Source organism: Mycolicibacterium psychrotolerans, assembly GCF_010729305.1.
Classification (GTDB): Bacteria; Actinomycetota; Actinomycetes; order Mycobacteriales; family Mycobacteriaceae; genus Mycobacterium; species Mycobacterium psychrotolerans.
Window position 1 is genome coordinate 2,148,193 of sequence record NZ_AP022574.1, and the last position, 224,633, is coordinate 2,372,825.

Annotated in this window: 234 protein-coding genes and 2 pseudogenes (2 of these 236 only partly in view); 138 read left to right on the forward strand and 98 right to left on the reverse strand. The window is 68.7% G+C overall.

Features of this window, described 5'->3' with window-relative positions; translation table 11 throughout:
• Positions 1-477: the 5' portion of a LysR family transcriptional regulator gene (locus G6N45_RS10635; protein WP_163722131.1), read on the reverse strand. Its footprint begins 459 nt before the window's first position; the window shows 477 of its 936 coding nt (coding positions 1-477); its start codon is at positions 475-477; its stop codon lies beyond the left edge, outside the window.
• Between the two features lie 146 nt (positions 478-623).
• Between G6N45_RS10635 and G6N45_RS10640 the strand changes: the two genes are divergently transcribed.
• The 8 genes from G6N45_RS10640 to G6N45_RS10675 all read left to right on the forward strand — a co-directional run bounded on the left by G6N45_RS10640 (position 624) and on the right by G6N45_RS10675 (position 7,737).
• Positions 624-1,502 carry an alpha/beta fold hydrolase gene (locus tag G6N45_RS10640; protein ID WP_163722133.1) on the forward strand — a complete coding sequence of 293 codons (879 nt, stop codon included), beginning with the start codon at positions 624-626 and terminating at the stop codon, positions 1,500-1,502.
• Positions 1,499-2,161, forward strand: a complete 663-nt coding sequence (locus G6N45_RS10645; protein ID WP_163722135.1) for a cysteine hydrolase family protein — start codon at positions 1,499-1,501, stop codon at positions 2,159-2,161. The genes G6N45_RS10640 and G6N45_RS10645 overlap by 4 nt, the downstream gene beginning before the upstream one ends.
• A complete protein-coding gene (locus tag G6N45_RS10650; RefSeq protein ID WP_163722137.1) occupies positions 2,158-2,619 on the forward strand; it encodes a nuclear transport factor 2 family protein in 462 nt (153 codons plus the stop codon). Before G6N45_RS10645 ends, G6N45_RS10650 begins: the two co-directional genes overlap by 4 nt.
• Before the next feature lie 25 nt (positions 2,620-2,644).
• Positions 2,645-3,283, forward strand: a complete 639-nt coding sequence (locus G6N45_RS10655) for a pyridoxamine 5'-phosphate oxidase family protein (protein WP_163722139.1) — start codon at positions 2,645-2,647, stop codon at positions 3,281-3,283.
• Positions 3,284-3,363: 80 nt separating this feature from the next.
• Positions 3,364-4,851 (forward strand): amino acid ABC transporter substrate-binding protein/permease, encoded by a 1,488-nt coding sequence (locus G6N45_RS10660; RefSeq protein ID WP_163722140.1) that lies wholly within the window; start codon positions 3,364-3,366, stop codon positions 4,849-4,851.
• The gene (locus G6N45_RS10665) at positions 4,848-5,618 is read left to right on the forward strand and encodes an amino acid ABC transporter ATP-binding protein (RefSeq protein ID WP_163722142.1); all 771 of its coding nucleotides are present in this window, start codon (positions 4,848-4,850) and stop codon (positions 5,616-5,618) included. Before G6N45_RS10660 ends, G6N45_RS10665 begins: the two co-directional genes overlap by 4 nt.
• A gap of 49 nt (positions 5,619-5,667) precedes the next feature.
• Entirely contained in the window at positions 5,668-6,090 is a 423-nt protein-coding gene (locus tag G6N45_RS10670) for a nitroreductase family deazaflavin-dependent oxidoreductase (protein WP_163722145.1), read from the forward strand.
• Positions 6,091-6,210: 120 nt separating this feature from the next.
• The gene (locus G6N45_RS10675; RefSeq protein ID WP_246228946.1) at positions 6,211-7,737 is read left to right on the forward strand and encodes a PE-PPE domain-containing protein; all 1,527 of its coding nucleotides are present in this window, start codon (positions 6,211-6,213) and stop codon (positions 7,735-7,737) included.
• A 107-nt stretch (positions 7,738-7,844) separates the two neighbouring features.
• Here G6N45_RS10675 and G6N45_RS10680 read toward each other — a convergent pair whose 3' ends face one another.
• A complete protein-coding gene (locus G6N45_RS10680) occupies positions 7,845-8,636 on the reverse strand; it encodes a M15 family metallopeptidase (protein WP_163722148.1) in 792 nt (263 codons plus the stop codon).
• Positions 8,636-9,409, reverse strand: a complete 774-nt coding sequence (locus G6N45_RS10685) for a DUF427 domain-containing protein (RefSeq protein ID WP_246229063.1) — start codon at positions 9,407-9,409, stop codon at positions 8,636-8,638. Before G6N45_RS10685 ends, G6N45_RS10680 begins: the two co-directional genes overlap by 1 nt.
• A gap of 73 nt (positions 9,410-9,482) precedes the next feature.
• Between G6N45_RS10685 and G6N45_RS10690 the strand changes: the two genes are divergently transcribed.
• Positions 9,483-10,805 (forward strand): H(+)/Cl(-) exchange transporter ClcA, encoded by a 1,323-nt coding sequence (locus G6N45_RS10690; RefSeq protein WP_163722152.1) that lies wholly within the window; start codon positions 9,483-9,485, stop codon positions 10,803-10,805.
• On the opposite strand, the gene G6N45_RS10695 is transcribed toward G6N45_RS10690, so the two are convergent.
• Positions 10,790-11,089: a DUF732 domain-containing protein gene (locus tag G6N45_RS10695; protein WP_163722154.1), complete on the reverse strand. Its 300-nt coding sequence runs from the start codon at positions 11,087-11,089 to the stop codon at positions 10,790-10,792. The genes G6N45_RS10690 and G6N45_RS10695 overlap by 16 nt on opposite strands.
• 413 nt (positions 11,090-11,502) lie before the next feature.
• Between G6N45_RS10695 and G6N45_RS10700 the strand changes: the two genes are divergently transcribed.
• Positions 11,503-12,861, forward strand: coding sequence for a wax ester/triacylglycerol synthase domain-containing protein (locus G6N45_RS10700; protein WP_163722155.1), 1,359 nt, complete (start codon positions 11,503-11,505; stop codon positions 12,859-12,861).
• A 6-nt stretch (positions 12,862-12,867) separates the two neighbouring features.
• Here G6N45_RS10700 and G6N45_RS10705 read toward each other — a convergent pair whose 3' ends face one another.
• Positions 12,868-13,023, reverse strand: coding sequence for a hypothetical protein (locus G6N45_RS10705; protein WP_162260412.1), 156 nt, complete (start codon positions 13,021-13,023; stop codon positions 12,868-12,870).
• An 86-nt stretch (positions 13,024-13,109) separates the two neighbouring features.
• A complete protein-coding gene (locus tag G6N45_RS10710) occupies positions 13,110-14,468 on the reverse strand; it encodes a flavin monoamine oxidase family protein (protein WP_163722157.1) in 1,359 nt (452 codons plus the stop codon).
• Positions 14,469-14,852: 384 nt separating this feature from the next.
• On the opposite strand from G6N45_RS10710, the gene G6N45_RS10715 reads away from it, so the two are divergent.
• Positions 14,853-15,596, forward strand: a complete 744-nt coding sequence (locus tag G6N45_RS10715) for a TMEM165/GDT1 family protein (protein ID WP_163728200.1) — start codon at positions 14,853-14,855, stop codon at positions 15,594-15,596.
• A gap of 3 nt (positions 15,597-15,599) precedes the next feature.
• Here G6N45_RS10715 and G6N45_RS10720 read toward each other — a convergent pair whose 3' ends face one another.
• The 4 genes from G6N45_RS10720 to G6N45_RS10735 form a co-directional block, all read right to left on the reverse strand.
• On the reverse strand, positions 15,600-15,839 hold the full coding sequence (locus G6N45_RS10720) for a hypothetical protein (RefSeq protein ID WP_057147911.1): 240 nt from the start codon (positions 15,837-15,839) through the stop codon (positions 15,600-15,602).
• Positions 15,840-15,967: 128 nt separating this feature from the next.
• Positions 15,968-16,267: a hypothetical protein gene (locus tag G6N45_RS10725; protein WP_163722158.1), complete on the reverse strand. Its 300-nt coding sequence runs from the start codon at positions 16,265-16,267 to the stop codon at positions 15,968-15,970.
• A 150-nt stretch (positions 16,268-16,417) separates the two neighbouring features.
• Positions 16,418-17,752 (reverse strand): MFS transporter, encoded by a 1,335-nt coding sequence (locus G6N45_RS10730; protein WP_163722160.1) that lies wholly within the window; start codon positions 17,750-17,752, stop codon positions 16,418-16,420.
• A gap of 82 nt (positions 17,753-17,834) precedes the next feature.
• Positions 17,835-18,143, reverse strand: a complete 309-nt coding sequence (locus tag G6N45_RS10735; RefSeq protein ID WP_163722162.1) for a hypothetical protein — start codon at positions 18,141-18,143, stop codon at positions 17,835-17,837.
• A 283-nt stretch (positions 18,144-18,426) separates the two neighbouring features.
• On the opposite strand from G6N45_RS10735, the gene G6N45_RS10740 reads away from it, so the two are divergent.
• The 4 genes from G6N45_RS10740 (at position 18,427) to G6N45_RS10755 (ending at position 21,044) form a co-directional block, all read left to right on the forward strand.
• Positions 18,427-18,765: an STAS domain-containing protein gene (locus tag G6N45_RS10740; RefSeq protein WP_163722164.1), complete on the forward strand. Its 339-nt coding sequence runs from the start codon at positions 18,427-18,429 to the stop codon at positions 18,763-18,765.
• 110 nt (positions 18,766-18,875) lie between these two features.
• Positions 18,876-19,115: a microaggregate-binding protein 1 gene (mbp1, locus tag G6N45_RS10745; protein WP_057147916.1), complete on the forward strand. Its 240-nt coding sequence runs from the start codon at positions 18,876-18,878 to the stop codon at positions 19,113-19,115.
• Between the two features lie 24 nt (positions 19,116-19,139).
• On the forward strand, positions 19,140-19,547 hold the full coding sequence (locus tag G6N45_RS10750) for an STAS domain-containing protein (protein WP_163722166.1): 408 nt from the start codon (positions 19,140-19,142) through the stop codon (positions 19,545-19,547).
• Between the two features lie 408 nt (positions 19,548-19,955).
• Positions 19,956-21,044 (forward strand): MmpL3/TtfA transport complex stabilizer, encoded by a 1,089-nt coding sequence (locus tag G6N45_RS10755; protein WP_163722167.1) that lies wholly within the window; start codon positions 19,956-19,958, stop codon positions 21,042-21,044.
• Positions 21,045-21,050: 6 nt separating this feature from the next.
• Here G6N45_RS10755 and G6N45_RS10760 read toward each other — a convergent pair whose 3' ends face one another.
• Both G6N45_RS10760 and G6N45_RS10765 read right to left on the reverse strand, forming a co-directional pair.
• A complete protein-coding gene (locus G6N45_RS10760; RefSeq protein WP_163722169.1) occupies positions 21,051-21,743 on the reverse strand; it encodes a response regulator in 693 nt (230 codons plus the stop codon).
• On the reverse strand, positions 21,740-23,302 hold the full coding sequence (locus G6N45_RS10765; protein ID WP_163722170.1) for a sensor histidine kinase: 1,563 nt from the start codon (positions 23,300-23,302) through the stop codon (positions 21,740-21,742). The genes G6N45_RS10760 and G6N45_RS10765 overlap by 4 nt, the downstream gene beginning before the upstream one ends.
• Positions 23,303-23,408: 106 nt before the next feature.
• Between G6N45_RS10765 and G6N45_RS10770 the strand changes: the two genes are divergently transcribed.
• On the forward strand, positions 23,409-24,803 hold the full coding sequence (locus G6N45_RS10770) for a cation:dicarboxylate symporter family transporter (RefSeq protein WP_163722173.1): 1,395 nt from the start codon (positions 23,409-23,411) through the stop codon (positions 24,801-24,803).
• 69 nt (positions 24,804-24,872) lie between these two features.
• Here the strand turns inward: G6N45_RS10770 and G6N45_RS10775 are convergent, their stop codons facing one another.
• A complete protein-coding gene (locus G6N45_RS10775; RefSeq protein WP_163722175.1) occupies positions 24,873-25,181 on the reverse strand; it encodes a hypothetical protein in 309 nt (102 codons plus the stop codon).
• Between the two features lie 157 nt (positions 25,182-25,338).
• Positions 25,339-26,526, reverse strand: a complete 1,188-nt coding sequence (locus G6N45_RS10780) for a lipid-transfer protein (protein ID WP_163722177.1) — start codon at positions 26,524-26,526, stop codon at positions 25,339-25,341.
• A 101-nt stretch (positions 26,527-26,627) separates the two neighbouring features.
• Between G6N45_RS10780 and G6N45_RS10785 the strand changes: the two genes are divergently transcribed.
• The 3 genes from G6N45_RS10785 to G6N45_RS10795 are packed head-to-tail and all read left to right on the forward strand — an operon-like array spanning position 26,628 to position 29,489.
• Positions 26,628-27,674: an NAD(P)H-dependent amine dehydrogenase family protein gene (locus tag G6N45_RS10785; protein ID WP_163722179.1), complete on the forward strand. Its 1,047-nt coding sequence runs from the start codon at positions 26,628-26,630 to the stop codon at positions 27,672-27,674.
• A 37-nt stretch (positions 27,675-27,711) separates the two neighbouring features.
• Positions 27,712-28,572: a class II glutamine amidotransferase gene (locus tag G6N45_RS10790; RefSeq protein WP_163722181.1), complete on the forward strand. Its 861-nt coding sequence runs from the start codon at positions 27,712-27,714 to the stop codon at positions 28,570-28,572.
• Between the two features lie 14 nt (positions 28,573-28,586).
• Positions 28,587-29,489, forward strand: a complete 903-nt coding sequence (locus tag G6N45_RS10795; RefSeq protein WP_170312437.1) for a patatin-like phospholipase family protein — start codon at positions 28,587-28,589, stop codon at positions 29,487-29,489.
• Here the strand turns inward: G6N45_RS10795 and G6N45_RS10800 are convergent.
• Entirely contained in the window at positions 29,478-30,455 is a 978-nt protein-coding gene (locus tag G6N45_RS10800) for a patatin-like phospholipase family protein (RefSeq protein ID WP_163722183.1), read from the reverse strand. The two genes, G6N45_RS10795 and G6N45_RS10800, sit on opposite strands and share 12 nt — an antisense overlap.
• Positions 30,456-30,506: 51 nt before the next feature.
• Between G6N45_RS10800 and G6N45_RS10805 the strand changes: the two genes are divergently transcribed.
• Positions 30,507-30,878 (forward strand): VOC family protein, encoded by a 372-nt coding sequence (locus G6N45_RS10805; RefSeq protein WP_163722185.1) that lies wholly within the window; start codon positions 30,507-30,509, stop codon positions 30,876-30,878.
• Positions 30,879-30,882: 4 nt separating this feature from the next.
• Here the strand turns inward: G6N45_RS10805 and lpqV are convergent, their stop codons facing one another.
• Positions 30,883-31,323 (reverse strand): lipoprotein LpqV, encoded by a 441-nt coding sequence (gene lpqV / locus G6N45_RS10810; protein ID WP_163722187.1) that lies wholly within the window; start codon positions 31,321-31,323, stop codon positions 30,883-30,885.
• Between the two features lie 194 nt (positions 31,324-31,517).
• Here lpqV and G6N45_RS10815 point away from each other — a divergent pair, with 194 nt between their 5' ends.
• Both G6N45_RS10815 and G6N45_RS10820 read left to right on the forward strand, forming a co-directional pair.
• A complete protein-coding gene (locus G6N45_RS10815; protein WP_163722189.1) occupies positions 31,518-32,030 on the forward strand; it encodes a cysteine dioxygenase in 513 nt (170 codons plus the stop codon).
• Positions 32,031-32,402: a rhodanese-like domain-containing protein gene (locus G6N45_RS10820; RefSeq protein WP_163722192.1), complete on the forward strand. Its 372-nt coding sequence runs from the start codon at positions 32,031-32,033 to the stop codon at positions 32,400-32,402.
• On the opposite strand, the gene G6N45_RS10825 is transcribed toward G6N45_RS10820, so the two are convergent.
• Genes G6N45_RS10825 through G6N45_RS10835 form a run of 3 tightly spaced genes read right to left on the reverse strand, consistent with a single transcriptional unit; the run spans position 32,399 to position 35,937 of the window.
• Complete coding sequence (locus G6N45_RS10825; protein ID WP_407664317.1) at positions 32,399-34,099, reverse strand: alpha/beta hydrolase; 1,701 nt, start codon at positions 34,097-34,099, stop codon at positions 32,399-32,401. The two genes, G6N45_RS10820 and G6N45_RS10825, sit on opposite strands and share 4 nt — an antisense overlap.
• Before the next feature lie 9 nt (positions 34,100-34,108).
• Positions 34,109-34,891 carry an enoyl-CoA hydratase gene (locus G6N45_RS10830; protein WP_163722193.1) on the reverse strand — a complete coding sequence of 261 codons (783 nt, stop codon included), beginning with the start codon at positions 34,889-34,891 and terminating at the stop codon, positions 34,109-34,111.
• Positions 34,888-35,937 carry an enoyl-CoA hydratase/isomerase family protein gene (locus G6N45_RS10835; protein WP_163722195.1) on the reverse strand — a complete coding sequence of 350 codons (1,050 nt, stop codon included), beginning with the start codon at positions 35,935-35,937 and terminating at the stop codon, positions 34,888-34,890. The genes G6N45_RS10830 and G6N45_RS10835 overlap by 4 nt, the downstream gene beginning before the upstream one ends.
• Positions 35,938-36,099: 162 nt before the next feature.
• Between G6N45_RS10835 and G6N45_RS10840 the strand changes: the two genes are divergently transcribed.
• Both G6N45_RS10840 and G6N45_RS10845 read left to right on the forward strand, forming a co-directional pair.
• The gene (locus G6N45_RS10840; protein WP_163722197.1) at positions 36,100-36,954 is read left to right on the forward strand and encodes a Bax inhibitor-1/YccA family protein; all 855 of its coding nucleotides are present in this window, start codon (positions 36,100-36,102) and stop codon (positions 36,952-36,954) included.
• Positions 36,955-37,130: 176 nt separating this feature from the next.
• Positions 37,131-37,997 (forward strand): hypothetical protein, encoded by an 867-nt coding sequence (locus tag G6N45_RS10845; RefSeq protein WP_163722198.1) that lies wholly within the window; start codon positions 37,131-37,133, stop codon positions 37,995-37,997.
• A gap of 34 nt (positions 37,998-38,031) precedes the next feature.
• Here G6N45_RS10845 and G6N45_RS10850 read toward each other — a convergent pair whose 3' ends face one another.
• Both G6N45_RS10850 and G6N45_RS10855 read right to left on the reverse strand, forming a co-directional pair.
• Entirely contained in the window at positions 38,032-39,249 is a 1,218-nt protein-coding gene (locus G6N45_RS10850; RefSeq protein WP_163722199.1) for an acetyl-CoA C-acetyltransferase, read from the reverse strand.
• Positions 39,250-39,288: 39 nt separating this feature from the next.
• Positions 39,289-40,266, reverse strand: coding sequence for an SGNH/GDSL hydrolase family protein (locus G6N45_RS10855; protein WP_163722200.1), 978 nt, complete (start codon positions 40,264-40,266; stop codon positions 39,289-39,291).
• Positions 40,267-40,458: 192 nt separating this feature from the next.
• Here G6N45_RS10855 and G6N45_RS10860 point away from each other — a divergent pair, with 192 nt between their 5' ends.
• The 4 genes from G6N45_RS10860 (at position 40,459) to G6N45_RS10875 (ending at position 44,469) form a co-directional block, all read left to right on the forward strand.
• Entirely contained in the window at positions 40,459-41,529 is a 1,071-nt protein-coding gene (locus G6N45_RS10860) for an alpha/beta hydrolase (RefSeq protein WP_163722201.1), read from the forward strand.
• A 29-nt stretch (positions 41,530-41,558) separates the two neighbouring features.
• Positions 41,559-42,953, forward strand: coding sequence for a cystathionine beta-synthase (locus tag G6N45_RS10865; protein ID WP_163722202.1), 1,395 nt, complete (start codon positions 41,559-41,561; stop codon positions 42,951-42,953).
• Positions 42,954-43,096: 143 nt separating this feature from the next.
• Complete coding sequence (locus G6N45_RS10870) at positions 43,097-43,750, forward strand: Rv1078 family RDD domain-containing protein (RefSeq protein WP_163722203.1); 654 nt, start codon at positions 43,097-43,099, stop codon at positions 43,748-43,750.
• Positions 43,747-44,469 (forward strand): Rv1078 family RDD domain-containing protein, encoded by a 723-nt coding sequence (locus G6N45_RS10875; RefSeq protein WP_163722204.1) that lies wholly within the window; start codon positions 43,747-43,749, stop codon positions 44,467-44,469. The genes G6N45_RS10870 and G6N45_RS10875 overlap by 4 nt, the downstream gene beginning before the upstream one ends.
• 18 nt (positions 44,470-44,487) lie before the next feature.
• Here the strand turns inward: G6N45_RS10875 and G6N45_RS10880 are convergent, their stop codons facing one another.
• Positions 44,488-45,666, reverse strand: coding sequence for an acyl-CoA dehydrogenase family protein (locus tag G6N45_RS10880; RefSeq protein ID WP_170312438.1), 1,179 nt, complete (start codon positions 45,664-45,666; stop codon positions 44,488-44,490).
• Positions 45,667-45,698: 32 nt separating this feature from the next.
• On the opposite strand from G6N45_RS10880, the gene G6N45_RS10885 reads away from it, so the two are divergent.
• A complete protein-coding gene (locus G6N45_RS10885) occupies positions 45,699-46,871 on the forward strand; it encodes a cystathionine gamma-synthase (protein ID WP_163722205.1) in 1,173 nt (390 codons plus the stop codon).
• Here G6N45_RS10885 and G6N45_RS10890 read toward each other — a convergent pair.
• From G6N45_RS10890 to G6N45_RS10900, 3 genes are all read right to left on the reverse strand, one after another.
• Positions 46,868-47,539 carry a GOLPH3/VPS74 family protein gene (locus G6N45_RS10890; RefSeq protein WP_163722206.1) on the reverse strand — a complete coding sequence of 224 codons (672 nt, stop codon included), beginning with the start codon at positions 47,537-47,539 and terminating at the stop codon, positions 46,868-46,870. The genes G6N45_RS10885 and G6N45_RS10890 overlap by 4 nt on opposite strands.
• Before the next feature lie 5 nt (positions 47,540-47,544).
• A complete protein-coding gene (greA, locus tag G6N45_RS10895) occupies positions 47,545-48,039 on the reverse strand; it encodes a transcription elongation factor GreA (protein ID WP_057148196.1) in 495 nt (164 codons plus the stop codon).
• Positions 48,040-48,264: 225 nt separating this feature from the next.
• A complete protein-coding gene (locus G6N45_RS10900; RefSeq protein WP_179965310.1) occupies positions 48,265-48,690 on the reverse strand; it encodes a DUF4307 domain-containing protein in 426 nt (141 codons plus the stop codon).
• Positions 48,691-48,808: 118 nt separating this feature from the next.
• Between G6N45_RS10900 and mca the strand changes: the two genes are divergently transcribed.
• The 4 genes from mca to G6N45_RS10920 are packed head-to-tail and all read left to right on the forward strand — an operon-like array spanning position 48,809 to position 52,312.
• On the forward strand, positions 48,809-49,681 hold the full coding sequence (gene mca / locus G6N45_RS10905; protein ID WP_163722210.1) for a mycothiol conjugate amidase Mca: 873 nt from the start codon (positions 48,809-48,811) through the stop codon (positions 49,679-49,681).
• Between the two features lie 4 nt (positions 49,682-49,685).
• The gene (locus G6N45_RS10910; RefSeq protein ID WP_163722213.1) at positions 49,686-49,943 is read left to right on the forward strand and encodes a hypothetical protein; all 258 of its coding nucleotides are present in this window, start codon (positions 49,686-49,688) and stop codon (positions 49,941-49,943) included.
• Positions 49,921-51,930, forward strand: a complete 2,010-nt coding sequence (locus tag G6N45_RS10915) for a thioredoxin domain-containing protein (RefSeq protein ID WP_163722214.1) — start codon at positions 49,921-49,923, stop codon at positions 51,928-51,930. The genes G6N45_RS10910 and G6N45_RS10915 overlap by 23 nt, the downstream gene beginning before the upstream one ends.
• 10 nt (positions 51,931-51,940) lie before the next feature.
• Positions 51,941-52,312, forward strand: coding sequence for a nuclear transport factor 2 family protein (locus G6N45_RS10920; protein WP_057148388.1), 372 nt, complete (start codon positions 51,941-51,943; stop codon positions 52,310-52,312).
• A gap of 33 nt (positions 52,313-52,345) precedes the next feature.
• Here G6N45_RS10920 and trhA read toward each other — a convergent pair whose 3' ends face one another.
• Positions 52,346-53,077, reverse strand: coding sequence for a PAQR family membrane homeostasis protein TrhA (trhA, locus tag G6N45_RS10925; RefSeq protein ID WP_057148201.1), 732 nt, complete (start codon positions 53,075-53,077; stop codon positions 52,346-52,348).
• Between the two features lie 55 nt (positions 53,078-53,132).
• Here trhA and G6N45_RS10930 point away from each other — a divergent pair, with 55 nt between their 5' ends.
• The 4 genes from G6N45_RS10930 to G6N45_RS10945 all read left to right on the forward strand — a co-directional run bounded on the left by G6N45_RS10930 (position 53,133) and on the right by G6N45_RS10945 (position 56,290).
• Positions 53,133-53,924: a (2Z,6E)-farnesyl diphosphate synthase gene (locus G6N45_RS10930; protein WP_163722216.1), complete on the forward strand. Its 792-nt coding sequence runs from the start codon at positions 53,133-53,135 to the stop codon at positions 53,922-53,924.
• Between the two features lie 13 nt (positions 53,925-53,937).
• Positions 53,938-55,287, forward strand: coding sequence for a hypothetical protein (locus G6N45_RS10935; protein WP_163722218.1), 1,350 nt, complete (start codon positions 53,938-53,940; stop codon positions 55,285-55,287).
• A gap of 88 nt (positions 55,288-55,375) precedes the next feature.
• Entirely contained in the window at positions 55,376-55,789 is a 414-nt protein-coding gene (locus G6N45_RS10940) for a hypothetical protein (protein ID WP_163722220.1), read from the forward strand.
• 96 nt (positions 55,790-55,885) lie between these two features.
• A complete protein-coding gene (locus tag G6N45_RS10945) occupies positions 55,886-56,290 on the forward strand; it encodes a hypothetical protein (RefSeq protein ID WP_163722221.1) in 405 nt (134 codons plus the stop codon).
• Here the strand turns inward: G6N45_RS10945 and coaA are convergent.
• Positions 56,287-57,225 (reverse strand): type I pantothenate kinase, encoded by a 939-nt coding sequence (coaA, locus tag G6N45_RS10950; protein ID WP_163722223.1) that lies wholly within the window; start codon positions 57,223-57,225, stop codon positions 56,287-56,289. The two genes, G6N45_RS10945 and coaA, sit on opposite strands and share 4 nt — an antisense overlap.
• Positions 57,226-57,255: 30 nt before the next feature.
• Here coaA and G6N45_RS10955 point away from each other — a divergent pair, with 30 nt between their 5' ends.
• The 5 genes from G6N45_RS10955 to G6N45_RS10975 all read left to right on the forward strand — a co-directional run bounded on the left by G6N45_RS10955 (position 57,256) and on the right by G6N45_RS10975 (position 63,352).
• Positions 57,256-58,464 carry a DUF885 domain-containing protein gene (locus G6N45_RS10955; RefSeq protein WP_163722224.1) on the forward strand — a complete coding sequence of 403 codons (1,209 nt, stop codon included), beginning with the start codon at positions 57,256-57,258 and terminating at the stop codon, positions 58,462-58,464.
• A gap of 51 nt (positions 58,465-58,515) precedes the next feature.
• On the forward strand, positions 58,516-59,985 hold the full coding sequence (locus tag G6N45_RS10960; RefSeq protein WP_163722226.1) for a glycine hydroxymethyltransferase: 1,470 nt from the start codon (positions 58,516-58,518) through the stop codon (positions 59,983-59,985).
• Positions 59,986-60,038: 53 nt separating this feature from the next.
• A complete protein-coding gene (locus G6N45_RS10965) occupies positions 60,039-60,866 on the forward strand; it encodes an acyl-ACP desaturase (RefSeq protein ID WP_163722228.1) in 828 nt (275 codons plus the stop codon).
• 164 nt (positions 60,867-61,030) lie between these two features.
• Positions 61,031-62,392, forward strand: coding sequence for an RNA 5'-3' helicase PhoH2 (locus G6N45_RS10970; protein ID WP_275997754.1), 1,362 nt, complete (start codon positions 61,031-61,033; stop codon positions 62,390-62,392).
• Positions 62,393-62,470: 78 nt separating this feature from the next.
• Positions 62,471-63,352 (forward strand): polysaccharide deacetylase family protein, encoded by an 882-nt coding sequence (locus tag G6N45_RS10975; RefSeq protein WP_163722232.1) that lies wholly within the window; start codon positions 62,471-62,473, stop codon positions 63,350-63,352.
• A 3-nt stretch (positions 63,353-63,355) separates the two neighbouring features.
• Here G6N45_RS10975 and G6N45_RS10980 read toward each other — a convergent pair whose 3' ends face one another.
• The 3 genes from G6N45_RS10980 to glpX form a co-directional block, all read right to left on the reverse strand.
• Complete coding sequence (locus G6N45_RS10980; RefSeq protein WP_308207114.1) at positions 63,356-63,529, reverse strand: hypothetical protein; 174 nt, start codon at positions 63,527-63,529, stop codon at positions 63,356-63,358.
• Between the two features lie 112 nt (positions 63,530-63,641).
• Positions 63,642-65,066, reverse strand: a complete 1,425-nt coding sequence (locus G6N45_RS10985; protein ID WP_163722235.1) for a class II fumarate hydratase — start codon at positions 65,064-65,066, stop codon at positions 63,642-63,644.
• A 34-nt stretch (positions 65,067-65,100) separates the two neighbouring features.
• Positions 65,101-66,129 carry a class II fructose-bisphosphatase gene (glpX, locus tag G6N45_RS10990; RefSeq protein WP_057148211.1) on the reverse strand — a complete coding sequence of 343 codons (1,029 nt, stop codon included), beginning with the start codon at positions 66,127-66,129 and terminating at the stop codon, positions 65,101-65,103.
• A 55-nt stretch (positions 66,130-66,184) separates the two neighbouring features.
• Between glpX and G6N45_RS10995 the strand changes: the two genes are divergently transcribed.
• The gene (locus tag G6N45_RS10995; protein ID WP_163722237.1) at positions 66,185-66,889 is read left to right on the forward strand and encodes a DUF4245 domain-containing protein; all 705 of its coding nucleotides are present in this window, start codon (positions 66,185-66,187) and stop codon (positions 66,887-66,889) included.
• A 14-nt stretch (positions 66,890-66,903) separates the two neighbouring features.
• Positions 66,904-67,701, forward strand: coding sequence for a dienelactone hydrolase family protein (locus tag G6N45_RS11000; RefSeq protein WP_163722239.1), 798 nt, complete (start codon positions 66,904-66,906; stop codon positions 67,699-67,701).
• Here G6N45_RS11000 and G6N45_RS11005 read toward each other — a convergent pair.
• Positions 67,682-68,869, reverse strand: coding sequence for an AI-2E family transporter (locus G6N45_RS11005; RefSeq protein ID WP_163722241.1), 1,188 nt, complete (start codon positions 68,867-68,869; stop codon positions 67,682-67,684). The two genes, G6N45_RS11000 and G6N45_RS11005, sit on opposite strands and share 20 nt — an antisense overlap.
• 159 nt (positions 68,870-69,028) lie before the next feature.
• On the opposite strand from G6N45_RS11005, the gene G6N45_RS11010 reads away from it, so the two are divergent.
• Positions 69,029-69,493 carry an SRPBCC family protein gene (locus tag G6N45_RS11010; RefSeq protein WP_163722243.1) on the forward strand — a complete coding sequence of 155 codons (465 nt, stop codon included), beginning with the start codon at positions 69,029-69,031 and terminating at the stop codon, positions 69,491-69,493.
• 139 nt (positions 69,494-69,632) lie between these two features.
• On the opposite strand, the gene G6N45_RS11015 is transcribed toward G6N45_RS11010, so the two are convergent.
• Genes G6N45_RS11015 through G6N45_RS11025 form a run of 3 tightly spaced genes read right to left on the reverse strand, consistent with a single transcriptional unit; the run spans position 69,633 to position 72,971 of the window.
• A complete protein-coding gene (locus tag G6N45_RS11015; protein ID WP_163722245.1) occupies positions 69,633-70,511 on the reverse strand; it encodes a formylglycine-generating enzyme family protein in 879 nt (292 codons plus the stop codon).
• Entirely contained in the window at positions 70,504-71,421 is a 918-nt protein-coding gene (locus G6N45_RS11020) for an HAD family hydrolase (protein WP_163728215.1), read from the reverse strand. Before G6N45_RS11020 ends, G6N45_RS11015 begins: the two co-directional genes overlap by 8 nt.
• Positions 71,422-71,423: 2 nt before the next feature.
• Complete coding sequence (locus G6N45_RS11025; RefSeq protein WP_163722247.1) at positions 71,424-72,971, reverse strand: arylsulfatase; 1,548 nt, start codon at positions 72,969-72,971, stop codon at positions 71,424-71,426.
• Positions 72,972-73,119: 148 nt separating this feature from the next.
• Between G6N45_RS11025 and G6N45_RS11030 the strand changes: the two genes are divergently transcribed.
• Positions 73,120-73,584, forward strand: coding sequence for a hypothetical protein (locus tag G6N45_RS11030; RefSeq protein ID WP_163722249.1), 465 nt, complete (start codon positions 73,120-73,122; stop codon positions 73,582-73,584).
• Positions 73,581-73,880 (forward strand): annotated as a pseudogene (locus G6N45_RS11035) (transcriptional regulator); the annotation flags it as partial. The gene G6N45_RS11030 and the pseudogene G6N45_RS11035, both read left to right, overlap by 4 nt.
• Here G6N45_RS11035 and G6N45_RS11040 read toward each other — a convergent pair.
• From G6N45_RS11040 to G6N45_RS11055, 4 genes are all read right to left on the reverse strand, one after another.
• On the reverse strand, positions 73,832-74,983 hold the full coding sequence (locus G6N45_RS11040) for a 3-beta-hydroxysteroid dehydrogenase (protein ID WP_163722251.1): 1,152 nt from the start codon (positions 74,981-74,983) through the stop codon (positions 73,832-73,834). The pseudogene G6N45_RS11035 and the gene G6N45_RS11040 sit on opposite strands and share 49 nt — an antisense overlap.
• Before the next feature lie 62 nt (positions 74,984-75,045).
• Complete coding sequence (locus tag G6N45_RS11045) at positions 75,046-75,258, reverse strand: exodeoxyribonuclease VII small subunit (protein WP_057148219.1); 213 nt, start codon at positions 75,256-75,258, stop codon at positions 75,046-75,048.
• On the reverse strand, positions 75,255-76,496 hold the full coding sequence (gene xseA / locus G6N45_RS11050) for an exodeoxyribonuclease VII large subunit (protein ID WP_163722252.1): 1,242 nt from the start codon (positions 76,494-76,496) through the stop codon (positions 75,255-75,257). The genes G6N45_RS11045 and xseA overlap by 4 nt, the downstream gene beginning before the upstream one ends.
• Positions 76,493-77,071 carry a lipid droplet-associated protein gene (locus G6N45_RS11055; protein WP_163722254.1) on the reverse strand — a complete coding sequence of 193 codons (579 nt, stop codon included), beginning with the start codon at positions 77,069-77,071 and terminating at the stop codon, positions 76,493-76,495. The genes xseA and G6N45_RS11055 overlap by 4 nt, the downstream gene beginning before the upstream one ends.
• 53 nt (positions 77,072-77,124) lie before the next feature.
• Here G6N45_RS11055 and G6N45_RS11060 point away from each other — a divergent pair, with 53 nt between their 5' ends.
• From G6N45_RS11060 to G6N45_RS11075, 4 genes are read left to right on the forward strand one after another with little or no spacing between them, the layout of a single operon-like run.
• On the forward strand, positions 77,125-78,138 hold the full coding sequence (locus tag G6N45_RS11060; protein WP_057148221.1) for a 4-hydroxy-3-methylbut-2-enyl diphosphate reductase: 1,014 nt from the start codon (positions 77,125-77,127) through the stop codon (positions 78,136-78,138).
• 18 nt (positions 78,139-78,156) lie between these two features.
• A complete protein-coding gene (locus G6N45_RS11065; protein ID WP_163722256.1) occupies positions 78,157-79,914 on the forward strand; it encodes a penicillin-binding transpeptidase domain-containing protein in 1,758 nt (585 codons plus the stop codon).
• A gap of 41 nt (positions 79,915-79,955) precedes the next feature.
• Positions 79,956-80,333, forward strand: coding sequence for a YidH family protein (locus tag G6N45_RS11070; protein WP_163722258.1), 378 nt, complete (start codon positions 79,956-79,958; stop codon positions 80,331-80,333).
• Between the two features lie 4 nt (positions 80,334-80,337).
• The gene (locus G6N45_RS11075) at positions 80,338-80,985 is read left to right on the forward strand and encodes a hypothetical protein (RefSeq protein WP_163722260.1); all 648 of its coding nucleotides are present in this window, start codon (positions 80,338-80,340) and stop codon (positions 80,983-80,985) included.
• Here G6N45_RS11075 and G6N45_RS11080 read toward each other — a convergent pair.
• Positions 80,982-82,103, reverse strand: coding sequence for a DUF6542 domain-containing protein (locus G6N45_RS11080; protein ID WP_163722261.1), 1,122 nt, complete (start codon positions 82,101-82,103; stop codon positions 80,982-80,984). The two genes, G6N45_RS11075 and G6N45_RS11080, sit on opposite strands and share 4 nt — an antisense overlap.
• Positions 82,104-82,185: 82 nt before the next feature.
• Between G6N45_RS11080 and ychF the strand changes: the two genes are divergently transcribed.
• Positions 82,186-83,283, forward strand: coding sequence for a redox-regulated ATPase YchF (gene ychF / locus G6N45_RS11085; RefSeq protein ID WP_163722263.1), 1,098 nt, complete (start codon positions 82,186-82,188; stop codon positions 83,281-83,283).
• 39 nt (positions 83,284-83,322) lie between these two features.
• Complete coding sequence (locus tag G6N45_RS11090) at positions 83,323-84,096, forward strand: alpha/beta fold hydrolase (protein WP_163722265.1); 774 nt, start codon at positions 83,323-83,325, stop codon at positions 84,094-84,096.
• Between the two features lie 296 nt (positions 84,097-84,392).
• On the opposite strand, the gene G6N45_RS28010 is transcribed toward G6N45_RS11090, so the two are convergent.
• Complete coding sequence (locus G6N45_RS28010) at positions 84,393-84,632, reverse strand: hypothetical protein (protein ID WP_246229238.1); 240 nt, start codon at positions 84,630-84,632, stop codon at positions 84,393-84,395.
• Between G6N45_RS28010 and G6N45_RS11095 the strand changes: the two genes are divergently transcribed.
• From G6N45_RS11095 to G6N45_RS11115, 5 genes are all read left to right on the forward strand, one after another.
• Positions 84,603-85,124 (forward strand): class I SAM-dependent methyltransferase, encoded by a 522-nt coding sequence (locus G6N45_RS11095; RefSeq protein ID WP_246229064.1) that lies wholly within the window; start codon positions 84,603-84,605, stop codon positions 85,122-85,124. The two genes, G6N45_RS28010 and G6N45_RS11095, sit on opposite strands and share 30 nt — an antisense overlap.
• Before the next feature lie 14 nt (positions 85,125-85,138).
• Complete coding sequence (locus G6N45_RS11100) at positions 85,139-85,534, forward strand: ester cyclase (RefSeq protein WP_163722267.1); 396 nt, start codon at positions 85,139-85,141, stop codon at positions 85,532-85,534.
• A gap of 123 nt (positions 85,535-85,657) precedes the next feature.
• The gene (locus tag G6N45_RS11105) at positions 85,658-86,797 is read left to right on the forward strand and encodes an MFS transporter (RefSeq protein WP_163722269.1); all 1,140 of its coding nucleotides are present in this window, start codon (positions 85,658-85,660) and stop codon (positions 86,795-86,797) included.
• Between the two features lie 108 nt (positions 86,798-86,905).
• Positions 86,906-87,667: a bestrophin-like domain gene (locus tag G6N45_RS11110; protein WP_163722271.1), complete on the forward strand. Its 762-nt coding sequence runs from the start codon at positions 86,906-86,908 to the stop codon at positions 87,665-87,667.
• A 54-nt stretch (positions 87,668-87,721) separates the two neighbouring features.
• Complete coding sequence (locus G6N45_RS11115; RefSeq protein WP_163722274.1) at positions 87,722-88,468, forward strand: class I SAM-dependent methyltransferase; 747 nt, start codon at positions 87,722-87,724, stop codon at positions 88,466-88,468.
• Positions 88,469-88,496: 28 nt separating this feature from the next.
• On the opposite strand, the gene G6N45_RS11120 is transcribed toward G6N45_RS11115, so the two are convergent.
• The 6 genes from G6N45_RS11120 to G6N45_RS11145 all read right to left on the reverse strand — a co-directional run bounded on the left by G6N45_RS11120 (position 88,497) and on the right by G6N45_RS11145 (position 92,141).
• Positions 88,497-88,991 (reverse strand): nitroreductase/quinone reductase family protein, encoded by a 495-nt coding sequence (locus G6N45_RS11120; RefSeq protein ID WP_163722276.1) that lies wholly within the window; start codon positions 88,989-88,991, stop codon positions 88,497-88,499.
• Between the two features lie 23 nt (positions 88,992-89,014).
• On the reverse strand, positions 89,015-89,236 hold the full coding sequence (locus tag G6N45_RS11125) for a hypothetical protein (protein WP_163722278.1): 222 nt from the start codon (positions 89,234-89,236) through the stop codon (positions 89,015-89,017).
• A 110-nt stretch (positions 89,237-89,346) separates the two neighbouring features.
• The gene (locus G6N45_RS11130; RefSeq protein ID WP_163722280.1) at positions 89,347-89,727 is read right to left on the reverse strand and encodes a hypothetical protein; all 381 of its coding nucleotides are present in this window, start codon (positions 89,725-89,727) and stop codon (positions 89,347-89,349) included.
• A 120-nt stretch (positions 89,728-89,847) separates the two neighbouring features.
• A complete protein-coding gene (locus G6N45_RS11135) occupies positions 89,848-90,765 on the reverse strand; it encodes a Vgb family protein (protein WP_163722282.1) in 918 nt (305 codons plus the stop codon).
• A 23-nt stretch (positions 90,766-90,788) separates the two neighbouring features.
• Positions 90,789-91,352 carry a hypothetical protein gene (locus G6N45_RS11140; protein WP_163722285.1) on the reverse strand — a complete coding sequence of 188 codons (564 nt, stop codon included), beginning with the start codon at positions 91,350-91,352 and terminating at the stop codon, positions 90,789-90,791.
• 96 nt (positions 91,353-91,448) lie between these two features.
• The gene (locus G6N45_RS11145; protein ID WP_163722287.1) at positions 91,449-92,141 is read right to left on the reverse strand and encodes a guanylate cyclase; all 693 of its coding nucleotides are present in this window, start codon (positions 92,139-92,141) and stop codon (positions 91,449-91,451) included.
• Between the two features lie 26 nt (positions 92,142-92,167).
• Here G6N45_RS11145 and G6N45_RS27690 point away from each other — a divergent pair, with 26 nt between their 5' ends.
• Positions 92,168-92,332: a hypothetical protein gene (locus tag G6N45_RS27690; RefSeq protein WP_170312439.1), complete on the forward strand. Its 165-nt coding sequence runs from the start codon at positions 92,168-92,170 to the stop codon at positions 92,330-92,332.
• Here G6N45_RS27690 and G6N45_RS11150 read toward each other — a convergent pair.
• Entirely contained in the window at positions 92,329-93,117 is a 789-nt protein-coding gene (locus G6N45_RS11150) for an adenylate/guanylate cyclase domain-containing protein (RefSeq protein WP_163728218.1), read from the reverse strand. The genes G6N45_RS27690 and G6N45_RS11150 overlap by 4 nt on opposite strands.
• 34 nt (positions 93,118-93,151) lie before the next feature.
• Between G6N45_RS11150 and G6N45_RS11155 the strand changes: the two genes are divergently transcribed.
• The gene (locus G6N45_RS11155) at positions 93,152-94,090 is read left to right on the forward strand and encodes a hypothetical protein (RefSeq protein WP_163722289.1); all 939 of its coding nucleotides are present in this window, start codon (positions 93,152-93,154) and stop codon (positions 94,088-94,090) included.
• Positions 94,091-94,102: 12 nt separating this feature from the next.
• Here the strand turns inward: G6N45_RS11155 and G6N45_RS11160 are convergent, their stop codons facing one another.
• Positions 94,103-97,045, reverse strand: a complete 2,943-nt coding sequence (locus G6N45_RS11160) for an aminotransferase (protein ID WP_163722291.1) — start codon at positions 97,043-97,045, stop codon at positions 94,103-94,105.
• Entirely contained in the window at positions 97,042-97,917 is an 876-nt protein-coding gene (locus G6N45_RS11165; RefSeq protein WP_246228950.1) for an alpha/beta fold hydrolase, read from the reverse strand. Before G6N45_RS11165 ends, G6N45_RS11160 begins: the two co-directional genes overlap by 4 nt.
• A gap of 100 nt (positions 97,918-98,017) precedes the next feature.
• Between G6N45_RS11165 and G6N45_RS11170 the strand changes: the two genes are divergently transcribed.
• From G6N45_RS11170 to G6N45_RS11225, 12 genes are all read left to right on the forward strand, one after another.
• Positions 98,018-98,623: a TetR/AcrR family transcriptional regulator gene (locus tag G6N45_RS11170; RefSeq protein WP_246228951.1), complete on the forward strand. Its 606-nt coding sequence runs from the start codon at positions 98,018-98,020 to the stop codon at positions 98,621-98,623.
• A 72-nt stretch (positions 98,624-98,695) separates the two neighbouring features.
• Positions 98,696-99,169, forward strand: a complete 474-nt coding sequence (locus G6N45_RS11175; RefSeq protein ID WP_163722294.1) for a VOC family protein — start codon at positions 98,696-98,698, stop codon at positions 99,167-99,169.
• A gap of 164 nt (positions 99,170-99,333) precedes the next feature.
• A complete protein-coding gene (locus G6N45_RS11180; protein WP_163722296.1) occupies positions 99,334-100,101 on the forward strand; it encodes an MlaE family ABC transporter permease in 768 nt (255 codons plus the stop codon).
• A complete protein-coding gene (locus G6N45_RS11185; RefSeq protein WP_163722298.1) occupies positions 100,098-100,952 on the forward strand; it encodes an ABC transporter permease in 855 nt (284 codons plus the stop codon). The genes G6N45_RS11180 and G6N45_RS11185 overlap by 4 nt, the downstream gene beginning before the upstream one ends.
• A 1-nt stretch (position 100,953) precedes the next feature.
• Complete coding sequence (locus G6N45_RS11190) at positions 100,954-102,402, forward strand: MCE family protein (protein ID WP_163722300.1); 1,449 nt, start codon at positions 100,954-100,956, stop codon at positions 102,400-102,402.
• A gap of 34 nt (positions 102,403-102,436) precedes the next feature.
• The gene (locus tag G6N45_RS11195) at positions 102,437-103,477 is read left to right on the forward strand and encodes a virulence factor Mce family protein (RefSeq protein ID WP_163722302.1); all 1,041 of its coding nucleotides are present in this window, start codon (positions 102,437-102,439) and stop codon (positions 103,475-103,477) included.
• A complete protein-coding gene (locus G6N45_RS11200; RefSeq protein WP_163722304.1) occupies positions 103,474-104,829 on the forward strand; it encodes an MCE family protein in 1,356 nt (451 codons plus the stop codon). The genes G6N45_RS11195 and G6N45_RS11200 overlap by 4 nt, the downstream gene beginning before the upstream one ends.
• Positions 104,826-106,181 carry a virulence factor Mce family protein gene (locus tag G6N45_RS11205; protein WP_163722306.1) on the forward strand — a complete coding sequence of 452 codons (1,356 nt, stop codon included), beginning with the start codon at positions 104,826-104,828 and terminating at the stop codon, positions 106,179-106,181. Before G6N45_RS11200 ends, G6N45_RS11205 begins: the two co-directional genes overlap by 4 nt.
• Positions 106,178-107,326, forward strand: coding sequence for a virulence factor Mce family protein (locus tag G6N45_RS11210; RefSeq protein WP_163722308.1), 1,149 nt, complete (start codon positions 106,178-106,180; stop codon positions 107,324-107,326). Before G6N45_RS11205 ends, G6N45_RS11210 begins: the two co-directional genes overlap by 4 nt.
• Position 107,327: 1 nt before the next feature.
• Complete coding sequence (locus G6N45_RS11215; protein WP_163722310.1) at positions 107,328-108,830, forward strand: MCE family protein; 1,503 nt, start codon at positions 107,328-107,330, stop codon at positions 108,828-108,830.
• Positions 108,794-109,444 carry an Rv1363c family protein gene (locus G6N45_RS11220; RefSeq protein ID WP_163722312.1) on the forward strand — a complete coding sequence of 217 codons (651 nt, stop codon included), beginning with the start codon at positions 108,794-108,796 and terminating at the stop codon, positions 109,442-109,444. The genes G6N45_RS11215 and G6N45_RS11220 overlap by 37 nt, the downstream gene beginning before the upstream one ends.
• A complete protein-coding gene (locus tag G6N45_RS11225; RefSeq protein ID WP_170312440.1) occupies positions 109,441-110,097 on the forward strand; it encodes an Rv1363c family protein in 657 nt (218 codons plus the stop codon). Before G6N45_RS11220 ends, G6N45_RS11225 begins: the two co-directional genes overlap by 4 nt.
• Before the next feature lie 2 nt (positions 110,098-110,099).
• On the opposite strand, the gene G6N45_RS11230 is transcribed toward G6N45_RS11225, so the two are convergent.
• Positions 110,100-110,906 (reverse strand): SDR family NAD(P)-dependent oxidoreductase, encoded by an 807-nt coding sequence (locus tag G6N45_RS11230; protein WP_170312441.1) that lies wholly within the window; start codon positions 110,904-110,906, stop codon positions 110,100-110,102.
• A 24-nt stretch (positions 110,907-110,930) separates the two neighbouring features.
• On the opposite strand from G6N45_RS11230, the gene G6N45_RS11235 reads away from it, so the two are divergent.
• The 3 genes from G6N45_RS11235 (at position 110,931) to G6N45_RS11245 (ending at position 114,604) form a co-directional block, all read left to right on the forward strand.
• Positions 110,931-112,178, forward strand: coding sequence for a WS/DGAT domain-containing protein (locus G6N45_RS11235; protein ID WP_163722314.1), 1,248 nt, complete (start codon positions 110,931-110,933; stop codon positions 112,176-112,178).
• Between the two features lie 49 nt (positions 112,179-112,227).
• Positions 112,228-112,749 (forward strand): DoxX family protein, encoded by a 522-nt coding sequence (locus G6N45_RS11240; RefSeq protein WP_163722316.1) that lies wholly within the window; start codon positions 112,228-112,230, stop codon positions 112,747-112,749.
• Positions 112,750-112,852: 103 nt separating this feature from the next.
• The gene (locus tag G6N45_RS11245) at positions 112,853-114,604 is read left to right on the forward strand and encodes a DUF3556 domain-containing protein (protein WP_163722318.1); all 1,752 of its coding nucleotides are present in this window, start codon (positions 112,853-112,855) and stop codon (positions 114,602-114,604) included.
• Here G6N45_RS11245 and G6N45_RS11250 read toward each other — a convergent pair whose 3' ends face one another.
• The gene (locus tag G6N45_RS11250) at positions 114,605-115,396 is read right to left on the reverse strand and encodes a FadR/GntR family transcriptional regulator (protein ID WP_163722321.1); all 792 of its coding nucleotides are present in this window, start codon (positions 115,394-115,396) and stop codon (positions 114,605-114,607) included.
• 117 nt (positions 115,397-115,513) lie between these two features.
• On the opposite strand from G6N45_RS11250, the gene G6N45_RS11255 reads away from it, so the two are divergent.
• The 4 genes from G6N45_RS11255 to G6N45_RS11270 all read left to right on the forward strand — a co-directional run bounded on the left by G6N45_RS11255 (position 115,514) and on the right by G6N45_RS11270 (position 120,025).
• A complete protein-coding gene (locus tag G6N45_RS11255) occupies positions 115,514-116,818 on the forward strand; it encodes an acetyl-CoA hydrolase/transferase family protein (protein WP_163722323.1) in 1,305 nt (434 codons plus the stop codon).
• Positions 116,819-116,920: 102 nt separating this feature from the next.
• Positions 116,921-118,078, forward strand: a complete 1,158-nt coding sequence (locus tag G6N45_RS11260; RefSeq protein WP_163722324.1) for a thiolase family protein — start codon at positions 116,921-116,923, stop codon at positions 118,076-118,078.
• A gap of 47 nt (positions 118,079-118,125) precedes the next feature.
• Positions 118,126-118,872, forward strand: a complete 747-nt coding sequence (locus G6N45_RS11265) for a crotonase/enoyl-CoA hydratase family protein (protein ID WP_246229066.1) — start codon at positions 118,126-118,128, stop codon at positions 118,870-118,872.
• 10 nt (positions 118,873-118,882) lie between these two features.
• Complete coding sequence (locus G6N45_RS11270; protein ID WP_163722328.1) at positions 118,883-120,025, forward strand: acyl-CoA dehydrogenase family protein; 1,143 nt, start codon at positions 118,883-118,885, stop codon at positions 120,023-120,025.
• 52 nt (positions 120,026-120,077) lie between these two features.
• Here the strand turns inward: G6N45_RS11270 and G6N45_RS11275 are convergent, their stop codons facing one another.
• The 3 genes from G6N45_RS11275 to G6N45_RS11285 form a co-directional block, all read right to left on the reverse strand.
• Positions 120,078-120,812, reverse strand: coding sequence for a fasciclin domain-containing protein (locus G6N45_RS11275; protein WP_163722330.1), 735 nt, complete (start codon positions 120,810-120,812; stop codon positions 120,078-120,080).
• 130 nt (positions 120,813-120,942) lie between these two features.
• Positions 120,943-121,536: a TetR/AcrR family transcriptional regulator gene (locus G6N45_RS11280; protein ID WP_163722332.1), complete on the reverse strand. Its 594-nt coding sequence runs from the start codon at positions 121,534-121,536 to the stop codon at positions 120,943-120,945.
• The gene (locus G6N45_RS11285) at positions 121,533-122,459 is read right to left on the reverse strand and encodes an SDR family NAD(P)-dependent oxidoreductase (protein ID WP_163722334.1); all 927 of its coding nucleotides are present in this window, start codon (positions 122,457-122,459) and stop codon (positions 121,533-121,535) included. Before G6N45_RS11285 ends, G6N45_RS11280 begins: the two co-directional genes overlap by 4 nt.
• Positions 122,460-122,515: 56 nt before the next feature.
• On the opposite strand from G6N45_RS11285, the gene G6N45_RS11290 reads away from it, so the two are divergent.
• Genes G6N45_RS11290 through G6N45_RS11300 form a run of 3 tightly spaced genes read left to right on the forward strand, consistent with a single transcriptional unit; the run spans position 122,516 to position 124,973 of the window.
• Positions 122,516-123,055: a gamma carbonic anhydrase family protein gene (locus tag G6N45_RS11290; RefSeq protein ID WP_163722336.1), complete on the forward strand. Its 540-nt coding sequence runs from the start codon at positions 122,516-122,518 to the stop codon at positions 123,053-123,055.
• A gap of 50 nt (positions 123,056-123,105) precedes the next feature.
• Positions 123,106-124,260 carry an NAD(P)H-binding protein gene (locus tag G6N45_RS11295; protein WP_163722338.1) on the forward strand — a complete coding sequence of 385 codons (1,155 nt, stop codon included), beginning with the start codon at positions 123,106-123,108 and terminating at the stop codon, positions 124,258-124,260.
• A 20-nt stretch (positions 124,261-124,280) separates the two neighbouring features.
• Entirely contained in the window at positions 124,281-124,973 is a 693-nt protein-coding gene (locus G6N45_RS11300) for a CPBP family intramembrane glutamic endopeptidase (RefSeq protein WP_246229068.1), read from the forward strand.
• On the opposite strand, the gene tet(V) is transcribed toward G6N45_RS11300, so the two are convergent.
• Entirely contained in the window at positions 124,970-126,229 is a 1,260-nt protein-coding gene (gene tet(V), locus G6N45_RS11305; RefSeq protein ID WP_179965362.1) for a tetracycline efflux MFS transporter Tet(V), read from the reverse strand. The two genes, G6N45_RS11300 and tet(V), sit on opposite strands and share 4 nt — an antisense overlap.
• Before the next feature lie 150 nt (positions 126,230-126,379).
• The gene (locus G6N45_RS11310) at positions 126,380-127,189 is read right to left on the reverse strand and encodes an enoyl-CoA hydratase (protein WP_163722344.1); all 810 of its coding nucleotides are present in this window, start codon (positions 127,187-127,189) and stop codon (positions 126,380-126,382) included.
• Positions 127,190-127,275: 86 nt separating this feature from the next.
• Here G6N45_RS11310 and G6N45_RS11315 point away from each other — a divergent pair, with 86 nt between their 5' ends.
• Genes G6N45_RS11315 through G6N45_RS11325 form a run of 3 tightly spaced genes read left to right on the forward strand, consistent with a single transcriptional unit; the run spans position 127,276 to position 130,154 of the window.
• The gene (locus tag G6N45_RS11315) at positions 127,276-128,361 is read left to right on the forward strand and encodes a CaiB/BaiF CoA transferase family protein (protein ID WP_163722345.1); all 1,086 of its coding nucleotides are present in this window, start codon (positions 127,276-127,278) and stop codon (positions 128,359-128,361) included.
• Between the two features lie 22 nt (positions 128,362-128,383).
• Entirely contained in the window at positions 128,384-129,136 is a 753-nt protein-coding gene (locus tag G6N45_RS11320) for a 3-hydroxyacyl-CoA dehydrogenase (protein WP_057148262.1), read from the forward strand.
• Positions 129,137-129,164: 28 nt separating this feature from the next.
• Positions 129,165-130,154, forward strand: coding sequence for an NAD(P)H-dependent flavin oxidoreductase (locus G6N45_RS11325; RefSeq protein WP_163722348.1), 990 nt, complete (start codon positions 129,165-129,167; stop codon positions 130,152-130,154).
• A 49-nt stretch (positions 130,155-130,203) separates the two neighbouring features.
• On the opposite strand, the gene G6N45_RS28245 is transcribed toward G6N45_RS11325, so the two are convergent.
• Complete coding sequence (locus tag G6N45_RS28245) at positions 130,204-130,332, reverse strand: hypothetical protein (RefSeq protein WP_156394858.1); 129 nt, start codon at positions 130,330-130,332, stop codon at positions 130,204-130,206.
• A 66-nt stretch (positions 130,333-130,398) separates the two neighbouring features.
• Entirely contained in the window at positions 130,399-130,977 is a 579-nt protein-coding gene (locus tag G6N45_RS11330) for a DoxX family protein (protein ID WP_163722350.1), read from the reverse strand.
• A gap of 107 nt (positions 130,978-131,084) precedes the next feature.
• Here G6N45_RS11330 and G6N45_RS11335 point away from each other — a divergent pair, with 107 nt between their 5' ends.
• From G6N45_RS11335 to G6N45_RS11345, 3 genes are read left to right on the forward strand one after another with little or no spacing between them, the layout of a single operon-like run.
• Positions 131,085-133,355: an MMPL family transporter gene (locus G6N45_RS11335; protein WP_163722352.1), complete on the forward strand. Its 2,271-nt coding sequence runs from the start codon at positions 131,085-131,087 to the stop codon at positions 133,353-133,355.
• Positions 133,352-134,050, forward strand: a complete 699-nt coding sequence (locus G6N45_RS11340) for a TetR/AcrR family transcriptional regulator (RefSeq protein ID WP_163722354.1) — start codon at positions 133,352-133,354, stop codon at positions 134,048-134,050. Before G6N45_RS11335 ends, G6N45_RS11340 begins: the two co-directional genes overlap by 4 nt.
• Positions 134,031-134,684: a class I SAM-dependent methyltransferase gene (locus tag G6N45_RS11345; RefSeq protein WP_163722356.1), complete on the forward strand. Its 654-nt coding sequence runs from the start codon at positions 134,031-134,033 to the stop codon at positions 134,682-134,684. Before G6N45_RS11340 ends, G6N45_RS11345 begins: the two co-directional genes overlap by 20 nt.
• Here G6N45_RS11345 and G6N45_RS11350 read toward each other — a convergent pair.
• Complete coding sequence (locus G6N45_RS11350) at positions 134,681-135,394, reverse strand: NAD-dependent deacylase (protein WP_170312442.1); 714 nt, start codon at positions 135,392-135,394, stop codon at positions 134,681-134,683. The two genes, G6N45_RS11345 and G6N45_RS11350, sit on opposite strands and share 4 nt — an antisense overlap.
• A 36-nt stretch (positions 135,395-135,430) precedes the next feature.
• On the opposite strand from G6N45_RS11350, the gene G6N45_RS11355 reads away from it, so the two are divergent.
• Positions 135,431-135,796, forward strand: a complete 366-nt coding sequence (locus G6N45_RS11355; protein WP_163722358.1) for an Rv1152 family transcriptional regulator — start codon at positions 135,431-135,433, stop codon at positions 135,794-135,796.
• Positions 135,797-135,806: 10 nt separating this feature from the next.
• Here G6N45_RS11355 and G6N45_RS11360 read toward each other — a convergent pair whose 3' ends face one another.
• Entirely contained in the window at positions 135,807-136,637 is an 831-nt protein-coding gene (locus G6N45_RS11360; RefSeq protein ID WP_163722360.1) for a class I SAM-dependent methyltransferase, read from the reverse strand.
• A 15-nt stretch (positions 136,638-136,652) separates the two neighbouring features.
• On the reverse strand, positions 136,653-137,177 hold the full coding sequence (locus G6N45_RS11365; RefSeq protein ID WP_163722363.1) for a DUF1697 domain-containing protein: 525 nt from the start codon (positions 137,175-137,177) through the stop codon (positions 136,653-136,655).
• Between the two features lie 76 nt (positions 137,178-137,253).
• Between G6N45_RS11365 and G6N45_RS11370 the strand changes: the two genes are divergently transcribed.
• Positions 137,254-137,697, forward strand: coding sequence for a PPOX class F420-dependent oxidoreductase (locus G6N45_RS11370; protein WP_163722365.1), 444 nt, complete (start codon positions 137,254-137,256; stop codon positions 137,695-137,697).
• A gap of 18 nt (positions 137,698-137,715) precedes the next feature.
• Positions 137,716-137,907 (forward strand): DUF5302 domain-containing protein, encoded by a 192-nt coding sequence (locus G6N45_RS11375; protein WP_057148269.1) that lies wholly within the window; start codon positions 137,716-137,718, stop codon positions 137,905-137,907.
• Positions 137,908-137,911: 4 nt separating this feature from the next.
• Here G6N45_RS11375 and G6N45_RS11380 read toward each other — a convergent pair whose 3' ends face one another.
• The 8 genes from G6N45_RS11380 to G6N45_RS11415 form a co-directional block, all read right to left on the reverse strand.
• Positions 137,912-139,105: an MFS transporter gene (locus G6N45_RS11380; protein ID WP_163722367.1), complete on the reverse strand. Its 1,194-nt coding sequence runs from the start codon at positions 139,103-139,105 to the stop codon at positions 137,912-137,914.
• 86 nt (positions 139,106-139,191) lie between these two features.
• On the reverse strand, positions 139,192-140,823 hold the full coding sequence (locus G6N45_RS11385; protein WP_163722369.1) for a monocarboxylic acid transporter: 1,632 nt from the start codon (positions 140,821-140,823) through the stop codon (positions 139,192-139,194).
• Positions 140,820-141,182 (reverse strand): DUF485 domain-containing protein, encoded by a 363-nt coding sequence (locus G6N45_RS11390; RefSeq protein WP_163722371.1) that lies wholly within the window; start codon positions 141,180-141,182, stop codon positions 140,820-140,822. The genes G6N45_RS11385 and G6N45_RS11390 overlap by 4 nt, the downstream gene beginning before the upstream one ends.
• 141 nt (positions 141,183-141,323) lie before the next feature.
• Positions 141,324-143,066 carry a sodium/solute symporter gene (locus G6N45_RS11395; protein WP_163722373.1) on the reverse strand — a complete coding sequence of 581 codons (1,743 nt, stop codon included), beginning with the start codon at positions 143,064-143,066 and terminating at the stop codon, positions 141,324-141,326.
• Positions 143,063-143,431: a DUF485 domain-containing protein gene (locus G6N45_RS11400; protein ID WP_057148273.1), complete on the reverse strand. Its 369-nt coding sequence runs from the start codon at positions 143,429-143,431 to the stop codon at positions 143,063-143,065. The genes G6N45_RS11395 and G6N45_RS11400 overlap by 4 nt, the downstream gene beginning before the upstream one ends.
• Positions 143,424-144,209 (reverse strand): LytR/AlgR family response regulator transcription factor, encoded by a 786-nt coding sequence (locus tag G6N45_RS11405; RefSeq protein WP_163722375.1) that lies wholly within the window; start codon positions 144,207-144,209, stop codon positions 143,424-143,426. The genes G6N45_RS11400 and G6N45_RS11405 overlap by 8 nt, the downstream gene beginning before the upstream one ends.
• Positions 144,206-145,423: a sensor histidine kinase gene (locus G6N45_RS11410; RefSeq protein ID WP_163722376.1), complete on the reverse strand. Its 1,218-nt coding sequence runs from the start codon at positions 145,421-145,423 to the stop codon at positions 144,206-144,208. Before G6N45_RS11410 ends, G6N45_RS11405 begins: the two co-directional genes overlap by 4 nt.
• 164 nt (positions 145,424-145,587) lie before the next feature.
• Positions 145,588-146,874: an MFS transporter gene (locus G6N45_RS11415; protein ID WP_163722379.1), complete on the reverse strand. Its 1,287-nt coding sequence runs from the start codon at positions 146,872-146,874 to the stop codon at positions 145,588-145,590.
• Positions 146,875-147,029: 155 nt separating this feature from the next.
• On the opposite strand from G6N45_RS11415, the gene G6N45_RS11420 reads away from it, so the two are divergent.
• The 4 genes from G6N45_RS11420 to G6N45_RS11435 all read left to right on the forward strand — a co-directional run bounded on the left by G6N45_RS11420 (position 147,030) and on the right by G6N45_RS11435 (position 150,466).
• Positions 147,030-147,344, forward strand: coding sequence for a rhodanese-like domain-containing protein (locus tag G6N45_RS11420; RefSeq protein ID WP_163722381.1), 315 nt, complete (start codon positions 147,030-147,032; stop codon positions 147,342-147,344).
• 135 nt (positions 147,345-147,479) lie between these two features.
• Positions 147,480-147,851, forward strand: a complete 372-nt coding sequence (gene trxA, locus G6N45_RS11425) for a thioredoxin (RefSeq protein ID WP_163722382.1) — start codon at positions 147,480-147,482, stop codon at positions 147,849-147,851.
• 352 nt (positions 147,852-148,203) lie between these two features.
• A complete protein-coding gene (locus tag G6N45_RS11430) occupies positions 148,204-149,256 on the forward strand; it encodes a class I SAM-dependent methyltransferase (protein WP_163722384.1) in 1,053 nt (350 codons plus the stop codon).
• A gap of 118 nt (positions 149,257-149,374) precedes the next feature.
• Positions 149,375-150,466 carry a hypothetical protein gene (locus G6N45_RS11435; protein WP_163722386.1) on the forward strand — a complete coding sequence of 364 codons (1,092 nt, stop codon included), beginning with the start codon at positions 149,375-149,377 and terminating at the stop codon, positions 150,464-150,466.
• Positions 150,467-150,554: 88 nt separating this feature from the next.
• Here G6N45_RS11435 and G6N45_RS11440 read toward each other — a convergent pair whose 3' ends face one another.
• Both G6N45_RS11440 and G6N45_RS11445 read right to left on the reverse strand, forming a co-directional pair.
• Positions 150,555-151,070: a lipocalin family protein gene (locus G6N45_RS11440; RefSeq protein ID WP_163722389.1), complete on the reverse strand. Its 516-nt coding sequence runs from the start codon at positions 151,068-151,070 to the stop codon at positions 150,555-150,557.
• 132 nt (positions 151,071-151,202) lie between these two features.
• A complete protein-coding gene (locus tag G6N45_RS11445) occupies positions 151,203-151,541 on the reverse strand; it encodes a hypothetical protein (RefSeq protein ID WP_163722391.1) in 339 nt (112 codons plus the stop codon).
• A 154-nt stretch (positions 151,542-151,695) separates the two neighbouring features.
• Between G6N45_RS11445 and G6N45_RS27880 the strand changes: the two are divergent.
• From G6N45_RS27880 to G6N45_RS11460, 3 genes and pseudogenes are all read left to right on the forward strand, one after another.
• Positions 151,696-151,797, forward strand: a pseudogene (locus tag G6N45_RS27880) (HhH-GPD-type base excision DNA repair protein); the annotation flags it as partial.
• 503 nt (positions 151,798-152,300) lie between these two features.
• The gene (locus tag G6N45_RS11455; RefSeq protein ID WP_163722393.1) at positions 152,301-153,410 is read left to right on the forward strand and encodes a radical SAM protein; all 1,110 of its coding nucleotides are present in this window, start codon (positions 152,301-152,303) and stop codon (positions 153,408-153,410) included.
• Positions 153,411-153,445: 35 nt separating this feature from the next.
• Complete coding sequence (locus G6N45_RS11460; protein WP_281353882.1) at positions 153,446-155,383, forward strand: RiPP maturation radical SAM C-methyltransferase; 1,938 nt, start codon at positions 153,446-153,448, stop codon at positions 155,381-155,383.
• A 537-nt stretch (positions 155,384-155,920) separates the two neighbouring features.
• Here the strand turns inward: G6N45_RS11460 and istB are convergent.
• The 3 genes from istB to G6N45_RS11475 form a co-directional block, all read right to left on the reverse strand.
• A complete protein-coding gene (gene istB / locus G6N45_RS11465) occupies positions 155,921-156,733 on the reverse strand; it encodes an IS21-like element helper ATPase IstB (RefSeq protein ID WP_163722397.1) in 813 nt (270 codons plus the stop codon).
• Positions 156,730-158,250 (reverse strand): IS21 family transposase, encoded by a 1,521-nt coding sequence (gene istA, locus G6N45_RS11470; protein WP_163722400.1) that lies wholly within the window; start codon positions 158,248-158,250, stop codon positions 156,730-156,732. Before istA ends, istB begins: the two co-directional genes overlap by 4 nt.
• Positions 158,251-158,502: 252 nt before the next feature.
• The gene (locus G6N45_RS11475; protein WP_163722402.1) at positions 158,503-159,900 is read right to left on the reverse strand and encodes an IS1380 family transposase; all 1,398 of its coding nucleotides are present in this window, start codon (positions 159,898-159,900) and stop codon (positions 158,503-158,505) included.
• A 169-nt stretch (positions 159,901-160,069) separates the two neighbouring features.
• Here G6N45_RS11475 and G6N45_RS11480 point away from each other — a divergent pair, with 169 nt between their 5' ends.
• From G6N45_RS11480 to G6N45_RS11490, 3 genes are all read left to right on the forward strand, one after another.
• A complete protein-coding gene (locus G6N45_RS11480; RefSeq protein ID WP_407664318.1) occupies positions 160,070-161,350 on the forward strand; it encodes an IS256 family transposase in 1,281 nt (426 codons plus the stop codon).
• Between the two features lie 476 nt (positions 161,351-161,826).
• Entirely contained in the window at positions 161,827-165,462 is a 3,636-nt protein-coding gene (locus G6N45_RS11485) for a cadherin-like domain-containing protein (RefSeq protein ID WP_163722406.1), read from the forward strand.
• A 51-nt stretch (positions 165,463-165,513) separates the two neighbouring features.
• Positions 165,514-165,681, forward strand: a complete 168-nt coding sequence (locus G6N45_RS11490; RefSeq protein WP_163719580.1) for a hypothetical protein — start codon at positions 165,514-165,516, stop codon at positions 165,679-165,681.
• Between the two features lie 288 nt (positions 165,682-165,969).
• Here G6N45_RS11490 and G6N45_RS28015 read toward each other — a convergent pair whose 3' ends face one another.
• On the reverse strand, positions 165,970-166,092 hold the full coding sequence (locus G6N45_RS28015; RefSeq protein WP_246228954.1) for a type I restriction-modification system subunit M N-terminal domain-containing protein: 123 nt from the start codon (positions 166,090-166,092) through the stop codon (positions 165,970-165,972).
• A 189-nt stretch (positions 166,093-166,281) separates the two neighbouring features.
• Between G6N45_RS28015 and G6N45_RS11500 the strand changes: the two genes are divergently transcribed.
• Positions 166,282-166,869 (forward strand): HhH-GPD-type base excision DNA repair protein, encoded by a 588-nt coding sequence (locus G6N45_RS11500; protein ID WP_163722408.1) that lies wholly within the window; start codon positions 166,282-166,284, stop codon positions 166,867-166,869.
• Here G6N45_RS11500 and G6N45_RS11505 read toward each other — a convergent pair.
• Positions 166,859-167,248, reverse strand: a complete 390-nt coding sequence (locus tag G6N45_RS11505; protein WP_163722410.1) for a recombinase family protein — start codon at positions 167,246-167,248, stop codon at positions 166,859-166,861. The genes G6N45_RS11500 and G6N45_RS11505 overlap by 11 nt on opposite strands.
• A 12-nt stretch (positions 167,249-167,260) precedes the next feature.
• The gene (locus tag G6N45_RS11510; protein WP_163722412.1) at positions 167,261-167,941 is read right to left on the reverse strand and encodes a nitroreductase family protein; all 681 of its coding nucleotides are present in this window, start codon (positions 167,939-167,941) and stop codon (positions 167,261-167,263) included.
• 18 nt (positions 167,942-167,959) lie between these two features.
• On the opposite strand from G6N45_RS11510, the gene G6N45_RS11515 reads away from it, so the two are divergent.
• Positions 167,960-168,106, forward strand: a complete 147-nt coding sequence (locus tag G6N45_RS11515; protein WP_063840660.1) for a DUF1059 domain-containing protein — start codon at positions 167,960-167,962, stop codon at positions 168,104-168,106.
• 74 nt (positions 168,107-168,180) lie between these two features.
• On the opposite strand, the gene G6N45_RS11520 is transcribed toward G6N45_RS11515, so the two are convergent.
• Entirely contained in the window at positions 168,181-169,164 is a 984-nt protein-coding gene (locus G6N45_RS11520) for an Rv1157c family protein (RefSeq protein ID WP_163722415.1), read from the reverse strand.
• Positions 169,165-169,205: 41 nt separating this feature from the next.
• The gene (locus G6N45_RS11525) at positions 169,206-169,841 is read right to left on the reverse strand and encodes a hypothetical protein (protein WP_163722417.1); all 636 of its coding nucleotides are present in this window, start codon (positions 169,839-169,841) and stop codon (positions 169,206-169,208) included.
• Between the two features lie 121 nt (positions 169,842-169,962).
• Between G6N45_RS11525 and G6N45_RS11530 the strand changes: the two genes are divergently transcribed.
• Complete coding sequence (locus G6N45_RS11530; protein ID WP_163728237.1) at positions 169,963-171,213, forward strand: mannosyltransferase; 1,251 nt, start codon at positions 169,963-169,965, stop codon at positions 171,211-171,213.
• Here G6N45_RS11530 and G6N45_RS11535 read toward each other — a convergent pair.
• Positions 171,161-171,442, reverse strand: coding sequence for a 4a-hydroxytetrahydrobiopterin dehydratase (locus tag G6N45_RS11535; RefSeq protein ID WP_163722418.1), 282 nt, complete (start codon positions 171,440-171,442; stop codon positions 171,161-171,163). The genes G6N45_RS11530 and G6N45_RS11535 overlap by 53 nt on opposite strands.
• Before the next feature lie 27 nt (positions 171,443-171,469).
• On the opposite strand from G6N45_RS11535, the gene G6N45_RS11540 reads away from it, so the two are divergent.
• On the forward strand, positions 171,470-171,865 hold the full coding sequence (locus tag G6N45_RS11540; protein ID WP_163722420.1) for a (deoxy)nucleoside triphosphate pyrophosphohydrolase: 396 nt from the start codon (positions 171,470-171,472) through the stop codon (positions 171,863-171,865).
• A 123-nt stretch (positions 171,866-171,988) separates the two neighbouring features.
• Here the strand turns inward: G6N45_RS11540 and G6N45_RS11545 are convergent, their stop codons facing one another.
• Together G6N45_RS11545 and G6N45_RS27695 are read right to left on the reverse strand one after the other, a co-directional pair.
• Positions 171,989-172,255, reverse strand: coding sequence for an FmdB family zinc ribbon protein (locus G6N45_RS11545; protein WP_163722423.1), 267 nt, complete (start codon positions 172,253-172,255; stop codon positions 171,989-171,991).
• 68 nt (positions 172,256-172,323) lie between these two features.
• The gene (locus G6N45_RS27695; RefSeq protein ID WP_170312443.1) at positions 172,324-172,488 is read right to left on the reverse strand and encodes a hypothetical protein; all 165 of its coding nucleotides are present in this window, start codon (positions 172,486-172,488) and stop codon (positions 172,324-172,326) included.
• Positions 172,489-172,544: 56 nt separating this feature from the next.
• Between G6N45_RS27695 and typA the strand changes: the two genes are divergently transcribed.
• On the forward strand, positions 172,545-174,449 hold the full coding sequence (gene typA / locus G6N45_RS11550; RefSeq protein ID WP_179965311.1) for a translational GTPase TypA: 1,905 nt from the start codon (positions 172,545-172,547) through the stop codon (positions 174,447-174,449).
• 94 nt (positions 174,450-174,543) lie between these two features.
• Positions 174,544-176,370, forward strand: coding sequence for an ABC transporter family substrate-binding protein (locus G6N45_RS11555; RefSeq protein ID WP_163728240.1), 1,827 nt, complete (start codon positions 174,544-174,546; stop codon positions 176,368-176,370).
• Here G6N45_RS11555 and G6N45_RS11560 read toward each other — a convergent pair.
• Positions 176,354-177,592, reverse strand: coding sequence for a chloride channel protein (locus G6N45_RS11560; protein WP_163722428.1), 1,239 nt, complete (start codon positions 177,590-177,592; stop codon positions 176,354-176,356). The genes G6N45_RS11555 and G6N45_RS11560 overlap by 17 nt on opposite strands.
• A gap of 27 nt (positions 177,593-177,619) precedes the next feature.
• Between G6N45_RS11560 and mshB the strand changes: the two genes are divergently transcribed.
• The 5 genes from mshB to G6N45_RS11585 all read left to right on the forward strand — a co-directional run bounded on the left by mshB (position 177,620) and on the right by G6N45_RS11585 (position 183,168).
• Positions 177,620-178,474 (forward strand): N-acetyl-1-D-myo-inositol-2-amino-2-deoxy-alpha-D-glucopyranoside deacetylase, encoded by an 855-nt coding sequence (mshB, locus tag G6N45_RS11565; RefSeq protein WP_163722431.1) that lies wholly within the window; start codon positions 177,620-177,622, stop codon positions 178,472-178,474.
• A gap of 118 nt (positions 178,475-178,592) precedes the next feature.
• Complete coding sequence (locus G6N45_RS11570) at positions 178,593-179,063, forward strand: hypothetical protein (RefSeq protein ID WP_163722432.1); 471 nt, start codon at positions 178,593-178,595, stop codon at positions 179,061-179,063.
• 85 nt (positions 179,064-179,148) lie between these two features.
• A complete protein-coding gene (locus G6N45_RS11575) occupies positions 179,149-181,728 on the forward strand; it encodes a bifunctional FO biosynthesis protein CofGH (protein ID WP_163722434.1) in 2,580 nt (859 codons plus the stop codon).
• Between the two features lie 58 nt (positions 181,729-181,786).
• Positions 181,787-182,713 (forward strand): fumarylacetoacetate hydrolase family protein, encoded by a 927-nt coding sequence (locus G6N45_RS11580; RefSeq protein WP_163722436.1) that lies wholly within the window; start codon positions 181,787-181,789, stop codon positions 182,711-182,713.
• On the forward strand, positions 182,710-183,168 hold the full coding sequence (locus G6N45_RS11585; RefSeq protein ID WP_163722438.1) for a DUF2231 domain-containing protein: 459 nt from the start codon (positions 182,710-182,712) through the stop codon (positions 183,166-183,168). Before G6N45_RS11580 ends, G6N45_RS11585 begins: the two co-directional genes overlap by 4 nt.
• Before the next feature lie 65 nt (positions 183,169-183,233).
• Here G6N45_RS11585 and G6N45_RS11590 read toward each other — a convergent pair whose 3' ends face one another.
• Together G6N45_RS11590 and G6N45_RS11595 are read right to left on the reverse strand one after the other, a co-directional pair.
• On the reverse strand, positions 183,234-183,788 hold the full coding sequence (locus G6N45_RS11590; RefSeq protein ID WP_163722439.1) for a YceI family protein: 555 nt from the start codon (positions 183,786-183,788) through the stop codon (positions 183,234-183,236).
• A 92-nt stretch (positions 183,789-183,880) separates the two neighbouring features.
• On the reverse strand, positions 183,881-185,065 hold the full coding sequence (locus tag G6N45_RS11595) for an MFS transporter (protein WP_197746873.1): 1,185 nt from the start codon (positions 185,063-185,065) through the stop codon (positions 183,881-183,883).
• A gap of 234 nt (positions 185,066-185,299) precedes the next feature.
• On the opposite strand from G6N45_RS11595, the gene G6N45_RS11600 reads away from it, so the two are divergent.
• The 5 genes from G6N45_RS11600 to dapC all read left to right on the forward strand — a co-directional run bounded on the left by G6N45_RS11600 (position 185,300) and on the right by dapC (position 190,006).
• Entirely contained in the window at positions 185,300-185,926 is a 627-nt protein-coding gene (locus G6N45_RS11600; RefSeq protein WP_163722441.1) for a TetR/AcrR family transcriptional regulator, read from the forward strand.
• Positions 185,927-186,000: 74 nt separating this feature from the next.
• Complete coding sequence (locus tag G6N45_RS11605; RefSeq protein WP_163722444.1) at positions 186,001-187,554, forward strand: MFS transporter; 1,554 nt, start codon at positions 186,001-186,003, stop codon at positions 187,552-187,554.
• Entirely contained in the window at positions 187,551-188,339 is a 789-nt protein-coding gene (locus G6N45_RS11610; protein ID WP_163722446.1) for an SDR family NAD(P)-dependent oxidoreductase, read from the forward strand. Before G6N45_RS11605 ends, G6N45_RS11610 begins: the two co-directional genes overlap by 4 nt.
• Positions 188,340-188,555: 216 nt before the next feature.
• On the forward strand, positions 188,556-188,879 hold the full coding sequence (gene fdxA, locus G6N45_RS11615; protein ID WP_057148298.1) for a ferredoxin: 324 nt from the start codon (positions 188,556-188,558) through the stop codon (positions 188,877-188,879).
• Between the two features lie 56 nt (positions 188,880-188,935).
• Entirely contained in the window at positions 188,936-190,006 is a 1,071-nt protein-coding gene (gene dapC, locus G6N45_RS11620; protein ID WP_170312444.1) for a succinyldiaminopimelate transaminase, read from the forward strand.
• 214 nt (positions 190,007-190,220) lie between these two features.
• On the opposite strand, the gene G6N45_RS11625 is transcribed toward dapC, so the two are convergent.
• Complete coding sequence (locus G6N45_RS11625) at positions 190,221-191,798, reverse strand: PucR family transcriptional regulator (RefSeq protein ID WP_163722448.1); 1,578 nt, start codon at positions 191,796-191,798, stop codon at positions 190,221-190,223.
• Positions 191,799-191,896: 98 nt separating this feature from the next.
• Here G6N45_RS11625 and pruA point away from each other — a divergent pair, with 98 nt between their 5' ends.
• Together pruA and G6N45_RS11635 are read left to right on the forward strand one after the other, a co-directional pair.
• Positions 191,897-193,525: an L-glutamate gamma-semialdehyde dehydrogenase gene (gene pruA / locus G6N45_RS11630; RefSeq protein WP_163722450.1), complete on the forward strand. Its 1,629-nt coding sequence runs from the start codon at positions 191,897-191,899 to the stop codon at positions 193,523-193,525.
• 3 nt (positions 193,526-193,528) lie between these two features.
• Positions 193,529-194,503 (forward strand): proline dehydrogenase family protein, encoded by a 975-nt coding sequence (locus G6N45_RS11635; RefSeq protein ID WP_163722452.1) that lies wholly within the window; start codon positions 193,529-193,531, stop codon positions 194,501-194,503.
• Here the strand turns inward: G6N45_RS11635 and G6N45_RS11640 are convergent.
• Together G6N45_RS11640 and G6N45_RS11645 are read right to left on the reverse strand one after the other, a co-directional pair.
• Entirely contained in the window at positions 194,491-194,985 is a 495-nt protein-coding gene (locus G6N45_RS11640) for an Rv2253 family sensor-like surface protein (protein WP_057148305.1), read from the reverse strand. The genes G6N45_RS11635 and G6N45_RS11640 overlap by 13 nt on opposite strands.
• A 120-nt stretch (positions 194,986-195,105) precedes the next feature.
• Positions 195,106-195,642: an NUDIX domain-containing protein gene (locus tag G6N45_RS11645; protein WP_163722454.1), complete on the reverse strand. Its 537-nt coding sequence runs from the start codon at positions 195,640-195,642 to the stop codon at positions 195,106-195,108.
• Positions 195,643-195,677: 35 nt separating this feature from the next.
• Here G6N45_RS11645 and G6N45_RS11650 point away from each other — a divergent pair, with 35 nt between their 5' ends.
• The 3 genes from G6N45_RS11650 to G6N45_RS11660 all read left to right on the forward strand — a co-directional run bounded on the left by G6N45_RS11650 (position 195,678) and on the right by G6N45_RS11660 (position 198,099).
• Positions 195,678-197,093, forward strand: coding sequence for an acyl-CoA synthetase (locus G6N45_RS11650; RefSeq protein WP_163722456.1), 1,416 nt, complete (start codon positions 195,678-195,680; stop codon positions 197,091-197,093).
• On the forward strand, positions 197,084-197,431 hold the full coding sequence (locus tag G6N45_RS11655; RefSeq protein WP_163722459.1) for a VOC family protein: 348 nt from the start codon (positions 197,084-197,086) through the stop codon (positions 197,429-197,431). Before G6N45_RS11650 ends, G6N45_RS11655 begins: the two co-directional genes overlap by 10 nt.
• Positions 197,432-197,565: 134 nt before the next feature.
• On the forward strand, positions 197,566-198,099 hold the full coding sequence (locus G6N45_RS11660; protein ID WP_163728248.1) for a M15 family metallopeptidase: 534 nt from the start codon (positions 197,566-197,568) through the stop codon (positions 198,097-198,099).
• Position 198,100: 1 nt separating this feature from the next.
• On the opposite strand, the gene G6N45_RS11665 is transcribed toward G6N45_RS11660, so the two are convergent.
• Complete coding sequence (locus G6N45_RS11665; protein ID WP_179965312.1) at positions 198,101-199,279, reverse strand: MFS transporter; 1,179 nt, start codon at positions 199,277-199,279, stop codon at positions 198,101-198,103.
• Between the two features lie 51 nt (positions 199,280-199,330).
• Between G6N45_RS11665 and G6N45_RS11670 the strand changes: the two genes are divergently transcribed.
• Positions 199,331-200,509: an ROK family transcriptional regulator gene (locus G6N45_RS11670; protein ID WP_163722461.1), complete on the forward strand. Its 1,179-nt coding sequence runs from the start codon at positions 199,331-199,333 to the stop codon at positions 200,507-200,509.
• A 6-nt stretch (positions 200,510-200,515) separates the two neighbouring features.
• Here G6N45_RS11670 and dapD read toward each other — a convergent pair whose 3' ends face one another.
• Positions 200,516-201,475 (reverse strand): 2,3,4,5-tetrahydropyridine-2,6-dicarboxylate N-succinyltransferase, encoded by a 960-nt coding sequence (dapD, locus tag G6N45_RS11675; protein ID WP_163722463.1) that lies wholly within the window; start codon positions 201,473-201,475, stop codon positions 200,516-200,518.
• Positions 201,476-201,554: 79 nt separating this feature from the next.
• Here dapD and G6N45_RS11680 point away from each other — a divergent pair, with 79 nt between their 5' ends.
• From G6N45_RS11680 to G6N45_RS11690, 3 genes are all read left to right on the forward strand, one after another.
• The gene (locus G6N45_RS11680; protein WP_163722464.1) at positions 201,555-202,445 is read left to right on the forward strand and encodes a LysR family transcriptional regulator; all 891 of its coding nucleotides are present in this window, start codon (positions 201,555-201,557) and stop codon (positions 202,443-202,445) included.
• Between the two features lie 120 nt (positions 202,446-202,565).
• The gene (locus G6N45_RS11685) at positions 202,566-204,074 is read left to right on the forward strand and encodes an APC family permease (protein ID WP_163722466.1); all 1,509 of its coding nucleotides are present in this window, start codon (positions 202,566-202,568) and stop codon (positions 204,072-204,074) included.
• Positions 204,075-204,092: 18 nt separating this feature from the next.
• Positions 204,093-205,112 carry an aminotransferase class IV gene (locus G6N45_RS11690; RefSeq protein ID WP_163722468.1) on the forward strand — a complete coding sequence of 340 codons (1,020 nt, stop codon included), beginning with the start codon at positions 204,093-204,095 and terminating at the stop codon, positions 205,110-205,112.
• Positions 205,113-205,116: 4 nt separating this feature from the next.
• Here G6N45_RS11690 and G6N45_RS11695 read toward each other — a convergent pair whose 3' ends face one another.
• Both G6N45_RS11695 and G6N45_RS11700 read right to left on the reverse strand, forming a co-directional pair.
• On the reverse strand, positions 205,117-205,440 hold the full coding sequence (locus tag G6N45_RS11695) for a DUF202 domain-containing protein (protein WP_163722470.1): 324 nt from the start codon (positions 205,438-205,440) through the stop codon (positions 205,117-205,119).
• Between the two features lies 1 nt (position 205,441).
• Complete coding sequence (locus tag G6N45_RS11700; RefSeq protein WP_163722472.1) at positions 205,442-205,795, reverse strand: YidH family protein; 354 nt, start codon at positions 205,793-205,795, stop codon at positions 205,442-205,444.
• Positions 205,796-205,868: 73 nt separating this feature from the next.
• Here G6N45_RS11700 and dapE point away from each other — a divergent pair, with 73 nt between their 5' ends.
• Positions 205,869-206,933: a succinyl-diaminopimelate desuccinylase gene (gene dapE, locus G6N45_RS11705; RefSeq protein WP_163722474.1), complete on the forward strand. Its 1,065-nt coding sequence runs from the start codon at positions 205,869-205,871 to the stop codon at positions 206,931-206,933.
• Between the two features lie 88 nt (positions 206,934-207,021).
• Positions 207,022-208,623: an ABC-F family ATP-binding cassette domain-containing protein gene (locus G6N45_RS11710; RefSeq protein WP_163722476.1), complete on the forward strand. Its 1,602-nt coding sequence runs from the start codon at positions 207,022-207,024 to the stop codon at positions 208,621-208,623.
• Between the two features lie 3 nt (positions 208,624-208,626).
• On the opposite strand, the gene G6N45_RS11715 is transcribed toward G6N45_RS11710, so the two are convergent.
• Positions 208,627-210,621 (reverse strand): AAA family ATPase, encoded by a 1,995-nt coding sequence (locus G6N45_RS11715; protein WP_246228958.1) that lies wholly within the window; start codon positions 210,619-210,621, stop codon positions 208,627-208,629.
• 29 nt (positions 210,622-210,650) lie between these two features.
• On the opposite strand from G6N45_RS11715, the gene G6N45_RS11720 reads away from it, so the two are divergent.
• The 8 genes from G6N45_RS11720 (at position 210,651) to G6N45_RS11755 (ending at position 217,020) form a co-directional block, all read left to right on the forward strand.
• Complete coding sequence (locus G6N45_RS11720; protein ID WP_163722479.1) at positions 210,651-211,208, forward strand: cytokinin riboside 5'-monophosphate phosphoribohydrolase; 558 nt, start codon at positions 210,651-210,653, stop codon at positions 211,206-211,208.
• A 33-nt stretch (positions 211,209-211,241) separates the two neighbouring features.
• Positions 211,242-213,050 (forward strand): long-chain-acyl-CoA synthetase FadD6, encoded by a 1,809-nt coding sequence (fadD6, locus tag G6N45_RS11725; RefSeq protein WP_163722481.1) that lies wholly within the window; start codon positions 211,242-211,244, stop codon positions 213,048-213,050.
• Positions 213,051-213,127: 77 nt separating this feature from the next.
• Positions 213,128-214,003, forward strand: a complete 876-nt coding sequence (gene folP, locus G6N45_RS11730; RefSeq protein ID WP_163722483.1) for a dihydropteroate synthase — start codon at positions 213,128-213,130, stop codon at positions 214,001-214,003.
• Complete coding sequence (locus G6N45_RS11735) at positions 214,000-214,959, forward strand: glucosyl-3-phosphoglycerate synthase (protein WP_163722485.1); 960 nt, start codon at positions 214,000-214,002, stop codon at positions 214,957-214,959. The genes folP and G6N45_RS11735 overlap by 4 nt, the downstream gene beginning before the upstream one ends.
• Before the next feature lie 33 nt (positions 214,960-214,992).
• Positions 214,993-215,301, forward strand: coding sequence for a DivIVA domain-containing protein (locus G6N45_RS11740; RefSeq protein ID WP_163722487.1), 309 nt, complete (start codon positions 214,993-214,995; stop codon positions 215,299-215,301).
• Complete coding sequence (locus G6N45_RS11745) at positions 215,298-215,900, forward strand: DNA-3-methyladenine glycosylase I (protein WP_163722489.1); 603 nt, start codon at positions 215,298-215,300, stop codon at positions 215,898-215,900. The genes G6N45_RS11740 and G6N45_RS11745 overlap by 4 nt, the downstream gene beginning before the upstream one ends.
• Positions 215,897-216,709: an SAM-dependent methyltransferase gene (locus G6N45_RS11750; protein WP_163722491.1), complete on the forward strand. Its 813-nt coding sequence runs from the start codon at positions 215,897-215,899 to the stop codon at positions 216,707-216,709. Before G6N45_RS11745 ends, G6N45_RS11750 begins: the two co-directional genes overlap by 4 nt.
• Positions 216,710-216,852: 143 nt before the next feature.
• Entirely contained in the window at positions 216,853-217,020 is a 168-nt protein-coding gene (locus G6N45_RS11755; RefSeq protein ID WP_003406247.1) for a DUF3117 domain-containing protein, read from the forward strand.
• Positions 217,021-217,032: 12 nt separating this feature from the next.
• Here the strand turns inward: G6N45_RS11755 and glgA are convergent, their stop codons facing one another.
• On the reverse strand, positions 217,033-218,196 hold the full coding sequence (gene glgA / locus G6N45_RS11760; protein ID WP_179965364.1) for a glycogen synthase: 1,164 nt from the start codon (positions 218,194-218,196) through the stop codon (positions 217,033-217,035).
• Positions 218,197-218,335: 139 nt separating this feature from the next.
• Here glgA and glgC point away from each other — a divergent pair, with 139 nt between their 5' ends.
• A complete protein-coding gene (gene glgC / locus G6N45_RS11765) occupies positions 218,336-219,550 on the forward strand; it encodes a glucose-1-phosphate adenylyltransferase (protein WP_163722493.1) in 1,215 nt (404 codons plus the stop codon).
• A gap of 98 nt (positions 219,551-219,648) precedes the next feature.
• On the opposite strand, the gene G6N45_RS11770 is transcribed toward glgC, so the two are convergent.
• On the reverse strand, positions 219,649-220,128 hold the full coding sequence (locus G6N45_RS11770; RefSeq protein WP_163722494.1) for an MSMEG_6728 family protein: 480 nt from the start codon (positions 220,126-220,128) through the stop codon (positions 219,649-219,651).
• Positions 220,129-220,150: 22 nt separating this feature from the next.
• A complete protein-coding gene (locus G6N45_RS11775; protein WP_163722496.1) occupies positions 220,151-220,747 on the reverse strand; it encodes a DUF4126 domain-containing protein in 597 nt (198 codons plus the stop codon).
• 263 nt (positions 220,748-221,010) lie between these two features.
• Between G6N45_RS11775 and G6N45_RS11780 the strand changes: the two genes are divergently transcribed.
• Complete coding sequence (locus tag G6N45_RS11780) at positions 221,011-222,282, forward strand: hemolysin family protein (protein WP_407664320.1); 1,272 nt, start codon at positions 221,011-221,013, stop codon at positions 222,280-222,282.
• 53 nt (positions 222,283-222,335) lie between these two features.
• Here G6N45_RS11780 and G6N45_RS11785 read toward each other — a convergent pair whose 3' ends face one another.
• Positions 222,336-223,010, reverse strand: a complete 675-nt coding sequence (locus G6N45_RS11785; RefSeq protein WP_163722500.1) for a methyltransferase family protein — start codon at positions 223,008-223,010, stop codon at positions 222,336-222,338.
• A gap of 10 nt (positions 223,011-223,020) precedes the next feature.
• Positions 223,021-224,633, reverse strand: the 3' portion of a protein-coding gene (locus G6N45_RS11790) for an ABC transporter permease (RefSeq protein WP_163722502.1). It continues 34 nt past the right edge of the window; only the last 1,613 of its 1,647 coding nucleotides appear in the window; its start codon lies beyond the right edge, outside the window; the stop codon is at positions 223,021-223,023.

The following is a 224,633-nucleotide window of genomic DNA, read 5'->3' on the forward strand; positions in this document are numbered from 1 at the left end:
CTCGCTGAGAATTCCCGGTGGGTCGGTCACCGGCCCACACGTGATGGCGATGTCGAGCGCACCTTCGCCGATCGCGCGCTGGAGATCCGGCAGCCACATCCGGCGCACCGCGAGGTCGACCTCGGGGGCCGCCCGCCGCAGCGCATCGGCCAGATGCGGCGCAAGCACCGGCGCGGCCGGCGGCGTGATGCCCAATCGAACGGTGCCTGCGTCGCCGTCGGCAAGACGCCGGATCGCCGCGGCCGCGCCCTCCACGTCCTCGAGAATGGCCCTCGCGCGGCCGAACAACTCGACACCGGCCTGCGTCAGCGCCACCCGGCGCGTGGTGCGCGTCAGCAGGGGAGTGCCGACCTCGCGCTCCAACCGACGGATCAGGTCGCTCAGCGTCGGCTGACCGATGTGCAACTTCTCCGCGGCGCGCCCGAAGTGCAGTTCCCCGGCCACCGCAACGAACGCCTCCAGCTGGCGCAATTCCACCCGCTGATCGTAGGCAGGCGATGCCGATTGATCGACCGACACGATGACACCCATCCCAGATCTGTCCTTTTTCGGTGGCGGCGACCCACCCAGGCTGAACTCAGAGCGCCGGCGCGGCCCGGTACACCGACATCTCGAGGAGCGCCATGTCCGACACCGTCACCCGCTACCGCACCGCGACCATCGACGGGCTCGACGTGTTCTACCGCGAAGCCGGAGACCCTGCCCGGCCGACACTGCTGCTGCTCCACGGCTTTCCGTCCAGCTCGCACATGTTCCGTGAGCTGATCACCGCTCTGGCCGACGAGTACCACCTCGTCGCTCCCGACCACATCGGCTTCGGACAGTCCGCGATGCCATCGGTCAACCAGTTCACCTACAGCTTCGACCGGCTGGCCGAGATCACCGAGAAGTTGATCGAGCACCTGGGCCTCGAGCGCTTCGCGATCTACATCCACGACTACGGCGCCCCCATCGGTCTGCGCATCGCCAGCGCGCGGCCCGAGCGGATCACCGCGATCATCAGCCAGAGCGGCAACGCCTACACCGAGGGGTTCACCCCGTTCTGGGATCGCCTGTTCGCCCACGCGCAGGACCGCGGCGCCAACGAGGATGAGGTGCGCGAGTACTTCACCCTCGAGACCACCCGGTGGCAGTACACCCACGGCGCTCCCGCCGACCGGCTCGACCGGATCGCTCCCGAGACGTGGTTGCTCGACCAGGCCGGGCTCGACCGGAAGGGTAACGACGCCGTGCAGTTGCAGCTGTTCTGGGACTACCAGTTCAACCTCGACGGCTACCCTGCGTTCCAGGAGTACTTTCGCACCCACCAGCCGCCGCTTCTGGTCACCTGGGGCCGTAACGACGAGATCTTCGGCGCCGCAGGGGCCGAAGCCTTCAAGCGCGACCTGCCAGACGGCGAGTACCACCTCCTCGACGCCGGGCACTTCGCGCTGGAAACCCACGGCGACGAGATCGCCGGCCACATCCGGGACTTCCTCGGAAGGCAGGAGTCACTGCGGTGAACTACGACGCCGCGGACACCGCCGTCGTGGTCATCGACCCCCAGGTCGACGTGCTCAGCCCGGCGGGGAAGAACTGGGAGGCGCTGGGCGCCAGCGTGACCGAGAACCGGACCGTCGAGCATCTTGTCGAGCTGCTCACCGCCGCGAAGACCGGTGGCTACGGCGTGTTCGTCTCTCCGCACTACTTCTATCCGACCGACCACCGATGGCTGTTCAACGGACCCCTCGAATCCGACGAACTGCGCACCGACACCTTCGCCCGGCGCGGCGCACTCACTCTCGACGGCTTCGCGGGTTCGGGTGCCGACTGGCTCGAGGAGCTCGAGCCGCTGATCGACGACGGGGCAACGGTCGTGGCCAGCCCGCACAAGGTGTGGGGTCCGCAGACCAACGACCTGGTCCTGCAGTTGCGCAAGCGGCGCATCGCGAACGTGGTGCTGTGCGGCATGCTGGCCAACATCTGCGTGGAGTCGCATCTGCGGGATCTGCTCGAGCAGGGCTTCGAGGTCGCCGTCGTCAAGGACGCCACCGCCGGGCCGCGGCATCCGGTCTTCGGGGACGGGTACCAGGCGGCGCTGGTGAACTACGGGTTCCTCGCGCATGCTGTTCCGACCACGAGCGAGGTAGTCGCCGCCATCAGGGAAAGGACCGACCAGTGAGTGAGTCCCGTCCGCCGTTTCCGCCCTTCGACCTGACCTCTGCGCTACAGAAGGTGCAGGCCGCCGAAGACGCCTGGAACACCTGCGATCCGCATCGCGTCAGCCTGGCGTACACGCCCGACAGCGCCTGGCGCAACCGCGACCAGTTCCTCACCGGACGCGACGCGATCGTCGAATTCCTCACCGCGAAATGGCAGCGCGAACTCGACTACGCCCTGCGGAAAAGCTTGTGGGGCTTCCGGAACAACCGCATCGGGGTGCGGTTCCAGTACGAGTGCCGGGATGCGTCGGGGCAGTGGTGGCGCAGCTACGGCAACGAGCTGTGGGAGTTCGACGACCACGGATTGATGCGCCGGCGGGAGGCCAGCATCAACGACGTCCCGATCGACGAATCGCAGCGGCGCTACTTCGGGCCGCGTCCCGAAGACGAACACGGCCACGAAATCCCGCTCCAGTGATCGGGATCCGTGTATCGGAGGCGGTATGAGCAAGCGCTACGGGACCATCGCCTTCACCGAAGACGTCCGCGCGGTGCAGGCCGAGCACGGCAGCGAGACCTTCTACGGACGCAAGGCGGATGCGGGTGTGAGGTCCCCGGGGCCGGATCCGCTGACCGGCGACGAGAGGGAGTTCCTGCGGGAACGGGACGGCTTCTACCTCGCCTCGATCAGCGAGACCGGCTGGCCGTACGTGCAATTCCGGGGCGGAACACCGGGATTCGTGCATGTGCTCGACGATCACACGATCGGATGGGCCGACTTCCGCGGCAACCTCCAGTACATCAGCACCGGGAACATGGCCGGTGACGACCGCGTCGCGCTCATCTGCCTCGATTACGCTCACCGGCGCCGGCTGAAGATCTTCGGCCACGCACGCATCGTCACCGCGGACGAGGATGCGGAGCTGCTGCGGTCCCTGTCCGACGACAGCTACGACGCGGCGGTCGAGCGTGCCGTCGTCGTCGCCGTGGAGGCCTACGACTGGAACTGCCCGCAGCACATCACCCCCCGCTTCACCCTCGCCGAACTCGACAGCGCGCTGGCGCCGACGCGCAGCAGGCTGGCCGCGCTGGAAGCCGAGAACGTCGACCTGCGCAAGCGTCTCTCACAACAGGACAGTTGACGGTACCGACCCCATAACCGGATCAGTCGCACGCTCGTGGGTCTAGCCTCTACCTGATCATCGTCGACAGGGAGGTCAGCATGCGAGCCGGTTGGACGGGGCCCAGCGTCTCGGAAGCGGCGGGGTGGTGGACGCAGGCCGGCCGCCGACTGGTCTATCTGGTCGGGGTCTTACTCGTGGTGGGAGTGGGTTCGGTGCTGTCCGCCGCACCGGACGCCCACGCACAGGGGCAGACCTACACCGTCGCGACCGACACCACCTTTGCGCCGTTCGAATTCCAGGACGACCAGGGCAATTTCGTCGGAATCGACATGGACCTGATCCGGGCGATCGCCAAGGACCAGGGCTTCACCGTCGACATCAAGCCGCTCGGATTCGACGCCGCGCTGCAGGCCGTGCAGGCCAATCAGGTCGACGGCGTCATCGCGGGCATGTCGATCACCGACGAACGCAAGAAGGTCTTCGACTTCTCCGATCCCTACTTCGAGTCCGGCATCCAGATGGCGGTGCTGAAGTCGAACAACGACATCACGTCCTACGAGGACCTCAAAGGCAAGAGGGTCGCGGTCAAGAACGGCACGCAGGGCTCCGATTTCGCGAACTCGATCAAGGACAGGTACGGGTTCGAGGTGGTCTCGTTCGCCGACTCGTCGTCGATGTTCGACGAGGTGCGGACAGGCAACTCCGACGCGGTGTTCGAGGACTACCCGGTGCTGCTCTACGGCATCGCGCAGGGCAACGGGTTCAAGACCGTGACGCCGAAGGAAGATCCCACCGGCTACGGCTTCGCGGTGAACAAGGGTCAGAACGCGGAACTGCTCAGCAAGTTCAACGAGGGCCTGAAGAACCTCAAGGCCTCCGGCGAGTACGACAAGATCGTCAGCGCCTACCTCGGGGAAGAGGCCACCACCGACGACAACTCGTTCCTCGGGCTGATCAAGAGCACCTTCCCGCTGCTGCTGGAAGGCCTGAAGATGACCGTCATCCTGACGGTCGTCTCGATCTTCTTCGCTCTCATCCTGGGCGTCGTCTTCGGGCTGTTCCGGGTGTCGCGGGCCATCTGGCTGCGCGCCATCGGCACCACCTTCGTCGACATCTTCCGCGGCACGCCGCTTCTGGTGCAGGCGTTCTTCATCTACTTCGGCATCCCGTCGGCGCTCGGCTTCCAGATGTCCGCGCTCACCGCAGGCATCATCACGCTGTCGCTGAATGCGGGCGCCTACATGACCGAGATCGTCCGCGGCGGCATCCTGTCGGTCGACAAGGGGCAGATGGAGGCGGCTCGCAGCCTGGGCATCGGCTATCTGCCGACGATGCGCAAGGTGATTCTGCCGCAAGCCATCCGCACGATGATCCCGTCCTACATCAACCAGTTCGTCATCACGCTCAAGGACACCTCGATCCTGTCCGTGATCGGCATCGCCGAACTGACGCAGACGGGCCGGATCATCATCGCCGGCAACTACCAGTCGTTCAACATGTGGCTGATCATCGGCATCATCTACTTCATCGTCATCATGGCGCTCACCAAACTCTCGGACCGACTCGAGAAGAGGCTCGTGAAATGAACCAGCTCGTCCCCGAAGCCGCGACGGAATCGAAGGGCGCGGTGAAGATTCGCATCGAGGGGCTGAAGAAGTCATTCGGTGACCTGGTGGTGCTCGACGGCATCACCACGACGGTCAAGGAGGGCGAAGTCGTCTGCGTGATCGGGCCGTCCGGCTCGGGCAAGTCGACCTTCCTGCGGTGCCTCAACAAGCTCGAGGACATCACCGGCGGCACGGTGGTCATCGACGAGTTCGATCTCACCGACAAGAAGATCGACCTCGACAAGGTGCGTCAGCGCATCGGCATGGTGTTCCAGCACTTCAACCTGTTCCCGCACATGACGGTGATCGACAACGTCACGCTGGCACCGCTGATGACCAAGAAGATGGACAAAGCCGCCGCCGAGAAGCGGGCCATGGAACTGCTGACCCAGGTGGGTCTGGCCGAGAAGGCGCACGTCAAACCCGCGACGCTGTCCGGTGGGCAGAAGCAGCGGGTGGCCATCGCCCGGGCGCTGGCGATGAACCCGTCGATCATGTTGTTCGACGAGGCGACCAGCGCCTTGGATCCGGAGATGGTCGGCGACGTGCTGGAGGTGCTGCGCACGCTGGCCGCCGAAGGCATGACGATGGTGGTGGTCACCCACGAGATGGGCTTCGCGCGCGAGGTGGCCTCGCGGGTGGTCTTCATGGCCGACGGGAACATCGTCGAGGACGACACGCCCGCCGAGGTGTTCGACCATCCCAAACACCCACGGCTGCAGGACTTCCTGTCGAAGGTGCTGTAGCGCCGCGCTCCGCGGGAATTTCTCCCGCACGTTGGTGTTGACTGAGGGCGTGACCGAGCAACCGCAGCTGAGCCCCACCGATTGGGTCCGCGAGCAGACCGAACGCATCCTGGCGCAGGGCACCACCGATGGCGTGCAGGTGTACGACCGTCCCGTGGTCCTGTTCACCACCACCGGGGCCAAGTCCGGCCAGAAGCGCTACGTGCCGCTGATGCGCGTGGAGGAGAACGGCAAATACGCCATGATCGCCTCCAAGGGCGGCGATCCGAAGCACCCGTCGTGGTACCACAACGTCAAGATCAACCCCACCGTCACCGTGCAGGACGGTGAGCAGGTGAAGACCATGACCGCCCGCGAGCTCTCCGGTGAAGAGCGGGAGCACTGGTGGGGACTCGCGGTCGAGAACTACCCGCCGTATGCGGAGTACCAGACGAAGACCGATCGGCAGATCCCGGTCTTCATCGTGGAATAGCCACCACGGAGTAGCCACCGGCGCGGTGAACCGTCCCGGTGGCAGCGCTGAGGACCAAAGTCTCTAAGCATCGAGCGACTCGTCCGCCACACTCGCACGATGCGACGAGGTACGCGTTCAATGGCAACGACGCTGTTCGCTGTCGCCGTCGCCGTGCTATGTGGGCTGGCCTCGATCGTCACGTCAGCGTCGGCGACCGCGGGCACCGCGCTCATCATGGGTGGCAACTCGCACCCGCTGAGCGTCCCGGAGGACACTCCCACGTTCATCAAAGGCTACGTCGGCGCGGCGGCAGCCGACTACCTCCTGCCCAGCGGGCTGTGTGGCCCATCGTGCTCGCTTGTCGCCGTCTACACTCCGGAACAGTTCAGGTTTGTGACCGGCATCTTCGACATGACGTTCGACGAGTCCGTAGCGGTCGGTCAAGCCAACCTCGACGACTGTATTCGCGGAGCCGTTTGTACCGTGACATTCTTCCCGTACACCGAGACCGTGTCGCAGACGGTAACGGGCCCCTCGTCGGTGATTTTCGACTACTCGGAGAGCTCTACGATCGCCAGCAAGCAAAAGCTGCTGCTCATCGCTCATCCCCTCGCAGCAACAGTCACCTTCATGATGCTGGCCAATCCCAGTCGGCCCAACGGGGGGATCCTTGAGCGCTTCGTCGGTGCGTACATCCCGATTCTCGGCGTGACGTTCAGCGGAGCCACGCCGACTTTCTCGCCGCAGACGGCACCGTTGACGACGGTGGACATCGCCCGTCAGTACGACGGCTGGGCCGATTTCCCCACCAATCCGCTGAACCTGCTGTCCGACGCCAATGCGCTCATGGGCACCGTTCTGGTGCACGGGAACTACTTCGACGTTGGAGCGCCTCAACTGCAGGGTCAGTACCAGGACACCACTTACTATTTGGTCCCCACGGCGGTCGCCCCGCTACTGACGCCGTTGACATGGATCCCACTGGTCGGCAAGCCGCTGGCGATCGCGCTTGATCCAGCGATCCGGGTTCTCGTCGAAACCGGCTATGACCGCACCATCAACCCGGGGCGACCGACCCCGGCGCAGTACCGCTACGTTCCAAATCTGTTTCGCGCGGCGAAGAGCTTCATCATGGCGATGCCGACGGGGTGGGACGACGCGATCAGCTACATCACTGGTGATCCCGGCTGCAGGCCGTTCCACACCGTGAAGCCGGCCACCCCCTATGGAGTCGGGGGGCCGCCGGTATACACCGGCGCGGTCGACCCTTACGGCGACCCCACTCCATACCTTGAGCCGGCTACCTCAGGGACGTCCAAGGCGCCGCCTGTGAGCGAACGCGCGCAGTCCGCGGACGCCGAACGGGTCCCAGTTGACCTGGAACAGACCGACGGGGACCTCAACGACACCCCCGCTGTGGACGCCGGCGAGTCGCCGCTCGTGGCAGAGCACGCGACATCGACGCATCGGTCGATCGATGAACCAGCCGCTGACGATACGGACGAGAAGAAACCGGCGACTACCGACGAGCACAAAACAACGTGGAGCGAGCACGAGGCAACGTCGAGCGACCACGACGCGGCCACCGACGTGGAGCGCGACATTCGGACGTCCGAGTCGACCTCGTCGCCGGCCGACACGGACGCGGCAGACGCCGCCGCATGAGCTACTGGAAGGAGGCAGTATTCCCCTGTCCTACCGACCGCTCCGGTGCGGTCATCTGACCAGTGTCGCGCTCCGGCGGCCTTGGCGGGCGAGTTTGCCGGTTCGGTTCAGCGCTGCGCCGACGATGGCGCGACGGGGACATCGAACGAGGTGTCGGGGTAGGCCTCCGGAGTGAGCGTGAAGTGCCACCACTCCTTGTCGTAATTTTCGAACCCGTGCTGTTCGAGCCCGGTCTTGAGCAGCAGGCGATTGTCCAGCTGGCTGCCCTGCACGCGCGGATCCAGGGTGTGAGCCAGCGTGTCGAAGCAGTCGTATCCGGTGCCCATGTCGATGCTGGTGTCGGCGAAACGCTGTCCAGCAGGGGCAGCACAATCGACCAGCGGTTCCCCGGCGACATAATCCGGTTCGGGGCGGGTGGGAAGCGCGACCAGTGTGAGATCGACCGTGCTAGCCCTGCTGTGGCCCGACTTCTCGGCGATGTAACCGTCGGCGAACAAGCGGGCTTTGTCCACCCGCGGGTAGAACTCCGGCTTCATCTGTTGATCGGCCAGATCACGCGCCCATGCGACGAAGTCGTCGACCGCACGTTGCGGGCGGTAGCAGTCGTACACCTTCAGCGAGTATCCGCGGCCGAGGAAGTCTCGCTGTGCGTCGCGCAGCGCCTCGGCCGCCGGGCGGGCCAGAAGGCACATCGGTGCCTCGTAGCCGTCGACCCGGTGGCCGGTGAAGTTGTGCTCGGTGGCATACCGGATGTCGAGGGAGATCGACGGATCGACGTCGGTGAGCGAGACGAGGTCAGGGTGCGCCGCGGGATCGGGTTCAGCCGATGCCGGTGGCACAGCCGCGCCAGCTGTGAGGAGCGCGCAGACGGCGAGTGCGCCCGCCATTCGGTTGAGCATCAGCTGAAGTGTGTTCGCGCGCGCGGCAACGGTGCTCCGTCCACGGTGAGATCCACCTTCTCGTTGTAGAACGCCACCAGGTTCGCGATCGGGGCCACCGCGGGCAGCGGCGTGTGATAGGTCCAGGCGATGTCCTTGTGCGCCGTGCCGTTCACCTCGGCCGACCAGTAGCCGGAGGTGACGCCTTTGTACGGGCACAGCGTCTGCGTCACCGACGGGTGCAGCAACTCGAAGGAGATGTCGGTCCGGTCGATGTAATACCTTGTGGGCAAGCCTGTTTCGAACAACAGCACGGGGCTGTGGGTGTCGGCCACCGTGACACCGCCGATCGCGACCGCGACGTGGCGATGGGACCGCAGCGCGTCGACCCTTGCGTACGGGTTGCGGGGATGGCCGTAGATCGGTTCGTCCTCCTCGAACCAGTCCAGGGCCTCCCAGGCGAACCGCACCAGGCCGGCGACCGGGCCGTCACCGTCGTCGAACACCCGCGCAGCCGAGGGGATGGTGTGCCCGGCGCCGGTGAGTGCGAAGGTGCGCGACGGGCCGAGTTGCACCCGCTGCGGATGGTTCTCGTCGACCAGGAAGCCGGCCGCGACATCGGAGAGCGGGACGTAGTACTGCGGGTAGTACGGCAGCTCCCAGACGTACCGCGCCGCGGTGGTGTCGAACACCGTTTGGCCGCCGAGGAATCCGCGTACCCGCCGCGGTACCGGTTCCACCCGGCCGCGCGTGGCGGCGGGCTGCGGATAGTCCGGTGGTGGTGCGGCGTCCAAGCTCACCGTCGGTCTCCTCTTCGTGTGCCGATCTGCGAAACTGTATGCCCGGCTGTCCCAGCGGCGAAGGAGAATGCATCCCGTGACCGCGCGCGGCTCGCTCGTCATCGCGGTGACCGCGATCGTCGCCGGAGTCGTCATCGGTTTCATCGGCGGCGCGTTCCGGTGGTGCCTGCAGACCGCCGAACGGCTCCGCCTGGACCTGGTCGACTGGGCCCATCAACTACCTGGCCCCGCCTGGTTGATTCCGGCGGCCGCCGCGGCCGCCGGAGCGGGCCTGGCCGCCCTGATCGTGCGCTGGCAGCCGCTGGCGGCGGGCAGCGGTATCCAGCACGTCGAGGCGGTGTACCGCGGCCGCGCGCGCCCACCGCTGATCGGACTGGTGCTCGCGAAGTTCGTCGGCGGCGTGCTCGCGATCGGGTCCGGACTCGTGCTCGGCCGCGAAGGTCCGACCGTGCACATGGGTGCCGCCATCGGCGCGCAGGCCGCCCGGCGCGCGCGTCTCAGTGACACCGACATCCGGATGATGCAGACCGCGGTGGGCGGCGCCGGCCTGGCCGTCGCCTTCAACGCGCCGATCGCGGGGGTTCTGTTCGCCGTCGAAGAGGTGACCAGAGAGTTCCGCATGCAGATGGTGCTGGCCACCACGCTGGCGTCGGCCACCGCCGTCGGCTGCACCCGGCTGATCCTGGGCAATCACCCCGACTTCGCGGTCGCGACGATGGCCGCTCCCGCGCTGGCTTGGCTGCCGCTGTTCCTGGTCTTCGGGGTGCTGACAGGCCTGCTCGGTGCGGTCTACAACCAGACGGTGCTGTGGTTCCTCGACCACGTCACCGCTGCCGCGCGTATCCCGGCCATCGTCAAGGCGACGGCGATCGGAGCTCTCGTCGGGCTGGCGAGCTTCGTGGTACCGCTGTCGGTCGGCGATGGCCAGACCCTCACCCAGCTGCTGCTGGGCGGTCACACCCTGGTGCTCGCACTCGTCGGGGGCTACCTTGCGATCCGCTTCGTCGCCGGTCCGCTGTGCTACTCGGCCGCGCTGCCCGGGGGCCTGTTCGCGCCGCTGCTCGCTGTCGGGGCGCTGTGGGGCGTGCTGTTCGTCGGCGTCTTCGACCTCGTGTGGCCCCACGACGCGACATCACTCGCGATCCCGATGGCCATCGTCGGGATGGCCGCGTTCTTCTCGGCGACGGTCCGCGCGCCGGTGACGGGCATGGTCATCGTCATCGAGATGACCGCCACGACATCCGTGACCGTGCCGATGCTGGGCGCCACCGCCGCCGCGGTGCTGGCCGCGCAACTGGTCGGGTCCCCGCCGATCTACGACAGCCTGCGCGAGCGCATGATGCCGGAAAGCTCAGCCGGCGGCGCGCCGAAAGATCAGGACGGGCAGTAGGTCTGGGTGGCCGCGCCGACGAAGAACCCGCTCTGCTCGACCGTCCAGCCGGCGGGCTCGCTGATCTCGACCGCCACTTGCTCGGGCGCCTGCCCGGCGCCGACGTAGTCGCAGACCGCCGACGCGAGATTGATCGCGTTCTCCTCGCTGGAGAACGGGATGCCTTCGTTCTCGAGCACGGTGATGAAGACGTCGTCGCTCGGGTCCGCGATGGCCGGGGCCGCCAGTGCGGTGGCCAGACCGGCGGCGGCGACGGCCGCTGACATGATTACTGTGCCGCGCATGGCGCACCTCCTGTGAATTTGCTGACGGCGCGACATTACGCCGCCCGTCGTGACGCAGTCGTTATTTTCCGAAAATCCGCCGGGACTTCGTTCAGCGCGAAAAGGCAAGGCAGCGAATGACAATGGTGTCATTCGCGGAAACGGCCGGTTCGTGCTGACCACAGCTCCAGGGAGGCCGGCGGGGGAATGGTCACTGCCGATTCGTTGAATGGCCATGAATGGATGTCCGTTTCCGTTGTCGATGCTCCTGAGGAGGAATGGGCATTCCGTGCGACGAAATTCGCCAGCGCCTCCGGGACCCACGGCGGCGAAGAGGACCTCGGTCGCCAGCTGGAGGGAACAAGGTCCTCACTGTGTCGCGGCCCATGTGATCGGGCACCGGACGGCCCTAGGTTGGTGAGCGGGAGCACACAATGAATGAATTCATGCGCAGCAGCGACGCGTTCACCTGGTCGATGGAAAGCGATCCACGACTGAGGTCGACAGTGGTCACGGTCCTCCGCCTGGACCGGACGCCGGACTGGGACGACGTCCGTGAACGGTTTCTCCGGCTCAGCGGCGAATTGCCGATGTTCCGGCAGAAGGTGGTGGAGTCACCCCCGCCGGCGCCGCCGCGCTGGCAGGACTGCGACGAATTCGATCTCGACTTCCACATGCGCCGCATCGGCGCCCCCGGGACGGGATCGTTCGACAGTGTTCTGGAACTGGCCCGGCTGGCGCAGATGGAGGACTTCGACCGGGCCCGGCCGCTGTGGAAGATCACGTTGATCGAGGGTCTCTCCGACGGTGGGGCCGCCGTGGTCTGCACGTTCCACCACGCGCTGACCGACGGGGTGGGCGGAGTGCAGATCGCGATGGCGCTGTTCGGGCTCACCGACCTTCCGCCGCAGTCCGACGCCGCCGGCGAGGTGGCGCGCCAGCCGCTGTTCGGCGAGTACAGGGACGCGGCGCGCTACAGCGCCGGGCTGGTCGGGGGAGCCCTTGCGGGGGTGGCGACCCAGGTGCCGCGGCTGGTCTACGACGGAATCCGGCACCCGGTGCAGACCCTGGGCTCTGCCGCCGAGATGGCCTCGTCGGTCTACCGCGTAGTGCGGCCCGTGAACCAGACGGGCTCGCCGCTGATGAAGCGGCGGACACTCACGCGCCGCCTCGACGTGCTCGAGATCCCGATGCCGCCGTTGCGGGAGGCGGCCCACCGCAGCGGAGGCGCCCTCAACGACGCGTTCGTCGCGGGGGTGGCCGGAGGCCTGCGCATCTACCACGAGAAACACGATGTCGCCGTCGGTGATCTGCACCTGACGATGCCGATCAGCCTGCGGGCCGATGACGACGCACCCGGCGGGAACCGGATCACGCTGATGCGGTTCGACGTTCCGGTCGGCGTCAGCGACCCCGGACAGCGCATCCGGCAGATCCACGAGAGAACCGACCAGGTGCGTCACGAGAAGTCGCTGCCCCACACCCAGCTGATCGCCGGATTCCTCAACCGGATGCCGCGCTGGTACATCGGCTCGATCCTGCGGCACGTGGACTTCCTGGCCAGCGACGTGCCGGGGATCCCGGTACCCGTCACGCTGGGCGGGGCGAACGTGCAGATGCAGTATGCGTTCGGGCCGACGATCGGCTCGGCCGTCAACGTCACGCTGCTGACCTACGTCGACACCTGCGCGCTGGGCATCGACGTCGACACCGGGGCGATCCCCGATGTCGACCTGTTCACCGAGTGCCTGCGGGCCGGCTTCGACGAGGTACTCGCGCTGGCCGCGGACTGACGCCGGTCAGTTCTCGTCGGGAATCTCGTTGCGGGTCTGCCAGCCGGCGGGCGCGTCGGGGTCGTCGTTCTGATGGTCGAGCTTGTCCTGAAGCTCCCGCTGTTCGTCGCTGGCCTTCGTCGCGTCCTCGGGCGTGGGCGGCGGCGTGTTGTTCTGTTCCACGGTGTCCAGTTTTCTCCGTTGGCTGCAGATCCAAACCCCGACACCATGGCTTCTCGTGGCGGAGACACCACGCACGCTTATCGAGGTCACGCCACGGCGTCGGCGGCGAGCACTTCGCGTGCCGCGCGCTCGCCTGAGCGGACAGCTCCGTCGACGAAGCCGTACATCACCGCCGACGTCTCGGTGCCTGCCCAGTGGATACGCCCGCAGGGTGGTCGAAGCGCATGCCCGAACTCGGTCAGTACACCCGGTGGCGCATGGCTGATCATCCCTCCGCCGGAGTACCGCTCCACCGTCCAGTCCTGCTGCGTGAAACGCTCGGGGACAAGGGCATTCGGTCCGAAGCGGTGCGCCAGCGCTTCGGTGATGGCGGCTTCCCGGTCGGCCGGAGCCATCCTGGTCAGCCTGCGGGCTGTCGGGCCCTCGTTCACGATGGCCAGCACTCCGGGCCCGCCCTGGTGCATACCCGCGTCGATGGTGACCGCGGCGGCGGTCTCGGGTGCTGCCGACTGCCCGGTGAGGCCGTCGGCGCGCCAGAACGGTTCGTCGTAGAGGGCGTGGCATTTGAGGACCGCGCCCGAGGGCATCCGCTGGTGCAGCAGGGACCGGTCCGCCGGAAGCGCCGGCTCGTAGATGATCTGCCCGGCGATGGCTATCGGTACCGAGACGATGACCCGGGACCCCCGAACCTCCCGGCCGTCGCACCGCACGGTGACGCCCGCGCGATCCTGACTGATCGATCGGGCGGGGGCGCGCAGGCAAAGTCCGTCGGCCACGCGGGCGGCCATCTGGTGGTACAGCGCGCCCATACCCCCGACCGGGCGCGCGTCCTCGGCTGCGCCCTCCACCCCCAGCACGAAATCCGGTCCGCCCGCGCTGGCCAGCTGGTACACCACGAACAACAGGGAGAGCTCCGTGGCCGCCGACGTGTAGGAACCCGCGAGCGCCATCTCGAGCAGACTCCGCGCCCGCCGAACCGGTACATGGCGCTCCAGCCACTGCGCGAGCGTCGTCGCGTCCCATCGCCTCGCCCTGGCCGCTTCCCACGGCGCTTCCACGGGGATCGACGCGCACATCCTGCGCAGTTCCAGAAACGCGGTGGCGAGGTTACCCGACACCCACGGGCGCATGGACCAGGGAATCGTGCCGCCGTAACGGTAGATCTTGCCGTCGACGAGCATCATCGACTCCCCGTCGACGTACTGCTTGTACGACGGGACGCCGAATTCGGCCATCAGCCCATGAATCCGGTCCTGGCCCGGACCGATCCAGGTGCCGCCGTGGTCGATGTAGCTGTTGTCGACCCCTACTTCGGTGAAGGTGCGGCCTCCCGGCCGGTCCCGCGCCTCCATGACGAGCACCGAATGTCCGGCCTGGGTGAGTCGCAACGCGGCGGTGAGGCCGGCGAACCCCGCGCCGATGACGATGTAATCCGCGTCCCCCATGAGCGTCTCCCACCTCGACGGGATGAGACATTCTGCCTACGCCTGACCAGGCGGGGCGTCAACAGTTCCCGTTGGGTCACTGACGGATCAGGGTTCCCGAAACCTTTCGATAGAGCTGTCAAACTTATTGCCGGACAGGCGCTTTCGATTCGCACAAGTTGCACACCGGGGAAGACGCGGGGTAGGCTGACCGAAGCGAAGGGGAGTAGCCCCCAATCGAATGGTCGACATACTGGCCGGCGCGGTACCCGCGTCGGCCCGGCCATCCGAACCGGATTCTTCTCCGGTGGGCGAGACCTTCGGCCGCACAGACCGTTTCGGTTGTCGGCCGGAGGCGGCATGTACCCACCTCCGAACGGCAGCCACCTGACCGAGGAGTCGTTGGTGATCGCCGCCTTGCTGTTGAGCTTCGCCGTGATCTTCGTGGCCGAGCTGGGCGACAAGAGCCAGTTGATGGCGATGATGTTCGCACTGCGGTATCGCTGGTGGGTGGTGCTGACCGCAATCCTCGCAGCGACCACCGCGGTACACGTGCTGTCCGTCGCGATCGGGCACTACCTCGGCGCGGCGCTGCCCACCCATCTCCTGGGCCTGCTGGCCGGCGCGATGTTCGTGTTCTTCGGGCTGTGGACCCTGCGCGGTGACTCGCTCAGCGACGATGAGGCCTCGCGTGTCCAGCGTGCCACCGCCCCCGCGTTCTTCGTCGTGACCTCGGCGTTCATGCTCGCCGAGCTCGGCGACAAGACCATGCTCGCCACCATCACGCTGGCCGCGGACAACGACTGGTTGGGGGTTTGGATCGGTTCGACCATCGGCATGGTCGCCGCCGACGCACTCGCCATCCTGGTGGGCGCCGTGGCGGGCAAGCACCTCCCCGAGCGGTTCATCCAGATCGGGGCCGCCGGACTGTTCGTGCTCTTCGGCGCGTTCATGGTGATCGAGAACGTCTTCCCTGCCGCTCCGGTGCTGTTGGTCGCCGGCTGCGCCGTGGCGATCGTGGCCGTGCTGGGCGCGACGCTGCGTGCGCTGCCCGAGCGGCTGCGCCCGTCCGTGCTGCGGTCCGTCCGCCACGTGCCGGCCCACGCGTCGGAGCCGGTGCCGCAGGGCTCGACGGGCGTGCGGGACTGACCGTCAGATCGGTGCGACCGAGCGGATCGCGATCTGCCCGGTCTCGCACTGCCGGCACGTCAACGGGCGAACCTTCAGACGTACGTTGGCGATTCGCAGCGCTCGTTGACACATCGGGTACGGGCAGCCGCAGGACAGCGTGACCCACCACTGCGCAGGATGCGCCAGGGGCCCGCAGAAGCGTCGGCAGGTGCACAGGATGTCGGGCTCGAAATCCAGTTCCGCCAGCGACGGTTCCAGCATTGTGGTCACGGCCCCCAAGGCTAAAGTGAAGGTCGAGACTTGTGCGGTAGGCGCGCGCGGCCAGTTCGCGCGGCGATACGGACGGCGCTGCGGGCGAGGCCCCGGAAGGCCCCGCCCGTGCGCCGTTCCTATAGGCGAATCCAGCGGCCCAGGAACCAGAAGCCCCAGCCGTCGCCGTTACCGGCCGGCAGCGGCCGTACCTGCTGGCCGTTGTACTGGAACGGCTGATGGTCCTGACGGCCCTGGTCGATACCGCGGTGCTGCCAGTCGCCGTTCGGCTGCGGAGCCGGCTGGCAGGCCGGGGTGCCCGGCCGGCCACACGGCCCACCGGGTTCGGCGCCGGCGATCCCTGACCCGGCGGAGAGAAGACCCGCGAGTGCGATTCCACCGGCGATCGCCGAGGCGCCCAGCGTACGGGTGAATGTCATGTGTCGCTCCGTTCGTCATCTGTGTCGTGTGGGGCATTCCGCCACACGAGCGACGACGCTAGGGGCGCGGCTTGGGTGAGCGATGTGCACAGCCTGGGTGCGCGCTTTGCATCCGGTCACGAATCGAATTCGGAACGGCAACAGCATGATTCATGTGCCACCGGTCACATGCGCCCCGGCGTCGCCGGGCAGCCGCGCAGTCTCGACCAGCGAGAGGGCCAGCACCGCGCCGAGCACCACGAATGTCCAGGCGAAGGACGTCAGAACCGTCAGCATCAGGGCGGCCACGGCGATGCCCAGGCCCGCGGCGAGCTCCTGCACCGCGGCGTTGAGTGTGTTCGCGTGCGTGAGCTCCTCACCGTCGACGTCGGCGAACGCGAGGCTGGCGTAGGCGGTGAAGCCGATCGAGCGCAGGGCTCCGCTGACGTACAGGATCAGCACCATCACCGCGACCGGCATCCCCGGCCGGAGGACGGCCAGCATTCCGAACCAGGCCACGGAGACGATCCCGGTGACGAGCAGGACGCGCTTGATGCCCCATCGGCGCATCAGCGGCGTGGTGACCGGCTTGATGGTCAGGTTGCCCAGGAACAACGCGGTGACCATCAGACCCGCCGCGAACGGCGACCAGCCGAATTCGAGTTGGAACAGCAGCGGCAACAGGAACGGAACGGCGGTGACGACCAGCCGGTACACCGAGCCGCCGGTCACCGAGACGCGCAGTGTCCGTACCCGCAGCACTGCCGGCCGGATGAGAGGTGACGGACTGCGACGCAGGTGCCGACCGGAGATCGCCAGGCACACCGATCCCACGAGCACACCGGCGGCCACCGCGGGCCACGACGTTCCGCTGGCCCGCACCTGTTCCACGGCGATGAGCGTCGCGCCGATACCCCCGCCGAGGAGGAGCAACCCACGCCAGTCGAAAGGCCGCACCGGCGGGGCGGCGGGTTCACCGCGGATCAGTCTGAGCGCCAACACAAATCCCACCAGCCCGATCGGGAGGTTGACGAAGAAGATCCACCGCCAGGATCCAAGCGTGGCGATGGCGCCACCGAGGGCGGGAGCCAGCACGGGCGCGGTGAGCGCCGGCCACGTCAGCAGCGCGATCGCCCGTACGAGGTCGGTCTTGGCGCTGAAACGCAGCACCGCCAGCCTGCCGACGGGGACCATCAGCGCGCCACCGATGCCCTGCGCCACCCGCATGCCGACCAACATCGGAAGCGACGTGCTGAGCGCACACCCAAGTGAGGCGACGGTGAACACCGCGATCGCGGTGACGAACACCGGACGGATGCCGAACCGGTCGGCCAGCCATCCGCTGCACGGGATCAGCACCGCGACCGTCACCAGGTAGGCCGAGATCGCGACGTTCACGTCGACGGCGGCCACCCCGAAAGACGTTGCGATGGCCGGGATCGCGGGTGCGATGATGCTGGCATCCAGGATCTCCATGAAGAACGCGCCCGCAACCAGCAGTGCCATCCCCCTCGGGAACGAGGGGGATGGCACCGACTGCGTCATGGGCTCCCAACCTAGCCACCGCCCGGCCGTGCCGGCGGCTGGGTCAACGGGAGCAGTTCAGCGTGACGGTCACCTTCCGTTGCGGGAAGGTGGTGAAGACGTTGATGTCGTCGTCGTCGATCGGGATGATCTGCGCCGGGCTGGAGAAGCTGTTGACGTTCGTGACCTCACACTCGTCCAGCGGGCCGCTCCCGATGCGGTTGACGCGCACGTCGGCGCCGGAGGCCTTGAGCTGGTTGATGGTCGCCACGGCGTTGCCGCCGGCGTCGGCGTTCGGTGCGGCGTGCGCCGGCACGGCGAACGCCACCAGCGCACCGAAGGGCAGCAGGCCGGCGGCCACGAAAGTCTTCATCCGGAAACTCCTTGTGTTGAGGGCTCGTTGAGCGGTCACAACCGATGACACGGTGGTGCGGGCCGATCGGTTCAACGCGCGCCCGAAAGAGAAGAATTCCGCCGCCGCGGTGTCAGCGAGCGCCGAATCCGCGGGCCCACGAGGTTGGCACGCGCGCCCACGCCGGCACTCCGATAACCTGTACCCGGTCGTCGCTCCCGACGCCGCATCTTCTCAGGTTCAGACTGCAGCCTTCCGACATACCCGACCCCCGGCGGGACGGGACGAGACGAGGCTCTCCGACGTGCAGCAATTCACCGAACACCAGCTCGACGGCGTGCTCGTCGTCGCCGCATCCGGTGCCGTCGACATGCTGACCGCTCCCGCTCTACAGGACGCGATGACAGCGGCGGCGGACCGGCGGCCCGCCGGCTTGATCCTGGACATGACCCAGGTGGAGTTCCTCGGATCGGCGGGCATGCAGGTGCTGATGACCACGCGCAAACAGCTCGCGCCCGAGACGCGGTTCGCGGTTGTGGCCGACGGGCCGGCGACCAGCCGGCCGCTGACGATCACGGGCATCTCCGACTACATCGAGATGTTCTCCTCGCTCGAGGTCGCGCTGACGAACTTCGCGGATTGAATGTTTGAGATCCCGCGGCTTCGGGAACAGACGCATCGCTGAGCGGCCGGGCCGCTCCCCGGATCGGCCGGCGTCGTCCCCGGGCAGAAGACTGCAGAGGGAGCGCTCCCGTGGGTGACAACAATTCCGGGCCCGAAGAAGCCATCAAGGGTGTCGTCGAGGGCGCCAAAGGCAAGGCCAAAGAGGTCGTCGGCGTGGTGACGGGCCGCGACGACCTGCAGCGTGAGGGCGAGGCTCAGCAGGACAAGGCCGACGCGCAGCGCGAGGCCGCCCAGAAGGAGGCCGAGGCCGAGAGTGCCCGCGCCGCGGCGAAGGCCAACGAGGAGCGGCAGAAGGCCGAGCAGTCGTAGGCTGGGCGCCGTGATTTCCGTGCCATGACCGTCACGTCCATTCACAGCAGGTCAGCGAGGGGTCGAAGCTTCTGCGTCGCTTCGACGTCGCTGACTGTCGCGTGCCGGACGCGGGGTCGCGGGCGGGAGAAGGAGGCGACGGTCGCGGTCGCCGGCGAGGTGGACGCGGCCAACGCCAAGCACTTCGCGCACGCGGTCCGCGAGGCCGCGGGCGCCTCCCGGGCGGTGATCGTCGATCTGACCGGCGTGCCCTTCATGGCCTTCGACGGCGCATCGGCGCTGTACGCCATCAGTGCCCATTTCTCGCGCGAGGACGTCGCCTGGTGTGTGGTCGGCAGTCCTGCCGTCGCCCGCGTCCTGCAGCTGTGCGACCCCGAAGGCCTGATTCCGCAGGCGGTCGTCCCGATTCTCAGGGGCGTGGAGCCGGCGTGACGCGGACGCCGCGGGACGGTTTCAGCGAATTCCGCATGTCGCGTCGGGGGTCCAGGGGCCCACTTTGCTGGCCTGTCACGCTGTGATTTGGCGCTCACTTTCACCGCCAAACATAAGAACCGGTGTTTCGGCCGAATCCGTCACATTCTCGCGCGGCGGTTGCGGGCCGGTCGTCACGCGCTGTTCACCGCTGGTTTTCGAATTGCCATCTCGAGATAACAACTGAGTAACGAAGAGAATCTTAAGGGTGCACTGAGAGTCCTGGCCCGCCCGGGGCAGCTGGGGACCTTTGGCACCTCTGACCTTGATTTCCCGTCGTTAGACTCGGCTCAGACCGCGCCCGCGAGGGTTGCTGACGGACGAAATCGATCCCGGGGACATTCTTCCCGGCGGAGGTGAGATCTACAGATGGCTAACTTCGTGATGCCTACGGGGCGGATGCGTAAGGACACCGCGGGTGTGTCCCGTGAGGTTGCTGTGACCGACGATGCCCTCGTGGACGCTGTGGCGGCCGACGTGGTGCTCGAGCGCGAGATCGTGATGGGTCGAGGCCCGGTGGGCGACCTCGCCGCCGGATCCGGCGCCGTCGCGGTGGCCGCCCCGGCCGACGACACGGTCACACTTCTCGATCCGGCCACCCTCGCCGAGCGCGCCGTGGTGGCGCTCGGGGGCGAGCCGACGGCCATCGTGGTCTCCGACGACCGCGCCTACGTGAGCACCGCGTCGGCCAACCAGGACGCGATCGCCGTGGTGGACCTCGAAGCCGGACAGGTGACCGCGACGTTCCCCGTGGCCTCCGGAGTCACCGCGCTGACGGTCAGCCCCGACGGCAAGCGGGTCTACGCGGGCCGCACGAGCGGTGACCACGTCGAGGTCACCGTCATCGACGTCACCGCGGAGCGCGCCGGAACCATCGATATCGGCCGGGGGCCGGCGGCCAACATCGACGCCCTGGCGATGGACCCTCGCGGCCGGCGGCTCTTCGTGGCCGTGACCGACGACCGCGGCAGCCAGCTGGTCATCGTCGACGCCGAGACCACCCGTGTGCAGCACGTCGTTCCGGTCGGGTCCCCCCTGCGTGACCTCGCGTCCGCCGGCGACACCCTGTACGCGCTGACCTCCGATCGTGCCGTCGGCGGCGCGGTGCACATCATCGACCTGTCCGTCGCCACGGTGACCGACACGGTGGTCGTCGGCGGTGCGCCGACGCAGCTGGCGCTGAGCCCCGACGAGGCGCGCGCGTACGTCGTCGACTACGACCGCGTCATCGTGGTGTGCACGGTGAGCCTCGAGGTCGTCGACGCGCTGACCGTCGCCGCTCGGCCGTCGTGTGTGGCGCCGTCCGCCGACGGCAGCCGGCTCTTCATCGCGGACTACTCCGGGCGTGTCAGCGTGTTCTCGGTCGAGTCGACCATCGGGATCCTGTACTCCCAGTTGCTCGCGACCGACCCGATCGCGCTGGCCGTCCCGCGGTCGCGCCAGCCCGTCACGGTCTGAGGGCGCTCAACGCCACTGGTAGCGGATCTTCGGCCGGCCGGCCTTGCCGTAGTCGGTGTGCCGGCGCACCGTGCCCTCGTCGGCGAGCCGCTCGAGATAGCGCCAGGCCGTCACGCGGGACACTCCGATCTGCTTGGCGACGTCGTCTGCGTTGACGCCGTTGTCACCGGAATCCCGCACCGCCCGGGCGATTTCGTCGTTGGTGCCGGGCGCGACGCCCTTCGGCGCGGTGGTGCGGTACGGGCCGATCCGCAGTTCGGACAGTGCCCGGTCGACCTCGGCCTGGCTGGCCGCGTCGGTCCCCGCCGGTAGCGCCTCGCGGTAGCGGGCGTAGCGCTCGAGGCGATCCCGGAACGCGGCGAACGTGAACGGCTTCAACAGATAGGCCAGCGCGCCGTGACCGACTGCCGCGCGGACCATCTCCAGGTCGCGCTCCGAGGTGATCGTGATGATGTCGGGAGCCGGCCGCAGGCCCGACAGCGCCGAGGCCAGCGCGATACCGTTGGCGTCCGGCAGGCCGATGTCGAGCAACACCAGGTCGATCGGGGCGTCCGACGCCGCCGCCTCCGAGGCCGCCCGCATGGCGTCACGCGCCGTGTGCGCCACCGCCGCGACCGAAAATCCTTGCAGGCGGCCAAGATACGTCTGATGCGCGTCGGCGATCAGCGGCTCGTCCTCGACGATGAGCACCCGGATCACGGGGACGCCACCGTCACGGTCACCACAGAGCCGTACGACACGTCGGCGGTGAGCAGGCCGCCGTGCCGCTTGACCACCTGAGCCACCAGCGCCAGCCCAAGGCCGTGCTGCTCGGCGTCGCTGCCCGACTTCGTCGAATACCCGCGCCGCATGGCTTTCTCGAACGTTGTGGGGTCCATACCTTCTCCGCTGTCGGCCACCCGGATGAGCAGACGGGTGTCGCTCTGGCTCACGGTCACCTCCACCCACGGATCGGTCTTGTCGCAGGCGTCCATCGCGTTGTCGATCAGATTGCCGAGCACGGTGACCATCTCCGAACCGGAGAGCACGTGCCCGTCGCCGGCCGGCAGATGGGTTTCCTCGGTGACGGTCAGCTCGATACCCCGTTCGTCGGCCTGCGCGGTCTTGCCCAGAAGCAGTGCGACGAGCGCCGGTTCGCCGACCGCGGTGGAGAGCCGGTCGACGAGTTGTTGGGACAGTTCGAGTTCCGCGGTGGCGAACCGGACCGCTTCGTCGGCGCGACCCATCTCGACCATGGTCACGATGGTGTGCAACTTGTTGGCCGCCTCGTGGGCCTGGGATCGCAGCGAGTCGGTGAGCACCTTCAGGGAGTTCAATTCACCCAGCGCGCCCTGCAATTCGGTTCGGTCGCGGATCGTGACCACCTCCGACGACCTTCCGGCCGATGACACCGGCGAGCGGTTGACCACCAGCACCCGGTCGTCGGTGACATGGACCTCGTCGCGCGCGCCGGGGTTGAAGGACTGCAGGAACTCCGGCAGATCCGCGCGGTCCACGTCGCCGGCCGGCAGCGAGAGCAGCCGGCGCGCCTCGTCGTTGACCACGGCCACACCGTCGCGGTCGAGCACGATCAGGCCCTCGGACACCGAATGCAGGATCGCGTCGTGATGGTCGTACATCACCCGCAACTCGTCGGGCCGCAACCCGCGGGTCTGCCGCAGCAGGCGGCGGCGGATGCCCCACACCCCGACCAGCGACACCGCGAGGGCGCCGGCGCCGACGGCCGCGATCACCGGCCATTGTGAGCGCCACCGTTCGGCCAGGCTCTTCTGCAGGATGCCCGCCGCCACCAGGCCGACGATCCGGCCCGACGAATCGCGCACCGGTGCCACCGCACGGATCGACGGGCCCAACGTGCCGGTGTAGGTCTCGGTGAACGTCTCGCCGCGCAGCGCCGGCTCGATGGTGCCCAGGTAGGCGCCGCCGATCTGGGCCGGGTCGGTGTGGGTGAACCGGGTCCGGTCCGGCGCCATGATCGTGATGAACGCGATGTCGGTGTGCGTGCGCACGGTCTCGGTGACGGGCTGCAGGATTTCGGTGGCCCGGCCCGATTCGATCGCGGCCGCCGTCGACGGCGCGTCGGCCAGCGAGGTGGCGATGCCGACCACTTGTTCCCGGGCGGCGGCGTCGCCGTCGCGGCGGGCGTCGATCAGGGCGAGCGCGCTGCCTGCCGCGACGATCAGCGCGATCACGAGCACCTGCAGCGCGATCGCCTGGCCGGCCAGGGACCGCGGCCACGCCGCCCGGATCCTCCCCATTGCGCCGCGCCTCCTCTGAACGAAATGCACTAAAACGTGACCTGGCTCACGCGCTCACCGACCATCCTTTCAGACCACTTCGTCACGTCGACTCTGGAGGAAGCACATGAACACCACGATGGACAGGTCGGCTCGCGAGCCGGGGCCGACGTCAGCGCCCAAGCGGCGCGACCGCACCCACTGGCTCTACATCGCCGTCATCGTCGCGGTGCTCGCCGGTGTCGGGGTCGGCATCCTGGCGCCAGAGGTGGGCAAGAGCGTCGGCGTGCTCGGCACGATGTTCGTGGCGCTGATCAAGATGATGATCGCGCCGGTCATCTTCTGCACGATCGTGCTCGGCATCGGATCGGTCCGCAAGGCGGCCACCGTAGGCAAGGTCGGCGGGCTGGCGTTCGTGTACTTCCTCGTGATGTCGACGTTCGCGCTGGCGATCGGCCTCGTCGTCGGCAACCTGCTGCACCCCGGAACGGGGCTCCACCTGTCCGAGAGCGCCGCGGGCAAGGGCGTCGAACTCGCCGACAAGGCGCACGAGGCCGGCGGCCTGATGGACTTCGTGCAGGGCGTCATCCCGACGTCGCTGTTCTCGGCATTGACCGAAGGCAGTGTGCTGCAGGCGCTGTTCATCGCCCTGCTCGTCGGCTTCGCGATCCAGGGCCTCGGGTCGGCGGGTCAGCCGATCCTGCGCGGTATCGAGCATCTGCAGAAGCTGGTGTTCAAGGTCCTGGTGATGATTCTGTGGCTGGCGCCGATAGGTGCGTTCGGCGCGATCGCCAACGTCGTCGGCCAGACCGGCTGGGCCGCGGTGGGTCAGCTGTTGACGTTGATGGTCGGCTTCTACATCACCTGCGCGATCTTCGTCTTCGGTGTGCTCGGTGCGCTGCTGCGCATGGCGTCGGGGGTGTCGATCTTCAAGCTGGTGCGCTACCTGGCCCGCGAGTACCTGCTGATCGTGTCGACGTCCTCGTCGGAGTCGGCGCTGCCCCGGCTGATCGCCAAGATGGAGCACCTCGGTGTCGACCGCTCGACCGTCGGCGTGGTCGTGCCCACCGGCTACTCGTTCAACCTGGACGGCACCGCGATCTACCTGACGATGGCGTCGCTGTTCATCGCCGGCGCGCTGGGCGACCCGTTGTCGCTGACCGAACAGATCGGGCTGCTGGTCTTCATGATCGTCGCCTCCAAGGGCGCGGCCGGGGTGACCGGTGCCGGGCTGGCGACCCTGGCCGGCGGTCTGCAGGCCCACCGGCCCGACCTGCTCGACGGCGTGGGACTGATCGTCGGCATCGACCGGTTCATGTCCGAGGCCCGCGCGCTGACCAACTTCTCGGGCAATGCGGTGGCCACGCTGCTGGTCGGGTCGTGGACGCGCACCGTGGACAAGGTCAAGGTCGACGCGGTGCTGGCCGGACGGGACCCGTTCGACGAGCTGACCATGCTCGACGATGATCACGGCTCGCGCGTTCAGGAGCCGCAGCAGGAGAAGTTCCCTGCCGCGGTGTAGAGCGTGCAGGAAAGTCCCGGCCGGGTCCCCTTCGGCCGGGACTTTTCTCGTGTGCGAGCAGACCCGAACTCAGTGCGAGCAGTCGAGGGAGACCGAGATCGACTGGTGTACAACCACATCGACGATGTCGACGTCGCGGTGCCGACCGTCCCGGTCGACCACGCGCACCGGCTGCGTCACCTGCTGCGGGTTGCGCACGCTCAGCACCGTGCAGTCCTCGAGCGGAGCACTGCCCACGCGGTCGATGTTGACCGTGTAGCCCGCGCTGCGCAGTTGTTCGATCACGATCAGCGGGTTCTGGTCCTCGGCGGCCGCCTGGCCCGCCGGGCTCAGCACGACCCCGAGTGCCGCCGCCACCGCCATCCATGCCCATCGCATGGTCTACCTCCGTCACCCCGGCCGCTGGGTATATCGCTTGCCGACAGTGACACGTTTCGCGGGCGGCCACGGTTCACATTCCTCCGGCGAGCAGACACGAAATCAGGCAATTCCCGCCGATTCCGTAGGAGTTCGCGTCTGCTCGGCGGAAGAAGCCTCACCGCTGCGCGCGCTGGTAGGCCGTCACCACCGCCGCCCCGCCCAGCCCGATGTTGTGCTGCAGCGCGGCGGTGACACCGTCGACCTGACGCTTGTCCGCGTCACCGCGCAACTGCCACGTCAACTCGCTGCACTGGGCCAGACCCGTCGCGCCCAGCGGATGCCCCTTGGAGATCAGCCCGCCCGACGGGTTGACCACCCAGCGTCCGCCGTAGGTGGTGTCCTCGTCGTCGATCAGCTTGGGTGCTTCGCCGGGCCCACACAGCCCGAGGGCCTCGTAGAGCAGCAACTCGTTGGCCGAGAAGCAGTCGTGCAGCTCGATCACCTGGAAGTCCTGCGGACCCAGCCCCGACTGGTCGTACACCTTCTGTGCCGCTTGCACATTCATGTCGTAGCCGATGATGTTGGCCGCGCTGCCGTCGAACGTGGACGCGAAGTCGGTGGTCATCGCCTGCCCGACGATCTCGACCGCCCGCTCGGCCAGGTCGTGCCGCGCCACGAAGTCCTCGCTCGCGAGCACCACGGCCGCCGATCCGTCCGACGTCGGCGAGCACTGCAGCTTGGTCAGCGGGTCGGAAATCATCTTCGCCGCCAGGATGTCGTCGAGGCTGTACTCGTCCTGGAACTGGGCATACGGATTGTTCACCGAATGCTTGTGGTTCTTGTAGCCGATCTTTGCGAAATGTTCAGCAGTGCTTCCATATCTGCGCATGTGCTCGCGGCCGGCGGCGCCGAACATCCACGGCGCCACCGGGAACTGCATGGCGTCGATCTCGTTGAGCGCCAAGATGTGTCGCTTCAAAGGCGATTCCCGGTCCTCGGCGCCGCCGCCGAGCGAGCCGGGCTGCATCTTCTCGAAGCCCAGCGCCAGCACGCAGTCGGCCAGCCCGCCGCGAATCGACTGCGCGCCCAGATACAGGGCGGTGGATCCGGTCGAGCAGTTGTTGTTGACGTTGACGATCGGGATCCCCGTCATGCCCAGCTCGTAGAGGGCGCGCTGGCCCGAGGTGGAGTCCCCCGAGCAGTAGCCGACATAGCCTTGCTCGATCAAGGAGTAGGCGACACCGGCGTCCTCGAGCGCCTTGGTGCCGGATTCCCGCGCCATTTCGGGATAGTCCCAGCCTTCCCGGCGGCCCGGCTTCTCGAACTTGGTCATCCCGACGCCGACGACGAACACTCGCTTCATCTGCCATCCCTTCCCTAATCGCGCCCGACCCAGCGTGCGCTGGTGTACACCTGAAGGTAGAACACGTTCTAGTTTCGATCCAGCGTTTGCGAGGAGGCGACATGGCGCTGCGCGTCGTGCAGTGGGCGACCGGCGGCGTCGGGGTCGCCGCGATCAAGGGCGTGCTCGAGCATCCCGAGCTCGAACTCGCCGGGTGCTGGGTGCATTCGGCGGCCAAGGCCGGCCGCGACGTCGGCCACCTGATCGGCACCGCACCTCTCGGTGTCACCGCCACCGACAGCATCGACGAGATCCTGGCCACCGACGCCGACGCGGTGATCTACTCCCCGCTGATCGCGAATCCCGAAGAGGTCATCGCGCTGCTGCGGTCCGGCAAGAACGTCGTCACCCCGGTCGGGTGGCTGTATCCCAGTGAGCGCAGCGGCGCCCCGCTGCGGGAGGCGGCACTGGCGGGCAATGCGACCCTGCACGGCACCGGCATCGCGCCGGGCGGCATCAGCGAGAAGTTCCCGCTGATGCTCTCGGCCATGTCGACGGGCGTGACGTTCGTCCGCGCAGAGGAGTTCTCCGATCTGCGCACCTACGAGGCGCCGGACGTGCTCCGCCACGTGATGGGATTCGGTGAGACCCCGGACAAGGCGCTGACCGGCCCGATGCAGAAGATGCTCGACGCCGGGTTCATTCAGGCCGTCCGGATGTGCGTGGACCAACTCGGCTTTCATTCCGATCCCAAGGTGCGGGCCACCCAGGAGATCGCGGTGGCCACCGCGACCATCGACTCCCCGATGGGGCCGATCGAGCCGGGGCAGGTCGCCGGACGCAAATTCCACTGGGAGGCGCTGGTCGAGGGGGAGCCGGTGGCGCGGGTGACGGTGAACTGGCTGATGGGGGAGGAGCACCTCGACCCGGCGTGGTCGTTCGGCCCGGCCGGGCAGCGCTACGAGATGGAGGTGCGCGGTAACCCCGACTTCACCGTCTCGGTGAAGGGCTTCCAGTCCGAGGTCGGTGGCGAAGGCCCGGAGTACGGCGTGGTCGGCACGGCCGCACACTGTGTGAACTCGGTGCCCGCGGTGTGCGCCGCGCCGCCGGGCATCGCGACCTACCTGGACCTCCCGCTGATCAGCGGCAGGGCGGCACCCGGGCTGTAGGTGACTAGCATCGCGATATGCCCGGAGCCGTGTGCTGATGTGCCGACTGTTCGGGCTGCACGCCGGCACCGCAGTGCCGGCGACGTTCTGGTTGCTCGACGCACCCGACAGCCTGGCCGAACAGAGCCGGCGCAACCCCGACGGCACCGGCCTCGGATACTTCGACGCGGCGGGCCGCCCGGTGGTCGACAAGCAGCCCCTGGCGGCCTGGGAGGACGCAGAATTCGCCCGGGAGGCCCGCGAGGTGACCGCGTCGACGGTTCTCGCCCATGTGCGTTACGCGTCCACCGGTTCCCCCGACGCGGCGAACACCCACCCCTTCCTTCAGGACGGCCGGCTGTTCGCCCACAACGGCGTGGTCGACGACCTCGATGTGCTCGACGCCCGGTTGGCCGAGTTGCAGGTCGCGAATCTTGTTGTCGGTCAAACGGATTCGGAACGCGTATTCGCGCTCATCACGGCCTCGGTGCAGCGTCACGGCGGTGACGTCGGTGCCGGCCTGCTCGATGCCGTGAACTGGCTCGCCGCCCACGCGGGCATCTACGCACTGAACATCCTGCTGTGCACCGCCACCGACATGTGGGCGCTGCGCTATCCCGACACCCACGACCTGTTCCTGCTGGACCGTCGCCGGCCCGCGCGGCATGCGCCGTTCGAGTTGCGCAGCAGGAGGATTCACAGCCGGGCCGCGCAGCTCGACGACGCCCCGTCGGTGGTGTTCGCCACCGAACGGATGGACGACGACCCGGCCTGGCGACCGCTGGGCGACGGCGAACTCGTGCACGTCGGACCCGGCCTCGACATCACCTGCGCCACCGGGGCGGTGGCAGCACCGACACACAGCCTGACGGCGGCGGACTTGACTCCGGTCGCGGCGGCAAGCCAGCGTTCCGGCTGAGGGAAGGGATCACGATGACAGACGTGGAGGTGCCGACGCCGCCTCGCGACGTGACGGGCACCAAGCGCGCCCTCGTGCTCGCCGGCGGTGGATTGGCGGGGATCGCTTGGGAGACAGGAATGTTGACGGGTATCGCCGACGTCGAGCCGGCTGCGGCGCACGCGCTGCTCGACTCCGATGTGGTGCTGGGCACCTCGGCCGGGTCGACGGTCGCCGCGCAACTGGGCAGCGGTACGCCGATCGAGGAGTTGTTCGCCCGGCAGCTCTCCGATGAGGCGGGGGCGGCTGAGATCCACCCCGGGGTGTCGGTCGATGCCATCTCGGAGTTGTTCCTCGCGGCGATGCTCACCCCCGGCGCCACCCGGGAACAGAAGCTGCAGCAGATCGGCGCGGTGGCAGCGGCCACCGACACCGTCGCAGAGCCGGTCCGGCGCGCGGTGATCGAGCATCGGCTGCCGTCCCACGACTGGCCGGCGCGCGACCTGCGCATCACCGGAATCGACATCGCCACCGGCGAACTCGTGGTGTTCGACCGCACATCGGGAGTGGGGCTGGTCGACGCGGTGGCCGCCAGTTGCGCGGTGCCCGGGGCGTGGCCGCCGGTCACCATCGGCGACCGGAGCTACATGGACGGCGGCGTGCGCAGCACCGTGAACATGTCCGCGGTCACCGACTGCGACGTCGCGGTCGCCCTCGTCCCGTCCGGCGCGGACACCCCGTCGCCGTGGGGAAGCGCCACGATCGAGGAGATCGACGCGTTCCCCGGAACGACGCTGGCGGTGTTCGCCGACGCCGAGGCGCTCGCGGCGTTCGGCCCCAACCCGCTGGACCCGGCCTGCCGAGCACCGTCGGCGCACGCCGGCCGCGCGCAGGGCCGTCGCGAAGCCCGCCGGGTCGCCGATTTCCTAGGCGTCTGAACCGGATTCGGGCACCCTGGCCTCCAGGGTGTCGAGTGCGACGCTGGCGAGTTCCTGGCCGATGTCGATCACCTCAGTGGCGCGGTGGAAGTCCAGGCTCCGGCACACCGTGCGCGGCACCTCGATGAGCAGATCGGGCGGATAGGCCGCCAGCGTATGGCGTGCCAGCGCCGCCTGTGCGATGTCGATGACGCGGTTCATCACCTCGAACGCACCCAGCTTGGGCACGAGGTGGCCGGCCGGTTCGGTGACGGGCTCGTCGTCGCCCACCGCGAACCGGCCCAGCACCGCCCGCCCCGTCGGGGTGTCCAGCAGCGAGCGGGCCGCCTTGGTGTCGAGCAGTGACGACGAACTGCGCCACATCCGGTTCAGCCAGTCCCCGGTGGGCTGCCGGGACTCGTGCTCGCGGCGGTGCGTTTCCGGATCCTCCCCGGACAGGCTGACCGCGATCGTGACGTCGGCGGCGACCGCCGCGATCGGCGCCATCGGCAGCGGGTCGAGGATGCCGCCGTCGGCGAGCAGCCGCCCGTCGAGCACATGCGGCGTGATCACACCGGGGATCGCGATCGAGGCCCGGATCGCGTCGTCGACCGGGCCTCGCTGCATCCAGACCGACTTACCCGTGATCAGATCGGTGGCCACCGACGTGTACGGGATCGGCAGCGCCTCGATGGTGGCCTCGCCGAGGATCTCCCGGACGGCGTCGAGGATCTTCTCCGCCCGCAGCACCCCGGCCGACGTGATCGACGGGTCGAGCAGGCGAAGAACCGCGCGCTGGGTCAGCGAGCCCGCCCAGGACGTGTACTCGTCGAGCTTGCCCGCCGCCTCCAGGCCCCCTACCAGAGCACCCATCGACGAGCCGGCGATGCCGACGATCTCGTGGCCGCGCTCGTGGAGCTCGTTGATCACGCCGATGTGGGCATAACCTCGTGCGCCCCCACTGCCCAGAGCCAATGCGACCCGCATCCGCCCATTCTCGCGCGTGAGATCCGGCGTGTACGGGCAACCCTGTCAACCATGATCGGACAACTGCGTTCTGTCGTCGTCGACTGTCCCGACCCGCAGGGGCTGGCGGGATTCTGGGCCGAGGTGCTGGGTGGCGCCGTCACCGAGGAGGAGCCGGACTGGGTCGTCGTCACCGACCCGTCGGGGCGTCGGCTGGCCTTCCAGCTCTCACCCGAGCACCAACCGCCCCGGTTCCCCGACGCCCACGCCTCCCAGCAGTTCCACCTCGACGTCGTGATCGACGACGACGTCGACGCTGCCGAGCGTGAGGTTCTCCGCCTGGGCGGCACGCGCGTCACCGACGCCGAGGGGGAGGACCACTTCCGCGTGTTCCGTGATCCCGCGGGTCACCCGTTCTGCCTGGTGTGGGGCGTCGACACCTGACGCGCTACCCGCACAGCGCGTCGGCGGCGGCCTCGACCGCGACGATCACCGCGGACTGCTGTCCGGCCGACAACTCCGACCACCTCTTGTCGAAGTCGCCGGGTCCCACCGTCGGTGCGCTCTGCAGCGTCTTCAGGTACGGCTCGATCTGCGTCTTCGGGTCACCGCCCTGCTGGTCCATCCACGTCCGCGCGGCGCGGCAGGCCTGGAAGTAGTCGTCCTCGGTGGACTCGGCGGGGGCGCCCACCTTGGTGGTGACCCCGCCTGGGGACACGGCGATCGCGTCGGGCGCCAGCGAGGTCGAACTCGTCGGCGATGCCGACGACGTCGAGGCCTCGGACGGGGACGACGACGGAGCAGCGGGCTCGGGAGCCGAGGAGCATCCCGCCGAGGCCAGCGCACCCGCGACGACGACAGCGGCGACCCGGACAACAGGACTGGGCATGCCGCCAATGTAGGCAACCGGTGGCGGGCACCGAACTGCGGGTATTCAGATTCACCGTGAGGTTATCCGCCGAGCCTGGCGGGACGGCGAAACTCTGTGGAACACTGGCCCCGTGATGAACGAGATGTCGTTGGAGTGTTGTCCGGCCTGACGCCGACCCCTCCCACCCGTTCATCTTCTTCTGGAGTATCCCCATGGTTCTCGCGCCTACCCGGCTGCGCCCTGCCGACCTGCTGCACGCCACCGACCGCTACGCCGCCGACGTTCTGGGCGGGCGGTACGACCGTGTGCTGCCGGCCGGCGGAACCCCCGCCGCCGAACGCTGGTTCACCCGGCTGCACGGCGATGACGAGCTGGACGTGTGGCTGATCAGCTGGGTGCCCGACCGTTCGACCGAACTGCACGACCACGGCGGCTCCCTCGGCGCGCTGACCGTGGTGTCGGGTGCGCTGCAGGAGACCCGATGGGACGGTGAGCAGCTGCGGCACCGCAGGTTGGCGGCGGGGGACCAGGCCGCGTTCCCGCTCGGCTGGGTGCACGACGTGGTCTGGGCGCGCGACACCATCAGCGTCGCCCGGCCCAGCCCCACCCTGAGCGTGCACGCCTACTCCCCGCCGTTGACCGCGATGTCCTACTACGAGGTCTCCGAGCGGAACACGTTGCGCCGCATGCGGACCGAATTGACCGATCAGCCGGAGGGAAAATAGATGGGCAGCCGCATCGACGTGGTTCTGGAGAATGCACGCACGAAGATCAAGCGGTTGTCCGCCGACGAGGTGCCGGCCGCGCTGCGCCGCGGCGCGATCCTCGTCGACATCCGGCCCGCCGCACAGCGCGCCCGCGAAGGAGAGATGCCGACGGCACTGATCGTGGAGCGCAACGTGCTGGAGTGGCGCCTCGACCCCACCAGCGACGCCCGGCTGCCGCAGGCCGTCGACGACGACGTGGAGTGGGTGGTGCTGTGCTCGGAGGGCTACACCTCCAGCCTTGCGGCGGCGGCGCTGCAGGAGATCGGGCTGCACCGCGCCACCGACGTCATCGGCGGCTACCACGCGCTCAAGGGCGTGCTGGTCTACTAGCTGTTCTCGTCCGACCGCAACAGCGAACGCAACCGCTCCGTCTTCTCCTGAGACCACCCCGGCGGCAACAGGATCGACGCCCACGCGTCGGCCACGTTGCGCACGTACACATGGCCGTGTCCGTCGGGCACGTTGACCGCGACGGCCATGTCGGCGGACACCTGCAGGAACGTGACGACCGGTATCCACTCCATGTCGGGCGACACGTCGTAGCCCCGGGGTTCCCGTAACCAATCAGGTTGGGCGAACAGCAGATCCGGGTTCCACCACGCGATCGGATCCGAGGCGTGCTGCAGGTAGACCGCGCGGGGCTGTTCCCACGGATCGTGCGGACGTTGCAGATCGCGCGCCTCGGCGACGAAGCGGACGTTGGCACCCTTGTCGTAGACGGGCAGCCACTCCGGCGAGCCGGGGTCGCGGTTGTGGGTCAGGTCGGCCCAGATCGTGTTGTTGAACGTCGGACCGCTGAACAGCGCGCCGTCGGTGCGGGCGATCAGGTTGTTCAACGCCAGGAACGGCGCCTCGCCACCGAAGGAACCGAGGCTCTCCCCGAAGACCACCAGCTTGGGCCGCCGGGCTTCGGGCATCTCCCGGATCAGCTCGTCGACCGCCTCGAACAGTGCCTGTCCCGCCTGCCGGGCGTTCTCCTTGTCGACCAGGAACGACAACCAACTCGGCAGAAAGGAGTACTGCATCGACACGATCGCGGTGTCGCCGTTGTACATGTACTCCAGCGCCGAGGCCTCCGCCTCGTTGATCCACCCGGTCCCGGTGGTCGTCGCGACCGCCACCACGGCGCGGTCCAGCCCGCCGGTGCGCTGCAACTCGAGCGCCGCCAGCTCGGCGGTGGCCTTGATTCCGTCCGCGGAGTTCAGGCCGGCGTAGGCACGGATCGGTTCGGTGGCCGGACGGCCGTCGAACGCGCTGAGCTCGGCCACCGACGGGCCGCCGGAGATGAAGATGCGGCCCTGGTGGCCCAGCGATTCCCAGCTCACCAGCGATTCGGGGCCACCCGAGCGCAGGACCGTGTCAGGCGCCGCGTTGTCGGGGTCGGTCTCGTCGTTGACCGCGGCGAACGTCTTGTTGATCGTGCTCATCGCGAACCGCACCACCACGCCGTTGAGCAGCGCGATCGTCAGCGCGAGCAACAACGTCACCACGATCACCGCCGAAACCCGGGGTGGCGCAACGCGATTGAGCTGACGGACGAGGTAGCGCACCAGCCGGCCGATCAACTGCCCGATCTCGACGAACACGAACAGCGTGACGACCGAGATGGCGGCGGCCAGCGGATAGTCGCCCAGCGTCAGCCGGGGCACACCCATCAGATCGCGGACGTTGTCCTGCCACTCGTGGAACCAGACGATCGCCAGCACCAGCCCGATGACCCCGACGGCCAGCAGCACCCACCAGGCCGAGCGCGGTGCGGGCGGGCTGGTGTCCTTCGACGCCATGTACCGGACCAGCCACACCGCGAACACGCCGATGCCGTACCCGATCGCGCCCGCGCCGCCGCTGACGAGCCCTTGGAACAGCGGGCCGCGTGGCAGCAGCGACGGCGTCATCGACAACCACAGCAAGACCAGACCGACAGCGGTCCCCGTGAAGGTGTAGCGCCGAACCCACCACGCCTTGCGGGGTCCCGGCGCCGGCGTGTCCGCCTCCGCCTGCGCCGGCGAGTCGTCGATGTCGGTCACGGGGGCACTTTAGCGGTGTGTGAAGTTCGGCGAACGCTTCTCGGCGAACGCGGCCATCCCCTCGGTCTGGTCGTCGGTGGCGAACGCCGAGTGGAACAGCCGGCGCTCGTAGAGCAACCCCTCCGCCAGAGTCGATTCGAACGCGCGGTTGACGGCCTCCTTTGCCATCCGCGACGCGGACAGCGACATGCCTGCGATCGTCTGCGCGACCGCACGGGCCTCCTCGAGAAGGGTGTCGGCCGGGACGACGCGGGACACCAGCCCGGCACGCTCGGCCTCTTCGGCGCCCATGTTGCGGCCGGTCAGGATCAGGTCCATCGCCTTGGCCTTGCCGATCGCGCGCGTCAACCGCTGGGAGCCGCCCATCCCCGGCAGCACGCCGAGCTTGATCTCGGGCTGGCCGAACTTGGCGCTGTCGGCGGCGATCAGGATGTCGCACATCATCGCCAGCTCGCAGCCGCCGCCCAGCGCATACCCGGCCACCGCCGCGATGGTCGGGGTGCGGGTGGCCGCGAACCTGCCCCAGGCGGCGAAGATGTCGGACGAGAAGACCTCGGCGAACGACAGGTTCGCCATCTCCTTGATGTCCGCCCCGGCGGCGAACGCCTTCTCGTTGCCGGTGACGATGATCGCGCCGACACCCGGGTCGGCGTCGAGTTCGGCTGCGGCGGTGGTGACTTCGTGCATCACCTGGCTGTTGAGCGCGTTGAGCGCCTTGGGCCGGTTCAATGTGATGGTGGCGACCCGGCCGTCGCGGGCGACGAGGATGGTCTCGTAGTTCTCTGCGGTCATGGCTGCTCCCAGTCGATGGTCAGGTCGGGGTCGGCGGCGGCGAAGTACGCGTCGACGTCCGCGGCGGTCACGGCGTCGAACGACGCCGGCGACCACTGCGGATTGCGGTCCTTGTCGATGATCTGCGCCCGGATGCCCTCCACCAGATCATGCGAACGCAACGCGGCGCACGAGGTTCGGAACTCCTGGCGCAGCACGTCTTCCAGTGTGGCCAGCGAGGCGGCCCGGCGCACGGCTTCCAGCGCGACGGACAGAGCCAGCGGGGAGCGGGACGCGATGAGGTCGGCGGCGTCGCCGGCAGGTTCCGACCCGTGGCGGCGCAGGGCGGCGACGATGTCGGCGACGGTCGCACCGGCATAACACTCGTCGATCCACTCGCGCTGGGCGAGCAGCGTGCTCGGCGGCGGTTGCTGCGCGAAGGCGGCGACCGCGCGGTCGACGCCGTTCGCCCCGATGGCGTCGATGAAGGCGTCGAGGTCGTCATGGGGGACGAAGTGGTCGGCGAAGCCCAACACGATGGCGTCCGCGGCGCCGAACGGCGCTCCGGTCAGCGCGGCGTGCAGGCCCAGGGCCCCGGGGGCGCGCGACAGAATGAGGGTGCCGCCCACGTCGGGAATGAGCCCGATGCCGACCTCGGGCATCGCCATCTTGGTCGTCTCGGTGACCACGCGGACACTGCCGTGCGCGCTGATCCCGACGCCGCCGCCCATCGTGATGCCGTTCATGATCGCGACGTACGGCTTCGGGTACCGGCCGATGAAGGAGTTGAGCACGTACTCGTCGTGCCAGAAGCTGCGGGCCTCGGCGCCGTCGGCCTTGGCCGAGTGGTAGATCGCGACGATGTCGCCGCCCGCGCACAGTCCCCGGTCGCCCGCGCCCGTCACGACGACGGCGCGGACGTCGTCGTCGTGTTGCCACGAGGTGAGCGCCGTCGAGATCGCGGTGACCATCGGATGGGTCAGCGAGTTGATCGCCTTGGGCCGGTTGAGGGTGAGGTGGCCGACGCCATTGCTCACACTTACTAGGACATCCTCGTTTTCGTCCACGGGAGCAATCTAGATCGTCACCCTGGATCGCGTGGTCCCGGGTAAGGTTTCCTGTGAAGAGCCTGGGAACTGTTCTGCGTGACCGGGAACCGTCCGGGCCCGCCGATCGTTCAACCAATGTTCGGCACAGGCCGAATCACGACATCAGGAAAGGAACCGACGGTGCGCGAGAGCAGCAACCCGGTATTTCGCACGCTGCCCAAGGGGCAGCAAGGCGGATACGCGCAATTCGGTACCGGAGCCGCCGGCTACGGTGCGCAAGCGGTACACGCCGATCCCTACACTGCCTACCCCGATCAGCAGCAGCGCGGCGTCTCGCGCCCGCTGACGATCGATGACGTCGTCACCAAGACCGGGATCACGCTCGCCGTGCTGTCCGCGGTCGCCGTTGTCTCCTACTTCCTGGTCGCGCAGAACGTGGCGCTGGCGATGCCGTTCACGTTGGTCGGCGCGCTCGGCGGCCTCGTCGTGGTGCTGATCGCGACGTTCGGACGCAAGCAGGACAACCCGGGTGTCGTGCTGACCTACGCCGCGCTGGAGGGTCTGTTCCTCGGCGCGTTCTCGTTCGTCGTCGCGAACCTGATGGTGTCCGGCGTCAGCGCGGGCGCGCTGATCAGCCAGGCGGTGCTCGGCACCCTCGGCGTCTTCGCGGGCATGCTCGTCGTCTACAAGACCGGCGCCATCCGCGTCACGCCGAAGTTCACCCGCTTCATCGTCGCCGGCCTCTTCGGTGTGCTGGCCCTGATGCTCGGCAACTTCGTGCTCGCGCTGTTCGGTGTCGGCGGCGGCGAGGGTCTCGGCCTGCGCAGCGGCGGCCCCGTGGCGATCATCTTCTCGCTGATCTGCATCGGCCTGGCGGCGTTCAGCTTCCTGCTCGACTTCGACTCCGCCGACCAGATGATCCGCGCCGGCGCGCCCGAGAAGGCGGCCTGGGGCATCGCACTCGGCCTGACCGTCACGCTGGTCTGGCTCTACATCGAGATCCTGCGTCTGCTGAGCTACTTCAACAGCGACTAGTCTCGGCACGAAAGAGGGGCGCTCACTGCGGTGGGCGCCCCTCTTTTCGTGCGCTGGTGTGCGCTCAGATCGCTTCTTCGGGGTGGAACACGGTCTCGTGCACACCAGCGACGGCGTCATCCCCAGCCCGGGATATCACCCTGGACTACGGACCACAGCGCTGCGACCGTCGTGGCATGAGACCACTGGCGTGGCCCTTCCTCGGCACCGAGGCACTCGCAGCAGGACGGGTGCGAAAGCACCAGTTGCGGGCGCGCTACCGGCCGCTGTTCCCCAACGTCTACGTGCCCGACGACGTGACGCCGACGCTGGTGCAGCGCGCTACAGGAGCGTGGCTGTGGTCAGGTCGCGAAGGCGTCATAGCCGGTGCCGCCGCGGCCGCGCTCCACGGTGCGCGGTGGACTCCCCCCGACGAAGCGGTGGAGCTGGTGTGGCGAAACGCGCGCCCGCCTACGGGGATCGTGACCCGCCGGGACCGGCTCGACGACGACGAGGTGGTACGTGTCGGTGGGCTGCCGGTCACCTCGGTGACTCGCACGGCGTTCGATGTCGGTCGTTTGACACGCGGGGACGAGGCCGTCAGCCGGCTCGATGCGCTGGGCAACGCGCGGCGGTTCGATCCCCGCGCCGTCCTGGAGCTGGCGGACCGGCATGCGGGATCGCCGGGTGTGCAGCGGCTCCGCGACGCCTTGGCCCGGCATGATCCGGGAGCCGAGTCGCCGCGTGAGACGTGGCTGCGCCTGCTGCTGGTGCGCACCGGCTATCCGAGACCGCGCACGCAGATCCCCGTCTACGACGACTTCGGGCGGGCGCGGTATTACCTCGACATGGGTTGGGACGATGCCGGCGTGGCCGTCGAATACGACGGCGCCCACCACCGCGAGCGGGCGGTGTTCGCCGAGGACATCCTCCGCGCGGAGTTCATCGCCGAGCGCGGCTGGAACCGGGTGCGGGTCGTCGCCGGGCAGCGGGAAGCGGAGATCCTCGACCGCGTCGCGCGTGCGCGCTCCTCTGGTGTGCGCTCAGATCGCAGAATCAGCTGAGAACGCGATCTGGACGCACACCAGCGGCGCGAAGTCAGGAGAGGCGCTCCACCACCATCGCCATGCCCTGGCCGCCGCCGACGCACATCGTCTCGATGCCGAACGTCTTGTCGTGCGTGGCGAGGTTGTTCAGCAGCGTGGCGGTGATCCGGGCTCCCGTCATGCCGAACGGGTGCCCCAGCGCGATCGCCCCGCCCGAGACGTTGAGCTTGTCGAGGTCCATCCCGAGCTCGCGCGCCGAGCCGAGCACCTGGACGGCGAACGCCTCGTTGATCTCGTAGAGGTCGATGTCGCCGATCGACATCTTCGCGTTGGCCAGCGCCTTCCTGACCGCCTCGATCGGGCCCAGGCCCATGATCTCCGGCGACAGCCCCGACACCCCGGTCGACACGATGCGTGCCAGCGGCGTCAGCCCCAGCTCCTTGGCCTTCGTGTCGCTCATGATGACCACGGCCGCCGCGCCGTCGTTGAGCGGACACGCGTTGCCCGCGGTGATCGTGCCGTTGGGGCGGAAGACGGGCTTGAGCTGGCTGACGGCCTCGTAGGTGGTGCCGGCGCGCGGGCCGTCATCGGTGGTGACGACGGTGCCGTCGGGCAGCGTCACGGGCGCGATCTCGCGCTCGAAGAAGCCGCTCTTGATGGCCTCCTCGGCGCGGTTCTGAGACCGCACGCCCCAGTGGTCCTGATCCTCGCGGCTGATGCCGGTGAAGGCGGCGACGTTCTCGGCGGTCTGGCCCATCGCGATGTAGACGTCGGGCAGGTTGCCGTCCTGGCGCGGGTCGTGCCATTCGCTGGCCCCGGCGGCCGCCTGCTCGGTGCGCGCCATCGCGTCGGCGTAGATCTCGTTCTTCGAATCCGGCCATCCATCGGAGGTGCCCTTGAGGAAGCGCGACACCGTCTCGACGCCCGCGGAGATGAACGCGTCACCCTCGCCTGCCTTGATCGCGTGGAACGCCATCCGCGTGGTCTGCAGCGACGACGAGCAGTACCGGTTGACCGTCGTCCCGGGCAGGAAGTCGTAGCCCAGCTGCACCGCCACGGTCCGGCCGATGTTGAAACCGGCCTCGCCGCCGGGCTGGCCGCAACCCATCATCAGGTCGTCGATGTCGCGCGGATCCAGCGACGGCACCTTGTCCAGCACGGCCTTGACCATCTGAGCGGCCAGGTCGTCGGGCCGCATCGACACCAGCGATCCCTTGTTGGCCCGCCCGATCGGGGAGCGGGCGGTGGCGACGATGACGGCTTCGGGCATGACGACTCCTCGGTAGACAGCGAGTTCTCTGCTGTGAACCTAGCTCGCAGCCGCGACGATCGGCGCGGGCACCCCGGTCGAGCGGCGCCACAGCCGGCTGAGGTTGCCGACCCGCGACAGCAGCGACGCGCCCTCCGCCGAGCGCGGCTCCAGCGCCGGATCGCCGGCGGCGGTTTCGCCCAGGGCCTCCCGCAGAGCCGGCAGCAGTTGCTTGGCCGCCAGCGCGTAACCCGCAGCCGACGGGTGGAACATGTCGGAGGAGAACAGCACCTCCGGGGCCTTCTGGAAGTGCGGCGCGAGCAGATCGGAGAACGGCACCGGCACGCCGCCGGCCGCGCGCACGGCGGCCGCCTGTACCCGCGCCAGCCGCAGTCCGCGGCTGCGGGTCACCCAGCGCAGCGGTTGCGGGATCGCCTTGATCACCCCGAAGTCCGGGCAGGTGCCGACGACGACGACCGCGCCGCTGCCGCGAAGGCGCCGCACCGCGCGGCCCAGCCGGCGGGCCGACGGGCCGATGCCGTTGGGGGCGGTGATGTCATTGGCTCCGATCATGATCACCGCGGCGTCCGGCGGGGGGCCTGCGACGAACATCGCGTCGATCTGACCGGACAGGCCCTTGGAGGTGGCCCCGACGATGGCTTTCGTGCTCAATCGGATGCGTTTGCCCGACTCCTCGGCCAGGCCGCGGGCCAGCAGGACGCCGGGTACCTCGTCGGCGCCAGCGCAGCCGTAGCCGGTGGCCGTGGAGTCGCCGAAGATCATCAGGTGCAGGTCGAAGGGGACCCCGCGATGCCAGCGTTGCGGGGGACCGCCGTCGGCGGTGTAGACGCCGTCGGCGCGCGGCGGGACGTCCCAGGACTTGGGGATGACGCGGCGGGCCTGGTCGGCCTGCCCGGTCAGCAGGTTGCGGGCGCCGACGTAGAACGAGCCCGTCGACGCCAGGGTTGCCACGGCCGCCAGGGCTACCGTCGACCGACGCGGCGCGCGGACGCGAGGAGCGCGGTGGCTGATGCCCACGCCGCCAGTTTAAGTGCGATTTCTGCGGATACGCGCGTTGCACAGACAATCGGCGGTCACGGTGCGGTATCAACTCCGGTATCAATCACGTTTAACCGATTGTGATAATGGTTACAGATGCCAAGCTAAGTAACGAGCTTGTCTGAGTATCTTGGCTTATCCCGGGCTACAACGGCGTAGGAAGTGGTGGCGATGACGGCACCGAGCAAGATCCCGAGTTCTGCACACCTGGGTGTCAGGCCAGGTCGTGGGCACAAACCGCGCCGCTTCCCGGTCAGTGACGGCGCGCCCGTCGAGGTGGTCGAAGACGGCCCGAGCATCGCGGGCCGACTCATGGGCCTGGCGGCGATGGCGACGATCAAGCCCTTCCTGTCCGTGGGCAGCTACGCCCCCAAGTTGCCGTGGCCGTGGGGCCTGGTCGACTTCGCGGCGCGTGTGATCCGCCCGGTGCCCGGCACCGTGCGCGCGACCATCGGCCTGCCGCACTGCACCGCCCAGCTGGTCCGGGCCTCCGGTGTGCTGCCCGCCGACGGCAAGCGCAGCGTGATTCTCTACATGCACGGCGGTGCGTTCCTGACGTGCGGGGTGAACACCCACGGCCGGTTGGTGACGGCGCTGTCCCGCTACGCCGATGCGCCGGTGCTCGTCGTGAACTACCGGATGATCCCCAAGCACTCCGTGGGCACCGCCCTCGACGACTGCTTCGACGCCTACCGGTGGCTGCGCGAGACCGGATACGAGCCGGACCAGATCGTGCTCGCCGGCGATTCCGCGGGCGGCTATCTCGCCCTCTCCCTCGCCGAGCGCCTGCAGTTCGAGGGTGTCGAGGGCTACGGGGCCGAGACGCCGGCGGCGATCGTCACGATGTCCCCGCTGTTCGAGATCGACAACGAGGCGCGGGCCGACCATCCGAACATCCGCAGCGATGCGATGTTCCCGCCCAAGGCTTTCCACGCCCTGGTCGAGCTGATCGAGCAGGCGGCGGCGAAGCGGGTGGTCGACGGCAAGCCCGAGGAGGTCTTCGAGCCGCTCGACCACATCGAACCCGGGCTGCCGCGCACGCTGATCCACGTGTCCGGCTCCGAGGTCCTGCTCAGCGATGCGCGCAAGGCCGCCCGGCTGCTGGCCGCGTCGGGCGTCCCGGTGGAGGTCCGCATCTGGCCCGGTCAGATGCACGTCTTCCAGCTCGGTGCGCCTGCGGTGCCGGAGGCAAGCCGCTCGATCCGGCAGATCGGCGAGTACATCCGAGAGGCCACCTGGTAGTCGTTCACCGGGCCTGAGACCATGGACGCATGCGGATCGCCCGGCACGTCAGTGAGCTCATCGGCAACACCCCTCTGGTGCAGCTGAACTCCGTCGTCCCCGACGGGGCGGGCACGGTGGCCGCCAAAGTCGAATACCTCAACCCCGGCGGCAGTTCCAAGGACCGCATCGCGGTCAAGATGATCGACGCCGCCGAGGCAAGCGGTGAGCTCAAGCCGGGCGGCACGATCGTCGAACCGACGTCGGGCAACACCGGGGTGGGCCTGGCGCTGGTGGCTCAGCAGCGCGGCTACAGGTGCATCTTCGTCTGCCCGGACAAGGTCAGCGAGGACAAGCAGAACGTGCTGCGTGCGTACGGCGCCGACGTGGTGGTCTGCCCCACCGCCGTCGCGCCCGACGACCCGGACAGCTACTACAGCGTGTCCAACCGGCTGGTCACCGAGATCGAGGGCGCCTGGAAGCCCGACCAGTACTCGAACCCGATGGGTCCGGAGAGCCACTACGAGTCGACCGGGCCGGAGATCTGGGCCGACACCGACGGCAAGATCACCCACTTCGTCGCGGGCGTCGGCACCGGCGGGACGATCACCGGCGCCGGCCGCTACCTCAAGGAAGTCTCCGGCGGCCGGGTGAAGGTCATCGGCGTCGACCCCGAAGGCTCGGTGTACTCGGGCGGCACCGGACGCCCGTACCTCGTGGAGGGGGTCGGCGAGGATTTCTGGCCGTCGGCCTACGACCCGTCGGTGCCCGACGAGATCATCGCGGTCTCCGACGCCGACTCGTTCGACATGACCCGGCGGCTGGCCCGCGAAGAGGCCCTGCTGGTCGGCGGCTCGTGCGGAATGGCCGCGTACGCGGCGATCCAGGTCGCCGAGCGGGAGGGGCCCGATGCGCTCGTCGTCGTGCTGCTGCCAGACGGCGGACGCGGATACCTGTCCAAGATCTTCAACGACGGCTGGATGTCGTCCTACGGTTTCCTGCGCAGCCGGCTCGACGGGTCGGTCGCGGAGTCCACGGTCGGTGACGTGCTGCGCGGCAAGTCGGGCGCGCTGCCCGACCTGGTGCACACGCATCCGTCGGAAACCGTGCGCGACGCGATCGGCATCCTGCGCGAGTACGGGGTGTCGCAGATGCCGGTCGTCGGGGCCGAACCGCCGGTGATGGCGGGTGAGGTCGCCGGCAGCGTCTCCGAACGCGAGTTGCTCTCCGCGGTCTTCGAGGGACGCGCGAAACTCGCCGACGCGGTGTCCCAGCACATGAGCCCCGCGCTGCCGCTTATCGGCGCAGGCGAACTGGTCAGCACCGCGGCGAAGACGCTGCGGGAGTGCGACGCGGTGATGGTGGTCGAGGAGGGCAAGCCGGTGGGCGTGCTGACCCGCCATGATCTGCTCGGTTACCTGTCGGACACCAGCGCGCGCCGCTGAGCGACGCCGTCCTGAACGGCTGGCAAACGCTTCCAACCGCGCTGCACCCCACGCGGGCCCGCGCGTAAAACCCCTGTTCGCAGGCTTTTCTCAGGTATGGTGTTCTCGCTTGTCCCCAGCTAAGCAACTGACTGGAAGGCATCATGACCGATCAACCGCCCCCTGCGAACCATCCGCCGCCACCACCACCGGGCGGGTATCCGCCGCCACCGCCGTCGGCCGGAGGGTTTCCACCACAGGGGGCGATGGGTTATCCCGCTGCGCCCGCGAGCCTGGGAGCGGGGCTGCCGAAGTCGGCGTACACGCCGTGGCTCAGCAGGGTCCTCGCCTGGGTGATCGACTTCATCCCGTTGCTGATCCTCCAGGGCATCGGAGCCGGCATCCTGCTGGGCACGCAGGACACCGCCTGCGTCACCGACAATTCGGAATACGAGCTCGGTGAGTTCTGCGCCAGCGGTGCGTCGACGACGGGTCAGATCGCGATCGCCGTCACCGCAATCCTGGCCCTGGCCTACTGGATCTGGAACCTGGGTTACCGGCAGGGGACCACGGGGTCGAGCATCGGCAAGGGCGTCATGAAGTTCAAGATCGTGAGCGAAAAGACCGGCCAGCCGGTCGGTTTCGGCATGTCCTTCGTTCGCGAGATCATCTACTGGGTCATCGCGGGGCTGTGCGTCGGCATCATCTGGTTGATCGCCGTGCTGTTCCCGTTGTGGGACGAGAAGCGTCAGACCCTGGTCGACAAAGTTCTCAACCACGTTGCGCTGCCGACTGATTCGAGGAGGGAGATTCGATGACAGACAATCCGGGCGGTTACCCGCCACCGGGTGGATACCAACCGCCGGGGGGATACCCGCCACCCGGCGGTCAACCGACCCCGCAGGGCGGCTATTCGCCGCCGCCGCCGCCTCCTGGCGGTTATCCGCCTCCGCCGCAGGGTAACTACCCTCCTGGCGGTTTCCCCCCGCAGCAGCAGGGCGGTTACCCGGCGTCGGCCCCCGCGCAGGTGCTCCCGAAAGAGAGCTACACACCCTGGATCACGCGGGTGGCGGCATGGTTCATCGACAACATCCCGGTGTTCATCATTGCCGGCATCGGGCAGGCCATCGCGATCCTGACCGGCGACAACAACTGCGAGACGCTCAACGGCGGCTACTCCTGCACGTCGAGCTACTCCGTCGTGGGGTCGCTGGCCACGTTCTTGGCCTCGGTGCTGTCGCTGGCCTACGTCGTGTGGAACTACGGCTACCGCCAGGGCACCACGGGCTCGAGCATCGGCAAGTCGGTGATGAAGTTCAAGGTGGTCAGCGAAAAGACCTGGCAGCCGATCGGTTTCGCGCTGTCGATCGTGCGTCAGCTCGCCCACCTCGTGGATGCGATCATCTGCTACATCGGCTACCTGTTCCCGCTGTGGGACGCCAAGCGGCAGACGCTCGCCGACAAGATCATGACGACGGTCTGCGTGCCGCTGGCCCCGCAGGGCCAGCACTCGCAGCCGCCGACCCACCACTACTAGAGCAGGCCGGGGCCGGCGTCAGCGGAACGCGCTGACGCCGGTCAACGCCTGACCGATGACCAGCTGGTGCACCTCCGAGGTGCCCTCGTAGGTCAGCACCGACTCCAGGTTGTTGGCATGCCGGATCACCGGATACTCCAGCGTGATTCCGTTGGCGCCCAACAAGGTTCGGCACTGTCTTGCGATCTTGATGGCTTCGCGGACATTGTTCAGCTTGCCGACGCTGACCTGTTCGGGCCGGATACGGCCCTCGTCCTTGAGACGGCCCAGGTGCAGCGCCAGCAGTTGCGCCTTGCCCAGTTCCACCGCCATGTCGGCGATCTTGGCCTGTGTCAACTGATAACCGGCCAGCGTCTTGTCGAACACCTGTCGGCTGCCGACGTAGTCCAGTGCGGACTCCAGGCAGTCGCGCGCCGCACCGACCGCGCCGAACACGATGCCGAAGCGAGCCTCCGACAGACAGCTCAGCGGTCCCGCCAGCCCCCGCGCGCCCGGCAGTCTCGCGTCCTCGGGCACCCGCACGTCGTCGAGGCTGAACTCCGAGGTGACCGATGCCCGCAGCGACAGCTTGTGCGTCATATCGCGGGCACTGAACCCCGGTGTGGACGTCGGGACCGCGAAGCCGAGCACGCCGTCCTCGGCGCGGGCCCAGACGATCGCGACGTCGGCCACCGAGGCGTTGGTGATCCACATCTTCGACCCGTTGAGGATCCAGTCCGACCCGTCCCGGCGCGCGGTGGTGCGCATCCCGCCCGGGTTGGAGCCGAAGTCGGGTTCGGTCAGCCCGAAGCAGCCGATCAGTTCGCCGGCGGCCATCCCGGGCAGCCACTGCTCGCGCTGCTCCTCGCTGCCCCAGTGGTGAATGGCGAACATCGCCAGCGAACCCTGCACCGAGACCAGGCTGCGCAGCCCGCTGTCCACGGCCTCCAGTTCCTGGCAGACCAGGCCGTAGGCCGTCGCACTCGACCCGCTGCAGCCGTATCCGGTCAGGTGCATGCCGAGCAGACCCAGCTTGCCGATCTCGACGGCGAGGTCGCGCACGGGCACCTGGCCGGTCTCGAACCATTCGGCGATGTGGGGGCGCAGCCGCTGCTCGCCGAACTGGCGCACCATCGTGCGCAGGTCGATGTCCTCGGCACTCAGCAGCGAGTCGAGGTCCAGCAGGTTTTCGATCGAGGAGGTCCCAGGGGTGGACATGGATAAGTTCTACACCGCTACCCTGGGCCACCATGAGCGAGCAGCGCAGCGCAGCCGACCATTTCCGGGCTCTCGGCCCCGCCACGAAGGCCATTCACGCTGGTTACCGGCCTGATCCGGCCACCGGTGTGGTCAACCCCCCGATCTACGCCAGCTCGACGTTCGCCCAGGACGGCGTCGGCGGGCTGCGCGGCGGCTTCGAGTACGCACGGACCGGCAATCCCACCCGCTCGGCGCTCGAGGCGGCGCTGGCCGCGGTGGAGTCGGCAACCTACGGGCGGGCGTTCAGCTCGGGGATGGCCGCCACCGACTGCGTTCTGCGGGCCGTGCTGCGGCCCGGCGACCACATCGTGATCCCCGACGACGCCTATGGCGGCACGTTCCGGTTGATCGACAAGGTGTTCTCGCTCTGGGGCATCAGCTACACCGCGGTCGCCCTGGGTGACCTCGATCTGGTGCGGGCGGCGATCACCGACCGCACGAAGCTGATCTGGGTGGAGACGCCCACCAATCCGCTGCTGTCGATCGCCGACATCTCCGCGATCGCCGGGCTGGCCGCCGAGAGGAAGGCCAAGGTGCTGGTGGACAACACCTTCGCCTCGCCGGCGCTGCAGCAGCCGTTGACGCTCGGTGCCGACATCGTGCTGCACTCGACCACCAAGTACATCGGCGGGCATTCCGACGTCGTGGGCGGCGCTCTGCTCACCAACGACGAAGCGCTCGACGAGGCGTTCGCGTTTCTGCAGAACGGCGCCGGCGCGGTGCCGGGTCCGTTCGACGCCTACCTGACCATCCGCGGCCTGAAGACGTTGCCGTTGCGGATGCAGCGGCACAGCGAGAACGCCGCGGCCATCGCGGAGTTCCTCGACGGGCACCCCGCGGTCGGGACCGTGCTCTATCCGGGCCTGCCCGGCCATCCCAATCACGACGTCGCCGCCAAGCAGATGAGCGGCTTCGGCGGGATGGTGTCGGTCCGGCTCACGGGCGGCCCGCAGGCCGCGCGCGACTTCTGCGCCCGCACCGAGATCTTCATCCTCGCCGAATCGCTCGGCGGGGTGGAGTCGCTGATCGAGTACCCCGGCGCGATGACGCACGCCTCGACCGCCGGATCCCAGCTCGAGGTGCCGGACGATCTGGTGCGCCTGTCGGTCGGTATCGAGGACGTCGCCGACCTGCTCGGTGACATCGAGCAGGCCCTCGCTTAGGACAACTGCGCCAGCGCCCGGCGGACCGCGGACGCGGTGACGGCCAGGTTGACCTCCGCCATGCCCGTCGGGGACTCGTCGACCCAGCTGCCGCTGGCGATCTCCCCGGCCCGGGCGTGCACCCAGCGCCAGCCCCGGTCGTTGAGGCTGAGCAGCGCGCCGAGCCCGTCGGCGGCGTGCAGCACCGTGATGATCGCCGCCGCCGGGGGAGCGGGCGGCCTGCGGTCGAACAGCGCGGCCAGCAGCGCATCGCGGGCGGGTCCGACACGGCGGCGGTCGGTCAGCGGATAGGCCTCTCGGCGGCGAAAGCCCTTGCCCGGCAGGCTGATCCGATGAAGCTGGCCCATCCGCTCGAGGTGCTCGAGCAGGCGGCCCTCGGTGTGGCGGGCCAGCGTCTTGATCGCGTCGGCCGGCCGGCGTGGGGTGGCACGCAGGTAGTCCAGCGCGGGTGCGACGACGGGATCGGACGGACCCGCGGCGTCGAGCGCCACCAGACGGCCTGGCGGCACGGGTTCACCGTCGATCGACGGCCGCACCCGGCAGGAGTACGCGATGTCGAGCAGTGTCGCGGCGGCCAACGCGTGACCACGCCGCGGATTGTCCAGCCCGGGCTGTGCAGACCCGTTGTCCAGTAGAAGCAACAACAGGTCCTCGGCGATCTGCGCCACGGCGGTCAGCCGTGATACGGCTCCGCGGAGACCAGCGTCACCTTGACCGTATTGCCGTTGGGCACCGTGTAGGTACGGGTCTCGCCGACCTTGGCGTCGAGCAGCGCGCCGCCCAGCGGTGAGTTCGGTGAGTAGACCTCGAGCTTGCCGTCGGTGACGCCCTCCTGGCGGGTGCCGATCAGGAACGTCTCGGTGTCGCTCTCGTCGTCGTCGTAGTAGACCTTGACCACCGAGCCCGGCAACGCGACGCCCGACTGCTTGGGGGCCTCGCCCACCTTGGCGCTGTTGAGCAACTCCTGCAGCTGACGGATCCGGGCCTCCTGCTGGCCCTGCTCCTCGCGGGCTGCGTGGTAGCCGCCGTTCTCGCGGAGGTCACCCTCTTCGCGCCGGTCGTTGATCTCGGCGGCGATGACGGGACGATTCGCGATCAACTGGTCCAGCTCTGCCTTCAACCGGTCGAAGGCCTCTTCGGTCAGCCAGGTGACCTGGGTATCGGTCATGTCGGCGCGCTCCTGTCGTCGTCGCTTTCAGCGCTGTGTGCGTGAAAAGTTCTCGGGCACGGCGCCGGGGCTGTCGTACGTGCATCACCGCATCCGTCGCCGTTCGATCGACTCTCAAATGCAGCAATACACGGCCCCAGCAGGAACCGTGTATCGGTCCATGATAGCACCGGGGGGATACCCGGTTTTCATGTTTTCGCAGCCCGCAGTTGGTTGCGGGAGGCTTCAGGACGGTTCGACGAGGTACGCCGGCACGTCGCTGCCGCAGCCGTAGACGTCGCCGACGACGGGCGGCGCGCTCGTCTTGACGACGGTCCTGACCTGCACTGTCTTGGCGGGGGACGGGGCCACCAGCAGTTCGCGCCTGCCGACCTCGTCGCCGTCGTAGGACCGGGCCCGCACGATGCAGACCACGGGCTGAGACGGGTCGTCGCGGGTGACGCTGACCGTCACCTCGACTGTGCCGTCGTCGACCACCCGGTAGCCGCCCAACTCGCCCTTGATGTCCGCGGAGCCCAGCCGCGTGAACGCCACGGCCGCGATCGCCACGCCCAGCGCGACCACGAGAACCGTCGCGGCGAGGACGATCCGGCGGCGGTTGCGCCGGCTGGGTCCTTGGGAGCCGTAGCGCGCGGCGGGACGATCGATCATCTCGTTTTGCATGCCCGTCGTTCGGATAGGTGTACTAGGACTGGAACTATAGAACCCATGGGTTCTGTTGAACCTGACCGTGAGTGTCCATGCAGGTGAGCAGCTAAGAGGAAACAGGTTGAGCGAACTGCGGTTGATGGCCGTACACGCGCACCCCGACGACGAGTCCAGCAAGGGCGCCGCCACGATGGCGCGCTACGTCGACGAGGGCGTGCGCGTGCTGGTCGTGACGCTGACGGGCGGCGAGCGCGGCGACATCCTCAACCCCGCGATGGATCTGCCGGAAGTGCACGGCCGGATGGCCGAGATCCGCCGCGAGGAGATGGCCAAGGCGGCGGCGATCCTCGGCGTCGAGCACCACTGGCTGGGCTTCGTCGATTCCGGGTTGCCCGAGGGTGACCCCCTGCCGCCGCTGCCGGAGGGCTGTTTCGCGCTCGAACCGCTCGAGGTGCCCACCGAGGCGCTGGTCCGGGTCATCCGGGACTTCAAGCCGCACGTGATGACGACCTACGACGAGAACGGCGGGTATCCCCACCCCGACCACATCCGCTGCCACCAGGTGTCGGTCGCGGCGTACGAGGCGGCCGCCGATCACCGGCTCTACCCCGGTGCCGGCGACCCGTGGAGCACGCACAAGCTGTACTACAACCACGGGTTCCTGCGGCAGCGCATGCAGGTGCTGCAGGACGAGTTCACCAAACACGGCAAAGAGGGCCCGTTCGCGAAATGGCTGGAGAGCTGGGATCCGGACGAGGATCTGCTCGCCAAGCGCGTCACCACCCGGATCGAGTGCTCGAAGTACTTCACCCAGCGCGACGAGGCGCTGCTGGCGCACGCCACGCAGATCGACCCGAAGAGTTTCTTCTTCACCACGCCGATGGAATGGCAGCAGCGGTTGTGGCCGACCGAGGAATACGAACTGGCCCGGTCCCGTGTCCCGGTGCGGCTGCCGGAGACCGATCTGTTCACGGGCATCGAAGGACGGGAGTGAGCCGATGCTGACACTGCTGGCGGCCCAGGTGCTGGCCCAGGACGGGCCGCAGCAGACCGGACCCGACTTCGGCAAGGCGAGCCCATTCGGGCTCATCGTGATCGTGCTGCTGCTCATCGGCGTCTTCCTGCTGGTGTGGTCGATGAACCGGCACCTCAAGAAGCTCCCGAAGTCGTTCGACGAGCAGGACGCCGACCCGGACATGGCCCCCGACAACCCCGCCGACCCGGGGACGAGCCGTGAGCCCGGCCCCGGGACGTAACACCCTCGGGGCGTCGACCAGCCCGTATCTGCGCCAGCACGCCGACAACCCGGTGCACTGGCAGCAGTGGACGCCCGGGGCGCTCGCCGAGGCCGCCGAGCGCGACGTCCCGATCCTGCTGTCCGTCGGATACGCCGCCTGCCACTGGTGCCATGTGATGGCCCACGAGTCGTTCGCCGACCCGGAGGTGGCCGCGCTGGCCAACGCCCACTTCGTCTGCATCAAGGTCGACCGGGAGGAGCGTCCCGACCTCGACGCCGTCTACATGAACGCGACGGTCGCGCTGACCGGACAGGGCGGCTGGCCGATGACGTGTTTCCTGACGCCCGACGGCAGGCCCTTCTTCTGCGGCACTTACTACCCGAAAGCGACCTTCCTGCAACTCCTTTCGGCGGTCGACGAGACGTGGCGGACCCGGCGCGCCGAGGTCGAGCAGGCGTCGGACCACATCGCCGGCGAGTTGCGCGCGATGGCCACCGGCCTGCCGGGCGGCGGGCCCGAGGTGAACGCGGGGCTGTGCGACGCGGCGGTCGAGGCCGTGTTGGCCGACGAGGACACCGTGCACGGCGGCTTCGGGACCGCGCCGAAATTCCCGCCGTCGGCGCTGCTGGAGGCGATGTTGCGGCACCACGAACGCACCGGCGCGTCCGGCGCGCTGGCGACGGCGGCCCGCGCCTGCGAGGCGATGGCACGGGGCGGTCTCTACGATCAGCTCGCCGGCGGCTTCGCCCGCTACAGCGTGGACGCTGAGTGGGTGGTCCCGCATTTCGAGAAGATGCTCTACGACAACGCCCAGCTGCTGCGGGTGTACGCACACTGGTTGCGGGTTTCGCCGAATACCTTGGCGCGCAGGGTCACTCGGGAGACAGCACGATTCCTTCTCGACCAGTTGCGCCGCGACGGCATGTTCGTCTCGTCGCTGGACGCCGACGCGGCGGGTCACGAGGGCCTGACGTACGTGTGGACACCGGCCCAGCTGCGCGCGCCGCTCGGCGACGAGGACGGGCGATGGGCCGCCGACCTCTTCGGCGTCACCGACGCCGGCACATTCGAGGGTGGCGCGTCGGTGCTGCAGCTGCGGGCCGATCCGAGTGACGCCGCCCGGTACGACAACGTCCGCACGGTGCTGCGCGCAGCCCGGTCGACACGTCCGCAACCGGGCCGCGACGACAAGATCGTCACCGCGTGGAACGGGCTCGCGATCACCGCGCTGTGCGAAGCCGGCGTCGCGCTCGAGGACGCCGAATTGACCGCAGCGGCAACGGGTTGCGCGGAAGCGATCCTGGACCTGCACGTCCGGGACGGCCGGTTGCGGCGGGCCAGCCTGGGCGGCGTGGTGGGCGAGCCCGCTGCGATCCTCGACGACCACGCGGCGCTGGCCACCGGGTTGCTCACGCTGCATCAGGTGACGGGGCAGGAGAGCTGGCTGGCCGCGGCGGCGGACCTGCTCGACGTCGCGCTCGACCACTTCGTCGACCCGGATCACCCCGGGCGCTGGTATGACGTCGCCGACGACGCCGAGCAGCTGCTGCTGCGGCCCGCCGATCCGCTCGACGGCGCCACCCCCTCGGGAGCGTCGTCGATCGCCGAAGCGCTGCAGCTGGCCGCGCATCTGGCGTCTCCAGAGCGCGCGCAGCGTTACACCGACGCCGCCGTGGCGACGCTGTCGGCTGCCGCGGCGCTGCTGGAGCGGGTGCCGCGCTCGGCCGGGCACTGGCTTTCGGTGGCCGAAGCGGCGGTGCGCGGTCCGATCCAGATCGCCGTCTCCTGCGCCGACCCGGTCACCTCGGAGTTGCTCGCCACCGCCCGCGCGCTGGCGCCAGGGGGAGCGATCGTCGTCGGCGGACGCCCCGACTCGTCGGAACTGCTGCGCGGGCGGCCGCGGGTACGCGACGCCGATGCAGCCTATGTGTGCCGCGGACAGGTGTGCGACCTGCCCGTCGTCACCGGCGCGGATCTCGCTGCCGCACTGAGGCAGTCCGTGTAGCGTGCCGCACATGAGCTTCGAGCCCGACGTCTTGCAAGGTTTCGTTCAGCGCTACCTCGACACGGTCGCCGGCGGTACCGCCGACGACGTCGCCGCGCTCTACGCCGAGGACGCCACGCTGGAGGATCCGGTCGGCGGCGGCGAGGTGCACATCGGGCGGCAGGCCATCGCCGGCTTCTACAAGGGCATGGACGGCGACACTGAGATCACCACCGAGTTGCTGATGTTCCGGGCGGGCGGTCACGAGGCCGCGTTCGTGTTCGCGATCACGGTGGGCGGGGCGATGCGCATCGAACCCATCGAGGTGATGACGTTCGACGGCGACGGCAAGATCACGTCGATGAAGGCCTACTGGGGCCCGCAGAACATCACCCCGCTGTAGGAATTCGGCCCGCGAGCGCGCACAGAGATTCCCTCAGAAGACTGCGAACCACATCGCGATGTAGTGGCAGATCGCCGCGACGGCCGTGCACGCGTGGAAGAACTCGTGGTGGCCGAACGTCGTCGGCCACGGGTTCGGCCACTTCAGCGCGTACAGCACACCGCCGATGCTGTACAGAGCGCCGCCGACGATCAGCAGCACTACCGCCGCGACGCCGGCGCCCTGCAGGATCGGACCGATGAACCACGCGGCGACCCAGCCCAGCAGGATGTAGAGCGGCGTCCCGACCCACCGCGGCGCCGACGGCCAGAACATCTTGAGCAGCACCCCGGCCAGCGCGCCGCCCCAGACGATCCACAGCAGCACCTCCCCGCTGTGTTCCGGCAACGCGAGCACGGCGAACGGCGTGTAGCTGCCGGCGATGAACACGAAGATCATCGAGTGGTCCGCGCGCTTCATCCACTTGCGCGCGGTGGCCGACGTCCAGTTCACCCGGTGGTAGACGGCGCTGACGGTGAACATCGCGACGATGGTCAGCGTGTAGATCAGCGTCGCGATGCCCGCCCGCGTCGACTGCAGCGACCACGACACCGCCACCAGGGTGGCGCCGCAGACCACCGCCACGGCCGCGGAGTAGACGTGAATCCATCCCCGCAGCCGGGGCTTGCCCAGGAACTGCACGACGCCTTCGGCGAAGGCTTCGGGCAGGTCCTCGGCTCCCCGCGATTCGTCCTCGGTGTTCCGGGGATCGACAGACGTGGGCATGTCACCTCCACTGACCGGCTTGGGGTTTCCGTGCGCCACAGTAGTCTGGATCCTCGTGGACCTCATTCCGCGGCGGCTCAAGGAACCGGCCTACCGGCTCTACGAGATGCGGCTGCGTCAGGGGCTCTCCCGGCAGAGATCCGAGCTGCCCCGCCACATCGCGGTGCTCTGCGACGGGAACCGCCGCTGGGCGCGTGAACTCGGTCACGACGACGTCGCCTACGGCTATCGGGCCGGCGCCCAGAAGATCGCCGAGATGCTGCGGTGGTGCGCCGATGCCGGTATCGAGATGGCGACGGTGTACCTGCTGTCCACCGAGAACCTGCAGCGCGACGCCGACGAGTTGGCCTCGCTGATCGAGATCATCACCGACGTCGTCGAGGAGATCTGCGCGCCCGCGAACCAGTGGAGCGTGCGCACTGTCGGTGACCTCGAGCTGATCGGTGAGGAACCGGCCCGCCGGCTCCGCGAGGCCGTGCAGTCGACCGACGGCAACGGCGGGAAGTTTCATGTCAACGTCGCCGTCGGCTACGGCGGCCGCCAGGAGATCGTCGACGCGGTACGCGCGCTGCTGTCCAAGGAGCTGGCCAACGGCGCCAGCGGCGAGCAGTTGATCGAAGCGGTGACCGCCGAAGCCATCTCGGAGAACCTGTACACCTCCGGCCAGCCCGACCCCGATCTGGTGATCCGCACCTCGGGCGAGCAGCGGCTCTCGGGCTTCCTGCTGTGGCAGAGCGCGTACTCCGAGATGTGGTTCACCGAGGCGTACTGGCCGGAGTTCCGACGCGTCGACTTCCTGCGGGCCCTGCGCGACTACAGCGCCCGGCACCGGCGTTACGGGCTGTAGAGGACCACCGCGCGTGATCGGCCTGTCCGCCCTGGTGTTCGCACTGAGCTGGTGGCTGGGGCTGTACCTGCTGGCCCGCGACCCGCGCAAACTGGTGCTGGTGCTCGCCGCCGTCGGCCTGACCAGCTTCGCCACTGTGGTGGCGCTGGACGCCATCCGCACCACCGGCGGCGTCGACGGGCTTGGTCGCGTCGAGGTCTATCTGGTCGCGGTGCCCGGCATCGCCTGGTTCGCGGTGCTGCTGGAGTTGTCGCGGCCGTGGGACTCGTGGCGCAGCCGGGCGGGCGAGGCGGCGCTGGTCGCCGCCGCCGCGATCGTCGCGTTCAGCGGCGCCGCGATGGCCGGCGGTGTGGAGGGACCGCTGCGGCTCGGGCACTGGGTGCTGTTCGCCGCGGTGTCGGTGCCCGCGCTGGGCGCCATGGTGTACGCGGTCCTGCGCCGCAACCAGCCCCGCCCGGTCGTGGGTTTCGTCGTCGTCGCCACGCTGTTCTTCGCGCTCGGCAACGCGATCCTGGTCATCCCGCTCGGCCTGGTCCCGAGCTGGCTGGCGCTGGCGTCCACCGGCTTCGACGTCGCGCTGCTCGGCGTCGCGGTCGCGATGGGTGACGCGTTCGAGGAGGGCCAGGCGCTGCGCAACGACATGCTGCGCTCGTTCATCGGGACGTCCGTGGTGGCCGTTCTGTTCGGCGGGCAGGTGCTGATCGGGCTGGCCGTCTCCGGGCAGACCGCCACGCTGGCGGTGCTGCTGTTCACCAGCCTGGCCGTGGCGATCGCGGTCAACGTGCTGGCCGACCCGCTGGCCGGGGTGCTCGACCGGCTGGCGTTCTCCCGCTCGCCGGGCCTGCGGGCCGAACGTGCCGCGTTGCGCAGCACCGAGGCCGCGTTGCCGCTGCGGGCGGCGGGCCCGCTCGACGGGATGGACGAGGAGACGTTCGTGCGGGTCACCCGCCGCGCCCTCGGCCACTACTCGGATCTGTCCAAGCTGGTCGCCAGCCCGCTGACGGCGCTGCCGGTCATCGACGACCGGTTGGCTCGTCGCGGCGCACCCGATCAGCCGCTCGAGCGGGCGAACGAACTGCGCGCGCTGCTCGCCGAGCGGATCGCCGCCCTCAAGCCCCGCGACGGCTCCGACTTCGGCACCACCGAACAGTGGCGCCACTACAACGCGCTGTACTTCCCCTACGTCGTCGGCGTCCGGGCCTACGCGCAGAACGCCACGGCCGCCGGGCTGGATCCGGTGGCCCGGCAGGCGTGGCAGTGGCTGGTCACCGAGGTGCCGCAGCGCTCGCTGCACAACTGGCAGAACGCCGCCGCGCGCGTCATCGCCACCGACCTCAAGAGCAGCCTGGTACCCGCGCGCTGACCGGCGCAGTATCCGCTGACCTGCGGTTGGCAGCAGTTGGCAGTATCCGGTGTCGATCTGGCAGCGGGATCTGCGAACTCTGAGTGGCATGACCGCCATCACCCACCGGCCCGCCGGGGTCACCCCGACGCAGGACCAGCTGCTGCGCTTCGCGCTGCGCGCCGACGCGACGCTGTGCGCCGGCCTCGGACTGTTCGTCGCGGTGGCCGCCGACCCGCTGGCCCGCCTGTTCGGCCTCACCGCCACCGCCGCCTGGATCGGCGGAGCCGGGCTGGTCGCCTACGGGGCGGCGCTCTACAGCGCCGCGCGGCTGGGCGGCATCCGCAGGGTCGGCGTCGCGGTGCTCGTCGGCAACGCACTCTTCACCGCCACCGTGGCCGTCGTGCTGGCGAGCGGCGCGCTGCCGCTGACCCGCGCCGGCGTCGCCGCCGCGCTGGCGTTCACCGCGGCCACGGTCGGTCTGTCCTGGCTGCAGTACCTCGGGGTGCGCCGGTTGGCGTGACCCCCGCATGAGCCGGTCCGGAGTCGCCGTCGGAAGAGGTTACGGCGTCGACTCCGGCACCGGTCGATCCGAATAACCCATCAGAAAGGAACCATCATGACCACTGCCCTCTCCTCCCGCCTGAACGAGTCGACCGACTCCCTGCTGCGCTTCGCGATGCGCGCCGACGCCGTGCTCAGCGGGCTGACCGGCGTCGCGATGCTGCTCTTCGCGCCCAAGGTGGCCGACCTGTCGGGCACCACGGCGGCGTTCGAGTACGCGACCGGTGCGTTCTTCGTCGTGTTCTCGATCGCGGTGCTGGTGCTCGCGTCCCGCCCCGCGATCCGCACGCCGGGTCTGGTGCTGGCCGTGGGCAACCTGCTGTTCAGCGTCGCCACCGTCGTGCTGGTCCTGGCCGACGTGTTCCCGCTGACCACCACCGGTGTGGCGCTGGTCCTCGGCACCGGGGTCTACACGCTGGTGATGGCTGAGCTGCAGTACCAGGGTGTGCGGCGCATCTAGAGTTTGCGCAGCCGCAGCCGGTTGATGGAGTGGTCGGCGTCCTTGCGCAGCACCAGCGTGGCACGCGGCCGCGTCGGCAGGATGTTCTCGATCAGGTTCGGCCGGTTGATCGAATGCCAGATGTCGCGGGCGGCGAACACGGCCTGCTCATCGGTCAGCGTGGAGTAGTGGTGGAAGTGCGATGCCGGGTCGGCGAAGGCGCCGGCCCGCATCGACAGGAACCGCGAGATGTACCACTCCTCGATGTCCTCGATGCGGGCGTCGACGTACACCGAGAAGTCGAAGAGGTCCGAGACCATCAGCGCAGGCCCGGTCTGGAGCACGTTGAGTCCCTCGAGAATCAGGATGTCGGGGTGGGTGATGATCTGCTTCTCGCTCGGCACGATGTCGTAGAGCAGATGCGAGTAGACCGGGGCGCACGCCGCGTCGGCACCCGACTTGACGGCGGTGACGAAGCGCATCAGCGCCCTGCGGTCGTAGCTCTCGGGAAAACCCTTGCGATGCATCAGGTTCCGGCGCGAGAGCTCATTGTTGGGGTACAGGAAGCCGTCGGTGGTGACCAGGTCCACCCGGGGGTGGTGTTCCCAGCGCGCCAGCAGCGCCTGCAGCACACGCGCGGTGGTCGACTTGCCGACCGCCACACTGCCGGCCACCCCGATGACGAACGGCACCGGCCGGTCCGGATTCTGCTGCGGCTCCCCTAGGAAGTCCGCGGTGGTGGCGAACAGCGCCTGCCGGGCGGCGACCTGCAGATGGATCAGCCGGGCCAACGGCAGATAGACCTCTTCGACCTCGAGCAGGTCGATCTTCTCGCCGAGACCGCGGAGCCTGACCAGCTCGTCCTCGGTCAGCTTCAGCGGCGTGGACATCCGAAGTGCCTGCCATTGACTTCGGTCGAACTCCACGTAGGGGCTGGGTTCGCTCAGCCGCGCCATGGCCCCAGTCTTGCAGTTAGCGTGGTGGGTATGGACGCCGGTACTGGTTCTGCGCCCCTGATCCGCGACTACCTGACGCTCGGGCTGCGGTTCGACCGCATCGAGGAGGGCTACGTCGACTCCTTCACCGGCGATCCGGCACTGCGGCGTGCGGTCGCCGACGAGCCCGCACCCGAGCCGGCCGGGCTGGCCCGCGAGGCGCGCCGGTTGCTGGCCGAACTGCCCGCCGGGCTCGATAGCGACCGCGCCGCGTTCGTCGGTGCGCACCTGCGCGCCCTGGAGTGCGCAGCCCGCAAGTTCGCGGGCGAGGACGTGGGTTTCGTCGACGAGGTCGAGGCCTACTTCGACGTCCGGATCACCAAGGGCGACCCGGAGCGCTACCGGGAGGCGCACGCCAAGCTCGACGACGCGCTCGGCGGGACCGGCCCGCTCGCCGAACGGATCCGGGCCCACCGGACGGCCGAGGAGATCCCGCCGGCACGGCTCGAGGAGGCCATCGGAGCGTTCTCCTCCGCGCTACGCGACCGCGTCAGGGCGACGTTCCCGCTGCCCGACCGCGAGACCATCACCTACGAGGTGGTCACCGACAAACCGTGGTCGGGATTCAACTACTACCTCGGCGAGTACCGATCCACGGTCGCCGTCAACGCCGACCTCAAACAGCAGATGTCCAACCTGCCCCGGCTGGTGGCCCACGAGTCCTATCCCGGGCACCACACCGAGCACTGCCGCAAAGAAGCGGGGCTGGTCGAGGCGAAGGGTCAGGCGGAGCAGACCATCTTCCTGGTCAACACGCCGCAGTGCCTGATGGCCGAGGGGTTGGCCGACCTTGCGCTCTACGCCGCGGTCGGGCCCGGCTGGGGGAGTTGGGCCGCCGACATCTACGCCGACCTGGGGCTGCGGTTCGACGGCGCACGGGCGGAGACCATCTCGGAGGCGACGGCCGCGCTCGCTGATGTCCGGCAGGACGCCGCGCTGATGCTGCACGACGAGCACCGCGACGTCGACGACGTCGTCGACTTCCTCAAGCGCTGGCTGCTGGTCGACGACGAGCGTGCCCGGCAGATGTTGCGGTTCCTGTCCTCGCCGCTGTGGCGGGCGTACACCAGCACCTATGTCGAGGGATACCGGCTGCTGCGCGGCTGGCTCGACATCCGCCCCGACGGAGTGACGCTGACCGACCGGTTCACGACGCTGCTCGACGAGCCGCTGATCCCGTCGTCGCTGCGGGCCACCTGAACGCCCGATGTGGTTTCTCGGGGGCGCTCGCCGCGGACTACGCTCGTGGGCATGACCGCCGAGTCCGTCACCACCTCTGGCCAGGGCGCCGAGTACGCCGACACCGCCAGCGAGGCCTACCGGGCCGCGCTGCGGGTGATCGAGAGCGTCGAACCCCGTATCGCCGAGGCCACCCGCAAAGAGCTTGACGATCAACGGCATTCGCTGAAGTTGATCGCCAGCGAGAACTACGCGTCGCCGGCCGTGCTGCTGACCATGGGCACCTGGTTCTCCGACAAGTACGCCGAGGGCACCATCGGGCACCGGTTCTACGCCGCCTGCCAGAACGTCGACACCGTCGAGGCGCTGGCCGCCGAGCACGCGCGCGAGCTGTTCGGGGCGCCGTACGCCTACGCGCAGCCGCACTCGGGTATCGACGCCAACCTGGTGGCCTACTGGGCGATCCTGGCGACGCGGGTGGAGACGCCCGGTCTGGCCGAGTTCAGCGCCAAGCACATCAACGACCTGTCCGAGGCTGACTGGGAGACGCTGCGCGCCAAGCTGGGCAACCAGCGGTTGATGGGCATGTCGCTGGACGCCGGCGGCCACCTCACCCACGGCTTCCGCCCCAACATCTCCGGCAAGATGTTCCACCAGCGCCAGTACGGGACGAATCCGGATACCGGGTTCATCGACTACGACGCCGTCGCGGCCGCGGTGCGCGAGTTCAAGCCGCTGATCCTGGTGGCCGGCTACTCGGCGTACCCGCGCCGGGTGAACTTCGCCAAGATGCGGGAGATCGCCGACGAGGTGGGCGCCACGTTCATGGTCGACATGGCGCACTTCGCCGGCCTGGTGGCGGGCAAGGTGTTCACCGGCGACGAAGACCCGGTGCCGCACGCGCATGTGGTGACGACGACGACGCACAAGTCCCTGCGCGGTCCGCGTGGAGGCCTGGTGCTGGCCACCGAGGAGTACGCGCCCGCGGTCGACAAGGGCTGCCCGATGGTGCTCGGCGGGCCGCTGGCTCACGTGATGGCCGCCAAGGCGGTCGCACTGGCCGAGGCCCGTCAGCCCGAGTTCCGCACCTACGCCCAGGCGGTCGCCGACAACGCCCAGTCGCTGGCCGACGGGTTCGTCAAACGGGACGCCGCCCTGGTCACCGGCGGCACCGACAACCACCTGGTGCTGCTCGATGTGACGTCGTTCGGGCTCACCGGCCGGCAGGCCGAGTCGGCGCTGCTGGACTCCGGCATCGTCACGAACCGCAACGCGATCCCGGCCGACCCGAACGGCGCCTGGTACACCAGCGGCATCCGATTCGGCACGCCGGCACTGACCACCCGCGGGTTCGGCGCCGACGACTTCGACCGGGTCGCCGAACTCGTCGTCGAGGTGCTGAAGAACACCCAGCCCGCCGCCGGGCCGAACGGCCCGTCGAAGGCCAAGTACACGCTGGCCGAGGGGACCGCGCAGCGGGTCAAGGCGGCGGCCGCGGAGCTGCTCGACGCCAACCCGCTCTACCCGGGTCTGACCCTCTGACGACACGGCGTGGGAATTTTACGATTCCCACAGAATTGAGTTAATGTAACCGCATGGCACAGAAACCTGTCGCTGATGCGTTGACCCTCGAGCTGGAACCCGTCGTCAAGGAGCAGCTGCGGCGTCACCTCGACACCGAGGACGCCTGGTTCGCCCACGATTACGTGCCGTTCGACCAGGGCGAGAACTTCGCCTTCCTCGGCGGCCGGGACTGGGACGCGTCGGACGTGACGCTGCCCAAGAAGGTCACCGACGCCTTGGAGATCCTGCTGATCACCAAGGACAACCTCGCCGGATACCACCGCGAGCTGGTCGAGCACTTCATCCTCGAGGACAAATGGGGCCGCTGGCTGGGCCGCTGGACCGCCGAGGAGCACCTGCACGCGATCGCGCTGCGCAACTACCTCGTGGTCACCCGTGAGATCGACCCGGCGGCCAACGAGGATGTGCGCGTCGAGCATGTCATGAAGGGCTACCGCGCCGACACCTACAGCCAGCTCGAGACGCTGGCCTTCATGGCGATGTGGGAGCGCAGCCACGCCGTGTTCTGCCGCAACCTCGCCGCCCAGACCGACGAGCCGGTGCTGCGCGATCTGGTCGGCAGGATCGCCGGCGACGAGGAGCGCCACGCCGAGTTCTTCACCAACGTGGTCGCGTTCTGCCTGAGCTCCTCGCGTGACGAGACCGTTGAGGCGATCGCCACCCGCGCCGCTGCCCTCGACCTCGTCGGCGCCGACATCGATGCCTACGCCGACAAGGTGGCCACCGTCGCCGAGGCCGGCATCTTCGACCGGGCCGCATTGCGCACCGCCATCGCCGACTCCCTTGCGGCGTGGGGACTCACCGAGGAACCCCGGTTCGCGGAGTTCACGAGCTCGTAACCGGCACGCCGTTTCGTCCCGGCGCGCCTGCGAGGCGCGGATGCGGCACCGGGAGTAGCGTCGTTTTCGATGGCTAGCGACATGCTCTGCTATCCGGGCGGTCCGAATTCGTTTCGACGAAAGGGCCGGCCCCGGTCCTTTCGGCCGCGCTCGTGTCCACCGAGATGTTCGCGTGGGGCTCCGCGAACTCGCGCAGCCTCGAGGAGCGCTACGTGAACGATTCTCCCGTCCGCACCTACGTGCTCGACACCTCTGTGTTGCTGTCCGATCCCTGGGCCATCACGAGGTTCGCCGAGCATCAGGTCGTGGTTCCGCTGGTGGTGATCAGCGAACTCGAGGCCAAACGGCACCATCATGAACTCGGTTGGTTCGCGCGTCAGGCGCTGCGGATGTTCGATGATCTGCGCCTCGAGCACGGTCGCCTCGACCAACCCATTCCCGTTGGGACACAAGGCGGCACGTTGCATGTGGAGCTGAACCACAGCGATCCGACCGTGCTGCCCGCGGGCTTCCGCACCGACAGCAACGACGCCCGCATCCTGACCGTCGCCGCCAACCTTGCCGCCGAGGGCAAATACGTCACGCTGGTCAGCAAGGACATCCCGCTGCGCGTCAAGGCCGGCGCCGTCGGGCTGCTCGCCGACGAGTACCACGCCCAGGACGTCATCACGTCGGGCTGGACCGGGATGGCCGAGCTCGAGGTGGGCTCCGAGGATGTCGACGCTCTGTTCGCCGAGGGTGAGATCGACCTGCAGACCGCCCGCGACCTGCCCTGCCACACCGGAATCCGGTTGCTGGGCAGCAACTCTCACGCACTGGGCCGGGTCAATCCCGACAAGCGGGTGCAGCTGGTCCGCGGCGACCGGGAGGTGTTCGGCCTCCGGGGAAGGTCAGCCGAACAGCGGGTCGCCCTGGATCTGCTACTCGACGAGTCCGTCGGCATCGTGTCGCTGGGCGGCAAGGCCGGCACCGGCAAGTCCGCGCTCGCGCTGTGCGCCGGCCTGGAGGCGGTGCTGGAGCGCCGCACCCAGCGCAAGGTCGTGGTGTTCCGGCCGCTGTACGCGGTCGGCGGCCAGGACCTGGGCTACCTGCCCGGCAGCGAGAGCGACAAGATGGGCCCGTGGGCGCAGGCGGTCTTCGACACCCTCGAGGGGCTGGCCTCCCCGGCGGTGCTCGAGGAGGTGCTCGCGCGCGGCATGCTCGAGGTGCTGCCGTTGACCCACATCCGCGGCCGCTCGCTGCACGACTCCTTCGTGATCGTCGACGAGGCGCAGTCGCTGGAGCGCAACGTGCTGCTGACCGTGCTGTCCCGGCTGGGCAGCGGCTCGCGGGTGGTGCTCACCCACGACGTCGCCCAGCGCGACAACCTGCGCGTCGGACGGCACGACGGTGTCGCGGCGGTGATCGAGAAGCTCAAGGGCCATCCACTGTTCGCGCACATCACGCTGCTGCGCAGCGAGCGCTCGCCGATCGCGGCGCTGGTCACCGAGATGCTCGAGGAGATCAGCCCCGGCGCCCTGCCGTGACGCGAATCGGGCGCGCGCACCGACGCTGAGCGTCGTTGTGCGCGCCTGATTCGCAGGGTGGATAGGTAAGCTGCCTCCGTGCTCACGCGTCCCGACAGCCTGACCTGGCGTTACGCCAGAACCGTCCTCGGCGTCGCCGCCGCGGTGGCAGTGCTGGTGATCGGCGGCCTCACCGGACACGTGCGGCCGGCCAACGCCGACCACGTCGACTGCGCCCAGGTCAAGTGCGTGGCGTTGACCTTCGACGACGGGCCCAGCCCGTTCACCGACCGGCTGCTGTCGATCCTGCGCGCCAACAACGCCGAGGCGACGTTCTTCCTGATCGGGAACAAGGTGGCCGCCAACCCGGCCGGTGCCCGGCGGATCGCCGACGCCGGCATGGAGATCGGCACCCACACCTGGGAACACCCGAACATGACGACGATCCCGCCGCAGGACATCGCCGCGCAGTTCAGCAAGGGCATCGACGCCATCGTGGCGGCCACCGGCCAGCGACCCACGTTGTCACGCACCGCAGGCGGACTGGTCGACGACGCGGTGCTCGCCGAGGCCGGCCGGCAGGGACTGGCCGACATCAACTGGGACGTCATCCCGTTCGACTGGGCCAACGACAGCAACACCGCCGCGACCCGGGCGCTGCTGATGAGCCAGATCAAGCCGAACTCGGTGGTGCTGCTGCACGACACCTACTCCTCGACGGTGGATCTGGTGTCCCAGTTCATCCCGGTGCTCGAGGCCAACGACTACCACCTGGTGACGGTCAGCCGCATGCTCGGCCCGCGCGCGCCGGGCAGCCTCTACGGCAGCCGCGAGAACGGTCCCCCGGTCAACGAGCTCGTCGACATCCCGGCCGATCAGATCCCGCCGCTGCCGGACACGCCGTCTCCCGCGCCGATGCCGAACTTCCCGATCACCGACATCCCCGACCAGAACTCCGGCGGTCCCACCAACGGCGCGTAACCGCTACTGCCTGCGGCGTTCCTCCATCAGGTACCACCCGGCGGCGGCCGCCCCGGACACCGCGAGCACGCGGTCGGCGCCCCATGCGCGCCTGCCTTTCGACAGGTCGAGCAGAGACGCCAGTCCGAGCATGACGAAACCGGTCGTCAAAGCGGGTTGGCTGGTCGCCGTGGTCACGAGCGCTGCAGAATCGCGGTCGGCAGGCAACATCGCCTCCTGTGAATGCCTGGAACAGGGTGTGGCCCTTATCTTCTGCCCACCGCCGCGATTCGTCAGGCGATTCGCCGAACTAGCCTTGCTGCCGAACCTTGGCCATCTTCAGCACGTCGAGCCTGCGGTCCAATTCCTCCTCGGAGAGCTTGTCACCGATCAGGCCGCGGTCGATGACCGTCTGGCGGATGGTCTTGCGCTCCTTGAGCGCCTCCTTGGCGACCTTGGCGGCCTCCTCGTAGCCGATCGCCGAGTTCAGCGGCGTCACGATCGACGGCGACGACTCCGCGAGCTCGCGCAGGTGCGCGTCGTTGGCCACCAATCCGTCGATGCATTTGGCGGCGAACAGTTTCGACACGTTCGACAGCAGCGTGAACGACTCGAGGACGTTGCGCGCCATCATCGGGATGTAGACGTTGAGTTCGAAAGCCCCGGACAGGCCGCCGACGGCCACAGCGGCGTCGTTGCCGATCACCTGCGCGGCCACCTGTGTGACGGCCTCCGGGATGACGGGGTTGACCTTGCCCGGCATGATCGAGCTGCCCGGCTGCAGGTCGGGCAGCTGCAGTTCGCCCAGCCCGGTCAGCGGACCCGACCCCATCCAGCGGATGTCGTTGGCGATCTTGGTCAGTGACACCGCGATCGTCTTCAGCGCGCCCGATGCCTCGACCAGCCCGTCGCGGGCGGCTTGGGCCTCGAAACTGTCCACGGCCGTGCGCAACTCGGCGATCCCGGTCTGGTCCACGAGCACCTCGACCACCTTGGCGCCAAACCCGTCGGGGGCGTTGAGGCCGGTGCCCACCGCGGTGCCGCCGATCGCGAGCTCACCGAGCCGGGGCAAGGTCGCCTTCACCCGTTCTATGCCGGCCTGGATCTGGCGGGCGTATCCGCCGAACTCCTGGCCGAGCGTCACCGGCACGGCGTCCATCAGGTGCGTGCGGCCGGACTTGACGGTGGTGCGCCACTGACGGGCCTTGGCCTCCAGCGATTCGTGCAGCACCTCCAGGGCCGGAATCAGATGGCGCACAGCGGCTTCGGTCGCCGCGATGTGCGTGGCGGTGGGGAAGGTGTCATTCGAGCTCTGCGACATGTTCACGTCGTCGTTCGGGTGCACCGTCACCCCGTTCGCCGCCGCGATCGAGGCGATGACCTCGTTGGTGTTCATGTTCGAGCTGGTGCCCGAGCCGGTCTGGAACACGTCGATCGGGAACTGGTCGTCGTGCTGCCCGTCGGCGATCTCGGCGGCCGCGGCGATGATCGCGTCGGCCTTCTCCGGCGCCAGCAGGCCCAGGTCCTTGTTCACCTGGGCGCAGGCGCCCTTGAGCAGCCCGAGCGCCCGGATCTGGGTGCGCTCCAACGGCCGGAACGAGATCGGGAAGTTGTCCACCGCGCGCTGGGTCTGGGCCCGCCACAGCGCGTTCTTGGGCACCCTGACCTCGCCCATGGTGTCGTGCTCGATGCGGTACTCGGTGTCGTCGGCTGTGTCGACGGCGTTGTCGGCCATGGGCTCCCTGTTCGTGTTGTCGATGTGGTTGTGACTAGGGCAACGGATAGGCGGCGGACTTGTCGCCGGTGAAGTCGACCGCGGAGTACTCGTTGAGCTTCGAGAGCCGGTGGTAGGCCTCGATCATGCGGACCGTGCCCGACTTCGAGCGCATCACGATCGACTGCGTGGTGGCGCCGCCGCCGGAGTAACGGACCCCGCGCAACAGGTCGCCGTCGGTGACGCCGGTCGCGGAGAAGAAGACGTTCTCACCGGAGACGAGGTCCTCGGTGTGCAGGACCCGATCCAGGTCGTGTCCGGCGTCGACGGCCTTCTGCCGCTCGTCGTCGTCGGTGGGGGCGAGCACCGCCTGGATGGCGCCGCCCATGCAGCGGATGGCCGCGGCGGTGATGATGCCTTCGGGGGTGCCACCGATGCCGGCGAGCAGGTCGGTGCCCGAGTTGGGGCGGCAGGCCGAGATGGCGCCGGCGACGTCGCCGTCGGAGATCAGCCGGATGCGGGCACCGGCTTCCCGCACCTCGGCGATCAGCTGGGCGTGCCGCGGCCTGTCGAGCACACACACCGTCAGGTCGGCGACGCTGGATTTCTTGGCCTTGGCGACCCTGCGGATGTTCTCGCCGATCGGCGCGGTGATGTCGATGACGTCCACGGCGTCCGGACCGACGGCGATCTTGTTCATGTAGAACACCGCCGACGGGTCGAACATCGCGCCGCGCTCGGCGACCGCGAGCACCGAGATGGCGTTGGGCATGCCCTTGCTCATCAGCGTGGTGCCGTCGACCGGGTCGACCGCGAAGTCGCACTCCGGGCCGTCGCCGTTGCCGACCTCCTCGCCGTTGTAGAGCATCGGGGCGTTGTCCTTCTCGCCCTCGCCGATCACCACGACGCCGCGCATCGACACCGAGTTGACCAGCTCCCGCATGGCGTCGACGGCGGCCCCGTCGCCGCCCTCCTTGTCTCCGCGCCCCACCCAGCGGCCGGCCGCCATGGCGCCCGCCTCGGTCACCCGCACCAGTTCCAGGGCCAGGTTGCGGTCCGGGGCTTCACGTCTCGATGGCGTCATGCGCCAGATTCTCCCACTAACCGCCCACTGATCGGGAAGAGGGATACTGGCAGGCATGACGACGCCGCCCGACTCCGGCCACGCCGCGGAGCGCGAGAGCCCCGACCCGGCCCCGGGGGGCTATGCGGTGCCAGTGGCGCGGCCTGCCAAGGCCCGCCTGCTGCAGGACGGCCGGGACATGTTCTGGTCGATCGGCCCGCTCGTGGTGGCCTGCGTGATCCTCGCCGGCGTGCTCGGGATGTGCTCGTTCGCGCCGACCGGTCCTGGTCCCGGCCCGGCACCTGATTACGACGCCCCCGCGGCGTTGCGGGCCGATGCGGACGCGCTCGAGATCCCGATCCGGGTGCCGCAGTTGCCGCCTGACTGGCGGGCGAACTCGGGCAGCCGCAAGGGTATCGACGGCGGGCGCACCGACCCGGTGACCGGCCAGCCGGTGCGCGCGGTGGCGTCCGTGGTCGGCTATCTGACGCCGAGCGGGATGTATCTTGGCCTGACGCAGAGCAACGCCGACGAGGACAAGCTCGTCGCGTCGTTCGGGCCGGATCTGGTGCCCACCGGGACCGAGGACGTCGACGGCGTGCGCTGGATCGTCTACCGGGGCGGCGAGCGGGACGGCAAGGCGGCCGAGCCGGTGTGGACGGCGCAGGTGCGCGGCCCGACCGGGCCCGCGCAACTCGCGCTGACCGGCGCCGCGGGTACGGACGAGTACCGTACGCTGGCGGCTGCGACGCAGTCCCAGTCGCCGCTGCCCGTGACCTGACGTTCGGAGACGCCATGACCTCGCCTGAAGCAGACCTGTCCGGCTGGGTCGCCACCCCGTTCACCGCCGCCGGCTACACCCACGACGTGTACCGCAAGGGTGAAGGGCCCGGCGTCGTGCTGATCCCCGAGATGCCCGGGCTGCATCCGGGTGTGCTGGCACTCGGCAACCATCTGGTGGACAACGGCTTCACCGTCGCAGCGCCGTCGCTGTTCGGTACCCCCGGCGCACCCGGGGTGAGCCCCGGCGCCATCCCGGTGCTGCTGAAGGGTTGTGTGGCAAAGGAATTCGCGGCGTTTGCGACCAACGCCGACCGGCCGGTGGCGCACTTCCTGCGCGCGCTGGCCCGTGACCTCAACGAGAAGACGCCGGGCAAGGGTGTCGGGGTGATCGGGCAGTGCTTCACCGGGGGGTTCGCCCTCGCCGCGGCCGTGGACGACAGCGTGCTCGCGCCGGTGATGAGCCAGCCCTCGGTCCCGCTCCCGCTGACTCCGCGGCACAAACGCGACCCGGGGGTCTCCGAGGCGGAGATGAAGGTGATCGAGCAGCGTGCGGCCACCGAGGGTCTGTGCGTGATGGGGTTGCGGTTCAGCGAGGACGCCGCGTCGCCGGGGGAGCGGTTCACCACGCTGAAGAACCGCCTCGGCGACGCGTTCGAGGTCATCGAGATCAGCTCCAAGAAGGGCAACGCCGACGGCATCGGCCGGATGGCGCACTCGGTGCTGACCGATCAGGTCCGGGAGGTCGACGGTCATCCGGCCTACGAGGCACGTAAGCGCGTCGTCGAATTCCTCACGTCTCGTCTGATGTGACGGCCGGCGCCGGCGCGGGTCTGCCGGGCAGCAGTCGGCGCCACCACGGGGTCCTGCGTTCGGCTTCGTCGTCGGCCGGATCGGCGCGGGTACCGGTGATCGAGTCCAGCGGCGCACCCTGGTAGACGGCCAGGTAGACGCTGATCGTCGTGACGATGACGATCATCAGCACCGGCCCGAGCACGATGCCCCAGAAGCCGAACATCCTCAGCCCGGCGAACACCGCGAGCAGCATCAGCGCGGGGTGCAGGTGGGCGCTCTTGGGCACCAGGAACGGGCGGAGCACATTGTCGATGCTGGTGACCACCACGATGTGGAACACCACGACGAAGATGCCGCCCGCCACGTTGCCGAAGATCGCCAGCCCGATGCCGAGCGGGATGGTGACGATGCCGCTGCCCAACGGGATGAACGACAGGGCGGTCAGGAAGATGACGAACATGAAGAAGCCGTCGTGCAGGCCGGCGATGTAGATCGACACCGCGCCGGCCACGCCCTGACACACCGCGATGATGAACTGCCCTTTGACCGTGGCCGACACCATCGCGCCGATCTTCGCCAGGTAGATGTCGGACACCTGCGGCCCCAACGGATTCAGGTCGCGGAACAGGTCGGCGACCTTGCCGCCGTTGGTGAGCAGGGCGAGGAAGACGTAGAGGAAGATGATCAGCGCCGTCACCGTCGACGCGATGCCGCCCACCGAGCTGCGCGCGAAGTCCAGCGCCACCTGCCCTGCGCCCTGTCCGACCTTGGTGGCGGCCTCGCGCACCGAGTCCGGCGTCAGCGTGATGTCCAGGAACGGCACGCGGGCGAGCGCCTCGTTGGCCGAGTCGAGAAGACGCTGCGCCAGCGCGGTGAAGTCGGTCTGCTCCACCCAGCGCCCGATGCTGGTCACCATCTGGCTGATCTGCAGGACCGCCAGGAAGACCACCCCGGCCAGCGGGATCGCCACCGTCGCGACGGCGGCCAGCAGTGTCACCGTCGCGGACATGCCGACGTTCATCCTCTGCCGAAGCCGTTGGTAGAGCGGGGTGAACAGATAGGCGAGCACGGCGGCCACCGCGATCAGCAGCAGGTAGTGGCGCAGGAAGTAGGCGCCGAAGCCCAGCGCGATCAGTGTCACCACGGCCAGGGCGCGCTTCTGGTTCACGGTGAAGCTGCCGGTCACGCCGCCCCCGTCACGACGACTGTTCCACCAGGGACATCGCGTGGCCCAAGATCATCGAAGCCACTCCTGCCGGCCGGAAAGGGAACGGGTTACAAGGTCACACCTGGGCGGCGAAAACGCAATAGCGCCGTCGGTTTCGGTGCTGGCACACTCGTGCGGGTGACGGAGCTGAAGAGAACAGAGTCGATTTCGGTGGCCGTGCCGCCGGACGAGCTCTACGCGCTGGTGTCCGATGTGACCAGGACGGGTCAGTGGAGCCCGGTCTGCAAGGCCTGCTGGTGGGACGACGGCGACGGACCCCGCGTGGGCGCGTGGTTCACCGGCCACAACGAGCTGCCGGAGCGCACGTGGGAGACCCGCAGCCAGGTGGTCGCGGCCGACCCCGGCCGCGAGTTCTCCTGGGAGGTCAACAAGGGCTGGGCCCGTTGGGGCTACACCTTGGAGCCGGAGGGCGCCGGCACCCGGCTGACCGAGCATTGGGAGTTCCTGCCTGCCGGGCTCGAGGGGTTCCGCGAGCGCTTCGGCGACGCGGCCGACGACGAGGTCGCCAAGCGCAGCGAGGCGGCGCGCACCGGTATCCCCGCCACCCTCGCGGCGATCAAGGAGTTGGCCGAACGCGCCTGAGGACTACCAGTGCGACGCGCGGCAGCCGGCGGCGAGGTTGTGACAGTGCTTGCCTTCCTTGCACTTGGCGCACGAGCATCGGCATTCGTGGTCGGGGTGGCGCTGTGGGGTGTGCTGTTTCATCTCACTCCTTCGATCGTCATCTCTTGACGCAGCGGAAACCGATGTGGCTCATCCCGGTGTCCACCGGCTGCGGGCGCCGGGCGGCGGGCCGGTAGCGCATGCAGTAGCTGTCGGCGCACAGGAACGATCCGCCCTTGACCACCCGGCGCGGCACCGTGACGCCAGGCTGACGCGGATCGTAGGTGTCTGCAGCGCAGCAGGGTTGCGCGTCGCGGGTCGCGCCGTACCAGTCGGTCGTCCACTCCCAGACATTGCCGGCCATGTCGTGGAGCCCGTAGGCGTTCGGCGGGAACGATCCCACCGGGGTGCTCTGTCCGTACCCGGTGTCGGGCAGGTACGGGAACTCGCCGTGCCAGTAGTTCGCCAACCGACGTTCTCGGCCTTCCGGCTCGTCGCCCCACGTGTACACCGCGTGCGCCAGACCGCCCCGGGCGGCGACCTCCCACTCCGCCTCCGTGGGTAGTTCGTAGCCTGCCCACTGGGCGTAGGCCACGGCGTCGTCGAACGCGATGTGCACCACCGGATGGTCCTCGCGCCCGCGGATGGACGAGCGAGGTCCGCGCGGGTGGTTCCAACTCGCGCCCGGCGTCCACCGCCACCACAGATTCAGGTGGCGCAGGTCGACCGGGCCGTCGGTGCGCCGGAACACCATCGAGCCCGGCTGCACGTTCTCCGGCGGCGCCCCCGGATAGTCCTCGGGATCCAGTGGCCGCTGCGCGACGGTGACGTAGCCCGTCGCGACGACGAACTCCTCGAACTGCGCGTTGGTGACCGGATGGGGCTGCATCCAGAAGCCGTCGACGGTGACCCGCCGCGCGGGCCCCTCTTCCGGATAGTGCTCGTCGGACCCAACGATGGCGGTCTGGGGTGGGATCCACACCAACTCGTCAGTCACCGAAGACCGTGGCCCAGTCGTTCTTCATGCTCACCACGGTCCACGCGTGCGTCGACGCATGGTCGAGCAGGCGCTCGGCGCCTGCGGTGTAGGAGAATTCGCGGTCGGCGTCGTCGTGCAGCACGACCAGTCGCAGCGCGCTGCGGCCGGGCCGGCCCGAATACCTCAACATCTCGTCGTCGCCGTTGGAGTTGCCCGCCGACAGGATCGGTCGTCGGCCAATCCTGCTCCAGATCCGTACCGGTTTCTCCGGCCCGTCGTCGAACACGTCGAGGGTCGGCTGGATCAGCAGATCGCCGTGGCCGGCGTCGTCGCCGGTGAACTTCAGCCCCTGCGCGCTGCCGACGACGCGTTCCGGCGGGATGCCGTAGATGGCGTCGGTGATCGGTCGCATGAAGTCGCGCCCGCCGCCGGAGACGATGTAGCAGGTGAACTCGTGCGCCTCCAGGTAGCGCAGCAACTCCACCATCGGTGCGTACACGCAGCTCTGATAGGGCCGCCCCAGTGTCGGATGGGTGGCCTCGGCGAAGAACGCGTTCACCAGCGCGGCGTGATCTTCGACGGGCATCGACTGGTGCAGCGACATGACCGCGCCGGCAAGGGTTTTCAGTGCGGTGTCGTCACCCTGGTAGTGCTGGGTGATGGCGCCGCCGAACCAGCTGAGGTCGGCGGTGCTCGCCGCCAGGTAGGGCTGCTCATGCGCAAGGCCGGGATCGGCGGCGGCCTTCTCCGCGAGCCTGCGGACGATGAAGTCGAGCTGGATGTAGGCCGGCTTCTCACACCACAGCGTGCCGTCGTTGTCGAAGACCGCAACGCGTTCGGGCGGTGCGACGTTGCGCACGGCGCCGTCGGTGAACTCGACGATCGCGGACTTCGCGAGCCCGTCCTTCCACGAGGCGAGTTCGACCACGCTCACCCGCCGCGAGTGGCCAGGAACTTGTTGAGTTCCTCGACGGCGTTGTCGATCGTGAACGACGCGGGCTCCTGTCGAGGTGGGAATTCCTTGAACGTGTCCAGGAACTGTGTCGCGATGGCCGAGCCGTAGAGCACGAGGAAGATGCGGTCTATCACCCAGTCCCAGTAGGTGTTCGACGTGATGTCGGCCCGCTCGTAGGGATCGGTGCGCAGGTTGAACAACTTGGGTGCGCGCAGCGGGGTGAACGGTTCGAACCAGATCTGCAGGGTGCCCTGACACCGCTGCTCTTGGAAGACGACCTTCCAGTTCTCGGCGCGGATGCCGAGCACGTCGCAGTCGTCGGAGAAGTAGATCATCCCGCGCCGGGGACTCTGGTCCACCTCGCCGGTCAGATAGGGAACCAGGTTGTAGCCGTCGATGTGCACCTTGTAGGTCATGTCGCCGACGGTGTGCCCGGCCTTCAGCTTGTCGATGATGTCGGTGTCGCCGGCGGCCGCCAGGAACGTCGGCAGCCAGTCATGGTGTTGCACGATCTCGTTGGATACGCTGCGCGGCTTGATCTTTCCCGGCCAGCGGATCAGCTCCGGAATGCGGAAGGCGCCTTCCCAGTTGGTCGCCTTCTCGCTACGGAACGGGGTCGTCGCGCCGTCGGGCCAGCTGTTGGCGTGCGGGCCGTTGTCGGTCGAGTAGATGACGATGGTGTCCTCGGCGATACCGAGTTCGTCGAGCGTGTCCAGCAACGTCCCGACATTGCGGTCGTGGTCGATCATCGTGTCGTGGTACGGCGACTGCCAGCGGCCGGCCTGCCCCAGGCTCTCCGGCTTGGTGTGCGTACGGAAGTGCATGTGCGTCATGTTCATCCAGACGAAGAACGGGGTGCCTGCATCATGCTGATGCCTGATGAAATCGACGCAGGCGCTCGTGGTTTCGTCGTCGATGGTCTCCATCCGCTTCTTGGTCAGCGGCCCGGTGTCCTCGATGCGCTGTTTGCCGACCGGGCCGTAGCGCTCGTCGACCTCGCCGGAGTCTTCCTCGGTGGCCCAGGAGTGGATCACGCCGCGGGGCAGGAGGGCCTTGCGAAGCAGGGGCGCCTCCTCCTCGGTGGGGTAGTCGGCGTTCTCCGGCTCCTCCTCGGCATTGAGGTGGTAGAGGTTGCCGAAGAATTCGTCGAATCCGTGCGCCGTCGGCAGGTACTTGTTGAGGTCGCCGAGGTGGTTCTTGCCGAACTGGCCGGTGGCATAACCGAGCGGCTTGAGCAGTTCGGCGATCGTCGGATCTTCCTTCTGCAGCCCGATGTCCACACCGGGCATGCCGACCTTGCTCATGCCGGTGCGGTACACGCTCTGCCCGGTGATGAACGACGACCGGCCGGCGGTGCAGCTCTGCTCACCGTAGGAATCGGTGAACAGCATGCCCTCGTCCGCGATCCGGTCGATGTTGGGGGTGAAGTAACCCATCATTCCGCGGCTGTAGCAGCTCAGGTTCGAGATTCCGATGTCATCTCCCCAGATGACCAGGATGTTGGGTTGGGATTGTTCGGACAAGGCGGCTCCTTCACCATCGTTGCCGCAACCCTAGGACTGCGGCCCTTTCGGGTCAGTCGAATCGGCTGACTCGTCACCCTCCTCCGCGCTTGACTTTCCAGTGAGGAAAGTGGAGCCTTCTTTCGAGGGAGGAAAGTGAGGAGTGGGCATGGAGGACATCACGCCGGCGGACGCGCGCGCCGCCCTTACCGCCGTCGACCGCGCCAGGACGCGTGTCGTCGACGAGGTGGGCCTGCCGCGGTGGTACTGGTGGCTGCTGGCCGCGGGCTGGCTGGGCCTCGGCGTGATCGGCGACCTCGGTGCGCCGTGGCTCGCGGTCGCGGCCACGGTGGCGTTCGGTGTCGCGCACGCCACCGTCGCGTCGCGCCGCCTCGACGGCCGCCGGCGCACCGCCCGGTTGCAGGTCAGCGCCGACACCGCCGGCCGCCGCCTACCGGTCGTGGTGATCGGCATGCTGGTCGTCCTCGTCGCCGTCACCATCGCCGCGGGCTTCGCGCTCGAGGCCGATGGCGCCCGTCATCCCGGCATCGGGGCAGGATTGCTCGTCGCCGTCATCGTTGGCCTTGGCGGCGACGGCATGCTGCGGGCTCTGCGCCGCCGGGTCCGGGCATGACGGCACCCCGCTTCGACGAACTGATCCACCCCAGCACGCGGCTGTCGCTGGTGGCCACCTTGGCCGCTGCGGACTGGGCCGAGTTCGGCTATCTCAAAGACGTGCTTTCACTGTCTGATTCGGCGTTGTCGAAGCAACTCGGCGTGCTGGAGCAGGCCGGGTACGTCATCACCGAGCGCCGCTTGGACGGGAGCCGCCACAAGGTGCGCGCGCGGCTGACCGACACCGGTCGCGCCGCCTTCGATGGTCATGTCTCAGCGCTGCGGATCATCGTCGAGGGCGGCGCTGCGCCCTCGGGCGGAGACGGCGCCGCAGCGTGCGCCAGCGGCTCACCGGAGGCGGCTTTCATCCGGTCGAACAACTCGACGTAGTAGGGCAGGCACTGCTGGAGTGCCTGCTCGGTGGTGAACAGCGGCCGGTAGCCGAGATCCCGTTCGGCCTTGGCGATGGAGAAGTAGTTGTCCAGGTAAAGCCGTTCCACGGCAAGGGGTTCCAGCAGCGGCTTGGGCAGCCCGAACCGGAAGTGCATCACCTGCCACACCCGCATGGCGAACCACACCAGGCGGCCGGGCACGCGGAACCTGGGCCACGGTTGGCCGCACGCCTCGACCACGGGCCGGGAGAACTCGAACATGTTGATCGGCTCGCCGTCGTTGATGAAGTACGCCTGGCCGGGCGCCGTGCCGCCGGGCGCCAGATGCTGGGCGGCGAGGATGAACCCGTGAATCAGGTTGTGCACGTAGGAGTTGTCGAGCTTGACGTTCTTGCTGCCGACCAGGACCTTGACGTGTCCGGCGAGCACGCTCTCGAACACCTTGCGGAACATCGTCTGATCGCCGCGGCCCCAGATGCCGCTGGGCCGGATCGAGCACGTCAGCATGCCCCCGTCGCCGTTGGCGGCCAACACGAACTTCTCGGCGACGACCTTGGTCTCGGTGTAGAGATCGCTGAAACGCTCGGTGTAGGGCAGGGTCTCGTCGCCACCGGCGATGCGCTGCCCGCCCATCACCACGCTGTTGGAGGCTGTGTAGACGAACCGTTGCGTTCCGGCCTTCTGGGCGGCGTGCACCAGGTTCTTGGTGCCCTCGACGTTGACGGCGAAGCTGCGCCTGCGGTACTCCTCGGTGACCGACGCGCCGCCCATCAGGTCGATGATCGCCGCGGTGTGGATGACGGTGTCGATCCCGGCGACGGCGTGCGCGACGACCTCGGGGTCGGTGATGTCGCCTTCGACGGTCTGGAGTCGGGGATGGGCGGGAAGCGGAGAAGGGGCGCGGTCGAAGGACCGCACCTCGTGGCCCCGGTCGAGCAACGTCGTCACCAGATTCGCGCCCACGAAGCCGGAGCCGCCGGTCACCAGTACCCGGCCGAGGTCGGTCGTCATCGATGCATCACCCATGCGGGCAGACTAACTGAAACGTGTTCCAGTTTTCCAGCCCCGACCGCCGGAATGCCGCCGGCTCAGCCTTCGCCGTCCTCGCCGGCGGCCAGTGCGTCCTCCACGCGCTTGCGGGCTCCAGCTAAATGCGCTTCACAGCATTTAGCCAGCTCCTCGCCGCGTTCCCACAGTTTCAGCGATGCGTCCAGATCGAGGCCGCCATGTTCTAGCTGCTGCACCACCTCGATCAGTTCGTCGCGGGCTTCTTCGTAGCCGAGCTTGTTAATAGGCTTCATTCTTCGTCTCCCACCGCGCCCTCGCTGATGGCTGTGATCGCTCCGTCGGACACCCGCACGCGCAGCCGAGTCCCCACCGGTGCGTCGGCGACGGCGTGCAGCACGTGCGGTGCACCGTCCGCCGGGACCGCCTGCACCACCGCATAGCCGCGCGCCAGCGTCGCCGCCGGACCCAGGGTGGTCAACCGTGCCGCCAGATGGCCCACCCGCTCGGTCTCGGCGGCCAGCAGCCGCGTGATGTCACGACGCGCGGCCCGACGGGCACGGTGGATCTCGTCGGCGCGGGCGGTCATCGCCTCCAGGGGGCGGGCCAGCACCGGCCGGCTGCGCAGCTGGGCCAGCGTGTGCTGCTCGCGGTTGACCCAGTTGCGCAAGGCCCGGGCACTGCGCCGGCGCAGGTCGTTCACCAGCGCCTGTTCGGCGGCGGTGTCGGGCACGATCCGCTTGGCCGCGTCGGTGGGGGTGGCCGCGCGCAGATCGGCGACCAGATCGCAGAGCGGGTTGTCGGGTTCGTGGCCGATCGCGCTGACCACCGGCGTGGTGCAGCGGACGATCTCGCGGCACAGCGTCTCGTCGGAGAACGGCAGCAGATCCTCGACGCTGCCGCCTCCGCGCGCCAGCACGATCACGTCGACGTCGGGGTGAGCGTCCAGCGCGCGCAGCGCCTCGACGATCTGCGGGACCGCGTTGGGCCCCTGGACGACGGTGTTGCGCACTTCGAACCGCACCGCCGGCCAGCGCCCCGAGGCCACCGCCATGATGTCGTGTTCGGCGGCCGACGCACGGCCGGTGATCAGCCCGATGGTGCCCGGCAGGAAGGGGATCGGCCGCTTGAGTCGTGCGTCGAACAGGCCTTCGGCGTCGAGCAGCCTGCGCAGCCGCTCGATGCGGGCCAGCAGTTCCCCGACGCCGACCGCCCGGATGTCGCTGACGCGCAGCGAGAAGGTGCCGCGGCCGGTGTAGAAATTCGGCTTGCCGTAGACGATCACCTGCGTGCCGTCGGTCATCTTCACCGGGGCGTTGGTGACCAGGTCCCGCGGGCAGGTCAGCGACAGCGACATGTCGGCCGCCGGATCACGCAGCGTGATGTAGGCGGTGTTGGAGTTCGGCCGCAGCGTCAGCTGGGCGATCTGACCCTCGACCCACACGGGGCCGAGTTTGTCGATCCAGCCGGCGACGCGGATCGCGACGCCGCGGACGGGAAACGGGTTCTCCGGCGATTGCCCGGGGGTGCTCACTTCGCCGACGCGCGGGTGATCCTGTTGGCCAGCAGCGTCTGGAACGGGGCGCGCGCCTTCGTCGACTCCTCGTAGCTCAGCAGCGCTTCGAGGTCGGAGATCCGCAGCGAGGTGAGCCGGGCGCGCAGCTGGGCCAGCGTCAGGCTCTCGTAGTCGATCTCGGTGACGATCTCCGGGGCGTCCGGCGCCGTCGACGAGGCGGTGGGCGTGGCGGTCGTGTTCGGGCTCTCGGGCTCCTCGCTGAACAGTGCGAAGCGGCCCTCGGTCAGCCGTTCGCCGTCGCGCACCGGCAGCGGGACCACGTCGCCGTCGGTCGGCGGGGCGTCGGCCAGATCCTCGTCGAACGTCGCCCACTCGGCTTGCTCGTCCTTGGGCGGGAAGATCGTCTCGAGGGTCTCGTCGCCTTTGATCACCAGGACCGCGACGTCCTGCTGCACCTTCATGACGATCTGGGCGATCTGACTCGCGAGGGTCATGGGGTACATCAGGATGGTCTGCGGGAGCTTGCGGGTTTCCTCGATGGCGGTCACCGCCGCACCCACAAGCAGACGGACCCCGTACGGTGCAGTTGCCATGGCCACAGCCTACGGCTGGGCGGCGGAGGTGGCGGGTCAGTACCCTGGGACTCATGCCGCCGACTGTCAACATGGGGATCCCGGGCGCCAGCCGATCCGCGCTGGGTACGGCCCCCGGCCAGGACACCGGCAAGCGGGTACTGCTGGCCGAACCCCGGGGATACTGCGCCGGCGTGGACCGCGCCGTGGAAACCGTCGAGCGTGCGCTGGCCAAGCACGGCGCCCCGGTGTACGTGCGTCACGAGATCGTGCACAACCGCTACGTGGTGGACACGCTGACCAAGGCCGGTGCGGTGTTCGTCGAGCAGACCGACGAGGTCCCCGAGGGCGCCATCGTGGTGTTCTCGGCGCACGGCGTCGCGCCCTGGGTGCACACCGAGGCCGCCGAGCGCAACCTGCAGACCATCGACGCCACCTGTCCGCTGGTCACCAAGGTGCACAACGAAGCCAAGAGGTTCGCCCGCGACGACTACGACATCCTGCTCGTCGGCCACGAAGGCCACGAGGAGGTGGTGGGCACCGCCGGTGAGGCGCCCGACCACGTCCAGGTCGTCGACAATCCCGACGCCGTGGACAACGTGACCGTCCGTGATCCGGACAAGGTGGTGTGGCTGTCGCAGACCACGCTGTCCGTCGACGAGACGATGGAGACCGTGCGCCGGCTGCGGGAGAAGTTCCCGACGCTGCAGGATCCGCCCAGCGACGACATCTGCTACGCCACCCAGAACCGCCAGGTAGCGGTGAAGGCGATGGCGCCGGAATGCCAGCTGGTGATCGTTGTCGGTTCCCGCAACTCGTCGAACTCGGTCCGGCTGGTCGAGGTGGCGCTCGGCGCCGGGGCGGACGCGGCGCACCTGGTCGACTACGCCGAGGACATCGATCCGGCGTGGCTGTCCGGCGTGACCACGGTCGGGGTCACATCCGGGGCGTCGGTCCCCGAGATCCTCGTGCGCGGGGTGCTCGACCGGCTGGCCGAATACGGCTACGGCACGGTGCAGCCCGTCACCACCGCCAACGAGACACTCGTGTTCGCGTTGCCCAGGGAGATCCGTCCCGCGCGCACCTAACGGGTACGTTCAGGCTCTGTGCGCCCTCTGCGAAGAGTCACCCTCGTCCTGCTCGTCGCCACCATTCTGCTCGCCGGTTGCAGCGACGCCGGTGACCGCCTGCGCGACACGGTGGCGGCGTTCGCCGATGCGCTCAGCCGCGGCGACGCGGCCGCCGCGGCGGCACTGACCACCGACGAGGCCGCGGCCGGGAAAACCCTCGGGGCGCTGTTCGACAGCCTGGGCAAAGACGTGCACGTCGGCGTGGGCGCGGTCGAGGACACCGACAGTGCCGGCGCCTTCACCCTCGACACATCGTGGAAGTTCGGCCAGGACAACCAGATCCAGTGGACGTACACCGGCAACGGCCGGGCCACCGCTGACGGCGACGACTGGAAGATCCAGTGGGACGCGACGACCGTCGCGCCCGGCCTCGACAAGGGCCCGCTGACGTTCAGCACGCTCGTCGCGCAGCCCGCGGCGCGGGTGCTCGACCGGACCGGCGCCGAACTGCTCACCCAGCATGTCGTGACCCTCGTCGACGTCGCACCCGGCGCCGACGTCAATGCCGTCGCGGCACTGCTCAATCCGATCGCACCCACGATCACGCCCGCATCGCTGAGCGCGGACCTCGCCGCGGGCAAGCCCTTCACCGCCGTCACGCTGCGCGACGACGACCTGGCGCCCATCGAGGCCCAGCTGACCGCGCTGCCGAACGTCACGCTCCGACCGCAGACCAGGCTGCTGGCCACCGACCGGACCCTGACCTCGCCGACGTTGGCGGGCCTGTCCGAGCTGTGGCAGCAGCGGATGGACGCCGCGGCCGGGTGGGCGGTGACCGCGCAGACCGCGGCAGGCGCGCAGCGCGTCGGCGGCGCGGACGCCAAGCCGGTCGGCGACATCTCCAGCACGCTCGACATCGGCATGCAGCGCGCCGCCGAGGACGCGCTGGCGGCTCTGCCCACGCCGGCGGCCCTGGTCGCGATCCAGCCGTCGACGGGCAACCTGCTGACCGTCGCGCAGAACGCTCCCGCGGATGCGCAGGGGCCCATCGCACTGACCGGGCTGTATCCGCCGGGATCCACCTTCAAGACCGTCACGGTGTCGGCGGCTCTGCAGGCCGGCCAGGTGACCCCCGACAGCGTCGTCGCCTGCCCCGGCACCGAGAACATCGAGGGCCGCCAGATCCCCAACGACGACGACTTCGACCTCGGCCAGGTGCCGCTGCACACCGCGTTCGCCCGGTCGTGCAACACCACGATGGGCCGGCTCGCGGTCAACCTGCCGCCCGACGGGTTGACCGAAGCGGCGGCGCAGCTGGGCCTTGGTATCGACTACACCGCGCCTGGCATGACCACCGTGACGGGTTCGGTGCCGGTCGCCGACACCTCCGCGCTGCGCGTGGAGGAAGGCATCGGCCAGGGCAAGGTCACCGCGTCGCCGTTCGGGATGGCGCTGGTGGCCGCGACGCTGGCCCACGGGTCGGTGCCGGCGCCCGCGATCGTCGCCGGTCAACTCGGGGTCGCCGACCGCACGCCCGAACCGCTGCCCGCCGGCGTCGACGATCAGGTCAAGGCCATGATGCGCGAGACCATCACCGGCGGCACCGCGACGCAGTTGCAGGACATCCCGGATCTGCTGGGCAAGACGGGCACGGCCGAGTACATCGACGATCAGCACGCGCACGGCTGGTTCGTCGGGATCCGGGGCGACCTCGCGCTGGCCGTCTTCGTCAGCGACGCAGGCAGTTCGGCACCCGCGGTGGATGCGGCGGGCCGCTTCCTGCGGGCGTTGTAGTCTTCTTCCGGTGCCCGCCGTCACGGGCTCGGGAGATGGTCATGACAAGTCAGCCGCTGGACGCCAACACCCGACTCGCTGCCGAACGGACCCGCCTTGCCTACGAGCGGACGCTGATGGCATGGATCCGGACGGCAACCGGGTTGATCGCCTTCGGGTTCACGATCTACCAGATCTTCCGGTACCTCTCGGCGTCGGAGCGGTTGCGCGCGCCGCTCGTCAGTCCGCAGGTGGTCGGCGTGGTGATGATCGTTGTCGGCCTGCTCTCGCTCGTCCTGGCATGGGTGCAGCACCGCCGGGCGTTAGCGAACCTGCGAGCGGATTTCGGTCCCATGCCCGGCTCATTGGCCGGGGTCCTGGCGGCGCTCATCGCCGGACTCGGGGTGGTCGCGCTTCTCGGTGTCACCTCGAGGCTGTGAACGCATGGCCGGCGACGCGCACGCACGACGGTTACGCCGGCTGACCACCCCCCGCTCGGCCGCGGTCGCCGGCATCGTGTTCGCCGTACTCTTCGCCGCCAGCCTGGTGCTGCTGCGCAGCGTCATTCCCGACGATCCGTTCGCACACATCTCGTGGACGGGCGGCGGCCGAACACGGATCGGGGCGGCGCTGGTGTTGGCGCCGATGGCCGCCATCGCCTTCCTCTGGTTCATCGGGGTCATGCGTGATGCGCTCGGCGACTACGAGGACCGCTTCTTCGCGTCGGTGTTCTTCGGCAGCGGGCTGCTGTTTCTGGCGATGACGGCGGTATCGATGGCCATCGCCGGCGCGATCCTGACGATCGCGCAGGAGGTCGCCACCGACGACCTGATCTACTTCGGCCGGTCGTTGATGCTGCAGATCAGCAACGTCTGGGGTGTTCGGATGGCCGCCGTCTTCATGATCTCGCTGGCCACCATCTTGCTCCGCACCGGCTTGATGCCCCGCTGGACATCGATGCTCACCTATCTTGTCGCCGCGACCTTGATCATCGTCGTCACGTTCAGCCTCTGGGTCACGCTGATCTTCCCGGCATGGGTGGGTGTGGTCAGCGTGATGGTGCTGGTCGCCCGCCCGCGGGGCGCGAGCTAGATGTCGTATTCCCAGCGGTCGGCGTCGACGTCGCGCGGCGCCCGCCTGCGGGTGCGGTACTCCGGCGCCTCGGTGTCGTCGCCGCCGCGGTAGCGCACCCGCGAGATCGGGTGATACGCGCCGGGGGACAGGGGTGCGTGCGGTTCGAGCGGTTCGTAGCCGTCCCGGCCGTCGAAACCGCCGTCATAGCCGTCGTAGCGGGGACGGCGCGCAGGGCGGGGACGCTCGGACCGTTGCCGGTCCCTCTCGCGCCGCTCAGTGGGCGGCACGCGGGGTTCGCGCGGTTCGCGGGACGACGACCGGGTCCGGCGCCGAGCCTCCGGCGACGCGCCGGAGGGTTCGTCGGACGGGCGGGGCCTGCGCCTGCGCGGGCGGTCCAGGTCGACGACCGGCTCGATGATCTCGGTCTGCGGGGGCCGAGCGTGGCGGGAGCGCGAAGGGGCGGCCCGCTTGGCGGGACGATCGCCCCGCGCCTCGGTGGTTCTGGTCTTGGACTTGTCCTTCGCCTTCGCCTTCGCCTTGGCCTTGGCCGCGTCCGCGCGGCGATCAGCAGTGCGGCGGCGCCGCGGTGCCTCGTCGGCGGCCTCGGCGTCTTCGGCGGGTGAACCGCCGGCGACGAGCGTCGAGAGTTTGGCGGCCATCCGGCCGCGGGACGGGCGTTCGGTCGCAGCGGCGCTGGTGCCCGGGGAGGCGCCCAGGTAGCGGCGGGCGATGCCGATCACCAGCACGGCCGCCGAGGTGAAGAACATCAACGGGAAGCGCTCGATCAGCGGATAGCCGCAGTTGATCAGGACGTCCTTGATGCCGCGGATCTCACTGCTGTGCATCAGGAAGTACGCGCCGGGGACGATGACGAACAGCAGCAGCGGCGGCTGGATGACCGCGGTGAACAGTCCGGCGCGCCGCACGGCCAGCACCGCGATGAGGCAGCCCATGACGTAGAACACAGAGAACACGGATGTCAGCGCGCCGCTGCCCGATCCGGCGTCGACGGCGAAGCCGATCGCGCAGCTGACGACTGCGATCAGAACCGCACCCCACCAGGGAACTCCCGGGATGTTGGGATGTGCGGAGCGGAGTTCGGCCGGTATCGCCGAGCGCGCACGCTGTCCTGACACACGTCGACCGTACCGGCTGGGGCACCCTCACGCCGCCAGCGGACGGGGGCGTGCCGACCACATCTGGCAGACTGTGGACTCCGTGGGCCTGAATCTGGGAATCGTCGGACTGCCGAATGTGGGCAAGTCGACCTTGTTCAACGCGCTGACGCGCAACGACGTGCTGGCCGCCAACTACCCGTTCGCAACGATCGAACCGAACGAGGGCGTGGTGGCGCTCCCGGATCCGCGCCTCGACAAGCTGGCAGAGATGTTCGGTTCGGAGAAGACCGTGCCGGCGCCGGTGACATTCGTCGACATCGCCGGCATCGTCAAGGGCGCTTCGGAGGGGGCCGGGCTGGGCAACAAGTTCCTTGCCAACATCCGCGAGAGCGACGCGATCTGTCAGGTGGTGCGCGTCTTCGCCGACGACGACGTGGTGCACGTCGACGGGCGGGTGGATCCGAAGTCCGACATCGAGATCATCGAGACCGAGCTGATCCTCGCCGACATGCAGACCCTCGAGCGCGCGCTGCCCCGGCTGGAGAAGGAGGCCCGCACCCACAAGGACCGCAGGCCGGTCCACGAGGCGGCGGTCGCGGCGCAGGAGGTCCTCGACAGCGGAAAGACGTTGTTCTCGGCGGGTGTCGACGTGTCGTTGCTTCGCGAACTGAACCTGATGACCTCCAAGCCTTTTCTGTACGTGTTCAACGCCGACGAGTCGGTGCTCACCGATGCAGCCCGCGTCGCGGAGCTGCGCGAGCTGGTGGCGCCCGCCGACGCGGTGTTCCTGGACGCGAAGATCGAGGCCGAGCTGCAGGAGCTCGACGAGGAGTCGGCGGCCGAACTGCTGGAGTCGATCGGGCAGACCGAGCGTGGCCTGGATGCCTTGGCGCGCGCGGGTTTTCACACGCTGAAGTTGCAGACGTACCTCACCGCCGGGCCGAAAGAGGCACGGGCGTGGACGATTCACCAGGGCGACACCGCGCCGAAGGCGGCCGGGGTCATCCACTCCGACTTCGAGAAGGGCTTCATCAAGGCCGAGATCGTGTCCTTCGACGACCTGATGGAGGCCGGCTCGATGGCCGCGGCGAAGGCGGCCGGCAAGGTTCGCATGGAGGGCAAGGACTACGTGATGGCCGACGGCGACGTGGTGGAGTTCCGCTTCGGAACAACGTCTACATCGAAGAGCAAGGCATAGAAGCCCACCGGCACAAGAGCGTCGGTGGGATAATGGCGCATGGCCTACGACAAGTCGGCGCTTGTCCTTCTGCATGGAATTGCAATGTCCGGCAACGCTTGGCGCGACGTCGTTCCTCTTGTGCGGGACTATCACGAAACATATGTACCGACCGCGGCTGGCCACCGTGGCGGTCCATCGGTGCGCCGCCGCCCCGCAACCATGACCGACATCGTTGATGCGGCCGAGCGGTACCTGGACGAATGTGACCTGGACCGCCCCCATCTCGCAGGAAACTCGATGGGCGGATTTGTGGCCATCGAGTTGGCCCGGCGCGGTCGTGCAGCGACCGTATGCGCGTTCTCTCCGGGCGGCCTCTGGACGTCCGGCGACGGTTTCCAGCAGCGAGCGTTCGGCAGACTGCAACGCGGCATAGCGCTCGGTCGCCGCACACGTCCGCTGCTTCCCTTTCTTTACCGGTCGCCGGTGGTGCGCCGACTCGTCTTGCGCGATGTGGCTCATCGCGGGGACCGCATCACGGCACACCGAGCGATCGAGTTCATCGACGATGGGATTGGATGCACCGTTCTCGCGGATCTCTGTAGCGCGGAGTGGCAAGTCGCACTAATCGATCCACTGCCATGCCCAATCACCATCGCATGGGGTGGCAAGGAGCGGCTATTACCTACCGCGGCACACGGCACGATACGACCCTTGCCGCAAGCAAACATTGTGACTCTCCCGAACGTGGGCCATGTCCCCATGGTCGACGATCCTGGCTTGGTGGCTCGCACAATTCTCACCACTACCGGAGCACTTACGGTTGACGATTAGTCGCGACGTGGTGGAGTTCCGCTTCAACGTCTGAGAGGTCGGGAGCCGATCACAATGTCAGGCTGAGAGGCTTGCGACGCACATATATCCATCGCGGAGCTGTCAGCCTGACATCGCGTATTGCATTCGGTCAGAAAGCGGCAGCCGTTGATGGGCACCTCGTACGCCGCAGACGTTTATCAACCGCGGAACGTGGTGGAGTTCCGCTTCAACGTCTGAGCGGCGTTTCGATTCAACATGGGCAACTAGGCATCGCGTGGCACCGCGATTCGGCGACACGGGTTACCGCAGCTGGTCTAATGATCGCCATGCCGCTCGTTGAACGTGCGCTTGCCGCGCTGGCCCGCCAGCTCGGTGAACCAACCGGGTTCGCAGGCCGGGTTGTCGGACGGCTGCTCAACCGTGGCAATCGGTCGGTTGTCCTCGCTGCGGTCGCCGCCACGGATTGCGGACCTGCCGCAGAAGTCGCCGACATCGGATTCGGAGGAGGCGTCGGACTCGACATTCTGCTCGATCGCGATGTCGCAGTTGTCCACGGCGTCGAGATGTCGGAGACGATGCTCACTGAAGCGAAGCGCCGGTTCTCTGACCCCATTGCTCGCGGGCGCTTACGTCTGTATTCCGGCCGGATGGAAAGTCTGCCCCTCGAAGATTCCGCACTGGACGCGATCATCTCGACGAACACGATCTATTTCGTGCCGGACCTCGCCGCAGCGATGAGTGAGCTCGTGAGAGTGCTGCGGCCTGGCGGGCGACTGGTACTCGGGGTTGGTGATCCGGGTCGGATGTCCAGAATGCCCTTCACTCGCCAAGGATCCGGTTGCGCCCCATCGACGAACTCATGCCGGTCATCCGCGAGGCAGGATTCGGTGAGATCGAGGACAGGCGCGTCGGCGATGGCCAAGGGGCGTTCCATCTTCTGGTGTGCGATTTGCCGGGCTGACGTGGCGGCTGGCGACTGCACCCTGGCGCAGCGACGAGATGTTCATCGGAGACGTAGCGTGGTCGAGATCGGCGTCAACGTCTGAGCAGCAGGAGACCGATGAACAACGAGCTACTTCCGGTTTATCGCGACTACCTGGCCTGCCTCAACGAACGGCGATGGGACGACCTCGGACGGTTCGTCGCAGAGGATGTCGTCTACAACCGGAAGCCGATAGGTCTCAGCGGCTATCGGGCGATGTTGGAGGCCGACGTCGCAGTGACACCGGACCTTGAGTTCGTTCCGGAGATCCTGCTCGCCGACGACCGCGTGGTGTCGTGCAGGCTGTTCTTTCGGTGCACTCCACAGCAGGCGCTTCTGGGTATCGAGCCGACAGGTCGACGAGTCTCGTTTCCGGAGCACGTCTTCTACGCCTTCGCCGATCGGCGGATCGTCGAAGTGTGGTCGGTGATCGACAAGGAGACGATTCGCGAGCAGTTATCCGAGGAGTTGTAGAACCGACGGCGACGTGGTCGAGTTCCGTACGACGCTGTGAAGTCAGAACTGAGGGCATCGCGGCGTCGGTTTCGCTGAGACACGTAGCAGATCCATTGCACGCCAGAACACAAGAGGGCCCAGATGTCGCTGTCCGCGGGTAGCCGGATCGGTATCGCCGGTGCGGCAGTGGTCGGCGTCGCTTTCGGCATGGCCCGCTACGCCTACGGTGTGACGCTGCCCGATATCCGTCAGGAACTGCACTTGTCGGAGCCGGTGCTCGGCCTGATCGCCAGTGCCACGTTCAGCGGTTACCTGGCCGCCCTGCTGCTCGTGGGGCCATTGACCGCGCGACGCGGCTCGCGGGCGCCGACAACCGTGGGCGGGGTCTGCGGCGCTCTGGGGGCGATCATCGTGGCGATGGCGCATGCACCGTGGATTCTTGCCGCCGGTGCCGTCTTGGCCGGAAGTGCGGGCGGCTGGGTCTGGGCGCCCTACTCCGACATTGTGACGAAAATCGTTGCCCGTCAACAGCAGCCGAGGGCGCTGGCGATGATCACCACCGGCACCGGCGGCGGCCTCGTCGTTCTGGGCGGTTTGTCCGCCCTGGCCGTGTTGGGGTCCTGGCGGCTGATCTGGGTCGGTGTCGCCCTCGCCGCTGTGATCGCCGCCGTGGTGAACCTCCGCCTCGTGCCCCGGACGATCCCGCATGCGCGCTCCGACGGCCAGCGTGGTGCCCTCTGGGTGGCCAGAGCGCTTCCCGTCCCGGCCTGTTACTCGGTCGTCTATTTCGGGGTCATCGTCGTCTACTTCACCTACGCCGCGGACGTCCTGGGCAGCGGCAGCGTGCCTGCGGCTGCAGTCCCGGCGCTCTACGCCGCCGTGGGTATCAGCGGCCTGGTGGCCGTGGCGACAGGGGCGATGGCGAAGCGAGCGGGCAGCATGCGGCTTGCCGGATTGTGTCTTGTTGCGGTCGGTGTCGCATTGGCGCTCCTCGGACTCGCCGGCGACTCTCTGGGCGCGACGGCGGTCTCGGCGTGCATCTTCGGCGTGGGGTACATGACCGGATCGGCGGTGCTCGCAGTCTGGACCGCCGAGTTGGTTCCCGCTCGCGCGGGCGCGGCGTTCACGGGCTGCCTGATCGTGGGGGCAGTCAGCTCAGCCGTTGCGCCGGCCCTCGCGGGTGCAGCGCTCCCGAGTGTGGGGTTGGGCCCGTTGCTCGTGCTGACCGCCGCGGTGTCGCTGTTCAGCGGGGTGGCTCTTGTTCTGCGTGGACGGCGATAGGGCCCGAGCTCACCGATCGTCGATATGAGCGGGGCGCCGGGCAGTACGTTGAACACGGCCAACCGCGGGCGCGCTTCGACGTTCTCGCGGTGGAGAGCGAGGGGCGCGATGAAAGACGTTCTGATCGGCATCGCCGTCTTCGCGATCATTTTCGGCGGCGCAATGGTGGGCATGTTCCTCGGGAAGGTGCTTCCGGATCCACATCTGAGCGCTGAGTCACGCGACGCCATCCGGACCGTCATGGCAACGCTCGGGACGCTCTCGGCGGTGGTGCTCGGCCTGCTCACCGGCTCCTCCATCAGCTCGCTCGCCGAGAAGGAGGGCGAATTGCGAAGCGCAGGTGTGCAATTCATCATGCTCGATCGCACCCTGGCCGAGTACGGGCCCGAGACCGCCCCTATCCGGGCGTTGGCCAAAGATCAGCTCGCACAACGAATAGGCCAGATCTGGCCCGAGGAAGGCGGTGCGGTGTCGCTGACCGCGCTCGGCAGCGGGGCAGGCATCATTCTGGTTCAGCAGAAACTCTTCGAATTGTCCCCGCAGACCGAACGGCAGCGGTGGCTGCGGTCCAACGCAATAGAGAACACCAACACGATTGCGCAGTCGCGGTGGACCACCGTCGAACAGATCGGAAGCCGATTCCCCTGGGCCTTCTTCGTCGTCGTCGTGTCGTGGCTGGCGTTGATCTTCGCCAGTTTCGGTTTGTTCGCACCGCGGAACGCCAGCGTGATCGCGGCGCTGCTGGTCGCCGCGATCGCACTGGCCGGACCGATCTTCATGATGCTCGAAACGGATCAGCCGTACGGCGGGCTGGTCAAGATTCCCAGCACCTCCCTGCGTGTTGCGTTGGATCAGATGGGTCGCTCCTGAGCCCTCTGATGCTGAACTGGCCGCATGACGCGGCTGTCGGCGTAGAATTTTCCGGTGAGTTTTGTCGTATCGCCCAAGGCTTATGCCCGTTTCATGGGCCGGTACGCCGAGCCGCTCGCGGAGGTCTTCGTGGCGTTCGCCCGGGTCGGCGCGCGCGACCAGGTGCTCGACGTGGGCTGCGGGCCAGGCGCGTTGACGGCACAGTTGCTGTCGGTCGGAGCCGAAGTCGCGGCGATCGATCCGTCACCACCGTTCATCGACGCAATGCGTACGCGCTTTGCAGACACTGACGCGCGTCTCGGTACTGCGGAGGAGTTGCCTTATGAGACTGCGTCCTTCGACGCTGCTCTGGCGCAATTGGTGGTCCATTTCATGACGGATCCGGTGGTTGCCCTCAGACAGATGGCGCGGGTGACTCGGCCTGGCGGTGTCATTGCAGCGTGCGTGTGGGACGGCCCGACCGGCGCATTGGCGCCGTTTTGGGATGCGGTTCACGTGATCGACCCTGGCGCGCAGGACGAAGCGCTCCTCTCGGGGGCGCACCGAGGTCACCTGACTGAGCTTTTCGATGCTGCCGGCCTGCGTGACGTGGACGAAGTTCCCATCGCGGCCGAGGTCGTGCACCCGACGTTCGAGGAGTGGTGGGAGCCCTACACGTACGGAGTGGGTCCCGCCGGCGATTACGTCCAGAGACTCGGTGACGACCGCCGCGCGCTTCTCGAAACCGTGGCCCGCGACCGTCTGGGCAGCGGGCCGTTCACCGTTATCGCCACCGCATGGGCCGTCCGCGGGACCGTATGACGGCGCCACCGCGCCACGTGGAGACCAGTCAGCGGGGAGTCAGCCGCATGATCGGGATCTGCCGACCGGTCGAGGACGTCTTCTCGCGGTAGTCGTCGTAGCCGGGGTAGACCTTCTCGGCCAGCGCGAAGAGGCGAGCGTACTCGTCCGGGTCCGTGACCTCGGTGGCCGTGAACGGCTCGTCGCCGAACTCGCACTCCGGATGCACGGTCAGGTTGAAATACCACGACGGATGCCGGCGCTTCCCGTAGTTCGACGCGATCAGGATCACGTCGGATCCGTCGTGGAAGTACGTCAACTGGGTCTGGCGCCGCTGCCCCGACTTCGCCCCTGTCGACACCAGCGGCGCGTTGATGATCGGGCCCATGTTGACCCGGCCACCGGTCAGCCGGAACAGATACGGGTCGGTGCGGCGGGCGACGTGGCGGGCTACGAACTGACCGACAGTCGACCGGCCGAAGCGCACACCGCGCTGGTAGGAGCGGCCGCGATTGCGGTGGGGGTCGACATAGCGAAGCGGCATACCGGCAAGCTACCCGAGCCCGCTCAGCGGTAACCGCGCCGGCGAGCGCCACCGACCCGACGGTGCGCGGAGCGTTGCAGCTGGCTGGCCGCCACCAACGCCACCAGCGTGACCGTCTGGCGGGCCAGCGCCGGGCGCCGCATGCGCTGCTGCCAGGTCGGCGTCCGCCTGGTGGCACGACGGCCCAGCAGGTACCCCAGCAGCCCGGACGCCGCCATCAGCGAGATCACCACGACGGCCGCCATGATCATCGAGCCTGCCCGACGGCGGTCGCGGTCCGGTCACGAACGAGCCACACCTGAACGGCCGATGGCCGCCCGGATCTCTCCGGACGGCCATCGACATGCGTTCGAGCTCAGGCGGCGTACCCGATGAACAATCCGTTCCACCAGATGCCCCACGAGTTGCTGCCGGGGTTCCACACCAGCGGCTGCGGATCGCGGATGCCGAGGTCGAGCCAGTTCCACGGCCGCCACACCGCCGGCAGGCCGACGCGCACCGGGTCGCCCCAATGGCCGGGCGGAACACCGGTCAGGCCGAGGACCGGCACGTTGCCGTTCTTGACCTGTCCGGGCGGGCCGAACGGGTTGTGCCCCGGCGGGTCGCCGGGCACCCAGATGTCATCGCCGCCGTGCCCGGGCTTCGCCTGGGCGATTCCGGCGCCGACGCCGACAATGGCCGATCCCAGTGCTGCGGCAGCCACCGCACCTGCTGCGATTCTCTTGAACTGAGTCATGAACTCCTCCTCAGAGTCGCTGTTCAACGCGCCGGTCGCCGCGAATACGTGGCTCCGGCCGGCAACGACCCCCCGCACCGGTTCTCAGAGTAACCACAGATTGAAGCGACCAAACGCTCCCTAGGGTCTAGCGCTCAGCGCCCCGATGCTGTTACCGGCCTTGTTGGTGAACCACATCACAGCGGGATCGGGGCCTGGCTTGATGTCGAACGGTCCGTCGACGTCGGGCGGTGCGCCGAGGAACTCCCACGACCCCGTTCCCGGTCGGTGACCGACGATGGTGTTGGCCGCAGAGTCGACGAACCACACCCGACCGTCCACGCCGCTGCAGACGCCATCGGGTTCCCGCAGCCGGTCCTCGATCGTGTGTCGCAGGGTGGCCGCAGGATCGCGAGGATCGAAGCACAGCAGCCCGGCCGGCTCCCGGGTGGTCAGCCACAGCAGGCCGTCAGGGGTCTGCGCCCACGCTCGCGGGAGCGCGGGAAGTGCGTCGATGGTCGTCACCGTGCCGGTGGCCACGTCGAGGGTGCCGAGGGTGCCCGCCGCCGAGTTCACCCACCACACCTGCCCGTCCCGTGTGACGAACAGTGCCGCGGGGGCGGCGATCCGGGGATCGGTGACGATGCGCAGCGATGCGGTGGGATCGGCTGCGCGGGGATCGAGCGAGCCGATGGCGTCGATGCCGCGCAGGCTGAACCACATCCGCCCGTCGGGGCCTGTCTTGAGCGCGACGGGGCGGCTGCCGTCGGGCAGCGCGTACATGCTGATCGTCGAAGCCGGGTCCGCCGCGCCCGGGTCGATCGCCCCGAGGGCGTCCGAACCGAGGCTGGTGAACCAGACCCTACCGTCGGGACCGGGAAAGATGTTGGCGGGAAAGCGGATTGCGCCGGGCGACGCGGCGAAGAACTGCACCGTCCCGTCGCGCACCTGGCCCGCGCGATCGTCGCCGATGTTGGTGAACCAGACGTCCCCGTCGGCGGCGATGATGCCCGACGGCGCATTGAGATCGGGGTGGCGGAGGGCGGTGATCGACGGCACGGTGGAAGGCTACGACGTCCGGCTCACCCTGCGCGGTACTCCACGACCGGGTCGCGGCTCTGCAGGGCCTCCCCGGAGATCACGACCAGTTCGGTGGGGGACAGCCGGTAGGTGGTGCCGTCGTTGCGGGCCTCGAACCCGGCCGGTATCGGTCGCACGTCGTCGAGTCGTAACGACGCGCCGTCCTGCAGCCGGACGCCGCGGTAGGTGTAGTCGCCTGCGCCCGCCTGGCACACCACGATCACCGAGCGCTCGGTGCGGGCGACGACGACGGCGCGTTCCGTGGTGTCGCAGCGCGCCGGCGAGCCGACGAAGCCCTGGCTGTCCGTCGCCGGTGCGACGGCCTGCGGACGTTGTGGCGCGGGCTTGGGCTTGGGGGCGGTGGTCACCCACTGCGACACCGTGTTCGGTTGTGCGGGGACCGACTGCACCTCGGTCGGAGCGGACGTTCGTGACTGGAACAGGGCGAAGACGATGACGAGGGTGCCGACGGAGGCGACCACGATGGACAGCGCCGACAGTCGGGATCTCGGTGTCGGCCCGGTCGGCGGGTCGTGGGCAGGGGCGTCGGCGGTGACGGTCGGCATGCCTGCGCTCCCTCGTTGCACGTGTGCTCGACACCAGCAAAGCACTGCAGGGGCCGGAAACCCGGTATCCGGATCGGCGTTTCGCCGAATGCCCGGCTACGGAATCACCGCGATCTCGTCGCCGAGGCGGTGACCGTCGATCAGCGGCAACTCGTCGCCGCTCCAGAACTTGCCGGGGTCGAACCAGTTCGCGTGCTTCTCGGTGTGCAGCAGACCCATGTTCTCGTAGGTGATCGCCACGGTTTCGGCGCAGTAGGCGGTCTCGAGCCCGGCCTTCGCCTGCTCGGCCTTGCGGCGTTCGGCCGCCCGGCGAACGCGGTTGTGCAGCAGCGGGATTCCGCGGGTGAAGTCGCTGACGGTCGGGACACGGCCGCGCAGCCATCTGCCGGTCAGGCGGGCGGTCGACGGGAACGGAGTGCCGTCCATGCGGGCGATCACCCGGAGCATGCGGTCCTCCTGCTCGCGGGTGGCGTGGGGAATGAGCTGACGCAGCCAGCAATGCTGTCCGTAGGTGTGTACCCAGCGCTCGACCGCGGCGCGCAGATCGTTGAGCTGGACGCCGCGGTGATGGGTGCCGGTCCACAGGTCGACCAGCTTGTCGCCGAGTTCGGCGTGCCAGATCAGCGGCGGCAGATCGTCGACGGCGACCGTCATCCCCACGTGGTTGACCGGGCTGTTGGTCATCGACTGGATCGCCCGGTCGGGTCCGGAGTGGCCGCGGAACAACCAGATGTCGCCCGTGCGCGTCTCTTCCAGGGCACGCTCGAGAGACACCGTGCTTGGATTCATGCCCGCAGCTTAGGCAGACTGCACACATGCGCGGAATCTGGAAGTGGGTCGGGCTGGCCGGTGTCGCCGGTGTCGTCGCCGGCGGGGTGCTGGTGGCGCGCGACCAGCGGCGCCGCAACTCCTACACCGCCGACGACATCCGCGTCCGGCTGCACCAGCGCCTGGCCGAGGCGGAGAGCAGGCCCGCCTAGGTCTGCGGTCCGGCCGCCACGGAGTAGAGGGTGTGCGAGCCCGAGAAGCCCTTCAGGTCGGCGTCGCGGCCCCCGTCGACGGTGATGTCGTCGTACTGAGCGATGGCGTCGCGGACGGCCGGGCTGATCAGGATCTCCCCGCCGTCGGCCTGGGCGGCCACCCGCGCGGCCATCGCGACGTTGCGGCCGAACACGTCGTCGCCGCGCAGCACCGACTTGCCGGTGTGGATTCCGATGCGCACACGGAAACCGTTGCGCTGGTTGACCAATGACTGCTGGAGGTCGATGGCGCACCGCACCGCCTGCTCGGGCCGGGCGAACGCCACCATGAACCCGTCACCCTGACTTTTCACCACGTGGCCGTGATGGTGGTCGACGTGGCGGCGCACCGCCTTGTCGTGCTTGCCGATCAACCGCACCCAGGCCCGGTCGCCGATGCGCTCGTTGAGCGCGGTGGACTCCTCGATGTCGGAGAACATGATCGCCAGCCTGCCGCCCCGGGACAGCCGGGCCAGGTCCGGCCGCTCCACTTCCGCCCAGTCGGCGAGCTCCTCGATCGAGGAGCGCACGGCGGCGCCGAAGCCGTCGCGGCGCAGGATGTTGGCCGTCTGCCAGACCGTCTTGACGGCCCTGGTCCCGCCGGACACCAGCATCTGCCGGGTGTCGAGCCGGCTGCGCAGCTCGTCGGCCTCGTTCTCGGCGGCCCTGACCCGCCGCCACAAAACCGCGAGCGCGATCGCCTCACCCACGGCCATCGCCGCCAGCGCCACCGCCACGATCTGCATCCCGCTCACCGCTCCAGTATTGGATGCTGGGGGCGTGACGAACGCGAAGGCCCCCTATTACGAGAGCCGGTTCCTGCGCGCCAACGCCGCCGACGGATCCCGCGCGATCTGGCTGCGGGAGACCCTGCTGCTGCCGACCGCCGGTCCTGCCTGCGCCGACGTCTGGGTGATGGTGTTCGATCCGGCGGGCCACCGAGCGCACAAGCAGTCGTATCCGGTCGGCGACGCCACCTTCGGCGACGACCCGTGGTCGGTCCGCATCGGGCCGACCAGTCTGGACGACACGTCCGCTGCCGGCACGGTGCCCGGGCGCGGGTACTGGGAGCTGGCGATCACCCCCGGCGACCAGGAGCCCGTGCGGGTGCTGTCCGAGCGGGCGTACCGCGCCCGGATCCCGACGGCGAAGACTGTGGTGCGCCACCCGCAGGCCCGCGTCGACGGTCGCCTTCTGCTCGACGGCGCCGACATCGACGTCGACGGCTGGACGGGCAGCGTGAACCACAACTGGGGTACGCGGCACACCCCGGCCTACGCCTACGGACAGGTGTGCGCGTTCGACGACGCCCCCGGCTCGACGCTGGAGATCGTCACCGCGCGGGCCGCGGTGGGGCCGGTGCTGCTGCCCGGGGTGACCCTGTTCGTGCTCAGGCACGCGGGGCTGGAGTTCGCGGTGCGCAGCATCTTGGGCAGTCTGCAGACCCACGGCCGGTACCGCCCGTTCACGTGGACGTTCGGCGCGCGGGTGGGGGAGCACACCATCGAGGGGGAGATCACGACGGTCCCCGCCGACGTGATCGGCCTGACCTACACCGACACCAACGGCGGCACCAAGTACTGCTTCAACTCGGCACTCGCACAGTGCCGAATCCAGGTGGCGGGCAAGGCGTTCACCCGCACCGAGCTGACCAGCAGGCAAGCCATGTTCGAGATCCTCACCGACGACCGGCTTCCCGACATTCCGCTGCTGGCGTGACGGTCCCGACGGTCACCAGCCCTCGGTGAGCACGCGGTCGAGCGCGTCGACGTAGAAGTCGGCCCCCTCGACGTCGATGCACAACGGTGGCTTGGTCTTGAGGATGTTCTGGTGATCGCCCGTCGGCTGGATGATCACGCCGAGATCGAGCATGCGCTCGCAGATCGCCGCCGTCTCGGCCGTCGCGGGCTCCAAGGTCGTTGCGTCGCGGATCATCTCGACGCCCAGGTAGAGCCCGAAGCCGTGCACGGTGCCGACCAGCGGGTGCCGCTCGCGCAGCCCCTCCAGGCGGGCCTTCAGATGCGCGCCCACGCGGCGGGCGTTGTCCTGCAGCCCCTCGTCGGCCAGCACGTCGAGCACCGTCATGCCGATCGCGCACGACAGCGGGCTGCCGCCGGTGGAGGAGAAGAAGTAGCCCTGGCTGGCGAAACCCTCGGCCACCGCCCGGCTGGTGATCACCGCGCCCAGCGGGTAGCCGTTGCCGACCGACTTGGCCACCGACACGATGTCGGGCACCGCGTCCTGCTGCTGGAAACCCCAGAACCATTCGCCGAGCCGGCCGTAACCCACCTGGACCTCGTCGGAGATCGCCAGGCCGCCGCCTGCGCGCACGGCGGCATACACCTGCTGCAGGTAGCCGTCGGGCAGCGCCATCCCGCCGGCGTTGCCGTACACGCTCTCGCAGATGAACCCCGCCGGTGGCCGGCCCTCGGCGATCAGGGCCTCGATCTGGGCGACCGCCTCGCTGGTGTACCGGGTCGCCTCGGCGCCGCGGTACTTGCCGCGGAAACTGTTCGGCGACTCCACGGTGTGCACCCAGTCCGGGCGCGTGGCAAGGGCATTCGGGTTGTCGGCGGTCGAGGTCGACACGGCGTCGGTGCCGTAGGTCCACCCGTGGTAGGCCTCGCGGACCGCGAAGACGTCGCGGCGCCCGGTCGCCGCGGTGGCCAGCCGGATCGCCAGATCGCTGGCCTCCGAACCCGAATTGACCAGGAAAACAGTGTCCAGCGGATCGGGGAGCAGGCCGGCCAGCCGCTCGCTGAACTCGACGACCGCCTCGTAGTTGAAGCGGGAGTTGGTGTTCAGCTTGCGCAGCTGACGGGCGGCCGCCTCGGCGATCCGGGGATGCGCATGCCCCAGCACGGTCACGTTGTTGACCATGTCGAGGTAGCTGCGCCCGGCCGTGGACATCAGGAAGTGACGGCGGCCGCGCTCGATCTGCGGGGGTTCGCGGTAGTAGAACTCCTGCACCGGCGCGAAACTCGCGTCCCGCCGTGCGAGCAGGTCACCGGCGTCGGCGCCGGTCTGCAGCGGCGCCAGGCCCAGCAGCGGGCGTGGGTCGCAGACCTGGGCGAGCCATCCCGGCGCCAGGTCGGTGCTCACGAAGGCCGGCGCGTCGGGCGCTCCGAGCGGCCGCACGCTCACCTCGATCCGGCCGTCGGCGGACGCGAAGGGCTGCCCGGCGCGCACGCTGCCGGACGCGGATCCGTGCGCCCCGGCCAGTGACAATTGGAACGCGTTGCCGCGCAACGTGATTCTGTCAGTCGACGTCTCGATCTCGCCGTCCCACGGGGCGACGAGGGTGGTGCCGGTGGCGGTCCACACACTGATCCCGGTGGCGACGACGTCGGGGCTGTCCTGGCTCAGCCGCGGTGCTCGGCTCAGGCGCGCCTCCCCGAAACGGGTGACGGCCAGTGCTGCGCCGTCGCGTAACGCGGCACGCGCTGCGGCGTCCTCGACGTCGGCCGCGAGCACCCCGGAAGCGTCGAACGCGTCGTCGTAGACGTCGGAGGTCGTCGACAGATCGAGGGTGGCGACCTGCCCGGGCTGCGCGGCGATCATCGGAGCCGCCACCGGCAGCGGCGTCGTCGTCCGCGGGAAGCCAAGATCGGCCTTGATCACCGCTGTCATCACATCCATCGGGACCGACGTCGCCAGCTCGAAGATCCGGTACTCGGCGTCGGACTGCTCGGTCACATAGTCGTTGTCCGGGTCGAGCACCGCCTGCTGCGCCCCGCTGACGATCAGCACCGCGGCGCGCAGCACGATCATCGGCCACAGCGCGTCGCACTCGGTCTCCGACAGCGGCCGCACCGCGTGGAAGCCGCGCACCGCGGGCAGGATCGACGCCGCTGCGGCGCCCACGTGGCCGAGCACCGACGACGCGGTGATCGCCAGTTCGGACACCGCCCAGGTGTGCGACAGATCGCCGAAGTCGATGACGCCGTCCGGTCGGGGCGATCCGTCGACCCACGAGACCACGATGTTGGCGTCGGTCAGGTCGATGTGAGCCGCCTGGCGCGGCAGCGCGGGATCCAGCGGCGCGATCCGCGACCACGCCGCATCCGCCGCGGATTCCAGTCGTGCCCGCAGCCCGGCGTCGTCGACGTAGCCGGCGAGGCCGTCGACCACGTCCTTGCCGAACCGCAGGTCCCACTGCAGGATTCGGTCCAGCCCCGGGTGGCTGAAGCCCTCCAGCGCCCGGCTCACCCGGCCCGAGACGTCGCCCAGACCGGCGACCACCGCGGGCGTCAGATGCCCGGTGCCGACGAGCGTGCCGCCGGGCAGGTAGCGCAGCAGCCGCACGTAGGCGGTTCCGTCGACCAATCCCTGGACGGGGGTGCACAATTCGCCCGCGCTGTTGGGCAGCGGCACTGACACGCGCAGCGTCGGTTCGGCGTCGGCGATGTGCGCGGCGGCCGCGTCCTGGGCGGCCAGCTCGGTCGCCGTGAACGCAGGGTTGGCGATCTTGAGCACACCCGCGACGGCTTCATCGTCGTCGCTGCCGGCGCTGACGACGAAGTTCTTGTCCTGCTGACTGCCCAGCGAGGTGGCCCGCGCGGAGAGCCCGTAGTGGGTGGCCACGAGTTCCTCGGCCTGGGTTTCGGTGACTTGGGGCGCTTGCAGTTCCTGCTGCTGCAGGAAGTTGAAACCCGCGGTGTGGTGCGCGCTCACGGCCGCAGTACGAACGAGACGACGGCGTCGGAGAACGCGTCGTTGTCGTCGCCGGCAGCGGTGTGGCCCGCCCCGGACAGTTCGACGAACTCGGCGCCCGGGACCTTGTCGAGGAAGTCGGCCACGGCCTTCTCACTCACCACGTCGGACAGTTTCCCCCGGATCAGCAGGATCGGGATCGTCAACTCGATGGCCGCCTGCTCGAGCTGCTCGACCCGGACGAACGGATCGTCGTCGGGTGCGGTGAGGAACGCCGGATCCCAGTGCCAGTACCACCGGCCGTTGCGGTGCCGGAGATTCTTCTTCAGGCCATCGGGATTGCTCGGCCGTCTGCGGTGCGGCAGGTAGGCCGCCACCGCGTCGGCGGCCTCCTCCAGCGAGCCGAACCCGTGCACGTGGCTGAACATGAAATCGCGGATGCGGGCGCTGCCGTCCTTCTCGTATCGCGGGACGACGTCGACGAGGACCAGCCTCGTCACGGTGTCGGGGCCGGCCTCGCGGGCGGCGAGGATGCCGGTGAGGCCGCCCATGCTGGCCCCGATGAGCACGGTCGGGCGGCCGATCTGGTCGAGGACGCGCCGGGTGTCGGCACACAGCGCCTCCACCGTGTACCGCGCGTCGGGGGAGCGGTCGCTGTCACCGTGTCCGCGGCTGTCGAGGGCGACGACGTGCAGCCCACGTGAGGCGAGCACCTGCCCCGTCTTCTTCCAGGAGAACCGGTTCTGCCCGCCTCCGTGCAGCATCAGCACCGACGGACGCGATGCGTCGAAGCCGTCGGTCGTCGACGGGTGATTCCATTCGTCGGCGGTCAGACTGATTCCGTCGGCGCCGTTGAACGTCGCGATCGCCGAATCGCTGCTGGTGGTGCTCACAGGCGTCCTCTCGCTGGCCCCGGATGTGAGGGTAGGCGAGCACACCGGTTCCGCCGATCTCGGGTCCCGACGGCCGATGATGTCCCTAGGATTTTCGTTTGTGCAAATTGATGCCGGCCACGACGACGATCGTCGCCGCATCATGGAGGCCGCCTACCGGTGCCTGTCCGAGCCGCACTGCGGGCCGATCAGGATGTCGGTGATCCTGCGGACGGCCGGAGTGTCCAGCCGGGCGTTCTACCGCCACTTCCAGTCGAAGGACGACCTGTTCCTGGCCCTGCTCAGGCAGGGTGTCGAGGACCTCGCCGCCCGGCTGGACGGGGTCGCCGCGGACGCCGTCGGCAGCCCCGCCGATCAGCTCGCCGCATGGATCGGCGAGGTCTTCGACCTGATGATCGATCCGAGGCAGCGCATGCTGATGTCGGTGATCGACTCCGACGAGGTCCGCGCCGCCACGGGCTATCGGGAGCTGCGCGAGCAGTCGCGCGCGGGCCGGGAACGCTCGCTGACCGAGATCCTGCGGCGCGGCCGGGCCGACGGCTCCTTCCCGCTCGCCGACCCCGACCACGACGCCGTGGCGATCAGCGCGCTGGTGACCCGCATCATGACCAGCGTGGCGCCCGAGGACCTGCTGGCGGTCAAGCACGCCGAGAGCCGACTGCTCGATTTCGCGTTGCGCGCGGTGGGAGCGGTCGCGCATGGGTGAGCCGGCCGCGATGACAACTCTCCCGCTCGACGGTCTCCATGGCGACAGCTACCCGACCAGCAGGAGGCCGCCATGCCCGTCATCACACCGTCGCTCTGGTTCGACAACGACCTCGAGGACGCCGTCGCGTTCTACACCGCCGTGTTCCCCAACTCCTCGGTCGAGCGGTTCGACCGGTACACCGACGCCGGGCCCGGGGCACCGGGCGAGGTGTTGGCGGCCTACTTCACTCTCGACGGCCAACGATTCATCGGCATCAACGGTGGCCCGGCGTTCCCGTTCACCGAGGCGGTGTCGTTCACTGTGCACTGCCGCGATCAGGCCGACGTCGACTACTACTGGGACCGGCTCGTCGCGGGCGGAGAGGAGTCGGCGTGCGGTTGGCTGAGGGACCGGTACGGACTGAGTTGGCAGATCGTCCCGGACCGGCTCGTGGAGCTGACCGCCGACCCCGACCCCGCCCGGGCCGGCGCGGCGACGAAAGCGATGCTCGGCATGCGCAAGATCGTCGTTGCCGAACTCGAGGAGGCGGTGGCAGCTGTGTGAAGTCGCTTGTCGCGCCCTCGGGACGGTTCGTCTTGCCGTACCACATTTTGGTGATATACCGTCTGCCGGCGCCCCCGCAGATGTACCGTCACCCCCACACACAACAGGGGGTTGGTCGTCGGAGGGCTGTGACGATGAACTGCAAGCGAGGAAGGACCGGTTGAATGGTCGCTTCCGATGCCATCGCCAAGCCGGTACGCGCCTTCGGCGGCTTCTTCTCGATGGCCCTCGACACGTTCATGGCGCTGTTCCAGCCGCCGTTCGCCTGGCGCGAGTTCGTCGCCCAGTCATGGTTTGTCGCCCGGGTGTCGATCCTGCCGACGCTGCTGCTGACCATTCCCTACACCGTGTTGCTGACGTTCATCGAGACGATCCTGTTGACCGAGATCGGTGCCTCGGACTTCTCCGGAACCGGAGCGGCGCTCGGCACGGTGCGCCAGATCGGGCCGATCGTGACGGTACTGGTGGTCGCGGGCGCAGGCGCCACCGCGATGTGCGCCGACCTGGGTGCCCGCACCATCCGTGAGGAGCTCGACGCGCTGCGGGTGATGGGTATCAATCCCATTCAGGCTCTTGTGCTTCCCCGGGTGCTGGCCGCCATGGTCGTCTCCCTGGCGCTATCGGCCACGGTGATCCTGGTCGGTCTGTCGGGGGCCTACTTCTTCGTGGTCTACATCCAGCACGTCTCGCCGGGCGCGTTCGCGGCGGGCCTGACCCTGATAATCGGGGCCACCGACGTCATCATCGCGCTGGTGAAGGCGGCGCTGTTCGGGCTCTCCGCCGGTCTGATCGCCTGCTATAAAGGGATTTCCGTACGCGGCGGCCCCGCCGGGGTCGGGAACGCCGTCAACGAGACCGTGGTGTTCACCTTCATGGCACTGTTCGCGATCAACATCGTGGCGACGGCCGTAGCGATCAAGATCACGCAATGACGGTCTCTCGGCCCCATTCCCAGTTCCCGTGGCTCAAGGCCCGGTTCAAAGGCGTGGCCGGTCCGTGGAACGACATCGGGACCCAGACCAAGTTCTACGGCCGCACGATTCGCTCCATCGGCTACGTCTTCACCCACTACAGCGTGGAACTGATCCGGATCATCGCCCAGATGGGCCTTGGCGCAGGGGCGCTCATCGTCATCGGCGGCACGGTCGCGATCGTCGGATTCCTGACGGTCACCACCGGCGCACTGGTCGCGGTGCAGGGGTACAGCGACTTCTCCGAACTCGGAGTGGAAGCGCTGACCGGATTCGTCTCGGCCTACTTCAACGTGCGGCTCATCGCGCCCGCCACCACCGCCATCGCCCTGTCGGCGACCATCGGTGCCGGCGCCACCGCCCAGCTCGGCGCGATGCGGATCAACGAGGAGATCGACGCCCTCGAGGTGATGGGCATCCGCAGCATCGCGTTCCTGGCGTCCAGCAGGGTGATCGCGGGCTTCCTCGTCGTGATCCCGCTGTACTGCGTCGGTGTGCTGATGGCGTTCTGGGCGGCGCGCTTCGGCACCACCGTGATCTACGGCCAGTCCACCGGCGTGTACGACCACTACTTCAAGACGTTCCTCAACCCCACCGACCTGATGTGGTCGTTCGGGCAGTGCATCGCGCTGTCGGTGATCATCATGCTCGTGCACACCTACTACGGCTACACCGCGCGCGGCGGGCCGGCCGGCGTCGGTGAGGCCGTCGGACGGGCGGTCCGTTCCTCGCTGATCGTCTCGGCGTTCGTTCTGGTGATGCTCTCCCTCGCGGTCTACGGCCAGTCCGGCAACTTCAATCTGGCGGGCTGACATGGACTCACACGACGAAGGCCTGCACCCGGCGTGGTACACGCTCTTCCTGCTGATCCTGCTCGCGATCTCCCTGTGGCTGACGTACTCGCTGTTCTTAGGCACCTTCAAGTCTCATGACACGGTCACGCTGACCTCCGATCGTTCCGGTCTGGTGATGGAGACGAACTCCAAGGTCAAGATGCGCGGCGTCCAGGTCGGGCGGGTCTCCGCGATCGAGGGCGGCAGCGAGCCGGTGGCGCTCAAGCTGGAGATCGACAAGGACAAGATCGGCTACATCCCGGGCAATGTCGAGGCCCAGATCCGGGCGACCACCGTGTTCGGCGCCAAGTACGTCGACCTGGTCTATCCCCCTGATCCGCAAGGACAGCTGCAGGCCGGCCAGACGATCCGGTCGCGCAACGTCACCGTCGAGGCGAACACGGTGTTCCAGAACGTGGTCGCCCTCATCGGCCGGGTCGACGTGGCGAAGCTCAACAGCACGTTGTCCGCGCTCGCCGACGGGGTTCGAGGCCTGGGCCCGCAGATCGGCGAGGCCACCACCGCCGCGAATCAGGTTCTGCTCGAACTCAATCCGCGCAGCGATACGATCGCCGAGGACTGGCGCACGCTGAAGCGGTTCAACGACACCTACAGCGCCGCGGCGGGCGACATCGTTTCCGTGCTCGACTCGCTGAGCACCACCAGCACGACGATCACCAACCGCGCGACACAGCTGGACACGTTGCTGATGTCCACGATCGGCCTGTCCAACAGCGGCATCAGCCTGCTGGCCCCGAATCAGGCCAACCTGATCAAGGCCATCAACGTCCTGCGGCCCACCACCGACCTGCTCTACAAGTACAGCCCGGAGTACACCTGCCTACTGACGGGCGCCAAGACGCTGCTCGACACCGGTGGTTACGAGGGGCCGGGCGGCAACGGCCGCACCCTGGTCCTCGACGTCGGGCTGTCCCTCGGCGACGACCCGTACCACTATCCGCAGAACCTGCCGGTCATCGGGGCCAAGGGCGGGCCGGGCGGCAAGCCCTCGTGCGGCTCGCTGCCCGACGTTGCCAAGAACTGGCCGGTGCGAAACCTCGTGACCAACACCGGGTTCGGCACCGGCATCGACTGGCGGCCCAACCCCGGCATCGGGTTCCCGGCCTGGGCCAACTACCTGCCCACCACCCGTGCCGTGCCCGAACCGCCCAGCATCCGAAACCTGTTCGGCGGACCCGCCATCGGGCCGATCCCGTATCCGGGCGCCCCTGCCTACGGTGCGGACCTCTACGCGCCCGACGGTTCGCCGCTGTGGCCGGGACTGCCGCCGGCCCCGCCGCCTGGCGCGCCGAGGGAGCCGGGATCCACACCGGGCTCCGAACCGTTCATCGTCACGAACCCCGCGCAGATGCAGCCGACCCCGCTGCCCCCCGTTCCGCTTCCGCGCGAAGCTGCCCCGTCGCCATGACCGCCATCGAGACATCACGGGAAGGTTTCCTGCCATGCCAGGCTTGACGACCAGGATTCGGCACGACGCGTGGCGTCTTGCCGTGTTCCTGTCCGTGTGCCTGCTCGGCGTGTTCGGATTGTTCGCGGTCTTCGGCCAGATGCGTTTCGGGGAGAAGACGCTCACCTACCGAGCCGAGTTCGTCAACGTGAGCGGACTCGAGAACGACGACTTCGTCCGGATCGCCGGCGTGGAGGTGGGCCGGGTCAAAAAGGTTGCCATTCAGCCCGATACGACGGCGATCGTGGAGTTCACCGCGGACGACTCGGTGGTGCTCACCGAAGGCAGCAAGGCGGTGATCCGCTACGCTGACCTGATCGGCGGACGATTCCTCGCACTGGAGGAGGGCGCCGGCAGCACCGCGACGCTGAAGCCGGGCGACACCATCCCCATGGCCCGCACGGCGCCTGCGCTGGACCTCGACGCGCTGATCGGCGGTTTCCGGCCGCTGTTCCGCGCGCTGGATCCCCAGCAGGTCAATGCGCTGTCAGGGCAATTGATCTCGGCTTTGCAGGGGCAGGGCGGGACGATCAACTCGTTCCTGGCCCAGACCGCGGCGCTGACCAGCACGCTCGCCGACAGAGATCAGTTGATCGGACAGGTGGTCACCAACCTCAACGTGGTGCTGGGATCGCTGGGGGACCAGAGCGACCAACTAGGCAAGGCGGTCGACGGTCTGTCCGGACTGGTGGAAACCCTCGCCGAGCGCAGGCAGGACATCAGCAGCGGTCTCGCCTATACCAATGCCGCCGCATCGAGCATCGCGGACCTGCTGGCGCAGTCGCGTGAACCCTTCGCCAAGACCGTGAAGGAAACCGACCGCGCGTCAGCCATCGTGGTGGCCGATCACGACTACTTCGACAACCTGCTGAACACGCTGCCCGACGCGTACCAGGCGCTGGCCCGCCAGGGCATCTACGGTGACTTCTTCAGCTTCTACCTGTGCGACATCGTGCTCAAACTCAACGGCAAAGGCGGCCAACCCGTGTATGTCAAGGTGGCCGGCCAGTCGACCGGGAGGTGCGCGCCCAGGTGAGATCCTTCAGTGAACGCAATCAACTGGTCATCGGCGTGATCGGGCTGCTGCTGACCGTCGGTGTCGTTGCAGGGTCGTTGAACTACCAAAGGCTGCCGTTCTTCGAGGGCCGCGAGTATTCGGCCTTTTTCGCCGACGCCGGCGGCCTCACCAACGGTCAGGACGTGCTGGTGTCGGGTTTCAAGGTGGGCGCGGTGAAGTCCATCGACCTGGACCAGTCGCGCGCACGGGTCACTTTCACCGTCGCCAAGGACATCCGGCTCGGGAACCGGACCGAGGCCGCGATCAAGACCAAGGGGCTCCTGGGCACCAAGATGCTGGAGATCACGTCGCGCGGTGGCGGCCAGCTGGACGGCCCGATTCCACTGGAGCGCACCACTTCCCCGTACCAGCTGCCCGACGCGTTCGGCGACCTGGCGACAACGATCAGCGGTCTGAACACCGATCAGTTGTCGGAGTCGCTGCGGGTGCTGTCCGCCACGTTCGCCGACACCCCGCCGCAGCTGCGCGTGGCGATCGAAGGTGTTGCGCGGTTCTCCCAGACCCTCGACGAACGCGACGCCCAACTGCGCGGCCTGCTCGGTAACGCCAACAAGGCGACGACGGTGCTGGCCGAACGCAGCAACCAGATCGTCGGCCTGGTCAACAACAGCAATGCGCTGCTGGCCGAACTGCGGAACCAGAGTGCGGCGCTGGATCAGATCTCCGGCAACATCTCTGCCCTCAGTGACCAGCTGCTCGGATTCATCAACGAGAACCGCTCCACGCTCAAACCGGCCCTGGACAAGCTCAACGGCGTGCTGACGATGATCGACAATCGCAAGGAGCGCCTGCAGAAGTCGCTGCACCTGCTGCAGCAGTACTCCATGTCGCTGGGTGAGTCGGTGTCGTCGGGCCCATTCTTCAAGACCTATGTGGCCAACCTGCTGCCCGGCCAGTTCGTGCAGCCGTTCGTCGACGCCGCGTTCTCCGACCTCGGTCTCGATCCGAACGTGCTGCTCCCCTCGGAGCGCACCGATCCGCAGGTCGGTCAGCCGGGCACCCCGGCGCTGCCGGTGCCGTTCCCGCGCACCGGGCAGGGCGGCGAACCCCGGCTGACCATTCCGGATGCCATCACCGGCAATCCCGGCGACCAGGGCTGCGGGCCGCCGGGGCTGCCGCTGCCGGGGCCCACCGGGTGCTATCCCTACCGTGAGCCGCCGCCGGCGCCGCCGCCCGGTGGCCCGCCGCCGGGTCCGCCTGCGGAGGCTCCGCCGAACCTGCAGTCGGTCCCCGGACCCACCCCGCTGCCGCAGGTGGTGCCGGCGCCCGGTGAAGCCCCGCCCGTCTCACCCACGGAGGGAGGCCAATGACGCGGATCCCGCGCTACTTCCTCATCGCCGCGCTGGTGGTGATCCTGGCCGGCGGTGTGGTGGTGTTGCTGCGCAACAGCCACGAGGTCAACCGCACCCACGTCGTCGCCTACTTCGAGAACACCAACGGCATCTACGCCGGCGACGACGTCCGCATCGTCGGAGTGCCCGTCGGCAGGATCGAATCGATCGAGCCGCAGCCCGAATCGGTCAAGGTGAGCTTCTGGTACGACAGCAAGTACAAGGTGCCGGCCGACGTCAAGGCCGCGATCCTGTCACCGACAGTGGTGACGGCCCGCAACATTCAGCTCACGCCCGCCTACACCGATGGACCCGTGCTGCGTGACAACGCGGTGATTCCGCGGGAACGCACCGCGGTTCCGGTCGAATGGGACCAGGTCCGTGAGCAACTGGCGAAGCTGGCCGACAGCCTGCAACCCACCGAGCCGGGCGGCGTGAGCCCGCTGGGCTCGGCGATCAACACCACCGCGGACAACCTGCGGGGCCAGGGCGCCAACATCCGCGACGCCGTCACCAAACTCTCCCAGGCGATCTCGGCCCTCGGAGATCACAGCACCGACCTCTTCTCCACCGTCAAGAATCTGGCCATCCTGGTGTCGGCGCTACAGGACAGCACCGACGTGATGCGTCAGCTCAACCAGAACCTCTCCACCGTCACGGGTCTGCTGGCCGACGATCCCGACGAGGTGGCCAACGCCGTCCGTGATCTCAACAACGTGGTCGGGGAGGTCCAGACGTTCGTCGCCGACAACCGCGAGTCATTGGGCACCACGTCGGACAAGTTGGCCGGGGTCACCCAGGCACTCAACGACAGCCTCGGCGACCTCAAGCAGTTCCTGCACGTCGCACCGAACACGCTGCAGAACTACGTGAACATCTGGCAGCCCGCCCAGGGCGCGGTCAGCAGCGTCCCGATGATCAACAACTTCTCCGATCCGATCTCGTTCCTGTGCGGCGCCGTTCAGGCGGCCTCCCGCCTGGGTGCCGAGGAATCGGCCAAGCTGTGCGTCCAGTACCTGGCGCCGATCATCAAGAACCGCCAGTACAACTTCCTGCCGGTCGCCCAGAACGTCTTCGTCGGCGCCAGCACCCGGCCCAACGAGCTGACCTACAGCGAAGACTGGCTGCGGCCGGATTACGTTCCGCCGCAAGGTGCTTCAGCACCGGCTCCGGTCTCGGGGCCAGGGCCGGGTCCGGGACCGGCGCCGGCCGAGGCGGCGCCGCTACCGCCGTCCATGGGCCCACTGCTGCCCGCCGAGGCGGTGCCCACGACGCCCAATCCGGCTGACGGCCTGCAGGGCCTGATGGTGCCCCCGGGAGCGACGCCATGAGGCCGGTGCTGCGCGGCGTGACCGTCGCGGTCGTGTCGGTCGGGCTGCTCTCCGGTTGCTCGAGCTGGCGCGGGCTGAACTCGGTTCCGCTGCCCGGCGTCGAGGGCACCGGACCCGGGGCGTTCACCATCGAGGCCCAGATGCCCGACGTCAACGCCATCGAACCGAACTCGCGCGTCCGGGTCGCGGACGTCAACGTCGGCCATGTCCGCAAGATCGAGCGCCAGGGCTGGCACGCGCTGGTCACGATGGAACTCAACGGCAACGTCCAGCTGCCCGCGAACGCGACGGCCACGCTGGGGCAGACCAGCCTGCTGGGCACCCAGCACATCGAGCTCGCGCCGCCCACCGACGTGGCCCCTGCAGGCCGCCTGCACGACGGCTCGTTGATCCCGCTGTCGTCATCGGGGGCGTTCCCCACCACCGAGCAGGCACTGTCCGCGGTGGCGATGCTGCTCAACGGCGGCGGTATCGGCGACATCCAGGACATCACCGAGGCGTTGAGCGTCGCGTTCGCCGGGCGGGAAGGCGATCTGCGCAGCCTGATCGAGCAACTCGACCTCGCGATCGGCTACCTCGACGACCAGAAGCAGGACATCATCGCCGCGTCGGAGAGCCTGAACAACCTGGTCGGGCAGTTCGCCGACCAGAAGCCGGTGGTGGACAAGGCGCTGAAGACCATCCCGGACGCGCTCGCGGTGCTCAAGGATCAGCGCAAGAACCTCGCCGAGGCGCTGACACAGCTGGGCAGGTTCAGCGCGCTGGCCGCCGACTCGGTCAACCAGACCAAGGAAGCGTTGGTGGCCGAACTCAAAGACCTCGGCCCAACGGTGGAGCAACTTGCCAACGCCGGCCCCGCGCTCACCCGAGCGCTGAGCTTCCTGCCCACGTTCCCCTTCCCGAAGGAGACGCTGACCAACTGGATGCGCGGCGACTACGCCAACCTCACGCTGGTCCTCGATCTGACGCTGAGCCGCATCGATCAGGGCATCTTCACCGGCTCGCGCTGGGAATGCGATCTGACGTGGCTGGAGCTGCAGTGGGGACGGACCATCGGGCAGTTCCCCAGCCCGTGCAACGCGGGCGGTCCCGGCACGGCCGGCAACCCGCTGGTCGCCCCGTACCGATTCGATCAGGGGCGTTGACATGCGGATGACCCGTCGAATCCTCATCCAGATGGCGATCTTCGCCGTCATCGCGACGACCGCGCTGATGATCATGGTGTTCGCCTACATGCGGCTGCCCGCCTTCTTCGGCATCGGGCAGTACCAGGTCACGATGAAGCTGGCCCAGAGCGGCGGCCTGTACCCGCGGGGCAACGTGACCTATCGCGGCGTCGAGGTCGGCGAGGTGAAGAGCGTCTCACTCACCGACAGCGGAGTCTCGGCAGTGTTGTCGCTGAACTCCGACGTCAAGATCCCCGCCGACGTCGACGCCGAGGTACACAGCGTCTCCGCGGTGGGCGAGCAGTTCGTCCAGCTCCTGCCCCGCAGCGCCGACGGCCCGACGCTGCGCAACGGCGACGTGATCCCCGAGGACCGCACGACGGTGCCGACCGACATCAACACCGTGCTGGACGCCACCAACCGCGGGCTGGAGGCGATCCCGCAGGAGAACCTGCAGACGGTCGTCGACGAGGCCTACACCGCGGTGGGCGGCCTCGGGCCGGATCTGCGCCGCCTGGTCACCGGCAGCTCCAAGCTGGCCATCGACGCCCGCAAGAACCTCGACTCCCTGATCACCTTGGTGGACGAGTCGAAGCCGGTGCTGGACAGCCAGATCGACACCGGGGACTCGATCCAGGCGTGGGCGGCGAACCTGGCAAACGTCACCGGTCAGCTGCAGCGGCAGGACCCGGCGCTGAACGGCATCCTCGACAAGGGGCCTGGAGCCGCCGAAGAGGTGCGCGCGCTGTTCGACCGGTTGCAGCCCACCCTGCCGATCGTGCTGGCCAACCTGGTCAGCGTCGGCGAGGTGCTGGTCACCTATCAGCCGAGCCTCGAGCAGCTGCTGGTGCTGCTGCCGCAGGGCACCGCGGTCACGCAGGCCGTCGGCGTCCACAAGCGCAACACCAAACAGGACTACATGGGCGATGCGCTGAACTTCAACCTGAACCTGGCGATCCCGTTGCTCCCGGCGCCGATCCCGCTGCCCCCGCAGGCGATTCCGCCGCCGTGCACCACCGGCTTCCTGCCCGCCCAGCAGAGGCGGGTTCCGACCTTCGAGGACTATCCCGACCGGCCGCCGGGTGACGTCTACTGCCGGGTGCCCCAGGATGCGCCGTTCAACGTGCGCGGCGCCCGCAACCTGCCCTGTGTGGAAGTTCCTGGCAAGCGCGCCCCGACGTGGCAGGAATGTGAGAGCAACGAGACCTACGTGCCGCTCAACGACGGCTACAACTGGAAGGGCGACCCGAATGCGACGGCGTCCGGACAGGCCGTTCCGGACATCCCGCCGAACATCTCACCGACACAGGCGTCTCCGCCGCCGGGACCCGCGACGCCGCCCATAGCGGCCGCCGAATACGATCCGGCGAGCGGCACGTACGTTGGACCGGACGGACGTGTCTACACACAGTCCAACCTGGCCAACGGTGCCGCAGAGGAGAAAACATGGCAGACGATGCTGCTGCCCCCGAAGGGGAACTGACGGAGACGACCCCGGAGCCGGACACCACCGTCGAGCCGACCGACGCCGACGAGACCGCCCTCGACACGGACGAGGCCGAGGAAACGGCCGACGAGTTCGCCGCTGAGGATGCCGCTCCGCCGCGTACGCCGTGGTCCCACGTCAAGATCGCGCTGGTCGCCGGCCTGGTCGGCGTACTGGCACTGGCGGGGCTGACCGGCTGGCTGGGCTACCGCACGTGGGAGTCGCAGCGCGCCGAGGCGACGCGCGAGCTGTTCCTCCAGGTCGGCCGGCAGGGAGCGCTGAACCTGACCACGATCGACTGGGAGCATGCCGATACCGACGTGCAGCGAATCCTCGACTCGGCGACGGGCACCTTCTACGACGACTTCCAGAAGCGGGCCCAGCCGTTCGCCGAGGTGGTCAAACAGGCCAAGTCGAAATCCGAGGGCACCATCGCCGAGGCCGGCCTGGATACCTCGACCGACAACGAGGCGCAGGTGCTGGTCGCGGTGACGGTGAAGACGACGAATGCCGGCGCCCCCGAACAACAACCGCGGGCCTGGCGGATGAGGATCTCGGTGGAGAAGATCGGCGACGAGGCCAAGGTGTCCAACGTGGAGTTCGTGCCATGAGCAATGAGAAGACCCAGGTCAGCGAGCCCACCGAGGTGAGCACCGACGTGACCGACGAGACGACCGAGGCCACCGAGGGCACCGAGACCGACGCCACCGAGGCCGACGCCATCGAGGAGTCCGAGGCGGCCGAGACGACCGAGCCGGCCGCGGATGCCCCGAAGCGGCGCACAGGCTGGACGCGCGTCGTCGCGTTCGCGGTGTTGCCTGCCGTCGCGCTGGGCCTCGCCCTCGGCGCCGGGTACCTGAAGTGGCAGGACAACTCCGTGCGGGACGGCCAGATCGCCGCCGCGACGTCGGTGCAGGCGGCCAAGGACAGCACCATCGCGCTGCTGTCGTACACGCCCGACAAGGTGGATCAGCAGCTTGGCGAGGCGCGTAATCTGCTCACCGGCGAGTTCCGCGACTCCTACACCTCGCTGACCAACGACGTGGTGATCCCCGGGGCCAAGGAGAAGCAGATCGCCGCGGTCGCGACGGTGCCCGCCGCGGCGTCGGTGTCGGCCACCTCGCAGAAGGCGGTCGTGCTGGTGTTCGTCAACCAGACGGTGACCGTCGGCCAGGACGCGCCGACCGACACCAACTCGAGCGTGCGCGTCACCCTCGAGAAGGTCGGCGACCGCTGGCTGATCTCCTCGTTCGACCCGGTGTAGCGCTACGCCGACCGGCCCGGGTGGCTGCGGCCAAGCAGCGGCAGCAGCAGCCGGTGCGGGGCATAGCGGTACAGCAGCGCCGCCGCACGGTTCGGCGCGCCGGGCACGATGACCGAGCGTCCGCCGGCCAGGCCGTCGACCGCGACGCGGGCCACGGTATCGGCCTGCTCCCACAGGAAGGGCGGCAACATCTTCTCGGCCTCCTCGTCGGGAATGCCTGCCGCTGCGCCGAATCCGGTGCGGACCGGACCGGGGCACAACACCGCCGCGGTCACCCCGCTGCCGCGCAACTCCTCGCGCATCGCCTCGGTGTAGGACAGCACGAACGCCTTCGCCGCGCCGTAGGACGCCTGGAACGGCACCGGTCCGAACGCCCCGACCGACGCGACGTTGAGCACCGCTCCGCATCCGCGCGCCACCATGCCAGCAACCAGCCGTGTGCTCAGGTCCACGACGGCGGCGACGTCGACCTCGATCAGCCGCAGCTCGTCGGCCGGATCCACCCGCGCCACCGCCCCGAGGTTGGAGAGCCCGGCGTTGTTGACCAGGACGTCGACGGTCAGGCCGAGCGCGGCCACCCGGTCGGGGAGCGCGGCCCGCTGGGCGGGATCGGCGAGGTCGGCGGGCAGCACGTGGGCCTGCGTGCCCAGAGATGCGGCCAGCTCGGTGAGCTTCTCGGCGCGTCGCGCGACCAGGATGACGGGATAGCCGCGGCGGGCGAATTCGCGGGCGATCTGCTCGCCGATGCCCGACGAGGCGCCGGTGACGAGCACCGCCCCGGTCTTCGACACCGGGGGCAGCAGCGACATGCGGCACAGCCTAGCCTTGGCCGTATGACGGTGCGCCGACTCGCTCCGGTCGATGCGCAGACGCTGTGGATGTCGGCGGCGGTCCCGAACGATCAGTTCCTGCTCTACGGGTTCGGGGGTGCGATGGCTGATCCGGCCGGCGCGCTCGACGAGATCCGGCGGCGGGCCTGCGAGTGCGCCGATCTCTCTGTGCGAGTCCGCGACACCGGGGCGTGGCGGTACCCGGTGTGGGACCGGTGCGCCGTCGACGCTGCGCAGTTCGTCACCCACCCGGACGGCACGTGGGCCGGCTGCCTGGCCGCTGCCGCGCGGCTGGTCGCCAATCAGCTCGACCCGTGGACGCACCCCTGGCGGCTCCATGTCTTCCCCACCGTCGACGGTGTCCCCGGAGTTGGTGCGGGTTGCGTTGTGCTCCTTCAGATCTCGCACGCGCTCGCCGACGGCGGCCGGTCCTCGGCGCTGGCGGCCCGGCTGTTCGGCCGGCCCGGCGCGGTGCCCGCGGTGCCGGCGCCTGCCGCGCGCGGGTTCGTCCGCCGGTCGTTCGCCGCTGCGCAGGCGCACCGCCGACTGGTGCGTGACTCCGATGCGGGACTGGTTCCGCCGCAGGCCGATTCACGCCCCGCCCTGCGCAGTAACACGCAGTCTGCCGGCGCGCTCTCGCTGCGGACGCTGATCCGACGGCGCGACCAACTGCCCGGGACGACGACGGTGACCGTCGGCGTGCTGACCGCCGTCTCCGCGGCGCTGGCCGGGCACCTGCGTGATCTCGGCGACGACCCGGCGCTGCTGGGCGCGGAGGTGCCGATGGCCAAACCCGGTGTGCGGCGGGCGAACAACCACTACGGCAACGTCGGCGTCGGGTTGTACCCGCACCTGCCGAGCGACCGTCGTGTGCAGGCTATCGCCGCCGACCTGCTCGGGCGCCGGCGGCGCGCCTCGCATCCAGCGCTGGCGGCGGAGGCTTCGGCGTTCGCGGCGATCCCCGCGCCGCTGCTGCGCTGGGGCGTGGGCCAGTTCGACCCGGACCGGCGGTCGGACACCGTCGTCGGCAACACCGTCGTCTCCAGCGTGCACCGCGGTGCCGCCGACCTGTCGTTCGGTGGGGCACCCGTCGTGCTCACCGCCGGCTTCCCCTCGCTCTCGCCGATGATGGGCGTCACCCACGGCGTCCACGGCATCGGCGACACCGTCGCGGTCAGCGTGCACGCGGCGCAGTCGGCGATCGGCGACGTCGACGCCTACCTCGACCGGCTGGACCACGCGTTGGGCTGAAGGTCCCCGGCGGGCGCGACGACGTGACAGATGTTCTAGATTTTGTTGCATGACTGCCTACGACGTCGGAGTGCTCATCCTGCGGGTCGTCCTCGGCCTGACGATGGCCGCGCACGGCTACAACAAGTTCTTCGGCAAGGGTGGACTGGCCGGGACCGCCGGCTGGTTCGACAGCATGGGCATGAAGCCGGGCATGTTCCACGCCCGCATCGCGGCCACCACCGAGATGGCCGCGGGGCTAGGCCTGGCCGTCGGGCTGCTCACGCCGATCCCTGCCGCCGGCTTCGTCGCGTTGATGCTCGTCGCGGCCTGGACCGTCCACAAGCCGAACGGATTCTTCATCGTCAAGGAGGGCTGGGAGTACAACCTCGTGCTGGCGGCCTCGGCGGTCGGCATCGCGACCATCGGGGCGGGCAAGATCAGCCTCGACTACGCGCTGTTCTCCGGCACCGGGCTCTACGACCTGCTGCACGGGTGGTGGGGCCTGCTGATCTCGGTGGTGCTTGGGATGGCCGGCGGCATCGGCCAGCTGGTGATCTTCTACCGCCCACCAGCCAAGACGGGGGCCTGATCTCCGCGAGCAGACGTGAACTCGGGCGGATCGGGCCGATTCCTCACGATTTTGTGTCTGTTCGCGCCGAGGGTAACTGGAACACGTTCTAGTCTTATCGGCCATGGGGTTTCTCAAGCAGGACGCACCGGTCGTCGACTACGCCGAATGGAGCACGGGAACTCGCGCGGAGCGGATCGTCCCGATGGCCCGGCACTGGGCCGAGGTGGGCTTCGGCACACCGGTGGTGATGCACCTGTTCTACGTCGTCAAGATCCTGCTGTACGTGCTGTTCGCATGGCTGGTGGTGCTGACGACCCGGGGCATTGACGGCTTCACCGACGTGGCGGCCTGGTACCACGAGCCGATCGTGTACCAGAAGGTCGTCCTCTACACGATGCTGTTCGAGATCGTCGGCCTGGGCTGCGGCTTCGGCCCGCTGAACAACCGGTTCTTCCCGCCGATGGGTTCGGTCCTGTACTGGTTGCGCCCCAAGACCATTCGGCTGCCCCCGTGGCCGAACCGGATCCCGCTGACCAAGGGCGATTCGCGCACGCCGGTCGACGTGGCGCTCTACGGCGCGCTGCTGGTGATGCTGGTGGTCGCTCTGTTCTCTGATGGCACCGGGCCGATCCCCGAGCTCGGCTCGGACGTGGGGGTGCTGCCGGTCTGGCAGACCGCGACGATCCTCGGTCTGCTCGCGCTGGCCGGCCTGCGCGACAAGGTGCTGTTCCTGGCGGCGCGCGGCGAGGTCTACGGCGCCTTGGCCGTGTGCTTCCTGTTCACCGGCGCCGACATCGTCATCGCCGCCAAGCTGGTGTGTCTGACCATCTGGATGGGCGCGGCGACGTCCAAACTCAACAAGCACTTCCCGTTCGTCATCTCGACGATGATGAGCAACAACCCGGTCATCCGGCCGCGGGCCATCAAGCGCAGGTTCTTCGAGCACTTCCCCGACGACCTGCGGCCAGGACGGGCGTCGCGGTGGCTGGCGCACGTGTCCACCGCCATCGAGATGCTCGTGCCGCTGGTGCTGTTCTTCTCCCACGGCGGCTGGGCGACCGCGATCGCGGCGTTCGTGATGCTGTGCTTCCACTTCGGGATCCTGTCCGCGATCCCGATGGGGGTGCCGCTGGAGTGGAACGTCTTCATGATGTTCAGCGTGCTGGCGCTGTTCGTCGGCAACGCCGGCATCGGCCTCGGGGATCTCCAGAGCCCGTGGCCGCTGGTGCTCTTCGCGATTTCCGCCGGCACGGTCGCGATCGGAAACCTGTTCCCGCGCAAGGTCTCCTTCCTGCCGGGGATGCGTTACTACGCCGGCAACTGGGACACCTCGCTGTGGTGCATCAAGCCCTCGGCCGACGCGAAGATCGCCGCGGGCATCGTCGCGATCGCGAGCATGCCCGCCGCCCAGATGGAGAAGTTCTACGGCAGCCGCGAGACCGCGGAGATGTACCAGTACATGGGGTACGCGTTCCGGTCGTTCAACACCCACGGCCGCGCCATGTTCACGCTCGCGCACCGGCTGATGGCCGGCCACGACGAGGCCGACTACGTCCTCACCGACGGCGAACGCATCTGCAGCACCGCGATCGGATGGAACTTCGGCGACGGCCACATGCACAACGAGCAGTTGATCGCGGCGCTGCAGAAGCGCTGCCGGTTCGAGCCGGGGGAGGTGCGGGTGCTGCTGCTCGACGCGCAACCGATCCACAGACAGCGCCAGGAGTACCGCTTGGTCGACGCGGCGACCGGGGAGTTCGAGCGCGGCTACATCATGGTCGCCGACATGGTCACCCGGCAGCCGTGGGACGACACCGTCCCGGTGCACGTGACGTGGCAGCGCCACGACCACCATGACGTCGACGCGTCCTAGTCACCCCATCACGTCGCGCACGGGCACATTCTCCAGCCCCGTGAGCAACAGTTCGCGCGACACGTCGAGGTGTTTGCGCCAGTGCGCCTCGGCGCCCGCGGCGTCGCCGGCCCGCAGGAACGCCATCAGCTTGCGGTAGGAGCGCATCAGCTTGTCGTAGTCGGCCTTGGACACCGGCCGGCGCTCGTTGAACACGAACGCGGTGTGCCGCACCGTGATCTCGTGCAGCATGCCGGCGACGATGCCCAGCGTCGCGTTGCCCGACAGCTGCACCACCCGCAGATGGAATGCCCCGGTGTTCTCGGCCAGCCGCTCGGACTGCCAGCCGTCGGCGACCAGTCCCTCGAGCAGCGCGTCGAGTTCCTCGAACGCCTCGGCGGAGCCGGACTCGGCGAGCAGGCGGGCCGCCAGCGGCTCGATGCCGGCCTTCGCCGTGAGCAGGTCGGCGATCGTGGCGCCGGACAACTCGAGCAGCAGTCCCGCGGGTCGGGCGACCACCTCGGGGCCGGGCACGCGCACGCGGGCGCCCGTCCTGGAGCCGCGGCGGACCTCGACGAGCCGCTCGGACTCCAGCACCCGCACCGCCTCGCGCAGCGTGGGCCGGCTGACCCCGAAATGCGCCATCAGCTCGGCTTCGTTGGGCAGGAAGTCGCCGTCGGTGAGCTGGCCCTCGACGACCATCCGGCGCAGCGTGCCGGCGACCAGCTCCGCGGTCTTCGGTGAGCGCACGGCGGATCCAGCACCGGTCGAGTCCGGGCCGATCATCGGCGCCAGCCGGGTACTCCGCGTCACGACAACTCCTGAGAAGGCCACCGAACGTCACGGTGAGCTGTGCAACTCAGTAAACCATGTCGGCGCGCTGCGGTCTTTCGTGCCGGCATCGCGACACCGCATGGCAGGGTAGCGGCCATGCCGGAGGAACTGACCGCCGAGGAGGCCGCCGCGCGGCTGCATCCCGCCGACACGCTCGGCATTCCGCTCGGCCCGGGACAGCCGCCGGCGTTCCTGCGCGCCCTCGGCGAGCGCACCGACTGGACGGCGCTGTGCGTCTACGGTGCGCTGCTGGCCGTCGGGACGGAACTGTTCAGCCGCCCCGGCGTGCGCTACCTGTCGGGGTTCTTCGGACCGCTCGAGCGGGCGCTGCGCGACGCAGGCGCCGGCGTCGACTTCATGCCCGCCGACTTCCGCCGCTTCGCACCGCTGCTGGAACGCCAGTCGCCGCGCGTGATGACCACCGTGGCCACGCCGCCCGACACCGACGGATGGTGCTCGCTGTCCCTGCACGCCGGGGGCACGGTGGCCGAATTGCGCCGTGCCGGTGCCGATCCCGACCGGATGCTCGTCGTCGAGGTGTCCGATGCCTATCCGCGCACCGCCGGGCTGGGCGAGCGGTACCGGCATGCGCTGCACGTCGACGAGATCGACGTGCTGGTCGCGTCGACGGACGCGCCCCTCGCGCTGCCCTCGCCGCCGCCGACCGACACCGACACCGCGATCGCGCGGCACGCCGTGGCGTTCATCGGCTCCGGCGCCACCCTGCAGACCGGCATCGGATCGATCCCCAGTCAGATCGCCGCGCTGCTGGCCGACGGCGACCACGGTGACTTCGGCCTGCACAGTGAGATGTTCACCGACGGCTGCATGCGACTGCACCGGGCGGGCAAGGTGACCAATGCGCGCAAGGGCCAGTTCGACGGGGTGAGCGTGACGACGTTCGCCTTCGGTTCGGCCGACCTCTACGCGTGGCTCGACGACAACGACGACGTCGCCTTCCTGCCCGTCGACGTCGTGAACGCCCCTGAGGTCATCGCGGCCAACGCGAACATGGTGTCCATCAACGGTGCGCTCGCGGTCGACGTGCACGGCCAGGTGGTCGCCGACACGATCGCCGGGGACCAGTTCAGCGGCATCGGCGGTGCGGAGGACTTCGTGGCCGGCGTCGGCCTCGAGCTGTCGGACCGGTCGCTGATCTGCCTGCCGTCCACCTTCGACGACGGCGGCGTGCCGCGGTCGCGCATCGTGCCGGGCTTCGACGCCGGGGCGGTGATCACCACGCCGCGTCACCACGTCGACGTGATCGTCACCGAGTACGGCGCGGCCGAGCTCGAGGGGCTGACGGTGCGGGAGCGCGGGGAGGCGCTCGCCGCGATCGCCCACCCGCTGTTCCGGGACGCACTCGCCGATGCGGCCGACCGGGCCGCGCGGGGCCGCTGACCACCCCTCTGACGTGGTCATGACGCCTACCAACCAGTAGGTTGACCTAGTAAACCTTGTTCGTTTACGTTCGAGGCACCATCTCAATGAAGGAGTATCTCCATGCCTGAAGCCGTCATCGTCGAAGCCGTACGGTCACCGGTCGGCAAGCGCAACGGTGGGCTGTCGGGAGTGCACCCGGCCGAGTTGTCCGCCCAGGTGCTCAACGGACTCGTGGAGCGTGCCGGCGTCGATCCCGCACTGGTCGACGACGTCATCTGGGGTTGTGTCATGCAGGCCGGCGAGCAGGCGCTCGACATCGCCCGCACCGCACTGCTGACCGCCGGGTGGCCGGAGTCGGTGCCCGGGGTGACCGTGGACCGCCAGTGCGGATCGAGCCAGCAGTCGGTGCACTTCGCCGCCGCCGGTGTGGTCGCCGGGCACTACGACGTCGTCGTCGCCGGTGGCGTCGAGTCGATGTCGCGGACCCCGATGGGCTCGTCGCTCGCCGGCGGGGGCAACCCGTACCCGGCCGGCTTCAAGGACCGCTACCAGAAGACACCCAATCAGGGCATCGGCGCGGAGATGATCGCCGAGCAGTGGGGCTTCGACCGCACCGCCATCGACCAGTTCTCGCTCGACTCGCACGAGAAGGCCGCCGCCGCACAGGATTCGGGCGCGTTCGACGATCAGATCGTGGCGATCAAGAGAGTCGATGAGCACGGCGAAACAAGCACAGTGCTCAAGGACGAGGGCATCCGCCGCGGCACCACGCTGGAGAAGATGGCCCAGCTCAGGCCCGCGTTCCGCGAGGACGGCGTGATCCACGCCGGCAACAGCTCGCAGATCTCCGACGGGTCGGCCGCGCTGCTGTTCATGTCGGCCGAGAAGGCCAAGGAGTTGGGGCTCAAGCCGCTGGCCAAGGTGCACACCGCCGTGCTGGCCGGCGCAGACCCGGTGATCATGCTGACCGCACCGATCCCCGCGACGCAGAAGGCGCTCAAGCGCTCAGGCCTGTCGATCGACCAGATCGGCGCGTTCGAGGTCAACGAGGCGTTCGCCCCGGTGCCGATGGCGTGGCTGAAGGACATCGGCGCCGACGAGAAGCGCCTCAACCCCAACGGCGGCGCGATCGCGCTGGGTCACCCCCTCGGCGGCTCCGGCGCCCGGATCATGACCACGCTGCTGTACCACATGCGCGACAACGGAATTCAGTACGGCTTGCAGACCATGTGCGAGGGCGGCGGCCAGGCCAACGCCACCATCCTGGAACTGCTGTGACCGCAGTCGAGGCGCCCGGCGCCGTCGTCGAGCGCCGCGGGAACGTCATGGTGGTGACGATCAACCGGCCCGACGCGCGCAACGCGATCAACGCCGCCGTGTCGATCGGGCTGGGCGACGCCCTCGAGGAGGCGCAGAACGATCCCGACGTGTGGGTCGTGGTGGTCACCGGCTCAGGGGACAAATCCTTCTGCGCCGGAGCGGATCTCAAGGCGCTCTCGCGCGGTGAGAACATCGGCCACCCCGATCACCCCAAGTGGGGGTTCGCCGGTTACGTCCGCCACTTCATCGACAAACCGACCATCGCGGCGGTCAACGGCACCGCACTGGGCGGCGGCACCGAACTGGCCCTGGCCAGTGACCTCGTCGTCGCCGCGGAAAGCGCGAAATTCGGTCTGCCCGAGGTGAAACGGGGCCTGATCGCCGGCGCCGGCGGGGTGTTCCGGATCGTCGAGCAGATTCCACGCAAGGTCGCGATGCACATGATGCTGACCGGCGAGCCGATCAGTGCCGCCGACGCGCAGCGCTGGGGCCTGGTCAACGAGGTCGTCCCCGACGGCACCGTGCTGGACGCCGCGCTCGCGCTGGCCGAGCGCATCGCCGTCAACGCACCGCTGGCCGTGCAGGCCAGCAAGCGGGTCGCCCGCGGTGCCGACGACGGCGTCGTCACCGACGAGGAGCCCGACTGGAAGCGCACCATGCGCGAGGCCGTCGCGGTGTTCGGCAGCGAAGACGCCAAGGAAGGGCCACTGGCGTTCGCGCAGAAGCGTCAGCCGGTCTGGAAAGCCAAGTGAGGGAGAAACCATGAAGCGCACCATCTACGACGCCGAGCACGAGGCGTTCCGCGACACCGTCCGCGGATACATCGAGAGCGAACTCGTGCCGAACGCCGAGAAGTGGGAGGCCGACCGCCTGGTCGACCGCTCGGCCTACGTCGCGGCCGGAAAGCACGGGCTGATCGGGTTCAACATGCCCGAGCAGTACGGCGGCGGCGGCACCGACGACTTCCGCTTCAACGCGATCGTCGACGAGGAGATCGCCAAGGCCGGCGTGCCCGCACCCGCGCTGAGCCTGCACAACGACGTCGTCGGCCCGTACTTCAAGGACCTGACCACCGACGAGCAGAAGGAACGCTGGCTGCCCGGCATCACCAGCGGCGAGACGATCATCGCGGTCGCGATGACCGAGCCCGGCGCCGGCAGCGACCTGGCGGGCATCCGCACCTCCGCGGTGCGCGACGGGGACGACTGGATCCTCAACGGCTCCAAGACGTTCATCTCGTCGGGCATCAACAGCGACCTCGTCGTGGTCGTCGCGCGCACCGACCCCGAGGCCGGCCACAAGGGCTTCACGCTGCTGGTGGTCGAGCGGGACATGCCCGGCTTCAGCCGCGGCCGCAAGCTCGAGAAGATGGGGCTGCACGCGCAGGACACCTCCGAACTGCACTTCGAGAACGTGCGCGTGCCGAACGCCAACGTGCTGGGCAAGGAGGGGCGCGGCTTCTACCACCTGATGCAGAACCTGCCCAGCGAGCGGCTCTCGATCGCCATCACCGCCATCGCGGGGGCGCGCGAAACCTGGCGTCAGACACTGCAATACGCCAAGGACCGCAAGGCCTTCGGGCAGCCGATCGGCAGCTTCCAGCACAACCGGTTCCTGCTCGCGGAGATGGACACCGAGCTCGAGGTCACCGAGAACTACATCGACCGGTGCCTGCAGGGCGTCGTCGACGGCGAGCTGACCGCGGTCGAGGCGGCCAAGGCGAAGTGGTGGGCCACCGAGGTGGCCAAGAAGGTCGTCGACCAGTGCGTGCAGTTGCACGGCGGCTACGGCTACATGCTCGAGTACCGCGTCGCCCGCGACTACATCGACGGCCGCATCCAGACCATCTACGGCGGCACGACCGAGATCATGAAAGAGATCATCGGCCGCGACCTGGGCCTTTAACTCGCGATTTCGGCGTGGTTGTCGTCGCTGGGCGACGACAACCACGCCGAAATCAGCCGATGGGGGCTTCGGCGGCCGGCGCGGCCGAGCTCTCCGCGGGCAGCGGTGCCGGCTCCGTGGTTGCGGTGGTGCTGGTCGCGGTGGCGCTGGTCGACTTCGGCGTCACCGGCGCAGGCGCCTCGGCCGGATTCAGCACGTGATCGACGAGGTAGATCCGCGCGTTCTGCGCCTGGATGCCACCGCAGAGCACCTTGGTGGTCTCGTTGATCTTGATGTCGCCGCCGGAGCCGGTCACCTCGATCTCGGTGCCCTCCTGGGTGGGGCGCTGACCCTTCACGTCGTCGGGGCCGAGCAGCCCGAGGAACACGTGGTAGTACACCAGGCTGGTCAGCGCGGCCGGGTCGGTGCGCAGCACCTCCTGCTGCTCGGGCGGCAGCTCGGCGAACGCCTCGTTGGTCGGGGCGAACACCACGAAGGGCCCGTTGTCGAGCACCGGGGCGATGTTGACGGCGGGATTCAGCTGGCCCGACACAGCGGCGTTGAACGAGCTGATGTCCGGGATGCCGGCCAGCACCTGGCTGACGGGGACATTGGCCAGGCTCTTCCAGTTCGGCACCGACTCCTTGAACGGACCGCACTGCGGGCCCTGCGGGTCGGGGATCTCGGCCACCGGGGTGGTCGTGGGCGTGGCCGGCTCGGCGTAGGCGTTGACGGCCAGCGGAACCGACAGGGCGATCGCGGCGGCGCTCGCAGCGATGCCGATGGCGTGGCTGGTGCGGGTCTTCACGTTCTGCTCCTCATGCTTGTCAGGTCGCCTGGCATGCTATGCGCACGAATTGGTCACGACCAAGTCGAGAATGTGTCGCGAGGCGGGGGCCAACCGTTACAGAAGCGGCTCTGAGCAGGGCTTTCGTCGCTCAGTGTTCGTCGGGCAACACCGCGGCCACGACACCGGCCAACTCGTCGGCGGTCTGGGTGAACGTCGCCGCGCCCGAACTGGCCTGCACCATCGCCCCGACGAGGCCGAACTCCAGCGTCTCGGCCAATTCCGGCCATGCCCCCGACCCCAGCACGGTGCGCACCCGGCGCTGCAGTTCGGCGTGGATGCGGCGCCGGATGGCCCGCACCGACGGCTCGGTGGAGATCAGTGCGCTCGAGCAGGCGGCCGCGAAACCGGGTTCGTCGGCGAGCAGCATCACCAACTGCCCGAACAGCGCCACCACCCGCGTCCGGGCCGGCAGCTCCACGTCCACCGACAGCGGCGCGTCGCGCAGCACACCCAGATACAGCTCGGCGACGATCGCGTCGGGGGACCGGAAGTAAGCGCACACGTCGCTGTGCGGGACACCCGCCCGCTCCGCGACCCGCCGGGTGGTGAGGTCGGTGAACGGCCGCTCGCGCAGCATCTCGGCCGTCGCGTCCAGCACGCGGCGCACCACCTCGTGGTCGTCGCGGTCGTGCTCGCCGTAGGACCGCAGATAGACGACGTTCTCGGACGCGTCCGGGGTCACATCGTCGGGCGTAATGTCGTCGCGCTCGGGGTGCAGAGGCGTTCGGAGAGGTCCCACAGCGTCAGCGCGCGGGCCTCGTCGACCGCATACGGCGCGGCCTCACGGACCGCGCAGTCGGACAGATACACGCCGCCGAGATCGGCCACCTCGTCGCTCACCGCGGCCCACACCTGGGTCGCGGCGCCGTGGTCGGGCGTGGTGAAGGCGAGATTGCTGCGGCCGCGCTGCGCCAGCGCGGCGAAGTCGTCCTCGTCCATGTACCGGGCCAGCGACGTCGCCACGACGCCGGGGTGCACCGCGTAGGAGCGCACGCCGCTGTCACGCAGCCTGCGGTCCAGCTCGACGGCGTGCAGCACGTTGGCGGTCTTCGAGGCGCCGTAGGCGGCGAACTTGTCGTAGTCCCGCCGCTCCCAGTTCGGGTCGTCGAGGTCGACGTCGCTGAGCCGGTGACCCTCCGAGGACAGCACCACCACCCGCGCCCCGTCGGCGGCGACCAGCGCGGGAAACATCAGCCGGGTCAGCTCGAAGTGGCCCAAATGGTTTGTGCCGAACTGGATCTCGAATCCCTCGGTGGTGCGCTCGAAGGGTGTGAACATCACGCCGGCGTTGTTCATCAGCACATGAACCGCGGGGGTCAGCTCGCTGATCTCGGCGGCGGCCGCAGCGACGGACTCCAGCGAGGTGAGGTCGAGGTGCACGCTGGAGAGCACCGCGGCGGGCACCTGCTCGCGCACCCACGCCTCGGTGTCGGCGAGCGCGGCGGTGTTGCGGGCCGCCAGGATGACCCGCGCTCCGGTACTCGCGAGCGCGCGGGCCGATTCGCGGCCGAGCCCGGATGAGGCGCCGGTGATGACGATGGTCTTTCCGGTCAGGTCGACGCCCTCGACGATGTCGAGAGCGGTAGGGGTTGACGTCGCTGTCACGACGTGAGGATCGCACGCGCCGCCGGGGTCCGTACGGGCCACCCTACGATGGGGCCATGGCGGAGCCCCTGATTCTTCCCCTCGCCGGACACGCGCCTAGCCTCGACGCCCAGAGTTGGGTCGCGCCGAACGCGACGCTGATCGGCCGGGTGGTGCTGGCCGAGGCGGCCAGCGTCTGGTACGGCGCGATCCTGCGCGCCGAGGCCGAGACGATCGCCATCGGGGCCGGCAGCAACATCCAGGACGGGGTGACGGTGCACGTCGATCCCGGCTTCCCGGTGAGCGTCGGGGCCGGGGTCACGGTGGGCCACAACGCCGTGCTGCACGGATGCACCGTCGGCGACGACTGCCTCATCGGGATGGGCGCGGTGATCCTCAACGGCGCCACCATCGGCGCCGGGTCGCTGATCGCCGCCGGGGCGGTGGTGTCCCAGGGCGCGGTGATCCCGCCCGGGCACATGGTCGCCGGGGTGCCCGCCAAGGTGCGCCGGGAACTCGGCGACGCCGAGAAGGAGGGCATCCGCACCAACGCGCTGCTCTACCAGGAGCTGGTCAAGCTGCACCGTGACGCGGGCAGTGACGGGCCCGTGACGTAGGCAACGCCGGCGACGGGTTCTGATCGAGACGGTTGGGGTACAGCCGTACCGTGGTTACCGTGCGGACATTGGTCACCGGCGCGACGGGATACATCGGCTCCCGCCTCGTCACCGCCCTGCTGGCCGACGGCCACGACGTCGTCGCCGCCAGCCGTAATCCCGGTCGGCTGGCCGACTTCGGATGGCACGACCGGGTTTCGACCGTCGCGCTCGACGCGCATGACGATGCTTCGGCGCGTCAGGCGTTCGCCGAGGCGGGGCCCGTCGACGTCGTCTACTACCTCGTGCACGGCATCGGGCAGCCCGGCTTCCGGGAGGCGGACAACCGAGCCGCCGCGAACGTCGCGGCCGCAGCGAAGGCCGCCGGAGTGCGCCGCATCGTCTATCTCGGCGGCTTCGTTCCCGACGGCCCCGACGGCGGCGCTCTGTCCGAGCACCTGTCGAGCCGCGCCGAAGTCGCCCATGCGCTGCAGATCGACGGGGGACCCGATGTCGTCTGGCTGGGGGCGGCGATCGTGCTGGGCGCCGGTTCGACGTCGTTCGAGATGCTGCGCTACGTCGGCGACCGGTTCCTGTTGCTGCCCATGCCGGAATGGTCGGCCAACCCGCTCGATCCGATCTCGATCCGCGACGTGCTGTACTACCTGGTCGCCGCGGCGCACGAGAACGTGCCCCCCGGGTCGTACGACATCCGCGGACCCGAGACCACCACCTACGGTGACGTGCTGCGAACGTATGCGCGCATCGCCGGGATCTGGCGCGCGCCCGTGCCCGTCTACGGAATCGACACCGGCCTCGTCTCCAAGGTCACCGGAGTCGTGCTGCCCGTTCCGGGCGGGCTGGCCGCCGATCTCGTGGAATCGCTGGACTATCCGATGATGGCTTCGGGTGACGGACTCGACGGCATCGTGCCCCAACCGCCGGGCGGGCTCACCTCCATCGAGGACGCCATCCGGGCGGCGGTGTCGAGTCCGCGGCGCCGGCCCGTCGACAAGCTGGCCGACCCGCACCATCTCGCCGACACCGACCCCGACTGGGCGGGCGGGGACGCGCTACGGCTGCGCCAACTCGCGTGCGCCGTCACGCCAAGCGCCGCGCAGCCGGTCCTCGGCCTGCTCGGCCTGGTGCCCGGACCCGTTGCCGGTGCCGTCCGCACCGGGCTGGATCATGTGATCGGACTGGTGCCGAAGGGGAGCCCTGCGTGAACAACTCCGACCACACGCCGTTGTCCGGCGAGATCATCCAGATTGCGCGCACCAAGGCGCCTGCGTTCAACGAACCACCGTCGCTGATCACCCGGCGCAAGCTCGTCGTCGCGGTGTTCCTGCTGATCGGCGCCGCGCTGCTCGGGTACTCGCTGAGCCGCCCGCCCGGGGACAGTTCCTTCGTGTGGCTCACCCTCGCGCTGGCCGCGGTGTGGGCCATCGGCGCCTACCTGTCCGGGCCGCTGCACTTCGGACACGTGAGCTTCCGCGGCCGCAATCAGCGGCCGGTCATCACCGGCATCGGGGTGGGGCTGGGGCTGGGTGCGGTGTTCGTGCTCGGCGCACTGGTGGCCCGTCAGATACCGCCGGTGCGCGACTACATCACCAGCGTGCTCGAGTACGTCAACACCGGTCCGCTGTGGCTGATCGTGTTCATCACCGTGATCAACGGGCTGGCCGAGGAGATGTTCTTCCGCGGCGCGCTCTACACCGCGCTGTGGAAGTACAAGCCGGTGCTCGTGTCGACCGTGCTCTACGTGATCGCGACGGCCGCCACCACAGGCAACCCGATGCTGGGCTTCGCGGCGGTCATCCTCGGCACCGTGTGCGCGCTGGAGCGCCGCGCCACCGGGGGAGTGCTCGCCCCCATGCTGACCCACTTCTTCTGGGGTCTGGTCATGGTGCTCGCACTGCCCCCGATGTTCGGCGTCTAACGCAGCGGGTGCGCGACCTCGTCGCGCCGCATCCCGGCCGCCCACATCGCGACGGCGGCCAGCACCAGCGGAACCAGGCCCGCGGTGAGGAAGATCGCCTGCATCGACACGACTTTCGACAGCGGGCCGACGATCGCGAACGACACCGGCATGAACGCCAGCGACACGAAGAAGTCCAGACTCGACACCCGGCCCAGCATCAACGGTGGAACCCGCCGCTGGAGCAGCGTGCCCCAGATGACCATGCCGGCCCCGTCGGTCACGCCGATGACGAAGGTGGCCAACGCCATCACCGGGAACGACGACGTCACGCCGACGACCGCGAGCGGGACCGAGCCCACGCTCCACATCACCATCATCACGGTCAGGTACCGGCGCGGCAGGTGCCGCGACGAGACAGTCAGCGCGCCCAGCGCGCTGCCGATGCCGAAGAACGCCAGGACGAACCCGTAGGTCCGCTCGCCGTCGGCGAAGCGGTCGGCGACGACGAACGGCAGCAGCACCTCGATGGGCCCCAGCACCACCAGCACGAAGATGCTCGCGAACAGCAGTGTCCACAGCAGCCACGGCGTGCGCCACACGAAGGAGAAACCCTCCCGCAGGTCGCGCAGGAGCCGCTGGGGCGGCTGTTGTGCCGCAACGTTTCTCGTCGGTGTCCTGGTGGCCAGCAGCAGTGCCAGGCCGACGGCGAAGAGCGCGGCCACCGCGACCGCGCCCACGGCCGGGAACGTCGCAGCGACCAGCAGCCCGGCGATCGCCGGCCCGGCCGCGCGCTGGAACACCGGCCGCACCACGCCTTCGACGCCGTTGGCCGCCAGCAACTGCTCGGCGGGCAGGATCCTGGGCAGCAGCGCGCTGTAGGCGGGGAAGAAGAACGCCGCCGCGACGCCCAGGGCGCCCGCCGCCACGGCGAGGTGCCAGATCTGCAGGGCGTCAAGGAATCCCAGGACGGCGACCGTCGTCACCACCGCCGTGTTGACGGCCTCGACGACGATGATGATCGCCCGCTGGGGCAGCCGGTCAGCGGCCAGTCCGCCCACCAGGACGAAGGCGACCAGGCCCACGCCCAGGCAGGTGGCGACCAGCGACAGCGACGTCGGGTCGTCGTCGAGCGCGATGACCTGCAGCGTCATCACCACGGCCCACATGCCCTCGGCGAAGATCGACAGGGACACCGCGGCGATCAACAGGCGGTACTCGCGGAACCGGAACGGCGCGAGCACACGCCAGCCGGGGTCTGCCACCGGCTGTTCGATGTCGTATTGCGTGCTCACCCAACGATGGTGGCCGATGCCGGTGCCTCGAGTCGAACGATTTTCCGCACGCCTGCGCCCACGAGATCGACGAAATGGCGTGATCTACTCGTCCTTTTTCGCCCAAACGTCGGTTTGGGCGACAAAAGGGGGTCAGGTGTCGGTGAACGTGGCCGCGCGGCGCTGCTGGAACGCGCGAGTGCCCTCACGGAAGTCATTGCCGCCCAACAGCATCAGCTGTCCGCGCTTCTCACGCTCGAGTGCGTCCTCGAGTTCGGTCAGCGTCGCGGCGTTGATCGCGTCCTTGGTCTTGCGCAGTGCGACGGCCGGTCCACCGACCAGTGTCGCGATCACCGCGTCGACCTCGGCGTCGAAGTCGCCCGCCGGGTAGACCGCGCTCACCAGTCCCCAGGCGAACGCCTCGGCGGCCGGGATGCGTTCGGCCAGCAGCGCCATCCGCATCGCCCGGATGCGGCCGACCGCGGCGGCGATCAGCGCCGAGGCGCCACCGTCGGGCATCAGCCCGATCTTGGTGAAGGCGAGCATGAAAAAGGCCTTCTCCGACGCCAATACGACATCGCAGGCCAAGGCGATCGACGCCCCCACGCCCGCCGCGGCGCCGTGGACCACCGCGACCGCGGGCTGGGGCACACGAACGATCGCGCGGATGCAGCGGTTGGCCGCGTCGAGGACCTCGGCCGGGGTGCCTGCGGCGTCCGGGTTGGCATGGTCGGACTCGCTGATGCCCGCGCCCGACGAGAATCCCCGGCCCGCCCCGCCGATGCGCACCACGCGGACCCGGCTGTCGTCCGCGGCGCGTTCGAGGGTCTCGGCCAGGGTGCGCAGCATCGGCGCGGTCAGCGAGTTCAGGCTGTCGGGACGGTTCAGCGTCACCGTCAGCACACCGCCGTCGAGCTGCACGCGGAGGTCGTCGATGCCGGTGTAGGACTCCGTCGTCGTCATAGTCTGGCACCCTAGGTCGGGCGAGAAGGTTATACAAGTAAGCTATGTCGCGGCCGACGGGCGACGGAGACGAAGGGCGGTTGGACATGGCTGGACCTCTGCAGGGATTGCGTGTCGTGGAGCTGGCCGGCATCGGTCCGGGCCCGCACGCCGCGATGATCCTGGGTGACCTCGGCGCCGACGTCGTGCGCGTCGAACGTCCCGGCAAGGGAGGCGGCGCCCCCAGCCGCGACTACCTGCTGCGCAACCGGCGTTCGGTGGCCGCGAACCTCAAGGACCCCGACGACCAGAAGATGGTCCTCGGGCTGATCGCCAAGGCCGACGTGCTGATCGAGGGCTTCCGGCCAGGTGTCACCGAGCGGTTGGGGCTCGGCCCGCAGGACTGCGCGAAGGTCAACGAGCGTCTGATCTACGCCCGGATGACCGGGTGGGGCCAAGACGGTCCGCGCGCCCAGCAGGCCGGGCACGACATCAACTACATCTCGCTCAACGGCACGCTGCACGCGATCGGCCGGGCCGGTGAACGGCCGGTGCCCCCGCTGAACCTCGTCGGCGACTTCGGTGGCGGATCGATGTTCCTGCTGGTGGGGGTGCTTTCCGCGCTGTGGGAGCGGGAACGCTCCGGCAAGGGGCAGGTGGTCGACGCCGCGATGGTCGACGGCAGCAGTGTGCTGTCGACGATGATGTGGGCGTTCCGCGGCATGGGCATGTGGAGCGACGAGCGCGGGGTGAACATGCTCGACACCGGCGCGCCGTATTACGACACCTACACCTGCGCCGACGGCCGCCACGTCGCGGTCGGCGCGATCGAGCCGCAGTTCTACGCCGAGATGCTCGCGGGCCTCGGTCTGACCGACGCCGATCTCCCTGACCAGAACGACATGAGCCGGTGGCCGGAGCTGCGGGCCCGGCTGACCGAGGCGTTCGCCGCGCACGACCGCGACCACTGGGCGAAGGTGTTCGCCGGCACCGACGCGTGCGTGACGCCGGTGCTGTCGTTCGCCGAGGTGGAGTCCGAACCGCACAACACCGAGCGCGACACCTTCTACCGCGAGAACGACTACCTGTATCCGGCGCCCGCCCCGCGGTTCTCCCGCACGGCGCCCACCACGCCGAAGACGCCAGGCGTCCCGGGCGCCGACACCGAAGCTGTTCTGCAGGACTGGGTTTGAGAACAACGAAAGGAACCGATCTGTGGAGATCAAGGACGCCGTAGCCGTCGTCACCGGAGGTGCTTCGGGACTGGGACTGGCGACGACGAAGCGACTGCTCGACCGCGGTGCCTCGGTGGTGGTGATCGACCTCAAGGGTGCCGAGGCGGTCGCCGAGCTGGGCCCGCGCGCCAAGTTCGTCGAGGCCAACGTCACCGACCCCGAGCAGGTCACCGCCGCGCTGGACGCCGCCGAGGAGATGGGTCCGCTGCGCATCGACGTCAACTGCGCCGGGATCGGCAACGCGATCAAGACGCTGGGCAAGGAGGGGCCGTTCCCGCTCGACGGTTTCCGCAAGGTCGTCGAGGTCAACCTGATCGGCACGTTCAACGTGATCCGGCTTGCCGCAGAGCGCATCGCGAAGACCGAACCCATCAACGGGGAGCGCGGCGTCATCGTCAACACCGCGTCGGTCGCGGCGTTCGACGGGCAGATCGGGCAGGCCGCGTACTCGGCGTCCAAGGGCGGCGTGGTCGGCATGACGCTGCCGATCGCCCGTGACCTCTCCCGCGAGCTCATCCGCGTGGTCACCATTGCGCCGGGGCTGTTCAAGACCCCGCTGCTGGGTTCGCTGCCCGAGGAGGCGCAGGCCTCGCTCGGCAAGCAGGTGCCGCACCCGGCCCGCCTCGGCGATCCGGACGAGTACGGCGCGCTGGCGGTGCACATCGTGGAGAACCCGATGCTCAACGGGGAGACGATCCGGTTGGACGGGGCGATCCGGATGGCCCCCCGATGAGCGCTTGCGCGAAGAGAAGGGGCCTGAGGTGAGCATCCGGACGAAGTTCACCGAGACGTTCGGGGTCGAGCATCCGATCGCCCAGGGCGGGATGCAGTGGGTCGGTCGCGCGGAACTCGTTGCGGCCGTTGCCAATTCAGGGGCGCTGGGCTTTCTCACCGCGCTCACCCAGCCGACGCCGGCCGATCTGGCCAACGAGATCGCCAAGACCCGGGATCTGACGGACAAGCCGTTCGGGGTGAACCTGACGATCCTGCCGGCGATCAACCCGCCGCCCTATGACGAGTACCGGCAGGTGATCGTCGACGCCGGCATCACGATCGTCGAGACCGCGGGTTCCAACCCGGCGCCGCATCTGCCGATGTTCCACGACAACGGCATCAAGGTGCTGCACAAGTGCACCTCGGTGCGGCATGCGGTCAAGGCGCAGAGCCTCGGGGTGGACGGCATCAGCATCGACGGCTTCGAGTGCGCCGGACATCCCGGCGAGGACGACATCCCCGGCCTGGTGCTGATCCCGGCGGCGGCGGACAAGATCGAGATCCCGATGATCGCCTCCGGCGGCTTCGCCGACGCCCGTGGCCTGGTGGCCGCGCTCGCGCTGGGCGCAGACGGCATCAACATGGGGTCGCGGTTCATGTGCACGGTCGAGTCCTGCATCCACGACAACGTCAAGCAGGCCATCGTGGCCGGCGACGAGCGGGGTACGGAGCTGATCTTCCGGAGTCTGCACAACACCGCTCGCGTCGCGTCGAACGTGGTGTCGCGGGAGGTGGTGCAGATCCTCAAAGACGGCGGTCAGTTCTCCGACGTCAAGGACCTGGTGGCGGGAGTACGTGGCCGGCGGGTGTTCGATGAAGGCGACGTCGACGCCGGAATCTGGACGGTGGGAACCGCGATGGGCTTGATCAACGATGTGCCGACGGTGGGCGACCTGGTGTCGCGCATCGTGGCCGAGGCCGAAGACCTGATCAGCGGCCGACTGGCCACGATGGTGGCCGAGAAGTCGGCCGTCTAGACAGCCTGACCGAAAGAGCGCGCGTCCGCGAGGGGCGCGCGCTCTTTTGTCACACTGCGGTGGGCAGCTGCTCGTCGTCGAGCTGTTCCGACGTCAGCCCCTCGACGAGTACATCGCCGTGGTAGAGGGCGTCGAAATCAACCTTGATGACATCAGCACTGGTGTCGTCGATCCACATGTACTGAACAGTAACCACCACCTCTAAGGAATCTTTGAGTCTCGATTCGGAAAACTGTGGCAATTCTTACCGCTGGGTAGGGTCGGCCGCGGGCGGGGTGGTGAGGTGGATCGGGTTGACGCCGTAGAGCGCCACCCAGGTGACGACGGCGGCGACCACCGCGAGCACCAGCAGCGCCACCTTCACCCGCGGTGACCAGCGCACACGGCCGGCGAGGCGGGCGTCGACCGCATAGCGACCGGGCCCGGTGAACAGCAGGGCCGCCGCGCCGAGGCCCAGCAGGAACGGCACGTTGAACGGTTCGGACCAGAACGCCGCCGCCGAGACGTTGACCGCCCAGGCGCACAGCATGGAGCTCAGCACGGCGCAGGCACCAAGCGGCGTGACGACGCCGAGCATCAGGGCCACGGCGCCGAGGGTCTCGGCGCCGGTGACCATCAGCGCGGCCAGGGTGGGGAGCCGCCATCCGGCCTCGGCCATGAACCCGACCGTCGTCGAGAAGTCGAAGGCCTTGATCAGGCCGGCCTGTAGCACCGCAGCACCGATGCCGAGGCGCAGGATCAGCAGGCCGACCGCAAGCGTTCGGTCCGCCTGCGGCGGCGGGGCGGTCTCTGCCACGGAGGGGCGCGTGAGTTCGTGGGTCATGTCTGGTGGACTCCCGTGGCCGCCGAATGTCATCGCGGCCGTTGACCCGCGTAGGTTATCGCTGATAACTTAGCGGCGATATTCGGCGACGTGCGAGGAGGGCGCCGATGCTGCACAGGATCGCACGGTTGGCCATCGCGGCTCCGCGCCGCATCCTCGCCGCCGCCCTCCTCGTCATGATCGCCTGCGGCGTGTTCGGGATTCCGGTGGTCGGTCAGCTGTCCGCGGGCGGCTTCGCCGATCCCACCTCCGAGTCCGCGCGCGCCTCCCAGATTCTCGTCGACCGGTTCGGGCAGGGCGACATGGACCTGCTGATCAGCCTGCGGGCCGAGGGCGGGATGGACGCCGCCCGGACGGTCGCCACCGACATCGTGTCCCGCCTGTCGGAGTCGCCCAACGTCGGCGAGGTCACCTCCGCATGGACAGCGCCACCGTCGGCGGCGTCGGCATTGATCAGTGCGGACGGAAAAACCGGTCTGATCGTCGCCGGCATCACCGGTGGCGAGAGCGCCGCCCAACGGCATGCCGAGGAACTCACCGACGCGCTGGTCTACGACCGCGACGGTGTGACCGTGCGCGCCGGCGGCGTGGCCATGACCTACGTGCAGATTAACAGCCAGACCGAGAAGGATCTGCTGCTGATGGAATCCATCGCGGTTCCCCTCAGCTTCGTCGTACTGGTATGGGTGTTCGGCGGGCTGCTGGCCGCGGCGCTCCCGGTGGCCGTCGGCGGCTTCGCGATCCTCGGGTCGATGGCGGTGCTGCGGGCCGTCACGCTGGTCACCGACGTGTCGATCTTCGCGCTGAACCTGTCCATCGCGATGGGCCTGGCACTCGCGATCGACTACACGCTGCTGATCATCAGCCGCTACCGCGACGAGTTGGCCGCCGGCGCCGACCGGGACCGCGCGCTGGTGCGCACGATGTCGACCGCCGGTCGCACGGTCCTGTTCTCGGCGATGACCGTGGCGCTGTCGATGATCGCGATGGTGGTCTTCCCGATGTACTTTCTGAAGTCGTTCGCCTACGCGGGCATCGCCGTCGTCGCGTTCGCCGCACTGGCGGCGATCGTGGTGGCGCCCGCGGCGATCGTCCTCGCCGGAGACCGACTCGACGCGTTCGACGTCCGCAAGCTCGTACGCCGGGTGCTGCACAGACCGGAACCGGCGCCCGTGCCCGTGCCCGTCGAGCGGATGTTCTGGTACCGGTCGACGAAATACGTTCAGCGGCGGGCCATTCCGATCGGCGTTGCCGTCGTCGCCCTGCTCGTAATGCTCGGCCTGCCGTTCCTCGGCGCCACCTGGGGCTTCCCCGATGACCGCGTGCTTCCGCAGTCGGCGTCGGCCCGTCAGGTCGGCGACGACATGCGCGAGAACTTCGCGGTCGACTCGTCGGCCAACGTCACCGTCGTGCTGCCAGACGCCCGCGACGTCACCCCGGCAGACTCGGACGGCTACGCCGCCGACTTGTCGCGGGTCGACGACGTCTCCACCGTCTCCGCGCCCGGTGGCACCTTCGTCGACGGGGCGAGAGTCGGTCCACCGTCGGCGGCGACGGGCGTCGCCGACGGCAGTGCCTTCCTCACGGTCGGCAGCACCGCGTCGCTGTTCACCGACGCCTCGGAGACCCAGCTGGACCGGCTGCACGCCGTCGAACCGCCCGGCGGACGGGAGGCGATGCTGACCGGCCTGGCGCAGATCAACCGCGACAGCTCCGACTCGATCACCTCGCGGCTGCCGACGGTGCTCGGCATCATCGCGGCCATCACGTTCGTGCTGCTGTTCCTGCTCACCGGCAGCGTGGTGCTGCCCCTGAAGGCGTTGGTGCTCAACGTGTTGTCGCTGACCGCGGCGTTCGGCGCGCTGGTGTGGATCTTCCAGGACGGCCACCTCGGGGCGCTGGGCACGACGCCGACCGGCACGCTGGTGGCCAACATGCCGGTGCTGTTGTTCTGCATCGCGTTCGGGCTGTCGATGGACTACGAGGTGTTCCTGGTCTCCCGGATCCGGGAATTCTGGCTGGCGTCGGACCGCAGTACAGCCGCCAACGACGAGAGCGTGGCGCTCGGGTTGGCGCGCACCGGCCGGGTGGTGACCGCCGCGGCCCTGCTGATGTCGATCTCGTTCGCGGCGCTGATCGCCGCGCAGGTCGCGTTCATGCGGATGTTCGGCGTGGGCCTGACCCTGGCCATCCTCGCCGACGCCACCTTGGTCCGGATGCTGCTGGTGCCTGCCTTCATGCACGTGCTGGGACGGTGGAACTGGTGGGCGCCGGCGCCGCTGGCCAGACTGCACGAACGGATCGGGTTGCGCGAGGGCGGCGACGACGGGCCGCCGCCGGCCGCACCCGTGCCGTCGGTGACCGAGGGGCAGCGATGAGCACACCTCCACTGCGGCGGCGCCGCGCCCCGCGCGGATCCGGCGACCAACTGCGCGACGAGATCCTCGACGCCGCGACCGGGCTGCTGCTCGAAACCGGTGACGCGAAAGCGGTGTCGATCCGGGCGGTGGCGCAACGCGTGGGCGTCACTCCGCCGTCGATCTACCTGCACTTCGCCGACAAGGACGCGCTGCTCGACGCGGTGTGTGTGCGGTACTTCGAGAAGCTCGACGACGAGATGCAGGCCGTCGCCGCGGTGGCCGGCACCTCGCCGGTCGACGTGTTGCGCGCCCAGGGCCTGGCCTACGTGCGGTTCGCGCTGAAAACCCCTGAGCTGTACCGCATTGCGACGATGGGGCAGGGCCACCCCGGGAGCGAGGTGGACGTGACGCTGACCAGCTCGGCGTTCACGCACATGCGCGCCGCGGTGCAGGCCCTGATCGACGAGGGCACCTACCCGCCCGGTGACCCCACCACGATGGCGCTCGAACTGTGGACCGCGGCGCACGGTGTGGCGGCGCTGCTGATCTCCCGCCCCTACCTGCCGTGGGGCGACGCCGAGGAGTTCGCGGGCCGGGTGTTGCGCGCGGTCTGCTGCGGACAGGTGGTGTCGGGCGCCATCGCCCCCGAGGAAGCTCCACGCGATACCGTGGCCTGGCTGAGAGAGGTCGTCGATGAGCACAACGGTCGATAATCCGTTCTTCGCGCGCGTGTGGACCGCGATGTCCGCGCGGGAGCCGGAGGCGCTGCGGCGGTTGCGCCGGGAGAACCTCGCCGGGCTGACCGGCCGCGTGCTCGAGGTGGGTGCCGGCACCGGGACCAACTTCGCCCTCTATCCCGGCACCGTGTCCGAGGTGGTCGCCGTCGAGCCCGAACGCAGGCTCGCCGCGCTGGCGGCGCGGGCCGCGACCGACGCGTCGGTGCCCGTCACGCTGACCGCCGAGACCGTGGAGCAGTTCCGCGACGGCGAACCGTTCGACGCGGTGGTGTGCTCGCTGGTGCTCTGCTCGGTGGACGATCCCGAAGAAGTCGTGGCGCAACTGTATTCGCTGCTGCGGCCGGGCGGGGAGCTGCGCTACCTCGAGCATGTGGCCGGCACCGGCGCGCGGGCCCGGCTGCAGCGCTTCGCCGACGCCACGCTGTGGCCGCGGCTGGCGGGCAACTGTCACACGCACCGCCACACCGAGCAGACGATCGCCGCGGCGGGATTCCGGGTGCAGGGACGCCGGGAGTGGACACTGCCGGCGTGGGCGCCCATACCCGTGGCGGAGTTCGCGATCGGCCGGGCCGTGAAACCGGGGGAGCCAGAGAAGCCGGGGGAGCCCTAACCGATCAGCGCGGGCAGGCGCTGCAGCAGCCCCGGCAGCGCCGCCCCGGCCTTCTCACGCAGGCTCACCGTCGCGCTGCTCGTCAGCGGCGTCGGCTCGGGATTGACCTCGATCACCGGGGTACCGCTGGCCACCGCCAGCTCCGGCAGCCCGGCGGCCGGATACACCACCGAACTGGTGCCCACCACCACGACGACGTCGGCGTTGACCACCGCGTCCACCGACTGCTGCCACGCACGGTCGGGCAGCGCCTCGCCGAACCACACCACGTCCGGCCGGATCAGACCGCCGCAGACGCACCGCGGCGGGTCGACCGATTCCACCGGCTCGGGCATGGCGGGCACATCGCCCAGGTACGCGGCTCCGCAACGGTCGCAATGGAATTCGAAGAGACTGCCGTGCACGTGGTACACCAGGTTGCTGCCGGCGCGCTCGTGCAGGTTGTCGACGTTCTGCGTCACGACGTGCACGTCGGCGTAGTCCTCCCACGCCGCGACGGCCCGGTGGGCGTTGTTCGGGGCGACCGCGCCCATCATGTGGTGGCGCCACAGATACCACGCCCACACCCGGTCGGGATGCGCGCGCCAGCCGTCGGCGCTGGAGATCTCGTAAGGGTCGACCTCGGCCCACAGCCCCGTTTCGACGTCGCGGAACGTCGGCACCCCGCTCTCGGCCGAGATACCGGCGCCGCTGAATACCGTCACCTGCACCCCACCAAACTAGCGGCTGTGGGTGATACTGGGCACGTGGCCGAGTTGGGGGATTGGGTGCGCGTCGATCCGCACGCTGCCAGGCCGCTGTTCGACCAGCTCAGAACGCAGATCATCGCCGGTATCCGGGACGGGCAACTGACCCCGGGCACCCGGCTGCCCACGGTCCGCGAACTGGCTGGTCAGATCAATCTGGCAGTGAACACCGTGGCGCGCGCATACCGGGAACTGGAAGCAGCGGGGATTCTGGAGACGCGGGGCCGGTTCGGCACCTTCGTCGCGCGCTCCGATCCGGCCGACTCCGCGATGGCGACCGCCGCGCACACGTATGTGTCGACGGCCAAGTCGCTCGGAGTGGGTAAGGGGCAGGCGATGCGGTACGTCGAGGCCGCGTTCGGCTGAGCCGGGCGGGTCAGCCGAATTCCAGCAGGATGGTCAGCGGCCGCAGCGGGTCCAGCAGCGGGATGCGCTGCCAGGTCCACATCAGGGCGTTGAGGACCCGGCCGCGGGCCGGCTCGGTGGGCAGGTCGTGCACCGCGCGCACCCCGGGGACCCTGTTGACCAGGTCGGCCGCCTCCGCGACCGTCAGCGAGAACGGCATCGGCGGCACCCGGTAGCGCAGCGAGGTGCGCATTCCGCGCCGGGCCAGCGCGGCGAACCCCGACGGCGCCAGGTCGAACATCATCTGGCCGCCGGGGAAGCGGGCGGCGCAGGCTTTCATCAACGCCATCGCCTCGTCGGGCTGCAGGTACATCAGCAGCCCCTCGGCGGTGATGAACACGCCGTGCTGCGGGTCCACCCGGTCCATCCAGCTGAAGTCCAGCGCGGACTGGGCGCACAGCTCGATCCGGTCGGAGGCGGGCAGCAGTCTGCGGCGCAGGTGGATCATCGGCGGCAGGTCCACGCTGAGCCAGCGGAAGTCGTGGCCGACATCGGCCGCGTCGAGTCGGTAGAAGCTCGTCTGCAGCCCCTCGGCGAGCGCGACCACCGTCGCCTTCGGGTGGTCGAGCAGGTAGCGCCGGGTGTGCTTGTCGAACAGCTTGGCGCGCAACGCCATATCCTGCCTGCGGGTGAAGCCGAACTTGGCGAAGTCGAAGTCGATCGAGTCCACCAGGTGGATCGCCATCGGGTCGTCGATGATCGCGTCGGGCCTGCGCGCCTCGCCGGCCCGCACCACCAGCGTCATCAACGCGGTCTCCGACACCCCGGTCAGGTCGGCGGTGTGTTTGGGTGTCTGGTTCATCCGTTCCTCTCTGCGTCAGCCACGCAGGACCCTGTCGATCGTGCGCAGATTGCGGGTGGTGGTCGACGACTTGTAACGCTTCTTGCCCATCGTCTTGCCGATCGCGCTGTCGAGCGTGCTCGTCCGCGGGACCTGCCAGTAGAGCACTCCGGCGCCGACGGCGATCAACTCGTCTGGGCGGGGCTCCTCGCCCAGGGCGGCCAGTTCGCGCAGGACGTCGTCGTCGCTGACGAACGTGACGTAGGAATGGTGGCCGGCCACCTCACGCTCGAACGGATAGCCGGCGGAGATGTCGGCCAGCGCATCGACGTCGTAAACCAGAACCCAAGCCTCGTAACCGAATTCGGCACGTAACGCCTTCTCGGCCTTCGTGCGGACGGTGTTCGCGCCGGCTCTGCTGGTCAGCAGCACATTGCCGCTCGCCAGCAGCGTCTTCACGTCGGTGAACCCGGCCGCCTCGAGTGCCTGCGCGACGGCGGGCATCTTCAGCGTGACTCCACCCACGTTGACGCCGCGCAGGAACGCGGCATACCGCGTCACCGCGCACCACGGGGAAGTGTTGATGGGGCCACCTGTTCGATCATCCCACTGCGAGAGACCGACGTAGGCTCGGGTGATGACCCGCGACGTGTTCGACGACAAGCTGCTGGCGCTGATCGCCGGGAACTCGCTGGGCGTGCTGGCCACCCTCAAGCGCGACGGGCGCCCGCAGCTGTCGAACGTGTCCTATCACTTCGACCCGCGGGCGCTGACGATCTCGGTGTCGATCACCGAACCCCGGGCCAAGACCCGCAACCTGCGCCGTGATCCGCGCGCCGCGGTCCACGTCAGCTCCGACGACGGCTGGGCCTACGCCGTGGCCGAAGGCGACGCGGTGCTGACACCGCCGGCTGCGAACCCGAGCGACGAGACGGTAGAGGGGCTCGTGGCGCTGTACCGGAACATCGCCGGCGAGCACCCGGACTGGGACGACTACCGCCGGGCTATGGTCGACGACCGCCGGGTGCTGATGACGCTGCCGATCGCGCACCTGTACGGGATGCCGCCGGGTCGTCGCTGAGCGGGCTACGCTACGTCCATGGCAGCCAAGGAGTCGGCAGAGTCGTCCGGAGCTCCCGAAGACGAGAACAAGCGCAAGTTCCGCGAAGCATTGGAGCGCAAGAAGGCGCAGGCGGCGGGCGGCGCAGCCCACCGCGACGGCGGTGCCAAGCAACCGCGCGCCCACGGTCCGCTCGAGAACCGGCGCGAATTCCGCCGCAAGAGCGGCTGATACCTCAGACCCGGGCCGGCCGGGCACGCTCCCGCATCAGGATCGCGACCAGACAGCCCGCGGCGAGCACGGCGACCGACACCGCGAACACCACGCCCGAGGTGCGAAGTCCCCACGCCTGCGCGGCCAGTCCCTCCCCGACCACCGGGACGGCGATCGCCACGTAGGCGATCACGAAGTACGTGGAACTGACCTCGGCCCGCCGCTCGGCCGGCGTGCGGTCGGACACCGCGGCCAGGCCGCGGCTGAAGCTGATGCCCTGCCCGACGCCCGCGACGACGGCCGCCGCGATCAGCCCCGGCAGCGACGAGAAGTGCAGTGCGAGGGCGAGAATCGCCATGCCGACGATCAGGATCGCGCAGCCCACCGCGACGGCGCGGCCGGGATCCATCGTGCGTGCGGCCACCTGCGCGACCGCCGAGGTGAGGAAGACCGACCCCGCGATGACGCCGGCCACCGCATGGTTGCCGATGCCGACCACGTCGGCGACGAACGACGGCGCGACGGCGGCGAACAGCCCGGTGACGGCGAAACCGGCGAAGGCAGCCAGGGCGGCCACCACGAACACCGACCGGGCTTCGGGCGGCACCGCCAGCCGCTGCACACCGAGCCTGCCCTCGCGCGGCGACGTCTCGGGCGAACAGAGCACCGCGACCGCGGCCGCCGCGCACAACACGAGGTGGACCACGAAACTCAGATCGAGCGGGCGCGGCGCGTACTGCACCAGCACGCCGGCCAGTACCGGACCGAGCCCGAGCCCGCCGATGTTCACCACCGACGCCACGGCCGCGGCGCGCGACCGCCAGGCCGGCGGCGCCGCCTCGATGACCGCGGCGGTGGCGGTGCCGGTGAACAGTCCCGCCGACAACCCCGACAGCACGCGGCCGATCAGCAGCTCGGTCACCGAGTCGGCCAGCACGAACACGACCGCACTGGCCGCCGCGAACGCGATGCCGGCCAGCAGCACCGGCCGCCGGCCCACCACGTCGGACCACCGGCCGAAAGCCAGCAGCGCGGCCAGCACGCCGCCGGCGTAGGCGGCGAAGATCACCGTCGTCGTCAGCACCTGGAAGTGCAGGTCCTCGGCGAACAGCGCGTACATCGGGGTGGGCAGCGTGGTGCCCACCATGATCGCGGCGAACGCGTAGGCGAGCAGGGCCATCGAATAACGGTGCACGCTTGGTGTCAGCCGGGACATGCCGGGCAGTATTCCGCCGAATGCGCATTCCGGCAGCCCGCTACTCGCGTTTTGCCTGCCGGAATGCACGTTCGGCGGGGGTGGGGTCAGTGCGCGACGGCCTTCTCGGCGCCGATCCCCGTGAGCGACCGCACCTCCATCTCGGCGGCGACCTTCGGGTCCTCGTCATCGGGCGACGTCAGTGTCCCGACGATGCCGAGGATGAACGCCAGCGGGATCGACACGATGCCCGGATTGGCCAGCGGGAACCACGCGAAGTCGGCGCCCGGGATCATCGAGGTCTTCGCGCCCGACACCGCCGGGGAGAAGACGATCAGCACGATGGTCGAGATCAGGCCGCCGTACATGCTCCACAGCGCGCCGCGGGTGTTGAACCGCTTCCAGTACAGCGAGTAGATGATCGTCGGCAGATTCGCGGCCGCGGCGACCGCGAACGCCAGCGCCACCAGGAACGCGACGTTCTGACCGTTGGCCAGGATGCCGAGCCCGATCGCGAACACGCCGAGCACCACCGCGGTGATCCGGGACACCCGGACCTGCTCGTCCTCGGTCACCTTGTGCGACTTCAGGACGCTGGCGTAGATGTCGTGCGCGAACGATGCCGACGCGGTGATCGTCAGACCGGCGACCACCGCGAGGATCGTCGCGAACGCCACCGCGGAGATGACGCCGAGCAGGATCACGCCGCCGAGTTCGAAGGCCAGCAGGGGTGCCGCAGAATTGACTCCGCCTGCGGCGCTGAGGATGCGGTCCGGGCCGACCAGAGCGGCCGCGCCGTAACCCAGCACCAGCGTGAACAGGTAGAAGGCACCGATCAGTGCGATCGCCCAGACCACGCTCCGTCGTGCCTCTTTGGCCGTCGGCACGGTGTAGAAGCGCATCAGCACGTGCGGCAGGCCCGCGGTGCCGAGCACGAGCGCCAGCGCCAGCGAGATGAAGTTGATCTGCGAGGTGAGCGATCCGCCGTACTGCGCGCCCGGGGCGAGGACGTCGCGCTTGGCCACCCCCTCGGTGGTGGCGCCGCTGATCGCCGACTGCGCCGAGCCGAGGATCTCGGAGAAGTTCAGCCCGAATTTGGCGAGCACCATCACCGTCATCACGCCGGCGCCGAAGATCAGCAGGACGGCCTTGATGATCTGCACCCAGGTGGTGCCCTTCATGCCGCCGACCAGGACGTAGACGATCATCAGGACGCCGACCACCGCGATGACGACCGACTGGCCGCTGCGGCTCTTGATGTCGAGCAGCAGCGCGACCAGACCACCCGCGCCCGCCATCTGGGCCAGCAGGTAGAACAGCGAAACCGTCAGCGTGCTCGTTGCCGCCGCCATCCGCACCGGCCGCTGCTTGAGCCGGAAGCTCAGCACGTCGGCCATCGTGAATTTGCCGGTGTTGCGCAGTAGTTCGGCTACCAGAAGCAGCGCGACCAACCAGGCGACCAGGAAACCGATCGAGTAGAGGAAGCCGTCGTAGCCGTATACCGCGATGGCCCCGGCGATGCCGAGGAAGCTGGCGGCCGACAGGTAGTCGCCGGCGATCGCGATGCCGTTCTGCGGACCGGAGAAGCCGCGCCCGCCGGTGAAGAACTCGTCGGCGGTGGCGTTCTTCTTGCTCGCCCGGATCACCACGATCATCGTGATGACGACGAACAGGCTGAAGATGCCGATGTTGGCGACCGGGTTGCCGATCGTCTCGGTCTGCGCGAGGAGGGTTGTCATTTGATCTCACTCTCGAGCTCGGCGCGGATCGCACTGGCGCGCGGGTCGATCTCGCGGTTGGCGAACCGGACGTACAGCCCGGTGATCAGGAACGTGGTCAGGAACTGGCCCAGCCCGATGATCAGGCCCACGTTGATGGCTCCCCAGACCCTGGTGGCCATGAAGTCGTGGGCGAAGGCGCCCAGGACGACGTAGGTGGCGTACCAGATGAGGAAGAAGGCCGTCATCGGAAACACGAAGCGGCGCAGCCTGCTTCGCAATTCCTGGAACTCGGGGCTGGCCTGGACTTCCAGATAGCGTTCCCCAGAGATGAGCTCAGGGTTGGCTTCCGGACGTATCGGAAGGTCGGTTTCGGACACGGTGGTCTGCTCCTGACTGCTGTGAACCGGCTGTGCCCAGGACGGTAGTTGAGATGCAGGTCACAAAAACAGGCTCAATGGGGTCCAGACGACGAGCTCGGGCGGCTGTGCGGTGAGCGGTTGGTCGACGACGACGAGCGGCTAACCCTTCGGTACGCGTTCGATCACCATGCCCAGATTCTCGGGAAGATGCATCCGCGCGAACGTCTGCGCCACATCGGCGGGCACCGTCGCGCGGGTGAGGCGGCTGACCACGATCATGGTCGCGAACGCGAGCGGCACACTGACCGCCGCCGGGTACCCGATCAGCACGGCGGGCCACCCCCCGGCGAGGTCGTCGTCGACGCCGCCGGCCACCGCGACCGTCACCGCCACCCCCGACAGCAGCCCTCCGATCGCGAGCCCGCACGCGGCGCCGGCCGCGGTGAGACCGCGCCACCAGATGCCGAGCACCAGCAGCGGGCACAGCGTCGACGCCGCGACGGCGAAGGCCAGGCCCACACTGCGGGAAAGCTCCAAACCCCCGGAGGCCGCCAGTGCCAACGGAATCGGGATGACGCCGCCGATCACCGCGGCGATCCGAAAGTCGCGCACCCGGCCCGCCAGCACGTCGGTGGCCAGGGCACCGGCGAAGCTGACCAAGAGACCCGACGACGTGGCGAGGAACGCCGCGATCGCACCCGCGGCCACCAGCGCGGCGAGCAGTTGTCCGGCCGGCCCGCCGATGGCCGACCCCGGCGCCAGCAGCACGGCCGCGTCGGCGGCGCCGGTGATGAGCAACTGCGGCACGTACAGCCGCGAGAACACCCCGAGCAGCGTGGGGAACAGATAGAACAGCGACAGCAGCGCGATCACCGCCAACGCCGTGCGCCGGGCCGCCCGGCCATCGGGGTTGGTGTAGAAGCGCACCAGCACATGGGGCAGACCCATCGTGCCGAGGAACGTCGCGACCATGATCGACACGACCTGATACAGCGGATGGTCCCCGCCGAGGCCACCGCCCGAGGCGATCCAGTCCGCGCCGGTGCTCGGCGCGCCGGCCACCACCGGCGTGGCCGCGCCGGCGGCGAGCGTCAGCGTGCTTCCCGCGCTCAGCCTGTGGGGGCCGGCGGCGCCGATGGGGTCGCCAACAACCGACCGCCTGTCCAGCGTGCCGGTGACCGTGATGCCGCCGGGTTCGGCGACCTGGACCACGACGTCGGTGTCGATCGCGACGGTGGTGGTCTGCTGCACGGTCGGCGGCAGCGGCCCGCCGAGTTCGCCGCCGCGGTCGGTGAAGAACAGCCCCGCGAGCGCGAGCGCGGGGATGGCGACCGCGGTCAGCTTGAGCCAGTACTGGAAGGCCTGCACGAACGTGATCGAGCGCATGCCGCCGGCGACCACGTTGGTCAGCACGATCGCGCCGACGGCCAGCGGCCCCAGCCACACCGGGGTGCCGAGCAGGGTCTTCAGTGTCAGGCCGGCGCCCTGGTACTGCGGTACCAGATAGAAGATGCAGATCACGACGACGACGAGCATCGCGATCTTGCGCAACCGCGCCGAGCCGAGCCGGAACTCCGCGAAGTCGGGAACGGTGTAGGCCCCCGAGCGGCGCAGCGGCGCGGCGACGAACAGCAGCAGCCCGAGATAGCCTGCGGTGAAGCCGACCGGATACCACAAAGCGTCGGCGCCGTATTTGGCGATCAGCCCGGCCACCCCGAGAAACGAAGCGGCCGAGAGATATTCACCGGAGATGGCCGCGGCGTTCCACTGTGATCCGACTGTGCGCGACGCGACGAGGAAATCGGAGGTGGTGCGGGAGAAGCGCACCCCGTACGCGCCGATCGCGATGGTGGCCAGCGCCGCGGCCAGCAGCGCGGCGGCGGTCAGCGGTGAGCCGGTCACGGTTCGGAGTCGACGACGCCGACGAAGTCGCGCTCGCCCTGCTCGGCGAGGCGCACGTACGCCCACCCGATGCCGTAGAGCAGCGGATACACCAATCCGGCCAGCACCAGCCAGTTCAGCCGGACGCCGAACACGGTCACCGCACCCAGCCCGGGGAACAGCGCGTTGAGCACCGGGATAGCCCCGACCAGGCACACCACCACCGCGCCGAGGCGCAGCGCCAGCCCCAGCTGTGCCCGCACCAGCCCGCGCACCAGGGCGTCACCCACCTGCGTCTGCTCCTGTACCTCGACGCGGGTGCGCACCATCCGGGCGCCCCGGCGATGCGCGAGCACCACCCGTTGCCGTTGCGGCCGTTCACTCATCGGCGCCTCCGGGTCGCAGGCTGCGCATCGGCGTACGCACCACGCGGTCGCGCAGTTCCCGGGCCTGACGGCGGCTGACCGGCAGCTCGATTCCGGGCGAGGCCCCGTTGGCCCGCATCCGGACGAGCACGGCGCCGTCCACGGTGCGCAGCCCGGTCACGAAGCGCAGCGCGACCAGATAGGAGCGATGCACCCGCTGGAAACCGTGGTCGCGCCAACGACTCTCCAGTGTGCTGAGCGGTATCCGGACCAGATGGGCCCCGGACGCGGAGTGCAGCCGGGCGTAGTCGCCCTCGGCCTCCACCCAGCCGATGCTCGCCCGGGGCACCAGGTGCGTGATCCCGCCGAGTTCGGCCGGGACGACGTCGGATTCGGCGTCGTCCCGCTCGGGTGCCGCCTCCTCTGCGGGCCGGGCCGAGGTGACCCGGCGCACCGCCTCGTCGAGGCGGTCCTCGCGGATCGGCTTGAGCAGATAGTCCACCGCGCCGACGTCGAACGCGGCGACGGCCTTGTCGTCGTGCGCGGTGACGAACACGATGGCCGGGCGTTGTGCGTAATGTGCCAGCACCCCGGCGAGTTCGATGCCCGACAGACCCGGCATGTTGATGTCGAGAAAGACGGCGTCGATGCGGCGGTGGTTGAGTTCGCGCAGCGCCGAGGTGGCGTCACCGGCCCGGAACACCTCGCCGATGCCGGGATGCCGGCCGAGCAGGTAGGCCAGCTCGTCGAGCGCGGGCACCTCGTCGTCGACGGCCAGCACGGTGAGCGGCTTGGTCATTGCTTGCCCACTCCGAACGCCCCTCCGTCGGCCCGCACACCCGACCGGAACTTCGGCACCCGCATGATCACCTTGGTGCCCGCCCCGATCGCTGTCTCGACCACCAGACCGTAATCGTTGCCGAAGGCCGCTCGCAGGCGATGGTCGACATTCGTCAAGCCGACGTGGGCCGAGGCGCTGTCCGCGCCGTCGGACAGCGCGTCGCCCGGGCCGGAGCGCAACGCGTCGGGATCCATCCCGACCCCGTCGTCCTCGACGGTGATGACGCAGTCGGAGCCCTCGTCGCGGGCGACCAGTTCGATCGAGCCGCTGCCGCGGCCGGCGAAGCCGTGCCGAACGGCGTTCTCCACCAACGGTTGTAGAGCCAGGAACGGCACGACGACGGTGAGCACCTCGGGCGCCACCTGCAGCGTCACCGTCAATGCGGTGCCGAACCGGGCGCGCTCCAGGGTGAGGTAGCGGTCGATGTTGCGCAGCTCCTCGGCCAGCGTGGTGTACGGGCCTGCCGCGCGGAAGGAGTAGCGGGTGAAGTCGGCGAACTCGAGGATGAGTTCCCGTGCGCGGTCGGGGTCCGTGCGCACGAACGAGGCGATGGTGTTCAGCGCGTTGTAGATGAAGTGCGGGCTGATCTGCGCGCGCAGCGCCAGCACCTCGGCGCGGTCGAGCCGAGCGCGCGACGCGTCGAGTTCGGCCAGTTCGATCTGGCTCGCCGCGTAGCGGGCCACCTCGCCGACGGCGCCCAGCATGCCGGGACCGGGGGAGTGCGTCGTCACCACGACCAGCACGCCCAGCCGGTCGCCGGCGTCGGTCAGCAGCGGCTGGGCGACCACGGCCGTCGTCGCGGCGGGCGTCATCACCCGCCGCTCACCCGACAGCGATTCCCGCGCGGCACCGTCGCACGCGGCGATCACGTCGGCGTCCCAGACGGCGTCGTCGTCCGGATCGCGGGCGAGCAGGCGCCCGTCGCCGTCGAACAGCGCGAGTCCGTCGGTTCCGGTCAGGCCACGCAGGAACGGAGCCGCCGTGCCCGCCGAGGACGCGGTCAGGCCCTGCCGCAGAGCCCGGGCGGCCAGAGACGCGGTGTGCAGTGCGGTGTGCACGGCCCGCTCCGTCGGGGTGGCCACCACCCGCCGGGTGCGCACGGCCAGCACCACCGCGGCGACCGCGACGACGATCAGCGCGGCGGTCAGGGCGATCGCGAGCTGGCCGGACATCGATTCGTGCTCCTCGCGTGCTGGTGGGCTCACCTTAAACCTGCGGGCGCGACGAAACTGCTCATTCGACCGGCGTCAGCGTGGGGCGAAATCCTCGTGAGTTCCTTGGTACTGCGGGGGTTTGCAGGAGTCCGTATCCCGCGATCTCTGCATAGTGGGATCGGTTACCGTGCGGGGCGGTGATGCGTCTCGTACATGCGCAGCGCGACGATCATTCCCGACGCGGCGGTCAGCGCGGCCACTGTCCAGATGGCGGCGCGGATGCCGAGGAGGTCGGCCACCAGACCGGTCACGAGTGCGCCGACCGCGAAACCGCCGTCGCGCCACAACCGGTAGGTGCCGACCGCGCGGGCACGCCAGGCCGGGTGGGCGACGTCGCCGATCGCGGCCAGCAGGGTGGGGTAGACCATGGCCGTGCCGACTCCGAGCAGCAGCGCGGCCATCGCCCAGATCGTGAAATGAGCACTCCAGGCGAATGTCGCCAACGCGATCGCCTGCAGCCACATTCCGGCCGCGATCATCCATTTGCGCCCCCAGCGGTCCGACAGCGCCCCGGTGAAGAGCTGTCCCACCCCCCAGACGGCGGGATACAGCGCTGCCAGCACCCCGATGCGCCCCACCGACAGTCCAGCGCCGGCGAACAGGATCGGGAAGAGTCCCCACGCCAGGCCGTCGTTGAGATTGTTCACCAGTCCGGCCTGGCTGGCCGACGACAGCGCAGGTTCCCGAAAGCTGGTCTGAACGAACACTTCCCGGTTGCTCAGCCGCTCGTGCAGGTGGTCGTGGCGACCGTCGGCGCGCGCGACATGGGTGGCAGCCTCCAGTCGGGCATGCCCACGGGTCTCCCGGACGAATACGCTCGACAGGCCCAAGCCCAGTGAGGCGAAGGCGATTCCCAGGAAGAACGGGGCCGGACGCAGTCCGTAGACCTCGCCCAGGTAGCCGGTGGCCAGGGCGGTCAGCGCCACCGCGCCGTAGCCGGCGGCCTCGTTGAGGCCCATCGCGAAGCCACGACGAGCAGGTCCCACCAAGTCGATCTTCATCACCACCGTGGTCGACCACGTCAGCCCCTGACTGACCCCGAGCAGCACGTTTGCGACCACCACCCACGCCCACGACGGGGCCCACATCAACAGCAGCGGTACCGGAACCGCGACCAGCCATCCGATGACCAGGACCGGCTTGCGCCCGAACCGGTCGGACAACGTGCCCGCGATGTAGTTCGTGGCGGCCTTTGCCAGGCCGAATGCCAGGATGAAGGACAAACCGGCGGAGTAGGCCTGCACACCGAACTCGCGCTCGCCCAACAGCGGCAACACCGTGCGTTCCTGGCCCAACATCCCCCCGACCAGGGCGTTGACCGTCACCAGCAGGGTGAATTGAGCGGCGTTCTGCCGCAACCCCAGCTCGACGGGACGATGGCGATGGGTTGCCTTGTGCGTCGCGTGCATGGTGTACCTCCCGAGTCGCCCGGTCGCAGACACGGCGATCGTGATCGTCGGTCAGCTTTCCGGCACGCGATCCAATATACCCCCATGGGTATAGGTGGTAAGCTCGGAACTCCTCGGGCGTTCGTCCGATCCGTTCTTCGACCAGGGGAGTCGCCATGGCATCCGTTCAGGAAGTCGACATCGCCACGTTGGCGCGCGCCCGGGAATCCGGCGCGCCCGTTCTCGACGTACGTGAGGCCCAGGAGTTTTCGCAGGCGCATGTGCCCGGCGCGCAATGGATACCCCTCGGCGAGTTGGCCGCTCGGGTGGCCGAAGTGCCCGCGGATACGACGGTCTATGTCATCTGCGCGTCCGGAAACCGCAGTAAGCGAGGAGCGGAGATCCTCGAGGAGTCCGGCCGCAGAGCCGCATCGGTCGCCGGGGGCACCACGGGGTGGATTCGCGCAGGACATCCGGCCGAGTCCAGCTGAGCGCTGCGAGGGCCGGCCTGTTGACACGGCCGCCGTTCGCTGGAATACCCGTGGGGGTATATCGCGTTGTTAATGGTGACGCCGGAAATCCGCGGCGTTGACACACACCACTCAACGGAATCGGAGGAACATGCAATGAGCACAAGGAACGTGAGCTTCGATGATTTCGAGTCCACGATCGTCGACAACCAAATCGTCCTCGTGGATTTCTGGGCGTCGTGGTGCGGACCGTGCCGGGCCTTCGCGCCGGTCTACGAACGCTCCTCGGCCGCGCATCCCGACATCGTGCACGCCAAGGTCGACACCGAGAAGGAACTCGATCTGGCAACGGCTCTGGAGATCCGGTCGATCCCGACCGTGATGGCGTTCCGCGACGGAGTCCTGGTGTACAGCCGGCCCGGGGCGATGCCTCCCGCAGCGCTCGAGGACCTCATCACGCGTGTGAAGGAGCTCGACATGGAATCCGTGCGGGCCACGATCGCCGCGCGAAAAGCCGCCACAGCATAGAAATTCGAACTGGAGAGGAGATCCGCCATGTGCTATCCCGTCATGTGTGGCCGATGCGGCAAGACAACCTGGGACGGCTGCGGCCAACACGTCGCCGACGTCCGGCAGACAGTGCCTGTGTCGCAGTGGTGCACCTGCTCTGACCGAGCCGACGCGCCGAAGCCGAAGCGCAATCCGCTGTTCGGCCGCTGACCGCTGGGCTCGTCGCCCCGTCCGTGTGCGCTTCGCCCCGATGTACCAACCATCGTGCGCGAGGGTGGTGAATTCGCACGCGTCCTCTCCGGCCGCCGAGATCGCCCCGAACGGACGCCGATCGGTCTAGCGTTGAGAGGGGTGAACAGAGGAGCCGGCGATGACCTCCACCGAAGACAGACTCAATGCATTTCTCGGCAAGGCGATCGGGGATCTCGGGGCGTCGGTGAGCGCGGTGCTGATGTTGATCGGCGACGAGCTCGGCTTGTACACCGCGCTCGCCGGGCGCCGTCTGTCGGCGGAGGAACTGGCCCAGAACACCGGTACGAACCCTCGGTACATCCGAGAGTGGCTCGCGAATCAGGCTGCGGGCGGCTACGTCGAATACGACGAAGCCGACGACACCTATCACCTGAACGCGGAGCAGGAACTCTGCCTCGCCGATCCGGCGGGTCCGGTCGATCTGGCGGGTGCCTACCAGATCGTCCAAGACCTGTTCTATGTGCGTGACCGTGCGGTGGAGAACTTCCGCAACGGCAACGGTATGGAATGGGGCGAGCACCATCGGTGCCTGTTCTACGGGACCGAGCGATTCTTCAGGGCGGGCTACAACGCGAATCTGATCACATCCTGGTTGCCCGCGCTCGACGGCGTCACCGACAAGCTCGCCGCCGGCGGCAAGGCCGCCGACGTGGGTTGTGGTCACGGCGCGAGCACAATCCTCATGGCGCAAGCCTTTCCGAGTTCGCAGTTCGTCGGCATCGACTATCACGGCGCGTCGATCGACACCGCGCGTGACCGCGCGGCACAGGCGGGAGTCGACAACGCGAGCTTCGAACTCGCCGATGCCACGTCCTACCGCAGCGACGACTACGACCTCATCGCGTTCTTCGACTGCCTGCACGATATGGCTGACCCGTCCGGCGCGGCGCGGCACGCCAGGCAGGCCCTCAAACCCGACGGACACTGCCTGCTCGTCGAACCGTTCGCCGGCGACAGCGTCGCGGACAACCTGAATCCGGTCGGCCGACTGTTCTACGGTGCGTCATCGCTGATCTGCGTTCCGGTGTCGCTCGCGCGTCAGGGACCGGCCTTGGGCGCCCAGGCGGGGGAACGGCGATTGACGAAAGTGATGGTCGATGACGGCGGGTTCACCCGATTCCGGAGGGCGACACAGACACCGTTCAACCTGATCTTCGAAGCCCGGCCCTGACGACCCGAGACGGGCGTAGCGTTCGAGCTGAGCCGAGTGCGCTCGTAATCGTGATCGTGAGGCAGCCAAGAGCGTTCGATCAGCTCTCAGGCACGAAAGTCACGGCAGGAGCACCCTCATGAGCACTATCACGGCCCATCCCAATCCGATCGTCGTCGACAACACCATCTCTCCGCCGGAGACCACGGGCACCACCACGGTGAAGTACAAAAAGGAGCCGGAGGAGGAGCTGTGGGAGATGCAGCCGGGGAGCGGCTGGGCGAAGGTCAACGTCCACACCCTGACCGGGCTCGGGGACGAAGCGGACTACTCCGGTAAGTACTCGATCACCCTCACTCCAGGCCAGATTTACAGCGCAGGCCTCTTCTTCCCGCTGAACTCACCCGTGTCGACCGATCCCCTGGGCACGAAGGTCATCGTCGCCGCGGTGTTGAAGAAGCCGACGGTGAGGAAGCTGATTGCCGACCACAGCGGCTCCGGCGGCGGCACAAGGCTGAGCCACGGGATCAAGACGTTCAAGCCGACGATGCTCTTCCTCGCCGCCGCCAGCCGGTTCCGGGCCGTCCCCGACAGCACCGGCATACCGCAACTCGTGGATCCCGACGCGGTGATTCCGGCGCCGCTCGGCCCCGCTGTCAGTCATGATGTCGAGCTCAAGCCGCTGGTGCCCGGACATCACTACTTTTTCACCGCGATGGTCGTCGATGCGGGCGGTAACTGGGAGGTGCTCGAGGTCGAGCAGGACACGCTCAAGCGCAAGATGACCGTTCAGTTCCCGAAGATGGTCGTTTTCAACGACGGCGATTGGGCGACAACGGGAGAAGCGGAGTTCTGGTTCGACGTGTCGGCCGGAGACGACACCCGGCCGGGGCAGTCCCTGCAGTTGTTCACACTCCCCGAGCCCGACCTCGACGACTGGGGCGAAACCGGCCGCCCCTACTCCCTGGGCTACGCCTACATCGAGAACCAGCCGCTGACGGTCGCCGCTGGGCGAACCAGTATCTGGGTGCACTCATGGGCGCGTGAAGATGACGGGCCCTGGGGCGACGACACCGCCGGAAGTGCCATCAACAAGGGAAAGCGGCTCAATCTGCCCGACGGCCCGTCGGAGAAAGTGGCGAACAGCAGTTTCACGATGGACGTCCCCGCGAGTTCTGGCGACTTGCACTACGCCGTCGACGTCACCTTCGCGGTCGACTACCTCCCCTGACTCGATCCCGTGAATTGGTGGGCGCTGCGTCTCGGTAGTACAAGGGCTACAAGAACAATGAGGTGTGACGACCTCGGCGTCTCGCGGGTCAACCCCCGAGTTGATCGTCTGTGACGCGCCGCCCCGACTGCTTCGGTGTGATCCATTTTCCGAGATCGAACCCCTGCCGGGTCGCTTCGGCGAGGTAAGCCGCCGCCGTGGCGGGGTCGATGCGAGGTTCGCGGGCCAGAAGCCACAGGTTCTTCTGGTCAGGTGTACCGACAAGGGCAACCGTGTAGGCGTCGTCGATCTTCAGAACCCAGTAGTCTCCCCGGGTGAACGGGATCCACCGCAGGAACTCCGGAAGGAACGAAACCTCCAGTCGTCCCGCCTCGCCGTTCACCAGTGTTGCCCGGCCGATCGACTGCGACGGTTTGCCGTCCTCATCGATGCAGCGGTTGTCGACACGCACGCTGCCGTCGTTGTCGGGCGTGTATTCGGCGGTGATGTCGGACGCCTCAGCGGCCTCCCATTTCAGTGGGAGCCTTCCGATCTCGTACCACAAGCCCCTGTAGCGGGTGAGGTCGAGAGATTCGACTGAGGTGACGGCGGTCTGCTGACTCATCGTGGCTTCCTCCTCTGGGTGCGCGCATTACGCGCTCTGTCACGCGTACTCGCGTACTGGCGTTCGAGCCGATCTGAAACTCTCACCGGAGCCGGCCTCACACCACCCACCGAGAAACCCCCAAGGGGGCAATCAGTCCGACCCATCAGCACCTGGCTTTGCGTCGCCCTGTTTCTTCAACGTCTCGCTCGCGCTGCTGACGACGCTTCGTATGAACTCGTACTGTGTCTTGACCAGCTTGTCCGCCATATCCAGGGCGGCGTCGACCACGGTATTGCGTCGCGAGGGATGGTCGTCGCCTTGCGCGGTCATCGACTCGTCGACAGTGTTGACGAACTTCCGCACGGCATCGATTGCGGTCCGTTGTCCGGATTCGACCGACTTGAGCACTTGGTCGGACAGGCCTGCAGCCCGTTCCGTCAGGTCTGACGCGCGTTCTGCCGCGGTCTTGTTCTCGGTGATCTCGGCCATGACGGCTCCTCTGGGATTGGACGCGAAGAGATGAGTCCCGAATGACGTGAATGACTCGGCATCAACACTGCGCCCAGGCCTCGGCATTCAATAGGGCCGATGGTCCCTCTCCACTTGGTGTGGACGCGTATGGTCGTCGCCCTAGGCTGCTGGCATGACTGTGAGGCTCGCGTTGACGCAGGATCCCCCAGCCGACGCGCTACTGGAGTCCAACCCGTTCGGGCTACTGGTCGGCATGCTGCTCGATCAGCAAGTCGGGACACGATTGCGACCGGGTCGAGGCCGGTGCTGCGGCGGATATGGCCGGAACTTCGCTGGCCGCGACAGTGGCCGCCCCCGGATTGTGATGGATGTCTTCTGAGCGATCGCAGCGGCACCCCGCCGTACCTGTGCATTTAGAGTCGTAGATTGGGGCCGTCCCACACCCTTACGCCAGCGACCGCCCGAAAACCTGTCGAAGCGACAGCATGAATGCCATACTCGACGAATCACCGATCGATGGGGGATTGTCCGATGAGCAGTCAGGGCGAATCACAAAGCCATCCTTTGACAGACTCTAGGCGACGCGAACTCGCAGCAGAGTGGCGAAAGAAGATCCTTGTGGCGATGGACGACGATGGTTATGTTGTCGCTGGCTGGGGGTACAACCAGAGCGCGCCCACCATCACTGCCTATAACGATCGTCTGAGGGTGAACCCCGACCCTTTGTCAGCGCTTAGCGACCTCCTCGATACCGAATAAGCGCATTCTCGGCTGATCGTGAGCGATCATGTCCCGCCGGTTCCCCAGGTTATTTTCAAGATAATCGGAGCTTGCAACCTTGTCTGCAGCTACTGCTATCAGACTGAATATGACCATAAGAACTTCCGCGCAATGCGATCGACGAAGTTGAGTGTATTTGCGAACTGTATAGAAGCGGTCGCAGATCACGCTCGAACGTTGTTCGCGGACAGGTTCAATCTAGTCTTTCAAGGCGGAGAACCTCTCCTTGTGGGGCTTGATCGATTTTCCCAGTATGTGGACACCGTGCGCCTGATTGCTGCCCGCCATGACCTATCCGCGACTCTGAGTGTGCAGACGAATGGCACTTTATTGACAAGGCCATGGATCGAATATCTGCGCGACGCTCATGTAGGAGTATGCATTAGCATCGACGGCCCCGCTTCAATTCACGATTCGCGGCGACCGCGACGGGATGGAAACGGTAGCTTGGACACAATTGAACAACGAATAGCAGATTGTTGCAGTGTTGGCTTGACTGTCAGTGGGCTTATGGTGTTGTCGCCGTTGGCTTCCGGTATCGAAACATTCAGATACATCGATCGGTTAAATATCGCCATGCTTGGCTTCATCTTCCCCGCGCATAACTATGAGAAAACTGACGCTGGCTATAAGCAGGGTGCTTACGCCGACTTTCTGATTTCGTTTTTTGACGCATGGTTCGATTCGCACACCGACCTTCGCGTCCACAATTTCGAAGCAGCTATCGCTTCAGCCTTTGGAAAACCGTCGTCCCTTGCAGGAATCGGTAACGCAGCCGCGGACATAATTTCGTTCGCACCGGACGGAACTGTGGAATCAGGCGATTCATATGGCATATGTGAATACGAACGACTTGAAGGCATTTCGCCTCGTGTTGGCATTGCGCTCGCAAGCTTGAGTAACTACAGTCAGCAGCAATCAACCGGCGGAACGCTTCCCACAAGCGCTGCCTGTCAATGCTGCTCAGTTGCGGATATCTGTGGTGGTGGGTTATTGGAACACCGTTACTCCGTCTCACGCGGTTTCGACAACCCATCTTATTACTGCCACGACCTCAGTCGCTTTTACACGCATTTACGCACTCGCCTTCGAGAGGCAATCGCTTGAGTCAGAACAGCCAAGAAGTGCCACGAGTCTGCCTAGTGCAAATGCCCTGGGGGAGTGCTATAACGCCATCGTTGGGTCTCCACGTACTCGAAACCCATTTAACGAACGAATGTCTTGCCGACGTGTCGGTATACTACGCGAACCTCGACTTTTACGAACAGCTACCGGAAGCCTTTTCGACGAGCGTACTGAAGCGACACTTCTGGGATAACCCTTGCTTGTTCTGGCTCTGCGATGGCATTTTCGCGACACATGCGTATTCGGACCAGTCAGTCGCCAAGGCCTCACAGGATGCATTAGACAGGACCATTGATCGTCTTGTAGCTGACAATAAGGACAGGGCTGTCGGAGACAATCTTGATCAGCTGGTCGAATGGCTTTCCGGCAATATTCAAGATGTTGGTCATGTTGTCGGAACAATAATTCCAAGCTTCCTAAGTACCTTAGCGGGACAGCTTATTAGCGGCGGATACGATGTCATCGGACTCGGCACCTTCTTCAATCAGACGTCCGCATGTCTTTCGCTTGCAAGAATGTTGCGGCTGCACGGATACAGCGGGTTGATTATTCTTGGCGGTGCCGGTGTCACTGACTCCATGGCGCGCGGCCTAATTCGCTCGTTTCGCAACCTCGATGCTGTGGTCGTAGGGGATGGGGAGCTTCCGCTCGGAGAGATATGTCGTGCGCTAGCGACACAGGGCTCGGCCATGCCGCTGAGTGACCAAGTAATCTGGTCCGAAAGGCGCGATTCTCAGCGTTTTGAACAGGTCAAACCTGAGCCTGTCCGCCGGCGGGGTGAGAGAACAACAACACCCGGCATTCCCGTGCTAACTGGCGATGGTTACGAGAGATTCTTCAAGATTCGGAGCCAAACTCGGTTCGCAGGGGAGGATGTCCAAATACCATTCGAGATTTCGCGAGGATGCTACTGGGTGGCACGATCGAAGTGCACGTTCTGCGGTATCGCGGACGACTTCAAGATGAAGGCGAAGACGCCACACGTCGCAGTCCCTGAGATTGTGGGCTTAGCCGAGCGATTGGATGCCGATTATCTAGTATGTGCTGATACTGCGCTTCCTAAAAATCACATTCGCGTAACCGTGCCGCAACTGGCTGAGTCGCTAAAGATGCGACGACGAAGTTTTTTCTTCGAGGTCCGGGTGGATATTCCAAAAGAAGAGCTGAGAGCGTTCAGTCAACTTGGTAACGTCGTCTTACAACCTGGCATTGAGTCCTTATCGACTCCATTACTTACACACATGCGGAAAGGCACATCGGCTATACAGAACATACAATTTCTGCGCTGGTGCCGAATTTTTGGTATTTTGCCCTATTACAACATCCTGCATGGCTTCCCTGGCGAGGATCCGACCTGGTATGTAGGTATGAAGTCACTCATGCGCCATGTATTTCATCTTTCTGCACCTCGCACAGCCACTCAGGTGATGTTGCTGAGGAATAGTCCGCTCTTGCGAGAGGGCGGGCAGCATCTCGGCGTTGTGAAGCCCTGGGATGAGTACCGGATCATGTACCCAGCCGTCGACGCTGAATCACTCGACGATCTCGCGTATTACTTTAATGGTGACTTCTCTGATATAGATGGCGAAGGCATAAAGCCTCGTGCAGATCTAATTTCCACAGTTCGCGAGTGGCAGCGGGCCGACCGGTCAGGTACCGCTTTTCTTATGCGGGACAAGGTCGATGGTGGATCATGCGCGGTGTACGACGGGCGAATGGATAGCGCGGTAGAACTAACGCTCGATTCGGTTGACGCCGCTATTCTCGATGCCGGCGACGAAGCAACCGACCTCGATGGAGTGTGCGAAAAACTCGAACGGGGGCCCGAGCGTGCAACGCTAAGTTCACACGTCTTGCAGCGCTTATTTGATATGGCCGGGAAAGGTCTGGTCCTGGAGGAGCGTGGCAAGTTCCTTGACCTGACAATCCCGATTAACATTGGAGGGCGGTCGTGACCGCCAACACGTCCGAAGCTCGCGTTCGCCACGGCCAGAGTATCGACCGCGCTTCGAGGCCGGCTCGCGGTTGGCGAATAGCGGAAGGTGCAACCGCGGATCGGGATCGATGACGGTCGCGAATCTACGTCCCAGTCGCGGTCGACCTTGCCGTCAGCTCGCCGGTGATCAAGGCGATGCCACCCCGAGGTGTGCTGGTGCGGAACTGAACGAAGCTTCATTAAGCGCGGGACCAACATCGTCGTTTGATCGTCCGGGTCCGACTGTGTCTAACAGCTCTACCTAGGGGCCGCGCCGATCCTAGATTCGTGTCCCTTCGCGTCTCTAGTCAAGCCGCAGGCTGCTGGCATGGCTGAAGCGCGCCTCCCGAGTTGGGTCATCTGCCTTAGCCTCGATTTTTCGCGCCGGTGGGGTTCGGGGGCGCTGAATCATGAGAATTGTTGAACGATAGCGATTTTGGGCTAGGGGTGTTGTCAATGGCCAGGTTGAAGTATCCGCTGGCGGCCAGATGAAAGTATCCACCCCGTGCGGTAGTTCCTAAGTTGGTGTGGGCTGCTCCTTCCGGTGTTGGGCGTCTTTCATGCGGTAGGAGTCTCCGTCGGTGATGACGACGGTCGCGTGGTGCAGCAGTCGGTCGAGGATGCTGACCGCGGTGGTCTGCTCGGGCAGGAATCGGCCCCACTGTTCGAAAGGCCAGTGCGACCCGATGGCCAGTGAGCGCCGTTCGTAGGCGCCGGCGACCAGTCGGAACAACAACTGGGTGCCGGTGTCATCGAGCGGAGCGAAGCCGAGCTCGTCGAGGATGATCAGATCGACGCGCAGCAAGGATTCGATGATCTTGCCGACGGTGTTGTCGGCCAGGCCGCGGTAGAGGGTCTCGACGAGGTCGGCCGCGGTGAAGTAGCGCACCTTGTGCCCGGCCTCGATCGCTGCGGTCCCCAACCCGATCAGGGTGTGGGACTTTCCAGTGCCGGCTGGGCCGATGATCGCCAGGTTCTGTTGCGCCCGAATCCATTCCAGGCTCGACAGGTAGTCGAACACCTTGAGCTGGATCGAGGAGGCGGCCACGTCGAAGCTCTCCAACGTCTTGGGCACGGGGAATGCTGCGGCCTTGAGTCGGTTGACGATATTGGAGGCATCGCGGGCCGCCAACTCGGTTTCGATGAGGGTGCGCAGGACTTCCTCGGGGGTCCAGCGTTGGGTCTTGGCGGTGATTAACACCTCCGGTGCGGTGCGCCGCACGGCGGCCAGCTTCAACCGCCGCAGCCCGGCATCGAGATCGGCGGCCAGTGGTGGAACTGACGGTGGTGCAATGGGTTCGGCGTCGGTCAAAGGTGGGGACTTGGTCATGAGGTCACCTCACCGTCGGCGGCGACCGGCGGGATCTTGTAGGCGTCCAGGGAACGGGTCGGAGCCACCGGCAGGTCCAGGATCAGCGCGTCACCGGCGGGGCGGGGCTGGGGTGTTCCGGTGCCGGCAGCCAGGATGGAGCGCACGTCGGCGGCCCGGAATCGTCGGAACGCCACCGCCCGGTGCAGGGCAGATACCAGAGCGTCGGTGCCGTGGGCGGCGCCCAAAGCGAGCAAGATCTCCAGTTCCGCCCCCAATCGGGTGTTGCCGATCGCCGCGGCGCCGACGAGGAACGCCTCAGCGTCGGCGCCGAGATCGCAGAACTGCTTCTCGACCGTGGTCTTCGGGCGCGGCCCGCGACTGGGCGCCGGCCGGGGTCCGTCGTAGTGGTCGTCGAGGATCGACACCCCACCGGGTGAAACGAGTTCGTGCTCGGCCACGATCACCCCGGTCGCGGGTTCCAGCAGACAGATCGCGCCGTGGCCGACGACCACGGCCACCGTGGTCCCGATCAACCTCATCGGCACCGAGTAGCGAGCCGACCCGTACCTGATGCAGGACAGTCGGTCGACCTTACGTAGCACCGACGGTGCCCCGATCTGCAGCCTCAGGGACGGCAGTGGTTGCAGTAGTTCACGTTCGGCCACCAGTCGCTCGTCGGGGACCGCACAGATCTCCGAATGGGTCGCGGCGTTGACCTCGGCGCACCACACCTCGGCCGCGGCGTTGGCATCGCGCAGCGTAAACGGCGTGCCGGTGACGGCGGCCTCGGTCAACAGTGGCACGGCCAGATCGTCCTGGGCGTACCCGCACAGGTTCTCCACGATGCCCTTGGACTGCGGGTCGCTGGCGTGACAGAAATCGGGGGCGAACCCGTAGTGGCCGGCCAGCCGCACATAGTCCGGGGTGGGGACTACGACGTTGGCCACCACGCCGCCTTTGAGACAGGCCATCCGGTCGGCCAGCACCCGCGCCGGGACCCCGCCGATCGCGGCCATGGCTTCGGCGATCAACGCCAGCGTGGTCGAGGCGCGTTCGTTGGTGGCGAAGCGCACGAAGCGCCACCGGGAGAATGCCAGCACCGCGCAGAACAGGAACAATCCCGGCGCGACTTGGGCCCAGTCGATGACCAGGTACTCACCCGGCTCCCACACCGCAGGTCGTCGACCGCGGTGATTGGTGCTGCGCCACAACGCTTTCGCTTCAGCAACGAGGCGGCGGAAGTTGCGATCAGATCCTGCGTATCCGGCGGCTCGGACTTTCGGGAGCAGTCGCTTGGCAGATATCCGACCGTGCGACTTCGCGACCCGTTCGGCGACCAGATCGGCCACCGAATCGTAGTTATGCGAACGCTCGGCCCGCGGTGGCGGCGGCACGCCGGCTTGATCGGCCTCGAACTTATCCACGATCTTCTTGACGGTGCGGTGGGTGGTACCGCACGCCTCGGCGGCGGCCCTATACGACCCGAGCTGTTGGTAGGCAGAAATGATGTCCATGCGGTCCTTCGCAGACTTCAATGGAACTCCCCGATGGTGGTGGCGATTGGTTGGCGCCTTCACCGTCACCATCGGGGCCCGCAGTTCCTGATCGACACGACGAACACGGGGTGGATACTTTCACCTGGCCAAAACCGGATACCTCTACTTGGCCACCAGTGGGTACTTTTTCATGGCCACGGACAGGTGTGTTTGGCTGTCCCGTGTCGCCGGGGTGGACGGGCTTTCCAAGGGGCCTGGGTCTTTCGGATCGGCGGGTCGGGTTTGCGGTTGTCAGGGGAAGGCGGCGCGGATGCGCTGCCAGGCGGTCGCGATGGCGCCGGCCCAGCGCCAGGTGGCGTCGATGCGCAGCCGCAGTCGGCGAGCTCCTCGGGTGATCCGAGCGGCGACGTGTAGGACCCGGTAGCGCAAGGCGTTGATCTCGCAGCGGGCCAGCTGCGGGGCGTCGGTGAATCCGATCAGTTGGGCCCAGGCAACCAGATCGGCGGCGGCTAGGACGATCTCGAGCCAGGCGGCGTTGGACTGAAAGTCATGACAGGGCAGGTTGGCCAGGCCGGCGGCTTTGGCCTCGCGGATGCGGTCCTCGACGCGGGCGTGCTGGCGGTGGCGCAGTTCCAGGCCGGCCAGCTGTCCGGGCACGGCACCGGGGGCGGTGTCGGTGATGAACGCGGTCACCCGCATGCCGTCGATGTCGGTGAAGCGCAGCTGCGCCCCGGGGTGCGGGCGCTCCTTGCGCAGGATCAGCCGGGTCCCGGCAGGCCAGGTCGACAGCGTGACCAGGGGCGTGGCCTCGGCCACCCACGCCCCGTCACGAATCTCGCCGCCGGAGTCGATGGCCGGATACCAGCCATCGGCGAGGTTGAGGGTGTCCACGGCGTCCCAGACCCGGGCATCGACGGGAAACCCGAAGGAGAACCCGACCCCGTGATCGCGGCAGGCCTGGGCGAATCGGTGGGTGGCCCCGGCCGAGTCGCAGCGCACTACCACCACCGGCCCACCGTCTGTGCCGGCGTCAGGGCGCCACCCGGCTGGCAGCGAGGCCAACGCCTGCTCCAGGACCGTGATGTGGTCGGCGGCGGTGTTGGACCCGGCGTTGCCTTTGCGCAGCAGCCCCGCCAGGGCCTCGCCGCCGGCGATCTCCGGGCGGTCCAGAAACGCCAGCAGCGGGTGGTGGCCGAAGGACTTCTTCCACGTCGGGGCCGCCTGCGCCTTGTTGTCGGAATCGTCGATGACCAGGGTCGCGTCGATGTCGATGTATAGGGGTCGGCCAGCCGGGGGCGCGGCCCCGGCAGCCCAGGCCGCTGCCCGCGCCGATGCCCGCGCGGCACGAACCTTCGGCAGGTGCGCGGCGTCGATGCGATGGTCGACCAGCCGCCACATCGTTGTCGTGGAGGCCTTGGGCCCGAACAGATGCTCGCGATCCCCGCACAGCTGCCCGATCCCGTCGATGCAGTCCGCCCCGTCGGCCACCGCGGCGGCCAGATCCGCGAACACCGCACCCGGGGCATGAACCCACGGCCCCTTATAGGTATCGGTCAACACCGCCGTGACCTGGGCGGATAACCCGGTCTGGTCGGCCAGTTCCCGCAGCAGCCCCATCCCGGCGTGCGACACCACCCCGCGGCCATCAGCAGAGACTTTCACCCGCGAAACCGCCGCGATACCCTTCACCTGCGAGGTGCCTGCCAGTCAGGATGATTGAGCCCTAGAGAAGTCCAATCATTCCTTGCAGGACAGGCACTTTCGCTTATCAACACCCAGCGACGTCGGCATTCGGGTCTGTGGATTTAACGGTGTTTCCGGCCTGACACGCTGAGCGATGCTCGGCGAGGAAGGTGCCGTGATGACGACACTGGACGATGTGACCAAGAAGAAGGCTGAGCAGTCTGCAGAGCAGCAGGCTGCAGTCGAGCTGGTCCGGCTGGCCCAGGAGCAGGGCCTATCGCTGACCGGGCCTGACGGGCTGCTCAAACAGCTCACCAAAACGGTGCTCGAGACCGCCCTGAATGAGGAGATGACCGAGCACCTCGGCTACGAGAAACACGACCCGCCGGAAGCGGGGACGGGCAACATCCGCAACGGCACCCGCACCAAGACGGTGCTGACCGACACCACCGGCCCGGTCGAACTTGACGTGCCCCGGGATCGCGCCGCGACGTTCGAGCCGCAGATCGTCAAGAAGCGGCAACGCCGCCTGTCCGGGGTCGATGAGATTGTCTTGTCCCTGTACGCCAAAGGGCTTACCACCGGTGAGATCTCGGCGCACTTCGCCGAGATCTACGGGGCGTCGGTGTCCAAGGAGACGATCAGCCGCATCACCGACAAGGTCATCGAGGAGATGAACGATTGGTCGGTGCGGCCCCTGGATGAAACCTACGCTGCGATCTTCATCGACGCGATCGTGGTGAAAGTCCGCGACGGCCAGGTCGCCAACCGGCCGTTCTACGCCGCGATCGGGGTCACCCTGGGAGGGGAACGCGACATCCTTGGCCTGTGGGCCGGCACCGGCGGTGAGGGCGCCAAGTTCTGGATGAGCGTGCTCACCGATCTACGCAACCGCGGTATCAAGGACACCTTCTTCGTCGTCTGCGACGGGCTGAAGGGACTGCCGGAGGTGGTGGGTAACGTGTGGCCGCAAGCGATCGTGCAGACGTGCATCATTCACCTGTTGCGCAACACTTTTCGGCTCACCTCCCGTAAGTACTGGGATGAGATCAAACGCGATATCAAACCGATCTACACCGCGGTCAACGCTACCGCGGCCCGCACGGCGTTCGACGAGTTGGCCGAGAAATGGCGGCAACGCTACCCGGCAGTGATCCGCCTGTGGGGCAACGCCTGGAACGAGTTCATCCCCTTCCTGGACTACGACGTGGAGATCCGGTGGGTGATCTGCTCGACGAATGCGATCGAGTCGCTCAACGCCCGCTACCGCCGCGCGATCAAGGCCCGCGGACACTTCCCCTCCGAGCAGGCCGCCCTGAAATGCCTCTATCTCGTGACACGATCGCTGGACCCGACCGGTGCCGGCAGGGCACGATGGACGATGCGGTGGAAACCTGCCCTGAACGCGTTAGCGATCACCTTCAGCGACCGATTCCCAGCAGCCGAAACCTACTGATGAAAACCGCCGGAAACACCGTTAACGAGATAGTCCCGCGGTGCACCCCCGTTTGCCGAGGCGCAGTTGCGATACTTACGAGAATGTTCGCGGAGGCCTTGTGGGCTGCTCTCCAAGACGGCTACGCGGGCCAGGGGCATTGGTTCGGCGGGGATCGCGAGGTGCTATGTAGCAGCACAAACGTGGCCCTGACTTCATCGGCTGACAACTGGCATATGAGGACAAAGCGTCCATTCCGCGCTTGCGGTGTGGTAAATGTTTAGCGGCCGAAGGTTTGCGGATGTTCGCTGCATCCGCAACCAGCGGCATTTATCAGACCACACGGGGGACAAAACGATATGGGCGAACATTCGGCTGCTCGCAACAGGGGGATGAGCGGAACGGGTGGTGCTCGCCACCGCGCACGAAACCAAAGACGCATTCGGCCGTACTCATGGTTGGGGGCGAGCGCAGTCACTGTCGGCGTCGGTGCAGCTTTGATCGGCGGTGCTGGCCATGCCGCCGCCGATACGGGAACAACCGAATCGCCATCGTCAACGTCATCGAGTGAGACCCCGTCATCGTCGAGAGGCGACGCCGGGGGGCGCGACGAATCTGCGGCGTCCATCGGCAATAGCGAAGCAGCGACGGACACCGAGAGCGAGCTCGGTGATGGAAGCCCTGACCTCGATGGGCAGAGCAGTTCGACGGTGGAGGGCGATGAGTCGTCCTCCGACGAAAGCGATCCGGACGAGCTGGAGCTGGAGCTGGAGCGGGACCGAAGAGCAGATTTCAACGAGATCGAGGTCCGCTCATCGCGGCCGGACATCGACGCCACGCAAGGTCTCGACCGCTCGCAAGCACCCGCTGGCCTCACCTCCGAAACAGACCTGCGAAAAAAACGTGGGCAGGCCATCGGCGACGACAACATAGTCGAGGCGGATACCGCCTCTTCCGCCGTCAACGCGACGGTTGCGAGTTTGTCGATTCCGATCGCGGATTCGCTGCGGTTAGGTGACCAGTCATCGACAGCTGCCGTTGGTGTGCGGCAGTCCGTCACCCTGAAGACGATCGTTACGGATGTCTTCCAGTGGATCGGTCTGGGTCCGATTGGGCCGCGTCTTCCAGTGCCGGAGCTCCCGATGCCGTCGTTTATGCAATCGCTGTGGCTTGCGGTGCGTGAGCATCAGTACAGATGGAACAACCAGAGGCCTGTTGCGCGGCCCACTATTTCGGGGCAGGACACCGAGAACGGCACGATCACAGGAAAACTCAACGCCACTGACTATGACGACGCCAAACTCACCTACACCGTTTCGGTGGACCCTCGCCACGGCTCGGTTGTCGTGGACGCCGATGGCAACTTCACCTACAGCCCCGATGTCGCGCTTGCGGCTCTGGGAGGCCGAGACAAGTTTGTCGTCACCATTGACGATCGAATCGGCAACCCGCCCCACCATTACGGCCTACTGGGTTTGATCGGCCTGCTCGGTCCGGTGAAGAAGACCATCTCCTTCGCGGTCGCTCCGTTTGAGCCTACGGGGAACCCCCAGGATGGCGGCCCCGTGCAGGGTGGCGTCACCGATGCCGCGACAGGAGCCGTCGTCGGTTCGATCGGTGTGGTCGACCCAGGCGGCAATCCGTTGACCTACGCGGTGACCGACGGACCGCTGCATGGCACGGTCACCATTGATCCCGAAACGGGCACGTACACCTACGAACCAACGGCCGCAGCACGTTTCGCCGCCGCGCTGCAGTCGCAAGCGCGCTCCTCGGCGTTGGCATCACCTGCATTCACGACGGTGGACAGGTTCACGGTCCACGTCAGCGGTGGACAGGCAGCGCCCGCGGTCCTCACGATCGACAACTTGCCCGTGACCCCGCTCGACCTTCATCTGGGCAAGCCGATCGATCTCGGTGACGGCCAGCCGAGTTATCCCTTCTCCGTCCTGGCCGGGGCTGATGGCCGCGGTTACGTCATGGACGCGGGTGCACGAGTAATACGGGTAGTTGAACCGGACGGCAGCCACCGTTCGATCGCACTGGGTGAAACTTTCGGGCTTCAGGCGTTGGCTCTCAGCGCCGACGGGAAACGTCTTTACGTCGCGAACACGAACATCGCCAACCAAACTGGAAGCGTGGCGGTCTTTGACACCACCACCGCGACCAAGATCACCGACGTCGCGCTCACCCGCGCTCCGCTGAGTATTACTACGGCCGCCGATGGAAGCATCTACGTCTTCGGCACCAGAGCGAGCTCGGTGAATGGGGTTCCCGTTTACGACGTGGCGTTGACCCGTATCGATGGACAGACCAACACCGTGATTGGCGACATCGCCAATCTCGGCAGCAAGTACCTGCTGTCACTGTCGGTTTCGCCCGATGGCTCGCGGGTGTTCGCGCGTGGGGTAGACGTCTTGAACCAACAAGCTATACCGGAATTGGTAGTGGTCGATACCTCCAGCGGGGGTGTCAAGACCATCGATCTTGTAGGCCAGATTCCCGATTTCGCCCAGACGCTAAATCATCCTGGGGTTACGCCTGACGGCAAGCAGATGTATGTGCCGGTGGCGATGATGAGCGCAGATCGGCTCATGTCCACGGCACTGGCAGTGATCGGCGTCGACCCAACGAGCGAAGACTACTTGCAGGTGACGAATCTCTTGCTACCGCACCAGCTGGGTGGGTTCATGTGGGCACTATCTCCGACATTCAGCGCGGACAGCAGTGCCGCATACATGTTCATGTCGGTGGCCGGGGAGCAACCGCTGACCGCCAAGTTGGTGCTCGCGGTCCTCGACACGCGCACCAATGCCGTCATCAAGACCAAGCCTGTCGATTTGTTCCCCAACGCCATGGCGATGACCGCCGACGGACTGAACGCCTACATCACCAGCCTGAAGTTCGACGAGAATGGTGAGCTCGTCAGCGGCGCAGGCTTCGTCAGCGTCCTCACGATCGACCCACCGGGTAACAAGGTCCCGGACGAGCGAACTCCCGCCTTCATCATAACCAACGTCGACGCCGACACCGGTGTAATCACTGGGCGCGTGAACTTCAACGACGCCGACGGCGACGATCTCACCTATGCATTGACCAAAGGCATCGACGCAGCGTTCGGTGTGCTGAATTTCGACCCAAGCACCGGGGCGTTCACGTTCACTCCGACCGAGGCCGCGCGCCGCAACGCGTTCACCACCGAGGGCACGGACACAGTTACTTTCACCATGACAGGGGCCGACGCCGAAGCCGCAGTTCCGGTTGACGTCACCCTGGCGATTAACGAACTAGCGCCGGCTCCGCCGCCGCCCCCGCCAGAGCTGCTGCAGGGCCAGTGGCTGGAGGTTGGCAAGTACCTTCAATCAGCGAACGGGCGTTTCCGGCTGTACATGCAAGGCGACGGCAACCTCGTGCTGTACGACGAAGCTCAGGGCCACAGGGCGTTGTGGGCGAGCAATACGTCGGGTCGGCCGGGGCTGCGCGCGGTGATGCAGGGGGACGGCAACCTTGTTCTCTACTCGGGTTCGACCGGCGTCTGGAGCAGCAAGACCAATGGCCACAACGGCGCCCGGCTGGTCGTGCAGGACGACGGTAACCTCGTGATCTACAAGGGTTCGACTGCGGTGTGGGACCGAAACGCGGGCGTGCTACAGCCGATACCCGGCGGGGGCGGAGGTGGCACCACCGTCCCTTCGGGATTGCGCGGTGACGATTACCCAGCCTTCCTCAAATCGCCGTCGGTTGAGAGCCTTACTCCCGATCCGTACGGGTTCTTCGCGCGCCAGTGCACATCGTTCGTCGCGTTCCGCCTCAGAACCGCCAATGGCATCGCGAACTTTCACAACACCATGGAAGGCAAGCGATTCGGCAACGCCAACAATTGGGCTAAGAATGCTAGGGCTCTCAAAAAGACCGTCGACGGCAATCCCACCGTGGGCTCCGTGGCAGTAGACGAGACCGGGCCGTGGGGTCACGTCGCCTGGGTCGCTGAAGTCAGGACGAACGGAACAATAGTGATCGAGGAGTACAACCGACTGATCAAGGGAACAAATCGGTCAGACGGCTTGTACCACGTCCGGACCCTCACCCAGGCGCAGTGGCGAGCCGAGTTCGAGGCGTTCATCCACTTCTGACACCTGTCTTTGAGCTCAAGGATCAAGGTGGCGTCGGACGCGAGGTGCGCGGTGCGGTACGAAATGGTGGGTGACGGCGCCGTCTGCCGCTGCCGGGCGGCGCGACGACTCGCCGAGCGGGGCGCCATGTACCCCGGGACCCGAGCCAGCAACTGCTACGGCACGGTCGACGACGTGATCACCGGCAGCATGCTTGCCTCGGTTCGGCCGGCGGCCTGAAAGTCGCTGATGTCGTCGTCCTCGTTAGGCTTCTCGTATATGTACCACGCGAAAGCGACGCCCAGGACGTGATCGACATCGATGCCGAGGCCGAGGCCGTCGGAATCGTAAAGCGGGCGTCCTTCATGTGTTCGGAGTAGGTTGACCCGTCGCCGCGGAGCCCGCGCAGGAACGGGAACACCTCCTGGCCGATCGTGTCGAACATCGCTCCCGGCTCGTCATCCTTGAGGTTCTTCCATCGCAGGTTCTGCTGATCAGGGCCGAACAAGATGCCCTCTTTAATGCCAGTCACACGGGCTTCTCTTCGGCCAGGGTGTTCAGGTCGTCAAGGCCGCGAATGAACAGCAGGTAAGTAATCTGCTCGATCACTTCAATCGGGTTGGAGATGCCCCCGACCAGAAGGCATCCCATACCCGGTCCACCTTGCTCTTCATCTCGCCGGTGATCAGTTCGACGCCTCCAGTGTGCTGATGCGGACTGAACCGGACTTTATACAGCGCGGGACCGACATTCCGGCCGACGGAGATGCGAGTCGCATCTCAGCGGTGCTGGCGCAACGGCTATTCGTATGAAGCTTCACTGGCCCCCTAAGCTGCTGACATGACTGTGAAGCTATGCCTCGCGCAGGATCCCGAAGCTGACGCGCTGCTGGAAGACAGTCCGTTTGCCCTGCTCACGGGCATGCTCCTCGATCAGCAGATCCCGATGGAGGTCGCTTTCGGCGGGCCGAAGAAGATCGCCGATCGGATCGGCAGCTTCGACGCGGCGACGATCGCCGACTTCGAGCCCGACGCGTTCGCCGCGCTCTGCTCGCAACCACCTGCGATACACCGTTTTCCGGGCTCGATGGCCAAGCGGGTCCAGGCGCTGGCGCAGGTGATCGTCGACGAGTACGGCGGCGACGCGACCGCGCTGTGGTCCGACGGCGCGTCCGGAGCCGACGTGCTGCGCCGCCTCAAGGCCCTGCCCGGCTTCGGCGAGCAGAAGGCCAAGATCTTCCTGGCGCTGCTGGGCAAGCAGTACGGCGTGACGCCCTCGGGGTGGCGTGCCGCGGCCGGTGACTACGGCAAGGCAGGCACGCACATGTCGGTGGCCGACGTGAAAGACGCCGGGTCGCTGCAGAAGGTGCGCTCCTACAAGAAGGAGATGAAGGCGGCAGCCAAGGCGGCGAAGCCGGCTAAGGGCTGATCTCGCTGTCGCTGACGGCGTCCAGGGCCGCGAGGTCGGTGAGCACCCCGGCCACCACCCGGCCCGTCGCGCTCGCGGTGTCGAGCCCGGTTCGCAAGCAGCGCAACGTAATTCCGCGCGTCGTCAGGTCCGCGACGGTCTGGGCGACCTCGGCCACCGAACGGCCCAGGCGTTCGAGGGCCACGACCACCACGATGTCTCCCGAACGCGCATAGCTGAGCAGAGCGACCAGGCCCGCCCGCATCTTGTCCGCCGAACCGGCCGTCCTGTCGGTGAAGATCCGGCGTGGGTCCACCCCCGCGGCGGCGAGTTCAGCCAGTTGGTTCTCCAGGTCCCCGCACGGCCGGCCGACCGTCGCGTAACCCAGCGTGACCGTCACCACTCCAAGGTCTCACGACGCGGGCGCGCCCGGTGGAAAAGACGCGCCGTCGAACCGCTCCGACGTCACGAATTCCACAACCGGCCTGCGGGTCAGCCTGCGCACCTGATGCTGCGGCTTGCCGAGGGGGACCACCGCGGCGACGGCGTGGTCGGCGGGGATTCCGAGAAGTTGCCGCACCCGCGGCTCCTCGGCGACGGCCATCGTGGTGAGCACCCCGCCGAAGCCTTCGTTGCGGGCGGCCAGCAGCACGTTCCAGACGAACGGGTACACCGACGCCCCGGCGATCAGCCCGATGCGGTCGAGGTCCTGGTCCATCGCGGCCACCATGCCGAGATCGACGCAGACCACCAGCACCACCGCGGCGGTGAGCAGCGGCACGGTCATCTGCGCGGGCACCTCGGTGGCGGCCAGCTGCTCGGCGGACACCCGCATGGGGTGCAGCGGGTTCCACGGGGCCTCACCGTTGGCGGACTGGGCGAGGTAGCGGCGGGCTCCCGTCTCGCTGAGCGCCGCGAGCACCTCGCGGGTCTTGGGGTCGCGCAGCGCGATCACGCGCACGCCCTGACGGTTGCCGCCGGTCGGTGCGAACCGCGCGTGGTCGAGGATCCGGTACAGCACGTCGTCGGGCAGCGGGTCGCCGGTGAACCGCCGGACGGCACCCGTCGTGCGCATCACCTGGTAGGTGTCCATGTGTGCCATTGTGAAGTCATGAAGACTCACTTGAGCTGCCCGTGCGGCGAAGCGATCCAGGGCAAGGACGAGGACGATCTGGTCGAGAAGGCCCAGGCGCATCTGTCCGAGGTGCACCCCGGCCGCGAGTACGACCGCGACGCCATCCTGTTCATGGCCTACTGACCACCCGAACGTGCACTCCTTGTAGTCCCCGCCCGTCGACGACTACAAGGAATGCGCGTTCGCAACAGGCCGGCTCATGGGACGACGGTGGAGCCGATCGTCGGCATGAACTGGCACTGCTTCTCGGTCGTCGTGACCTGACCGAAGACCGTCGACATGATGCTGCCCGAGCCGGTGTCGGCGATGGCCGTCAACGTCGTCGGTCCGTTCGGGTTCATGTCCGGCCGCGGCTTGAGCGTCACGCTGCCCGACTTGCCGGTCGTCAGGTTCACCCAGGTGGCGTTCAGCGGCAGCTTCTGCTCCGCCGCGGGACCCGGGGTGCCGACCGCGGTGAACACGTACGCGGTCTGGCCGGGGCCGGGGCCCGGCAGCGGGATCGTGGCCGGGCCCGCCACCGAGATGGCGGTCGCGAGCACGTTGCCGCCGTCCTTGAGGCAGCCGTTGCTGATCGACGGATACAGGAAGTCCTGCGTCACGGGCGCATTCGGGCCGAACCCGGGCGGCCCGGGCGTGGTGGCCGCGACGGGCGTGGCCGCCGGGTCCGGTACCGGCGCCGCGGCGGGATCCGCGGCCGGCGGCGCCACCGGGTCGGGTCCCGGTGCGGGCGGCGGACCGGGCAGAGCCTGCGGCGTCACGACGTGCGCCACTTCCGGTGCCGCGTCGGGGACCGGGCCGACGGCGTACTGCGGGTTGACGCCCGCGGGCAGATGCGCCTCGGTGCCCGGCGTCGCACCCGTCGCCGGCACATGCGCGACGGGTTGCACGAACTGGTTCACCGCCGTCGCGACTTCCCGCGACGGCGCCGGGGCGGCGGCGTCCCCGGCGAACACCGCGGCCGCAGCCATCAGCATCGAGGCGGCATTGGCCGGATCGGCGGCGGCCTGCTGAATGACGGGCCCGATGCTCTGCACCGCGGGCAGGCCGGGGGCCTGCAGCCCGTCGATCGGCAGTGGCGCCGCCGGGTCGGCGTGAGCGACGCCGGTCACGCCGACCGCCAGCAACGCGGTCGATGAACTCACCGCCACTGCGGTGGTGAGCATCGTCCTGATCGTTGACATGGTCCCCCAATGTTGGTGTCGGATTCTGGTCGAGCCGGATGTCAGGGCAGGGCCGAGAGCGGGGTGAACAGCGGTGCGGCCGGCGCGCCGGCGGGGGTGGCTGCCGGCGCCGCGGCCGCCGGTGCGGCGGTGCCGCCCGTGGGCAGCAGTCCGGCCAGCGGGGACCCGCCGGGCAGCAGTGACGCGAGGCTGCCGGGCGCGCCGAGCGCGTCGGTCAGCCCGGACAGCGGCGACGCGGCGGGCGTGTTGACGGGCGGAACCGTGGTGGTGTTCCCGGCCGGCACCGTACCGGGGGTGGCCGTCACCGTCGGCATCGCCGCAGGCAGCGTGGACGGCAGTGCCGCGACGGCGCCGGGCAGGGCATTCACGCTGGGGGGCAGCGTCAGCGACGCGGTGGCTCCGGGGGCGGGGGCCAGCGGTGCCGTCGCGGCGCCCGTCGCGGCGGTCGCGGCCGGGGCGGCGTTGCCCATCAGGTTGGCGAAGCCCTGCATCAGCTGCGTCGCGGCCGCCGGGTTGGCGGCGAGTTGCTGCAGGAACGGCAGGCCGGGCACTTCGGGGGCGGGCGCCGGGGCCGGGGCCGGCTGCGCGGCCGCGGTGGCACTCAGGGCGACGGCAGCCGACACCGCTCCTGCCGCTGCGATCATCGTGGTGGCGAACAGTTTCCGGGTGCGGTGCATGAGGTCTCCCAATCGATGTAATTGCATGCCTGAACCCGAAGCTAGCCTGTTACTAGAGTTACTCAAGTGACATGTGTGGCATTTATGCAACCGTTACGGAGGTGAAGGCGGATGGTGACCGATCGCTAGAGTTCTCGGCATCGACACCATCGACGCGACACCCGGCTCGCGGTGGGCGGCCCGGCTGTCCGCCGCCGCGCCCCTGCTCCTGATCCTCAGCGTCGGCGCCCGGCTGGCCTGGACCTACCTCCTGCCCAACGGCGCCAACTTCGTCGACCTGCACGTCTACGTCGGGGGCGCGGCGGCACTCGACCACCCCGGCGCCCTGTACGACTACGTCTACGCCGACCAGACCCCCGACTTCCCGCTGCCGTTCACCTATCCGCCATTCGCCGCGGTGGTGTTCTATCCGCTGCACCTGTTGCCGTTCGGGCTGGTGGCGTTCCTGTGGTCGGTCGGCATCGTCGCGGCGCTCTACGGCGTGGTGCGGCTCAGCCAGCGGCTGCTGACCGATTCCTCGGCGCCGGGCAGCAGGCGGACCGCGATGCTGTGGACCGCGGTCGGCATCTGGACCGAGCCGCTGCGCAGCACCTTCGACTACGGCCAGGTGAACGTCGTTCTGGTGCTGGCGATCCTGTACGCGGTGTACAGCAACAGGTGGTGGCTGTCGGGGCTGCTGATCGGTCTGGCCGCCGGGATCAAGCTGACGCCGGCCGCGTCGGGCCTGTACTTCGCCGGTGCCCGCCGGTGGGCGACGGTCGTGTTCTCCGCCGTGGTGTTCGTGGGGACGGTCCTGGTGTCGGTAGCTGTGGTCGGCGAGCAGGCGCGCTACTACTTCACCGATCTGCTCGGCGACGCCGGGCGCGTCGGCCCGGTCGGCACGTCGTTCAACCAGTCCTGGCGCGGGGGCATCTCCCGCATCCTCGGTCACGACGCCGGCTACGGTCCCGTCGTCGTCGCAGGCATCGTGGTGACGGCCGTGCTGGCGGTGCTCGCCTGGCGCGCGGTGGGCGGGGCCGCCGACCGGCTCGGCGCGGTGGTCATCGTGTCGCTGTTCGGGCTGCTGCTCTCGCCGATCTCATGGACCCATCACTGGGTGTGGCTGATCCCGCTGATGATCTGGTTGCGCCACGGTCCGCTGCGCGACGAACGCGGCGCGCGCGTGCTCGGCTGGGGATGGCTGGCGCTGACGCTCGTCGGGGTGCCGTGGCTGCTCAGCTTCGCCCAGCCGACCATCTGGGTGATCTCCCGGCCCTGGTATCTGGCATGGGCCGGCCTGGTCTACATCGTCGCCACGCTGGCGACGCTCGGCTGGATCGCTAGCCGAGGAGCCCGTCGATCTCGCGTGCCATCGCCACATCCTTGTCCGTGATGCCACCCTCGGAGTGCGTGACCAACGCGAAAGTGACCGTCCGCCAACGGATGTCGATGTCGGGATGATGGTCGGCGGCCTCCGCGCGTTCGGCCACCCGGCGCACCGCCTCGATGCCGTCGAGGAACGCCGGGAACGTCACGCTGCGGCGCAGTGCGCCGTCGGCGCGCTCCCAGCCCTCGAGCTCGGGGAGCGCGGCGTCGACTTGCTCGTCCGATAACACAGCCATGCCCTCGACGGTATACCGTCTGCGCCCATGTCCACCCTGGTTGTCGTCGCCGGAGCGCTGATCGAGCGGGGGATGCTGCTGGTGGCGCAACGGGCGAGACCGCCGGAGCTGGCCGGACGCTGGGAACTGCCCGGCGGCAAGGTCGCGCCGGGCGAGAGCGACGCCGATGCGCTGGCGCGGGAATTGCACGAGGAACTCGGAATCGGTGTGGCCGTGGGCGAGCGCCTGGGCGCCGACGTCGCGCTGAGCCCGACGACGACGCTGCGGGCCTACCTCGTCACCCGAGCCGGCGGCATGCTGCACCCGCACGACCACCGCGCGTTGCGCTGGGTCGGCAGCGATGACCTCGACGGGCTGGAGTGGGTGCCGGCCGACCGGGCGTGGCTGCCCGAACTGGCGGCGCTGCTGCGGTCCCAGAGCTGATCGCGGGCGACACCGCCGGAGGGCCGGTCGTGCGCGCGCAGCCCGATGGCGAACGCGGTCTGGTCGTCGAAGCTCAACGGAAAACCTTCGCGCGCAGCGGAACTCGACGCCCCGCGGTGAGGTCTAGAACCGCAGCCGGTCGTCGAGCACGTGCACCGGAGCGTCACGGTGGCGCGCCGCGTAGATCGGGTGCAGGAGCGTCGGGTGCTCGCAGTGCGGGCACGACGCTCTCGGGTCCCGCCTGGAGTTGAACGCGAGGTGGTGACAGGCCGAGCACCGCACCACGTACAGCGCGCCGATCCAGTTCAGCAGACCCAGATAGATCGCGAGCGCGGCCAGCGTGGCCAGTGCCGTGATCAGGGCAACGGTCAGTACCTCGTAAACCGTCATATCGGCCCACTTTCTCGACGAAACTGCCTGACGGGTGCCTCCACGGTACGCCGCTGAACAGGCGCGAATCAGGCCTTTCGCGCTCTCTTGAGTACCTTCTGGAGTTCCTTGCCGCGGATCCCGTCGTGCTCGGCCCTGCGGACCTTCTGCAGCACCACCGGGCACTGTTTGCAGCGTGGTTTGCTGCGGCAGCACTTCTTCTTCGGGGTCAGCTCGGTGAGCTTGCGGGCCACGTGACGGGTGTCTCTCGTTTTCGCGATCGGTGCACGGCACTGCGACAATCACCGGCGTGACTGCACGCCCCGATTTCCGCAACGTCGCCATTGTGGCCCACGTCGACCACGGCAAGACCACGCTGGTCGACGCGATGCTGCGCCAGTCCGGGGCGCTGACCCACCGCGGTGACGACGCGATCGAACGGCTGATGGACTCCGGTGACCTGGAGAAAGAAAAGGGCATCACGATCCTGGCCAAGAACACCGCGGTGCACCGGCACCACGCCGACGGCAGCATGACGGTGATCAACGTCATCGACACCCCGGGCCACGCCGACTTCGGCGGCGAGGTGGAGCGCGGCCTGTCCATGGTCGACGGCGTGCTGCTGCTGGTCGACGCCTCGGAGGGTCCGCTGCCGCAGACCCGGTTCGTGCTGCGCAAGGCGCTGGCCGCACACCTGCCGGTGATCGTGGTGGTCAACAAGACCGACCGGCCCGACGCCCGCATCGCCGAGGTCGTCGAGGAGAGCCACGACCTGCTGCTCGACGTCGCCTCGGACCTCGATGCAGAGGCGCAGACGGCCGCCGAGTTCGCCCTCGGGCTGCCGGTGCTGTACGCCTCGGGGCGCGCGGGCATCGCCAGCACCACCGAGCCCGCCAATGGCGAGAACCCCGATGGCGAGAATCTCGACCCGCTGTTCGATGTCCTCATGGAGCACATCCCGCCGCCGCAGGGCGACCCGGAGGCCCCGCTGCAGGCGCTCGTCACCAACCTCGACGCGTCGGCGTTCCTGGGCAGGCTCGCGCTGATCCGCATCTACAAGGGCCGCATCCGCAAGGGCCAGCAGGTGGCCTGGATGCGCGAGGTCGACGGCCACCCCGTCATCACGAACGCGAAGATCACCGAGCTGCTGGTCACCGAGGGCGTGGAGCGAACGGCCACCCAGGAGGCCGTCGCCGGTGACATCGTCGCGGTCGCCGGTATCCCGGAGATCATGATCGGCGACACCCTGGCCGACCCCGACCACGCCCACGCGCTGCCCCGCATCACCGTCGACGAGCCGGCGATCTCGGTGACCATCGGCACCAACACCTCCCCGATCGCGGGCAAGGTGTCCGGACACAAGCTGACCGCGCGCATGGTGAAGAGCCGGCTGGACGCCGAACTCGTCGGCAACGTGTCGATCAAGGTCGTCGACATCGGCCGCCCGGACGCCTGGGAGGTGCAGGGCCGAGGCGAGCTGGCGCTGGCGGTGCTCGTCGAGCAGATGCGCCGCGAGGGCTTCGAGCTGACCGTCGGCAAGCCGCAGGTGGTCACCCGCACCATCGACGGCAAGCTGCACGAGCCGTTCGAGGCCATGACGATCGACTGCCCGGAGGAGTTCGTCGGCGCCATCACCCAGCTGATGGCCGCCCGCAAGGGCCGCATGGAGGAGATGACCAACCATGCCGCCGGCTGGGTCCGGATGGACTTCATCGTGCCCAGCCGCGGCCTGATCGGGTTCCGCACCGACTTCCTGACGCTGACCCGCGGCACCGGCATCGCCAACGCGGTGTTCGACGGCTACCGGCCGTGGGCGGGGGAGATCCGCGCCCGTCACAGCGGGTCGTTGGTGTCCGACCGCAGCGGCCAGATCACCCCGTTCGCGATGATCCAGCTCGCCGACCGCGGGCAGTTCTTCGTCGAGCCCGGCCAGGAGACCTACGAAGGTCAGGTCGTCGGGATCAACCCGCGCGCCGAGGATCTGGACATCAACATCACCCGCGAGAAGAAGCTCACCAACATGCGGTCGTCGACGGCCGACGTGATGGAGACGCTGGCCCGGCCGCTGGAACTCGACCTCGAGAAGGCGATGGAGTTCTGCGCCGAGGACGAGTGCGTGGAGGTAACGCCGGAGATCGTGCGGGTGCGCAAGGTGGAGCTGACGGCGTCGCTGCGGGCGCGGGCGAAGGCGCGGGCCAAGCAGGCCAATTCGTAGCGGGTCGTCGGTGGCCGCGGGCCGACGGTCCGGCGGTCGATACGCTGACAGCGTGCCGACCGCCCGCCGTTTGTTGACCTGCGCGGTCGCGGTGATGGTACTGCTGTCGGGCTGCACGGTGAGTCCGCCGCCCGCGCCGCAGAGCACCGACACCACCGAATCCACCGCACCGCCGCCGACCAAGGCGACCCAGATCATCATGGCGATCGACTCGATCGGTCCCGGCTTCAACGCCCACCTGCTCTCCGACCAGTCGCCGGTCAACGCCGCGATCAGCTCGCTGGTGCTGCCGAGCTCGTTCCGGCCGATCCCGGACTCCCGCACCCCGACGGGATCGCGCTGGGAGATGGACACCTCGCTGCTGGAGTCCGCCGAGGTGACCGGTCAGGACCCGTTCACCGTCACCTACAAGATCCGTCCCGAGGCGCAGTGGACGGACAACGCGCCCATCGGCGCCGATGACTTCTGGTACCTGTGGCGGCAGATGGTCAGCCAGCCCGGCGCCGTGGACCCCGCCGGCTACGACCTGATCACCGGGGTGCAGTCCGTGGAGGGCGGTAAGACCGCGGTGGTCACCTTCGCGCAGCCGTACCCGGCGTGGCGCGAACTGTTCAACGACATCCTGCCCGCGCACATCGTCAAGGACGTGCCCGGCGGCTTCCCGGCCGGTCTGGCGCAGGCGATGCCGGTGACGGGCGGGCAGTTCCGGGTCGAGAGCATCGACCCGCAGCGCGACGAGATCCTGCTGGCCCGCAACGACCGCTACTGGGGCAAGCCGGCCACCCCGGACCTCATCCTGTTCCGGCGCGGCGGCGCCCCGGCCGCACTGGCCGACTCGATCCGCAACGGCGACACCCAGGTCGCCCAGGTGCACGGCGGCTCGGCGGTGTTCGCGCAGCTGTCGGCGATCCCCGACGTGCGGACGGCGCGCATCGTGACCCCCCGCGTCATGCAAATGTCGCTGCGCGCCCAACAGCCCTCCCTCACCGACGCCCAGGTGCGCAAAGCGGTCCTCGGTCTGCTCGACGTCGACCTGCTTGCCGCCGTCGGTGCCGGTGACGACAACACCGTCACGCTGGCGCAGGCGCAGGTGCGTTCGCCGTCCGACCCGGGCTACGTGCCGACGGCGCCACCGGCGATGACGCGCGAGGCGGCGATGGCGCTGCTGGGCGCGGCCGGCTACCGGGTCGAACCCGTGCCGACCCCCGCCCCGAACGAGCAGCCGCCCGGCCCGACCCCGCCCGAGAGCAACCGCGGGCAGCTGATCAAGGACGGCGAGCCGCTGACGCTGGTGCTCGGGGTGGCCAACAACGATCCGACCGCGGTGGCGGTGGCCAACACCGCGGCCGACCAGCTGCGAAGTGTCGGCATCGCGGCGTCGGTGTCGGCCCTGGACCCGGTGACGCTCTACGGCGACGCGCTGGTCAACAACCGCGTCGACGCGGTGGTCGGCTGGCATCAGGCCGGCGGCGACCTGGCGACCGCGCTCGCGTCGCGCTACGGCTGCCCCGCGCTGGAGGCGACCGCGATCCCCACCGCGACGGCCCTGCCGTCCACCGGCGACAGCGCCACGCCGTCGCCGTCCCCGACGCCCAGGCCGTCCGCCCCGGCGACGACGCCGACGTCTGCGCCGCCGGCGCCGGAGTCCGGTCAGCTCGTCCAGGCGCCCAGCAACATCACCGGCATCTGCGACCGCGCGATCCAGCCGCGGATCGACGCGGCGCTGGAGGGCACCGCCGACATCGGCGAGGTGATCGACGAGGTGGAGCCGCGGCTGTGGGACATGGCGACGGTGCTGCCGATCCTGCAGGACACCACGATCGTCGCGGCGGGCCCGAGCGTGCAGGGTGTCAGCCTGACCGGAGCGGTGCCGGTCGGCATCGTCGGTGACGCCGGGCAGTGGGTCAAGCTGCCGCAGTAGCGGACCGCCTGCGCCGCCGCAGCATGACCAGGCCGGCCGACGTGAACGCCGCGAGCGCGAACACCGCCAGCAGCCAGACCGGCGGCCGTGCCAGCTCCCAGACGAACAGCGTCGCGAACAGCGGCGAGCGCTGGGTGATCGCCAGAACCCCCGCCGCGCACGTCAACGACACCGCCGCCACCGGCAGGGCGGTACCCGCCCCGGCGTTCAGCGCGAGCGCCACCACCGAGCCGGCCGCCGCGCCGGTCGCCAGCGCCGGGGTGAGCATCCCGCCGACCGCGCCGGCCCGCAGGAACAGCGCGGTCAGTACCGGCTTGAGCACCAGGATGGCGGCCGCCGCGGTGAGCGTGAGCCCGCTGTTGACGCTCACCTCGAGAACACTGCGGCCGTTGCCCGGCAGCTCGGGCAGCCAGATCGAACACACCCCCGTGAGGAGCCCGGCCGCGGCGATCGCCGGGATCAGCACCGCCGATCGCCCCACGGTGATCGGCCGCGCCGCGGCTATCAGGCGGTTGAACGCCAGGCCTACCGCGACCGCCAGCGGCGCCAGCGCCACCGCGAGGAACCCGAACAGGTACGACAGGTCCGCGTCCGGCCACACCAGCGGATGTTGCAGGTGGGTGACCGGCGCGGCCACGGCGACGGCCAGGCTCGAGGTGATCAGGGCCGTTCCCCAGGCCCGCGGATGCCACGTGCCGAGCAGGATCCGCGTCGCGAACAGTGCGCCGCCCAGCGGCACGCTGTACACCGCACCCAGCCCTGCGCCCGCCGCGCACGCCAGCAGGATCTCGCGGTCGCGCGCGGTGAGCGCCCACCGCGACGTGCCCAGGTCACCCCACGCCACGGCCAGCTGCCGCGGCGCGCCCTCCCGGCCGAGCGACGCCCCGGATCCGACGAGCAGCACCTGAAGTCCCGCGTCGACGGTCAACCCGAGCCGCCGCACCGGCCGCTCGCCGGCCAGCACCGCGGACATTCCCTGCACGGGGCGCCGGCGCCGCAGCAGCCACCACCCCGAGCCCGCCAGCGCGCCGCCCACCATGGGCCCCAGCGCGCGGCGCAGGTCACCGCTGTCCTCGACGCCGGTGAGCAGGGTGCCGAACGTGTAGCGGTAGGTGACGTGCTCGACGGCGTGCAGCAGCAGTGTGGTCGAGGCGCCCGCCACCCCGGCGAGCAGGCCGATGAGCACGATGGCGCACCCGTACTCGACAGCGCGGCGGGTCACCAGGGGAATCTAAGGCAAGCTGAGCGCATGGAGACGCCGCGGCTTCTTTTCGTGCACGCCCACCCCGACGACGAGACCCTGACCACCGGCGCGACCATCGCGCACTACTGCGCGCGCGGCGCGCAGGTGCAGGTGCTCACGTGCACGCTCGGTGAAGAGGGCGAGGTCATCGGCGAGGACTGGGCACAGCTGGCCGTCGACGGTGCCGACCAGCTCGGCGGCTACCGGATCGGGGAGCTGACCGCCGCCCTGGCCGCGCTCGGCGTGGACCGGCCCCGCTTCCTCGGCGGCGCAGGCCGCTGGCGCGATTCCGGCATGGAGGGCACGCCTTCCCGGAACCGGCAGCGGTTCGTCGACGGGGACATCGAGGAGCAGACCGCCGCGCTGGCCGCCGTCGTCGACGAGCTGCGTCCGCACGTGGTCGTCACCTACGACCCGCAGGGCGGCTACGGCCACCCCGACCACATCCACGCCCACCGGGTCACGATGGCCGGCGTCGCCGCGTCGCAGTGGCGGGTGCCGAAGGTGTACTGGACGGTGATGTCGTGGACCGCCCTGTCCGCCGGTCTCGCGGCGCTGACGAACGTGCCCGACGGATGGATCCGCATCGACGCCGACGCCCTGCCGATCATCGGCTACGCCGACGACGCGATCGACGCGGCGCTCGACGTCGCCGCGCACGTGCCCGCGAAGCTGGCCGCGCTGCGGGCGCACGCCACGCAGGTGCAGGTGTCACCGGACGGCACGGTGATGGCGCTGTCCAACGGCATCGCGCTGCCCGTTCCGTCCGTGGAGCACTACACCCTGGTCGAGGGCGCCGCGGGGGAGCGCGACCACCGGGGCTGGGAAACCGACCTGCTGGCGGGCCTGAGCCTGGGGTGAGGGCGGGGACGACGGGGTACAGTGCCCTCAACTGCACGGCGCGCGCGGAAGGCATGCACATGGATCCGGATCTCGATCCCAACCTGCAGCACTGGCAGGACCGCCTGGACAACTTCCAGTGGGTCGTCGGTTCCCTGGTGTCCGTGCTCGACAGCATCCCGACCTGACGGCGCCCACCGCGCCGGTGTCAGATCGGCTCCGGCCCCTCGTCCTTGGCGTTCTCGCGCTCGACGGCGTGCTGTCGGCGCTGATGGCCGTCTTCTTCCTGCCGCTGCGCATCGGCGGCGTCCCCGTTCCGATCAGTGCGGTGCTCAGTGGTGTGCTCAATGTCGCGTTGGTGTGGGTGGCACTGCAGTGGACGTCGTCGCAGCGGCTCGCGGCGCTGCCGCTGTGGACCTGGCTCGCGACCGTGCTGCTGTGCACGTTCGGCGGTCCCGGCGACGACATCGTGTTCGGCGGCTCCGGGCTGATGGAGTATGCGTCGGTGCTGCTCATCGCCGTCGGCGCGCTGCCGGCAGGCTGGCTGCTGAGCCGGCGACGGGCCGCGGCCCCCAGCACCGGGGCGGGCGCCGGGGCGCACGTTCGTTGACTACTGTGGCCGGTATGCCAGGCACCTGGGTCCGTCGAATGTGTGACGCGCGGATGATCCGCGTCCATGCCGGGGTTATGAGGAAGTGGCTCTGAACCCCCAGCACGGCACCGACCTGCCCAGCCCCAGCGTCCCCCCCGTCTCGACAGCGCCCTCGCCGGCCGCGCTGCGGCGGGTGCTGCGCCGCGCTCGGGACGGCGTGGCGCTCAACGTCGATGAGGCCGCGATCGCGCTGACGGCGCGCGGCGACGACCTGGCCGACCTGTGCGCCAGCGCGGCACGGGTGCGCGACGCCGGCCTGGAGGCAGCCAGCCGGCGCGGCGCCACCGGCAGGCTGCCGGTCAGCTACTCGCGCAAGGTCTTCATCCCGGTCACCCATCTGTGCCGCGACACCTGCCACTACTGCACGTTCGTGACGGTGCCCGGCCGGCTGCGGGCCGCTGGCAAGGGCATGTTCATGGAGGCCGACGAGATACTCGAGGTCGCCCGCCGCGGTGCCGAATTGGGATGCAAGGAAGCGTTGTTCACGCTCGGCGACCGACCGGAGGCGCGCTGGGACGAGGCGCGCCAGTGGCTCGACGAGCGCGGTTACGACTCGACGCTGGACTACGTGCGGGCCATGGCCATCCGGGTGCTCGAGGAGACCGGGCTGTTGCCGCACCTCAACCCCGGCGTGATGAGCTGGTCGGAACTCTCCCGGCTCAAGCCCGTCGCACCGTCGATGGGCATGATGCTCGAGACGACGTCGCGCCGCCTGTTCGAGACCCGCGGCGAGGCGCATCACGGCAGCCCCGACAAGGATCCCGAGGTGCGGCTGCGCACGCTGGCCGACGCCGGCCGGCTGTCCATCCCGTTCACCACCGGGCTGCTCGTCGGTATCGGTGAGACGCTCGCCGAACGGGCCGACACCATCCACGCGATCCGCCGCTCGCACAAGGAATTCGGCCATGTGCAGGAAGTGATCGTGCAGAACTTCCGCGCCAAGGACCACACCGCGATGGCCTCGGTGCCCGACGCCGGCATCGACGACTTCCTGGCCACCCTGGCCGTCACGCGGCTGGTGATGGGGCCGAAGATGCGCATCCAGGCCCCGCCCAACCTGGTGTCGCGGCAGGAGTGCCTCGCGCTGATCGGCGCGGGCGTCGACGACTGGGGCGGGGTGTCGCCGCTGACCCCCGACCACGTGAACCCGGAGCGGCCGTGGCCGGCGCTCGACGAGTTGGCCGCGGTGACCGCCGAGGCGGGATACGACCTGGTCCAACGGCTCACCGCGCAGCCGCAGTTCGTGCAGGCCGGTGCCGCGTGGATCGACCCGCGGGTGCAGGGACACGTCAACGCGCTGGCCGACCCCGACACCGGCTACGCGCTCGACGTCAATCCGGTCGGCCGGCCGTGGCAGGAACCCGACGAGGCGACCGAGTCGCTTGGCCGCACCGACCTGCACACGGCGATCGACGCCCAGGGCAGGCTGACCGAGACGCGCAGCGATCTGGGCAGCGCGTTCGGGGATTGGGAGTCCATCCGGGAGAAGGTCAACGAGCTGGCCGCACGCGCCCCCGAACGGCTGGATACCGATGTGCTGGCCGCGCTGCGCTCGGCCGAGCGGGATCCGGCCGGCTGCACCGACGACGAGTACCTGGCACTGGCCACCGCTGATGGTCCTGCGCTGGACGCTGTTGCCGCTCTTGCTGATTCGCTGCGCCGTGACACCGTCGGCGATGACGTGACATTCGTCGTCAACCGGAACATCAACTTCACCAACATCTGCTACACGGGTTGCCGGTTCTGTGCATTCGCGCAGCGCAAGGGCGACGCCGACGCGTACTCGCTGTCCACCGACGAGGTTGCCGCCCGGGCGTGGGAAGCGCACGTCGCCGGCGCCACCGAGGTCTGCATGCAGGGCGGTATCGACCCGGAGCTTCCGGTGACGGGCTACGCCGACCTGGTGCGCGCGGTCAAGGAGCGGGTGCCCTCGATGCACGTGCACGCGTTCAGCCCGATGGAGATCGCCAACGGAGCGACCAAGAGCGGCATGAGCATCCGCGAATGGCTGACCGCGCTGCGGGAGGCCGGGCTGGACACCATCCCTGGCACGGCCGCGGAGATCCTCGACGACGAGGTGCGCTGGGTGCTGACCAAGGGCAAGCTGCCGACCTCGCTGTGGATCGACGTGATCACCACCGCCCACGAAGTGGGGCTGCGGTCGAGTTCGACGATGATGTACGGGCACGTCGACCAGCCCCGGCACTGGGTCGGGCATCTGCGTGTGCTGCGTGGAATCCAGGACCGCACAGGCGGATTCACCGAGTTCGTGCCGCTGCCGTTCGTGCACCAGTCCTCGCCGCTGTACTTGGCAGGCGGCGCGCGGCCCGGGCCGACGCACCGTGACAACCGTGCGGTGCACGCGCTGGCGCGGATCATGTTGCACGGCAGGATCTCCAACATCCAGACCAGCTGGGTCAAACTCGGCGTCGAGCGCACCCAGGCGATGCTCACCGGTGGCGCCAACGATCTGGGCGGCACGCTGATGGAGGAGACGATCTCGCGGATGGCGGGCTCGGAGAACGGGAGCGCCAAGACGGTCGCCGAACTCGTCGCGATCGCCGAGGGCATCGGCCGCCCGGCGCGACAGCGCTCGACGGACTACACCCCGCTGGCCGCGTAATCGTCGCGAGCGCCTGTCATGGCGCCGATTCACAGCTGCGGCTGGTATCACAGTCAGTGTGAAGCTGCGGCGTGTGCTCACCGACGGCCGGCTCGAGGTGCAGTCGCTCGGCGCCGACGGTACGTGGCACGTCACGCAGGACAGCGCGGCGCTCGGCGGCCGGGTCTTCGATGCCGACTGGGAGCACGCCTGCGCGCAGCGCCACCTCCAGATGTCGGGCAACGTGCTGCCCTTTGCGCCCGCATCGTTTCGTGACTTCATGCTCTACGAGCGCCACGCGATCGACGCGGCACGCGGTCTGGTGAGCCGGTTCCATCCGGGTCAGTCCCTGGCCGCAGGAGTGGTCGAGCGGCTCACCCGGAAACCGTTCCCGCTGTTCAGACCCAAGCCGCTGTTCTATCGCCAGCCGATCTACTACATGTCCAATCATCTGAGCTTCGTGCCCAGCGGCACCCCGGTGCCGGTCCCGTCCTATTCGCGCGCACTGGATTTCGAGTTGGAGGTGGGTTTCGTGCTGCGCGCGCCGCTGCTCGACGCCCGGCCCGCCGAGGCGCTCGACGCGATCGGCGCCTTCGTCGTGGTGAACGATTTCAGCGCCCGCGACGTGCAACGACGCGAGATGGCAACAGGACTCGGGCCGCAGAAGGCCAAACACTTCGCATCGTCGATGTCGGTGGTGGCGGTGACGGCCGACGAGATCCTGCCGCACATCGACGACCTGACGGGGTCGGTGACCGTCAACGGAACCACCGTGGCCACCGTGTTCAGCCGCGGCATGCAGTGGACGCTGGGCGAGGTGCTCGCGCATGCCTCCCGGAACGAAAAACTCTATCCCGGTGAGCTGTTCGCCACGGGAACCTTGCCGGGTGGAAGCGGCATGGAGACTGGCCACTGGCTGCGGCCCGGCGACCGGCTGACATTGGCCATCGACCAGATCGGTGGGATCAGCCATTCCATCGTGAGTTCGGTGAAGGAGACCCCATGACAACTATTGCCGGCCTGCCCGCGCACGCGCTGCTCGTCCACGGCGTCGTCGTGCTGGCGCCGCTGACGGCGATACTGGCCATCCTGTGCGCCGTCTGGCCCGCAGCGCGAGCGCGGTTCGTCTGGCTGGTGGTGGCGCTGGCAGCGGTCAACCTGGTGCTGACGCCGCTGACCACCTCGGCCGGTGAGTGGCTGTACAACCTGGAAAGTGAGCACCGGCCGATCCTGGAGAAGCACGAGGAGCTCGGCGAGACGATGATCTACTACTCCGTCGCACTGCTGGCGGTCGCCATCGCGATCGCGGTGCTGCACGTTCTCGCACATCGGACCGACAGAACCCGGACGGTGGCCACCGTCGTCGTTGCCGTGGCGGCGGTCCTGGTCGGCGTCTCGTCGATCGTCGGTGTCGTCGGAATCGGCCATTCGGGCGCCGAAGCGAAGTGGGGCGCCGAGTAGCCCCTGTGGGGGACGTCAGGTGATCACTCGGGCCGCATCGACGATGCGGCCCGAGTGCACGAGTCTCAGGCCTGCTTGAGCGCCTCGATCTCGAGGGTGATCGTCACCTTGTCGCCGACGACGGCGCCGCCTGTCTCGAGCGGCATGTCGATGTCGATCCCGAAGTCCTTGCGGTTGAGCACCACCGAGGCCTCGAAGCCGGCCACCTCGCCGTGGCCCATGCCGGGATTGACGCCGTTGAACTCCAGCGTCAGCGAGATCGGCTTGGTGACGCCCTTGAGGGTGAAGTCACCGTCGACGACGTAGTGGTCGCCGTCGGCCCGCACCGCCGTGGACGCGAAGGTCGCGACGGGGTGGTTCTCGACGTCGAAGAAGTCGGCGGCCCGCAGGTGCGCGTCGCGCTGCTCGTTGCGGGTGTTGACGGAGTCGACGGCGATCTCGGCGGTCACGGACGGGGTGCCGTCGTCGGCGACGGTGATCGCACCGCTGAAGGTGTCGAATTCGCCGCGGACCTTGCTCACCACGAGGTGGCGTACCGAGAAGCCCACCGACGAGTGGACGGGGTCGATGGCCCAGGTGCCGGTGGGCAGGGCGGTGGCAACGGAAACGGGGCTGGTCATGGGGGTTCCTTCCGAAAGCGCGTCGGCGGGTCCGACGGTCACGCCGACTTAAACGGACCGTAGTCCGAATTCATTCCCGCCCCGCCCGTAGCTCAGCGCGTGCCCATCGGGAACGCCGATCGACGGGAGCCCACCGCGACCAGCAGCGCCGCAGCCGCCAGCGCGACCATGACCACCGGCAGTCCGAGGCCGGCAAAATGGGTGATCAACAGGCCACCGAAGAACCCGCCGCCGAAGATGGCCAGGTTGAACGCCACTCCGACCAGAGAGTTCGCCACATCGGCGTTGTCGCCGCTCGCGATCGCCGTGGCTGTCTGCAACTGGGTGGCCGCTCCGCCGAAGGCCACGCCCCACAGCGCCAGGGCGAGGAGCACCGGCGTCAGATGGCTGTGGCCGACGCCGAACAGCACACCGGCCAGCACGAAGGACGCGATGCTCGTGAACACCAGCACGCGGAGTGCGCGGTCGATCAGGGCGCCCGTGATCCATACCCCGGCTATGGCGCCGGCTCCGACGATCATCAGAGCGGTCTGCGTCGAGAGCCCGACGTCGGCGAACCTCAGGTATGTCGCGATGTAGGTGTAAAAGGTGTTGTGCGCCAACATCCACGCGACGATCACCAGCAGGATGGCGGCGACGCCGGGTATCGCGAAGACTTTGTTCACCGGGAGGCGGGAGGAGGCGCGTTGGCCGGGCGCATCGGGCACGACGGCCACCGTGAGCGCGAGCGTGACGATGGCCAAGATCGACAGCGCGACGAACGCATAACGCCATCCCAGGGTGGAACCCAGCCAGGATCCGAACGGTGTCCCGAGCGCGAGGCCGGCGGGGACGCCGATCGACGCCACCGCCAACGCGCGTCCGGCGTGCTGGGCGGGGCTGATGCGCCGGGCGTAGCCGGCGAGCAGGCCCCACAGCAGACCGGAGCACGCACCCGCGAACACCCGCGCGCCGAGCGACAGCACGATGTCGGTGGAGGCCGCGGTGACCACATTGGCAGCCAGGATGCCGAGCAGACCCGTCAAGGCAACGGGTTTGCGGCGCAGCCCGCGCGTCATCGCCGTCAGCGGGATCGCGGCGATCACCGTGCCCATGGCCCAAGCGCTGACCAACTGTCCTGCCGTGGCCTCGGAGACGGTCATCCCGGCGGCGATCTGCGGCAGCAACCCTGCCGGCATGGTCTCCGATGCGATGAGCACGAACCCCATCAACGCCATGATCAGCAGCGCGGCATACGGCAGCCGAGCGCCGGCGGCGTCCGATGAAGCGTGACGCATTGTTGTCGGAATACTCACGGTGCTCCAGATTCGAGATCGAGCGTCCGGCTGAGCGGGCGCGATGATGGACGGTGGCGTTGCCGTCACCTGGTCGGTGAACTCAGTCAAGCCGCCATCGTCGGCGCGCGGGAGTTCGCGTTGATAGGTGTACCGCTGGTGCACCCCAGAGCGACTGAAGCGCCGGCGCACTGATGTGACCCCGACCGGCTTCCCATCGATGTAAGACTTGTCAACATGGCGGCCACGTCGTACCACCACGGCAACCTCCGGCAGACGCTGCTCGACCACGGCGTCGCGCTGGCGCGCGCCGGTGGCCCCGATGCCGTGGTGCTGCGCGACGTGCAGCGCCTGGCCGGTGTCAGCAACTCGGCGGCCTACCGGCACTACGCCGACCGCCGGGCCCTGCTGGGGGCGGTGCAGATCCACGCGATGACGCAGCTGGGGGAGGCCATGCGCGACGCGGTGGCGGCGGTGCCCAACCGTGGGCCGCGCGACCGCCGGGCGCTGGCGCGGCTCAGCGCGACGGGCCGCGCCTACGTCGATTTCGCGCTCGCCGAGCCGGGGCTCTTCCGCACCGCCTTCGCCAAGGACGGACCCGACCGCGCCGACGAGAGCGTCGAGCCGTCGCGTCATCCGTTCCGGATTCTGTCGGGCTGCGTCGACGACCTCGTCGAGGTCGGAGTGCTGGCCGCGGACCGTCGTCCCGGCTTCGACGAGGCGGCCTGGGCGGCGGTGCACGGTGCGGCCACGCTCTTCCTCGACGGTCCGCTGAACCATGCAACCGCCGAGGAGCGGCGGTTGATCACCGAGCGGCTCCTCGCCGTCGTCGAAGACGGGGTGCGGTCGACGCGTTCTCGCTGACTCTATGTTGACAGCGTTAACTTGACCTGCCATGCTCGCGGGTGTTAACAGTGTCAACATCTGAGGTAGTTGCCATGTCGCTCACCGCGTCCCCGCTCAATCACCGCGTGGCATCGACGTCGAAACCGCTTGCCGCGCTTGTCGTCACGCTGGTGGCCGCACTGGCGATCAACGTGGAGACGACGATCGTCAACGTCGCTCTGCCCACCCTGAATGCCGAACTGGGCGCGTCGACCCGCGGGCTGCAGTGGATCGTCGACTCCTACAACCTGGCGTTCGCCGCGCTCGTCCTCGCGGGCGGCACCGTCGGCGACAAGTTCGGCCGGCGGCGCACGCTCATCGCGGGCCTGGTGCTGTTCGCCGCGGGCAGCGTCGGTGCGGCGCTGTGCACGACGACCGATGAGCTGATCCTGATGCGGGTGGTGATGGGTGTGGCGTCGGCGCTGATCTATCCGACCACGCTGGCGATCATCACCGACACGTTCCGCGACCCGCGTCGGCGCGCCGCGGCGATCGGGGCGTGGGGGGCGGTGACGGGACTGGGCGTCGCGATCGGCCCGATCCTCGGCGGAGCGCTGCTCGAAAAGTTCTGGTGGGGAAGCCTTTTCCTGGCGTTGGCACCCATCGCGTTGCTGGCAGCACTCGCCGCTCCGTGGGCGATCCGGGCCGCGGCGCCGGCGGACCGCACCCGAGTGGACCTCGGCGGGGTGGCCGTGTCGGTGATCCTGCTCGGCGCCCTGGTGTACACGATCATCGAGGCACCCACCCGCGGATGGGGCAGTGCCGCGACGCTCGGCGGCTTCACGGTTGCGCTCTGTGCCGCACTGATCTTCATCTGGTGGGAACGCAGCAGGCCAAATCCGCTGATCGACGTGTCGCTGTTCGCCAACCTCAGATTCAGCGCCGCCAGCGGCGCGGTCACCGTCGCGTTCTTCGCGCTGTTCGGGTTCATCTTCCTGATCACCCAGTTCATGCAGTTGCTCCAAGGCTTCAGCCCCCTGGGTACCGGCGTGCGCATCCTGCCGGTCGCCCTGTCGATCGCGATCGGCTCGGTGCTCGGCACCCGATTGGCGGTCACCCGAATCGGTACGAAATCAATTGTCACAGTAGGGCTTTTGATGATGGCTGCGTCGTTCGCCTGGATCTCGGTGATCGACCTCGGCGTCTCCTACCTCGAGATGGCGGCGCAGATGGTGCTGCTGGGCGGAGGACTGGGCCTGACCACCGCGCCGGCGACCGACTCGATCATGGGAGTGGTGCGGCCCGAGCAGGCGGGCGCGGGCTCGGCCGTCAACGACGCCACCCGCCAGGTCGGCGGAACGCTCGGGGTCGCCGTCATCGGCAGCATCTTCGCGACCCTCTACGGCAACGGCCTCGGCGACAACCCGGCCGTCGCCGCGCTACCCACCGCCCTGCGCGACCTGGTGGGCGAAGGCCTGGCCCAGGGGCTCGGTGTGGCGGCGCAGGCGCCCGAACCGGTGGCGACGGCTCTGCGCACCGGGGTGGCCGACGCGTTCCTGTCCGGGCTGCAGGCGGGGTGCCTGACGGCGACCGCAGTGTGTGTCGCGGGCGCGGTGTTCGTCGCCGTGTTCTTGCCCGCCCACCCACGCACGGCGGTCCCGGCATGACGATCGCCGACCGGTACGGGCCGTGGGCCCTGGTCACGGGTGCCAGCGACGGGATCGGCCAGGCCACAGCGCACCATCTCGCCGCCGCCGGGGTACACCTCGTTCTGGTGGCGCGCCGGGAATCCGCCCTGCATGCCCTCGCCGGGGATCTCGAGCGCAGCCATCAGATCCAGACTCGGGTGGTGGCCGTCGACCTGTCCCGTCCTACGGCGGCCGCTGAGGTGGCCGACGCCTGCGCCGGCGTGGACGTCGGGCTGGTCGTGCTCGCCGCGGGCTTCGGCGCGGCCGGCTCGTTCTTGGAGTCTCCGCTGGCCACCGCGTTGGAGATGATCAGCGTCAACGTCAGCGCGGTCACCGCACTCGCTCATGTGATGGGCGCACGGTTGGTCGCGCGCGGCCGCGGCGGCATCGTGGTGTTCGGCTCGATCCTCGGGTGGCAGGGGGTGCCCGGACAGGCCACCTACGCGGCCACCAAGGCGTACGTACAGGCGCTGGCCGAGGGACTGCACAGCGAACTCGCCGACCGCGGCGTCGACGTCGTGTCCGTCGCGCCCGGCCCGGTGCACACCGGCTTCGGGGCGCGCGCCGGCATGACGATGCGTTCGGCCACCGCGCCCGACGTGGTGGCCGCGGGCGCGCTCAGGAAACTCGGTCGCGGCGTGACCGTGGTGCCCGGCGTGCAGGGCCGGTTGCTGACGCTCGCGCTGGCGCCGCTGCCCCGCCGGTTCCGCACCGCGATCCTGGGCCGCGTGGTCGCCGGCATGGCGGACACCGCCTCGCCGTGACGCAGAGGCGCGTGGCACTAGGCGTCCAGTAAATGAGACGTTTAGTATCTGTAACCACGCGCAACCCCTAACCGGGGTGCGCGTACGAGTTAGGGCACACTGACACGCGCGTCCAAGAACCGGCAGGGATACTTGCCACAACCGGTCGCGCCCACCAGTGCGCCTGCCGGGACAGCCCCACCGGACAGGTAGTTCGAGAGGACTTAGGAGAAGTTCGTGACGTACACGATTGCCGAGCCCTGCGTCGACGTCAAAGACAAGGCATGTATCGAGGAGTGCCCCGTCGACTGCATCTACGAGGGCGCACGCATGCTGTACATCCACCCGGACGAGTGCGTCGACTGCGGCGCCTGCGAGCCGGTGTGCCCTGTCGAGGCCATCTACTACGAAGACGATGTGCCGGACCAGTGGAGCAGCTACACCCAGATCAACGCGGATTTCTTCAGCGAACTCGGATCGCCCGGCGGCGCGTCGAAGGTCGGGCAGACCGACAACGACCCGCAGGTGATCAAGGACCTGCCTCCGCAGGGTGAGGACTGAGCGCGACGGCACGGCCTGAGTGGGCGCGCCGGCAACGGAGGTCAGCGGCGCTGCCGGTGTTCCCCTGGGACACCCTGGCCGACGTCACGACGGCTGCCCGAGCCCATCCCGACGGCCTCGTCGACCTGTCGGTCGGAACTCCGGTCGACCCGGTGGCGCCGGTGATCCGCGAGGCACTGGCCGCAGCCAGCGCCGCGCCCGGCTATCCCACGACCGCGGGCACGTCCGCGCTGCGCGAGGCCGCGGTCGCGGCGCTGGCCCGCCGGTACGGCGTCACCGGCCTCGCGCCCGGTGCAGTGCTTCCGGCGATCGGCACCAAGGAGCTGATCGCCTGGCTGCCGACGCTGCTCGGACTCGGCGCGGCGGACACGGTCGTCGTGCCCGAGCTGGCCTATCCCACCTACGAGGTGGGTGCGCTGCTCGCCGGCGCCGCCGTGGTCCGCGCCGATTCGCTGACCCAGCTCGGCCCGAGCGCGCCGGCGCTTCTGTACCTGAACTCGCCGAGCAACCCGACCGGCAAGGTCCTCGGTGTCGAGCACCTGCGCAAGGTGGTCGGCTGGGCCCGTGAGCGCGGCGTGCTCGTCGCCTCCGACGAGTGCTACCTGGGACTGGGCTGGGACACCGCGCCCCTGTCAGTGCTCCATCCCGACGTCTGCGACGGTGACCACACCGGGCTGCTGGCTCTGCACTCGCTGTCGAAGACGTCGTCGCTGGCCGGCTACCGGGCCGGGTTCGTCGCCGGGGACGCGGCGGTGGTCGCCGAGCTGCTGGCGGTGCGCAAGCACGCCGGCATGATGATGCCCACCCCGGTGCAGGCGGCGATGGTGGCCGCCCTGGACGACGACGAGCACGAGCGTGAGCAGCGCGCACGCTATGCGCGGCGCCGCGAGCAGCTGTTGCCGGCGCTGCGCGCGGCCGGCTTCACCGTCGACCATTCCGAGGCCGGGCTGTATCTGTGGGCCACCCGCGGCGAGCCCTGCCGGGACACCCTGGCCTGGCTCGGCGAGCGCGGAATCCTCGTCGCACCGGGGGAGTTCTACGGTCCCCGCGGTCAGCGGCACGTCCGGGTCGCGTTGACCGCGACCGACGAGCGCATCGCCGCCGCGGCCGCACGCCTGACCCCGTAGCGCCCCGTCCCCGTCTCCCTCTCCCCTTTTCGCCCAAACCAAGTTTGGGCGGGAATGTGCGAGTGGTTCGCACCATTTCGTCGATGTCGAGGCGCGCCCGATCGCGGGAGCACAGGTGCCGTGGCCCCGCCGCCCGTCGTCGAGATCGACGAAAAGGTCTCGATGACCCGCACTTTGGCGCCCAAACGTTGGTTTGGGCGAAAGAAGACGGGGGTCAGGGTTCGGTGGCGCGCAGCGCCAGGGAGAGCACCAGGCGGTCGTCGGGGTCCTCCAGCGAGGTCGCCAGCAGCTTCTCCACCCGCCGGATGCGGTAGCGCACGGTGTTGGGGTGCACGTGCAGGCGCGCCGCGATCGCCCCGATGTCGCCGAAGCCGTCGAGGTAGGCCTGCAGCGTGATCGCGAGCATCGGCTCCTCGTCGCGCAACGCGCGCACCCGCGGATCGACGAGCCGCGGTTGGGCGGCCACCTGCGAGACGATCTCGTCGAGCAGCACCGTCGTGCGCGCCTCGTCGACCGTCGTGACCTGACCGATCGCGCCGGGGTGGCGCTGCGCGCTGTCGAACACCCGGTCCACCTCGGCGCGCGCCTGCGCCGCGGCGGCCACCCCAGCCAGCGGGCACGCCGTCACCGCCCGCACCTCGAGATCGAGTTCCCGGCGCAGCGCAGCGACCAGGCCGCGCGCCCAGGACGTCACCGACGCGGCCCCGGTGACCTTCGGCAGCACCACGAACACCCGGTCCCCGGCGCTGACCACCTGCGCGTCGGAGCGAAAAGCAGTCGCGCTCAGGGCGATCACGTCGGCGGGCACCGCACGGTGCAGGCCGCGGAACCCCACCACCGCGGCGCGGGCGTCCAGGGGGACGCCGAGATCGCGGGCCAGCGCCGCCACGTCATCGGCTTCGGCGCCGGCCAGGCCGAGCAGCTGCTGCACCCGGGCGGTGTGCTGCGACGGCGCCGCGGCCAGCCGTGCCATGATGCGCGCCGCCAGCACGGCCCCGCCGCGCAGGATCTCCTCGACGTCGTCGGCCAGCGCGGCCGAACCCTGCTGCAGCCAGATCGTCCCGGCGAAGCCGGACCGGCGCCGGTCGCCGGACGGGAGGTGCACGCCGACCGCCAGCCGCGGTCGCAGCCCCAGCTCGGGCCGCTCGGCGACCCGCACCACCTCCGAGCCGGCGCGCAGCGCGTCGAAGATGCCCCACTGGCCGATCCACTCCAGATGTTCGGGCGGCCCCGAGCGGCCCAGGATCGTCAGCCGGCGCAGCTCGTCGGCCTCCTCGCTGGAAGCCGAATACGCCAGCATGCGGCTGTCGGCGTCCTCGATACACACCATGCCGCGGGTGCGGTCGGCGATGGACTGGGCCAGTCCGAACAGGTCCGTACCCGAATCATGCTGTGGGTCCGCGCGGTCGCCGTGGTGCTCGAAGGCGTGGTTGACGAGGCGGTACAGATGCTCCCAGCGGGCCTGCGGTTCGACGGCGACGACCGCGGCGCCCAACGCCACCGCCCGGGTCACCGCCGGAGTTGTGGGCTCCTTGACGAAGATCGCCGCGGGCCGGCCGGCAAGCCGTTCCAGCCACCCGACCGCCTCGACGTCGGAGACCCCGAGGAGGAAGAACACGTCGGCCGGCCCGGGGCCGACGGCCAGCCCGAGACGCACGTCGTCGGCGTCGACGAGCGCCACCGAGCTGACCGGCATGTCCAGCCCCCGCGGCGCCTCGACGAGCGTCACCATCGTGCGGTCGAGCGCCAGGAGGAGCTGACCCAGGCCCAGGCCCGTCGATGTCGTCGCCATCAGCGCCTCCTGCTCTTGTGTGATCCAACCAACAAGTCTGCCAGGTGTTGTCCGATCGGCCATCGGATAACGCGACCGAAGTGGGCATTGTTAGGCACATGGATGCGATCACCGACGTACCGCTGCCCGCCAACGAGCCCGTCGGGGACTTCGCCCCCGGCTCCCCGGAACGCGCCCGGCTGCTCGACGCACTGACCCGGCTCGCCGCCGACCCGATCGACCTGCCGCACGTCATCGGCGGCCGACACCGCATGGGTGCCGGCGAGCGCATCGACGTGGTGCAGCCGCACAAGCACGCCGCGCGGCTGGGCACGCTGACCAACGCCGACCACGCCGACGCCACCGCCGCCGTCGAGGCGGCGCTCGCCGCCAAGCCCGCATGGGAGGCCACCCCGTTCGACGAGCGCGCCGCGGTGTTCCTGCGCGCGGCCGACCTGCTCGCCGGGCCGTGGCGGGAGAAGATCGCCGCGGCCACGATGCTCGGCCAGTCCAAGTCCGCCTACCAGGCCGAGATCGACTCGCCGTGCGAGCTCGTCGACTTCTGGCGGTTCAATGTCGCGTTCGCCCGGCAGATCCTGGCCGAGCAGCCGGTCAGCGGAAAAGGCGTGTGGAACCGCACGGACCACCGCCCGCTCGAGGGCTTCGTGTACGCGATCACCCCGTTCAACTTCACCGCGATCGCCGGCAACCTGCCCACCGCGCCCGCCCTGATGGGCAACACCGTGGTGTGGAAGCCGTCCCCCACGCAGACGTTTGCGGCCTACCTGACCATGCAGCTGCTCGAGGCGGCCGGCCTGCCGCCGGGCGTCATCAACCTCGTCGCCGGCGACGGCAAGGCGGTGTCCGACGTCGCGCTGGCCGACCCGCGGCTGGCGGGTATCCACTTCACCGGGTCCACGGCGACGTTCCAGCACCTGTGGCGCGAGGTCGGCACCCACATCGACCGCTACGACACCTACCCGCGGCTGGTCGGCGAGACCGGCGGCAAGGACTTCGTCGTCGCCCACGCGTCGGCGCATCCGGACGTCTTGCGCACCGCGCTGATTCGCGGCGCGTTCGACTATCAGGGGCAGAAGTGCTCGGCCGCGTCACGGGCCTACGTCGCACGGTCGGTGTGGCAGAAGATGGGTGACGACTTCCTGGGCGCCACCGACGCGCTGCGCTACGGCGACGTCACCGACCTGACGAACTTCGGGGGCGCGCTGATCGACGACCGGGCGTTCGCCAAGAACGTCGCCGCCATCGAGCGGGCCAAGGGCGCCCCGGGTGTCACGGTGGCCGCCGGCGGCGAATACGACGACAGCGAAGGCTATTTCGTCCGTCCCACCGTGCTGCTGTCCGACGATCCGACCGACGAGGCGTTCTCGACGGAGTACTTCGGGCCGCTGCTGGCTGTGCATGTCTATCCCGACGACGACTACGAGCGCATCCTCGACGTCGTCGACGGCGGGGCGCGCTACGCGCTCACCGGCGCGGTGATCGCCGACGACCGCGCCGCGGTGCTGACCGCGCAGCAGCGACTTCGGCACGCGGCAGGCAACTTCTACGTCAACGACAAGCCGACCGGCGCCGTCGTCGGCCAGCAGCCCTTCGGCGGGTCGCGGGCCTCGGGCACCAACGACAAGGCCGGCTCGCCGCTGAACCTGACGCGGTGGACGTCGGCCCGCTCGATCAAGGAGACCTTCGTGCCCGCCACCCACCACACCTATCCCCACATGGAGGGCTGAGTCATGGGCGTGTTCGGACAGTTCGCGCGGCCGGTCATCCTGGCCGCCGCCAAGCAGGACGGCTTGCGCCGCGCCGCGGAACGCGTGCCGCTGACCCGGCGGGTGGTGCACCGCTTCGTGCCGGGCGAGGGACTCGACGACGTGATGAAAGCGCTTGTCGCACTGCGCGATTCATCCCGGTTGGTGTCGATCGACTATCTCGGTGAGGACGTCACCGACGCCGACGCCGCCGACGCGACGGTGCAGGCCTACCTCGGCCTGCTCGGCGCGCTGGCCGGTCGGGCGGAGGCGGCGGAGCCGAGGGTACGTCCGCTCGAGGTGTCGCTGAAGCTGTCCGCACTGGGGCAGGCGCTGCCGCACGACGGCGAGAAGATCGCGCTGGAGAACGCGCGCACGATCTGCGAAGCCGCGCACCGCGCCGGGGTCTGGGTGACCGTGGACGCCGAGGACCACACCACGACGGACTCGACGCTGTCGATCGTGCGGGATCTGCGGGTCGACTTCGACTGGGTGGGCACCGTGCTGCAGGCCTATCTGAAGCGGACCAAGGCCGACTGCGCGGAGTTCGCGGCGTCGGGGGCCCGGATCCGGCTGTGCAAGGGCGCCTATGACGAGCCGGCGTCGGTGGCGTACCGCGACACCGACCAGATCACCGACTCCTACCTCGGATGTCTGCGCATCCTGATGGCCGGCCGTGGCTACCCGATGGTGGCCTCGCACGACCCGGAGATCATCGCCGCGGTGGCACCGATGGCGCGGGAAAACCACCGCGGCACCGACGAATTCGAATATCAGATGCTCTACGGTATCCGCGACGGCGAACAGCGCCGGCTTGCCGACGAGGGCAACCACGTGCGGGTCTACGTGCCGTTCGGCTCCCAGTGGTACGGCTACTTCGTGCGCCGGCTCGCCGAGCGTCCGGCCAACCTGACGTTCTTCCTACGTGCGCTGACCGAGCGGCGCGGTCACGCCGGATAGGCGGCGACGGGCATCACCACGGTGCCCTTGCAGATGCCGTCGAGGATCTCGGTGCGCCAACTGCCGTACATCGATCCGTCCAGCGTCGGCGCGTAGAACACCAGCGACCGGGCCGGGACGTACTCGCGCGGCACGTCGTCGCCGCGGTAACACTCCCACTGCCAGTTGTAGTTGAACACCCACTGTTTGCCGTCCCACGTGTAACGGCTCGGCTGGGGAATCGTCGGATTGCTCGGCGCCGGACCGTCGTTCGCGGTCGCCACGCAGGTGCCCGCACACGAGGTGCTGAAGGTGTACTGGGCGCGGAAGTCCGGCTCCGGCTGGCGCGCGGCGATGCTGGTGCCCAGCTTGTTCGACGCGAAGGTGATCACCGTGTAGCGCCCGCTCCAGTCCGGTGGCGCCGCCGCGGCGGTGGCGCCGGGGCAGACCCAGGCCGCCGCGACGAACGTGGCAGCCGCCAGTGCACTCCGTCGGGCAGACATGGTCCCTCACAATGGTTCTCCGGTGACCTCTGCAACCTATCCGCCCGCACCGCCGCGGTGCCCCATCGACACGACACCCACGGGCACGGTTGCGTCACGGGTTGGTCTCGTCAGGGCGCGTCAGTGTCCCGCGAGTAGCAGCAGCGTCCAGGCCGCCATCGACTGCGCGTCGGTGATCACACCCGCGCGCATCATCTGTTCGATCTCGGCGCGGCCGAACCACGCGCTGCGCATGTCCTGCTCTTCGTGTTCGCGGTCGTGCGGCCCTTCGGTGATGCCGGTGGCCAGGAACACCCGGCCGCGCTGGCTGCTCATCCCCGGCGCGACGTCGAGCATGCCGAGTTCGACCAGCGACGCCGCGGTCAGCCCAGTCTCCTCGCGGAGTTCGCGGGCCGCCAGCGCGGCCGGTTCGAGATCGGCCCGGTCGGGCGCGGTGCCCTGCGGAAACTCCCAGCGCCGCAACCCCAGCGGATAGCGGAACTGCTCCACCAGATGGAAGCGGTCCCCGTCCCGCGGAATCACCAGCGCATACGTCGGCTTGTCGACCACCGCATAGATCCCGCTGCTGCCGTCGGGCCTGCGGATGTCGTCCTCGCGGATCGTCAACCAGTTGTTCTGGTACACCTGGCGGGAACCGAGCGCCCGGATCGAATCCATCGCATCAGTATGACCGGCGGGTAGCCTCAGTTCTCGTGCTGCTGGCCTCTCTGAACCCCGCGGCCGTCGCCGGGGGCGCGGACATCGACGACGCCGTGCGCATCGACGGCGTGACCCTCAGTCGCAGCGATCTGGTGGGTGCGGCCACATCGGTCGCCGAACGGGTCGGCGGCGCCGCCACGGTCGCCGTGCTGGCCCGCCCGACGCCGGCCACCGTGCTGGCCGTCGTCGGGTGCATGATCGCCGGAGTCCCCGTCGTCCCGGTGCCCGCCGATGTGGGCGCCGCCGAGCGCAGGCACATCCTCACCGACTCCGGCGCCCAGGCGTGGCTGGGCGAACGGCCCGACGACACCGACGGTCTGCCGCACATCCCGGTGCGGCTGCACGCCCGGTCCTGGCACCGCTACGCCGAGCCGCCACCGAACGCCACCGCGCTGATCGTCTACACCTCCGGCACCACCGGCCTGCCCAAGGGCGTGCTGCTCAGTCGCCGGGCGATCGCCGCCGACCTCGACATGCTCGCCGCGGCCTGGCAGTGGACCGCCGAGGACACCCTCGTCCACGGGCTGCCGCTCTACCACGTGCACGGCCTGGTGCTGGGCCTGCTGGGGTCGCTGCGCATCGGCAACCGCTTCGTCCACACCGGTAAGCCCACACCGCAGGACTACGCGCAGGCCGTGTCCGAAGGCGGGTCGCTGGTGTTCGGCGTTCCCACCGTCTGGTCACGGATCGTCGCCGACGGCGACGCCGCCCGGGCGCTGGCGCCGGCCCGGCTGTTGGTCTCGGGTAGCGCACCGCTGCCCGTCCCGGTGTTCGACGGGCTGGCCGCGCTCAGCGGCCACCAGCCGGTGGAACGGTACGGGAGTACCGAAGCGCTGATCACGCTGAGCACGCTGGCCGCAGGTGAACGCCGGCCCGGCTGGGTGGGGCTGCCGCTCAAGGGCGTCACCACCCGGCTGGTCGCCGAGGACGGCACCGCCGTGCCGCACGACGGCGAGAGCATCGGGGCGCTGCACCTGCAGAGCCCGACGCTGTTCGACGGCTATCTCAACCGCCCCGACGCCACCGCCGAGGTGCTCGACGCCGACGGCTGGTACCACACCGGCGATGTCGCGGTGATCGACGCGGGCGGGATGCACCGCATCGTCGGCCGCGCATCGGTCGATCTGATCAAGAGCGGCGGATTCCGGATCGGCGCGGGCGAGATCGAGACGGTGCTCCTCGGTCATGCCGGGGTGGCCGAAGCCGCGGTGATCGGGGCGCCCGACGCCGACCTCGGGCAGCGGATCGTCGCGTTCGTGGTCGGCGACGCCGCCCCCGACGAGCTGATCGACCATGTCGCACAGCAGCTTTCGGTGCACAAGCGACCGCGCGAGGTCCGCGTCGTGGACGCCCTGCCGCGCAACGCGATGGGTAAGGTCTTGAAGAAGGAACTGCTGCAATGGGTCTGAGGTTCTCCGACGTCTGCATCGACGCCCACGACACGCATGCCCTGGCGTCCTGGTGGTCGCGGGTGCTCGGCTGGCCGGCCGAGGACACCGACGACGGCGACGTCGCGCTGCGCGCCCCGGCGGCCGCAGGCCCGGACTGGCTGTTCCTCGCCGTGCCCGAGGAGAAGGTGGTGAAGAACCGGATCCACTTCGACTTCACTCCGGAGGACCAGGATGCCGAGGTCGCCCGCGTGCTCGAGCTCGGTGCGCGTCGGGTCGACATCGGCCAGGGTGACGAGAGCTGGGTGGTGCTCGCCGACCCCGAGGGCAACGAGTTCTGCATCCTGGCGGCCCCCTAGTGAGTCACCTCCTTCCGCGAGCGCGCGTGTCTGCACGCAACACGCCGCGCCACGCCGGCATTTCGCGCGCGCTCGCGGCGATCGGGGGAGCGCTGGCCGTCACGCTGACCGCGTGCGCGCAGTCGCCGGAGGTGATGCTCGCCCAGACGAGCATCGTGCTGCCCCCGCCGCCGCCGGAGCCGGTGACGCCTCCGCCCGGTGACCAGCTGGCGATCGGCCCCGCCGCCGTCGACACCACCGGCGGCTGGCTCCCCGACGGCACCACGCTCTCGCCGTTCGACGTCACCAATCCGATTCTGTCGCAGATCGATCCGGCACTGCTGACCGCCGTGCAGAACGCCGCGCGGGCCGCCGAGGCCGCGGGCATCGGCCTGCGCATCACCTCGGGCTGGCGTTCGAAAGGCTTCCAGCAGCGGCTGTTCGACAATGCGGTGGGCACCTACGGCAGCGTCACGGCGGCCGCGGAGTTCGTGGCCACCCCAGAGGTGTCCAAGCACGTCACCGGTCAGGCCATCGACATCGGACCGCCCGAGGCCGATCAGTGGCTGATTGCCAACGGCAGGCAGTTCGGGCTGTGCCAGATCTACGCGAACGAGATCTGGCACTTCGAACTGGCCGCCGATGCGCAGGGCAACTGCCCGCCGCTGCGGCCCAACGCCGCGGGCTGATCTAGGGCTGAGCGGGAAAAGCGTTGCGGGACAGAGCGGCGACGGCGGTGCCTGCGCCGATCAGCGCGATCGCGACCCACGGCAGCACGCCCAGGCCGGCGGTCCCGAGCAGCGCGGCGCCGAGCGCCGATCCGCCCGCGATCCCCACATTCGATGTGGCGTTGACCCACGCGCCCGCGCGTTCGGGGGACACCGCGTGGGTGCGCACCGCGCACGCCTGATACAGCGACGGCACACCGCCGAACGCGCCGCACCAGATCGCCGTCGCGGCCAGCACGCCCGCCATCACCGGCCACGCGACACCGAGTGCCGCCACCGCGATCAGCTTGGCGCACAAGGTGATCAGTGTCGTCCCGCGCGGGTTGCGGTCCAGCCCCCGGCCCGCGTACCACAGTCCGACCAGACCGCAGGCGCCGCAGCCGAGCAGAATCGGCCCGATGAACGCCGCGTGCACCCCGCTGCCGAGGAGCAGCAGGCTGATGAACGTGTAGGCGGTGAAGTGCCCGACGAACACGAGCATGTTCGACGCGGACACCGCGACCAGCCGGCCGCGACGCCCCGGCTCACGCGCCCCGGTCTGACCGGTGTTGGTCACGCCCGGCAGCACGGCGCCGATCAACGCGAACGCGCCCACGGCCGCGACGGCCAGCACCGCGAACGGCGTCCTCCAGCCGGACGCCGCGCCCAGCGAGGTCAGCAGCGGCACGCCGAGCACCAGGCCGGCCGACACGCCGCACCCGGCGATCGCCAGCGCACGGCCGACGAGCGCCCGGGACACCAGCCGCGGGGTGTACCCGATCAGCAGCGAGAAGAACAGCGCGTGCGTCAGACCGCCGATGGTCCGCCCGGCGGCGACGACGGCGAACGACGGGGCGGCGGCGACGGCGGCGTTGCTGACCGCGTACCCCGCCACGGTGGCCAACAGCAGCGGCTTGCGGGCGAACCGCGAGGTGGCCATCGTCAGCGGAACCGCGAACAGGGCCACCATCACCGCGTACAGCCCGACGAGCAGTCCCGTCGTGGCGTCCGACACCCCGAACGCCGCACCGAGGTCGGGCAGCAGGCCCACCGGGAGCATCTCGGTCGTGACCGCCAGACACGATGCCAGCGCCAGCGAGAGCAGAGCGGGCAGAGCGTCGCGAAGTCCGCGCGTCGCGGCCTGATCGGTGGTCACACTCACGCATCATGAATATACTCAACCACCGAGTTTAAACAAAAGGAATACTCCTCCATGGTCTCTCCGCAGTCCGGACGGCTCCGGTGGCACAGTGCCGCCGAGCTTCTCGGGGTCGTGCGCGCCGAGCCGGGCATCACCCGGGCCGCGGCTGCCGCGCATCTCGGAATCGGCAGCGGCGGGGCCAGCGAACTGATCGCCCGGATGCGCGCCGTCCGGCTGCTCGACGAGGCGCCTGCTCCGGCGCGGGGTCGGGGCCGGCCGACCACGGTGCTCGGCGGCCATGACGAGGGCCCGCTCGTCCTGGCCGCGGAACTGCGCGCCGCGGACTGGCGGCTGGCGCTGGCCGGTGTGGACGGCAGGCCCGACGTGGTGGCGCACCACGAATACCGGGGCGACCTCGATGACGCGCTCGGACGGCTGGCAAGCGCGATCGGCACCGCCTATCGCCGCAATGCGAACCGGCTGACGGCGGTCTCGGTGTCGGTGGCGGGAACGGTCAGCGATGCCCGGCTGGTGCAGTTCACCCCGCGCGGCCGCCGCGACGTCGACCTGACGGTGCTGATTGCGAAAATCCCGCGCCGCGCCGGGGTTTCGGTCCTGGTCGGCAACGACGCCACGCTGGCGGGGCTCGCGGAGGCGCGCACCGGTGCCGCCCGCGCCGCGACGACCGCGCTGTTTCTGATGGTGGCCAAGGGTGTCGGTGGGGCTCTGGTGGTGCACGGTGAACCGGTGTCCGGAGCGCACGGCGCGGCGGGGGAGTACGGTCACATCCCGTTCGGTGATCCGGCGCTGGTCTGCCCCTGTGGCGCCCGCGGCTGCTGGGATCTCACCGTCGACGGTCGTGCGATGGCGCGTCACCTCGGCGCCGACGAGCCCGCCGACCCAGTCGACTATCTGCACGGGCTCTCCGAGCGTCGGGATGCCGAGACGCGCAGAGCGTTTCGGAAGGTTGCGGCCTCGCTCGGCCGCGGGACCGGAGCGCTGGTGAACCTGCACGATCCTCAGGTGGTGACGCTGGGCGGCGTCGCGGCGCTGCTGCGGGCACACGCCACCGAGGAGTTCGAGGCCGCCTACCGCGACGCGCTGATGGCGTTCCGCAAGGAGTCACCGCCCCCGGTGCGCGACGCCCAGCACGGTGAGGACGGACCACTGCACGGCGCGGTGATCCGGGCGCTCGACCACATCACGACGCCCGACGCGCTGGCCGCGTGGGCGGCGCGGCAACGGGCTTGACCGGCGTCAGTTGGCGTGCAGCGCCTCGTTCAGCGTGATGCCGGTGCCGTCGCGCTTGACCACCTCGACCGCCCCGGTCAGCGAATTGCGGCGGAAGAGTAGTTTGTTCGCGCCGGAGAGCTCCCGGGCCTTCACGCTCTGACCGTCGCCGGTGACCACCTTCGTGCCTGCGGTGACGTACAGCCCGGCCTCGATCACGCAGTCGTCCCCCAGCGAGATGCCCAGGCCCGCATTGGCGCCGAGCAGGCACCGCTTGCCGATCGAGATCACCTGCGTGCCACCGCCGGAGAGCGTGCCCATGATCGACGCGCCGCCACCGACGTCGGACCCGTCGCCGACGACGACACCGGCCGAGATGCGGCCCTCCACCATCGAACTGCCCAGCGTGCCGGCGTTGTAGTTGACGAAGCCCTCGTGCATCACCGTGGTGCCAGGCGCCAGATGCGCTCCCAGCCGGACCCGGTCGGCGTCGGCGATGCGCACCCCCGACGGCATCACGTAATCGACCATCCGGGGGAACTTGTCGACGCCGTACACGGTGACCTGGCCGCGCCGGCGCAGCCGGGCGCGCACCGTCTCGAAACCCTCGATCGCGCAAGGGCCGTAGTTGGTCCACGCGACGTTGGTGAGTACGCCGAAGAATCCGTCGGCGTTCAGCCCGTGCGGCGCCACCAGCCGGTGCGAGAGCAGATGCAGCCGCAGATACGCGTCGTAGGCGTCGACGGCCTTGTCCTCCAGCGACGCGATCACCGTGCGGACCACGACGGTCTCGACGTCGCGGTCCTCGTCGCGGCCGGCGAGCTCCGCCAGCTCGGCGGGCACCTCGGCGACCGAGAGCCGCACGGTGCCGCCGGAAACACCGTCCGCGCCCAGTTCAGGAGCGGGGAACCACACGTCGAGAACAGTCCCGTCGGCGGCGAGGGTGGCCAGGCCGATACCGGAAGCGCCAGAAGCTGCTGAAGTCACGGTGCTTCAGGCTACCGGTGCGCCTAGCATCGCTTCACGGTGTCCCGACCAGGTCAGGAGGCGAACCACGAGTACCGACGTGACGTTGCGCCAACTGCGCTACTTCGCCGTCCTCGGCCAGGAGCTCAACTACCGGCGTGCCGCCGAGAAGTTGTTCATCACCCAGCCCGCCCTGTCCACCGCCATCAAGCAACTCGAGCACCATTTCGGTGTCGTGCTGTTCCGGCGCAACACCCGCGAGGTCGCGCTCACCGATCTGGGCGCCGCCTGGCTGCCGCAGGTGCAGCAGGCCCTGTCCGGTGTCGACGCCGTCGTCGACAATTTGGTCACGCTCTCGGGTACGCGCCTGGGGGTGCTGCGCGTCGGCTACCTCATCGGCACGGGGGCCGACCTGCTGTTCCGGCTGGTGCGGCACTTCGAGGCCGCCTACCCGGACGTCACCGTCGAACCGATCGAATTCGATTTCGCCGACCCGACGGCGGGCCTGGCCGATGGCACCACCGAGGTCGCGATCATCCGGCCGCCGGTCGACCTGCCCGAGCACCGCATGCTGATCCTGGACTCCGAATCGTGGGTGGCCTGCCTACCGCGCGACCACCGGCTCGCCGGTCACCACGAGGTCTCGATCGTCGAACTGCTCGACGACCCGATCGTGTGCGCGCCCCTGACCGCCGGAACCTGGCGCGACTACTGGCTCGCGATGGACGTGCGCGGCAACCGGCCCCCGACGATCGCCGCGGTGGCCGCCACCTACGAGGCCGAGACCACCGCGATCGCCCGCGGGCTGGGCATCAGCTTCACCACCTCGTCGGTGGCCCGGTTCTACGACCGGCCCGGCATCGCCTACGTGCCGATCAACGACAGGCCACCCAGCCACACCGCGCTGGCCTGGAATCCCGGCAACCTGACCCCGCAAGCCGACGCCCTGGTCCGGCTCGTCCAGGAGCAATGGAGCGGAGGCGAGTATTGAGGTGAGCGGCACTGATAAACGCAGCTTATGACTAGATCAAAAGATCGAACTTCCGGTGTCGGCGTAATGACGGTTGTCTGTCTGCAGGTGTTCATCCCCACGGCTTGACCTGGAGCGACCATGACCGACGCAGTGATCCGACCCACTCATACAGAACAGCCCGTCCCGACGCCGAACGCCGAGGACGCGGTCCTGGCCGAACTGGGCTACGCCCAGAAGCTGGACCGCTCGGTCGGCACCCTGGCGTCCTTCGCCATCGGGTTCGCCACCATCAGCGCCACCACCGCGGTGTTCACCGGCTTCGGCGCCGGCTACTTCACCGCAGGCGCACCGTTCGTCTGGACGCTGCTGCTCGCCGGCGCGGTGTTCGCACTGTGGACGTTCATCGCCGCCGACCTGACCGCCAAACTTCCCCTCGCCGGCTACTCCTATCAATGGATCAGTCGGATCAACGGGCCGAACCTCGCCTGGTTCACCGGGTTCATCGCGCTGTTGGGCTGGGTCTGCGGCATGACCGGCGTCGGCTTCATCCTGTCCGGCTACCTCGGCGGGCTGTTCGGCTGGAGCATGAGCCAGAGCGCGCAGATCCTGCTCGCCATCGCCGTGGTGTTCGTCTGCGTACTCATCAACATCTACGGCGTGCGGTTCGCAACGATGGTCAACAACATCGGCGTCAGCCTCGAACTGGTCATCACCGTCGGCGCCACCGCGCTCATCGCGATCATCGCGTTCTCGGCGCCGGAGAACCACCAGCCGATCTCGACCCTGTTCACCGGCGGGCAGTCCGGCGACAAGGACTCTTACCTGCTGGCGTGGCTCGCCGCGGCGCTGGGGCCGTTCTTCGGCCTGATCGGCGTCGAATCCGGAGCCGACGTCGCCGAGGAGACCAAGAACGCCCGCCGCGTGGTGCCGAAGACCATGTTCTACGCGCTCATCACCTCGATCGTCATCGAATTCCTGATGTACGTGGTCTACGTGCTGGCCATCAAGGATGCCGCTGCGGTCGAAGCCAATTCGGCCGCCCCGATCGAGGAGATCATCACCCAGCAGGCCGGTCCCGTCGTCACCAAGATCGTGGTGGCCGTCGCGCTGACGAACATCCTGGCGTGCCTGCTGGCCAACATCCTGGTGGCCACTCGGCTGACGTACTCGATGGCCCGCGACAACATGCTGCCGTTCTCCCACGTATGGCGCCACGTCTCACCGAAGAGCAAGGCTCCGACGTACGCGGTGCTCGGATTGGGCTGCCTGTCAACGGTTCTGCTGCTCTCGGCGCTGGTCAACGAGAAGGCGTTCAACTACATCATCGGCATCGCGTCGCTGCTGTTCTTCTTCGTCTACATCCTGCAGACCATCGGCCTGATCGTCGGCTACCGGCGCGGCACGATCCCACAGGGTGAGCCCGGCACCTTCGACCTCGGCCGGTTCCGGCTTCCGCTCTACGTGACGGCGCTCGTGGTGTTCCTCGCCGTCGCGGTGGCCCTGCTCTTCCTTCCGCAGTTCACCAGCAACAAGTGGGTGTTCCTCGGCATCGTCGCCGTCGCGGCGCTGTGGTGGGCCACCGGCCTCAAGGCGCGCCTGGCGCGCGGTGACGCCGGCGCGACGTACGCCAAGACCCACCAACTCTGATCCCCGAAAGGACCTGACATGACTGCTGTTTCCGACCTCGGAACCTCCAACCTCGTCGCCGTCGAGCCCGGCGCCATCCGCGAAGACACCCCGCCCGGCTCGGTGATCCAGTACAGCGAGTACGAACTCGACACCTCCAGCCCGTTCGCCGGCGGCGTCGCCTGGATCGAGGGCGAGTTCATCCCGGCCGAGGACGCCCGGATCTCGATCTTCGACACAGGATTCGGCCACTCCGATCTGACCTACACCGTGGCGCATGTGTGGCACGGCAACATCTTCCGGCTCGGCGATCACCTCGACCGCCTCCTCGACGGCGCGCGCAAGCTGCGCCTGGACGCCGGGATGAGCAAGGACGAACTCACGGACATCACCAAGAAGTGCGTGTCGATGTCGCAGCTGCGCGAGTCGTTCGTCAACCTGACCGTCACCCGCGGCTACGGCCGCCGCAAGGGCGAGAAGGACCTGTCGAAGCTCACCCACCAGGTGTACATCTACGCGATTCCCTACCTGTGGGCGTTCCCGCCGTACGAGCAGATCTTCGGCACCACCGCGGTGGTGCCCCGGCACGTGCGCCGCGCCGGGCGCAACACCGTCGACCCGACCATCAAGAACTACCAGTGGGGCGACCTGACCGCCGCCAGCTTCGAGGCCAAGGACCGCGGCGCGCGGACGGCGATCCTGCTCGACGCCGACAACTGTGTGGCCGAAGGCCCCGGCTTCAACGTGTGCATCGTCAAGGACGGCGTGCTGGCGTCGCCGTCGCGCAACGCGCTGCCCGGCATCACCCGCAAGACGGTGTTCGAGATCGCCGACGCGATGGGCATCGAGGCGACGCTGCGCGACGTCACCAGCCACGAGCTCTACGAGGCCGACGAGATCATGGCCGTCACCACCGCCGGCGGTGTCACCCCGATCAACACCCTCGACGGCGAGCCGATCGGCTCCGGTGAACCCGGTCCGATGACCGTGGCGATTCGGGACCGGTTCTGGGCGCTGATGGACGAGCCGTCGCCGCTGATCGAGGCCATCGAGTACTGACCGCTCACACCGAGAGGGCGAGCGCGACCGCCACCGCGAAACCGAAGGCCGCCGTCCCGTAGCCGAGGAGCGCCACCTCCAGCGAGGGCACCTCGACGGTGGTGGCTTCTTTCCTGATGCGCCGCGACCGTCGGTAGCTGAGGCCGAGCACCATCAGCGCCAGCAGCCCGGCCACCGCCGCCAGCACGGTCCGCCCCGCGACGGGCGGCCCGTGGTGGCGGATCATCATCAACGCTCCGCCGACGAGCAGGCCCAGGGAACTGCGCTCCCACGACAGCAGGGTTCGTTCGGCCTGCAGACCTGGCTTGGCGGTCTCCGGCGCGGGCACGTCAGCCGTCCGCCGGCGGCCAGACGAGCAGGACGACGAGGACGCCGAGCGTCATCACGAAGATGCCGGTCCCGAGGAGAACCGGAATGCGGGTCCGCGGCAACTCGGCGCCGCTGCGCATGGCCTCCTGCACGATGCGCCACCGCCGGACGGCGACCACGGCGAGCAGGCCGCCTGCCAGGGTCAGCGTCACGCTCAAGAGGTGCCGCACCCCGGCGATCCCGAATGCCGGCACGAACTGGACGATGGCCACCCCGCCGGCGATCAGCGCCAGTGCGGTGCGGATCCACGCCAGGAACGTCCGCTCGTTGGCGAGGGTGAAGCGGTAGTCCGGCTCCTGCGGTGACGGCGTCATTCGGCTGAGCCCTCCCTCTCCGGCGGACGCGTCCGGGGCTCTCACGCTAGCGAACCGGCTAACGTGGTGTCTCGTGCTCGACCTTCATGGTGATCCGATCGCGCTGACGGCGGCGCTGGTGGACATCCCCAGCGAATCACGCCACGAGCAGCGCATCGCCGACGAGATCGAGACCGCGCTGCGCGAACAGACCACCGGCTTCGAGATCGTCCGCAACGGCGACGCCGTGCTCGCCCGCACCCATCTCGGCAGGCCCTCGCGCGTCCTGCTGGCCGGCCACACCGACACCGTCCCCGCCGCCGACAACGTGCCCAGCCGCCGCGACGGTGAGCTGCTCTACGGCTGCGGCACCTCCGACATGAAGTCCGGCGACGCGGTGTTCCTGCACCTGGCCGCCACCGTCGCCGACCCGGCGCATGACATCACGCTGGTGATGTACGACTGCGAGGAGATCGAGGCATCGGCCAACGGCCTCGGCCGCATCGAGAAGGAGATGCCCGACTGGCTGGCCGCCGACGTCGCGATCCTCGGGGAACCGTCGGGCGGTCTGATCGAGGCCGGCTGCCAGGGCACCCTGCGGGTCGTCATCGGCGGCACCGGCACCCGCGCGCACTCGGCCCGATCATGGTTGGGCGACAACGCGATTCACAAGCTCGGCGCTGTGCTGGCCCGGCTGGAGGCCTATCGGGCGAGAAGCGTGAACATCGACGGCTGCGTGTACCGCGAGGGCCTGTCGGCGGTGCGGATCGAGGGCGGCGTCGCCGGCAACGTCATCCCCGACGCCGCCTCGGTGACGGTGAACTTCCGCTTCGCGCCCGACCGCAGCGTCGAGCAGGCCTATGCGCATGTGCGTGAGGTGTTCGACGGACTCGACGTGGCCGTCGAATTGACCGACGCCGCGGCGGGAGCACTGCCCGGCCTGAGCCGGCCCGCGGCGGCCGCGCTTGTCGCCGCCGCCGGGGGAGAGGTCCGGGCCAAGTACGGCTGGACCGACGTGTCGCGGTTCGCGGCGCTGGGTGTCCCCGCGGTGAACTACGGTCCGGGCGACCCGAACACCGCGCACCGCGCCGACGAGCACGTCGAGGTCGGACAGATCACCGCGGTCACCGAGATGTTGCGGCGGTACTTAATCGGTTGACGGGTCTGGTTACCCTGGACCCATGCTCTCGCGCTGACGACCTCGTCCCGCCGTCTGTTCCCCACGAGTACGTCTCGAGAGTTCCCCCATGCCATCGATCGTCCTGTCGCACGTCTCGTTCTCCTGGCCCGACGACACCCCGGTGTTCACCAACCTGTCGTTCTCGGTCGGTCCCGGCCGCACCGGGCTCGTCGCCGGAAACGGCGCGGGCAAGACCACGCTGCTCGAGCTCGTCGCCGGCGAGCTGACCCCCACCGCAGGCACGGTCACCGTCGACGGCACGGTCGGCTACCTGCCCCAGACGCTGCCGCTGCTCGACGACCGCACGGTCGCCGAACTGCTGGGCGTGGCCGGCGTGATCGCCGCGCTCGACGCACTGGCCCGCGGCGATGCCGGCGAGCAGGTGTTCGCCGCGATCGGCGAGGATTGGGAGGCCGAGGAGCGGGCCCGCGCCCAGCTCGACCGCCTCGGACTCGGCCACATCAGTCTGGACAGATCCCTGCGCACCCTCTCCGGTGGTGAGGTGGTCACCCTGGGACTCGCACGGGAGTTGTTGCGACGCAGCGACGTTCTGCTCCTCGACGAGCCGACGAACAACCTCGACCGGGACGCGCGCGGTCGACTCTACGAGGCGCTCGACGAGTTCGGCGGCTGCCTGCTGCTGGTCAGCCACGACCGGGTGCTGCTCGACCGCGTGGACCGCATCGCCGAGCTGCGTGGTGACGAAATCACTCTGTACGGAGGCGCTTTCAACGCCTACCGGGATGCCGTCGACGGTACCGAACAGGCCGCCCGCAGCGCGGTCCGGCAGGCCGAGCAGCACCTCCAGCGGGAGAAGCGCCAGCGTCAGCAGGCCCGGGAGCGCGCCGACCGGCGCGCCGGCACGGCCCGGCGCTCGCTGCCCGATGCGGGCCTGCCCAAGATCGTCGCCGGGGCGATGAAGCGGCGCGCGCAGGAGACCGCCGGACGCGCCGACGACGTGCACGCCCGGCGGCTCGACGATGCCCGTGCCCGGCTCGAGGCGGCCGAGCGCGCGGTGCGCGACGACGAGACCCTGGTCCTGGACCTGCCGGACACCGTGGTGCCGGCGGGGCGAACATTGCTGCGGTGCAACGATGTCCGTCTCGAGCGAGGCGGGCGGCAGGTGCTCGCCGGGGTGAACCTGACGGTGCGCGGTCCCGAGCGGATCGCCCTGACCGGGCGCAACGGCAGCGGAAAGACCACGCTGTTGCGAATACTGCTCGGGGAGATCCCGCCCGACGGCGGCACGGTCGAGCGCTTCGACGGCCGGATCGCCTACCTCTCGCAGCGGTTGGATCTGCTCGACGACGAGCGCACGGTGGCAGACAACCTCGCCACGGCCGCCCCGACGCTGTCCGTGACGCGCCGACGGCATCTGCTGGCACAATTCCTGTTTCGCGGTGACGCTGTTGATCTGCCGGTCGGCGCGCTGTCGGGCGGGGAGCGACTGCGCGCGACGCTGGCGTGCGTGCTGTTCGCGGAACCGGCGCCGCAGCTGCTGCTGCTCGACGAACCGACCAACAACCTGGATCTGGTCAGCGTCGCCCAGCTCGAAGCCGCACTGGCCGCCTATCGGGGCGCGTTCGTCGTCGTCAGCCACGACGACGCGTTCCTGGCCGGGATCGGCGTCGACCGCACCCTGGACATCGACGACGGTGTGCTGCGCTGACCCTCAGGCGTTTTCGGCCGCGGCCAGCGCGGCCCGGCCGAACGCACAGTCGACGGTGTCACACAGCCGGCGCAGCGTCTCGACGCCGCGCGGATCACCCAACTGCACCGCGTCGGCCGCCGCCCTCAGCGCGACGGCGTGCTGCCCGCCGCGTTCGGCGGCCTTGACGGCATCGCGCACCGCCGCCACCGCGCCGTGGGAGTCCCGGCGCGCCGCGGTGGTCCACGCCCGGGCCAGCGCCAGCTCCGGTGCGAACAGCATCGACTTCAACCCGTGCCGGGACTCCGCGCGCGCCAACGCCTTTCCCGCCTCGACGGTCTCCCCGAGCCGGCCCAGCGCCTGCGCCAGCAGCATCCACGCCAGCGGCCCCCACGAGTACCCCGTCGGCGCCAGCGCCACGGCCGCGTCCCGCAACAGGGGAACCGCCCGCGGCGTCTCACCGGTCGCGATCAGCACGTCGGCCGTCAGCACCTCGCCGATCGCGCGTCCGGGCTGCCTGCGCTGGGCGAAATCGGTGAGCCGCTGCGCCAGCGCAAGCGCCCTGTCGGGTTCGCCGTTCAGCAGCAGCGCGGTGGTTTGACCGAAGCCGCTGGTGAACCGCAGCAGCCCCGGTTGCCCGGCCGACATGGCCCGCTCGGCCAGCGCGTCGACCTCGGCCAGCCGGCCCATCCGGGCCGCGCACAACGCCGCCGCCGAACCCGCCCACCCGATCGCGGTCTCGTCGGCGATCGTAGAGTCCAGCACCTGGTGTGCGAGTTCGGTTGCGCGACCCAGGTTTCCGGCGTTCATGGCGAAGGTGGCCGACAGCGCGTCGAGCGTCGTGCGTGCCGCCGCGGAGCTGACCTTGCCGCGGGTCGCCTGCAGGAACGCCGTGGCGCGTTCCGGTTCGGACAGCATCCAGAACTGGTTGGCCGCGGTGGGCAGGGCCCAGGCCATCAGCTCCTCTTCGCCCAGCGCGCCGGGATCGATCTCGGCGAGCACCGCGTCGGCGTCACGGCCGCGGCCCTGCCACGCCAGCGCGTACCCGACCGTGAGACGCGCGTCCAGAACCGGCTCCCGCTCGAGCACGGCCCGGCCCAGCCGTTCGCTGAGTTCCAGATCGCCCAGCCGTAGCGCATCGCGCGCGGCCGCGCACACCTCGGCCACCGGCTGCGGCCGGTCGCTGCCGATGGCGAGCGTCGCCAGCCGCAGCCGGCCGACCACTCCGCGCGGCCCCGCCGCGGCCAGGCGCCCCACCACCGCGGTGCGCAGCCGCCGCAGGTCGGGGCCGCCCAGCTCGCCGCGCACCGCGTCGCAGAACAGCGGGTGCGCCGCACGCACCCCGTCGTCGTCGACGGCGATCGCGCCGGTCTGCACGGCCTCGTCGACGGCGTGTGCGCTGGTCAGCACCGCCACGTCCTCCAGGCTGAGCGGTTCGTACACCGACAGGACCTCCAGCACCCGGCGGGAGGCGGCGGGCAGGGCGTCGACGAAGTCGGTCACCTGCGCCATGAGCCGGGCGTCATCGTGGCCCGGCGGGTCCACGTCGACGCGGGTCACCAGGCCGTCCCGCCACAGCGCGGCGATCTCGGCGGGGGCCTCGTTGTCGCTGGCGGACAACAGTATTCGCACTGTCGCGCCCACGGCCAGCTGGTAGACCAGCGCCGCCGAGAGCGGGTCGAGCAGATGCGCGTCGTCGATCACCAACAGCCGGCCATCGCCCAGACTCTCGCGGGCGACGCGCAGCACCGCTGCGGTCTTCCCGACCTCGGGCACCTCGAGGAGATGTTCGAAGGCCGCGAACGGTATCGACCGGCGCGCCGAGGTGGCGTGCACCCAGTCGACTCGGGGGAAGTCGGCGCCGAGGCGCTCGACCGCGCGGCGCGTCAGCCAGGTCTTGCCGACGCCGGCGGGCCCGATCAGCGCCGCGCCCGAGCGGTGCGCCACGCCCGACTCGAGTTGTGCCAGCGCAGGTTCGTCCGGTGCGGTCACCCAGGGGACAGGCGCGGGGACAGGCACCGCCGGAGTCTATGGCTAAGTTTTAGCTCGTGTCCTGCGAACCTGACCGTCGGTGGGCCGTCTGCGTCTATTGCGCCTCGGGCCCCACCCATCCCGATCTTCTCGACCTCGCGCGCCGGGTCGGCACCGGCATCGCCGACCGGGGCTGGGCGCTGGTGTCCGGTGGCGGCAACGTCTCGGCGATGGGAGAGGTGGCCGCCGCGGCCCGCTCCCACGGCGGCCACACCATCGGGGTCATCCCCAAGGCGCTCGTGCACCGCGAGGTCGCCGACACCGAGGCCGACGAGCTCGTCGTCACCGACACCATGCGTGAGCGCAAACAGGTGATGGAAGACCGGGCCGACGCGTTCATCGCGCTGCCCGGCGGCATCGGCACGCTCGAGGAATTCTTCGAAGCCTGGACAGCGGGCTATTTGGGTATGCACTCCAAGCCGATCGTGATGCTCGACACCCTCGGGCACTACGACGGACTGCTGGCCTGGCTACGCGGGCTGGTCGGAAGCGGGTACGTCGCTGAGGGCGCACTGGAGCGTCTGATCGTCGTCGACGACGTCGAGTCCGCTCTGGCCGCGTGCGCGCCCGGCTAGGGTGACCGACACAACGAGCGGGAGGAGCGGGGAATGAGTGGGAAGTCCGGCAAACGGAGCAGTGTCGGGGTGCTCGACATCGCGGGCCAGGTACCGGGACTGCTGATGGACACGCCCACGATCCTGCAGGGGGTCGTCACCGGATTCCTGGCCCGCCCGACGGCGAAGACGTCCATCGGCAAGGTGTTCCAGGACCGTGCGGGCCGTTACGCGGACAAGGTGTTCATCAAGTTCGAGGACACCGAGCTGACGTACGGCGAGGCCAATGAGACGGTCAACCGCTACGCCTCGGTGCTGGCGGCGCGCGGGGTCGGCCACGGCGACGTCGTCGGTGTCATGCTGCGCAATTCGCCCGACTCTGTGCTGCTGATGCTCGCCGTGGTCAAGTGCGGCGCGATCGCCGGCATGCTCAATTACCACCAGCGCGGTGACGTGCTCAAGCACAGCCTCGGGCTGCTCGAGGCGAGGGTCGTCGTCACCGAGGTGGACCTGGTGGAGCCGATCAACGAGAGCGGCGCGGACACCTCCGGTCTGGTCACCGTCGACGAGATGAAGCAGCTCGCCGCCACCGCACCGACCACCAACCCGGCCACCACCTCGGCGGTGCTCGCCAAGGACAAGGCGTTCTACATCTTCACCTCGGGCACCACCGGCATGCCGAAGGCCAGCGTGATGACCCACTACCGCTGGCTGCGCGCGCTGGCCGGGTTCGGCGGCCTGGGAATGCGGCTGAACAGCAGCGACACGCTGTACTGCTGCCTGCCGCTCTACCACAACAACGCACTGACCGTCGCGCTGTCGTCTGTGCTGAACTCCGGCGCGACCCTCGCCCTGGGCAAGTCCTTCTCGGCCTCGAAGTTCTGGGACGACGTCATCCGCTACGAGGCCACCGCGTTCGTCTACATCGGTGAGATCTGCACCTATCTGTTGGGCAAGGAGGAGAAGCCCACCGACCGCCAGCACAAGGTGCGGGTCATCGCGGGCAACGGTCTGCGCCCGGCGATCTGGGACGACTTCACCGAGCGGTTCGGCATCAAGCGGGTCTGCGAGTTCTACGCCGCCAGCGAGGGCAACACCGCGTTCGTCAACGTCCTCAACATCGACAAGACCACCGGGATCTGCCCGACGCCGGTCGCTTTCGTCGAATACGACCAGGACACCGGCGAGCCCAAGCGGGACGAGAAGGGCCGGCTGCGCAGGGTCAAGAACGGCCAGCCGGGTCTGCTGCTGTCCAAGGTGAGCAACTTCCAGCCCTTCGACGGCTACACAGACAAGGATGCCACCGAGAAGAAGCTGGTCCGCGACGCCTTCAAGGAGGGCGACGTCTGGTTCAACACCGGAGACCTGATGCGCGCGCAGGGCTTCGGGCACGCCGCGTTCACCGACCGGCTCGGCGACACGTTCCGGTGGAAGGGCGAGAACGTCGCCACCACCGAGGTCGAGGCGGCGATCTCGACCGACCCTCAGGTCGAGGAGGCGACGGTCTTCGGCGTCGAGGTGCCCGGCGCGGGCGGCCGGGCCGGGATGGCGGCGGTGCAGCTCAAGGAGGGCCAGGAGTTCGACGGCAAATCGCTCGCCAAGGCGGCCTTCGACAAACTGCCCGGCTATGCGGTGCCGCTGTTCGTCCGGGTGGTCGAGGAGCTGGCGCACACGTCGACGTTCAAGAGCCAGAAGGGCGATCTGCGCAAGGAGGGCTACGGCAAGGCCTCCGGCGACGACGACGACACCGAGGACGTCGAGATCGACGACCCGATCTACGTGCTGTCCGGCAAGGACGAGGGCTACGTGCCGTTCTACGACGAGTACCCCGAAGAGGTCGCGGCGGGCAAGAAGCCCAAGTAGCGAGTGATTTCGGCGTGCTTGTCGTCGCTCAGCGTCGATAATCACGCCGAAATCTCCCCGCCCGTAGCCTGGGAGGCGTGGAGCGGACTTTTCTCGGGCGGCCGGTGGCCGGTGATCGCGCGCTGATCATGGCGATCGTGAACCGGACGCCGGATTCGTTCTACGACCGCGGCGCCACGTTCACCGACGAGGCCGCCAAGCAGGCGGCCCACCGCGTGGTCGCCGACGGCGCCGACATCGTCGACGTCGGCGGGGTGAAGGCGGGGCCGGGGCAGACCGTCGGCGTCGACGAGGAGATCGCCCGGGTAGTGCCGTTCATCGAATGGCTGCGGGCCACCTTCCCCGACCAGTTGATCAGCGTCGACACCTGGCGCGCCGAGGTCGCCAAGCAGGCGTGCGCGGCCGGGGCGGACCTCATCAACGACACCTGGGGTGGGGCCGATCCGGATCTGGCGGCCGTCGCGGCCGAGTTCGACGCGGGTCTGGTGTGTTCGCACACCGGCGGTGCGGTGCCCCGGACCCGGCCGTTCCGGGTGAACTACGGGATCACCGAGCGCGGCGTGGTCGACGACGTGCTCGCCGAGGTGTCCGCGGCCGCCGAGCGCGCGGTGGCGCTCGGGGTGCGACGGGACGGCATCGTCATCGATCCGACCCACGATTTCGGCAAGAACACTTACCACGGTCTTAGTTTGTTGCGCCATGTGAAAGAGCTTGTAAACACTGGATGGCCCGTCCTGATGGCGCTGAGCAACAAGGATTTCGTCGGGGAGACTCTGGGGGTGGGACTCACCGACCGCCTCGAGGGCACCCTGGCTGCGACCGCGCTCGCCGCCGCCGACGGTGCCGCGATGTTCCGGGTGCACGAGGTGGGCCCCACACGTCGGGTACTGGAGATGGTGGCGTCGATCCACGGCGTCCGTCCACCGCAACGCACGGTGAGAGGACTGGCATGACGGTGTTGTCTGATCGCGTCACGGACACGGTCGCCGATGGGATGGCCGGGCACCGCTGGCTGACCGATCACAGCTGGAGCCGGCCGTCCTGGACGGTCGCCGAGTTGGAGGCCGCCAAGAAGGGCCGCACGGTCTCGGTCGTGCTGCCCGCGCTGAACGAGGAGGAGACGGTCGCCGGGGTGGTCGAGACGATCACCCCTTTGCTCGGCGGGCTGGTCGACGAGCTCATCGTGCTGGACTCCGGCTCCACCGACGACACCGAGATCCGCGCGGTCGCCGCGGGCGCACGGGTGGTCAGCCGCGAGGTCGCGCTGCCCGAGGTGGCCCCCCAGCCCGGCAAGGGTGAGGTGCTGTGGCGCTCGCTCGCCGCGACCACCGGCGACCTGATCGCGTTCGTCGACTCCGACCTGCTGGACCCGGACCCGATGTTCGTGCCCAAGCTGCTCGGCCCGCTGCTCACCGCGGAGGGCGTGCATCTGGTCAAGGGTTTCTACCGGCGCCCGCTCAAGGTCAGCGGCCGCGAGGACGCCAACGGGGGCGGCCGCGTCACCGAGCTGGTGGCCCGTCCGCTGCTGGCCGCGCTTCGGCCCGAGCTGTCGTGCCTGTACCAGCCGCTGGGCGGCGAGTACGCCGGCACCCGGGAGCTGCTCACCGCGGTGCCGTTCGCGCCGGGCTACGGCGTGGAGATCGGTCTGCTCGTCGACACCTATGACCGGCTGGGACTCGACGCCATCGCCCAGGTCAACCTCGGGGTGCGCACCCACCGCAACCGCCCGCTGACCGAGCTCGCCGCGATGAGCCGCCAGGTCATCGGCACGCTGCTGCAGCGCTGCGGTGTCCCGGACTCCGGGGTCGGGCTGACCCAATTCTTCGCCGACGGCGAGGACTACACGCCGCGGACGTCGGCCGTGTCGCTGGACGACCGGCCGCCGATGATCACGCTGCGCCCGCGCTGACGGTTTGTCACCGGTGTCGGGCAGTATCGACGTGTGACGCTCGTGCTGCTCTACCTCGTGGTGCTCGTGCTGGTCGGGATCGTGCTGTTCGCGATCGGGAGTGTGCTGTTCGGCCGGGGCGAGGTGCTGCCCCCTCTCCCGCAGGCGACGACGGCCACGGTGCTTCCCGCGACGGGCGTCACCGGCGCCGACGTCGACGCGCTGAAATTCACTCAGACGCTGCGCGGCTACAAGGCCAGCGAGGTCGACTGGGTGCTCGAGCGGCTGGGCCGCGAGATCGACGAGCTGCGCGGTGAGCTGGCGGCCACCCGGGCGTCCGAGACGGCGGGCGGCGAGGCGTGAGCGAAGCGCCGTCGGACGACCGGATCCGGTGCGGCTGGATCGACCGCTCACGCCTGTCGCCCGAGGATTTCGTGCTCTACCGCGACTACCACGACAGCGAGTGGGGACGTCCGCTGCGCGACTCGGCGGCGCTGTTCGAACGGATCAGCCTCGAGGCCTTTCAGAGCGGGCTGTCGTGGCTGATCATCCTTCGCAAGCGGGACAACTTCCGCGCGGCGTTCGACGGCTTCGACGTCGAACGCGTCGCCCGCTACACCGAACGCGACGTCGACCGGTTGATGGCCGACCCGGGCATCGTGCGCAACCGGTCGAAGATCACCGCGACCGTCTCCAACGCCCGCGCCACGGCCGACCTCGCCGACGCGGGCGAGGACCTGGCCGAGCTGCTGTGGTCGTTCGCACCCACTGACCGCGCCACCCGGTCGCGGCCGGGGGATCTGTCGGCGGTCGCCGCCGTCACCGCGGAATCCACCGCGATGGCCAAGGAGCTCAAGCGACGGGGCTTCCGTTTCGTCGGCCCGACGACGGCCTATGCGCTGATGCAGGCCACCGGCATGGTCGACGACCACGTGGCCGACTGCTGGGTGCCGCGCGCATGACCGCGGAGGCCGTCGCGCGCACCGCCGTCCTCGTCGCCGCCATCCGCGCGCACGAGTCCCAGCGGGACCGCCCGCTCTTCGAGGATCCGTTCGCCGCACGCCTGGCCGGCGACGCGGGCCGGGAGATGCTCGCGCGAATGATCTCCGAGGCGGGCGAGCACTCGACCGCCCAGATCGTGGTGCGTACCCGGTTCTGGGACGAGGCGCTGCTGCGTGCCGCGCAGACCGCCCGGCAGGTCGTCATCCTGGCCGCCGGGTTGGACGCCCGGGCGTTCCGGCTCGCGTGGCCGCCGGGCACCACCGTCTTCGAGGTGGATCAACCCGCCGTGGTCGCCGCCAAGGACGGTGTTCTCGCCGGCGAGCGGCCGCGCTGCGCGCGGGTGACCCTCGGCGCCGACCTGGCCGGCGACTGGAGCGCCGTGGTGACCGACGCCGGGCTGGATCCCGCGCTGCCCACCGCGTGGCTGATCGAAGGCCTGCTGCAGTATCTCGATGCCGACGCCGTGCGCCGGTTGTTCGCCCGCGTGGACGCGCTGTCGGCGGCGGGTTCGGTGCTGCTCTACGACATCGTGAGCGCGACGCTGCTGACCGAGCCGGCGATGGCGGGTCTGCTCGCCGCGATGGCCGCGCAGGGATCGCCGTGGCTGTTCGGCAGCGATGTGCCGGGGGAGTTGGTCGAGCCGATGGGCTGGACGGCCACGGTGACCGACGTGGCGGAGCCCGGCGCAGCGTTCGGTCGGTGGCCGGATGCGGCCACCGGCGGCGGCTTTTTCGTCGAGGCGCACAAGGGGTCGAACGCGCAGCGATAGCGGGTCTTGGCACACGAGCTGGCACGGATAGGGAACAATGGTCGTCTAGAGCAGTTCAGAGCCGATGCTGTCAGCGTTCGACGTCATGGCTCGTACGACGAATCGGGCCCTGACGGGCACGCCCATTGTGGAGGAGGCACTCGATGGCGGCGATGAAGCCCCGGACCGGCGACGGTCCACTGGAAGCAACCAAGGAGGGGCGCGGCATCGTGATGCGGGTACCACTGGAAGGCGGGGGCCGATTGGTCGTCGAGCTGACCCCGGACGAGGCAGCCGCCCTGGGTGACGAACTCAAGGGCGTCACCAGCTAGCGCTGCGTCGCTCTACGCCGAAACCTTGCGGTAGATCTCCAAGGTTTGTTCGGCGATCTGTGCCCACGAGAATTCGTCGATGCAGCGCTGTCGGCCCGCGGCGCCGAAGCCGCGGGCTCTGTCCGGATCGGCCACCAGGGCGTTGACGCCCTCGGCGAGATCGCGTTCGAAGGACGCGGTGTCGTCCGGGTCGTAGTGCACCAGCACGCCGGTCCGTCCGTCGGCGACCACCTCCGGGATGCCACCGACATCGGAGGCCACCACGGCCGTCGCGCAGGCCATCGCCTCGAGGTTGACGATGCCCAGCGGCTCGTAGACCGACGGACACACGAATGTGGTTGCCGCCGTGAGAATTTCACGGATCTTTGCGGTCGGCAACATCTCGCGCACCCAGAACACGCCGGTGCGCGCTTGGGACAACTCCTGCACCGCCGAGGCCACCTCCTCGGCGATCTCCGGGGTGTCCGGGGCGCCCGCACACAGCACGAGCTGCACCTCGGGGGCGAAGTGATGCGCGGCCGCCACCAGGTGGGCGACCCCCTTCTGCCGGGTGATGCGGCCGACGAACGCGACCACCGGGCGGGCCGGGTCGACGCCGAGGTCGGCGAGCACCGACTGCCCCGGCTGCAGCTCCGCCGGGTACCACACGTCGGTGTCGATGCCGTTGCGCACGACGTGCACCCGGTCGGGGTCCAGGCCCGGATAGGTGCGCAGCACGTCCTCGCGCATCCCTGAGCTGACCGCGATCACCGCGTCGGCGGCCTCGACCGCCGTCTTCTCCACCCAGGACGAAATCCGGTAGCCGCCGCCGAGCTGCTCGGCCTTCCATGGCCGCATCGGCTCCAGCGAGTGCGCGGTGAGCACGTGCGGCACGCCGTAGAGCAGCGCTGCCAGATGCCCGGCCATGCCGGTGTACCAGGTGTGCGAGTGCACCACCGTGGCCTGCGAGCTGGAGTTGACCATGTTGAGGTCGGCCGACAATGTCGCCAGCGCCGCGTTGGCACCCTCGAGCGCGGGATCCGGGGCGGCGACGGTCACCCCGGGCCGCGGGGCACCCATGCAGTGCACGTCGACGTCGCACAGATTCCTCAGCTGCGCGACCAGTTCGGTGACGTGAACGCCTGCACCGCCGTACACCTCGGGTGGATACTCCCGAGTCATCATCGCCACCCGCATTCCGTCCCGCATGGTGTGACCGTACCCAGATTCCCCGGCGGCTTGCGCGGCATCACCAATTGTCTTGATGGACAGCCCGAGAACCCGCCAATGACCGGAATAGGTGGCCCCCGTCCCGACCTGCCGATAGGTTGGGTCCATGAGGGAAGCGCCACACGTGCTGGGCATCGTCCTCGCCGGCGGGGAGGGAAAGCGGCTGTACCCGTTGACAGCCGACCGGGCCAAGCCGGCGGTTCCGTTCGGAGGCGCCTACCGGCTGATCGACTTCGTGCTCTCGAATCTCGTCAACGCCCGATTCCTGCGAATCTGCGTACTCACCCAATACAAGTCGCATTCGCTGGATCGCCACATCTCGCAGAACTGGCGGTTATCGGGGCTTGCCGGCGAGTACATCACGCCGGTGCCGGCCCAGCAGCGGCTCGGGCCGCGGTGGTACACCGGTTCGGCCGACGCCATCTATCAGTCGATGAATCTTATCTACGACGAGGATCCCGACTACATCGTGATCTTCGGTGCCGACCACGTGTACCGGATGGATCCGGAGCAGATGGTCCAGCAGCACATCGAGAGCGGCGCGGGCGCGACCGTCGCCGGAATCAGGGCTCCGCGAGCCGAAGCCAGCGCGTTCGGGTGCATCGATTCCGACGAATCGGGGCGCATCCGCGGGTTCATCGAGAAACCGGCCGACCCACCGGGGACGCCTGATGACCCCGAGCAGACGTTCGTGTCGATGGGCAACTACATCTTCACCACCAAGGTGTTGATCGACGCGATCCGTGCCGACGCCGAGGACGACGACTCCGACCACGACATGGGCGGGGACATCATCCCGCGGCTGGTGTCCGACGGCATGGCCTCGGTGTACGACTTCGACAACAACGAGGTGCCCGGCGCCACCGAGCGCGACCACGGCTACTGGCGCGACGTCGGAACGCTGGACGCCTTCTACGACGCGCACATGGACCTGGTGTCGGTGCACCCGATCTTCAACCTCTACAACAAGCGGTGGCCCATCCGCGGCAGCTCGGAGAACCTGGCGCCGGCCAAGTTCGTCAACGGCGGATCGGCGCAGGAGTCGGTCGTCGGCGCAGGCAGCATCATCTCGGCGGCCTCGGTGCGCAACTCGGTGCTCTCGTCGAACGTCGTCGTCGACGACGGCGCGATCGTCGAGGGCAGCGTGATCATGCCCGGTGCCCGCATCGGTCGCGGCGCGGTGGTGCGCCACGCCATCCTGGACAAGAACGTGGTCGTCGGGCCCGGCGAGATGGTCGGCGTGGACCTCGACAAGGACCGGGAACGGTTCTCGGTCAGCGCCGGCGGCGTCGTCGCGGTCGGCAAGGGCGTCTGGGTCTAGTCGGACGACGATCAAGCGGCGAGGGACGAGCCGCGTTGCGGGGGCACCTCCCGCTTGCGGGGGAGAGTCCGGCAATCTGGGTCTAGTCGGACGACGCTTCAGCCGCTGAGGCGGCGCGGGCGGTCCGAGGCCGGCCACACGTAGGGCAGGTCGTCGGGGACGTCGGGAAACAGCGGGCGGTAGTGCCCGGGGTCCTTGCGCACCAGCGCGGATTGGTGGCTGCGGTGCACCGCCGGATCGCCGAGCCAGGGCGGCAGGTCGCCGGCGGCGCCGAGTTCGTGCTGCGTCCTGACGGCGGTCAGCCCGGTGCCGGCGGTCAGGTCCCAGGCCAGCGTGGCGGCGCAGGTGTCGGCGCGGCCCAGCGCGCACCAGACCTCACAGATCTCCAGGCCGTAGCGCACCACGGCCTCTTCGTAGCCCGCCCACATCGCCGCGGCGGGGTGGTGGCGCCAGCCGTACCCCGGGACCGTCAGCGCCCGCAGCACCTGGATGGTCTCCACCCGCTGCTTGCCCAACCGGCGCGCATCGAGCGTCCGGGCCGAATCGGCGAATCCGGGGAACGGCAGGAACGTCTGCATGGCGCCCCGGGTACCCGTGTCGTCAGCGAGTATCGCGCCCGGCCGCCGCCCTGCTCTTGCGGCGCCGGATCGCCCGGAACGCGGCCCAGCCGAGCGCGACGATCGCGACCAGCACCAGCACCGGCAGCAGGATCGCGAGCACCACGAGCACCACGCTGACGATGTCCTCGACCGTGCTGAGCACCGGCGCGGCCATACCGGCCGTCGCGACGTTCGCGGCCGGCCGCACCGTGGATTTGGTCAGCGACACGACGAGCGCCACGACGACGCCGAGGACGACGGGAATCCACTGCCCGGACTGGGCGAAGGCGCCGGGATCGGTGACGGCGGCGGTCTGCGCCGCGGTGCCGGACCCGAAGACGATGCCGCCCGCGGTGGGCCGCACGAAGGTCTGGACGGTGTCGTTGACCGTGTCGAGCGCGGGCACCTTGTCGGCCACGACCTCGACCGCGAGCAGCACCGCCACGATCGCCATCACCCAGCCGTTCTCCAGCCAGGCCCACCCGGCCGGCAGTGCGACGAGGTCGGTGAAGCGGGCGAGCAGCCCCAGCGCCAGCAACGGGATGTACGCGTTGAGCCCCGCGGCGGTCGCCAGCCCGAACCCGGTCAGCAGCTCCATGCGGCCTCCTCGGGCGAACGGCTTGCGGTGTGTCCAGGATGACGGTTCACGTGCCGCTGCGGGGCGAAGTGCGGCCGACACGTGGCGAACGCCTGGACCGTTCCGCCACCCGAGCCGCTTCCTCCGACGCTGGCTGCCCGGGCCGCCGATTTTGGCAGACTCGATGATCATGCGGTGTCGACGGCCGACGGCGTGGCGCAGGAAGCAGGGCAGGGTTCATCATGAGTCGCTACTGGTTCGACATCGGTCTGATCACGCTGCTGTTGCTGCTCAACGGGCTCTTCGCTGGCAGCGAGCTGGCCTTGGTGTCGCTACGCGAAGGGCAACTGAGGACGCTGGAACGCAGCACCGGCCGCAGGGAGCGGGCGCTGGTCCGACTCGCCCGCGACCCCAATCGCTACCTGGGAACCATTCAGCTCGGCATCACGCTGGCCGGCTACCTGGCCTCGGCTGCCGCGGCGGTCACGCTCGCGGAACCGCTTGTCCCGGCGCTGGAGTTTCTCGGCGGAGCTGCCGAGGCGGTCGCCATTGCCGCGGTGACGATCGTGTTGGCCGCCGTCAACATCATCATCGGCGAGCTCGTGCCCAAGCGGCTGGCTATGCAATACCCCGCGCGCTGGGCGCTCCTGGTCGCCGCGCCGCTCGACCGGCTGGCGACGGTCACCTCACCGATGGTGTGGCTGTTGAGCCGAGCCACCGATGTCCTCGTCCGGCTCCTCGGGGGAAAGTCGGACAGTGCCGATGGTCAACTCTCGGCGGACGAACTGCGGGAACTGGTCGCGGTGCAGCGCGTGCTCAGTCCGGAACAGCGCGAGATGATCGCCGGCGCGCTGGAGATCCACGAGCGGGTGCTCCGGGAGATCCTGGTTCCGCGTCGGTCCGTGGTGGCGCTGCCCTCCGACATGTCCGTGGGAGAGTCACGTAAGCTCCTTGTCACATCCGGTCACTCCCGGGCGCCGGTGGTCCGCTCCCGGGACCTGGACGATGTCATCGGCGTCGTTCACCTGCGCGACCTCCTCGTCGAGGAGGACGCCCTCGAGACCGCGGCCAGACCGATCCTCAATCTTCCTGACAGCCTTCCCGTTTCGGAGGCATTGCGGCGGTTCAAGACGGAACGCGAGCAGTTCGCTCTCGTGGTCGACGAACGCGGTGGCTCAGCGGGCATCGTGACGCTGGAGGATGTGCTCGAAGAGATCGTCGGGGAGATCTACGACGAAACCGACCGTGATGTGCTTGCGGCGCAACGGTTGCCCGACGGAAGCTTCACCCTGCCAGGCAACTTCCCCTTCCACGACCTCGACGATCTCGGCGTGCATCTGGAGTATGCACCGCCGGGCGACTACACCACGGTGGCCGGCCTCGTGCTGGTGGCACTGGGGCAGATTCCCCGTTCAGGGGAGAAGGTCGCGTTGACGGATTGGTCTGTCGAAGTCAGCGGGGTGACCGGCAATACGATCACCGAAATCCGTCTTGTCCCTCGTGTGGCGGGCGACGGAAGAAGGGCCACCGATGGTGGCGGCCCGTCGTCCTCCTGAAGTGTTCCCCGGACGAATCGGTGGTCCGCCCGCACGGTGACGCGCACGTCGCGTCACCACACGCCGGGAATCAGCCGATACGGCACCTGACGTGTGTATTCGGCGTACCCGGCCAGGTCGTCGGTCAGCGCTTTCTCCTCATCGAGGAGGCGGGCGACCAGCACCGGCACCGCCGCCACCACGGCGGTCAGCCCCCACAGGGAGCCCAGCGCCGGGGGAGTGCCGAGCATCATGATCAGGGAAAGGGCGTACATCGGGTGCCGCACGACCCCGTACAGGCCGGTGGACACCAGCGGCTGGTCCTCCTCGACGGTGATGCTCGCGCCGGCGTAGTTGTTCTGGACCACCACCAGCTGCGCGCCGAGCAGTCCGGCGGCCACCAGCACGTCGCCGGCGATCACAAGCCACACCGGCACGGCCGACCAGCCGAACCGCCAGTCCAGAGCGCTGATGACCATCACCGCGATCCCCGCCAGAAAGGTCGCGGTGATGATGATGCGTTGGGCGGGCCGGCTTTCGGCCGTCGGCCCGGCCTTCATCCTGCGGGCCAGGGCGTCGGGGTGGCGGATCGCCAGATACATGCTGGGGACGAACGTCGACACCGAGAACACGGCGACGAACACCCAGGCCTGCCAGTAGTCGAACGTGCCGGCCGGCAGGAACAGGACCAGCCCGAAGAACGCGAGTCCCAGCACAAGGGAGGTCGCGATCTGCACCGCCAGTTTCACGGCGTCCTCCTCAGCGTAGGTCGCGTCGGCGAAAAGCGATGGCGCCCAGGATGATCAGAGCCGCGTCGAGGGCCAGCAGCCACAGCAGCGGGGCGGGCGTGAAATCGCCGATGCCGACATGCGGGATGTGGGTGAAGGGTTCGAGATCGAGCAGCCACTGCGGTGAGCCCGACAGCGAGCCGAGCATGAACAGCGCGATGAACGCGACGAGCACGCCCCAGCCGACCGGCGTGAAGCGCGGCAGCGCACCGAACAGCGCCACCGTGACGGCGACGAGCAACCACACCGCGGGCAGTTGCACGGCCGCTGTGCCCAGGACCCTCGGCAGCGTGCCACCGATGTCGCCCGCGGCGGCGCCGTAGGTCAGCCCGGTGACGAGACCGGCGATCAACAGGGCGACGGTCGGACCACCCAGCGCGAAGGCCAGATGACTTGTCAGCCAGCGTGTTCGGCTGACCGCACCGGCCAGTACCGTCTCGGCGTGCCCACTGGACTCCTCGTGGTGCAGCCGCAGGGCCAGCGAGATCGCGAACGCCGCGGTGACCATGCCGAGCATGCTGAACGCGACCGCGATGAACGCCTGCTCCATGGCATCGGTGCCGCCGAGGCGCGCCACCACGTCGCGGGCGATCGGACTGCCGCCGATCTCGTCGCCGATGCCGTGCACGATGCTGCCGATGATCGCGCCGTAGAGGCCCAGTCCGACGGTCCACACGATCAGTGACCCGCGGTCCAGCCGCCAGGCCAGTCCCAGTACCCCGTGCAGGCGGTGCCCTCCACGTGGCGGACCCAGGCGCTCGGCGAGCAGCCCCGCGCCGATATCGCGTCGGGAGAGGAGGCTGTACGCGAGGACGAGAAGGACGACGGTGAGAGCGACGTGCAGGCCGAGCACCCAGAACCGGTCGCCCGCGTAGGGGCGCACCTGCAACGACCAGCCCAGCGGCGACAACCACGACAGGATCTGCGCCCGGGCGCCCGCATCGCCCACCGCCCGCAGCGTGAACGCCACCCCGAGCACGGCGAACGCGACGCCGCGGGAGAACCGTGCGCTCGAGGACACCTGCGCACTGACCGCCGCCACCGCCGCGAACACCAGACCCGAACAGGCCAGTGCGGCGCCGAAGGCCAGGGATCCCGCCGCGGGGACGTCCTGGGTCAGCAGGCCCGCGGCGCCGATGACGCCGGTCAGCACCGAGGCGCCGCAGGCGAGCAGCAGCGCCGCCGTCAGTCCGGCGTACCGGCCGACGGCGGTGGAGTCGAGAAGCTCGCCGCGGCCGGTCTCCTCGTCGGCCCGGGTGTGGCGAATCACCGTGAGGATCACGGCCACGGCGATCAGCACGTGGAACATGCCGGCCTTCCAGATCCCCACCGCGCCGAGGCTGTCGTTGAAGACCTGACCGTAGAGTGCGCGCTGCGCCGGGCTGGCCATGATCGACGCGGCGAACGTCGCGCGGTCAGCGGCGCTGGGATACACCGCCTCGATGCTGCCGACGTACACCGTCGACAGCGGCACCGACAAAAGCAGCACCCACAACGGCAGCACGACGCGGTCGCGGCGGGCGTAGAGACGAAGCAGCCCAAGGGTTCCCGTCAGGGCGGTGCCTGGCCGGGGCGCCTGGTGCG

Coding starts and splice junctions, on each gene's coding strand:
- G6N45_RS10640 (WP_163722133.1), top strand. CDS start 624: ATGTCCGACACCGTCACCCGCTACCGCACCGCGACCATCGACGGGCTC.
- G6N45_RS10655 (WP_163722139.1), top strand. CDS start 2,645: ATGAGCAAGCGCTACGGGACCATCGCCTTCACCGAAGACGTCCGCGCG.
- G6N45_RS10660 (WP_163722140.1), top strand. CDS start 3,364: ATGCGAGCCGGTTGGACGGGGCCCAGCGTCTCGGAAGCGGCGGGGTGG.
- G6N45_RS10665 (WP_163722142.1), top strand. CDS start 4,848: ATGAACCAGCTCGTCCCCGAAGCCGCGACGGAATCGAAGGGCGCGGTG.
- G6N45_RS10675 (WP_246228946.1), top strand. CDS start 6,211: ATGGCAACGACGCTGTTCGCTGTCGCCGTCGCCGTGCTATGTGGGCTG.
- G6N45_RS10680 (WP_163722148.1), bottom strand. CDS start 8,636: ATGCTCAACCGAATGGCGGGCGCACTCGCCGTCTGCGCGCTCCTCACA.
- G6N45_RS10690 (WP_163722152.1), top strand. CDS start 9,483: ATGCATCCCGTGACCGCGCGCGGCTCGCTCGTCATCGCGGTGACCGCG.
- G6N45_RS10695 (WP_163722154.1), bottom strand. CDS start 11,089: ATGCGCGGCACAGTAATCATGTCAGCGGCCGTCGCCGCCGCCGGTCTG.
- G6N45_RS10700 (WP_163722155.1), top strand. CDS start 11,503: ATGAATGAATTCATGCGCAGCAGCGACGCGTTCACCTGGTCGATGGAA.
- G6N45_RS10710 (WP_163722157.1), bottom strand. CDS start 14,468: ATGGGGGACGCGGATTACATCGTCATCGGCGCGGGGTTCGCCGGCCTC.
- G6N45_RS10720 (WP_057147911.1), bottom strand. CDS start 15,839: ATGCTGGAACCGTCGCTGGCGGAACTGGATTTCGAGCCCGACATCCTG.
- G6N45_RS10725 (WP_163722158.1), bottom strand. CDS start 16,267: ATGACATTCACCCGTACGCTGGGCGCCTCGGCGATCGCCGGTGGAATC.
- G6N45_RS10730 (WP_163722160.1), bottom strand. CDS start 17,752: ATGGCACTGCTGGTTGCGGGCGCGTTCTTCATGGAGATCCTGGATGCC.
- G6N45_RS10735 (WP_163722162.1), bottom strand. CDS start 18,143: ATGAAGACTTTCGTGGCCGCCGGCCTGCTGCCCTTCGGTGCGCTGGTG.
- G6N45_RS10750 (WP_163722166.1), top strand. CDS start 19,140: ATGACCGTCACGTCCATTCACAGCAGGTCAGCGAGGGGTCGAAGCTTC.
- G6N45_RS10755 (WP_163722167.1), top strand. CDS start 19,956: ATGGCTAACTTCGTGATGCCTACGGGGCGGATGCGTAAGGACACCGCG.
- G6N45_RS10765 (WP_163722170.1), bottom strand. CDS start 23,302: ATGGGGAGGATCCGGGCGGCGTGGCCGCGGTCCCTGGCCGGCCAGGCG.
- G6N45_RS10770 (WP_163722173.1), top strand. CDS start 23,409: ATGAACACCACGATGGACAGGTCGGCTCGCGAGCCGGGGCCGACGTCA.
- G6N45_RS10775 (WP_163722175.1), bottom strand. CDS start 25,181: ATGCGATGGGCATGGATGGCGGTGGCGGCGGCACTCGGGGTCGTGCTG.
- G6N45_RS10780 (WP_163722177.1), bottom strand. CDS start 26,526: ATGAAGCGAGTGTTCGTCGTCGGCGTCGGGATGACCAAGTTCGAGAAG.
- G6N45_RS10785 (WP_163722179.1), top strand. CDS start 26,628: ATGGCGCTGCGCGTCGTGCAGTGGGCGACCGGCGGCGTCGGGGTCGCC.
- G6N45_RS10790 (WP_163722181.1), top strand. CDS start 27,712: ATGTGCCGACTGTTCGGGCTGCACGCCGGCACCGCAGTGCCGGCGACG.
- G6N45_RS10795 (WP_170312437.1), top strand. CDS start 28,587: ATGACAGACGTGGAGGTGCCGACGCCGCCTCGCGACGTGACGGGCACC.
- G6N45_RS10800 (WP_163722183.1), bottom strand. CDS start 30,455: ATGCGGGTCGCATTGGCTCTGGGCAGTGGGGGCGCACGAGGTTATGCC.
- G6N45_RS10805 (WP_163722185.1), top strand. CDS start 30,507: ATGATCGGACAACTGCGTTCTGTCGTCGTCGACTGTCCCGACCCGCAG.
- lpqV (WP_163722187.1), bottom strand. CDS start 31,323: ATGCCCAGTCCTGTTGTCCGGGTCGCCGCTGTCGTCGTCGCGGGTGCG.
- G6N45_RS10815 (WP_163722189.1), top strand. CDS start 31,518: ATGGTTCTCGCGCCTACCCGGCTGCGCCCTGCCGACCTGCTGCACGCC.
- G6N45_RS10820 (WP_163722192.1), top strand. CDS start 32,031: ATGGGCAGCCGCATCGACGTGGTTCTGGAGAATGCACGCACGAAGATC.
- G6N45_RS10830 (WP_163722193.1), bottom strand. CDS start 34,891: ATGACCGCAGAGAACTACGAGACCATCCTCGTCGCCCGCGACGGCCGG.
- G6N45_RS10845 (WP_163722198.1), top strand. CDS start 37,131: ATGAGACCACTGGCGTGGCCCTTCCTCGGCACCGAGGCACTCGCAGCA.
- G6N45_RS10850 (WP_163722199.1), bottom strand. CDS start 39,249: ATGCCCGAAGCCGTCATCGTCGCCACCGCCCGCTCCCCGATCGGGCGG.
- G6N45_RS10860 (WP_163722201.1), top strand. CDS start 40,459: ATGACGGCACCGAGCAAGATCCCGAGTTCTGCACACCTGGGTGTCAGG.
- G6N45_RS10865 (WP_163722202.1), top strand. CDS start 41,559: ATGCGGATCGCCCGGCACGTCAGTGAGCTCATCGGCAACACCCCTCTG.
- G6N45_RS10870 (WP_163722203.1), top strand. CDS start 43,097: ATGACCGATCAACCGCCCCCTGCGAACCATCCGCCGCCACCACCACCG.
- G6N45_RS10875 (WP_163722204.1), top strand. CDS start 43,747: ATGACAGACAATCCGGGCGGTTACCCGCCACCGGGTGGATACCAACCG.
- G6N45_RS10880 (WP_170312438.1), bottom strand. CDS start 45,666: ATGTCCACCCCTGGGACCTCCTCGATCGAAAACCTGCTGGACCTCGAC.
- G6N45_RS10885 (WP_163722205.1), top strand. CDS start 45,699: ATGAGCGAGCAGCGCAGCGCAGCCGACCATTTCCGGGCTCTCGGCCCC.
- greA (WP_057148196.1), bottom strand. CDS start 48,039: ATGACCGATACCCAGGTCACCTGGCTGACCGAAGAGGCCTTCGACCGG.
- G6N45_RS10900 (WP_179965310.1), bottom strand. CDS start 48,690: ATGATCGATCGTCCCGCCGCGCGCTACGGCTCCCAAGGACCCAGCCGG.
- G6N45_RS10910 (WP_163722213.1), top strand. CDS start 49,686: ATGCTGACACTGCTGGCGGCCCAGGTGCTGGCCCAGGACGGGCCGCAG.
- G6N45_RS10920 (WP_057148388.1), top strand. CDS start 51,941: ATGAGCTTCGAGCCCGACGTCTTGCAAGGTTTCGTTCAGCGCTACCTC.
- trhA (WP_057148201.1), bottom strand. CDS start 53,077: ATGCCCACGTCTGTCGATCCCCGGAACACCGAGGACGAATCGCGGGGA.
- G6N45_RS10940 (WP_163722220.1), top strand. CDS start 55,376: ATGACCGCCATCACCCACCGGCCCGCCGGGGTCACCCCGACGCAGGAC.
- G6N45_RS10945 (WP_163722221.1), top strand. CDS start 55,886: ATGACCACTGCCCTCTCCTCCCGCCTGAACGAGTCGACCGACTCCCTG.
- coaA (WP_163722223.1), bottom strand. CDS start 57,225: ATGGCGCGGCTGAGCGAACCCAGCCCCTACGTGGAGTTCGACCGAAGT.
- G6N45_RS10955 (WP_163722224.1), top strand. CDS start 57,256: ATGGACGCCGGTACTGGTTCTGCGCCCCTGATCCGCGACTACCTGACG.
- G6N45_RS10960 (WP_163722226.1), top strand. CDS start 58,516: ATGACCGCCGAGTCCGTCACCACCTCTGGCCAGGGCGCCGAGTACGCC.
- G6N45_RS10965 (WP_163722228.1), top strand. CDS start 60,039: ATGGCACAGAAACCTGTCGCTGATGCGTTGACCCTCGAGCTGGAACCC.
- G6N45_RS10970 (WP_275997754.1), top strand. CDS start 61,031: ATGTTCGCGTGGGGCTCCGCGAACTCGCGCAGCCTCGAGGAGCGCTAC.
- G6N45_RS10985 (WP_163722235.1), bottom strand. CDS start 65,066: ATGGCCGACAACGCCGTCGACACAGCCGACGACACCGAGTACCGCATC.
- glpX (WP_057148211.1), bottom strand. CDS start 66,129: ATGACGCCATCGAGACGTGAAGCCCCGGACCGCAACCTGGCCCTGGAA.
- G6N45_RS10995 (WP_163722237.1), top strand. CDS start 66,185: ATGACGACGCCGCCCGACTCCGGCCACGCCGCGGAGCGCGAGAGCCCC.
- G6N45_RS11000 (WP_163722239.1), top strand. CDS start 66,904: ATGACCTCGCCTGAAGCAGACCTGTCCGGCTGGGTCGCCACCCCGTTC.
- G6N45_RS11030 (WP_163722249.1), top strand. CDS start 73,120: ATGGAGGACATCACGCCGGCGGACGCGCGCGCCGCCCTTACCGCCGTC.
- G6N45_RS11040 (WP_163722251.1), bottom strand. CDS start 74,983: ATGGGTGATGCATCGATGACGACCGACCTCGGCCGGGTACTGGTGACC.
- G6N45_RS11045 (WP_057148219.1), bottom strand. CDS start 75,258: ATGAAGCCTATTAACAAGCTCGGCTACGAAGAAGCCCGCGACGAACTG.
- G6N45_RS11055 (WP_163722254.1), bottom strand. CDS start 77,071: ATGGCAACTGCACCGTACGGGGTCCGTCTGCTTGTGGGTGCGGCGGTG.
- G6N45_RS11060 (WP_057148221.1), top strand. CDS start 77,125: ATGCCGCCGACTGTCAACATGGGGATCCCGGGCGCCAGCCGATCCGCG.
- G6N45_RS11070 (WP_163722258.1), top strand. CDS start 79,956: ATGACAAGTCAGCCGCTGGACGCCAACACCCGACTCGCTGCCGAACGG.
- G6N45_RS11075 (WP_163722260.1), top strand. CDS start 80,338: ATGGCCGGCGACGCGCACGCACGACGGTTACGCCGGCTGACCACCCCC.
- G6N45_RS11090 (WP_163722265.1), top strand. CDS start 83,323: ATGGCCTACGACAAGTCGGCGCTTGTCCTTCTGCATGGAATTGCAATG.
- G6N45_RS11100 (WP_163722267.1), top strand. CDS start 85,139: ATGAACAACGAGCTACTTCCGGTTTATCGCGACTACCTGGCCTGCCTC.
- G6N45_RS11105 (WP_163722269.1), top strand. CDS start 85,658: ATGTCGCTGTCCGCGGGTAGCCGGATCGGTATCGCCGGTGCGGCAGTG.
- G6N45_RS11110 (WP_163722271.1), top strand. CDS start 86,906: ATGAAAGACGTTCTGATCGGCATCGCCGTCTTCGCGATCATTTTCGGC.
- G6N45_RS11120 (WP_163722276.1), bottom strand. CDS start 88,991: ATGCCGCTTCGCTATGTCGACCCCCACCGCAATCGCGGCCGCTCCTAC.
- G6N45_RS11125 (WP_163722278.1), bottom strand. CDS start 89,236: ATGGCGGCCGTCGTGGTGATCTCGCTGATGGCGGCGTCCGGGCTGCTG.
- G6N45_RS11130 (WP_163722280.1), bottom strand. CDS start 89,727: ATGACTCAGTTCAAGAGAATCGCAGCAGGTGCGGTGGCTGCCGCAGCA.
- G6N45_RS11140 (WP_163722285.1), bottom strand. CDS start 91,352: ATGCCGACCGTCACCGCCGACGCCCCTGCCCACGACCCGCCGACCGGG.
- G6N45_RS11145 (WP_163722287.1), bottom strand. CDS start 92,141: ATGAATCCAAGCACGGTGTCTCTCGAGCGTGCCCTGGAAGAGACGCGC.
- G6N45_RS27690 (WP_170312439.1), top strand. CDS start 92,168: ATGCGCGGAATCTGGAAGTGGGTCGGGCTGGCCGGTGTCGCCGGTGTC.
- G6N45_RS11150 (WP_163728218.1), bottom strand. CDS start 93,117: ATGCAGATCGTGGCGGTGGCGCTGGCGGCGATGGCCGTGGGTGAGGCG.
- G6N45_RS11175 (WP_163722294.1), top strand. CDS start 98,696: ATGCCCGTCATCACACCGTCGCTCTGGTTCGACAACGACCTCGAGGAC.
- G6N45_RS11180 (WP_163722296.1), top strand. CDS start 99,334: ATGGTCGCTTCCGATGCCATCGCCAAGCCGGTACGCGCCTTCGGCGGC.
- G6N45_RS11185 (WP_163722298.1), top strand. CDS start 100,098: ATGACGGTCTCTCGGCCCCATTCCCAGTTCCCGTGGCTCAAGGCCCGG.
- G6N45_RS11190 (WP_163722300.1), top strand. CDS start 100,954: ATGGACTCACACGACGAAGGCCTGCACCCGGCGTGGTACACGCTCTTC.
- G6N45_RS11195 (WP_163722302.1), top strand. CDS start 102,437: ATGCCAGGCTTGACGACCAGGATTCGGCACGACGCGTGGCGTCTTGCC.
- G6N45_RS11205 (WP_163722306.1), top strand. CDS start 104,826: ATGACGCGGATCCCGCGCTACTTCCTCATCGCCGCGCTGGTGGTGATC.
- G6N45_RS11210 (WP_163722308.1), top strand. CDS start 106,178: ATGAGGCCGGTGCTGCGCGGCGTGACCGTCGCGGTCGTGTCGGTCGGG.
- G6N45_RS11215 (WP_163722310.1), top strand. CDS start 107,328: ATGCGGATGACCCGTCGAATCCTCATCCAGATGGCGATCTTCGCCGTC.
- G6N45_RS11220 (WP_163722312.1), top strand. CDS start 108,794: ATGGCAGACGATGCTGCTGCCCCCGAAGGGGAACTGACGGAGACGACC.
- G6N45_RS11225 (WP_170312440.1), top strand. CDS start 109,441: ATGAGCAATGAGAAGACCCAGGTCAGCGAGCCCACCGAGGTGAGCACC.
- G6N45_RS11230 (WP_170312441.1), bottom strand. CDS start 110,906: ATGTCGCTGCTGCCCCCGGTGTCGAAGACCGGGGCGGTGCTCGTCACC.
- G6N45_RS11235 (WP_163722314.1), top strand. CDS start 110,931: ATGACGGTGCGCCGACTCGCTCCGGTCGATGCGCAGACGCTGTGGATG.
- G6N45_RS11240 (WP_163722316.1), top strand. CDS start 112,228: ATGACTGCCTACGACGTCGGAGTGCTCATCCTGCGGGTCGTCCTCGGC.
- G6N45_RS11245 (WP_163722318.1), top strand. CDS start 112,853: ATGGGGTTTCTCAAGCAGGACGCACCGGTCGTCGACTACGCCGAATGG.
- G6N45_RS11255 (WP_163722323.1), top strand. CDS start 115,514: ATGCCGGAGGAACTGACCGCCGAGGAGGCCGCCGCGCGGCTGCATCCC.
- G6N45_RS11260 (WP_163722324.1), top strand. CDS start 116,921: ATGCCTGAAGCCGTCATCGTCGAAGCCGTACGGTCACCGGTCGGCAAG.
- G6N45_RS11265 (WP_246229066.1), top strand. CDS start 118,126: ATGGTGGTGACGATCAACCGGCCCGACGCGCGCAACGCGATCAACGCC.
- G6N45_RS11270 (WP_163722328.1), top strand. CDS start 118,883: ATGAAGCGCACCATCTACGACGCCGAGCACGAGGCGTTCCGCGACACC.
- G6N45_RS11290 (WP_163722336.1), top strand. CDS start 122,516: ATGGCGGAGCCCCTGATTCTTCCCCTCGCCGGACACGCGCCTAGCCTC.
- G6N45_RS11310 (WP_163722344.1), bottom strand. CDS start 127,189: ATGACGACGACGGAGTCCTACACCGGCATCGACGACCTCCGCGTGCAG.
- G6N45_RS11315 (WP_163722345.1), top strand. CDS start 127,276: ATGGCTGGACCTCTGCAGGGATTGCGTGTCGTGGAGCTGGCCGGCATC.
- G6N45_RS28245 (WP_156394858.1), bottom strand. CDS start 130,332: ATGTGGATCGACGACACCAGTGCTGATGTCATCAAGGTTGATTTCGAC.
- G6N45_RS11330 (WP_163722350.1), bottom strand. CDS start 130,977: ATGACCCACGAACTCACGCGCCCCTCCGTGGCAGAGACCGCCCCGCCG.
- G6N45_RS11335 (WP_163722352.1), top strand. CDS start 131,085: ATGCTGCACAGGATCGCACGGTTGGCCATCGCGGCTCCGCGCCGCATC.
- G6N45_RS11340 (WP_163722354.1), top strand. CDS start 133,352: ATGAGCACACCTCCACTGCGGCGGCGCCGCGCCCCGCGCGGATCCGGC.
- G6N45_RS11345 (WP_163722356.1), top strand. CDS start 134,031: ATGAGCACAACGGTCGATAATCCGTTCTTCGCGCGCGTGTGGACCGCG.
- G6N45_RS11360 (WP_163722360.1), bottom strand. CDS start 136,637: ATGAACCAGACACCCAAACACACCGCCGACCTGACCGGGGTGTCGGAG.
- G6N45_RS11370 (WP_163722365.1), top strand. CDS start 137,254: ATGACCCGCGACGTGTTCGACGACAAGCTGCTGGCGCTGATCGCCGGG.
- G6N45_RS11375 (WP_057148269.1), top strand. CDS start 137,716: ATGGCAGCCAAGGAGTCGGCAGAGTCGTCCGGAGCTCCCGAAGACGAG.
- G6N45_RS11380 (WP_163722367.1), bottom strand. CDS start 139,105: ATGTCCCGGCTGACACCAAGCGTGCACCGTTATTCGATGGCCCTGCTC.
- G6N45_RS11385 (WP_163722369.1), bottom strand. CDS start 140,823: ATGACAACCCTCCTCGCGCAGACCGAGACGATCGGCAACCCGGTCGCC.
- G6N45_RS11400 (WP_057148273.1), bottom strand. CDS start 143,431: ATGAGTGAACGGCCGCAACGGCAACGGGTGGTGCTCGCGCATCGCCGG.
- G6N45_RS11405 (WP_163722375.1), bottom strand. CDS start 144,209: ATGACCAAGCCGCTCACCGTGCTGGCCGTCGACGACGAGGTGCCCGCG.
- G6N45_RS11410 (WP_163722376.1), bottom strand. CDS start 145,423: ATGTCCGGCCAGCTCGCGATCGCCCTGACCGCCGCGCTGATCGTCGTC.
- G6N45_RS11415 (WP_163722379.1), bottom strand. CDS start 146,874: ATGCACGCGACGCACAAGGCAACCCATCGCCATCGTCCCGTCGAGCTG.
- G6N45_RS11420 (WP_163722381.1), top strand. CDS start 147,030: ATGGCATCCGTTCAGGAAGTCGACATCGCCACGTTGGCGCGCGCCCGG.
- trxA (WP_163722382.1), top strand. CDS start 147,480: ATGAGCACAAGGAACGTGAGCTTCGATGATTTCGAGTCCACGATCGTC.
- G6N45_RS11430 (WP_163722384.1), top strand. CDS start 148,204: ATGACCTCCACCGAAGACAGACTCAATGCATTTCTCGGCAAGGCGATC.
- G6N45_RS11435 (WP_163722386.1), top strand. CDS start 149,375: ATGAGCACTATCACGGCCCATCCCAATCCGATCGTCGTCGACAACACC.
- G6N45_RS11440 (WP_163722389.1), bottom strand. CDS start 151,070: ATGAGTCAGCAGACCGCCGTCACCTCAGTCGAATCTCTCGACCTCACC.
- G6N45_RS11445 (WP_163722391.1), bottom strand. CDS start 151,541: ATGGCCGAGATCACCGAGAACAAGACCGCGGCAGAACGCGCGTCAGAC.
- istB (WP_163722397.1), bottom strand. CDS start 156,733: ATGACCAAGTCCCCACCTTTGACCGACGCCGAACCCATTGCACCACCG.
- G6N45_RS28015 (WP_246228954.1), bottom strand. CDS start 166,092: ATGGGATGCCTTCTGGTCGGGGGCATCTCCAACCCGATTGAAGTGATC.
- G6N45_RS11500 (WP_163722408.1), top strand. CDS start 166,282: ATGACTGTGAAGCTATGCCTCGCGCAGGATCCCGAAGCTGACGCGCTG.
- G6N45_RS11510 (WP_163722412.1), bottom strand. CDS start 167,941: ATGGACACCTACCAGGTGATGCGCACGACGGGTGCCGTCCGGCGGTTC.
- G6N45_RS11515 (WP_063840660.1), top strand. CDS start 167,960: ATGAAGACTCACTTGAGCTGCCCGTGCGGCGAAGCGATCCAGGGCAAG.
- G6N45_RS11520 (WP_163722415.1), bottom strand. CDS start 169,164: ATGTCAACGATCAGGACGATGCTCACCACCGCAGTGGCGGTGAGTTCA.
- G6N45_RS11525 (WP_163722417.1), bottom strand. CDS start 169,841: ATGCACCGCACCCGGAAACTGTTCGCCACCACGATGATCGCAGCGGCA.
- G6N45_RS11535 (WP_163722418.1), bottom strand. CDS start 171,442: ATGGCTGTGTTATCGGACGAGCAAGTCGACGCCGCGCTCCCCGAGCTC.
- G6N45_RS11540 (WP_163722420.1), top strand. CDS start 171,470: ATGTCCACCCTGGTTGTCGTCGCCGGAGCGCTGATCGAGCGGGGGATG.
- G6N45_RS11545 (WP_163722423.1), bottom strand. CDS start 172,255: ATGACGGTTTACGAGGTACTGACCGTTGCCCTGATCACGGCACTGGCC.
- G6N45_RS11555 (WP_163728240.1), top strand. CDS start 174,544: ATGGTACTGCTGTCGGGCTGCACGGTGAGTCCGCCGCCCGCGCCGCAG.
- mshB (WP_163722431.1), top strand. CDS start 177,620: ATGGAGACGCCGCGGCTTCTTTTCGTGCACGCCCACCCCGACGACGAG.
- G6N45_RS11585 (WP_163722438.1), top strand. CDS start 182,710: ATGACAACTATTGCCGGCCTGCCCGCGCACGCGCTGCTCGTCCACGGC.
- G6N45_RS11590 (WP_163722439.1), bottom strand. CDS start 183,788: ATGACCAGCCCCGTTTCCGTTGCCACCGCCCTGCCCACCGGCACCTGG.
- G6N45_RS11595 (WP_197746873.1), bottom strand. CDS start 185,065: ATGCGTCACGCTTCATCGGACGCCGCCGGCGCTCGGCTGCCGTATGCC.
- G6N45_RS11600 (WP_163722441.1), top strand. CDS start 185,300: ATGGCGGCCACGTCGTACCACCACGGCAACCTCCGGCAGACGCTGCTC.
- G6N45_RS11605 (WP_163722444.1), top strand. CDS start 186,001: ATGTCGCTCACCGCGTCCCCGCTCAATCACCGCGTGGCATCGACGTCG.
- G6N45_RS11610 (WP_163722446.1), top strand. CDS start 187,551: ATGACGATCGCCGACCGGTACGGGCCGTGGGCCCTGGTCACGGGTGCC.
- G6N45_RS11625 (WP_163722448.1), bottom strand. CDS start 191,798: ATGGCGACGACATCGACGGGCCTGGGCCTGGGTCAGCTCCTCCTGGCG.
- pruA (WP_163722450.1), top strand. CDS start 191,897: ATGGATGCGATCACCGACGTACCGCTGCCCGCCAACGAGCCCGTCGGG.
- G6N45_RS11635 (WP_163722452.1), top strand. CDS start 193,529: ATGGGCGTGTTCGGACAGTTCGCGCGGCCGGTCATCCTGGCCGCCGCC.
- G6N45_RS11640 (WP_057148305.1), bottom strand. CDS start 194,985: ATGTCTGCCCGACGGAGTGCACTGGCGGCTGCCACGTTCGTCGCGGCG.
- G6N45_RS11645 (WP_163722454.1), bottom strand. CDS start 195,642: ATGGATTCGATCCGGGCGCTCGGTTCCCGCCAGGTGTACCAGAACAAC.
- G6N45_RS11655 (WP_163722459.1), top strand. CDS start 197,084: ATGGGTCTGAGGTTCTCCGACGTCTGCATCGACGCCCACGACACGCAT.
- G6N45_RS11660 (WP_163728248.1), top strand. CDS start 197,566: ATGCTCGCCCAGACGAGCATCGTGCTGCCCCCGCCGCCGCCGGAGCCG.
- G6N45_RS11670 (WP_163722461.1), top strand. CDS start 199,331: ATGGTCTCTCCGCAGTCCGGACGGCTCCGGTGGCACAGTGCCGCCGAG.
- G6N45_RS11685 (WP_163722466.1), top strand. CDS start 202,566: ATGACCGACGCAGTGATCCGACCCACTCATACAGAACAGCCCGTCCCG.
- G6N45_RS11690 (WP_163722468.1), top strand. CDS start 204,093: ATGACTGCTGTTTCCGACCTCGGAACCTCCAACCTCGTCGCCGTCGAG.
- G6N45_RS11700 (WP_163722472.1), bottom strand. CDS start 205,795: ATGACGCCGTCACCGCAGGAGCCGGACTACCGCTTCACCCTCGCCAAC.
- G6N45_RS11710 (WP_163722476.1), top strand. CDS start 207,022: ATGCCATCGATCGTCCTGTCGCACGTCTCGTTCTCCTGGCCCGACGAC.
- fadD6 (WP_163722481.1), top strand. CDS start 211,242: ATGAGTGGGAAGTCCGGCAAACGGAGCAGTGTCGGGGTGCTCGACATC.
- G6N45_RS11735 (WP_163722485.1), top strand. CDS start 214,000: ATGACGGTGTTGTCTGATCGCGTCACGGACACGGTCGCCGATGGGATG.
- G6N45_RS11750 (WP_163722491.1), top strand. CDS start 215,897: ATGACCGCGGAGGCCGTCGCGCGCACCGCCGTCCTCGTCGCCGCCATC.
- G6N45_RS11755 (WP_003406247.1), top strand. CDS start 216,853: ATGGCGGCGATGAAGCCCCGGACCGGCGACGGTCCACTGGAAGCAACC.
- glgA (WP_179965364.1), bottom strand. CDS start 218,196: ATGCGGGTGGCGATGATGACTCGGGAGTATCCACCCGAGGTGTACGGC.
- glgC (WP_163722493.1), top strand. CDS start 218,336: ATGAGGGAAGCGCCACACGTGCTGGGCATCGTCCTCGCCGGCGGGGAG.
- G6N45_RS11770 (WP_163722494.1), bottom strand. CDS start 220,128: ATGCAGACGTTCCTGCCGTTCCCCGGATTCGCCGATTCGGCCCGGACG.
- G6N45_RS11775 (WP_163722496.1), bottom strand. CDS start 220,747: ATGGAGCTGCTGACCGGGTTCGGGCTGGCGACCGCCGCGGGGCTCAAC.